The 230,686-nt window shown below is 42.7% G+C and carries 163 protein-coding genes, 6 tRNA genes, 1 other RNA gene, 2 pseudogenes and 2 riboswitches (2 of these 174 cut by a window edge); of the genes and pseudogenes, 37 read left to right on the top strand and 135 right to left on the bottom strand.

Going from position 1 to position 230,686, the window contains the following annotated elements; translation table 11 throughout:
* The 6 genes from era to DOD25_RS03215 all read right to left on the bottom strand — a co-directional run.
* Nucleotides 1-846, bottom strand: the 5' portion of a protein-coding gene (gene era / locus DOD25_RS03190; RefSeq protein WP_004119093.1) for a GTPase Era. It extends 150 nt beyond the left edge of the window; the window shows 846 of its 996 coding nt (coding positions 1-846); its start codon is at nucleotides 844-846; the stop codon falls past the left edge of the window.
* A gap of 70 nt (nucleotides 847-916) precedes the next feature.
* Entirely contained in the window at nucleotides 917-2,425 is a 1,509-nt protein-coding gene (locus DOD25_RS03195; protein WP_004106315.1) for a hemolysin family protein, read from the bottom strand.
* A gap of 20 nt (nucleotides 2,426-2,445) precedes the next feature.
* Complete coding sequence (gene ybeY / locus DOD25_RS03200) at nucleotides 2,446-3,006, bottom strand: rRNA maturation RNase YbeY (protein WP_064340645.1); 561 nt, start codon at nucleotides 3,004-3,006, stop codon at nucleotides 2,446-2,448.
* 3 nt (nucleotides 3,007-3,009) lie between these two features.
* Nucleotides 3,010-4,203 carry a PhoH family protein gene (locus DOD25_RS03205; protein ID WP_064340646.1) on the bottom strand — a complete coding sequence of 398 codons (1,194 nt, stop codon included), beginning with the start codon at nucleotides 4,201-4,203 and terminating at the stop codon, nucleotides 3,010-3,012.
* Nucleotides 4,204-4,206: 3 nt separating this feature from the next.
* On the bottom strand, nucleotides 4,207-4,569 hold the full coding sequence (locus tag DOD25_RS03210) for a histidine triad nucleotide-binding protein (RefSeq protein ID WP_004106318.1): 363 nt from the start codon (nucleotides 4,567-4,569) through the stop codon (nucleotides 4,207-4,209).
* Between the two features lie 112 nt (nucleotides 4,570-4,681).
* Nucleotides 4,682-5,479 (bottom strand): 16S rRNA (uracil(1498)-N(3))-methyltransferase, encoded by a 798-nt coding sequence (locus DOD25_RS03215; RefSeq protein ID WP_064340647.1) that lies wholly within the window; start codon nucleotides 5,477-5,479, stop codon nucleotides 4,682-4,684.
* Between the two features lie 94 nt (nucleotides 5,480-5,573).
* Here DOD25_RS03215 and DOD25_RS03220 point away from each other — a divergent pair, with 94 nt between their 5' ends.
* Nucleotides 5,574-6,659 carry a succinate dehydrogenase/fumarate reductase iron-sulfur subunit gene (locus DOD25_RS03220; RefSeq protein ID WP_112928674.1) on the top strand — a complete coding sequence of 362 codons (1,086 nt, stop codon included), beginning with the start codon at nucleotides 5,574-5,576 and terminating at the stop codon, nucleotides 6,657-6,659.
* A 1-nt stretch (nucleotide 6,660) separates the two neighbouring features.
* On the opposite strand, the gene DOD25_RS03225 is transcribed toward DOD25_RS03220, so the two are convergent.
* The 5 genes and pseudogenes from DOD25_RS03225 to DOD25_RS03245 form a co-directional block, all read right to left on the bottom strand.
* Nucleotides 6,661-7,464: an LOG family protein gene (locus tag DOD25_RS03225; RefSeq protein WP_064340649.1), complete on the bottom strand. Its 804-nt coding sequence runs from the start codon at nucleotides 7,462-7,464 to the stop codon at nucleotides 6,661-6,663.
* A gap of 71 nt (nucleotides 7,465-7,535) precedes the next feature.
* Nucleotides 7,536-8,774: pseudogene (locus DOD25_RS03230) on the bottom strand (Na+/H+ antiporter NhaA); the annotation flags it as partial.
* Nucleotides 8,775-8,935: 161 nt separating this feature from the next.
* A tRNA-Arg gene (locus tag DOD25_RS03235) sits at nucleotides 8,936-9,009 on the bottom strand.
* Between the two features lie 153 nt (nucleotides 9,010-9,162).
* The gene (locus tag DOD25_RS03240) at nucleotides 9,163-9,837 is read right to left on the bottom strand and encodes an ATP-dependent Clp protease proteolytic subunit (protein WP_064340608.1); all 675 of its coding nucleotides are present in this window, start codon (nucleotides 9,835-9,837) and stop codon (nucleotides 9,163-9,165) included.
* A 2-nt stretch (nucleotides 9,838-9,839) separates the two neighbouring features.
* Nucleotides 9,840-10,451: an ATP-dependent Clp protease proteolytic subunit gene (locus DOD25_RS03245; RefSeq protein WP_004106325.1), complete on the bottom strand. Its 612-nt coding sequence runs from the start codon at nucleotides 10,449-10,451 to the stop codon at nucleotides 9,840-9,842.
* Between the two features lie 214 nt (nucleotides 10,452-10,665).
* On the opposite strand from DOD25_RS03245, the gene DOD25_RS03250 reads away from it, so the two are divergent.
* A complete protein-coding gene (locus DOD25_RS03250) occupies nucleotides 10,666-11,436 on the top strand; it encodes a hypothetical protein (protein ID WP_064340609.1) in 771 nt (256 codons plus the stop codon).
* Nucleotides 11,437-11,569: 133 nt separating this feature from the next.
* Here DOD25_RS03250 and DOD25_RS03255 read toward each other — a convergent pair whose 3' ends face one another.
* The 7 genes from DOD25_RS03255 to DOD25_RS03285 all read right to left on the bottom strand — a co-directional run bounded on the left by DOD25_RS03255 (nucleotide 11,570) and on the right by DOD25_RS03285 (nucleotide 21,787).
* The gene (locus DOD25_RS03255; RefSeq protein WP_231880173.1) at nucleotides 11,570-12,856 is read right to left on the bottom strand and encodes a chloride channel protein; all 1,287 of its coding nucleotides are present in this window, start codon (nucleotides 12,854-12,856) and stop codon (nucleotides 11,570-11,572) included.
* A gap of 254 nt (nucleotides 12,857-13,110) precedes the next feature.
* Entirely contained in the window at nucleotides 13,111-14,460 is a 1,350-nt protein-coding gene (gene tig / locus DOD25_RS03260) for a trigger factor (RefSeq protein WP_004119087.1), read from the bottom strand.
* 53 nt (nucleotides 14,461-14,513) lie between these two features.
* Nucleotides 14,514-15,944 (bottom strand): HRDC domain-containing protein, encoded by a 1,431-nt coding sequence (locus DOD25_RS03265; RefSeq protein ID WP_064340198.1) that lies wholly within the window; start codon nucleotides 15,942-15,944, stop codon nucleotides 14,514-14,516.
* 183 nt (nucleotides 15,945-16,127) lie between these two features.
* Nucleotides 16,128-16,499, bottom strand: a complete 372-nt coding sequence (locus DOD25_RS03270; RefSeq protein ID WP_004119085.1) for a hypothetical protein — start codon at nucleotides 16,497-16,499, stop codon at nucleotides 16,128-16,130.
* 105 nt (nucleotides 16,500-16,604) lie between these two features.
* Nucleotides 16,605-17,486, bottom strand: a complete 882-nt coding sequence (pflA, locus tag DOD25_RS03275; RefSeq protein WP_004106335.1) for a pyruvate formate-lyase-activating protein — start codon at nucleotides 17,484-17,486, stop codon at nucleotides 16,605-16,607.
* Between the two features lie 110 nt (nucleotides 17,487-17,596).
* Entirely contained in the window at nucleotides 17,597-19,972 is a 2,376-nt protein-coding gene (pflB, locus tag DOD25_RS03280; protein ID WP_004106337.1) for a formate C-acetyltransferase, read from the bottom strand.
* 117 nt (nucleotides 19,973-20,089) lie between these two features.
* Complete coding sequence (locus DOD25_RS03285) at nucleotides 20,090-21,787, bottom strand: NAD+ synthase (protein WP_064340564.1); 1,698 nt, start codon at nucleotides 21,785-21,787, stop codon at nucleotides 20,090-20,092.
* A 221-nt stretch (nucleotides 21,788-22,008) separates the two neighbouring features.
* Here DOD25_RS03285 and DOD25_RS03290 point away from each other — a divergent pair, with 221 nt between their 5' ends.
* The 4 genes from DOD25_RS03290 to thiC all read left to right on the top strand — a co-directional run bounded on the left by DOD25_RS03290 (nucleotide 22,009) and on the right by thiC (nucleotide 27,367).
* Entirely contained in the window at nucleotides 22,009-22,842 is an 834-nt protein-coding gene (locus DOD25_RS03290; protein ID WP_004106340.1) for a MetQ/NlpA family ABC transporter substrate-binding protein, read from the top strand.
* A gap of 192 nt (nucleotides 22,843-23,034) precedes the next feature.
* Nucleotides 23,035-23,859, top strand: a complete 825-nt coding sequence (locus DOD25_RS03295; RefSeq protein WP_004106342.1) for a methionine ABC transporter ATP-binding protein — start codon at nucleotides 23,035-23,037, stop codon at nucleotides 23,857-23,859.
* Nucleotides 23,860-23,861: 2 nt separating this feature from the next.
* Nucleotides 23,862-24,542 carry a methionine ABC transporter permease gene (locus tag DOD25_RS03300; RefSeq protein ID WP_004106344.1) on the top strand — a complete coding sequence of 227 codons (681 nt, stop codon included), beginning with the start codon at nucleotides 23,862-23,864 and terminating at the stop codon, nucleotides 24,540-24,542.
* 64 nt (nucleotides 24,543-24,606) lie between these two features.
* A riboswitch (TPP riboswitch) is annotated at nucleotides 24,607-24,712 on the top strand.
* Complete coding sequence (gene thiC / locus DOD25_RS03305) at nucleotides 24,710-27,367, top strand: phosphomethylpyrimidine synthase ThiC (RefSeq protein WP_004119078.1); 2,658 nt, start codon at nucleotides 24,710-24,712, stop codon at nucleotides 27,365-27,367. Its footprint overlaps the riboswitch before it by 3 nt.
* A 321-nt stretch (nucleotides 27,368-27,688) precedes the next feature.
* On the opposite strand, the gene DOD25_RS03310 is transcribed toward thiC, so the two are convergent.
* From DOD25_RS03310 to hrcA, 7 genes are all read right to left on the bottom strand, one after another.
* Entirely contained in the window at nucleotides 27,689-28,225 is a 537-nt protein-coding gene (locus DOD25_RS03310; RefSeq protein WP_004119077.1) for a peptidylprolyl isomerase, read from the bottom strand.
* 236 nt (nucleotides 28,226-28,461) lie between these two features.
* Nucleotides 28,462-34,401 carry a GA module-containing protein gene (locus DOD25_RS03315; RefSeq protein WP_112928676.1) on the bottom strand — a complete coding sequence of 1,980 codons (5,940 nt, stop codon included), beginning with the start codon at nucleotides 34,399-34,401 and terminating at the stop codon, nucleotides 28,462-28,464.
* 442 nt (nucleotides 34,402-34,843) lie between these two features.
* Nucleotides 34,844-35,674, bottom strand: a complete 831-nt coding sequence (locus DOD25_RS03320) for an inositol monophosphatase family protein (protein WP_064340188.1) — start codon at nucleotides 35,672-35,674, stop codon at nucleotides 34,844-34,846.
* A gap of 281 nt (nucleotides 35,675-35,955) precedes the next feature.
* A complete protein-coding gene (gene serB, locus DOD25_RS03325; RefSeq protein ID WP_082851857.1) occupies nucleotides 35,956-36,609 on the bottom strand; it encodes a phosphoserine phosphatase SerB in 654 nt (217 codons plus the stop codon).
* A 25-nt stretch (nucleotides 36,610-36,634) separates the two neighbouring features.
* Nucleotides 36,635-37,618 carry a methionyl-tRNA formyltransferase gene (gene fmt, locus DOD25_RS03330; RefSeq protein ID WP_064340190.1) on the bottom strand — a complete coding sequence of 328 codons (984 nt, stop codon included), beginning with the start codon at nucleotides 37,616-37,618 and terminating at the stop codon, nucleotides 36,635-36,637.
* An 82-nt stretch (nucleotides 37,619-37,700) separates the two neighbouring features.
* Complete coding sequence (gene dnaJ / locus DOD25_RS03335) at nucleotides 37,701-38,852, bottom strand: molecular chaperone DnaJ (RefSeq protein WP_112928677.1); 1,152 nt, start codon at nucleotides 38,850-38,852, stop codon at nucleotides 37,701-37,703.
* Nucleotides 38,853-38,943: 91 nt separating this feature from the next.
* Nucleotides 38,944-39,960: a heat-inducible transcriptional repressor HrcA gene (gene hrcA, locus DOD25_RS03340; protein WP_004106356.1), complete on the bottom strand. Its 1,017-nt coding sequence runs from the start codon at nucleotides 39,958-39,960 to the stop codon at nucleotides 38,944-38,946.
* Nucleotides 39,961-40,180: 220 nt separating this feature from the next.
* Here hrcA and tkt point away from each other — a divergent pair, with 220 nt between their 5' ends.
* Entirely contained in the window at nucleotides 40,181-42,280 is a 2,100-nt protein-coding gene (tkt, locus tag DOD25_RS03345) for a transketolase (RefSeq protein WP_004106357.1), read from the top strand.
* Between the two features lie 204 nt (nucleotides 42,281-42,484).
* Nucleotides 42,485-43,588, top strand: a complete 1,104-nt coding sequence (gene tal, locus DOD25_RS03350) for a transaldolase (RefSeq protein WP_032842482.1) — start codon at nucleotides 42,485-42,487, stop codon at nucleotides 43,586-43,588.
* Between the two features lie 262 nt (nucleotides 43,589-43,850).
* Here tal and DOD25_RS03360 read toward each other — a convergent pair whose 3' ends face one another.
* From DOD25_RS03360 to DOD25_RS03460, 20 genes are all read right to left on the bottom strand, one after another.
* Nucleotides 43,851-45,482: an RNA-binding domain-containing protein gene (locus tag DOD25_RS03360; protein ID WP_112928679.1), complete on the bottom strand. Its 1,632-nt coding sequence runs from the start codon at nucleotides 45,480-45,482 to the stop codon at nucleotides 43,851-43,853.
* Nucleotides 45,483-45,812: 330 nt separating this feature from the next.
* Complete coding sequence (locus DOD25_RS03365) at nucleotides 45,813-46,337, bottom strand: hypothetical protein (protein ID WP_112928680.1); 525 nt, start codon at nucleotides 46,335-46,337, stop codon at nucleotides 45,813-45,815.
* Nucleotides 46,338-46,374: 37 nt separating this feature from the next.
* Nucleotides 46,375-46,968 carry a hypothetical protein gene (locus tag DOD25_RS03370; RefSeq protein WP_112928682.1) on the bottom strand — a complete coding sequence of 198 codons (594 nt, stop codon included), beginning with the start codon at nucleotides 46,966-46,968 and terminating at the stop codon, nucleotides 46,375-46,377.
* Between the two features lie 504 nt (nucleotides 46,969-47,472).
* Nucleotides 47,473-48,309, bottom strand: coding sequence for an HAD family hydrolase (locus tag DOD25_RS03375; RefSeq protein ID WP_112928684.1), 837 nt, complete (start codon nucleotides 48,307-48,309; stop codon nucleotides 47,473-47,475).
* Nucleotides 48,310-48,451: 142 nt separating this feature from the next.
* Nucleotides 48,452-48,700, bottom strand: coding sequence for a preprotein translocase subunit SecG (secG, locus tag DOD25_RS03380; protein ID WP_004119067.1), 249 nt, complete (start codon nucleotides 48,698-48,700; stop codon nucleotides 48,452-48,454).
* Nucleotides 48,701-48,761: 61 nt separating this feature from the next.
* Entirely contained in the window at nucleotides 48,762-49,568 is an 807-nt protein-coding gene (gene tpiA / locus DOD25_RS03385; RefSeq protein WP_112928685.1) for a triose-phosphate isomerase, read from the bottom strand.
* A 163-nt stretch (nucleotides 49,569-49,731) separates the two neighbouring features.
* Nucleotides 49,732-50,937 carry a phosphoglycerate kinase gene (locus DOD25_RS03390; RefSeq protein ID WP_112928687.1) on the bottom strand — a complete coding sequence of 402 codons (1,206 nt, stop codon included), beginning with the start codon at nucleotides 50,935-50,937 and terminating at the stop codon, nucleotides 49,732-49,734.
* Between the two features lie 763 nt (nucleotides 50,938-51,700).
* Complete coding sequence (gene whiA, locus DOD25_RS03400; RefSeq protein WP_004119060.1) at nucleotides 51,701-52,648, bottom strand: DNA-binding protein WhiA; 948 nt, start codon at nucleotides 52,646-52,648, stop codon at nucleotides 51,701-51,703.
* Between the two features lie 272 nt (nucleotides 52,649-52,920).
* On the bottom strand, nucleotides 52,921-53,769 hold the full coding sequence (gene rapZ, locus DOD25_RS03405; protein WP_100066601.1) for an RNase adapter RapZ: 849 nt from the start codon (nucleotides 53,767-53,769) through the stop codon (nucleotides 52,921-52,923).
* A 107-nt stretch (nucleotides 53,770-53,876) separates the two neighbouring features.
* Nucleotides 53,877-55,094, bottom strand: coding sequence for a shikimate dehydrogenase family protein (locus DOD25_RS03410; protein ID WP_064340542.1), 1,218 nt, complete (start codon nucleotides 55,092-55,094; stop codon nucleotides 53,877-53,879).
* Nucleotides 55,095-55,116: 22 nt separating this feature from the next.
* The gene (locus tag DOD25_RS03415; protein ID WP_112928690.1) at nucleotides 55,117-57,555 is read right to left on the bottom strand and encodes a primosomal protein N'; all 2,439 of its coding nucleotides are present in this window, start codon (nucleotides 57,553-57,555) and stop codon (nucleotides 55,117-55,119) included.
* A 72-nt stretch (nucleotides 57,556-57,627) separates the two neighbouring features.
* Entirely contained in the window at nucleotides 57,628-58,845 is a 1,218-nt protein-coding gene (gene metK / locus DOD25_RS03420) for a methionine adenosyltransferase (protein ID WP_004106381.1), read from the bottom strand.
* 139 nt (nucleotides 58,846-58,984) lie between these two features.
* The gene (gene rpoZ, locus DOD25_RS03425; RefSeq protein ID WP_004106383.1) at nucleotides 58,985-59,269 is read right to left on the bottom strand and encodes a DNA-directed RNA polymerase subunit omega; all 285 of its coding nucleotides are present in this window, start codon (nucleotides 59,267-59,269) and stop codon (nucleotides 58,985-58,987) included.
* A gap of 82 nt (nucleotides 59,270-59,351) precedes the next feature.
* Nucleotides 59,352-59,960, bottom strand: coding sequence for a guanylate kinase (gmk, locus tag DOD25_RS03430; RefSeq protein ID WP_004106385.1), 609 nt, complete (start codon nucleotides 59,958-59,960; stop codon nucleotides 59,352-59,354).
* A gap of 15 nt (nucleotides 59,961-59,975) precedes the next feature.
* A complete protein-coding gene (pyrF, locus tag DOD25_RS03435) occupies nucleotides 59,976-60,887 on the bottom strand; it encodes an orotidine-5'-phosphate decarboxylase (protein ID WP_004106386.1) in 912 nt (303 codons plus the stop codon).
* A gap of 3 nt (nucleotides 60,888-60,890) precedes the next feature.
* Entirely contained in the window at nucleotides 60,891-64,286 is a 3,396-nt protein-coding gene (gene carB, locus DOD25_RS03440) for a carbamoyl-phosphate synthase large subunit (protein WP_004119051.1), read from the bottom strand.
* Nucleotides 64,287-64,337: 51 nt separating this feature from the next.
* The gene (gene carA / locus DOD25_RS03445; RefSeq protein ID WP_112928691.1) at nucleotides 64,338-65,549 is read right to left on the bottom strand and encodes a glutamine-hydrolyzing carbamoyl-phosphate synthase small subunit; all 1,212 of its coding nucleotides are present in this window, start codon (nucleotides 65,547-65,549) and stop codon (nucleotides 64,338-64,340) included.
* A gap of 86 nt (nucleotides 65,550-65,635) precedes the next feature.
* Nucleotides 65,636-66,121 carry a transcription antitermination factor NusB gene (gene nusB / locus DOD25_RS03450; RefSeq protein WP_064340544.1) on the bottom strand — a complete coding sequence of 162 codons (486 nt, stop codon included), beginning with the start codon at nucleotides 66,119-66,121 and terminating at the stop codon, nucleotides 65,636-65,638.
* A gap of 167 nt (nucleotides 66,122-66,288) precedes the next feature.
* Nucleotides 66,289-66,852 carry an elongation factor P gene (efp, locus tag DOD25_RS03455; RefSeq protein WP_004111770.1) on the bottom strand — a complete coding sequence of 188 codons (564 nt, stop codon included), beginning with the start codon at nucleotides 66,850-66,852 and terminating at the stop codon, nucleotides 66,289-66,291.
* A 92-nt stretch (nucleotides 66,853-66,944) separates the two neighbouring features.
* Nucleotides 66,945-68,141, bottom strand: coding sequence for a zinc-ribbon domain-containing protein (locus DOD25_RS03460; protein ID WP_004106400.1), 1,197 nt, complete (start codon nucleotides 68,139-68,141; stop codon nucleotides 66,945-66,947).
* A 117-nt stretch (nucleotides 68,142-68,258) separates the two neighbouring features.
* Here DOD25_RS03460 and DOD25_RS03465 point away from each other — a divergent pair, with 117 nt between their 5' ends.
* Nucleotides 68,259-68,648: a YccF domain-containing protein gene (locus tag DOD25_RS03465; RefSeq protein ID WP_004106402.1), complete on the top strand. Its 390-nt coding sequence runs from the start codon at nucleotides 68,259-68,261 to the stop codon at nucleotides 68,646-68,648.
* Here the strand turns inward: DOD25_RS03465 and pyrE are convergent.
* The 22 genes from pyrE to leuS all read right to left on the bottom strand — a co-directional run bounded on the left by pyrE (nucleotide 68,624) and on the right by leuS (nucleotide 102,577).
* Nucleotides 68,624-69,316 carry an orotate phosphoribosyltransferase gene (gene pyrE, locus DOD25_RS03470; RefSeq protein WP_064340338.1) on the bottom strand — a complete coding sequence of 231 codons (693 nt, stop codon included), beginning with the start codon at nucleotides 69,314-69,316 and terminating at the stop codon, nucleotides 68,624-68,626. The genes DOD25_RS03465 and pyrE overlap by 25 nt on opposite strands.
* A gap of 62 nt (nucleotides 69,317-69,378) precedes the next feature.
* Nucleotides 69,379-70,380, bottom strand: coding sequence for a dihydroorotate dehydrogenase (locus tag DOD25_RS03475; protein WP_004119039.1), 1,002 nt, complete (start codon nucleotides 70,378-70,380; stop codon nucleotides 69,379-69,381).
* A 5-nt stretch (nucleotides 70,381-70,385) separates the two neighbouring features.
* Complete coding sequence (locus tag DOD25_RS03480) at nucleotides 70,386-71,282, bottom strand: dihydroorotate dehydrogenase electron transfer subunit (RefSeq protein ID WP_004106407.1); 897 nt, start codon at nucleotides 71,280-71,282, stop codon at nucleotides 70,386-70,388.
* Nucleotides 71,283-71,376: 94 nt separating this feature from the next.
* Nucleotides 71,377-72,420 (bottom strand): orotidine-5'-phosphate decarboxylase, encoded by a 1,044-nt coding sequence (gene pyrF, locus DOD25_RS03485; RefSeq protein ID WP_004119036.1) that lies wholly within the window; start codon nucleotides 72,418-72,420, stop codon nucleotides 71,377-71,379.
* A 34-nt stretch (nucleotides 72,421-72,454) separates the two neighbouring features.
* Nucleotides 72,455-73,867 (bottom strand): dihydroorotase, encoded by a 1,413-nt coding sequence (locus tag DOD25_RS03490; protein WP_112928692.1) that lies wholly within the window; start codon nucleotides 73,865-73,867, stop codon nucleotides 72,455-72,457.
* Between the two features lie 55 nt (nucleotides 73,868-73,922).
* Nucleotides 73,923-75,158 (bottom strand): aspartate carbamoyltransferase, encoded by a 1,236-nt coding sequence (gene pyrB, locus DOD25_RS03495; protein ID WP_004119034.1) that lies wholly within the window; start codon nucleotides 75,156-75,158, stop codon nucleotides 73,923-73,925.
* A 141-nt stretch (nucleotides 75,159-75,299) separates the two neighbouring features.
* A complete protein-coding gene (locus DOD25_RS03500) occupies nucleotides 75,300-75,632 on the bottom strand; it encodes a type II toxin-antitoxin system RelE/ParE family toxin (protein WP_004119033.1) in 333 nt (110 codons plus the stop codon).
* Nucleotides 75,632-75,865: a hypothetical protein gene (locus tag DOD25_RS03505; RefSeq protein WP_004119032.1), complete on the bottom strand. Its 234-nt coding sequence runs from the start codon at nucleotides 75,863-75,865 to the stop codon at nucleotides 75,632-75,634. The genes DOD25_RS03500 and DOD25_RS03505 overlap by 1 nt, the downstream gene beginning before the upstream one ends.
* An 81-nt stretch (nucleotides 75,866-75,946) precedes the next feature.
* Nucleotides 75,947-79,135 (bottom strand): bifunctional [glutamine synthetase] adenylyltransferase/[glutamine synthetase]-adenylyl-L-tyrosine phosphorylase, encoded by a 3,189-nt coding sequence (locus DOD25_RS03510; protein WP_112928694.1) that lies wholly within the window; start codon nucleotides 79,133-79,135, stop codon nucleotides 75,947-75,949.
* Nucleotides 79,136-79,227: 92 nt separating this feature from the next.
* Nucleotides 79,228-86,823: an FIVAR domain-containing protein gene (locus DOD25_RS03515; RefSeq protein ID WP_112928696.1), complete on the bottom strand. Its 7,596-nt coding sequence runs from the start codon at nucleotides 86,821-86,823 to the stop codon at nucleotides 79,228-79,230.
* 761 nt (nucleotides 86,824-87,584) lie between these two features.
* Nucleotides 87,585-88,439 carry a methylenetetrahydrofolate reductase [NAD(P)H] gene (metF, locus tag DOD25_RS03520; protein ID WP_004106424.1) on the bottom strand — a complete coding sequence of 285 codons (855 nt, stop codon included), beginning with the start codon at nucleotides 88,437-88,439 and terminating at the stop codon, nucleotides 87,585-87,587.
* A gap of 3 nt (nucleotides 88,440-88,442) precedes the next feature.
* Nucleotides 88,443-90,821, bottom strand: coding sequence for a 5-methyltetrahydropteroyltriglutamate--homocysteine S-methyltransferase (gene metE, locus DOD25_RS03525; protein WP_112928697.1), 2,379 nt, complete (start codon nucleotides 90,819-90,821; stop codon nucleotides 88,443-88,445).
* Between the two features lie 118 nt (nucleotides 90,822-90,939).
* On the bottom strand, nucleotides 90,940-91,497 hold the full coding sequence (locus DOD25_RS03530) for a SixA phosphatase family protein (RefSeq protein WP_004119025.1): 558 nt from the start codon (nucleotides 91,495-91,497) through the stop codon (nucleotides 90,940-90,942).
* Nucleotides 91,498-91,506: 9 nt separating this feature from the next.
* The gene (locus tag DOD25_RS03535; RefSeq protein ID WP_112928699.1) at nucleotides 91,507-92,673 is read right to left on the bottom strand and encodes a tRNA (adenine-N1)-methyltransferase; all 1,167 of its coding nucleotides are present in this window, start codon (nucleotides 92,671-92,673) and stop codon (nucleotides 91,507-91,509) included.
* A gap of 43 nt (nucleotides 92,674-92,716) precedes the next feature.
* Nucleotides 92,717-93,760: a tRNA (adenosine(37)-N6)-threonylcarbamoyltransferase complex transferase subunit TsaD gene (gene tsaD, locus DOD25_RS03540; RefSeq protein WP_112928701.1), complete on the bottom strand. Its 1,044-nt coding sequence runs from the start codon at nucleotides 93,758-93,760 to the stop codon at nucleotides 92,717-92,719.
* Between the two features lie 21 nt (nucleotides 93,761-93,781).
* Nucleotides 93,782-94,312 carry a ribosomal protein S18-alanine N-acetyltransferase gene (rimI, locus tag DOD25_RS03545; RefSeq protein WP_112928703.1) on the bottom strand — a complete coding sequence of 177 codons (531 nt, stop codon included), beginning with the start codon at nucleotides 94,310-94,312 and terminating at the stop codon, nucleotides 93,782-93,784.
* Nucleotides 94,313-94,337: 25 nt separating this feature from the next.
* Nucleotides 94,338-95,165: a tRNA (adenosine(37)-N6)-threonylcarbamoyltransferase complex dimerization subunit type 1 TsaB gene (gene tsaB, locus DOD25_RS03550; RefSeq protein ID WP_112928704.1), complete on the bottom strand. Its 828-nt coding sequence runs from the start codon at nucleotides 95,163-95,165 to the stop codon at nucleotides 94,338-94,340.
* Between the two features lie 89 nt (nucleotides 95,166-95,254).
* Entirely contained in the window at nucleotides 95,255-95,827 is a 573-nt protein-coding gene (tsaE, locus tag DOD25_RS03555; protein WP_004119012.1) for a tRNA (adenosine(37)-N6)-threonylcarbamoyltransferase complex ATPase subunit type 1 TsaE, read from the bottom strand.
* Nucleotides 95,828-95,898: 71 nt separating this feature from the next.
* Complete coding sequence (holA, locus tag DOD25_RS03560) at nucleotides 95,899-96,906, bottom strand: DNA polymerase III subunit delta (protein WP_112928706.1); 1,008 nt, start codon at nucleotides 96,904-96,906, stop codon at nucleotides 95,899-95,901.
* Between the two features lie 66 nt (nucleotides 96,907-96,972).
* Nucleotides 96,973-98,664: a ComEC/Rec2 family competence protein gene (locus DOD25_RS03565; RefSeq protein WP_112928708.1), complete on the bottom strand. Its 1,692-nt coding sequence runs from the start codon at nucleotides 98,662-98,664 to the stop codon at nucleotides 96,973-96,975.
* Between the two features lie 7 nt (nucleotides 98,665-98,671).
* A complete protein-coding gene (locus DOD25_RS03570) occupies nucleotides 98,672-99,439 on the bottom strand; it encodes a ComEA family DNA-binding protein (protein WP_004119006.1) in 768 nt (255 codons plus the stop codon).
* Nucleotides 99,440-99,592: 153 nt separating this feature from the next.
* Nucleotides 99,593-102,577: a leucine--tRNA ligase gene (gene leuS / locus DOD25_RS03575; protein ID WP_112928710.1), complete on the bottom strand. Its 2,985-nt coding sequence runs from the start codon at nucleotides 102,575-102,577 to the stop codon at nucleotides 99,593-99,595.
* 240 nt (nucleotides 102,578-102,817) lie between these two features.
* Between leuS and DOD25_RS03580 the strand changes: the two genes are divergently transcribed.
* The 4 genes from DOD25_RS03580 (at nucleotide 102,818) to DOD25_RS03595 (ending at nucleotide 106,515) form a co-directional block, all read left to right on the top strand.
* Nucleotides 102,818-103,258 carry a hypothetical protein gene (locus tag DOD25_RS03580; RefSeq protein ID WP_012914287.1) on the top strand — a complete coding sequence of 147 codons (441 nt, stop codon included), beginning with the start codon at nucleotides 102,818-102,820 and terminating at the stop codon, nucleotides 103,256-103,258.
* 74 nt (nucleotides 103,259-103,332) lie between these two features.
* Nucleotides 103,333-103,776, top strand: coding sequence for a DUF2871 domain-containing protein (locus tag DOD25_RS03585; RefSeq protein ID WP_004106454.1), 444 nt, complete (start codon nucleotides 103,333-103,335; stop codon nucleotides 103,774-103,776).
* A 54-nt stretch (nucleotides 103,777-103,830) separates the two neighbouring features.
* The gene (locus tag DOD25_RS03590) at nucleotides 103,831-104,682 is read left to right on the top strand and encodes a fructosamine kinase family protein (RefSeq protein ID WP_325047851.1); all 852 of its coding nucleotides are present in this window, start codon (nucleotides 103,831-103,833) and stop codon (nucleotides 104,680-104,682) included.
* Nucleotides 104,683-104,805: 123 nt separating this feature from the next.
* Entirely contained in the window at nucleotides 104,806-106,515 is a 1,710-nt protein-coding gene (locus DOD25_RS03595; protein ID WP_004106457.1) for a substrate-binding domain-containing protein, read from the top strand.
* Between the two features lie 97 nt (nucleotides 106,516-106,612).
* Here the strand turns inward: DOD25_RS03595 and DOD25_RS03600 are convergent, their stop codons facing one another.
* Nucleotides 106,613-108,424: an AMP-dependent synthetase/ligase gene (locus DOD25_RS03600; protein ID WP_112928713.1), complete on the bottom strand. Its 1,812-nt coding sequence runs from the start codon at nucleotides 108,422-108,424 to the stop codon at nucleotides 106,613-106,615.
* Between the two features lie 142 nt (nucleotides 108,425-108,566).
* Nucleotides 108,567-109,184: a M23 family metallopeptidase gene (locus DOD25_RS06470; protein WP_234025927.1), complete on the bottom strand. Its 618-nt coding sequence runs from the start codon at nucleotides 109,182-109,184 to the stop codon at nucleotides 108,567-108,569.
* Nucleotides 109,185-109,390: 206 nt separating this feature from the next.
* On the opposite strand from DOD25_RS06470, the gene DOD25_RS03610 reads away from it, so the two are divergent.
* Nucleotides 109,391-109,466 (top strand) — tRNA-Asn (locus tag DOD25_RS03610).
* Between the two features lie 181 nt (nucleotides 109,467-109,647).
* Nucleotides 109,648-110,502, top strand: coding sequence for a flagellar basal body-associated FliL family protein (locus tag DOD25_RS03615; protein ID WP_112928715.1), 855 nt, complete (start codon nucleotides 109,648-109,650; stop codon nucleotides 110,500-110,502).
* Nucleotides 110,503-110,617: 115 nt separating this feature from the next.
* Here the strand turns inward: DOD25_RS03615 and DOD25_RS03620 are convergent, their stop codons facing one another.
* From DOD25_RS03620 to DOD25_RS03635, 4 genes are all read right to left on the bottom strand, one after another.
* The gene (locus DOD25_RS03620) at nucleotides 110,618-112,009 is read right to left on the bottom strand and encodes an amino acid permease (RefSeq protein WP_004106466.1); all 1,392 of its coding nucleotides are present in this window, start codon (nucleotides 112,007-112,009) and stop codon (nucleotides 110,618-110,620) included.
* Nucleotides 112,010-112,158: 149 nt separating this feature from the next.
* Nucleotides 112,159-112,344: riboswitch (Lysine riboswitch) on the bottom strand.
* A 113-nt stretch (nucleotides 112,345-112,457) separates the two neighbouring features.
* Nucleotides 112,458-112,530: transfer RNA gene (locus DOD25_RS03625), tRNA-Ala, on the bottom strand.
* Nucleotides 112,531-112,708: 178 nt separating this feature from the next.
* A complete protein-coding gene (locus tag DOD25_RS03630) occupies nucleotides 112,709-113,785 on the bottom strand; it encodes an ATPase (protein WP_112928717.1) in 1,077 nt (358 codons plus the stop codon).
* A 190-nt stretch (nucleotides 113,786-113,975) separates the two neighbouring features.
* Nucleotides 113,976-114,983, bottom strand: coding sequence for a DMT family transporter (locus DOD25_RS03635; protein ID WP_112928720.1), 1,008 nt, complete (start codon nucleotides 114,981-114,983; stop codon nucleotides 113,976-113,978).
* A 344-nt stretch (nucleotides 114,984-115,327) separates the two neighbouring features.
* Between DOD25_RS03635 and DOD25_RS03640 the strand changes: the two genes are divergently transcribed.
* The gene (locus DOD25_RS03640; protein ID WP_012914343.1) at nucleotides 115,328-115,732 is read left to right on the top strand and encodes a pyridoxamine 5'-phosphate oxidase family protein; all 405 of its coding nucleotides are present in this window, start codon (nucleotides 115,328-115,330) and stop codon (nucleotides 115,730-115,732) included.
* Nucleotides 115,733-116,046: 314 nt separating this feature from the next.
* On the opposite strand, the gene DOD25_RS03650 is transcribed toward DOD25_RS03640, so the two are convergent.
* From DOD25_RS03650 to DOD25_RS03695, 10 genes are all read right to left on the bottom strand, one after another.
* Nucleotides 116,047-116,496, bottom strand: a complete 450-nt coding sequence (locus DOD25_RS03650; protein WP_004106474.1) for a DUF3021 family protein — start codon at nucleotides 116,494-116,496, stop codon at nucleotides 116,047-116,049.
* Nucleotides 116,497-116,605: 109 nt separating this feature from the next.
* The gene (locus DOD25_RS03655) at nucleotides 116,606-117,115 is read right to left on the bottom strand and encodes a LytTR family DNA-binding domain-containing protein (protein ID WP_004106477.1); all 510 of its coding nucleotides are present in this window, start codon (nucleotides 117,113-117,115) and stop codon (nucleotides 116,606-116,608) included.
* Between the two features lie 138 nt (nucleotides 117,116-117,253).
* Nucleotides 117,254-118,072 (bottom strand): histidine phosphatase family protein, encoded by an 819-nt coding sequence (locus DOD25_RS03660; RefSeq protein WP_004118985.1) that lies wholly within the window; start codon nucleotides 118,070-118,072, stop codon nucleotides 117,254-117,256.
* A 24-nt stretch (nucleotides 118,073-118,096) separates the two neighbouring features.
* Nucleotides 118,097-118,519 carry a ribosome silencing factor gene (rsfS, locus tag DOD25_RS03665; protein ID WP_004118984.1) on the bottom strand — a complete coding sequence of 141 codons (423 nt, stop codon included), beginning with the start codon at nucleotides 118,517-118,519 and terminating at the stop codon, nucleotides 118,097-118,099.
* A 36-nt stretch (nucleotides 118,520-118,555) separates the two neighbouring features.
* Nucleotides 118,556-119,965 (bottom strand): bifunctional UDP-N-acetylglucosamine diphosphorylase/glucosamine-1-phosphate N-acetyltransferase GlmU, encoded by a 1,410-nt coding sequence (gene glmU / locus DOD25_RS03670; protein WP_004118983.1) that lies wholly within the window; start codon nucleotides 119,963-119,965, stop codon nucleotides 118,556-118,558.
* A 114-nt stretch (nucleotides 119,966-120,079) separates the two neighbouring features.
* A tRNA-Gln gene (locus DOD25_RS03675) sits at nucleotides 120,080-120,150 on the bottom strand.
* A 91-nt stretch (nucleotides 120,151-120,241) separates the two neighbouring features.
* Nucleotides 120,242-121,264: a ribose-phosphate diphosphokinase gene (locus tag DOD25_RS03680; RefSeq protein ID WP_032835511.1), complete on the bottom strand. Its 1,023-nt coding sequence runs from the start codon at nucleotides 121,262-121,264 to the stop codon at nucleotides 120,242-120,244.
* A gap of 96 nt (nucleotides 121,265-121,360) precedes the next feature.
* Nucleotides 121,361-122,173: a nicotinate-nucleotide adenylyltransferase gene (nadD, locus tag DOD25_RS03685; RefSeq protein WP_004106489.1), complete on the bottom strand. Its 813-nt coding sequence runs from the start codon at nucleotides 122,171-122,173 to the stop codon at nucleotides 121,361-121,363.
* Nucleotides 122,163-122,681: a phosphoribosylglycinamide synthetase gene (locus tag DOD25_RS03690; protein WP_112928724.1), complete on the bottom strand. Its 519-nt coding sequence runs from the start codon at nucleotides 122,679-122,681 to the stop codon at nucleotides 122,163-122,165. Before DOD25_RS03690 ends, nadD begins: the two co-directional genes overlap by 11 nt.
* 391 nt (nucleotides 122,682-123,072) lie before the next feature.
* Complete coding sequence (locus DOD25_RS03695) at nucleotides 123,073-124,350, bottom strand: glutamate-5-semialdehyde dehydrogenase (protein ID WP_112928726.1); 1,278 nt, start codon at nucleotides 124,348-124,350, stop codon at nucleotides 123,073-123,075.
* A gap of 199 nt (nucleotides 124,351-124,549) precedes the next feature.
* Here DOD25_RS03695 and thrC point away from each other — a divergent pair, with 199 nt between their 5' ends.
* Nucleotides 124,550-126,076 (top strand): threonine synthase, encoded by a 1,527-nt coding sequence (gene thrC, locus DOD25_RS03700; protein ID WP_112928728.1) that lies wholly within the window; start codon nucleotides 124,550-124,552, stop codon nucleotides 126,074-126,076.
* A 59-nt stretch (nucleotides 126,077-126,135) separates the two neighbouring features.
* On the opposite strand, the gene DOD25_RS03705 is transcribed toward thrC, so the two are convergent.
* The 9 genes from DOD25_RS03705 to DOD25_RS03750 all read right to left on the bottom strand — a co-directional run bounded on the left by DOD25_RS03705 (nucleotide 126,136) and on the right by DOD25_RS03750 (nucleotide 140,016).
* A complete protein-coding gene (locus DOD25_RS03705) occupies nucleotides 126,136-126,804 on the bottom strand; it encodes a regulatory protein RecX (protein ID WP_004118976.1) in 669 nt (222 codons plus the stop codon).
* Between the two features lie 31 nt (nucleotides 126,805-126,835).
* Nucleotides 126,836-127,975, bottom strand: a complete 1,140-nt coding sequence (recA, locus tag DOD25_RS03710; RefSeq protein WP_112928729.1) for a recombinase RecA — start codon at nucleotides 127,973-127,975, stop codon at nucleotides 126,836-126,838.
* Between the two features lie 204 nt (nucleotides 127,976-128,179).
* Nucleotides 128,180-128,869 (bottom strand): CinA family protein, encoded by a 690-nt coding sequence (locus DOD25_RS03715; RefSeq protein ID WP_196776778.1) that lies wholly within the window; start codon nucleotides 128,867-128,869, stop codon nucleotides 128,180-128,182.
* 109 nt (nucleotides 128,870-128,978) lie between these two features.
* Entirely contained in the window at nucleotides 128,979-129,659 is a 681-nt protein-coding gene (gene pgsA, locus DOD25_RS03720; protein ID WP_032835516.1) for a CDP-diacylglycerol--glycerol-3-phosphate 3-phosphatidyltransferase, read from the bottom strand.
* A gap of 78 nt (nucleotides 129,660-129,737) precedes the next feature.
* On the bottom strand, nucleotides 129,738-132,437 hold the full coding sequence (locus DOD25_RS03725) for an FtsK/SpoIIIE family DNA translocase (RefSeq protein ID WP_112928732.1): 2,700 nt from the start codon (nucleotides 132,435-132,437) through the stop codon (nucleotides 129,738-129,740).
* A 208-nt stretch (nucleotides 132,438-132,645) separates the two neighbouring features.
* A complete protein-coding gene (locus tag DOD25_RS03730) occupies nucleotides 132,646-133,683 on the bottom strand; it encodes a class C sortase (protein ID WP_112928733.1) in 1,038 nt (345 codons plus the stop codon).
* 89 nt (nucleotides 133,684-133,772) lie between these two features.
* Nucleotides 133,773-135,509 carry a SpaH/EbpB family LPXTG-anchored major pilin gene (locus DOD25_RS03735; RefSeq protein WP_162720537.1) on the bottom strand — a complete coding sequence of 579 codons (1,737 nt, stop codon included), beginning with the start codon at nucleotides 135,507-135,509 and terminating at the stop codon, nucleotides 133,773-133,775.
* Between the two features lie 233 nt (nucleotides 135,510-135,742).
* Nucleotides 135,743-139,531 carry a Rib/alpha-like domain-containing protein gene (locus DOD25_RS03740; protein ID WP_234025928.1) on the bottom strand — a complete coding sequence of 1,263 codons (3,789 nt, stop codon included), beginning with the start codon at nucleotides 139,529-139,531 and terminating at the stop codon, nucleotides 135,743-135,745.
* Between the two features lie 409 nt (nucleotides 139,532-139,940).
* Nucleotides 139,941-140,016: transfer RNA gene (locus DOD25_RS03750), tRNA-His, on the bottom strand.
* A gap of 139 nt (nucleotides 140,017-140,155) precedes the next feature.
* On the opposite strand from DOD25_RS03750, the gene purT reads away from it, so the two are divergent.
* The 6 genes from purT to purD all read left to right on the top strand — a co-directional run bounded on the left by purT (nucleotide 140,156) and on the right by purD (nucleotide 150,330).
* Nucleotides 140,156-141,439 (top strand): formate-dependent phosphoribosylglycinamide formyltransferase, encoded by a 1,284-nt coding sequence (gene purT / locus DOD25_RS03755; protein ID WP_112928739.1) that lies wholly within the window; start codon nucleotides 140,156-140,158, stop codon nucleotides 141,437-141,439.
* A 175-nt stretch (nucleotides 141,440-141,614) separates the two neighbouring features.
* The gene (gene purC, locus DOD25_RS03760; RefSeq protein WP_064340635.1) at nucleotides 141,615-142,397 is read left to right on the top strand and encodes a phosphoribosylaminoimidazolesuccinocarboxamide synthase; all 783 of its coding nucleotides are present in this window, start codon (nucleotides 141,615-141,617) and stop codon (nucleotides 142,395-142,397) included.
* Nucleotides 142,398-142,539: 142 nt separating this feature from the next.
* Complete coding sequence (locus DOD25_RS03765; RefSeq protein WP_064340254.1) at nucleotides 142,540-146,295, top strand: phosphoribosylformylglycinamidine synthase; 3,756 nt, start codon at nucleotides 142,540-142,542, stop codon at nucleotides 146,293-146,295.
* 81 nt (nucleotides 146,296-146,376) lie between these two features.
* Nucleotides 146,377-147,864: an amidophosphoribosyltransferase gene (gene purF / locus DOD25_RS03770; RefSeq protein ID WP_004105975.1), complete on the top strand. Its 1,488-nt coding sequence runs from the start codon at nucleotides 146,377-146,379 to the stop codon at nucleotides 147,862-147,864.
* A gap of 80 nt (nucleotides 147,865-147,944) precedes the next feature.
* Nucleotides 147,945-148,979: a phosphoribosylformylglycinamidine cyclo-ligase gene (gene purM, locus DOD25_RS03775; protein ID WP_064340720.1), complete on the top strand. Its 1,035-nt coding sequence runs from the start codon at nucleotides 147,945-147,947 to the stop codon at nucleotides 148,977-148,979.
* Nucleotides 148,980-149,058: 79 nt separating this feature from the next.
* Complete coding sequence (gene purD / locus DOD25_RS03780) at nucleotides 149,059-150,330, top strand: phosphoribosylamine--glycine ligase (protein WP_064340719.1); 1,272 nt, start codon at nucleotides 149,059-149,061, stop codon at nucleotides 150,328-150,330.
* Between the two features lie 116 nt (nucleotides 150,331-150,446).
* On the opposite strand, the gene DOD25_RS03785 is transcribed toward purD, so the two are convergent.
* On the bottom strand, nucleotides 150,447-152,516 hold the full coding sequence (locus DOD25_RS03785; RefSeq protein WP_064340423.1) for an LTA synthase family protein: 2,070 nt from the start codon (nucleotides 152,514-152,516) through the stop codon (nucleotides 150,447-150,449).
* A 308-nt stretch (nucleotides 152,517-152,824) separates the two neighbouring features.
* Here DOD25_RS03785 and DOD25_RS03790 point away from each other — a divergent pair, with 308 nt between their 5' ends.
* From DOD25_RS03790 to DOD25_RS03810, 5 genes are all read left to right on the top strand, one after another.
* Entirely contained in the window at nucleotides 152,825-154,204 is a 1,380-nt protein-coding gene (locus DOD25_RS03790; RefSeq protein WP_064340224.1) for an alpha/beta hydrolase, read from the top strand.
* A gap of 1 nt (nucleotide 154,205) precedes the next feature.
* Nucleotides 154,206-156,869, top strand: coding sequence for a bifunctional lysylphosphatidylglycerol flippase/synthetase MprF (locus tag DOD25_RS03795; RefSeq protein WP_082851859.1), 2,664 nt, complete (start codon nucleotides 154,206-154,208; stop codon nucleotides 156,867-156,869).
* A gap of 113 nt (nucleotides 156,870-156,982) precedes the next feature.
* Nucleotides 156,983-157,447, top strand: a complete 465-nt coding sequence (gene purE, locus DOD25_RS03800) for a 5-(carboxyamino)imidazole ribonucleotide mutase (RefSeq protein WP_217430206.1) — start codon at nucleotides 156,983-156,985, stop codon at nucleotides 157,445-157,447.
* A complete protein-coding gene (purK, locus tag DOD25_RS03805) occupies nucleotides 157,431-158,603 on the top strand; it encodes a 5-(carboxyamino)imidazole ribonucleotide synthase (protein WP_004106000.1) in 1,173 nt (390 codons plus the stop codon). Before purE ends, purK begins: the two co-directional genes overlap by 17 nt.
* Before the next feature lie 20 nt (nucleotides 158,604-158,623).
* Nucleotides 158,624-159,028 (top strand): Fur family transcriptional regulator, encoded by a 405-nt coding sequence (locus tag DOD25_RS03810; protein ID WP_004106002.1) that lies wholly within the window; start codon nucleotides 158,624-158,626, stop codon nucleotides 159,026-159,028.
* 127 nt (nucleotides 159,029-159,155) lie between these two features.
* Here the strand turns inward: DOD25_RS03810 and DOD25_RS03815 are convergent.
* Together DOD25_RS03815 and DOD25_RS03820 are read right to left on the bottom strand one after the other, a co-directional pair.
* A tRNA-Arg gene (locus DOD25_RS03815) sits at nucleotides 159,156-159,228 on the bottom strand.
* A gap of 79 nt (nucleotides 159,229-159,307) precedes the next feature.
* On the bottom strand, nucleotides 159,308-160,501 hold the full coding sequence (locus tag DOD25_RS03820) for an SLC13 family permease (RefSeq protein ID WP_064340223.1): 1,194 nt from the start codon (nucleotides 160,499-160,501) through the stop codon (nucleotides 159,308-159,310).
* A gap of 255 nt (nucleotides 160,502-160,756) precedes the next feature.
* Here DOD25_RS03820 and DOD25_RS03825 point away from each other — a divergent pair, with 255 nt between their 5' ends.
* Nucleotides 160,757-162,508 (top strand): acetolactate synthase large subunit, encoded by a 1,752-nt coding sequence (locus DOD25_RS03825; protein ID WP_112928740.1) that lies wholly within the window; start codon nucleotides 160,757-160,759, stop codon nucleotides 162,506-162,508.
* A 100-nt stretch (nucleotides 162,509-162,608) separates the two neighbouring features.
* Here the strand turns inward: DOD25_RS03825 and dnaG are convergent, their stop codons facing one another.
* The 11 genes from dnaG to DOD25_RS03880 form a co-directional block, all read right to left on the bottom strand.
* A complete protein-coding gene (dnaG, locus tag DOD25_RS03830; protein WP_407645738.1) occupies nucleotides 162,609-164,750 on the bottom strand; it encodes a DNA primase in 2,142 nt (713 codons plus the stop codon).
* A 181-nt stretch (nucleotides 164,751-164,931) separates the two neighbouring features.
* On the bottom strand, nucleotides 164,932-165,585 hold the full coding sequence (locus DOD25_RS03835; protein WP_032842434.1) for a hypothetical protein: 654 nt from the start codon (nucleotides 165,583-165,585) through the stop codon (nucleotides 164,932-164,934).
* Nucleotides 165,586-165,978: 393 nt separating this feature from the next.
* Entirely contained in the window at nucleotides 165,979-167,739 is a 1,761-nt protein-coding gene (locus DOD25_RS03840) for a PASTA domain-containing protein (protein ID WP_064340222.1), read from the bottom strand.
* 83 nt (nucleotides 167,740-167,822) lie between these two features.
* A complete protein-coding gene (locus DOD25_RS03845; RefSeq protein WP_004106024.1) occupies nucleotides 167,823-169,106 on the bottom strand; it encodes a deoxyguanosinetriphosphate triphosphohydrolase in 1,284 nt (427 codons plus the stop codon).
* A gap of 64 nt (nucleotides 169,107-169,170) precedes the next feature.
* Complete coding sequence (gene alr, locus DOD25_RS03850) at nucleotides 169,171-170,550, bottom strand: alanine racemase (protein WP_004106025.1); 1,380 nt, start codon at nucleotides 170,548-170,550, stop codon at nucleotides 169,171-169,173.
* Between the two features lie 86 nt (nucleotides 170,551-170,636).
* The gene (locus tag DOD25_RS03855; RefSeq protein ID WP_032842431.1) at nucleotides 170,637-171,176 is read right to left on the bottom strand and encodes a GNAT family N-acetyltransferase; all 540 of its coding nucleotides are present in this window, start codon (nucleotides 171,174-171,176) and stop codon (nucleotides 170,637-170,639) included.
* 53 nt (nucleotides 171,177-171,229) lie between these two features.
* Nucleotides 171,230-171,724 (bottom strand): S-ribosylhomocysteine lyase, encoded by a 495-nt coding sequence (locus DOD25_RS03860; protein WP_004118906.1) that lies wholly within the window; start codon nucleotides 171,722-171,724, stop codon nucleotides 171,230-171,232.
* Between the two features lie 117 nt (nucleotides 171,725-171,841).
* Nucleotides 171,842-173,539, bottom strand: a complete 1,698-nt coding sequence (nikE, locus tag DOD25_RS03865; RefSeq protein ID WP_112928742.1) for a nickel ABC transporter ATP-binding protein NikE — start codon at nucleotides 173,537-173,539, stop codon at nucleotides 171,842-171,844.
* Nucleotides 173,536-174,420 (bottom strand): ABC transporter permease, encoded by an 885-nt coding sequence (locus tag DOD25_RS03870; protein ID WP_112928744.1) that lies wholly within the window; start codon nucleotides 174,418-174,420, stop codon nucleotides 173,536-173,538. The genes nikE and DOD25_RS03870 overlap by 4 nt, the downstream gene beginning before the upstream one ends.
* Before the next feature lie 42 nt (nucleotides 174,421-174,462).
* Nucleotides 174,463-175,428, bottom strand: a complete 966-nt coding sequence (locus tag DOD25_RS03875; protein ID WP_004106035.1) for an ABC transporter permease — start codon at nucleotides 175,426-175,428, stop codon at nucleotides 174,463-174,465.
* A gap of 365 nt (nucleotides 175,429-175,793) precedes the next feature.
* Nucleotides 175,794-177,485, bottom strand: coding sequence for an ABC transporter substrate-binding protein (locus DOD25_RS03880; RefSeq protein ID WP_112928747.1), 1,692 nt, complete (start codon nucleotides 177,483-177,485; stop codon nucleotides 175,794-175,796).
* 543 nt (nucleotides 177,486-178,028) lie between these two features.
* Here DOD25_RS03880 and pdxS point away from each other — a divergent pair.
* Nucleotides 178,029-178,862, top strand: coding sequence for a pyridoxal 5'-phosphate synthase lyase subunit PdxS (gene pdxS / locus DOD25_RS03885; protein WP_064340158.1), 834 nt, complete (start codon nucleotides 178,029-178,031; stop codon nucleotides 178,860-178,862).
* Nucleotides 178,859-179,458: a pyridoxal 5'-phosphate synthase glutaminase subunit PdxT gene (pdxT, locus tag DOD25_RS03890; RefSeq protein ID WP_196776765.1), complete on the top strand. Its 600-nt coding sequence runs from the start codon at nucleotides 178,859-178,861 to the stop codon at nucleotides 179,456-179,458. The genes pdxS and pdxT overlap by 4 nt, the downstream gene beginning before the upstream one ends.
* A 266-nt stretch (nucleotides 179,459-179,724) precedes the next feature.
* On the opposite strand, the gene DOD25_RS03895 is transcribed toward pdxT, so the two are convergent.
* The 12 genes from DOD25_RS03895 to map form a co-directional block, all read right to left on the bottom strand.
* Nucleotides 179,725-180,492, bottom strand: a complete 768-nt coding sequence (locus DOD25_RS03895; protein WP_004107486.1) for a type III pantothenate kinase — start codon at nucleotides 180,490-180,492, stop codon at nucleotides 179,725-179,727.
* 182 nt (nucleotides 180,493-180,674) lie between these two features.
* Entirely contained in the window at nucleotides 180,675-182,105 is a 1,431-nt protein-coding gene (locus DOD25_RS03900) for an ABC transporter substrate-binding protein (protein ID WP_064340159.1), read from the bottom strand.
* A 46-nt stretch (nucleotides 182,106-182,151) separates the two neighbouring features.
* Nucleotides 182,152-184,059, bottom strand: coding sequence for a glutamine--fructose-6-phosphate transaminase (isomerizing) (gene glmS, locus DOD25_RS03905; RefSeq protein WP_004118863.1), 1,908 nt, complete (start codon nucleotides 184,057-184,059; stop codon nucleotides 182,152-182,154).
* 95 nt (nucleotides 184,060-184,154) lie between these two features.
* The gene (locus DOD25_RS03910; RefSeq protein WP_101886097.1) at nucleotides 184,155-184,943 is read right to left on the bottom strand and encodes an amino acid ABC transporter ATP-binding protein; all 789 of its coding nucleotides are present in this window, start codon (nucleotides 184,941-184,943) and stop codon (nucleotides 184,155-184,157) included.
* Between the two features lie 85 nt (nucleotides 184,944-185,028).
* Nucleotides 185,029-186,030: an amino acid ABC transporter permease gene (locus DOD25_RS03915; RefSeq protein ID WP_112928750.1), complete on the bottom strand. Its 1,002-nt coding sequence runs from the start codon at nucleotides 186,028-186,030 to the stop codon at nucleotides 185,029-185,031.
* 144 nt (nucleotides 186,031-186,174) lie between these two features.
* Nucleotides 186,175-187,083, bottom strand: a complete 909-nt coding sequence (locus DOD25_RS03920) for an ABC transporter substrate-binding protein (protein ID WP_004118845.1) — start codon at nucleotides 187,081-187,083, stop codon at nucleotides 186,175-186,177.
* 275 nt (nucleotides 187,084-187,358) lie between these two features.
* Nucleotides 187,359-187,856 carry an SsrA-binding protein SmpB gene (gene smpB / locus DOD25_RS03925; protein ID WP_004107461.1) on the bottom strand — a complete coding sequence of 166 codons (498 nt, stop codon included), beginning with the start codon at nucleotides 187,854-187,856 and terminating at the stop codon, nucleotides 187,359-187,361.
* A gap of 134 nt (nucleotides 187,857-187,990) precedes the next feature.
* The gene (locus DOD25_RS03930) at nucleotides 187,991-189,397 is read right to left on the bottom strand and encodes a CHAP domain-containing protein (RefSeq protein ID WP_004107459.1); all 1,407 of its coding nucleotides are present in this window, start codon (nucleotides 189,395-189,397) and stop codon (nucleotides 187,991-187,993) included.
* A 146-nt stretch (nucleotides 189,398-189,543) separates the two neighbouring features.
* On the bottom strand, nucleotides 189,544-190,467 hold the full coding sequence (ftsX, locus tag DOD25_RS03935; protein ID WP_004107457.1) for a permease-like cell division protein FtsX: 924 nt from the start codon (nucleotides 190,465-190,467) through the stop codon (nucleotides 189,544-189,546).
* On the bottom strand, nucleotides 190,467-191,849 hold the full coding sequence (gene ftsE, locus DOD25_RS03940; protein WP_064340152.1) for a cell division ATP-binding protein FtsE: 1,383 nt from the start codon (nucleotides 191,847-191,849) through the stop codon (nucleotides 190,467-190,469). The genes ftsX and ftsE overlap by 1 nt, the downstream gene beginning before the upstream one ends.
* 61 nt (nucleotides 191,850-191,910) lie before the next feature.
* Nucleotides 191,911-193,047 (bottom strand): peptide chain release factor 2, encoded by a 1,137-nt coding sequence (gene prfB / locus DOD25_RS03945; RefSeq protein ID WP_004107453.1) that lies wholly within the window; start codon nucleotides 193,045-193,047, stop codon nucleotides 191,911-191,913.
* An 80-nt stretch (nucleotides 193,048-193,127) separates the two neighbouring features.
* On the bottom strand, nucleotides 193,128-193,901 hold the full coding sequence (gene map, locus DOD25_RS03950; RefSeq protein WP_004107450.1) for a type I methionyl aminopeptidase: 774 nt from the start codon (nucleotides 193,899-193,901) through the stop codon (nucleotides 193,128-193,130).
* Nucleotides 193,902-193,992: 91 nt separating this feature from the next.
* Here map and DOD25_RS03955 point away from each other — a divergent pair, with 91 nt between their 5' ends.
* Nucleotides 193,993-196,131, top strand: coding sequence for a M13 family metallopeptidase (locus tag DOD25_RS03955; protein ID WP_112928752.1), 2,139 nt, complete (start codon nucleotides 193,993-193,995; stop codon nucleotides 196,129-196,131).
* Nucleotides 196,132-197,154: 1,023 nt separating this feature from the next.
* Here DOD25_RS03955 and cas2 read toward each other — a convergent pair.
* From cas2 to cas9, 3 genes are read right to left on the bottom strand one after another with little or no spacing between them, the layout of a single operon-like run.
* On the bottom strand, nucleotides 197,155-197,511 hold the full coding sequence (gene cas2, locus DOD25_RS03960; RefSeq protein WP_112928754.1) for a CRISPR-associated endonuclease Cas2: 357 nt from the start codon (nucleotides 197,509-197,511) through the stop codon (nucleotides 197,155-197,157).
* Nucleotides 197,508-198,416: a type II CRISPR-associated endonuclease Cas1 gene (gene cas1, locus DOD25_RS03965; protein WP_112928756.1), complete on the bottom strand. Its 909-nt coding sequence runs from the start codon at nucleotides 198,414-198,416 to the stop codon at nucleotides 197,508-197,510. Before cas1 ends, cas2 begins: the two co-directional genes overlap by 4 nt.
* 7 nt (nucleotides 198,417-198,423) lie before the next feature.
* A complete protein-coding gene (cas9, locus tag DOD25_RS03970) occupies nucleotides 198,424-201,984 on the bottom strand; it encodes a type II CRISPR RNA-guided endonuclease Cas9 (RefSeq protein ID WP_234025929.1) in 3,561 nt (1,186 codons plus the stop codon).
* An 87-nt stretch (nucleotides 201,985-202,071) separates the two neighbouring features.
* Here cas9 and DOD25_RS03975 point away from each other — a divergent pair.
* Nucleotides 202,072-202,182, top strand: a pseudogene (locus DOD25_RS03975) (M13-type metalloendopeptidase); the annotation flags it as partial.
* A gap of 105 nt (nucleotides 202,183-202,287) precedes the next feature.
* On the opposite strand, the gene DOD25_RS03980 reads toward DOD25_RS03975, so the two are convergent.
* Complete coding sequence (locus DOD25_RS03980; protein ID WP_112928761.1) at nucleotides 202,288-203,736, bottom strand: CAP domain-containing protein; 1,449 nt, start codon at nucleotides 203,734-203,736, stop codon at nucleotides 202,288-202,290.
* A gap of 312 nt (nucleotides 203,737-204,048) precedes the next feature.
* On the opposite strand from DOD25_RS03980, the gene DOD25_RS03985 reads away from it, so the two are divergent.
* A complete protein-coding gene (locus tag DOD25_RS03985; protein WP_112928764.1) occupies nucleotides 204,049-204,537 on the top strand; it encodes a single-stranded DNA-binding protein in 489 nt (162 codons plus the stop codon).
* A 169-nt stretch (nucleotides 204,538-204,706) separates the two neighbouring features.
* On the opposite strand, the gene DOD25_RS03990 is transcribed toward DOD25_RS03985, so the two are convergent.
* From DOD25_RS03990 to DOD25_RS04045, 11 genes are all read right to left on the bottom strand, one after another.
* The gene (locus DOD25_RS03990; RefSeq protein WP_234025930.1) at nucleotides 204,707-206,011 is read right to left on the bottom strand and encodes a zinc ribbon domain-containing protein; all 1,305 of its coding nucleotides are present in this window, start codon (nucleotides 206,009-206,011) and stop codon (nucleotides 204,707-204,709) included.
* A 104-nt stretch (nucleotides 206,012-206,115) separates the two neighbouring features.
* Complete coding sequence (locus DOD25_RS04000) at nucleotides 206,116-207,951, bottom strand: proline--tRNA ligase (protein WP_112928766.1); 1,836 nt, start codon at nucleotides 207,949-207,951, stop codon at nucleotides 206,116-206,118.
* A gap of 325 nt (nucleotides 207,952-208,276) precedes the next feature.
* Entirely contained in the window at nucleotides 208,277-209,734 is a 1,458-nt protein-coding gene (locus DOD25_RS04005) for a PIF1 family DEAD/DEAH box helicase (RefSeq protein ID WP_112928768.1), read from the bottom strand.
* Nucleotides 209,735-209,791: 57 nt separating this feature from the next.
* Complete coding sequence (gene orn / locus DOD25_RS04010) at nucleotides 209,792-210,499, bottom strand: oligoribonuclease (RefSeq protein ID WP_004107431.1); 708 nt, start codon at nucleotides 210,497-210,499, stop codon at nucleotides 209,792-209,794.
* Between the two features lie 200 nt (nucleotides 210,500-210,699).
* Nucleotides 210,700-212,244 (bottom strand): IMP dehydrogenase, encoded by a 1,545-nt coding sequence (gene guaB / locus DOD25_RS04015; RefSeq protein ID WP_112928771.1) that lies wholly within the window; start codon nucleotides 212,242-212,244, stop codon nucleotides 210,700-210,702.
* A gap of 52 nt (nucleotides 212,245-212,296) precedes the next feature.
* Nucleotides 212,297-213,400 carry an MraY family glycosyltransferase gene (locus DOD25_RS04020; protein ID WP_112928773.1) on the bottom strand — a complete coding sequence of 368 codons (1,104 nt, stop codon included), beginning with the start codon at nucleotides 213,398-213,400 and terminating at the stop codon, nucleotides 212,297-212,299.
* A gap of 128 nt (nucleotides 213,401-213,528) precedes the next feature.
* Complete coding sequence (locus tag DOD25_RS04025) at nucleotides 213,529-214,233, bottom strand: L-threonylcarbamoyladenylate synthase (RefSeq protein ID WP_112928775.1); 705 nt, start codon at nucleotides 214,231-214,233, stop codon at nucleotides 213,529-213,531.
* A complete protein-coding gene (gene prmC, locus DOD25_RS04030) occupies nucleotides 214,230-215,228 on the bottom strand; it encodes a peptide chain release factor N(5)-glutamine methyltransferase (RefSeq protein WP_112928777.1) in 999 nt (332 codons plus the stop codon). The genes DOD25_RS04025 and prmC overlap by 4 nt, the downstream gene beginning before the upstream one ends.
* A 33-nt stretch (nucleotides 215,229-215,261) precedes the next feature.
* Nucleotides 215,262-216,359, bottom strand: coding sequence for a peptide chain release factor 1 (gene prfA / locus DOD25_RS04035; protein WP_004118799.1), 1,098 nt, complete (start codon nucleotides 216,357-216,359; stop codon nucleotides 215,262-215,264).
* A gap of 146 nt (nucleotides 216,360-216,505) precedes the next feature.
* On the bottom strand, nucleotides 216,506-216,718 hold the full coding sequence (gene rpmE, locus DOD25_RS04040) for a 50S ribosomal protein L31 (RefSeq protein ID WP_004118797.1): 213 nt from the start codon (nucleotides 216,716-216,718) through the stop codon (nucleotides 216,506-216,508).
* A 157-nt stretch (nucleotides 216,719-216,875) separates the two neighbouring features.
* Nucleotides 216,876-226,259 (bottom strand): InlB B-repeat-containing protein, encoded by a 9,384-nt coding sequence (locus DOD25_RS04045; protein ID WP_112928779.1) that lies wholly within the window; start codon nucleotides 226,257-226,259, stop codon nucleotides 216,876-216,878.
* A 323-nt stretch (nucleotides 226,260-226,582) separates the two neighbouring features.
* Here DOD25_RS04045 and ssrA point away from each other — a divergent pair.
* Nucleotides 226,583-226,979, top strand: a transfer-messenger RNA (tmRNA) gene (gene ssrA, locus DOD25_RS04050).
* A gap of 96 nt (nucleotides 226,980-227,075) precedes the next feature.
* Here the strand turns inward: ssrA and miaA are convergent.
* Nucleotides 227,076-228,089, bottom strand: a complete 1,014-nt coding sequence (miaA, locus tag DOD25_RS04055) for a tRNA (adenosine(37)-N6)-dimethylallyltransferase MiaA (RefSeq protein WP_112928883.1) — start codon at nucleotides 228,087-228,089, stop codon at nucleotides 227,076-227,078.
* A 142-nt stretch (nucleotides 228,090-228,231) separates the two neighbouring features.
* Here miaA and DOD25_RS04060 point away from each other — a divergent pair, with 142 nt between their 5' ends.
* On the top strand, nucleotides 228,232-229,041 hold the full coding sequence (locus DOD25_RS04060) for a GTP pyrophosphokinase (RefSeq protein WP_004107417.1): 810 nt from the start codon (nucleotides 228,232-228,234) through the stop codon (nucleotides 229,039-229,041).
* 162 nt (nucleotides 229,042-229,203) lie between these two features.
* On the top strand, nucleotides 229,204-229,950 hold the full coding sequence (locus DOD25_RS04065; RefSeq protein WP_004118787.1) for a Bax inhibitor-1/YccA family protein: 747 nt from the start codon (nucleotides 229,204-229,206) through the stop codon (nucleotides 229,948-229,950).
* Between the two features lie 446 nt (nucleotides 229,951-230,396).
* On the opposite strand, the gene tuf is transcribed toward DOD25_RS04065, so the two are convergent.
* Nucleotides 230,397-230,686, bottom strand: partial view of an elongation factor Tu gene (gene tuf, locus DOD25_RS04075; protein WP_004118785.1) — the 3' end only. The gene runs 910 nt beyond the window's last position; only the last 290 of its 1,200 coding nucleotides appear in the window; the start codon falls outside the window, past its right edge — the gene reads right to left on this strand; its stop codon occupies nucleotides 230,397-230,399.

Genomic DNA, 230,686 nt, shown 5'->3' on the forward strand with positions numbered 1-230,686 from the left:
GCCAATAATAATCGGCTTTTGAGAATCACGCTCAACATAAACAGATACAAGCACATGCGCTTTATTGTCGTCGTATTGAGTATCCTCTCCACCGCCCGGATACACAATATCGTCAACTACAACAGCTAAAGAATGAGGCAACTCGTCGTCCAACTCTTCCAAAAATGCGCCGCGAATAAGCTCCGAAATCATGCTTTCTGGGCTTTCCTCACTAAGCTGATCCGCCGGATACATTTGCGGACCTTCAGGCAAGTTTTGAATCAAAACATTCTTAACTTCGTCAACATTGTCGCGTTCCAACGCACTAACCGGCACGATATCCGTAAAATCAGCAAACTGTTGTATTTGAAGCAAATGCTCAACTAACTCGCTGCGGCTAAGCGTATCAATTTTCGTAACAATACCGATAAGCGGAACTTTCCAAGTCCAATTGCCCTTCTCATCTTTTTTAGCAAAATCAGAACGAAGTCGACTCAGAATTCGCCTATCCCCAGGACCAATCTCCTGGTCTGCTGGAAGCAAAAATGCAATCGCGTCAACATCTGAAAGTGACTCGTCAACAATATCGTTCAAACGCTGACCAAGAAGCGTACGAGGACGGTGAATACCTGGAGTATCAACCAACACCATTTGTGCATTATCGGTAGTAACAATCCCTCGAATAGCTTTACGCGTAGTTTCCGGACGAGACGACGCAATAGCAATTTGCGTACCAATAAGAGCATTCATAAGCGTAGACTTACCAACGTTTGGTCTACCAACTACAGCTACGAAACCGGAACGATAACCGTGAAAATCAGGAGTAGAAATCGTTGCGCGAGTTGAAGCGTCTAGATTTGCAAACATCTCGTCGTCGAAGTCATCAGTGTCGTCGAAGTTGTTAATATTATTCACGTTATTCTTACCGTCCAGTTCTTTATTTCAGCATATTCGTTTGTTTCATAGTACTAGCTTGCTTCAAAGCATTGGTTTGTTTGCTTTCAGCAGATTTTTCGGAAGAGCTAATGTCATTTTGATTATCCTTAGAATCCTTAGACTCTTCCAAAACTTGTGCATCTCGTTCTACTAAAATAGTAGATACTTTCTTTCGCCTACCAGCTGAATCTACAGCAGTTAATTTTAGTCCTCTTGTAACAGCGCTGGAACCAACAATCGGCACATTACCAATCAACTTCGTAAGCAAACCAAACACAGTATCCACATCGTCTTCGTCAATATGAACTTCAAAAATATCTTCCAAATCTGCGATTGACGTTCGAGCAGGCATCTTCCACACGCCGTCACGTATTTCTTCTGGATCTGCATGCTGAGTGCGATCGTGCTCATCTTCCAACTCGCCAACAATTTGCTCAATAGCATCCTCAATAGTAACCAAGCCTGCAATACCGCCGTATTCGTCAACCACTACTGCCACATGCTGGCGAATTCGTTGCATTTCATGGAATAAATCGTCAACCGGCTTCGACTCAGGAACAAGCATAGGGTCTCGGCTAATTGTTTCAACTGCTCTAGAAGATGCTGCAGGATTAAACACAGTAGCGCGTACAGCATCCTTCAGATAAGCAACACCTACTAAATCATCTACAGAATCTCCAATAACGGGAACTCGAGAAAATCCTGAACGAGAGCATAATTTAAGGAAATTTTCCAGCGTTTCGTCGCTTTTTACGCAAATCATATCGGTTCTAGGTACCATTATTTCGCGAGTCAAAGTATCTGAAAGCGTGAGCACATTGCGCATCATTTCCGAAACTTCCGGATCGAAATCATTCGCTTCAACAAGTCGATCAATACTCGCCTTTGCTTGATCTAGCTGAATATCTTCCAAAGCTTCATCATCTGAAAGATCAACATGCTTTTTCCTAGAAGTGACGTCAACATCGCTAGCAATATGCACTAAAGGATTAATCGCAATAGCAATAGACACAATGCGAGAAAGTCGCATCAACTTTGCTACAGGTTGAGCCGCACCAACTGAACGTGGGCGAACAAGAATAGAAATCACAGCTACAGCTACTGAAACAACAACACCAATAATAAGAGTTACCCATAAAGGCGAGCCGAAAAATGCAGCTAAAGAAGCAAACAAAACTCCATCTAAAACGTTACATAGCACACGCACAAAAGCGCATGCTCCAGAAGTTGTATAACGGTCAGCAATCAGTTTTTTTACACGATGGATTCTAGCAATTCGACGCATACGCACTATGGCACTAGTTTCATCATCATGCGTTTGTGCTTCAATCATAAGATTATTTAAGCTTGCACGAGTAACTCTAGGCACTGCCCCTTCTGCAGCAGCCATCGCAAGAGAAAGCCATACAAGCAGCATTGCCAGCACAAGCAATGCAGCTAAGCCAATCCAGATATGCAACGGCAATTGCGGAACTGATATGCTAGAAAATATTTGCTTAATATATTCCATAATTATGCTCTTAATGCGCTTTAATGCTGTTTTTTATTTTTATTTTTGACGCTACTCGCTTCATGCTCAGCATCGTAACGCTCAAGCTCGTTTACTGCACCTTCTGGCAAAGTTGCATCATACAATTCTCCAGATCGAGCAGCGAAAAAAGTAAGCATTAGTTGACGTTGCAAACCAAACATTTGCTTTTCTTCTTCCGGAGTAGTGTGATCGTAGCCAAGCAAATGCAAAATGCCGTGAATAGTTAGCAACAACATTTCTTCCATAGTACTATGCCCAGCTGCGAGCGCCTGCTGTTGAGCAACCCATGGGCAAATCACCAAGTCGCCAAGCATTCCTTCAGAAACTTTTTCATCGCTTCCAGGAGTAAGCTCGTCCATTGGGAAACTCATAACATCCGTTGGGCCTTCTAGGTTCATCCAACGTTCATGCAAACAGGCAATTGGCTCTGGATCAACAAAAGTAATCGATAAATCCGAATGCGTACTTACTTTCATTTGTTGAAGAACCCACATTCCAAGATCTGAGAAGATTTTAGCGTCAATATTCCACACTGTTTCATTCATGACTTCAATGCTCATGATTTATCCGTTATTCCTCTCAGTAGATTCTTTAGTACGTTCACGTTTTTTACGCTCAAGCATTGCATCGTAATTTTCGTATGCTTCCACAATACGACCAACCAAAGCATGACGCACAACGTCTTCTGCTTGCAAATGCACAAAAGCAATATCTTTAACTTCGCCCAAAATCTTCTCAATAGAAACAAGACCAGAACGCACAACTGCTAAATCAACCTGCGTGCTATCTCCTGTAATCACCATGGTTGTATTAAAACCGAGTCGAGTTAGGAACATTTTTAATTGTTGAACAGTCGCATTTTGCGCTTCATCAAGAATAACAAAAGCATCGTTTAATGTGCGACCTCGCATATAAGCAAGAGGAGCAACTTCAACAACATTCTCGTCAAGATAGCGTTTTAGTTGTGCAGATCCAAGCATATCAGAAAGCGCATCATAGAGTGGGCGCAAATATGGATCAACTTTATCGTTTAAAGTGCCAGGCAAGAATCCTAAGTTTTCGCCAGCTTCAACAGCAGGACGAGTAAGAACAATTCTGCGAACTCTTCCATCTTCCAATGCACGAACAGCTTTAGCAACTGCTAAATACGTTTTTCCAGTACCAGCAGGACCAATTCCAAACGTTACAATATTGCAATCCATTGCTTGCACGTACGCTGTTTGCCCAGCAGTTTTTGCGCGAACAGGATTTCCTCCAGCAAACGTGATCACGCCTTTACTCATTCGAGCTCTTCTGCTCATAGCACGGCGATGCGCTTCTTCGCTAGAAGGCAACAGCTCACTTGAATCTCTTGAAAACTCATTTTCAGCGCGCGAAACAGGATTATTAATTGCATAGGATGAAGAAATAATACTATTTCCAAGCACTCCACCATCATGACCGATACGGTTTATGCGCACATTGTGTTCATCGTTATGCAAAATATCACGCTCAAGCATGCGTCTTACTTCGTATGCATCCATAGGTTGTTCGTAAGCTGCATCAATCATGCGCCTAAACGCATACTCAGCTTTAGCTGCATCTTCATCTGCTCTAGTTGAACGAGCAACAATTTGAACATCTTTGCCTCGCACAGTAATATCTGCTTCTGGAAAAGCATGTTCCACCTCACGCAAACCAGCATCTGCAGCACCTAAAACTGCAACCGAGCTTAATTCGCTAGGAATTTGCACAAAACGCGTAGTACTTTTCGTCACGATTTACAAGCTACCTTCTACAAGTTTTTCGCCAGTTAATACATGAGCATGAACATGAAACACTGTTTGACCAGCATCAATACCAGTATTAAATACGAGTCGATAATCACCGTTGAATTCATCATCAGCAATTTTTTGTGCAACACCAGCAATATGGGCCAAAGTTTCAGGAGCTTTACTAGCAAGCTCAGCAACATTCTTATAGTGATTGCGCGGCACAATCAGCACATGCACTTTTGCTTGAGGATTAATATCTTTAAAAGCAACTACCGAATCGTCTTCATAAACTCTGCTGCTCGGTATTTCTCCAGCAACAATTTTACAAAAAATGCAATCAGCATCAGTATTGTAAGTGATATCACTCATGGTTTCTCCCCTATTTGCTACTAAATGAAATCAATGCCTTAAGCCAAAAGCAATCGACACTCTTCCTATTATTTTACACAATTATGAGCACTTTTAGATACGATTTATGCGATTATTCGTAACGTCCTAAATCACGCGAAAGAAGAGAAAGAGCTACAGGTCCTGCAGTAGATGCGCGAAGAATATTACTGCCTAAAACGCAGCTTTTAGCACCAGCATCAATAAACATTGACACTTCATCGTCACTAATACCACCTTCTGGCCCAACTAAAACGTAAATAGTACGCTCTTTACCATCCTCCAAACAGCGCTCGCTAAGAGTATTTACTGCTTGTTCTATTTGATTCCAGCAATCAGTTGCGTCTTGATGCAATACGATTACGAGATTTCCGTAAACGCACGCACGCCTACATATTGCAACTATTTGCTTGCTCGAAACACATTCTTGAAGTTCAGGCATCCATGCGCGACGAGATTGCTCTGTAGCAGACTGTAAAACTTGGCTCCAACGCTTATCTGTGCGACCAGGTTTCCACTTTGCAATTGAACGATCCGCGCACCAAGGGATTACTTCATCCACGCCAATTTGCGTAGCCATATCAATTGCTTGCTCATCGTGCCCTGTTTTTGCCAAAGCTTGAACAAGTGCAAGTCTAGTCATTCGCGGAGCTTCCCTAGTAAACGCTTCTACACGAACTAAGCCATTTTCAACATCCGTCACCTTTGCATGAATGCGCAAGCCTTTGCCGTCAGAAAGTTGCAAAGCATCGCCTTCTAATAGTCGCATGGCAGATATAGCGTGACGTTTTACTTGAGATGGAAGCGTAATCGTCCACCCTTCTTCGATTCCTTCTGCAAGCACAGGAGCATTATCGTGATCAGTATCAAGCAAAAATAAAGCGTCAGTCATAGTTCAAGCCTAACGTGAGGATGCGCCAAGTACTAAAAAATGTTTCTGTGCAAGTATTGTGGCAAACTAGAACAGTACGTATTGGAGGTTTGCAATGAGTAATGAGCTTGGTGATAACACTGCGCTTGTTACTTTGCGTATTTCACGCTTTACTCCATGTAATAAATCTGAAGATGATGCAAACAGTAAACAGACAGAGCGCAAGCGCAGAGAAAGTCCTTTTGCGCGCAGAAAGCGCAGTAATCCTTTCGCAAAACTAGATTCTTCAGAAAATAACATAAATAATTCTTCCGAATCTAGTGAATCCAGAATATCTAGTGAATCCGGTGAATCTTACGAATCTTCTCCAAAACGAATTCAAGGTAAGCATTGGGTTCAAGATTACAGTTTACGCGTTCATTCTACTGACACTATTCTTGACTGTTTACTGACTATTAAACGCACAATCGACCCAACTTTAGCTTTCCGCTACTCATGCGGTCACGGCGTTTGCGGTTCCGACGCTGCAAACGTAAATGGCATGCCAACCTTACTATGCAGTGCAACTATTGGTGCAAACGCACGTCCTGAAAGCACAAATAGCGTGCAATCTCGAGGCTTTAGAAAAACTAGCACTACTAGCAGCTCCTCACAGTCGACAAAATCGCCAACTTTACAGCAAAAATCTAAAGAGACTACCACTTTGCAAAATGGCACTTTTGGTGTTATTGAGCTTGCTCCACTTTCAGGATTTGCAGTTCAACGAGATCTTATTTGCGATATTTCGCCTATGATTTCGCAAATAAAACGCTTAGAACCTTATTTGCAGGCATCTAACGTTTCTACGAGAAATACTGAAGGGAAACTCCAGCTTATTGAGTTTTTGCAACATCCTGAGGAACTTAAAAAATTTGAGCTTTTGAGCAATTGCATTATGTGCGGTGCTTGCGAAGGAATTTGCCCAATTTATGCAGGCGGAGAAGCCTTTATTGGGCCTGCAGCATTGGTTAACGCGGCTCGTTTTATTTACGATTCCAGAGACAATGCAACAGAGCATCGCCTTGATCTAATAGACAGCAGTGACGGTATTAGCGCATGCCAGTCAGTTAGAGCATGTTCAAGACAGTGCCCTCGCGGAATTGATATTGGCGAAGAAATTTGGCAGCTTACAACGCTTGTAAACGAGCGCAAAAACTCTTAGATTATTCAATTCCAGATGCTATGCGCACTGCCTCTATTGGGTCGTCTGTGACAGCAAATAAGTGCGGATCGAGTGAAGAAATAAAACCTCGTTGAGTTACTGTAGACTTCAGCCAGTCAATCAAACCATTCCAATACGAAGTACCGAAAAGAACAACAGGCACGCGCGCAACTTTATGCGTTTGCACTAAAGTCAAAGCTTCAAACATTTCATCCATCGTGCCAAAACCGCCAGGGCACACAATAATTCCAGAAGAATACTTCATAAACATTGTTTTACGCACGAAAAAATACCGAAATTGCATGCCAAGATTAATCCACTTATTCAAACCCTGCTCATGAGGAAGCTCAATCCCCAATCCTACAGACGTACCACCAGCTTCTGCAGCTCCACGGTTTGCAGCTTCCATAATTCCAGGACCGCCACCTGTAATAACAGCAAAACCGCGTTTTACAAGCTCTGAACCCATAGTACGAGCTAAAGAATACTCAGGATCATCTTCTTTTATTCGAGCAGAACCAAAAATACTAACAGCTTTATCTAACGATGCGAGCGCGTCAAAACCATCAACAAACTCAGCTTGAATACGAAGCGCACGCCATGGATCCGCGCTACGCCAATCCCATCTCTTATCTACTTCTACACCAACTCCAGAAACAAGCTGCTGATTGTTATCGTTACGAAGAAGCGTCTCTGTAGTGCTCTCCTTAGGAATCATAGAACCGCGCATCACAACAGAACCACGATGATACGTGTTATTCCAAGGTGGAACATCTACTGAAAAATCTTCTTTACTATTAAACATGATTTCTCCTAGAAATTTACTTTCAAATATATTGAAAATAATAATTAAAACTAGTCTTCAACTTCATCTAATTCTTCTTCCATATGCTTTGCTTGCATAGAAAGTAAGAAGCCAGAAACTCCTGCAGCAATAATAGAAGCAACAAGAACGCCAAAACGTGCTTCAGCGGACAAATCTGCGTCAGAATACGCAAGCGAGGCAATAAGAAGAGAAACAGTGAAACCAATTCCACACGCACATGCTGTAGGCATTAAGTCTACTACGCGAAGACCATCAGGAACTTTCAAACCTAGAACACGCTTTGATATCCAAGCAGTTGCCATAATTCCAACAGGTTTACCAACAACAAGAGCAATAGTGATGGCAATCAAAATTGGCGAGAAGAACAACTCCCAAGTCAATGTTTCAAAATGCACTCCTGTAGCGAAAAGAGCGAAAATTGGAAGAGCCAATAACGCAGAAACAGGCTGAATTTTTTCACGATAGCGTTCAGCCCGAAGCGTTTTTTCACCATGAACTAAATGCGCCGGAGTTAGCAAACCCACCATTACTCCAGCTAAAGTTGGATGCACGCCAGCTTCATACATCATAATCCAAGCCATAATTCCTACTATTGCAACCAACGGCCATGGAACGCGCTTCAAACGCACTAAAGTAGTCCAAACCAAACCGCAAGCAATTACTCCAGCAAACCAATACCATGCGTTAAGAGACGAGAAGAAGACAGCAATAAGTGCTATTCCAAGCAAATCGTCTACTGTAGCAAGAGTCATAAGAAATGCGCGCAAAGCGTGTGGCAAAGTTTTTGCAAATAAAGCAAGAACAGCAAGAGAGAAAGCTATATCCGTTGCTGTAGGTATTGCCCACCCGTCACGAACCATATCAAGCGAAGGTAAAGCGCCAGAAGTAAGACGCATAATCTCCTGCCCAGCATGCAATTCAGAAAATACAGTTACTGTAGCAACAAACAGCAAAGGAGGCACAATCATTCCACCAACAGCACAAATCATTGGCATTGCAGCTGCGCGAGGGTCAGAAAGCGAACCAGCAATAAGCTCATGTTTTAAATCTAAACCAACCGAAAGGAAGAAAATAGTAAGCACGCCATCTTGTACCCAGTGACCAATCGACATGTGTATATTCGTCCACGGAATGCCTACATGAGTATGCGATACGGCTTCAAATATTGGTGCGGTTAAAGGAATATTTGCAAGCAATAAGCCGGTAAGAGCGAAACCAAGCATAATTAAGCCAGAAATTCGCTCATTATTTGCAATATTGCGTGCTACTCTCCAACTGCGTCGTATCATATTGTAAATATTTCCTCCACTAAATGCATTTATAACGTTTATAACGTTTTATAGTGCAAAATATGTGATTCGCACTTTTAAGTATAACTGAGAGGCATAAACCGAGCGAGTTGTATTCGAATTAAAAAAAAACGCGGAGCAAAAGCTTCGCGTTTTGTTTGTGCGCCAGACAGGATTCGAACCTGCAACCTTCTGATCCGTAGTCAGATGCTCTAATCCGTTGGGCTACTGGCGCATGTTTCCAGCCTCAAGAACCATGTCCTTGTTTCCGGCAACTTGACTAATATACAACCATCCGCGCTAAAACACAAACCCCGGCGTGTCGACCGGGGTTTGTTGTTAAGAAATGCAAGAATTGATAAATACTCGCTAAGTTGTAAAGATTGAATTATGCTCTGCGCTCAAGCACTTCGTCAACCATTCCATAAGCTTTAGCTTCTGGAGCAGTCAAAATAGTATCCACTTCAATATCTTTACGGATGCGCCCAATATCTTGACCAGTATGCTTTGCAAGAGTTGATTCTAACCAAGAACGCAAACGCAACATTTCCTTAGCTTGAAGCTCAATTTCAGTAGCTTTACCAAAATCTTGACCCATTGCAGGCTGATGGATAAGCACACGAGCATTTGGCAAAATCATGCGCTTACCAGCAGCTCCAGCAGCAAGAATAATAGCAGCAGCAGAAGCAGCCTGACCTAAGCAAACAGTTTGAACATCTGGATTAATGTATTGCATTGTGTCATAAATCGCAGTCATAGCAGTCATCGAACCGCCAGGTGAATTAATGTACATCATCACATCGCGATCAGAATCCATGCTTTCTAAAACAAGCAACTGAGCCATAATGTCGTCAGCAGAAGTGTCATCTACTTGCACACCCATGAAAATAATGCGATCTTCAAACAGCTTAGTGTAAGGATCTTGCGTTTTCATGCCATATGGAGTTTGCTCGCCAAATTGAGGCAACACGTAACGATTAGTAATGCGCTGAGCAGAAGTAACGCCGCCAAAACCAGCTAAACGCTCAGCACGCGCAACAAACTTTGCTTCTTCACTTGCCATAATTACTCCTCACCGCGCATAGAAGCAGGAGTGGTCACAATTTTATCTACGAAACCATACTCCAAAGCTTGCTGAGCTGTAAACCAGTGATCGTATTCGTTATCTCGGTAAATTTCCTCTACCGTATGACCAGTCTGCTTTGCAGTCAATTCAGAAAGCGTTTTTTTCATATCCATAATAAGCTCTGCGTTAATTCGCACATCCGTAGCAGTGCCACCGACACCGCCAGAAGGTTGATGCATAAGCACACGAGCATGTGAGGTAATATAACGCTTACCAGGAGTGCCAGAACTAAGCAAGAACTGACCCATAGATGCAGCCATGCCAACAGCAATAGTTGCAACATCTGGCTCAATTAATTGCATAGTATCGTAAATTGCCATACCAGCAGTAATTGAACCTCCAGGCGAATTAATATACAACCAAATATCCTTCTTAGGATCTTCCGCAGCAAGCATTAACATTTGCGCGCAAATAACATTGGCATTCTCGTCTTTTACTTCAGATCCCAACCAAATAATGCGATCTTTTAGCAACCGATTAAAAATAGAATCAGTTGATGTAGGCGCTTCAGCCTGTTCCATCACAGGAGAAGCTGTAAAAAGCTCAGTCACTATATCTCCTTGTTACCACGTAATTATTTCTACACTACCTTGTGCGCATGACCGCATAGAAAATATTGCAAATATGATTTGAATTGAATGTTTTACGCCAAATTTCTAAAATTTTATTCATATCAACAGATGTAATTTTTACTTATTACCTCACGTTAGTATGCATTATTGAGTATATTTTTATTGGATTATCAATTCATTATAAGGAGTAATTATGGATCCTAACCAATTGCCAGACAACAACTACTCGCCTGCTCCGATGCCAAATAACGAGTATCCAAATAATGGTTACCAAAATAATACATACCCAAATAATGTAAATCCAAATAACGGATACCCAAACAATGGTTATGGAAACAATGGGTACCAGAACAACGGATACCCAAATAACGGATACCAGAACAACAATTACCCTAATAATGTAAATCCAAATAATGGTTACCAACCAAACTTATATCAGAATAATCAACAACCAGTCAACAACTATCCTGCAAACGCTTATCCAAATGCAACAAATACAAGTGCTCATAAGTCAAAATACATTTGGCTTATTGTTGTCATAGTAGTAGCAATAGTTGCAGTAGGTGGCTACGTAATTTCAACTAATCTTAAACCGCATTACAATTGCGCTGCACCAAAAAGCGCAAATATTGAAGAATACGTACATTGCCATCCAGAAGAAGCTAAAAAACTCACTAATGGATTTAATGATGCCACTAGCAGCTCACCATTCAACATAACGTTTGACACTAAAGGTGATCAGCTCAATATAAATGCAAAGTTCAAAAGGCACCTATCTGATTTAGAAATTACAGCGTTAAAGACTGGAATGCAAACATACGGCGATAGCCTCTCGAACTTGATGCCACAATCAGCATCGGATGAAATGAAAGAAAAAATTATTGCACCAATACGCATACATTTCTCCTTCTCAAACGATGATGGAACTTTTATCGCAGATAAAGAATTCAGTTCTAATAATTAATTAAAAAATAACTAAAATAACCAACATAACTAAAAAATATTTACTAATAACAAATGCGCCTTTGCTAATACTGAACTAGCATAGGCGCATTTATTTTGCACATATTGTATTTTCCATACTAAAAATTCAAACATTATTTGCGCATAAAAATTTTTGGTATTATCGCTATGCTTCTAGATACAGCACAAGAAACAGCCATCGGAATAATCATAATCATAGGCACATTCACTAATTGCGCTACCAAAAAAAGCGCAAACCACAATGACTTTCGGCTTGCAGTTAGCAGACTTGCAGCGCCAAAAATAGCAGCTATTATCAATATTTTTGGCTGACTTGATAGCATGCCACCAACAACTGGAATGTTCATACTTATAAAACCTACGATCAGCCCTACGCAAGCTCCAGACGACATACTCGGCTGAAGCACACCACCACTTGCGCCAGCTCGAAGAGTGCAACTTGTTAAAATTATTTTTGCAACAAATAGTAGAAGCAAAGTTACCAAAGAGTTTTTGTCAATTGCAATACTTGTTGCAATGTTATATGCGTATTGTGCTAAAGCTCTGCCATTGCCCATAATTGCTGGATTCCACGATGCAACTAATCCTGTCACTAAGCCCATTAGCGGCAAAAAATATAAGATTTGGTAATTGTGAGCACACTTAGAGCGAGCCCAATGAATCATCTTATGGAAAAGAGTGCCAACAATACCGCAAGCAATGCCAACTATAATTGCAAGTAGCAACACAGTCGCGTTGACAATATGGATGTCATCAAGACTTGGCAAACAATAGTAAGATTCATCCCCAAGCACAAAAATAGTAGTCAATGATGCAATTTCACTTATAAATAACGCAATAGCAAAAATACTAAATTTTTGTATAAGCCAATACCATTTCAAACGCTTTAAAGAAGATTTCGATTCGTGAGAAAAACGTGGAATTGCAACCAAACCTAGTGCCATAATCGCACCCGCTATTGGAGTGCGATAAACTCCAGCTAAACCAGCACCAGCAGCACTTGCAACCAAAACACGAGCTTGAAATTCACTGACTCGAATAAAGCGGAGTAACTTCTGAGTAAGCATTGCAGCTAATTCTCGAGGCGCAACTTCCCTACCTAAACTTGCGCCAGAAGCAACTATAAAAATTTGTAAACATACATGGATAATCGTCGTATTAAATGGCATCGATTGGCCACTAACAGCATGAGCTATATCGACAATATGATTAGAAGATTTTGTCCATAACCACATCCAAATAATTGCAGCAACAGACATCACAATTAATACAACAGCAACGTAGTGCAATATTGGCAATCCAACTGGCGAAGGTTTAAGAGCGGATTCTGAAAATCCGAACATTACGTTTTGCACAGCATGTAGTAACAGAGTTAATAATATTGCACCAACCCCAGCCATAACTGCAACAAAAAAGGCAATAAGACTTAATCGTAAACATGTAAAAACGTAGCTCAAACACTTACAAAGTTTTTTACTGCCTACTATTTGCAAATTGCGTTTTTCCATTAGCAGCAGCCTTCCTTATGTTATTTGTTTTTAATTTTATTTGTTTTCATTTATTTAAAGTATAACAACAACACAAAAACCCAGAGCAAAAGCCCTGGGTTTTAGCAAATATGAGAAAGTATAAACTTTCTCTTGTTTGAAAAATACTACTTAGAAAGTTCGTCAGCAACTTCTGCAGCAGCAGAAGCAGCCTTCACGCTTTCGTCTTCGTCATCATCCTCAGACAAGAATGCACTCAAGTCAAGAGCTTCTCCGCCGGAAACGAACTTTACAGCACGCATACCAGCAAGCAAGCCCTTAGAACGAGCAACTTCCTGCACGGCAGAACCAAGCTGACCGTTGTTAACGATTGCGTTAATGAACTGGTTTGGATCCATGCCGTACTGCTGAGCAACAGAAACCAAGAAGTTGGTGACGTCAGCCTGGGAAACAGTCACATCCATCTGTTCAGCCAAAGCGTCAAGAACCATCTGGTCGCGAAGTTCCTTCTCAGCAGCCTGCTGAGCTTCGTCCTTCTGCTTCTTGGTAGCTTTTTCAGGATCAGGGGTCATGCCCTTCAAATGCTCTGAAACAGCCTTGTCCAAAACGCCCTTTGGCACAGGAATTTCAACTTCTTCCTGAAGCTTAACAAGGAATGCGTCACGGGCATTAGTTGCCTGACGACCTTCAGCAGCCTGCTCGCAAGCCTTGCGAATATCTGCCTTCAATTCCTTCAAAGTATCAAACTCGGAAGCTTCCTGAGCAAAATCATCATCAAGCTCTGGCAATTCCTGAGTCTTTACGGAATTAACCTTAACTTTAATCTGAGCCTTCTCGCCCTTGTGCTTGCCGGACTCGAGAGTACCTTCAAAGGTGGTTTCTTCACCGGCGGAAAGGCTATCCAAAGCCTCATCCAAACCGTCAAGCAACACACCGGAACCGATTTCGTAGCTTACGCCCTCTTGTGCATCAACTACTTCGTCATCGATACGAGCTTCCAAATCAATGTTAGTGTAATCACCCTTAGCTGCAGGACGATCAACACCAACCAAAGTAGCAAAACGCTGACGGAGGCTTTCTAAGCGCTCCTTGACATCCTTGTCGGAAACCTTTGGCTTCTCAACTTCAATCTCAACGCCCTTGAACTTGTTCAACTTGAAATCTGGACGACGCTCAACTGTTGCTACAAACTTAAGACTTGCATCTGCATCAGTCGACGTTGGAACTTCCTGAACGTCAAATTCTGGCTGATCCATTGGGCGGATCTTCTTTTCTTCCAAAGCCCTGGAATAAAGCTCTGGTACAGCGGAATTTACGGCTTCGCCAGCAACAGCTGCGAAACCGACGCGCTGATCTACAATCTTGCCTGGCACATGTCCCTTACGGAAACCTGGCACGTTAATTTGCTTAGCAATCTCCTTACGAGCTTCTTCCAAGAATGGTTTGAAGTCTTCGAGATCTGCGGTAATGGTGAGCTTAACTTTAGTTGGCTCAAGATTCCTGACGCTGATTTTCACGCTTGCGCTCCTGAAATTACGTTTTTTCTAGCTTCTGCCGTATGGCACAACCGTTACATGATAGCGCGAGTTACGGACTCAGCTACCAATCGGGTTTGCCATTCGCGAGCACCATGCTCACTTAAGAATGTTTTAACATCAATATCTTGCGCATCATCACGCCAGCAAAGATTACGAATAATCTGTGGTTTGATAATAATTTCTGCAGGAGTATGAGTGTATTCAGAAATTTGATTTAACTCAGCTTTTACTCTTTGTAAACGCTCATAACGCTTAGGGTGATGTTCTCGCCAATATTTCATAGATCTAGGAGCGCTTTGTGAATCTTGCATATCCTGTAAATACTGCGAATCTGATGAATCATGGCAATCCTGACAATCGTTAGAACCTTGTGACTCGTCAGTATCTGTTGATTTAAGTACGCTCGTTTTACGAGATTCGCGCGAATTAAGTTGAATAGCTCCATTCGGTAATACTGGATGCACATCATCCATAGCTGTTTCACCAGATTTAGCGCGCAAAATAGCATTCTCTATAACGTTTTTCCAAATAGATGGTTTAATTTTGCGCTGAATTGGAGCGTAACGCTCGAACATTTTGTCTTGCTCACTGCCAGTGTGCATTCGCACTCGCTCATTCAAAGAACGAATAGCACGAAACGCGCGCGCATTACTAGGTTTACGCTTACCAGCTTCAATAATCGCAGCATCAGAAAGTAGCAGAGTTGGCGCAATATCATATTCACGCGCTAAAGCATCTCGCTTTTGCCACAATGCTTTCGCAATAACTAAACCAACACGATCGTGCATAAGCACACTTATATGCGATATTTTAAGCCATGGACGCGGATGCGGAGCTTTCTTTTGTGCACCCTTATTAAGTAAGTGTTTAAATTCTTCTTCCGCCCAGGAAAGCTTACCTTGCTTTTTTAGCTCACCGCGCATTACTTCTTCTAGCTCAATAAGTAATTCAACGTCTAAAGCCGCGTAATTTCGCCAATCTCTAGGAAGTGGACGATAAGACCAGTCCGCTGCGGAATGTTCTTTTGCGAGGGTCAAACCCAAATAATATTCAGTTACAGAGCTTAAACCAAAGCGCTTTCTACCAAGTAATTTAGCCGCAATCTCGGTATCGAATAAAGCACGAGGACGCAAACCAATATCGAAAAATCCTGGCAAATCTTGCATCGAATCGTGGATAATCCAAGGCGCATCTCCTACTGCCTTGTTAAATTCGTTCCAATCGGCTCCAAGTTTTGTAAGTTCTATTGGATCCAGTAACCCGATTCCTGCACCTTTGCGTTTAAACTGAATCAGCCAATCTTCATGACCATATCTAAAACCGGAAGCTCGCTCAGCATCTGCAGCTAAAGAACCGGAACCTGATGCCAACAAGCTGCAATAATCTTTATATGCTTCAAGCGTATCAATGACTTCTGGAACTCCTTCTCTAGGCTCTTTTAAAAGCTTTGGTTCCTCGTTCAAGTACGCCTCCCGATTTGCATGCTTTAGCCAAATTCTTACGTTTTTTGCAACTTATTCTGTACTTTTTGCAAAATGTTGCGCAAGATATATTTAAGCCGTGTTATAGATTATGCATCTTTTAACACGGCTTCAACTTTCGCACACAACTACGACTATTCAAAAAATAAATAATCAATTAAATAATCAATCTGTTTTATTGTTTGCTATTTCGTCATTTATGCGTTTAACAAGCTTAGTTTTAAGGAATCTAGTAAGAGTAAATGCGACTGCCGAAACTAAAACTGTTGGGATAACGTAGACAGTATGTAAACCTAAATCTCTTATTGGGAAAGTGGCAAGTTCTGTAGCAATGGTTATAGCAATAGATATTATTGGCACTTCAATAAGAAGTTTCTTATCGAAAGCCGCAACGATATTTATCGGCAACAAAATTATCGGCAAAACAATTAAAATAATAAGCGCTGTGCCAAAGCCAAACTGATCGTTACACCGTGCAAAAATAGCTAACGCTAATGCAAAAGCTAATGCAATCCAACAACCTATTCTGCGCTTCATTGCGTATCCTTTCTCTAAAAAGGGTGTTTGTGTAATTATACAAAATCCTTTAAAAAAAAAACAATACAATACGCAAAAATTGCCTAAAACGCATCGAGGTTCAGTCTAGTACACAACAAAACCGTGGTCTTTGAACTGGTTTACAACTCGCTCTTTAAGTGCTCTAGAAGGTCCTTTTTGATTCTCAAGAGGGTACGGAATTCGAAGCTCATGCCACTTTGGACGACCTAGTTGATGGAAGCCAAGCACGTCAATATGCTCAACAGCATCACCAAACGAATCGCAAATCTCAGCAACTTTTTCAACATTTTCTTCGCTGTCTGTCAAACCTGGAACGAGCACAAAACGCACCCAAATCTTCTTACCAGCCTTCGCCAATCGCTGACCAAAGTCAATAGTTGGCTGAAGTAAGCCGCCAGTTACTTTTTTATACGTTTCTTCAGTTCCGGATTTAACGTCAAGAAGGCAAAGATCAATGTCTTCAATCATTTCATCCGTATAATTGCGATTCAAAAATCCGGAAGTGTCCAAGCAAGTATGAACGCCCATCTCTTTTGCAGCACGAAAAACTCTAGATACAAAAGCCGGCTGCATCATGGATTCGCCGCCAGAAAAAGTGATCCCACCGCCTGTTGCTTTAAAAAGACTTTGATAACGGTCAACTTTTTTAATCATCGCATCTAAATAGACTGGCTTTCCGTCGCGCATTTTCCAAGTATCAGGATTCTGGCAATACTGGCAGCGCAGCGGGCAGCCACTCATAAACACTGTCATACGAGTACCAGGACCATCAACAGAAGTGTTAATATCCCACGAATGCACAAATCCAATATCGCCAGTTTTAAGAGCTACAAGGCGATCTTTTCTGTCTAATCCAATTGGAGATTCAAAGCCGGAAAGTCCACCCATTAAAGTTTGGCGAGCATACTCTTTTGACTCCTTCAACATATGCTGAGTTGTGGTACGAAACGCTGTGTTTTCAGCCATCTAACTGCCCTCCAAACTATTTATAAATAAATAATAAATAATATACGCAATTAACAAAAGCCGGGAGCGAAACTAGCCTCGCTCCCGGCGGTGTTTACTAATCAACCAAATCAGTCAGTAACTGAACCCTGGTGGAATGTACGAGAAATAACGTCGAGCTGCTGCTCCTTAGTGAGCTTCACGAAGTTCACTGCATAGCCGGAAACTCGAACCGTCAAATGCGGATACTTTTCTGGGTGCTCAACAGCATCTTCAAGCTGTTCCTTACGCAACACGTTGATGTTCGCGTGGTACAAACCGTGACCGTTGCCAGCATCCAAAATGCCAACCAAGTTGCTGATGCGCTCGTCTTCGTCACGACCTAAACCATCAGGAGTAATGGTGTTCGTAAGCGAAATGCCGTCAAGAGCATCGTCGTAATCAATCTTTCCAACGGAGAACATCGAAGGAAGCATGCCGTGCGAATCCATGCCGTTTTCTGGGTTTGCGCCTGGAGCGTACGGAGTACCCTTCTTGTGACCGGATGGGAAGGAACCAGTGTTCTTGCCATACTCAACGTTAGAAGTGATAGTCAAAATGGACTGAGTTGGTACAGCATTACGGTACACAGGCAAACGCTTTACCTGACCCATAACAGTGCTCACAACCCACTTAGCTAAGTCGTCTGCACGATCGTCGTCGTTACCGTAAATTGGGAACTCGCCAACAGTCTTGTAGCCAACGATTAAGTCGTCGTCGCCACCCTCAATGTACTCGTACTCGTGGCCTTCAGTTGTCTTAGCATCCTTGTTGTAGATTGGGTAAACCTTTGCATACTTCAAAGCAGCCAAGGAATCTGCAGCAATAGACAAACCGGACATGCCGCAACCAAGCGTACGATAAACTTCCTTATCATGCAAAGCCATTTCGATGGACTCGTAAGCGTACTTATCGTGCATGTAGTGGATGATATTCAAAGCCTCAATATAGGTTTCGGAAAGCCATTCCAAAGCCTTCTCGTAGTTAGCCTTAACTTTCTCGTAGTCGAGAGTACCGTCAGCTTCTGGCTTGATTGGGTCAATAACACCCTTATCAATAACCTGCATACCGGTCATTTCATCGCGACCGCCGTTGATTGCGTAAAGCAAAGCTTTTGCAGAGTTCACGCGAGCAGCGAAGAACTGCATTTGCTTACCGACGCGCATTGGAGAAACGCAGCAAGCAATAGCAGCGTCATCACCCCAGTGCTCACGAATGTCTTTATCGGACTCGTACTGGATTGCAGAAGTGTCGATAGAAATTCGTGCGCAGAAACGCTTATAAGCTTCTGGAAGCTTTGGATCCCAGAAAATAGTGATATTTGGCTCAGGACCAGGTCCCAAATGCTCAAGAGTCAAAGTGTTGAGCAAACGGAACGAAGTCTTGGTTACGAAAGTGCGACCGTCCTCGCTGAAGCCTGCATCGGACCAAGTTGCCCAGTAAGGATCACCAGAGAAGATTGCGTCGTAATCCTTAGTACGCAAGAAGCGCACAATACGAAGCTTCATAACAAGAGCATCAATAATTTCCTGAGCGTCGGTTTCGTTAATTAAACCTGCCTTCAAATCGCGCTCAAAGTAGCAATCAAAGAATGCAGAAACGCGACCGAAGCTCATTGCAGCGCCATCCTGGCTCTTAACAGAAGCAAGATAGCCCATGTAAGTCCACTGAACAGCTTCCTTAGCGGTCTTAGCTGGACGAGTCAAATCCAAACCGTACTCGTTACCCAAGTTAATAAGCTGCTTCAAAGCCTTAATCTGCTCGTCATGCTCTTCGCGGAAGCGAATCCAATGCTCAATTTCAGTCTCGGTAAAATCGTTACGGTATGGAATCGAATCCTTGTCGCGCTTCTTGAACTCAATAAGCATGTTCACGCCGTAAAGAGCCACACGACGATAATCGCCAATAATACGACCGCGGCCGTAAGCATCTGGCAAACCGGTCAAAATCTTGTTGTGGCGAGCAATCTTAATATTCTTGGTGTAAACGCCAAATACACCATCGTTATGAGTCTTGCGGTAGACGGTGAAGATCTTCTTGATTTGAGGATCTACTTCCTTGCCAGCTTCTTTAATAGCCTGCTCAACCATGCGCCAACCGCCATTTGGCATCATAGCGCGCTTGCAAGGCTCATCAGTTTGCAAACCGACGATTACGTTATCTACTTCTGGGCTTTCAATGTAGCCTGCTGGCATTGCATCAATGCCTGCTGGGATATGAGTTTCAACATCATAAACACGACGTTCACGTTCAACAGCCAAGTAGTTGTCGTCGAGATACTTCCACATGTGCTTCGTTTTTTCAGTGGCATTTGCCAAGAAGCTTTCGTCACCTTCATATGGCGTATAGTTCTTTAATATAAAGTCGCGTACGTCAATGTCTTTCTTCCAATTGCCGTCAGTAAAACCATTCCACGCTTCGGTACGAAGATCCTCTTCACTGAGAACTGGTGCATCAACTGATGTCATGTTTAGACTCCTTTTGTACCCGCAACGCATCTTCACGCTGCCCTAATAACAATGTTAAAGCATGGGTAAACGCATACACGAGTAGTTTTGCAAAAAATCTAGTGAAATACATCACATTTATTCACGAAAAGCTGTGGTAACAGGCATTCTGCGATCCCTGCCAAAAGCAATAGCACTTACTTTTGGTCCAAGTGGATACTGCCTGCGCTTCCATTCTGCGCGATCAACTAAACGCATAACCGTGTCAACAGTATGCTCGTCAAAACCATCTTCAAGCAAATCCGCTCTACCATGAGCAAGCTCAATATGAGCCTCTAAAACGCGATCAAGCAAATCGTACTCAGGTAAAGAATCAGAATCCTTTTGCCCTGGACGCAACTCTGCACTCGGAGGCTTAATAATAGAATTAACAGGAATAAGCACGCCATCTTGCGGAGCTTTCGCTTTCTGAGAATCCTCATATCCAACAATTGGCAGCATACCAATACCTACTCCAGCATTCGCAGCGCGATTCCTCCAACGAGAAAGTGCCCAAACGCGCGTCTTAAGCAAATCCTTAATAGGAGCATACCCTCCTACCGCATCGCCATAGATAGTAGAATATCCGCAAGCAAGCTCCGATTTATTACCAGTTGCGAGCGCCAAAACACCGCGCGAATTTGAATATGCCATTACGATTACGCCACGAACGCGAGCTTGCAAGTTTTCCGCAGCAACTCCTTCTAAGGAAAGTTGTGATTGGAAAGCTTTAAAAAGCGGTTCAATTGGTTGCACATCGTAGTGAGCGCCAATTCGCTCTGCTAAATCGCGCGCATCGTCTTTAGAACCGTCCGAAGAGTACATGCTTGGCATAGAAATGCCATACACATTTGCTCCACCGCAAGCATCGGCAGCCATAGTAGCTACTAAGGCAGAATCAATTCCTCCAGAAAGTCCTAAGCACACGCCCTTAAAACCATTCTTACGCATGTAATCTCTAAGACCTACAACACACGCACAATACACTTCTTCATCTGCGTCAAGTTTTGGAGCAATGCTTGAAACTTTCTGCTTTTTCAGCGAGTTATCAAAATCAACAAACGACAAATCTTCAGCAAACATTGCCGAGCGTTCAAGCAAAGTTCCGTCAGAATCAACAACAAAACTTCCACCGTCAAAAACCAAATCATCTTGACCACCGACCTGGTTCACATACACAACCGGCGCATTGACTTCAACAGCGCGCTTTTGAGCCAAACTCAAGCGCACATGAGTTTTACCTTCCTCATATGGAGAACCGTTCATAGTTACTAGCGCATCGATACCAAGTTTTGCCAAACGCGCAACAGGACCGCCGTCTTGCCAAATATCTTCGCAAATAGCAAAACCTAGACGTATTCCATCTACTTCCAGCAGCTCACACTTATTGCCAGAAGAGAAAATACGAAACTCGTCAAAAACACCATAATTTGGCAAGAAATGCTTGTCGTATTGCAACACAGATTTGCCTTCATGCAATACGAGAAGCCTGTTTCGAGGCTTTCCAGCAGACTCGTCAAAGCCAACAGTTCCAACTACTACGTAAAGCTCCCCCAAGCCTTCTTCTGAAAGTTTTGATGCAAGCAAGTCTGCAGCTTTTTGTGCAGCTGTGCGGAACGTGGCACGCAAGGCGAGGTCTTCAATAGGATACCCAGTCAAAGTCATCTCAGGAAATACAACCATGCGAGCACCCGACTGCTTTGCGCGCGCAGCATACTTCAAAACTTTTTCAACGTTGCTATCAATATTCCCAACGCAGGTATCTATCTGCGCTAACGCCAATCGCAAAAAACTCATACATTACAGTCTAGTAGATAGCTTCATTGCAAGTAAGCGACGTGTTGAAAAACTTATTTTTTCTCTTTCCACACTGCAAGTATGCGAATTATTAACACGTCATAAATAATACTAATAAGCAAAGTATAGAATTATTGATTTTTCTCGCCTATATTGATAATTCGTTACTCGCGAAGGGGATTTAACTTTAAACGAATTTCACCGAACAAGGAGCAGGAAATATGCGAAAAATTAAAGTTATTGCATCAATTACAGCACTGGCAGCATTAGCGACTTTCACTTTAAGTGGCTGCGGTAGCTCAAAAGCAGGCGCGAAGGATGACAAAACTATTACTGTTGCTGCTTCGCCTACTCCGCATTCTGAAATCTTAAATAAGGTTGTAAAGCCAATCTTGCAAAAAGAAGGCTACAAGCTAGTAGTAAAGGAATTTACTGACTACGTGCAGCCAAATACAGCTACTGAAGAAGGCGAAGTTGACGCAAACTACTATCAGCATTTGCCTTATCTTGACAACTTTAATAAGGAAAAGGGAACTCACCTTGTTTCAGTAGGTGGAATTCATTTTGAACCATTTGGATTGTATCCAGGAAAAACCAAGACGATTAAAGCATTAGCAAATGGCGCAACTGTTGCAGTTCCAAATGATCCTACTAATGAGGCTCGCGCATTGCTTCTTTTGCAAGATGCTGGATTGATTAAGTTGAAGAATCCAAAGGATATTAACGCTACTACAAAAGATATTACTGAGAATCCTAAGAATTTGAAGTTTAAAGAACTTGAAGCGGCAACAGTTCCTACTGCCATTAAGGATGTGGATCTTGCTGCCATGAATGGCAATTACGCTATTCAAGCTGGTTTTAACCCAACTAAAGACCCACTTACTTCAGAAAAAGTTGGTGGCATTGCGGCTAAAACTTATGAAAATATTATTGTAGTAAAGAAGGGCTCTGAAAAGTTTGCAAAAATCAAAGCCTTACTCAAAGCTTTGAAGACAAGCGAAGTGCGCGACTATATTACTAAAACTTACAAAGGCGCTGTGCTTCCTGTTTTCTAAATAATACTCACAATGTAGCCACCTAATGCCGCATGTGTATGCTTCGTGTATGCTTTGCGGCATTATTTTATAAGCGTGTAATATACGTAATGTGCGTGCTAGTCAATAATCTAGTTAATGACGCTAGTTAGTAACTCTAGTTAGTAACGAAGTATATTTCACACAGAAAGCAATAATCTGTTAAGGAAAAGCATGATTCAGATCGAACATCTTCACAAAAGCTACGGCAAAGGTAGCAAAGCGAATGAAGCATTACACGACATTAATCTGACTATTGAATCGGGAGAAGTATTCGGAATCCTTGGTTCTTCTGGTGCAGGAAAGTCTTCGCTAGTTCGTTGCATGAATCTGCTTGAGCGACCAACTTCTGGCAAAATTATTATTGACGGAAATGATATTAGCGAAGTAAAAGATAAAGAACTTGCAAAAGTACGCACTAATATTGGCATGATTTTCCAGAATTTTAGCCTTTTCCAGCAACGTACAGTATTGCGAAACGTCACTTTCCCATTAGAGTTAAATCACACTGCAAAAAAGGAACGAGAAGAACGCGCAAACTACTTGCTTGACTTAGTTGGTTTAAAAGATTTTGCAAACCGCTACCCTAGCCAACTTTCAGGCGGACAGCAGCAGCGCGTAGCAATTGCACGAGCATTGGCGAATAATCCGTCGATTATGCTTTGCGATGAAGCAACAAGCGCACTGGACTCCACAACTACTGCGCAAATCCTTGATTTATTGCGCCGAATTAACCGCGAACTCAACGTAACACTTGTTATTATTACACATTCGCTGGCTGTAGCACGAAATATTTGCGACCGAGTTGCAATGATTGATGGCGGACGCATTGTGGAATTAGGTGACACGGATACGCTTTTTGCAAATCCACAAAGCGATATTTTGCGAACTCTTATTGCAGATGAAAAACAAGAAAATCATCGTGCTAAAACTACAAACACGCTTGCAAACGAGGCAACAGACGCACAAACAAACGCGCTTACCAATGAGGTGAAATAACAATGTTAGAAGCTGCTACACAATTTTTTAACGACTACGGTGACTTACTTATTGAAGGCGTGCAAGACACACTCGTAATGACATCAGTTGCAACACTTTTTGCATACCTTATTGGACTTCCAGTTGGCGTACTTCTCATTACATCAAACAAAAAAGGTATTTGCCCTAACGCGCCAATTAACGCAGTTCTAGGCTGGATTGTTAACATCGTGCGTTCTGTGCCGTTTATTATTTTATTAGTTGCAATAATTCCTTTTACTCGTCTCATAGTTGGCACTTCTTTGGGAGTTCCTGGAGCTATTGTGCCACTGGTAATTACTGCTGCACCATTCGTTGCTAGAGTAGTTGAACAATCTTTAGCCGAAGTTGACGGAAGCTTAATTGAAGCAGCACAAAGCTTTGGAGCAAGCAAATTGCAAATTGTTTGCAAAGTGTTGCTGTGGGAAGCTTTACCTTCGCTAATTCGCGGAGCTGCGCTTACATTTATTACGCTTTTTGGATTCTCCGCAATGGCTGGAACAGTTGGCGCAGGCGGACTCGGAGATATTGCAATACGATACGGATACCAGCGCTATCAATACGATGTGATGACAGTGGCTGTTATTCTTTGCATTATCCTCGTGCAGATTGTGCAAAGCTTGGGAGATTTTATTTCACGCGCAATCAATCATCACGAACGCTAAAGAATTTCGCAACATACCCACCACCAATTAAATGCACATAATCGTGTAAACTTACTGGTAATTCGACATTTTGCAGGGGTGCTTTCGAAAGAAGGCTGAGATGGTATTAATTTGCCTAACCCTTCGAACCTGTTAGTTAATACAACGTAGGGAGCAACGATTTTAGTATGACATCGAATTATCCGTACGCATCAATGCGTAATCAATTTAATCTAAGTGCCTGCTTTATTGCAGACCCACAAGCTTGTAATAATCGTCCACTTACAGATATTGTCGATGATGCTTTGCGCGCTGGAGCGACTTTTATTCGTCTTCATTGCAACAATGAAAACGCTAAAGAAATCACTACTATTGCACGCGATATTGCACAAATCATCGAAGACAATAACAAATGCGATTCTGTAACTTTTGTTATCGATGAACGTGTTGATGTCGTTTGGCAAGCTCGCAATCAAAGCATCAAAGTTGACGGAGTGCATTTAGCACAAAGCGACATGGAGCCTAGAGAGGCTCGCGCACTTCTTGGCGAAGATGCTGTAATCGGCTTATCTGTTGAAACCGAAAGCTTAGTTAAAGTAATAAACGAACTGCCAGATGGATGCATTGATTACATTTGCGTAACAGCAATGCACAATCCTGAAGAAGGATGCGAAAGCACTACTGCCGCTTACGAATTGGAAGCAAACCACACAACGCTGGACGAAGCGAAAATTAATACGATTTGTTCCGCAAGTGATTTCCCAGTTCTAGTTGGCGGAAGAACTGCGCTCGACGATATCGATACAATCGCTCACACTAAGGCTGCAGGATGGTTCGTTTCTGAAGCACTGTATTCTTCAGAAACACCAGAATCAACTATGCGTGAGTTTGTTGAACATTGGAAAGCTGTGCGAGGCGAAGAAAAGCACGGCTACGCTAAGCGAGTAATAGTTGCAGAAAATTCTGAATCAAAATCTTCAGAAACTCAAGAAAAGAAACCAACTTTTATTAACGCTAAAGAAGCAAAGGATGCTGCGAAATTAGCTAAACAACAGCGAGTTGACATTGCAGCTCGTGGTTGCACTCAGCGCGATAAAGCTCATATTCGCAAAACAACTCCAGTTCATTTTGAGTATGAATATGGTTCTTACGATTTGGAAGTTCCTTATACGGAAATTAAGCTTTCGGATACTCCTGGCGTAGGTCCTAACCCGCCTTTTAAGGATTACAATACTGAAGGTCCAAAGTGCGATCCGAAGGAAGGCTTGGCTCCGCTTCGACTTGACTGGATTCGCGACCGCGGTGACGTTGTGGAATATGAGGGTCGCAGGCGCAATCTTCAAGACGACGGCAAGCGCGCAATTAAGCGAGGCAAAGCTTCTAAAGAATGGCGTGGTCGCACGCATAAGCCAATGAAGGGCGCAGATCATCCGATTACGCAAATGTGGTACGCTCGTCACGGAATTACTACTCCGGAAATGCAATACGTTGCAACGCGCGAAAATTGCGATGTAGAGCTAGTTCGAGAAGAAATTGCAGCAGGACGCGCTGTAATTCCTTGCAATATTAACCATCCTGAAGCTGAGCCTATGATTATTGGCTCGCGCTTCTTAACTAAGCTCAACGCAAACATGGGTAATTCTGCTGTTACGTCATCTATCGACGAAGAAGTAGAAAAGCTTACGTGGGCTACGAAGTGGGGTGCGGATACCGTTATGGATCTTTCCACCGGTAACGATATTCACACAACGCGCGAATGGATTTTGCGCAACTCCCCTGTGCCAATTGGAACAGTTCCAATGTATCAGGCTTTGGAAAAAGTTGAGGATGATGCTTCTAAGCTCAGCTGGGAGCTTTTCCGCGACACTGTTATTGAGCAGTGCGAGCAGGGCGTTGACTACATGACTATTCACGCTGGCGTGCTTCTTCGCTACGTGCCGCTTACTGCAAACCGCGTAACCGGTATTGTTTCTCGTGGTGGCTCAATTATGGCTGAATGGTGCTTGCAGCATCATCAAGAGAGCTTCTTGTATACGCATTTTGAAGAATTATGCGAGATTTTCGCAAAGTATGATGTTGCATTTTCTTTGGGCGATGGTTTGCGTCCAGGTAGCTTGGCTGATGCTAACGATGCGGCTCAGCTTTCCGAGCTTATGACACTTGGCGAGCTTACGAAGATCGCTTGGAAGCATGACGTGCAGGTGATGATTGAAGGCCCTGGTCACGTGCCATTCGACACTGTGCGTATGAATATTGAGATGGAGAAGGCGATTTGCCAGAATGCTCCATTCTATACGCTTGGTCCTTTGACTACGGATACCGCACCGGGCTATGACCACATTACTTCCGCAATTGGTGGCGTGGAGATTGCGCGATACGGCACTGCAATGCTTTGCTATGTGACTCCTAAGGAGCATTTGGGGTTGCCTAACAAGGATGACGTGAAGCAAGGCGTGATTGCGTATAAGATTGCTTGCCACGCAGCTGATCTTGCTAAGCACCATCCACATGCTATGGATCGCGACAACGCAATCAGTAAGGCTCGCTTTGAGTTCCGTTGGTTGGATCAGTTCAACTTAAGCTACGATCCGGATACCGCAATCGCCTTCCACGACGAAACGCTTCCTGCAGAACCGGCAAAAATGGCGCACTTCTGCTCGATGTGCGGACCAAAGTTCTGCTCGATGGCTATTTCGCAAAATATTCGTAAGCGTTTTGGCGGAGCAGCTCAGCAGGAGCAGCTCGTTGAAGAAGCACGCAGTCAGGCAATTGCCGATGGTATGAAAGAGATGAGCAAAAAGTTCCAAGAATCCGGCTCATCGCTGTATCAAAGCGTGAAAGCATAAAATGCAGAAGTACAGAAGCAAAAACTGAATTGCAAGTGCTTCAATAACAATACTTACAACGGATAACAATAGAAGAAGGTTGATATAAACCAAAGCGAGTTTTATAGTGAGCTATTACGCTTGCTATAAGACTCGCTTTCTTTATATTCGCATTTAGATTCTATTAATCCGACCTTTTCGTTGCACGCGCGCAAAGTTTCTGCCGCATTACAGCAAAAATCCGACCTTTTCTGTACATAAGCGTATAGAAAATGTCGGATTAGTAATTGAGAAATGTAGTATTAAAGAATATTAAAGAGTATTAAATCAAATAACGTTTAATCACAAAACTTCAATAGAAATAATACCTACAGGCTCAAGAGGAGCATCAGATCGATCCGTTGCGACAGCCTCGAGCTTATCGACAACCGCCTTCGATTCATCGTCAGCAACTTCGCCGAAAATTGTATGGTGACCGTCAAGCCATGGAGTTGGCACAGTTGTAATGAAGAACTGCGAACCGTTAGTGCCATGCAAACGACCGTCACGACCGCGACGCTTTCCAGCATTTGCCATAGCGAGCAAATAAGGCTTATCAAACTTCAAAGATGCATCAATTTCATCGTCAAACTCGTATCCAGGACCGCCAGTTCCATTGCCGAGTGGACAGCCACCCTGAATCATGAAGTCCTTAATAATGCGGTGGAAAGTTAAACCATCGTAAAATGGCTCATGCGAAGGTTTTCTACTGAATGGGTCAAGCCACTCGCGCTCACCGGTAGCTAAGCCAACAAAATTTTTGACGGTTTCAGGCGCTTTACTGTCAAACAAATTGATTTTTATATCGCCTTCAGAAGTATGCATAATAACTGTAGTCATGTGGTAATTCTCCCATATTTTCAAGACTGTTTCAATTCGTGTTAGATAAAAATATTCGCATACAAAAATGCCTCACTTCGCGGAGTAAAGAAAGACGCAAAGTGAGGCACATTTTACATTAACTTCATTATGCTAATTAACCCAATACTCAGCAAACTTACTGAATACAATTAAGCAAGCATTAAGCAGCTCTAAAACTAGCTGATCTGCAATAACCAGACCAGCTAGCAAATATCCTACTTATTACTGTGGCGAGAAGTACCACGACGCTTAGCCGAGAAAAGCGCAGCACCAGCAGCACTAAGAGTTGCAGCAAACAAGCCAAACACAGACACGTCACTACCAGTCTTACTAAGCTGAGCAACACTACCACTCTTCAACACCTGAGCACGCACAGAAGCACGAACATCAGCCGCATGAGCCTTAGCAGCAGCCAAAGCCTTACGAGCAGCAGAAAGCTTCTGAACCGCAGCATCAACCTGAGCCTGAGTAGCGTTAGGATCAGCAGCAACCTTCTTAGCCTCAGCCAAAGCAGCATCCACAACAGCCTGAGCCTTAGCAACTTGAGCATCCGCCTGCTTCACAGCCGGATTATTCTCAACAGCAGCATTCACAACAGCAGAATTTACGCCATTAGCATTATTAGCGTTAGCGTTGGCAGCGTTGGTGTTAGCAGCGTTACCTGCATTACCAGAGTTTACGCCAGCACCAGCTTTACCAGCTACGTTGGCAGAATTACCAGTATTAGCACCAGTATTACCGTTACCAGCATTTCCAGGCTGCGAATCAGACTCAGCACCCTGAATCTGAATGTTCAACTCACCCTTATCCACAGTAGTAGGCGCATTATCATTCACACCATAACCAGCTTCAGAACCAGCATTACCAGTTCCAGTTCCAGTTCCAGTTCCAGTTCCAGTTCCAGCATTACCTGCTCCAGCATTGCCTGTTCCATAACCAGGAGTTGGCAGTGGACTTGGGCTTGGCAATGGACTTGGGCTTGGCAATGGAGTTGGGGTCGGAGTTGGAGTTGGCTTCTTACCATCCAACGCAGTCTTAGCAGTATTAATAGCATGAACAGCGTTAGCAACCTCATCAGCCGTAGCATCAGTCTTAGCTAACACGCTTTGGCCATCACTAATAGCCTTATCATAAGCACCCTGCTTATTAGCATCAGCATACTTATACGCGTCAGAATCCTTTACCTGCCCAGCAACATCAACAAGAGCCTTCAAACCACTCTTATCAACAGAAGGAGCCGGGGTTGGCTTTTGTTCCTTACCATCAAGATCCTTAGCAGCATTCTGCAATGCAGTCAATGCATCATTAACAGCTTTTTGCTTCTGTTCTTGAGTCTTTGGATCCTCGCCAGCAGCTAACTGTTTCTTGCCCTCAGCATCCGCAATTGCATCTTCAGCCGCTGCAAGTGCCTTGTCGAAAGCATTTTTCTTATCTTTAGAAGCATTCTTGTATACAGGCTTATCCTCCAAAGGCTTATCTTTGTCGACTTCAGCCTGCAATGCAGTTGTATCAATGCCGTCAAGAGCCTTGCGAGTATTCACTAAGTTAGCAAGAGCAGCACCGATTGCATTCTGCTGAGCTGCAGCATCAGCACCAAGCTGAGTTGGATTCTTTGTTGCATTGTCAAGAACAGACTTTGCAGCTTCAAAAGCTTTATTGAATGCTTCCTTCACATTCTTAGTTGCATTCTTGTATACAGGCTGTTCCTTCAAAGCAACATCAGCATCGTACTCTTTTTGCAAGTCGTCAGTGTATAAACCAACACCCTTAACAGTGCTATCAAGACCTTGCATAGCTTTAAGCAAATCATTGTATAAAGCGTTAGCACCGTCAGCGTTAATATTGTCGCTGTCTGCGCCTTCAACCTTATCCAGTTGAGTGTTTGCAGCATTCAAAGCAGCATCGAAAGCATCCTTCTTAGCTTTATCAGCAGAAGAATACTTTGTGTCTTTCTTAAGCGTATCTGCACTCGTAGCAAGATCAGCCAACCGCTTCATCACACCGTTCAAGTTCAACGCTTGTTCAAGAGCATCATCGATATCATCCTTGCCAGTAGACTTTCCATCTTCACCAACGTGCTCAGAGGCATCAGTACTATCAAGAAGATCCTTATAATACTGTTTCTGAGCCTTGTTCAAATACTTAAGATCAGCAATCTGCTTCTTAGCATCCTCAATCTTTTGATGCTTTTCAGCTCGGTTAGCAATACCAGTTGGGTCGCCAAGCTTTGTTGAAGCATCGATTGCATCATTGTACTGCTTCTTTTCCTCTGGAGAGAGATTAGTCTTATTGACACGATCATGAGCAGCTTTCTTCTCTTCGGCAAGTGCAGAATCTTGATCGTTGGTGATACTAGAAGTATCGCGCTTACCCTTGGCATTTTCAACTGCCGTATTAGCTGCCGCAAGTGCAGTATTCACTGTGTTAAGAGCGCCCGTAATCTCAGAAGGCTTGGTTGCAGAGTCAACTGTAGTCTTTGCAGTTTCAATAGCAGCAGTTGCAGCAGTATACTTTTCCGTTGCGGTTTTCTTCTGCTCATCAGTCAATGCATTGTATGCTGCATCAAGATTCTGCTTCATGTCATCAAGCTCAGACTTTGCATTATCTTTAGCTTGAGCTTCATTTTTATTGTTCTGTTGCTTTGCAGCTTCGAGAGCAGCGCGAATCTCAGATGCAGATGCAGGATTTGCTTTCAACTTCTCAGCCAAAGTTGTAAGAGTTTGATCCTCAGTAGGAGTTCCATGAAGCAACTTATTCAAAGCAGCATCTTCAGTGTGATTTGGATCAGACGAATCAGCATCTCCACCCTTACCATGGTCAAGGAAGTAAAGATGCGCTTCTTCAATTTCCTTCTTAACACCATTAAGTTCGCTGAGTTTCTTGGCTTCATCAACAACGCTATTCACGCTATTAATGTCAGCTGCTTTATCGACCTTACCCTTAAGATCCTTCTTTTCATCATCACTCAAATTAGGAAGCTTGCTGATAATATCCTTAGCAGCTTCTTTAGCAGCATCGAGTTTCTGCTGGTTCTCAGCGTCAGCACCATTCTGATTGCCGCTTATTTCACCCTTAATCTTAGGATCATTAGAAGTTGAGTTCTGATTTGCTTTCTCTGCAGCTTCCTTCAAAATGTTTTGAATCTGCTCAGCAGTAGTTGCTGCATCAATACGCTTATCAAAACCATCCTTATCTGTCTTAGTCAGATTTGGATTATGATCGATAGTCTCCTTAGCTTGCTTCTTCATCTCGTTAAGAGCATCGTCGCTAAGCTTTGGAGTTTCTTCCTTCTTCTTGTAGCTAATAGCAACAGTGAAAAGCTGAGTACCCTTGGCATCCTTAAATACCATTGACTTATAATCAGCGGCATCGCCAGTCTTACTGGAAGTAACTGACTTAATATTATCGTCAGCAATCTCCATATCAATAGTGCCAGACTTTGGAGTTAAATCAGTAGGCAAAGCTGTAGTAACAGTATTAGCATGGAAATTGTCGCTCTTATCGTAGTTAGCTTTTACGAACGCTTCCACAGCCTTCTTGAAATCATCTTCAGTAGGCGTGGCTGGATTATCAACAACAACCTCACCAATAGAATTGTACGTACGATCAGCATGCTTTGCTTCACTCAGCTTCTTAATAAGATCACGAAGCTCTCCAGCATCATTCATCTTATCAATAGCTTCATTAGTTATTTTATCTTTATCCAAACCAGCTCTTGTAAAGTCAGATTTAGTAAGATTTTTCTTTTCCTTCAGAAGATTCTTAGCAAGAGCCTTCAGCTGATCAATAGTGTTGTCTTTATTGTTATTCTTCTTCTTGATGTAGATATCTTTGCTATCAATAAATATCTGTTGGGTCATACTATGATCAGTATCATCATCATCCTCTACAGGTGTAGAATCATAATTAATTGTTATGTCTCCCAAATGAGAAGAAACCATTACATCTACAATATGACCATTCCCAATACCATAAGGAGTCATTGATGGATCTTTTGCAGTTAAATTGGAATTCTCAATTGTAATAATACTACTACTACCGTCGTAGTTTATTTTAGGAACTGTACCGTTGTAATTCAACGTAATGAACTGCTTAAGAGCCTCTTGCTCTTCTGCTAACGTTGGAGAATCACCAGCAATGTTGACATGAGGAATTTTATATTTATATCCATCCTTAGTCTCTTCATTTTTTTGCGTAGGATTCTGAGTACCAGATCCAGTTGACTGCTTCTTATAGAAGATGCCGATTGGATACTTTCTATCTTCATATCCTTTAGCTTTAAAAGTTACAGTGCCAGTTGCAATATCAATCTTTGCAGAAGTAAGAGTTACAGTCTTATTACTATCGCTTGCGTCCTTAGCTGTTAAAGCTTGCAATGAAGCTTCAAGGTTGGTAAGTTGCTTATTATCAATTGTTGCAGTCGTATCAAATGGATCGAAAGCAACTTCCGTAGGTGTTTGTGGCAAATCAACCGTAAACTCTTTGGTAGTTTGCTTTTGCTCAGGCGTTGGAGCTTGCGTCTGCTTCTTCTTCAAGAACTGCCAAGCAGGAATGGTAGTTTGTGAACCATCTTCCCAAGTAATTACAGCATTGTTTTTGTCATCAAACGTTACAGGAGACGTATTATTGTTATGGTTTTTAGCATCTTTATAAACAGGGAAACTCTTATTTGCTTCATCAAATGCCGACGCAATAGCAGCCTTTTGCTCTTCAGTTAATGACTTAGATGGGTCATCTACTTCCGTAGGAACTGGAACGCGATACGGCGCCCAATCGGCGATAGTTGCACCTTGATACACCAAATCTGTAGAAGGAATAGTAAGCTCTGATCCATCAGCATAAGTAACTTTTGCACTGCCGTCTTCTTGAACGCGAATTTCATACTGGTTATTAGTTTTCTTCACATTCTGCAAGAAGGCATTAGGCGTAGAACCACCATTAGCATTAATAATTGCCTGAGTTACCGCAGTCTTTTCATCAGACGTGAGCTTCGACAACTTCACTACAGGCGTACGAGCTGGAAGCGTTGGCTTATACTTGTCTTTATCTGTTTCGTTCTTTAATACCAATAAGCTAGCCGGCATAACACGCTTAGTGCCGTCTGTAAAAGTAATAGTCGCATTACCTTTAGTGTCAACACTAATGCCGTCTTTTGCTAGCAACTGATCAAATAGATTTGGATGGTCTTTATCGTTACTCTTATTAGCATCATTAATAGCAGTTTTTACTGCTTTCTGTTCATTATCATCAAGCGAGTCAAGATTCTTTACAGGCGTCGGCTTAGGATATTTCAATTCCAAATGATCCGCAATCTTTGGTGCACGCATCGTGCTGCCTGCAACGTAACGCCAATTACCAACACCGCGGTAAATGCCTGCAACAAACAATAGCGGCTTCTGATCGCGCTGCTTCCAAGCATCATCTGTCATTTCTGCTACATACGACATTTCGTAGTAGCGTTGACCAGCAGACTCCCAGTCAGCAAAAATACCTTGAAGACCGTTAGCATTACCATCCTTGTAAATATTCCACTGATCTCTGGTATTACCAGAATTATCGTAATCTCCTGATTTACCACCAATACCGACCATACGCTGCCAACCCTTGCCATCGATGGTCTTGTCGCTACCAGAGTAATAATCGCGTGAAACACTGTGTTTCCACTGATCTATGCTGTTATACGTGTGGTCACTTGCTACAACATAGCCTTGCCTTGAAGCATTTTTCAACTTTTTAGCGCCAGGAGTAGATGGACTAGAAGCCTCTTGAGTTCCTCGCTCATTCCTTACCAAGCGGATTTGGGAAATCGTATCTGCTTTCAAACCATTTGGCACACCAAACCACCAAGTTGGTCTTAAAGCCCACTTATCTGGTTGTTTATTGGCATCCTCAGGATTATTAGAAGTATATTCAACGCGCACAAACTTACCAAGCGGATCAACACCATCGTTTCCACCTTTAAGCGCGTCAGCCTTAGTTTTATAATATGTTACTTTAATCAGCAAACGCTCTTTACTGTAATCAGCGTCAGCTTTGTAGCCGTAATAAACGCGAGCACCATCACCACTTACATAGCCGTCAGCATACGCAGGCAAAGGAGTAGAAACGAATACCCCCCCCCAATCACCATAGCACCTGCGAGCATAGCTGCGCACACGCTCTTAGAAAGTGGCGCGTAAATAACGCTGTTACTAGATTTTTTCATAGACTTTTGCAAATCAGCAAGATGCTTTGCACTCATGATCTTCTTCGTCATTATTCCTCACTTCAATAATGTGTCTTCTTTATGTTTCTGCTTATACATAATTTGTAATATGCAATCATGCGGCAGCCAATAAATTAGCATTCGCTTCTTTGTTTCATACCAATTTGCTATTTACACAACGCTTCATACTCTCTTAATACGTTTCAATATGCATAAAAATGTGCAAACTGACACTCATACAGGTTGTATGATACTCACATGTTCATACATTGCAAGTAGTTTTATGCTATAATTTCGTAATTTGTATTTCACTACCGCATAAATCCCACATGAATTGCATATTACGACGTCATAATATTTATTAAAAATTACGACACACACGAGATTATTAGTTACTTAAGATACGGCTTTAACTCTTTAATAAGCAAGCCATTAGAAGCAACCACATCATTTTCCTTGCGCCAATGAATAGGGCTTCCATCCCACTGGCACACCTGGCACTGCGCCTCTTCCACAACCACAGCACCAGCAGAAACAGCTGGAATATCCCAATAATGCAAGTGAGGCTCAAAATAAGCGTCATAAGTGCCATCTGCCACCTTGCACAAGTCGAGCGACGCAGGTCCAATACGCTTAATATCCGCAGGACAGCCTTCTTCAACAGAAGCAACTACGCCAAGTGCACGCTTAGATTCACCAGGTATATAAGACATTCCGTAGCAAACCACAGATCCTTGCAAAGTAGAAGTTGTGGAAGGCGTAATCTTCTCACGCTTCTCTCCTTGCGGAGTCCTACGAATACGAATAGCACCCTGACCCTTTGCAGCCAAATAAGTCAATCCCAACGCAGGAGCGTGCACAACGCCAAGAACCGGACGAGCGGAGCCTTCATCGTTAAACTCAAAAAGCGAAACCGTAAGAGTCCACTCAGCCATATCGCGATTAAAATTAATAGCGCCGTCGACGTTTCCAACACACCAAAAACGGTCTCCCGGATTGCACTGCTCCGGCCTAGTTTGCCAAAAACCTTGGAAAGGATTCACATAAGTCAAACGATTTTGAATAAAACGCACGAGCTTATCACCAAAACCAGATTCAGATTTATTAGGATCACCCAACGCAATCGACGTCATATCTTGAGGGCTTAATTGATCCTGATACGCATGTTTACCAACATCTTCCAAAATACGCGCAACTTCAAGCGCAACTTCTCGTAAATTCAACTTACACTCCCTACCCTAAATGCATAAAATTCCCGTACTTATGCACACTCTCTCTCCTATAAATTAACTTTATTTTACTCACTTAATAGAAAGATTCACCAACACATTTAAGCTCTGTGGTTAAAAGATACAGAACTTTCACAAAAAAATTTAATCATTAATCTTTAATCATTGCTTCATTATTTTACATTGCTTATGTACATTCATCAACTTTTCGTTCTATAAATGCAAGAAATCCCCCAAAACTCGCGCAACAGTAAACAAGAGACCTTAAAAACAGATTAATTCGCATTCAAAAAACGCAAGACAGCGCTTAAATCGCGAGTAAGAATGCGGTAAGGAGTGGCCGCCTGAACTGCTGGTTTTGCGCAAAAAGCTACGCCTAATCCAGCAAATTTAATCATTGAAATATCGTTCGCTCCATCCCCCACGGCAACAGTTTGCTCGCGATCAATTCCAAGATTAGTTGCCCAAGTTCTAAGCGCTTCAACTTTTGCATTAGCGTTAACAATATTTCCTAGCACGTTGCCAGTAAGCTTTCCGTCAATAGACTCTAAATGGTGAGCCGCCCAAAAATCAATATTCAAACTCGGCAAAAATTCGTCCAAAATCTCGTGAAAACCGCCAGAAACTGCGCCAACTTTCCAACCATGTGTATGAAGCGTGTCAATTAAAACATTCGCGCCTTTAGTTACATGAATTTTAGAAATAATACGCTTTTTGCACTCGTCAAGATTCAAATCGCGAAGCATACACACGCGCGAACGCAAGGAAGTATCGAAAGTAATTTCGCCACGCATTGCTCGCGCTGTAATCTCAGAAAGCTCATCTCCGCATCCAGCTTCTGCACCGAGCAAATCGATAACTTCTTCCTCAATAAGCGTTGCATCAACATCCATAACCAAAAGTCCGGATTTAGACAAAGTTGGCAACATCGAAGAAAAGTTTATACTCATAATTTTATGCGCAGTAAGCTGCTGCCGAAAGCCTGGCTCCGCGCGCCCAGTCTGCCGCTTTCATAGCTTTCTTACCTTGCGCTTTTACTTCCAAAAGCTCAAGTGCGCCGCTTAAAGTACCGACCCAAACTTGCTTCTTACCAGCAAGTAATTTTCCAGGATCAAGCTGATTAAAATCTTGGGCATGCGGATCGTTAGCATCTGCAGGAACTGCGCGCAAAACATGCAAAGTAATCGGCTCTGCGTTATTCTCATCGTCCGCGTGAAGTTCGCACCACGCACCTGGATTTGGCGTACAAGCGCGAATTTGACGGTCAACAGCAAAATCTGGCGCATGAAAATCAATGTGAGCATCTTCAACAGTGATTTTTTGCGCAACTTCTTGAGGAGTTTGATCTTGATCAACCGGCACAATTTCACCAGTTTCCATGCCACGAAGAGATGCTGCAAGAAGCGGAGCGCCGTCGTTTGCAAGTCGCGCAAGAAGATCGCCAGAATTTTCGTGAGGCTCAATTTTTGTAGTAAACTGCGCCAAAATAGGCCCGCAATCCATGCCGCGTGTAATGCGAAAAACAGTAGCACCTGTAATATCATCCCCAGCCCAAATGGCGCGCTGCACAGGAGCTGCACCTCGCCATTGCGGAAGAAGCGAAAAATGAAGATTATACCAGCCGAGTGGCAACGCGTCTAAAACATTCTGGCGCAAAATCTTACCGTATGCTACAACTGCTGCAGCTTTTGCACCGGTTGCCGCAAGCTGTTCAAGAAACACATTTTCATCTTTAGGATCCGACTCAAGCACTGGCAAGCCGAGCTCAAGAGCAGCCTGTTTCACAGGGCTTGGCACAAGCTTTCTGCCGCGACCAGTCGGAGCGTCCGGTCGCGTAAGAACAGCGCGAACATCAAAATGCTCACTATCTTTAGCTAACTCGCGAAGAGACGGAACCGCAACTTCCGGAGTTCCAGCAAACAATATTGGTAATGCCATATTTCCCCACTATTTTAAATTAAAGCCGTAAATTAAAGCCGTAAATTGAATCCGTTTAAAGCAGTAAATTAAAGCCGTAAAATCAGCCGGCAAAAGCTTCCTTTAATTTACTAAAGAAACCTTTACGCTCACTCGACTGCTCACTTAACGAATGTTGCTGCACTTGCTTCACAGAACTATCATGCAACTTAGCAAATTTTTCAATCAAAGAACGCTCTTCATCATTCAACTTAGAAGGCGTTTGCACCAGCACATGAACCACGATATTTCCGCGATCTTTAGAACGAAGCTTCGTTACACCAAGATTTGGCAAAGTAATAGTGTCTTCGTTTTGGCAACCTGCAGGAATCGTTATTTTCTGAGCACCATCAAAAGTGTCGATTTCAAGACTGCGACCAAGAACAGCCCAGCTCATAGGAACTGTAATCCAGCAATGCAAATCATCCTCGTTGCGAGTAAATTGCTTATCTGCACGAATATGAATATCAACGTACAAATCGCCAGCAGGACCGCCGCACTCACCAACGCTTCCTTGAGAAGCTAAGCGCAAACGACTGCCATCACGAATTCCAGCCGGTACGTTCACGCCAACTTCACGAATTGAACGCACGCGACCATGACCGTGGCAGTTTTGGCAAAGATTCTTAATAATCGTGCCATGACCTTCGCAATGCTCACAAGGCATCGAAGACATCATTTGACCGAGCATAGTGCGAACAACTTTTTGACAGAAGCCGGAACCGTGGCATACTGAGCACTGTTCTGGAGCGGAATTGTCGGCAGAACCGGAACCAGAGCAATCCTTACAAACACCAAAAGTAGTTAACCGTACGCTAACGTTTCCGCCAAAAATAGCGGTTTTCAAATCAATACGAGCCTCAGCTAACGCATCGTCACCAGGCTGCACACGCGAAATTGGTCCTTGCGAATTGCCGAAAGAGCCACCAAAGAATTGGCTGAAAATGTCACCCATTCCCATGTCTGCAAAACCAGCGCCTGAAGCTCTGGCACTTCCTGCAGAAGGATCGTTAGGATCAACACCCATGTCTACCATTCGACGCTTTTCAGGATTAGAAAGCACGTCATAGGCAGCATTTACTTCCTTAAACTTTTCTTCAAACTCAGCGCCTGCAATATCAGGATGATATTTGCGGCTCATCTTGCGGTAGGCTTTGCGAATTTCGTCGTCGCTAGCATTGTGATCAACGCCTAGAACTTTGTAGTAATCAGTCAATTAATTCCCCTTTTACCTTTTTCTAAAATCATTTTTGCATAAGGCACAGCCAGACATAAGCCGAATAACCAGCCATAAACCAGCCATGTTTTTATGAATTTTCGGATATAAACGAATTAAGGTAGCGCGCAACAGCCTTAACAGCAGTCATCGTTGCAGCATAATCCATATGCGTAGGACCAATTGATCCAATAAAAGCAGAGTCAGAATCAGCATTGTAGCCGTAAGCGCTTGTTACAACAGAAGCGTTAAGCAAACCAGGAGTATGCGTTTCCGAGCCGATTGCAACACTAACACCACTTGCACAATCGCTTGCTTCCTCACTTAAAGAAGTCATAAGTCGCATAATAACAGCCTGTTCTTCGAGTGCGTCAAAAAGTGAAGCAAAATCAACAATACTTTGTCTATGCGCAAGTTGAGAAGCTCCAGCCATGTATAAGTCGTGAGCATGCTCACCGTCATGCATATCTTCTAAAGCATTAGCAAGTTGACTAATAATTTGCAAAGCTGATGCTAAATCTTTGTGATTTGCGAGCGCATAAACGCGTTGTGAAGCAGATGAAAGGGATAGCCCAATGCAGCACTCATTAACCATATTAGTTAGATGCAATAAGTCATCTGAATTTATATTAGTTGCTTGAATCATGTGCTGAGCTACGCCTCCAGCATCTGTAATCACAACAACCAAAAGCGTAGAAGACGATACTTGAACAATCTCAATTCTTTTTACTTTTGACTTAGACAATGCTGGAGATGCTACGAGAGCGACTTGACCCGTAATACTTGCAAGAAGACGTGCGGAACGTTGCAAAGTATCTTGTAAACTGACAGATCCGCTCAAAAAGTTACGTATAGCGCGACGCTGCGGTTCAGAAAGCGGAATAACAGAAGCCAAACCGTCAACAAAGTAGCGATAGCCTTTTTCAGTAGGAATACGACCTGCAGAAGTGTGCGGTTGAACAAGGTATCCCTCCTCTTCCAAAGCCGACATATCGTTACGAATAGTAGCTGAACTCACACCAAGCTGATGATGCTTTGCAAGAGCCGCAGAACCAACAGGCTCTTGAGAACGAATATAATCCTCGACAACTGCGCGCAAAATCATCATGCGTCGTGACTGCATTACCACTCCTTACAAACACGTCTAAATACTATATTCCTATAGTAGTCTATTTCTTAGCACGCAACAGAACATAAAAGCAAACTTTTGACACACTTTGTAACATATTCGTCGCGCGCGAAAGATAGGATTGAAGGGCAATGAGAGGGTAAAAAGCCAGCGTAAGCTGTGCTTAAAAACCCGGATTATTGGAAGGAAAGTAGATCACATGACCGATTTCAACTGGTCTGCATTAGACGAGCGCGCCGTAAAGATGGCGAAGGTTCTCTCGGCTGATGCTGTTGAGCGAGCAGGACACGGACATCCTGGCTCCCCTGTTTCATTAGCACCGATTGCGTACACATTGTACCAGCATTTCATTAAGCACGATCCAGCTGACCCAAAGTGGGCTGGCCGTGATCGTTTTATTCTTTCTGGCGGTCACGCTTCGCTTACGCAATACGTGCAGTTGTTCTTCTCTGGATACGGCTTGACTCTTGACGATCTCAAGTATTTCCGTGGCGGTGCAGACACGCGTACTCCAGGCCACCCAGAATACGGCTTGACTCCAGGCATCGAAATGACTACTGGCCCACTCGGTCAGGGTCTTGCCTCTGCTGTTGGTTTTGCCTATGGTCAGCGCTTTGAGCGCGGTCTTCTTGATCCAGAAGCTCCAGCCGGCACTTCCCCATTCGATCACAAGGTTTGGGTTATCTGCGGCGAAGGCGACGTTGAGGAAGGCGTTTCTTCTGAAGCTGCTTCCTTGGCTGGAAACCAGAAGCTTGGCAATTTGACTGTAATCTTCGATGCAAACCATATTCAGATTGAAGGCGACACTAAGCTCACCTTCTCTGAGGATATTCTTGCTCGTTACCGCGCCTACGGTTGGTACACCGATGAAGTTAGCTTCATCCAGCCAGACGGCTCCTACAAGGAAGACGTTCAGGCTTTGGCTGCAGCTATTGAAAAGGCTCAGGAAGTTACCGACAAGCCTCACTTCATTAAGGTTAATACTTTGATTGCTTGGCCAACCCCAGGCAAGACCAACAACGAAGCTTCCCACGGCTCTAAGCTTGGCGAAGAAGCTGTGAAGGGCTTGAAGGAACTTTGCGGTTTCGACCCAGAAGTTCAATTCCCAATCGACGAAGAAGCTTTGGCTCACGCTCGCAAGGTTGCAGAGCGCGGCTTGGCTGCTCACAAGGCTTGGGACGAAGCTCTTGCAAAGTGGGCTGCCGCCAACCCAGATAAGGCTGCTCTCTACGAGCGCATTAAGGCTGGCAAGCTTCCTGAAGGCTTCGACAAGGCTATTGACGACTTGGTTGCTGGCTTCGAAGTTGGTTCTAAGGTCGCTACCCGTAAGGCTTCCGGCGCAGTTCTTAACGCAATTGCTGCCGTTATGCCAGAACTTTGGGGTGGTTCCGCTGATTTGGGCGGCTCCAACAACACCAACATTAAGGGTGCTGACTCCTTCGGTCCATCCGAGGATGCAACTCGCACTTGGCCAAACGTTTCCGAGCATGGCCGTCAGCTTCACTTCGGTGTGCGTGAGTTCGCAATGGGTGCTATTACCAACGGTATTTTGCTTGGTTCTGACACTCGCCCATTCAATGGCACCTTCTTCCAGTTCTCTGACTACGAGCGCCCAGCAGTTCGCTTGGCTGCTTTGATGGAGATTCCAAACCTCTACGTTTGGACCCACGATTCCGTAGCTTTGGGCGAAGATGGTCCAACTCACCAGCCAATCGAACACTTGACTGCTTTCCGCGCTATTCCTCAACTTGAGGTTGTACGCCCTGCAGATGAGTACGAAACTGCTGAAGCTTACCGTTACTTCTTCGAGAAGAAGAACAGCTACCCAACTGCCATGATTTTGACCCGCCAGGGCGTTCCAACCCTCGCTGAGACTGCTGAAAAGGCTCGCGAAGGCGTCAAGCACGGCGCTTACGTTTTGGTTGATTGCGAAGGCACTCCAGACGTAATCATCATGGCAACCGGTTCCGAAGTTCAGTGGGCTGTTGCTGGCGCCAAGACTTTGGCAGCTGAAGGCATCAAGGCTCGCGTTCTTTCCATGCCATCTCTCGAATGGTTCGAAGAACAGGACGAAGAGTACAAGGAAGAAATCTTGCCAAAGTCCGTCAAGGCTCGCGTTTCCATCGAAGCTGGCTTGGCATTGCCTTGGTACAAGTATCTTGGCGATTGCGGCAAGGCTGTTTCTATCGAACAGTACGGCTTGCAGGGTGACGGCGGTCAGAACATGATCGACTTGGGCATTACTGCTGAGCACGTAGTAGAAGCTGCTAAGGCTTCTATCGAAGAAGCTCGCGCTTAAGTAAATAAGCGAAATAAAGCTTGATGTATCAAAATAAAATTGATATGTCACAAAACTAGAAGTGCTGACGAAACACTTCGCAAGAAACAGCGACGGCGTGTTGATGCCGAGCTACCGTTGGTTCGACATCAACCGCTGTTTCTTGTAAAAACGCCAAACTACCGACGTGCCCCAATTGGTGGAGCACAGTGTTAAGGAGATAACATGACTGAAGCAACGCAGCGCACCAGCGATTCCGGCGTTTCTATTTGGTTGGACGATTTGTCCCGTACCCGCATTGAGTCCGGCTCTTTGCAGGATTTGATTGCTAATAAGAATGTTGTTGGCGTTACCACCAACCCATCCATCTTCCAGAAGGCTTTGAGCCAGGTTGGCCCATACGATGCACAGCTTAAGGAACTCGGCAAGGTCGACGTTGAAACCGCTATCCGCGAGTTGACCACCACCGACGTTCGTAACGCAACCGATATCTTCCGCGAGATCGCTGAAAAGACCGACTTCGTTGACGGCCGCGTCTCCATCGAAGTTGACCCACGCTTGGCTCACGATACTGCTAACACTGAGAAGCAGGCTGAAGAGCTTTGGGCAAAGGTTGATCGTCCAAACGTTATGATCAAGATTCCTGCAACTTTGGAAGGTCTTCCAGCTATCACCGCTACCCTTGCTAAGGGTATTTCTGTGAACGTAACCTTGATCTTCTCCCTCGAGCGCTACGAGCAGGTTATCGACGCCTTCATCGAAGGTATCGCTCAGGCTGCCGCTAACGGCCACGACTTGAAGCACATTGGTTCCGTGGCTTCCTTCTTCGTCTCCCGCGTTGATACCGCTGTTGACAAGCTCCTCGAAGCTAACGGCTCTGCTGAAGCTAAGGCTCTTGAAGGCAAGGCTGCTGTTGCTAACGCTCGCTTGGCTTACGAACTCTTCGAGAAGAAGTTCGCAGCTGACCCACGTTGGGCTGAGCTTGAGGCCAAGGGTGCTAAGAAGCAGCGTCCACTTTGGGCTTCTACTGGCACAAAGAACGCAGCTTACTCCGATTGCAAGTATGTTGACGAGTTGGTTGCTGAGCATGTTGTTAACACCATGCCAGAAAAGACTTTGAACGCTCTTGCTGATCACGGCAACGGCGCTCCTTCCGTCAAGGGTACTTACGAAGAGAGCCACGCTGTTATGAACAAGCTTGCTGAGCTTGGCATCAACATCAAGGACGTTACCGACAAGCTTGAGGCTGACGGTGTTGCCGCCTTCATCAAGTCTTGGGATTCCGTGATTGCTGACGTGCAGTCCGGCATCGATCGTGTAAACGCCTGATTTGATTAATCAGTAATAAATAAACATAAACCGCACATGTTCGTGGATTGATTCACACATGTGCGGTTTTTTTTGTTTGTGCAGCACTCCAAACACGAGGAAAACTCCCCACAATTGGAGCGCTCAAGCAGACTAACCAACTGAGAAAGTAACGGCGATTACTTGCCAGAAAGAGTTTGCCAGCGAGATTTGGTTAAAACGTTACGATGGCGCACGCGAGTTTCGTGCATAAGCGATTGATTCACACATGTGCGGTTTTTGTTTAACTGCGGTTAAAAACGTAGGTAGTAGCTCGACCTTTTCCACAAACTGAAATATCTCCTCTACTAACTAAATCAGATAACAATTGCTTAGCCTTGGTACTACCCACGTTAAGAATATTTTGCACTTGCTCACGCTTTATTGTTCCATGATTATGTACTGCTTCAATAATCTTTTTATAGCAATCGTCAACGCTCATACGTTTATGCGAGTTATTAGAATCTTGCGAAAGTGAATTTGTAGTAAGTTCTGAATTATAAGTACCGTTCACTAAATTCAATGAATTAGCATTAAGTTCAGTTTTGTTTTTTGAAGAACCAGATACAAAGTTATTCTTATCGCTTACAAAAAATTCAAGAGTAGTACGGTCTGGATTAAAGGACTCACTTAACATTGGATAGCGTATTCCAGCCCAATCACAACCAGCTCTCATAGCATCAAATCCGCTTCCAGCACGTTCAACAACAGAAATCAGCGCGAACATTTTAAGCAGTGCTGGATTCCGAGAATCAGAAAAACCTCCAGCTAAAGCCACTTCTACAGGCATACGTAAGCAACCCGGGTTTGCAAAAGAAAGCTTAAAACCATCATTTGCGCTATTTGTTTCTATAGAAGATTGTGAAGAACCATCAACATCAGTACTCACAGCATCATCATATGTAATAACAGTGTTACCTCGCATATAATAATCAGCATGAATCAACGTGTTTGCAAGGGCTTCTCTAACTGCCATATGTAACGGAGTATCATCAACTCGTAATGACTGCGAATTAAGCAAAAATGGTACATCAATTTTACGAGAAAGACGCTGCCATACAATACTCCAAAAATCATAAAGATTTCCACTCCACGAACCATCCGAGCTGACAATCCTATGACTCCACCTACTATCAGCATTGGTAATTTCTCTGTAGTCGAGAAAATAGTACGGAAATTCCGTAATAATGCACCACTCCTGACCAAACATTAAAAGACCCGATCGAGTAGGATGCAATTTATTCGACTCGTCCTTTGCTAACGCTCCGATTCTCATAAGAAATTCATCCGCATCAAGCGTAAGCCAAGGATGTTGAGGACGCACTGCACTTAGCATATTGCGGTAAGAGCGCACAGTCTCCATATCAAAATCGTCAACACTGTGTTGCAACAGTGGAGATTGATCCATAGAATTTACGCTCGAACCATTGTCTCTGACCATCGCTTGATACTCTTCTTGCGAACATTTGTAGTCGCCTTCGAAATTACGACGATACGTACCGCCTATAGGATTTCCATTAATATAAATCGGTTTATCAGAACGATTTGCTCTTGGAACGGTTATGCGAATAATAGATTTGTTATCATCCATCTGTTCAATAGAAATATTTTCTTCAATAAGAATATTCGAACTAATTTTATTCTTATTATTTAGCGTATCCCAAATATCTTTTACCATATGTTCAGGGTTATTTACGCCAACAAGCTGTAAATTATGCTGCGCATCTTCGCCTACACCCAGCAAGATAGTTCCACCATTCGTATTAGCAAAAGCACAATACGTTTCCCACATACTTCTCGGCGTACCGTTTGAAGCCGCTTTCGCTTCTAATTGATTACTCTCTCTTAGTGAAGATAGTGAATTTATATTGAACATTGCAGTCTCGCTTCGTAAGTTAGGTTTGTTGCAATATCGTTTTTTAGTTAAGTTTGTATTTATATTTGCATTTAAAATCGGACATTTTAAAGCTTAAAAATATTTTTTGCGTCCGATTTTACATCCTTTTCGTCCGATTCTACTTGTTTTGCGTCCAAAAAACAAGAAAACGTCCGTAAATTTTGCCTAAACGTCCGTATTCTGTAGAACGCGTCCGATTTACTGCTATTTGCGTCCGATTTTGCCCGTTTTCAGACACGCGCGCAGTACGGTTACTACACTCGTGCCAGAAACAAAATAAGCACCACGCTACAGCCTAGTAACGCTTAATTAATTCTTTCGAGAGCTACCATATTGAATCATATCGTTAACACTATCTCTACTAATCAAGAGTATAACGCGACAATATTTAGATGAGTCGATGTGGGAATTAATGTTTGTAAACATACCTGGATTATATATTTCACCGCACTTATCGGAAGGGTTATATCTCATGAATACTCCATAGTCGCCATGGAAATAAACACTTACACCTTCCTTCTTATTCTCATAATCTTTTTTCAATTTTTTTAATTCATCTTTCAAAAAAGAATCATTCGGAGCAATAGAATTAGCTAAACAGCTTGCTTTATTAGCAAAGTCATCAAAAGACGAGAAATTATTCTTTATATAAATATCTTCCCTATTATATAAAGGCTCCTTAGCAGACTCTGTGATGCCACAATTAGTAGCACCTAAACCAACAGCGCCATCGCTTTTACTTATAGCACTGACATTATTACTGTTAACACCACAACTGCACAAACACATTACAGCAGCAGCCATTGCAACAGACGCAACTATTCTCTTAAACATGCTAAAACAACTCCTTCGCAACAAATAAAAACTACTACTATCGTGTTCGATGATTCATCCTAGAATTTAACTTATTAAAATCGTCAACACTGAGAGCATGAAACTCAATACCTCTATAAGGGCGTGACGTTATTACATACGAACGTCCAACATAATTAATAAACGAGAGGTCATTTTCTTTAAAGTAGTCATTAAGATTATCAGGATTGTACTTGCTGAATGTTCTCTCAACTTTAGAAGCTAATTCTAAAGCTTTAGGATCATCAGGATTTAATTCTTTGATAACGCACGGAACAACTTTAGTCAAAGAATGCAAAAGACGACTACTATTTTCTCTAGAATACTCAGGTATAGTGCTATCATCAACGTAACCAGGATCTTCTACGTATTCTTGGTAAGAAAGTGCAGTATGTTCCAAATATCCAGATGAGACTTGCCATTCAGGGATATTGCATGCAATAGCTGCCTCTCTAATAGTTACCTTTTTAGAATGATTAGTGACATTGTTAACAGAGCCCACAGCAGTGCCACTATTTTGAGCAGGCTCACCGCACGCACTCAAACCACACATGCAGCCAAGAGCCACAACCAAACAACCCGAAACAAGCCTACACTTACGTTTCACCTTCATACTCCTTATCACTACTTCGCGCTAATTTGCGCAACTTCGCACTACTTAACGCTACCTTGCAGTATTCGCTATATTTCGCGATATTTTTCAGCATTTCGCAATATTTAAAAACATAGCAAAAGCAAAATTTTCTCTCGACACTTACAAATATACTCCAACAACGCAGTAACAGCTATAGCGCACTTACTTTAAATGTTAAAGAAACAGAAACGCGCGCAGCGCGACGACCTGCCTGAGAGCATAGAGCGTAGCGCGCGAAGGCAACTCGGAGCGGAAACTCGCTTAGGTTGGAAGTCCAGTGGACTTCCAACCTAAGCGAGTTTCGTAAGCGAGCTTATTCCTCACGGCTATTGGTAGCCGTTTGGCTGATTTGGCATGTGAAGCACACCGTGCTTCACAATTGAGCCAAATCACGCTTTGAAGGAGTTTGAAATCCCAATGATTTCAAGCTCGGTCAAAGCGCTGCGCGAGCGCCAACTGCACTAGTAACGAAAGGTGGGTTATTCACAATCTAGTAAAAAGGTTTGAATTAAGCCAGTTGGCAACACCGTCGTCATTGTTGGAAGCGCAAATCTCATCCGCAATCGCAAGCAAACGCGGATTACTATTCGCCACCGCTACCCCATAACCACCGGCACGGAACATGTCGATGTCAATAACATCGTCGCCAAAAACAACTGTGCGGCTAGGCTTCACGCCCAAACGATTGCAAATAACGTTCAGCGCATGCCCCTTATTTGCAAGAGGATTCGTAAGCATCCACAAAACGTCTTCGCTAATATGCAAAGAAAAATCGTCCGGAAGAATGCGCTGAAGCTGCTCTTTCTCGCTATCTCGCGGAACAATAATTATTTTGTCTGCAGTTCCGCGCGGCACATTTGAAAAGTCGGTAATAACAAAATCCTGTTTGCTCCAAAGCATACGAACGTCAAAATTCGTGTAACGAACGTCGTTCATAACAATACCAAGACGCAGCGTAGGGATTTTATCGAGCAAACGCAAACACACATCGCAAGCATGCTTAGAATCAAAACCAAAACGTAATAACGTGCTTATTTCGCGCTGAGAAGTAAGCTCCGAAATCGTGCTATTAGCACAATCAAAATCGATGAGCGCACCATTGAGATACGCACAAACTTGAGCATTTAAATCGTGAATAAAATCAAAAGCACTTCCGACAGGACGAGCCGTAATAATCGCAAGAGGAATTCCGTTTTCGCGCAAACACTTAGCTGCTTCCACAGTTTCGTTGCTTAAAAAGCGCCCTTCAAAAGTATCGGCATCGTGAAGCATGGTGCCATCAAGATCCGCAATTACTAAAGAAGGAGAAAAACGCATCATAGGAAACACTTATTATAAATAAAATGGGCGAATACAACGGGCAAATAAACAGTGAAGCAAGCTTTCAGTCAAAGCTTACAAACAAAACATATAAACAAAAAAGCGCACAATCTGACAACCATGCGCTTTTCAAAAAGAATACTCAGATGAGCGAGAACTTAGTCATTAAGTTTAAAGCCACAATCACAGCAACCCAAATTAATGCAATAATAACCGTCCAACGATTTAAGTTCTTTTCTGCAACACCAGAGCTACCAGCGTTCTTCGTTAAACCGCCGCCGAACATGTCGGAAAGGCCGCCGCCCTTGCCCTTGTGCATCAAAATTAACAATGTGAGCAAAATGCTAGTGAGCACAAGCAACACCTGCAAAATAATCTTCACAGTGGACACAACCAACCTCCTGTTTTACAGTACCTGGTTAAGTCTAATAATAACCTTTGACCACTTAAGCTTATTTAGTTTCTAAACGTGTTTGTGCAGCCGTTAGTCGCACAATATTAGCAAGTTCTTGCGCATCAAGAGAAGCGCCACCAATTAAGAATCCATCGACATCTGGCTCCGCGATAAGACTTGAAGCATTAGAAGACGTTACAGATCCGCCGTAAAGAATACGGACAGTATCTGCAACATCGTCACCGAACGTAACACGCAAGTCTTCACGAATAGCCAATGCAGCTTCCTGAGCTGAATTAGCCGTGGCAACCATACCCGTACCAATTGCCCAAACTGGTTCGTACGCAATAATTAAACGCTTAGCTTGCTTCGCATCCAAATCGCGCGTTACATCATGCACTTGCCCTACAGCAAAATCGAGCGCAACACCCTGTTGACGTTCTTTAAGACTTTCACCAATGCAAAGAATTGGCTGCATTCCTGCGGCAAGCACAGCTCGAACTTGATCAACTATATTTGCATCATCTTCAGGATGATACTTGCGTCTTTCAGAATGACCAACAATAACCATTGAGCATCCAAGACTTGCAAGCATATCTGCAGAAACATCACCAGTAAAAGCACCTTGAGCAGTAACAGAAACAGCTTGAGCTCCGTACAATATTGGCAAATGGTCAAACTCAACAAGAACTTGCACGCTTCTTATTGAAGTAAAAGAAGGCATAAGTGCAATTTCACAATCGTGATAGTCGTAATGCGCGTCACGCAGTAGCCACGCAAATTTTTGTATAAAATGCGTAGCTTCGCGGTGGTTGAAATTCATTTTCCAATTACCAGCGACTAACGGCTTTCTTTTGGAAACCATAATCACCCTTAAAAGTTTACGATTGAGATTAATAGTATTGCGCAAATTAGTGTTATGCCGACCTCGATTTACAAAGCGGATTCATAAAATCGAAAGTCGGCATAAGCGGAAATATTTAGTTTATACTTGCTCGCGTAAATATTACTTACTCAAGCAATATTACTTACTCAAGCACGCTCAAACCTGGAAGAGTCTTGCCTTCCAAGAACTCGAGAGAAGCGCCGCCGCCAGTAGAAATGTGCGAGAAGCCATCTTCAGGGAATCCAAGGTTGCGCACTGCAGAAGCAGAATCGCCACCACCGACGATGGTGAAAGTGCCGTTCTTAGTTGCATCGACCAAGCCCTGGGCTACAGCGCGAGTACCAGCTGCAAACTCTGGAACCTCGAACACACCCATAGGACCGTTCCAAACAACAGTCTTGGAGTCAACAATCTTGTCGTGGAAAAGCTTCTGAGAGTCAGGACCAATATCCAAGCCCATCTTGTCTGCAGGAATAGCGTCTACTGGAACTACTTCTGGAGCAACTGGAGTATCCCCTGCTGGGAAGCCGGCATTCACAACAATATCGGTTGGAAGTACAAGCTCAACGCCGTTCTTCTTAGCGGTTTCAATGTAACCCTTAACCTTCTCGAGTTGATCCTCTTCAAGCAAAGAAGTACCAACTTCGTGACCCAAAGCCTTGAGGAATGTGAACACCATACCGCCGCCAATAACAAGACGATCAGCCTTAGAAAGCAAGTTCTCAATAACGCCGAGCTTGTCGGAAACCTTGGAACCGCCGAGAACAACAGTCAAAGGACGCTCTGGGTTTTCAGTTGCGCGAGAAAGTGCCTTAACTTCCTTCTCAACAAGCAAGCCTGCAGCTGATGGAAGATCGGCAGCAACATCGTAATTTGAACCCTGAGCGCGGTGCACAACACCAAAGCCGTCGGAAACAAATACTTCGCCAAGAGAAGCAATCTTCTTAGCGTAGGCTGCGCGCTCGGAAGCATCCTTGCTGGTTTCTTCAGCGTTGAAACGCACGTTTTCGAGCAAAACAACGTCGCCATTATTCATGGCAGCTACCTTAGCTTGAGCATCTTCGCCGTAAGTGTCTGCAGCCAAAACAACATTTGTGCCGAGCAATTCACCTAAACGCTGCGCAACTGGAGCCAAGGAAAGCTCTGGAACAACCTGACCCTTTGGACGACCAAGGTGAGCCATCAAAATCACCTTAGCACCCTGCTCACGCAAAGCCTTAATGGTTGGTAAAGCAGCACGAATACGACCATCATCAGTAATCGTCGTACCCTTGAGAGGAACGTTAAAATCAGCGCGAACCAATACGCGCTTACCACTCAAATCTCCCAAATCTTTCAGTGTCTTCATTGGTATCCTTTCCAAACCATATTGGCTTACCATATTTGACTTACATACTGGCTTACCGTGCCGGCTTACTTCGTTCAACAAAACGCAAAATCAGCCTCAAACATCAACACATTGCCGGGTGCAATTATACCGCACATCTTCAACAATCCCTATGAACAACGCAGCTTTGCACCAGTACTATGCTAACGTTGCGTCTGAAGCTTTGCAGTAATGCTTTGCAAACGTTGCTTATGAAGCTTTGCAGTAATGCTTTGCAAACGTTGCTTATGAAGCTTTGCAGTAATGCTTTGCAAACGTCGACTATATGTTGCTTAGTGAACTTTGACATTAATGCTCTGCAGACGTTGAGTATTTATTGCTTGGCGAACACTAGCGTTATTGCTGCTGCACACACTACACCAGGCACTCCTACCTACACACCCCTCCGCAGCTTAATTGCGCGACTCTAGTTCCACTTAGTAAACCACGCAGTTGCGCAACTTTCTGCACGAGTCTATGAGTTTTGTGTTAGTGGAATGTGTGTTAGAGCCTCAAAAGTTTTCGGGCAGAGCAATAAAAGAGGACTGAGGAAGCAACATTCTTTTAAGAACAAAGATACAGTAAAGCCTTTAACAGTTAAAGCGACGAAGGACGGGACTTGCGATGCTGAAAACTTTCGAGGCTCATCAGACCGACTATAGAAAACATTAATCAAAACTCATAGACGATACTCAAGAACATCGCAACCAAAACAGTTACGCACACAAACCACGCAAAACCAGCATTAAAGCTGCTGCATACGCGACTTCTCAACTTTCGCCGAAAGCTGCAAAAGTCTACGAATTCGCCCTGCAATCGCATCCTTTGTAATAGGAGGATCAGCCAAGTGACCAAGCTCTTCCAAACTTGCGTCGCTATGCTCAAGACGAAGCTTTCCAGCCATTAACAAATTATCCGGAATATCGTCGCCCAAAATATCGAATGCGTGACGAACCTTTTCGCATGCCTCAGCAGCAGCCTTAGCGCTACGACGCATATTCGCATCGTCAAAATTAGCCAAACGGTTTGCTTTTCCGCGAGCTTCACCGTCCGAACGCTTACCGGTCCATTCGCGAGCAGAACGAGGAGCACCAATCAAAATCAACATTCGCTCAATTGCGTCAGAATCGCGCAACGTCACTCGCTCAGAACTACGAACCTGACGAGCCTTGGCGCTAATGCCAAGTCGCGCTGCCATAGTTTGCAAAGCATTTGCAGCCTCATGAGTTGGGCAAACAACTTCCAAATAACTAGCTTTGCCAGGATCCGAAATAGCACCGTGAGCCAAGAAAGCACCACGCCAAGCTGCTTTGATTTGGGCGATACTTCCACCAACAATCTCAGGTGCAAGACCCGCAACAATTCTCATACGTCGATCAAGAAGACCAGATTGCAAAGCCAATGCTGCAGCACCACGCTCAACTACCACGTCATAGCGAACTACAGTGCCCGTAGGAGTTTGACGAGAAACTTGAGCAATTGTTGCTTCCCTCTGGAAATGAGTTTTCAATACCTCAACAAGCCACTGAGCTGCACGCTGAGAATCTAACTGAGCGCGAATAACAGCCTGATTATTTACTGGCCTTAAGCCGCCAGCAAAGCGCATCATTGCTGCAGCTTGAGCCATAATGACAGTCGGGAGCTCATTGTTGTTTGAAACGAGTTCATTTTTGACGTCGTCAAGAAGAGCCAAGGGACAACCTCCTACTTTTGTTCTTCTTAAAATATGAGTGCTGTTGGGTACTTGCATGATGCTGTGGCACACGACATGCCCGGCTTTCTGTGATACAGAATACGTTGGACATTTTACCGGTTTTTGCACATGCTTTACATGCTTTTAGTACAAGATTTTTATATTTTATATAATTTACGCAATTTTATTTAATTTTTTAATTAATTTTAATTGATTAGTTTCATAATCGCATTTCGCTACTTTACTTCTTCACTACTTTACTTCTTCACTTACTACGATCTTCTCTGCAACTCTCTTGCAGATACTGTAACTTGCAAACCGTGCAATCTCAAACGTCTAGCAAGCTCAATACTTACGGCAACAGAACGATGCTGACCACCAGTACATCCTACAGCAATAGTCACGTAATGCTTGTCTTCTTTAGCGAATCCGTCGATAGCTGTAAGAAGCGCATTTTCATAAGAATCTAAGAATGCAATTGCCGCAGGATTCGATAAAACGTAATCTTGCACAGCTTGATCCTTACCTGTAAGCTCCCTTAATTCAGGAACCCAGAAAGGATTCGGCAAAAATCGCATATCGGCAACAAAATCAGCGTCCATTGGCATGCCGTATTTAAATCCAAAACTGAAAATATGCACAGAAACCGTAGAAGAGCCTTTTCCAAGCAATCCTTCGTAAAGCTTTGTAGAAAGTTGGTGAATACTAAGTGCAGAAGTATCGATAATAATATTTGCGCAATCTTTCAAATGACTGAGCAGCTCTCGCTCTTCTAGAATACCGTCAATAAGTCTGCCGCCGCGCTGCAAAGGATGCGGTCTGCGCACAGACTCATAACGCTTAATAAGCACAGCATCTGAAGCATCTAGAAACAGAATTCGCGTTTTTACACCAAGGTCATCAATATGCGCAAGAACTGCAAACAGGTCGTCGAAATATCCTCTAGAACGCACGTCAATAACAGCAGCAAGCTTATGCACTTTAGAACCGGATGAAGTCATCATATCTACTAGCGGTATGAGCAGTTTTGGCGGAAGATTATCGATAACATACCATCCCATATCTTCCAACGCGTTAGCAGCGTGCGATCGCCCAGCTCCGCTCATGCCGGTAATTAGCATAACTTCAAATCCGTCAGCTAGTTGCACGCCAGTCGACGCGGAACGTTGCGTAGTATGTTGCACATCACTTTGCGTATCACTTTGCGTAGTATGTTGCGTATTATCGCTCATAATGCCTCCTGTAAGGCTTTTCGCATGAGACTACTTAAGTCATCGTAATATCTAGCCTTGTCAGCACTAGGTTTATAACCAAGCTCAGAACCAGTCTCAGCACAATCCTCAGCGCCAGTCTCAGCACAATCCTCAGCGCCAGTCTCAGCACAATCCTCAAAATTTTCTTTAGATTGCCTGTAGTCAATCGTCATAAGACTTACTTGTGCTAAAGCTTGTTGCAAAAGCATTTCTTCTCCGCCAATAGCGCAACCATATTGTTGCCATACACTAAGTAGCATGCTTGGGCGAGGATCGTAAACTACGTCAAGCAATGTTCCTAATTTCGTTTGATTATGCGCACTATCTTGACAGTATGCTTTCAACGCAAGCGCAATTGGATCTGCTACATGCGCTGGAACTGTGCTTACTACTATGTCTGCTTCTGCGATTGCACGAACAGCTTCTAGTGAATTTAAAGATCTCAAAATGAGAGATTTATCACATTCTGACAATTTTTCTGCGCTCAATTTTTCTGCGCTATAGTCTGCAAATTTTGAAAATACTTCTTCGCTTATTGTTGGGAACTCAATACCTTGCACAGGCTCATACATAGCGTCATTTTCTTCGCTTTTATTATTTTGACCTATGCTTATTTTATTTGGAAAATCAGCGCAATACTTTTGTATAAGATTATTAAAACGTTCAACGCCTTTTACACTACCGTCATCTTCAGTTCTAGCAACAACTTGCACTTGCTCAAGCTTTGCCACTTGCGCAATTTCAATTAAAGCTGCCAGTGCAGAGGATGCAGTGTTGCCACTGCCAATAATAACAGCCTTTTTTACTTCGCATATGCGCTCATGTAATGCTTGCATAAATGTTATTAATATGCCACTTACGTCAGTGTTGTATAGCTTTATTTGCGATTGCGAAGCGACTGCTGGGTTGCTAGTAAAAACTGCAGTATTTGCCACGTTAAGTGTGCGCGACCAGTAGTCGCAAGGTGTACCGAGTTTCATTACGGTTTTTTTAAGCGGCATAGTAAGGCTTAAGCCTTTCCAAGAATCATCAAGATGCGTAATAAAATCGTGAAGATCCGTTTCGCTTACTTTTTCCTTACTATATTGCCAATTCGTAAGCCCCAAAGCCTTATAAGCCGTGTTGTGAAGCACAGGCGACAGCGAATGCAAAATAGGATCTCCCAAAACTGCGCAATGATATATTTTTACCATTTTTCTCTCCCCTATTAGTAAGTTAGTACGCTAATAAATCTTTTGGATCAACACAAAAACGCAACTCTCCTGCAGCACGTGTTGCTACGTGACGAGCTACTTCCTTGTGCAATCGGTTCACTAATTCTTGTCTTAAATAAAGCGGAACTCTTACTACAGCTTTTACACGGTCGTAAATATCGTCAAAATGCTGGTATTTGTCTGTAACAGGCGGATGCATTGGAACAATTCCTAATAATGGAGAAATTGCTGAAAAATCAGCATCTTGACTACTTTCGCACCCAAGATTTTCTTGCATTGCACCAATATTTTCAAGCGCACGCATAACCGCATCACGAGCACCCCATACGCATGCTGCAGTTACGCAAGGCGGCAATATTGCTTGAGCTCTTTCTGAAAGCTCATTGCAAGAAAGTTGAGTCGTATCCCACAATGTAAGCGCGCGCGCAAGAACAGGATACGTTTCACCAATAAGAAGTACACTTCCTCCACGCGCTCTAGGAGCGCATAAAGCAGAAGCTTTCATCCACGAATTAAGCGTATCTATTCGCGAATCAAGCCCTGAAGCGTACAAACTTACCCACGTATCAAGTATTGCTACAACACCGTATTCTCCATTACAATTTGCGTCTTGCGTTTGTACGCGAGGCTCACATCCAGGAGTTGCAACAACAATTACAGGTTTTTCATCAATGCACTGGATAATTCCGTTCGGTTGGTGTTGTGACGAAATAATAATAGGCACGTTACGAAATAGTTTAGATAATTCTTCTGCAACGCCAACAGCGCCAACTCGTATAACTCGCATATTGCTACTGCCACAATTAGAACAAGACCAATTTATTGCACTAGCACCACACCATGAGCAACGTGCTGTCTGCTGACTATTTGCAACATCAAGAGGCCCGGTGCATCGTCTACAACGCGCTTGACGTTTGCACGAAGAACATATAGCCGATTGCGTCACGCCATCTTGCGCAATAGAAAGCAGCACAGGCTTACCATCCGAAAGAGCATCGTTAATAGCTCTTACTGCGCTATGCGGTATGCGAGCGCCAATGCTTGGGTCAGCTAATTTTAGTAAAGCTTCACGATTAAGCCAACGAACCCAAGGAACTAACTTTTCGCGAGCAAGTTTACTCGCGCTTACAGGGATACTAGATCCGCTTATTGTTTCAGCAGTTTCAGCAATTTCAGCAATTTGAACAGCTTGCTCACCTTGCACACCTTGCACACTTTGCGCAGATTGAGTAGTTTGCGCATCTTGCGCATTCGACATATAGCAGTCTACTTCACTTTGACTAAGCGCGCTTCTGGAATATGACATTGACACAAATACGCCGCCATGCCTTTTTGCACGAAGTCGCATAACGCCACGCGCTTGAGCATACGGCATCATGCCATCAGCATATTGGTACGCGCAATCTTCAACAATCGCAAATAAAGCATCTCCCTCAACTGGAGCATACATTGCAGCTCTAGTGCCAAGAACGCAAGGAACTATTCCGGACGCGATTGCACGCCAAGCTCTATATCTGTCAGCTGGAGGATCCGCAGCACAAAGTCGAGCGACATCACCATCAAAACTTCCAGCGGAAAAACCATGATGATTCTCACTGACGCGCTTATATGGCTTTAAGCCATAAACCATTAGCGCGCGCATTACATCATTGACTTCTCTTAGCGTCGGCAAAACTACAACAGCCTGCTTACACGCGCTTAAAGCAGTGACAATCATCCACGCTAAATCTTGTGCAAGCCGGCAAGAACCTGGTAAAGCGTCTACAATAAAAGATTGAGAAGAATTATTTTCTGCTTGCTTGACTAATTGATTTTCTGCTTTATTTTCACTAAAACTTGCGTCAATAGATTTTTTGATTAATGCATTGTATAAAATATTTGCATTTTCGTAATCATAAATCATGCGAGAAGTTGTAGCGTAACCTGGGTTTGTATTGTTATCGTTTTGCAAACGCTTCTTAAGATTTTCACGCCACTGTTTTCTGCGTTGCAAGCGTATGTTGTCAAAAACTTCCTCATGCTCAACACGAGCTACGCGTTGAGGCACAGCAAGACGCAAAATATTTGAGCTAGTTCCACCATAAGCTTTAGCTATGGCGTCAATATCGTCTCGCAAAGATTTAGAAAGCAAAACATCTGAAGGAAACACTCGTTCTAAAAATCTTAAAGCAGCATGAGGGGTATCTGCATGCGAAGAACGAGACCAAATAACTCCAGTGAGCTTTTGTGCTCCAAAACGAACGCGTACAAACGCCCCAGGCTGAGCAGATTCATCTTGATCTTGCGATATCAAGTAATCAAAAGTACGACCTAAATGTGAAGCTTGAACATCAAGCATCACATGCGCAATAGGGCATTCATTAGCAGGCACTAGAGAAACAGCATTGCGCTTACGTCTTGTTTTACGCGCTAAGCCGTCTAGCGAAGGTTGCTCTGCCATAAATAACCCTTAGTTTTACTTGAATTACATCACATAATTACTGTTATTTTACAGCAAAATTTATCAATAAAACTACTTTTTTAGCGCATCTTTCAATTGCTCAATACGATTCGTTTCTTCCCAAGGGAATTTGACATCCATACGACCAAAATGACCATAAGCTGCAGTTGGAGCATAAATTGGCTGAAGCAAGTTAAGCTCGTCAATAATCGCAGCCGGACGCAAATCAAATACTTCGCGCACAGCACGCGCAATATCTGCGCGCGTAATACCGTCAGCTTCAGTTCCGAAAGTTTCTACGTTTACGCTTACAGGATCAGCAATACCAATAGCATAAGCAACTTGAACTTCTGCCTTATGAGCTAAACCAGCTGCCACAATATTTTTTGCAACCCAGCGAGCTGCATAAGCTGCAGAACGGTCAACTTTACTAGGATCCTTACCGGAAAAAGCTCCACCACCATGATGAGCAGCACCACCATAAGTGTCAACAATAATTTTTCGACCAGTTAAGCCCGAATCAGCAGCAGGGCCTCCCAAAACAAAAGAACCAGTAGGGTTTACAAGCATACGGTACGAATCGTGCGCAACTTTTTGAGCAAGAACTTCGTCCAACACAGGCTTAACAACATGCTCAACAAGCTGATCTTGTAACCAGTCTCTAGAAACTTCTGGATCATGCTGAGTAGAAATAAGCACAGTATCCAAACGTTTAGGCGTGCCTTTGGAATCGTACTCAATCGTTACTTGAGTTTTCCCATCCGGACGCAAATGCGCAACAGTGCCATCTTTACGAACTTTAGCAAGCTTTTGAGCTAAACGATGAGCAAGATAAATCGGCAAAGGCATTAAAGTATCTGTTTCGTCGCTAGCGTAACCAAACATAACACCTTGATCGCCTGCACCTTGAGCAGCGTAGCGCTCCTCACGAGAAGATGCACTCTCACAAGAAGCATCCAACCTAGCAACACCTTGATTGATTTCCGCACTTTGCTCAGTTAAAGAAACCATAACACCACAAGAATCAGCATCAAGACCAATTGTGGAGCTCGTGTAGCCAACATTACGAACAACTTGACGTACAATTCCCGGAATATCGCTATAAACTTCACCACGCACTTCACCAAAAACCACGAACTGACCAACGGAAGCACAAACCTCTACAGCAACATGCGCATGAGAATCCTGACGAAGCATATCGTCCAATATAGCGTCAGCAATTTGATCGCATAACTTGTCAGGATGACCTTCAGTTACAGATTCTGCAGAAATTAATTTACGTTCTTCCACATTTCCCCCTTAAGTTCATAGTCGATAAAGGCTAAATATAGGCTAAATAAAGCGAAAAACGCAGCCGTGCATCCGCTTTATTGAGCACGGATGATACGCGACTGCGAATACCCATAAAGACGTTTATTAGCAAGGCTTATTAATTACCTTCGCTTAAGTCGTCCTCACCAAGAGTCTCTTCAAGCAATCCAGCATTAATTTCGCGGAAAGCAATAGCTAAAGGCTTTTCTTGATTTTGATACTCAACTAGTGGGCCAACATTTTGAAGCAAACCTTCATTAAGCTGAGTAAAATAAGCATTAATTTGACGTGCTCGTTTTGCAGCAAATAAGGCAAGCGCATACTGGGAATCCGCATGTTGCATTAAATCATCAATCGGTGGATTCGCAAGACCAGTAGGTGTTGGCTGAGTGCCTAATGCCATAATATTCTCCAAATTCTATGGTGCTACAATAGTTCCAAAAGGCTTATTATATGCTACCGATTGGATATTGCGTAAGTTTTAACTATAAGTCGTATTCGCTTGCAATAACATTCCACAGTTCATCTGCAGCACGCTCAGCATTATCATTCACAATAACAACATCGAACTCTTTAGCTGCAGCAATCTCAACTTTAGCAGTTTCCAAACGTTTTGCTTGCTGCTCAGGAGTTTCAGTACCACGACCAATAAGACGACGCTTAAGCTCTTCAAAGCTCGGAGGCGCAATGAACACGTACACAACTTCTAATCCAAGACGAGCAGCCTCTTGTTTTACGCGCCTAGCTCCTTGCAAATCTATTTCCAGCAAAGTAGGAATATCTTGCGTAAGATGATCCAAAACAGGCTGAAGAAGGGTACCATAATGAGCCATGCCATGAACTAGCGCGGTTTCCAAGAATTCGCCATTACGCTTACGACGCTCAAATTCTTCTTCATCTAAGAACCAATAGTGAATACCATTAAATTCACCAGGTCTAGGCGCACGAGTGGTAGCAGAAACAGATAGCCAAATATGAGGATGCTTCTCACGAAGTATGCCTTCTACTGTGCCTTTACCAGCCGCAGTAGGACCCGTTAATACGATTAATCGACGTCTAGACTGCGAAACTGCAGCCTCATCCGTGGCACCCATTTGCTTACCCCTCGTTTACACACATTCGCCTGAATCAACAAGAGCCTGACGAATATCCAATGCTATGCGTTCAGTTGCAGCCGAAAGTTCACCAATATTTGGACCATGCGACGCAATCGAACGCGAAACAGTTACCAATACATTACCATGTGTACCAGCAAAAACACGCTTTAAATCGTCAGCTTCTGCACCTTGCCACCCGTAACCAGGAGAAAGAATTGGACCAGTAAAACTGGTTACGTCAATTCCACCACCGTTCATCCAGTCGCCAATAGTAGCTCCAACAATTAAACCAACAGAACCCATTCCTTTAGTTTTATTGTTAAAACTTTGAGCTGTTTGAGCAATTCCGTGAGCTACAGTAGTTCCGCGGTAAGTTCCGCTCTGCCTAATAGCAGTTTGCAAACTTGCGCCTTCGCGATTAGAAGTTAGAGACGCAATAAAAACACCGCGACCGTTATTAAGAGCTTCGTTAATTAAGCCGCCCATAGAACGTGCGCCATAATAGGGAAGCAAAGTAATAGCATCAGCAAGAAGCGGAGCTCCAGGCTTAAAATATGCGTCTGCAAGCGCAGAAATAGTAGTAGACAATCCTCCATGACCGCAGTCAACGATAGTAATAATATCCATTTGACGAGCGGCATACAGCACACGCTCAAGTGCTGCGAAACCCTTAGAACCGTAGCGCTCAAACATGCTGGATTGGAATTTAACTGCCGCTGCCCTACCATTCATAGCTTGCAGCATTCGCATAGAAAAAAGTTCAGCTCCAAGAGCATCCATGTTGTATCCCCAATTAAGCAGCATTTTGCGATGAGGATCGATTCCAACACACAATGGTCCATATTTTGCCATAGCGTTCTTCAAACGCAAACCAAAATCGGATCGTTGCGCCTGCACTTCTTGATCACGAATGCTCTCGGTCATGTATTAAGCCCGACTTTCTTGACTTTCTGCCTGTTCAATTGCAAACAGCTGCTGAGCATGTTCTTGTATACTCATCACCTGATAATCGTTGTTCTTAACAGCTTCAATAGCCATTAATACTGGTGCAAATTCGGTAATAGTAGTGAATTGTGGAAGATCAGCTGCTACAGCTGCCGCACGAATGGCATAACCATCAGTGCGTGATCCCCTTGAATTCGGCGTATTTAATACCATGTCAATCTTACCATTTTCGATAAGCTCTACAACATTCTTACCGATTCTTTCGTTCGCTTTCTCACTATTTGGCATATCCTTCGCCGTGTCGCCCTGACTAGAAAGCTTATCGACAATCACAGAATCAATGCCATAACGACGAAGCACAGAAGCTGTACCTTCAGTAGCCCAAATCGTAAAACCAAGCTCCACTAATCGCACTGCAAGAAGTGGAAGTTGTCGCTTATCTGCATCACTTACGGACACAAAAACGTTTCCGCTGGTAGGCAAACCGCCCTTGTATGCTGCAAGCTGGCTCTTAGCAAAAGCGTGAGGGAAGTCGCGATCAAAACCCATAACTTCGCCAGTAGAGCGCATTTCTGGTCCAAGCAAAATATCAACCGTGCGACCAACAGGAGTGCGGAAACGCTTGAACGGCAGCACAGAAGCTTTAATAGCAACCTGCTGACCTGGGTGAATATCTCCGCCATCGCCTTGCGGGAGAAGAAGTCCACGCTTGCGCTGCTGTGCAATGGTTTCACCAGCCATAATTCGAGCAGCAGCTTTAGCAAGAGCAACGCCAGTAGCTTTAGAAGCAAACGGAACAGTACGAGACGCTCGAGGATTTGCTTCAATTACATACAAAGTGTTTGCCATAAAAGCGTACTGTACGTTGATAAGACCGCGAACTGAGCAGCCGCGAGCAATCGAAAGCGTACCCTCGCGAAGGCGTCGAATTTGATCGTCCGAAAGCGTGCTTGGAGGAAGAGTACAAGCAGCGTCACCAGAGTGCACACCAGCTTCCTCAACATGCTCCATAATGCCGCCAATATAAAGCTCGTTACCGTCGTAAAGCGCGTCAACATCGATTTCAATAGCGTCCTGAAGGAACTTATCGATCAAAAGCGGCGAAGGCAAGCGGCCAGAAACAACCGTGTCTGCTCGAGCCTCATCCAATGCGCGATCAACATACTTTGCAAGTTGAGCGTCGTCGTATACAATTTCCATGCCACGACCGCCGAGCACGTAGCTTGGGCGCACAAGAACTGGGTAGCCAATTGCGTGAGCTGCATCTTTTGCTTCCTCAAGACTTAACGCTGTGCCGTATCGAGGAGCGTTCATGCCTTCTTGACGAAGAACTTCGCCGAAAAGCTCACGGTTTTCAGCCAAATCAATAGCCTCAGGAGTCGTTCCCAAAATTGGAACTCCTGCAGCCTTAAGACGAGCGGCAAGCGAAAGTGGCGTTTGACCACCAAGCTGCACAATCACGCCCTTAACAGGTCCAAGCTTCTTTTCTGCTTCGTAAATTTCAAGCACATCTTCGAAAGTAAGAGGCTCAAAGTAAAGGCGATCAGACATGTCGTAATCTGTAGAAACTGTTTCAGGATTGCAATTGACCATAATGGTGTCGTAATCCTTGCCCAATTCCTGAACAGCGTGAACACAAGTGTAATCAAACTCAATACCCTGGCCGATTCTGTTTGGACCAGAGCCAAGGATAATCACAGCTTCGCGATCGCGCTTCTTCAACTCGCTTTCGTCAGCGTAGCAAGAATAGTAGTACGGAGTTGCTGCGTCGAACTCAGCTGCGCAAGTGTCAACAGTCTTGTAAACAGGGCGCAAACCGTAAGCCCAACGAAGCTCACGAACCATGTTTTCGCCTTCGTCGCCAAGATTACGCAAATGCGCAATTTGAACGTCCGAAAGACCAGCGAGCTTAGCGCGCTTCAAAACTTTAGGAGTTAAGGTTTCAGCTTCACGAACTGCGAGCGCAGTCTCGTTAATTTGAGCCAGCTGCTCTACAAACCAAGGGTCGATTTTTGTTGCTGCAAAAATCTGCTCCGGCGTTGCACCACCCCAAAGCGCGCGCTGAATTTGCAAGTAGCGATGCTCGGTTGGAGTATGCATTTCTTCAAGAAGCTTATTAACTTCTTCCTTGCTTGGGCGCTCGCCATCCCAGCTAAAGCATGAGTGACGCTTGTCGATTGAGCGCATTGCTTTTCCAAGGGATTCCTGGAAGTTTCCAGCCAAAGCCATTGCTTCGCCAACTGACTTCATGGAAGTTGTAAGCGTGGTGTCTGCTCCTGGGAATTTTTCAAAAGCAAAGCGCGGAATCTTTGTTACAACGTAGTCGATTGTTGGCTCGAAGCTTGCAGGAGTTGAACGCGTAATATCGTTTTGAATTTCGTCCAAAGTGTAGCCAAGAGCAAGTTTCGTTGCGATTTTTGCGATTGGGAAGCCGGTTGCTTTAGATGCGAGCGCGGAAGAACGGGACACGCGCGGGTTCATTTCGATGACGATAATGCGACCAGTTTGAGGGTTGATTGCAAACTGAATATTGCAACCGCCGGTATCGACGCCAACGCCTCGAATAATAGCAATACCGATATCGCGCATCTTCTGATACTCGCGGTCTGTAAGCGTAAAGCAAGGAGCAACTGTAATCGAGTCGCCAGTGTGCACGCCTACAGGATCGACGTTTTCGATTGGGCAAACAACTACGACGTTATCTTTTGCGTCGCGCATAAGTTCAAGCTCAAACTCTTTCCAGCCTTCAATGCCTTCTTCAATAAGCACTTCGTTTGTTGGAGAATAGTGAATGCCAGCTCCTGCAATGCGGTGAAGCTCTTCTTCGTTATGAGCAATACCAGAGCCCAAGCCGCCCATTGTGAAGCTTGGACGTACTACTACCGGGTATCCTAAAGTTTCAACAATTTTGTCTACTTCTTCGATTGAGTGAGCAATAAAGGATTTTGCTGACTCAGCTCCGGCTTTTTCAACGACTTTTTTGAAAAGCTCTCGGTCTTCTCCGCGGTCGATTGCTTCCAAAGAAGCACCAATAAGCTCAACGTTATATTTTTCTAGGATTCCTGCACGACCCAAATCCATTGCAGCATTAAGCGCAGTTTGACCACCAAGCGTTGGAAGAAGCGCATCCGGACGCTCCTTCGCAATAATTCGCTCCAAAATCGAAGTGTCAATTGGCTCAATATATGTTGCGTCCGCAAGCTCCGGATCTGTCATAATCGTAGCCGGGTTGGAATTAACCAAAATTACGCGAATACCTTCTTCGCGAAGAACTCGGCAAGCCTGCGTTCCGGAATAATCAAATTCTGCAGCCTGACCAATAACAATCGGACCGGAACCAATTACCATAACCGACTTAATATCAGTACGTTTTGGCATAGTAAACTTCTCTTTCCGTAAATCTTAAAATCTTACTTGCTTTTTCGAGTATTACTTGCTTTTTCGAGCGTTTTCGCGCATCAATTGCACAAAACGGTCAAATAGATAGGAAGCGTCGTGCGGTCCTGCTGCAGCTTCCGGATGATATTGCACCGAGAACGCTGGAATATCAAGGCATTGCAAGCCTTCTACAACGTTGTCGTTCAAGTCAATATGCGAAACTAGCACGCGACCAAAGTGTCCGTTTTCGTAAGGAGATTGCACAGGACCGTCAAGAGGTGCGTCCACAGCAAAGCCGTGATTGTGAGCCGTAACTTCCACTTTTCCGGTTGTAACGTCTTTTACAGGCTGATTAATACCGCGGTGACCAAACTTCAACTTGTAAGTTCCAAAGCCGAGCGCGCGACCAAGTAACTGGTTTCCAAAGCAGATACCAAAGAACGGGTAACCTGCATCCAAAACTTTGCGCAAAAGCTCAACTTCGCGATTTGCTTGGCTAGGGTCTCCAGGACCATTCGAGAAGAATACGCCGTCTGCGTTAAGCGCTTGCAGCGATTCGAAGCTTATTGAGGAGCTTACAACGTGCACGCGGCAGCCGCGCTCAGCCAAACGGTGAGGAGTCATAGATTTAATACCAAAGTCGACTGCTACAACAGTGTAAAGTGGATCTTTTCCTTCAAAATCACCGCAAGGCTCAATCGTGTACGTTTCTTTAGTACTGACTTCATCCGTTAAACGCAAGCCCTGCATTTGAGGAGTTTGCTTAATTTCGTCAACGAAAGAAGCGACGGTGCGAAAAGCCCCGGTTGACGGATCAACCAGGGCCTTATTAGAAAAAATGCCGGCACGCATAACGCCTACCGAGCGTAAATGACGTACCAGCTTTCGAGTATCAATACCACTAATGCCAACGATACCTTGCTTTTGTAAATCGTCTTCCAAGGAACCTTCAGCTCGCCAATTGCTAACTACTGGGCTTGGCTTCTTAACTACGTAACCAGCAACCCAAATGTGGGCAGATTCTGGATCTTCGTGATTCATTCCCGTATTACCTATGTGTGGGAATGTTTGAACTACGATTTGTTGATCATAACTTGGATCAGTTAATGTTTCTTGATAACCAGTCATGCCCGTGGAGAACACAATCTCAGCGCGCGTAGAACCTTGCGCACCAAAAGGCTTACCAACGTAAACCTGACCATCCTCCAACACCAATACTGCATCATCACTGCCGAATCCGGCAAAGGTGTCGCTGTAATCCACCTTAACCCCCTTATGGCTTTAGGATATTCGTGGTAAGTCTACTCAGGTTGGCGGACGGGCGACGCGCCGGCGATAGTTATTGCTTCTTACTCGGCAGCAGCAGCTTCTTCCGTAGACTCTTCCGTAGCAGCGTCTTCAGGAGAAGATTCGCCATTAAACTTTGCCAAGCAAGCGTCTTTATCTGCCATAATCGCGCTTAGTAAGCCGTGAATAAACGCAATAGCTTCGTCGTCGCTATACATTTTTGCGAGCGCAATCGCCTCGTCAATAGCAACTTTATCTGGAATCTCATCGTTAAGAAGCATTTCCCAAACTGCAATGCGCAAAATATTGCGATCGATAACAGCCATTCTGCCAACTTTCCAGCCAGTCGAATAGCGGTTTAGCGTCTTGTCAATTCTGTTACGTCGCTCTCCTACGCCTCGAACAATCTCAATAGCGTACTCTGGGAGCGGAGTTTGAGCGCCAGGCTCCTTAACTCGCTCCTCAAGCAAAGAAAGAATATGCTGATTCTTCTCATCCGCCTCATACAGCGTATTCAAAGCCCTTTTACGAGCGGTAGAACGTGCCATCGTAACGCCCTTCTGTGTAACGTATAAAAATTACTTAATAAAGTTGTATCAAAAATTACGCGACCCAGCAACGAATAATCGCCACCGGGCCACTCTATAAAAATTATTGAGAAATAAATAGCTAATTTAATTAGATAACTAATTATTTTAATTAGATAATTAATTCTTTAGTTTTCACGACCAAGGTAAGAGCCGTCACGAGTGTCGACCTTCACCTTTTCGCCTTCACCCACGAAGAGTGGAACCTGGATTTCAGCACCGGTTTCCACAGTTGCAGGCTTAGTACCAGCGTTAGAACGATTGCCTTGCAAGCCTGGCTCAGTGTGAGTAATAGTCAAAATCACGGAAGCTGGAAGCTCAACGCTCAAAGGAGTGCCATCATGGAAGCTTACGATGCAGTCGGTGCCTTCAAGCAAATACTTGCTTTGCTCGCCAACCAAAACCTTAGGAATATAAACCTGGTCGTAAGTGGTCATATCCATAAAGACGAAGTTGTCGCCATCTTCGTATGAATATTGCAACGTGCGGTTATCAACGGTCTCGAACTCCATCTTCATGCCGGCATTAAAAGTCTTGTCGACAATCTTGCCCGAGAGCACGTTCTTAATGGTGGTACGCACAAAAGCAGGACCCTTGCCTGGCTTCACGTGCTGGAACTTAACGACGGTCCAAAGCTGACCATCAAGGTTCAAAACCGATCCATTCTTAATATCATTGGTAGTCTGTGCCACGAGTTACCCGTTTCTTTCGCTAATAGGCTGCAAATTAAGCAGCTAAGAAATAAACCTTGCTTATTATGCCACAAAGCGTCAACTTAATATATTTAGAGATTATTTTTCAACAAATTCAACAGTTTTGAAACAAATTCAGCAACGTCATCTTTATCTGCACTTTTTGTTAAAACAGACACTCCGATCCTATTCTTGCCCTTCTTAAGAATCAAGAAATAGTTATAAACATTCTTAATTCCTTGACCACGATGAGCCATAACCTCTATGCCGTCTGGAACGTTCACGCCATCAGCAGAAATATCGTAACCCGTCGCATTGGCAATAGTCGAATTTTGCATAGCTTTTGAAAGCATCATCGCAGCATCATGAGAAGAAGTAAGATTTTCGTGACCATCGTTCGATGCATCAACATCACCATATTTGCGAGTAAAAGATGTATTTGCATAGCCATTATCTGACAGCCATTGATCTAATCCGTCTATGCCACCTTGATCATCTAAAAGCTCATTAGCGGAGTCATTACTCATTGCCTTAATAACATCTTCACACTTATCTTCATAATCATGCTGTGGATTATCCTTAGTATAAAGAACAACAGGGAAATAAAAACCTACAGCAGGGAATGTTTTACGAGAATTAGAAGACTCATACAATATGCCCTTCTTGCCAGAAATCGCTACAGATACGCTATTATTTGAAGCAAAATTGCTTACTAATTTATTGATTTTTTTGGTATTGAGCTTTTCACTCGCGCCAATAGCGTTATCCTTATCGCTGCTAGTATCACTATCTTCATCGTCTGAATCTAAATCATCATTAGTTAGAACATGCTGCTTAGATTTATTATTCTTTGATTTTGATGATTGTAATTCAGTTTTATTATTTGATTGAGCTGTTCGCGCACTATTTACATACCACCATGCACCAGCACCTATAACCAAAACACAAGCAATAATAGCGGTTATTAAAGTAATAATTACTTTCTTCTTGCGCTTATCATCCTCTGAATGAGAATAATTAGCCGGAGCTTCGCCTTGTACGTAAGGTGAATTATTCATAGAAGGCTGTTCACTCGAAGAACCCATAATAGGAGAACCTAAAACGTTTAGATTATCCGATAAAGCTTCCTGCGCAGGAAATACAGTAGTAGGCGCTTCGTTAGTAGGCAATTCGTATTGTTGACTTTGGATTGACGGCTCGACTGTTGACGTAACTTCTAAAAGCGCTCCGCAAGTATTGCAAAACTTGCTATTATCATCATTTTTATTACCACATTGCGTGCAGAACATATTCTTCCTTTAAACAAATGCATCTATTGCAACGCATTATTTTACAACCCGCTTACAATAAATCACTTATCAAAAATCATACTTCATTAAAACTTAAAAAACTTATATACTACTTTTATGAAACTTCTTGGCAATATTGTGTGGCTGATATTCGGCGGTCTTTTCATTGCTGCAAGCTGGTTATTTATAAGTTTCCTCCTTTGCATAACCGTTATTGGCATACCATTCGGTATTCAAGCATTCAAAATGGCAAAGCTCACGCTCACGCCATTTGGAAAACACGTTATTTACCAAGGCGGCACTAGCACAATTTGGAACATACTATGGATTGTATTTTTCATTGGACCAATGCTTGCATTAGGCTATATCGTTTCAGGATTCATTTGCTGCTGCACAATTGTTGGCATTCCATTTGGCATACAATCTTTCAAAATGGCAAAACTTGCGTTGTGGCCGTTTGGTTCCGAAATTGTAGAGGATAATTACGCACCATACGTACGCAAGTAATCTGCAGCGCGCGAAGCTAATTCCTCATCCATAACTGGCTTACCGTCAGCATTAACTAAACGCTTTGCTGCAGCGAAAATTTCGCGCACATTTGCAATTGGCAAAACTGGGAATCCAAACTCCTGCTCTACTGCTTTTACTGCAGAAAGCTTACTGTCTTTCGTGCGTTCCATTCTGTCTACTGCCAAAATCAAGCCAACAACTTGCACATTTGCTTCCGCTTTAAGCTTTGGCAAAGTTTCGCGAACTGCAGTTCCAGCAGTCATCACGTCGTCAACTAACAGAACTTTCATGCCGTCTTTTAACGGTTTTCCAACCATAATTCCGCCGTCGCCATGATCCTTTCGCTCTTTGCGATCGAAAGTAAAACCAACAGGCATATTATGATTATTCGTCAAAGCCATTGCCGTAGAAACTGCCAGCGGAATACCCTTATAAGCAGGGCCGAAAACAGTGTCGATATCTTGCGGAAGTTTGCCATCTTCGATTGCTGCAACAACGCGCTCAGCGTAGTATGCGCCTAGATTTGCGATTTTCATGCCGTCGTCAAAAGCACCAGCGTTAATAAAATAAGGTGATTGACGACCAGATTTCAGCGTAAAGTCACCAAATTTAAGCGCACCTGAATCAAGCAAAAACTTTGTAAAACGTTCGTCTAATTCTGCCATAATTAGCTCTCTTTCTTAAAATAATTTTAAATACTTTCTAAATACTTTTTAAATACTTAATTTCAGCGCCAAGTTTTGCCTTCAGCGAGTAAAGACGCAAGCTTTGGACGAGAATCAAGCAAATCGTCAAGCTCGCGAGCAATGCGAATAGGAGCAGTAGGATCCACCAAAGCAGCAGCACCAACTTCTACAGCATTCGCGCCAGCATACAAGTATTCCAAAGCTTTTTCGCCAGAATCAATGCCGCCAATGCCAATAATTGGAATATCTGGCATAGCTTGACGCACTCGCCACACAAACCCAAGCCCAATTGGGAAGATTGCAGGGCCGGAAACACCGCCCGTGCGATTCGCAATAATAGGCTCGCCTGTTCGAATATCAATTCGCAAACCAACTAGCGTGTTAATCATGCTTAAAGCATCCGCTCCAGCATCAACTGCAGCTTTGCAAATCGAAACGATATCCGTCACATTTGGCGTCATTTTTACAATCATTGGCTTGCTTGTCATTGCGCGAAGACGCTTAATTAAGCGGTGCAATGCAACCGGATCAGTACCAACGCTCATTCCGCCGTGAGTCACGTTTGGGCAGCTTACATTAATTTCAAGCATGTCGGCCGCAGAATCTGCAAGCTTTTCAACAACTTGCGCATAATCGTCGTCACTGTGACCTGCAACATTAGTAATAACAAGTGCTCCCATGGATTTTAGTTTCGGCAACTCGTCTACTAAATAATGGTCGACACCAGGATTTTGCAATCCAACTGCGTTTACCATTCCAGAAGGAGATTCTGCAGTGCGCGGAGAAGGATTTCCTTCCCACGGAACAGGAGAAACACCTTTTGTACAAATTGCGCCGAGTTGGCTTACGTCGTAAAAGCGTCGGCAAGCTGCAAGCTGGAAAGTTCCAGAAGCAGTTCCAACCATGTTTTTCCACTTAACGCCTGCGACTTGAGTTGGGTGCTTCCAAACGTGGCTAGTGTCAAAACCAAAAGTTTCAGCGGAATTTGTTACGGAATTTGCGTTATTTACAGAATTATTTTCGGCATTATTTACAGCACTCATATTTTTTACTCCCAACCCAAACGATTCGCATCAAAAACAGGACCGTCGTTGCAAACTTTCAGCCTGCCTTCCAAAGTGTCAACAACGCAAGCAACGCAAGTTCCGTATCCGCAACCCATACGCGCTTCTAAACTGAGCTGGCACTCAATATTTCTTTCATGCGCCCAGTGAGCTACAGCTTTCATCATAGGCAAAGGACCACAAGACAAAATAACCGTTGGTAAATCGTCGTCGAAATCAAAATGCTTAACTTTTTCAAGTTCGTCAAGAAGTGTAATAACAGTTCCTTCAGCATTTGTAATACTGTGTACGTCTGAAATATATTCTTTCGTTAAATCATCTGCAAAACGTTTGTTACGGTAGCCAAGCACTGCCGTTACGCTAGAATCTTCACGCTTTGAAAGCGCTTGAGCAGCACACAAAATAGGTGGCACGCCCAAGCCGCCACTAACCAACACATAATGTGCAGGTTTGGAAATATTAAAGCCAAGTCCCAAAGGTCCAAGAGCGTCAATGCTATCTCCTGGTTTAAGCTCAGCAAACTTAGCAGTGCCTTTGCCAATCACAGCAAAAATCAAAGTAAAAGTATCGCCTTCTACGCTTGCAACTCCAAAAGGACGCGGAAGCATAGCAGTTGGATCAGGGGAATACAAGTTCACAAATTGCGCAGGAGCAGCTTTTTTAGCAATCTCAGAATCTCGCAAAGTTAAACGGTACACGCCTTCGTCTAGCTTCTCATTATTGAGTACTTCTACAGCTCTGCGCCCCCAAAGGCGCGAATATTTTGCATTATTGCTTTCGTCTGCAGAACTTGAGCCGGAAGAATCAAAAGCGTCTTCACGTAACGTAATTATGGCGTTTCCAGAGGCTTTTCGCGTTGGAATAAACATGCCATCACTCATGTGGTTTCCCCTACCCTTGTATGTGTTTTGTACCGTTGCGTTTTATTTTTAATTTTAATTATATTTTTAGTTATATTTATTTTAGTTATACATTCTAGCGATACACTGCATTTCGCAAGTCGTCACGCATATTTTTCGCAGCAACAGCTGCAGAATCACGCACAATATCAAGAATGTCATCGAGAGACATATGACCTTGATTTTTAGCGTAATCTTCAGACTTTTTCCAAGCACCAATAATACCGCGCGAAGAATTTACAATAGCGCCTTCAGAATTTGCATCAAACATTCCTGCAACATCTTGAGCTGTACCGCCTTGAGCGCCATAGCCTGGAACAAGGAAGAAAGTGTGCGGCATAATCTCGCGCAAATGCTTGCCCTCCTGCGGATGCGTGGCACCTACAACTGCGCCAACTCTTGAATAACCGTGCTTGCCAATGCTTGAAGCACCCCAGTTCTCAATCAAATCCGCCATATGCTCATACACTGGCTTGCCATCTTGCAAAATAAGCTCCTGTAGCTCCTTGCTAGAAGGATTCGAAGTGCGAAGCAGCACAAAAATGCTTTTATCGTACGCTAATGCTTCATCGATAAAAGGCTTCACTCCATCCGAACCCATATAAGGGTTTACTGTAAGCGAATCTTCATGCCAAACGTCAAGATTTTTAGAGCTTTTTAGAAGATTTTTAAGAGATTGTGGCAGTGCGTTATCAGTCGCATTTTCGTCTTCAAAATATGCAGAAAGATTAGCGAAGCCGCTTAAATGAGCCGCATACTGACCAGCTGTAGAGCCAATATCTCCGCGCTTTGCGTCACCTATTACAACTAATCCTTGCGATTTTGCGTATTCGCAGGTCATTGCGTAAGTATCGATACCTGCAGGACCAAGCGCCTCGTACATAGCGATTTGCGGCTTTACAGCCGGCACAAAATCTGCAACTGCGTCAATAATCGCACGATTAAACTCAAAATAAGCTGTAGCTAAAAGCGTTGGCAGCGCATCCTCGCCTTCTACTTCTTGCAAAACTTCGTCCGCAAGAGAGCTAATAATTTCGGCAGGAACAATTCCAGGCTTAGGATCCAAGCCCACTACGCTAGGATTTTGCTTGGCTGCAATCGCTTCAATAAGTTCGTCCATAATTTACTACCATTCCAAATTTATATTTAATCAATCACATTCTCGAGAAAGCAATTTCTGAACCAATAATCGTCGCAACAGGCCTTCCTGTAAGTTGCCATCCATCAAAAGGAGTATTTCGAGCTTTTGAATGGAACGAATTTGCATCAACCGCCCAATTTTCGCGCATATTAATCAGCACTAAATCAACGTTTTCAGGGTGTTCAGTAATACTTAAACGCAGCGTTCGCTTGTTTGCGCATCGCGAAGAAACGTTAAGCAAAGCCGCAATATCAGTAGGTCTTCTGCTCATCAATTGCATTGGATTTACTGCCATTAATTCGATTAAATGCTTATCGTCCGTATATCCTGCATCAACCAAAACTTTGCGGCACACGCCATACGCGCACTCAAGCCCAATAATTCCGTTAGGAGTGCTTGCAAAATTTCCTGACTTTTCTTCCGCAGTGTGAGGCGCGTGATCTGTTGCAATCATGTCAATTGTGCCATCCGCAATAGCAGCGAGCGTTGCTTGACGATCCGCTTTTGAACGAAGAGGAGGATTCATCTTAGCCATAGCACCATATCGCAAAACATCCTCATCACACAAAGCTAGATAGTGAGGCGCAGTTTCGCACGTAATCGGCAAACCCTCTTTCTTTGCCTTACGAATAGCTTCAAACGCAGCAGCAGTGCTCACATGCTGGAAATGCACATGTACGCCAGTTTCGCGGGAAGCATCAATATCTCGCTGAACAATTGCAAGCTCAGTAGAAACTGGAATTCCACCAACACCAAGCATTTTTGCGACCGGACCCTCGTTCACAGCTCCCGTATCATGATGCTCACAATGCTCCACGAATGGCAAACCAGTTTGTTTTGCCATAGCTAACACATCTCGCAAAATCGGTTCAGGCACTGCAGCACCGTCGTCGCTTATAGCAGTAATCGGGTGCTTTTTCATAGGAGAAGTTTTTTCGTCATCGTCGATTCCAGCAACATACTTTTTCCAAAGCTCAATATTGCTTGGTTTTAAGCCTTTACGCCCCAATGATGCGCACACGCTCAAATCGTAGCGAACTGGCAATTTTACGCCGTAAATGCAACCATAGCGCTGCAAATAGTCAACTACATTATCTACATCAAATGGAGCATCTTCCCAAGGCTCGCCGTCAAGAGCTGGAACAGTATTTGGCATAATCAAAACTTGCGTATAACCGCCAGCCGCCGCAGCCTCACTGCCGGTCATCATTGTTTCTTTTGCTGTTTGTCCTGGATCTCTAAAATGCACATGCGGATCTGCAAAACCAGGAGCAACAACCCAATCACTTGCGTCAATATCGCCAGTAACGCGCGCATTCTGCTCTATAAGGGCATCCTGACGAACGCCATCAACAATAAGATCAATACGTTCGCCAGTATCCCACACAGAGATATTGCGCAAAGTTAAGGTGCCTGATTCGTTCATTTCACTCCTGGTTTTGCGTAATTTTTACAGTTATATAATAATATTATTAAATTTTTTATTTAGTTTCTGCTTCTTCGTCGCAATACATGCAACGATACTCTTGCCTTACGGAATCAGCTTTGTAGAACTTACGTTTAAGAGTTAGTTCGCTGTTTGTTATGCAACGAGGATTCGGGCAAGTAAGATCTTCAGGCGCATTCACGTCTGTTACGTGCACGCGAGGATCCGTTAATGAAATTCCGTGTGCGTCAACTGCTTGCAATTCGTCTTCTGGCACGTTTACAAAATCAGTTGGTTCGTAGCCGCAAAGCTCGTCTCCAAGAACGGAACTTTCCAAAGCCATACGCATAAGCATACCGTTTTTAACCTGCTCAAAATATGCTGCGCGAGGATCGTCATCAACGTCAACAGAAATCTCGTTAATTCGAGGAAGCGGATGCAGCACAGGCATATGCGACTTTGCTTTTTGCAATTTTTCTTCAGTCAAAATGTACGTGTCACGAAGTCGCAAGTATTGCTCGCGATCCGTAAAACGCTCTTCTTGCACGCGGGTCATGTAAAGCACGTCAAGCTTGCCAATAACTTCCATCAAGTCGCGAGTTTCTTCGTAAGTGCACGAAGGAGTGTCATTAATGCGGTCGATTACGTACTGCGGAGTTTTAAGCTCATCCGGGCTAATCAGCACAAAATGAACGTTTCCAAAGCGGCACAAAGTTTCAATAAGCGAGTGAACTGTGCGTCCATAAGTTAAGTCGCCACACAAGCCGACAGTGAGATTATTAAGGCGACCAAATCGCGCGAGAATAGTTGCCAAGTCTGCAAGAGTTTGAGTTGGGTGCATGTGGCCGCCGTCACCTGCGTTAATAATAGGCGTGCTCACAGCTTGCGTTGCAACAAAAGCAGCACCCTCCTTTGGGTGACGCATTGCAACAACATCAACATAGTTAGACACGACTTTCAAAGTATCGTTTACAGTTTCACCCTTGCTTGCACTAGAAAGTTGCGCACCTGCAAAACCGATTACCTTTCCACCTAAACGCAGCATTGCTGTTTCGAAGCTTAAGCGAGTGCGCGTGCTCGGCTCATAAAAAAGAGTGGCCAACACTCTGCCATCGCAAGTGTGAGCCACTTCTTTACGGTGCGAATCAATGTATCGCGCTTTGTCTAAGAGCATTCGTATTTGCGCAGTTGAAATATCATCTAATGTAACAACACTTTTGCCAGCTAGAGAATTTGCAATTGTGCTGCGAGAAAAAGTTTGATGCAAAGAACTAGAAATTGCGTTCGTCATAATAAGTACCGCTCACCTTCCGTCAATTGGCAAGACGGTCGCAACCACACGCGACCTACGTAATTTTACTGATTAGCGTTGACGAATTTATATACGGAGTGGCGAACAACTATAACTTATTATGCAACATTTAATAAGCATTCAATCTAATAAATCTATTTGTTCCAATACAGTTTGTTGATTACGCCTACCATAAGTAACCTTCAAAATATAAACTGTATTTTCTTCTAAAACAACTCTGTAATAAACAAGAAAATTCTTTACAACTATACGACGCACGCCAAGTGAATTCCAAGGCTCATACTTGACTGCAGGCGCAAACTGAGGAAAAAGAGACAGTCTTTCAATACTAGATTTAATAAGATTAATAATTCTTACGGAAGTTTTCTTAGAGATATTAGATGCAATATAGTCTCTTATATTTTTTAAATCATTTTCTGCATCTTGAGTAACAAGAATATTAAAAGAACTCATTACAAGCCCTTTTCTAACTCAGCAAAAACATCCGCATATGGGCGTGCTAAACCAGAAACTGACTGCTTATAACTGTGCATAAGTTTTGCAGCAAAATCAGTAGATAATAATTCGTCATTTTCTTCTAAATTTTCACTACTGACTGCTTGTTTTATAAGTGCAGAAGCATCAGCATAAAAAACTGAAGAGTTAGCTCTTTCTTTTACATCATTACTTATTACTGCATTTTTCATTAAAAATCACCTCCCGTCCTGTAATTATAATCTAAAACAAATAATGTAACAATAAATGTAAAGCGACTAAAGATGAAATGATTAGCGACCGTAGAAAAGACGAGACATGATTTCGCGGCACTGACGCATGGTTGCTAAAAGATCGTTTTCAAAAACGCGGCCCTGATTCGGCTCATAGCCAAGGTAAGTTGCTATTCCGCCCAAAGAATACGAGTCAGTTGGAATAATATCTGCGCGAGCCATTGATCCAGACCACAAGAAGTTTGCGTTGCGCACTGCAGAACACATATGCCAGCAGCGGCTTAAAACTTCAGCATCCTCGTCGCTTATAAAATGCTCAGATTGCAATGCTTTCAACGCTTGCATAGTTCCAACTACTCGTAAAGATTCATGCTTTGAAGCATATTGCAATTGCATCAATTGCACAGTCCACTCAACATCGCTTAAACCGCCGCGACCAAGCTTCAAATGCCTGTCCCTACTAACTCCTCGAGGTAAACGCTCCGCTTCCATGCGAGCTTTAAGCTTACGAATTTCAGCAAGCTGAGATTCACTAAGAGGATTTGCAGCGTAACGCAATTCGTTTACAACTCCGTTAAGCAAAGCATCCGCCAACTCCTTAGAACCTGCAGCAAAACGCGCTCGCAACAACGCTTGATGCTCCCAAGTGCTAGCCCATTGACGATAATACTTTTCGCAAGATTCTAGCGAACGAACAAGCGGACCGTCTTTTCCTTCCGGACGCAAATCCAAATCGACCATGATTTTTGGTTCAAGTGTAAGAGGACCTTGCAAAATATTACGCAAAATATCTACAGTTTTTTGCGCAAAGCGGTGAGCTGCGTTTAAATCGCAATCTTCACCAACCGGCTTGTAAATTACCATAATATCTGCATCAGAACAGAAGTTTACTTCTTTACCACCGTAGCGACCTAAAGCAATAATAGCAATTTCAGCTTGAGGAGCATTCAAATTCATGACTGACACAGCTTCACGCATAGACCATTGCAAAGTCGCATCTAAAATAGCATCAAACACATCACTCATTGCAAGCATAGAAGTATCGTCATCAATAAGACCACACATCCAAGCTAAAGCTACTCGCTCAATTTCCTGCCGGCGAAGAGCGCGCAAAGACTGCGCAAAATCCGCAATATTACTTGCATAACGCGCAACCATTGCACTAGTTTGCATGTCAAGACTTGCCCTATCGCGCGCAGATAACGCTTCGTCGTCTCCAAGCCAAGTAATAGACTGCATAGACTGCATCATAGCGTCGCCAAGATAGCGCGAATCCGCCAAAACGTGGCAAAGACGCTGAGCTGCGGAAGGAGAATCACGCAAAAAACCAAGATACGTATTTTTTCCGCCAAAACGCTCCGCAAGACGCCGCCACGCAAGCAAACCCATATCCGGATTCTGCCCGTCGCCAAGCCACTTCAACACTGCCGGAAGCAAAATTCTATGAATTTTAGCAGCCCTAGAAAGCCCCTCTGTAAGCGCTTCAACATGCAACTGTGCTGCGCGAGCATCCGCAAAACCAATAGAAGCAAAGCGCGCGCGAGCAGCCTCCGGCGAAAGCACAATAGGATCCGCATCCGTTTGAGCGTTAATAGGAAGCATCGGACGGTAGTAAATATCCTTATGCAAGTGCCGAATTTCACGACGAGCTTTATCAAAACGCGCAACTAACTCTTCCGGACGAAGCCGCACAGCACGAGCAAGTCGGCAAATCTGCTCATTGTTGTTAAGCTGCTCTGTAGAAATTGTGCGCGCGCGATCCAAGCCGCCGTTTCCTTGCGCACCCAAATCTGGGAACAAATGCGTGCGATGCATACTCCACATTTGCTGACGATGCTCAAGAACACGCTCAAAACGGTAGTGTTCTGCCAATAGCGCCGCCTGAGACCTAGAGACGTAGCCACCTTGAGCCAACGCTTGCAAAGCGGAAATAGTATCCCTTACTCGAAGCGACTCATCCTCACTTCCGTGCACAAGCTGCAGCATTTGCACAGTAAACTCAACATCGCGCAAGCCGCCTTTACCAAGTTTCATATCCAAATCGCGTTGAGAAGCCGGAATAAGCGACTCCACACGCTGACGCATATGCTGGCAGTCAGCTACAAAATGCTCACGACCAGAAGCCTTCCAAATAAACGGCTCTACCATATCGCGATAAGCTTTTCCAAGATCCGTATCCCCTGCTGCAGGGCGCGACTTCAAAAGCGCCTGAAACTCCCAGCTACTCGCCCACTTTTCATAATATTCTCTATGAGAATCAAGCCTACGAACAAGAGGACCATCCTTACCTTCCGGGCGAAGCGCAGTATCAATCTGCCAAAGCGGAGGCTCCACAGAGCCCATAACCACCGACTGGCATACTTTTTGCAAAACCATTGCCATAGAAACACCAACGCGCAAAGCAGCATCCTGGTTCTGCTTGTTGCTTAAATCCGCAGGCTCCACAACATAAATCAAATCGATATCGGAAACGTAGTTAATTTCTTGCGCTCCAAGCTTGCCCATAGCAATAATCGCAAATCTGCATGCGGAAGAACCAGTAACCTGTCCTCGCGAAATAGACAACGCTGCCTCTAAAACAGCATCGGCAGCGTCGGAAAGCTTACGACTAATATCTGGCTGCACTTCAACAGGGTCAGCGCTCGCTAAATCAGCTGCCATAATTGCAGCAACATGCTCACGGTAGCGCGCACGAAGCGCAGAAACTGCTTGTGCAAAGCCGAGTGATGTTAAGTAAATTGTGTTAGAATCGCTGCTTTCAGAAGAAACAACTGTTGCAGTGTAAGCTTGTATTGCTTCGAGTAAGTCTTTTACGCGTTCTTCCCTAGTCATTGCAAAAAGATGATTCGGGTCATTTGCTGCAGCTTTTATAAGATTAGGCCTTGTGCGCATAAGCATTGCCAACGCGTTAGACGCACCTAATACTTGCATTAGGCTTGTTAATGAGTCAGATATTTGCGAATTTGAAGTTGAAATATTATTTATTATTTCGGGGTATGCTTCACTTAAATCTTGCAATGAAAGCAATGCAGAATCTGGATCTTCAACTGTAAGCGCGCTTCTTAGTAGTGTTTCAAACGATATTTTATTGCAGTTTTTGCATATTGCCATCATTGCGCAACGTGCGGCATCCGGGCGAGAAAAGCCGGCTTTAATAAGGCTTCTTGAGGTGAGTGCGGAAGAGTTCGTACTGCTTTCGTTGCAGTTGGTTTCAGTAGTTGCACTATCTGTTATGTTCGCACTTTCCATACCGCAACTTTACATTGTGGTGGTGTACAAAAATCCCTCGCGGATTATCGGAAGATAACCTGCGAGGGAATTTGCTTAATTACGGCGCAAGACTACTCGTTAGAGTGCTTGCGGCGGCGAGAAGCTATGCCTGCAACACCAAGTCCGGAGAAGACTGCGGCAAGACTTGCAAACAAGCCAGTTGCAGCACCCGTCTTAGCAAGACCACTAGCATTACCGGAAGCACCAGAAGCATTACGCCACGCAGCCTTAGCGTTCTTAAGCTTCCTCAAAGCGGCATCAACCTGAGCCTGAGTAGCATTCTTATCAGCAAGCACACGCTTAGCCTCAGCCAAAGCACTCACATAAGCTCTAGCAGCAGCAGTATTCGCCTTAGACGCAGCAGAAGAATCCGCTTCAGAATTATTAACCTCGACTCGCAAAGCAGTCTTATCAACCGAAGCGCTCTGAGAATCACTAGTCTCAACACCAGCAGCAGAACCAGAACCAACACCAGAACCAGAGCCGCTTCCAACACCACTATCAATACCAAACGGGTGATTAATCTTATCCTTAGCAGCCTGAAGCTTCCTCAAAGCCTCATCAACCTGAGCCTGAGTAGCGTTAGGATCTGCAAGCACACTGTTAGCCTCAGCCAAAGCCTTGTTATACGCGTCAATATCCTCAGTCATTCCAATCATAAAGAATACAGAATCACGGAACTTAGCATCAGCATCCGCCTCAGTCTGAAGCTTAGACTTATCAGTCTTATTAGAATCAATAAGCTTCTTCTTAGCATTCTGGAGCTTCTTCAAAGCCTCGTCTACCTGAGCCTGCGTTGCATTCTTATCGTCGAGAACCTTGTTAGCGTCTTCGAGCGCCTTCTTGTAGGCGTCAAGAGCTTGCTTAGACGCGTTATCACCCTTAGCTTGAGCATTCTGATACTCAGGCGTCTTAGTGAAATCAGAATCCTTACCAGCTTCAGCAGTCAGATCAGTCTTATCAGTCTTATAACCATCAGAAAGCTTAGACTTAGCATCCTGAAGCTTCTTCAAAGCATCATCAACCTGAGCCTGGGTTGCATTCTTATCGCCGAGAACCTTATTCGCATCCTCAAGAGCCTTCTTGTAATCCTCAAGAGCCTGCTTAGACGCGTCATCACCCTTAGCTTGAGCATTTACGTACTCAGGTGTCTTAGTGAAGTCAGAATCCTTGCCAGCTTCAGTGTTCAAATCAGACTTATTAGTCTTGTAGCCGTCAGTAATCTTCTTCTTGGCATCCTGAAGATCCTTCAAAGCAGCGTCAAGTTCCTGCTGGGTTGGAGCCTTATCCATGCCGTCTGGAAGCTTACCCTTTGGCTTGCCAGTAGTGCGATCAAAGGCATCAAGAAGCTTCCTGGCAGCCTTGAGCTTTTCGGTGTAGGCATCTAGTGCCTTCTTGGCAGCTTCATCACCCTTCGCAGTCGCGTTCTTGAACTCTGGAGTGTTCTCGAACACGTCGGTGCTGGTGTCGTCCTTGCCGTCCTTAGACTTATCAACTTCTTCTTGCAAGTCGTGCGGGCTAGTGACGTAGTTCTTAGTAATCTTATCCTTAATTTCCTTCAGATTATTAAGAGCCTCGTCAACTTCTTGCTGAGTTGGAACATCCTTAGCACCAGGCTTTGGTTTACCGTCATCACCAAACTTTTCAAGCAAAGTCCTAGCTTTCTTCAACGCTTCTTTATAAGCAGTAACGTCAGCATTATCCTTGCCGTCATCAGTCTTCTTAGCAAGCGCATTCTGATACTCAGTAGTACTCTCAAATGACCCAGCAGTTGGCTTAGCAGTAGGATCTGTCGTATCGGCAGTAGACTTCGCAGCTTCAGTCTTCAAATCGTCAATCTTAGTACCGAAGCTGTCGTCGATTGCCTTTTTAGCATCTTGCAAAGCCTTAAGAGCATCATCAACTTCTTTTTGAGTTGGCTGTTTATCAGCTTCAACATTTGGATCAGGATTATTCACCTTGTTGATGAGTTCCTGCGCAGCCTTGAGCTTTTCGTTGTAAGCTTCCAGCTTTGCAGTCGCATCAGCGTCGCCAGCGTTCTTCTTTTCAAGAGCGTTCTTGTACGGAATCGACTCTTCAAACTTAGGAGTTACAGGCTTGCCGTCTTGATCCTTATCACCGACCTCGTTATTAAGCTTGTCAACGTTGGTCTTGTAGCTGTCAGCAATCTTCTTCTGAGCAATATTGAGCTGCTTTACTAACGCATCAACCTCACGCTGAGTAAGCTTGCTAGTATCCTTAAGCTTTTCAGCAATCTTAGCAATCTGACCTTCAAAACCAGTTTGCTTAGTAGCATCGCCCAAGTCCTTTCCAGCCTGATCATGCTTTGCGTTGTTAGCGTCAGCCTTGATTGCTTCAGCATTCTTGTATTCAGGAGTCTTCTTGAATACATCTTCTGCGTATTCCTTAGCTTGCTTAAGCTTATCAACGTTTGTCTTATAGCCGTCGGTAATAGCTTGCTTAGCTTGCTTCAAGGCCTCAAGAGCATCATCAATCTGTTTCTGAGTTGGATGATCGCTGAGCGTATTGGATGTGTTATCTTGCGCCAACTTGCGTGCCTTTGCCAAAGCATCCTTGTACGCTTTCACATCATCATTGTCTACCTTCTTACCGTCAGCGCCATCCTTCTTCTTAGCATCAGCATTCTGGAACTCAGGCGTATTCTCGAAGTCGCCTTCAGTAACAGCAGCATGCTCTGGAGTAGACTTCTTAGTTTCTGTCTCAAGATCAGTAGTAACAGTCTTATACTTCTCAATCTCAGTACGAGCATCGTCGAGAGCCTTAAGTGCGGCGTTGATGTCTTTTTGAGTTGGCTTTGCGTCTTGCGGCGTGTCAGCGCTGTCATGCTTCTTCAAAAGCTCCTGAGCTTTTGTCAAAGCTTCATCATACGCCTTCTTGGCTTCCTTAGCAGCGTTGTTCCTCTCGGTATCTTCAACTAACTTAGTTGGGTCAGTTGCATCCGCCTTCATGAAGTGAGGATCAGACGCATTGCGATACGCATCAGAAGTTTGCGTTCCTTCTGTAGCTGCAGGGCCCTCTGTAGAGCCGTGCTTCTTTACGCTTTCCACAAGCTTGGCGGTGTCGGTGTTGTAAGCGTCGAGAGCCTTGCGTGCTTCATCAAGCTTCTTCAACGCATCATTGACTTCCTTCTGAGTTGCAGCAGGATTCTTGAGCAATTCCTTAGCTTCATTAAGAGCTTTGCCATAATCGTCTACAGCCTTTTTAGCTGCTTCTTTCTTAGTTGCATTCTCAGTGCCATCATCATTCTTGAAATCAGGCACAGAAGCATTCTTATACGCAGGAGTCTGCTTGGTTGCATCATCCTCGTTAACAGACTTAAGCAGCGCGTCAGTCTTGGTTGCAAACTTATTCAACTCAGCAGCTGCAGCGTTCATTTCCTTAAGGATAGCGTCAACATCCCTATCCAGAGGCTCGCCTTGTGCGTGTGCCTGAATATTCTTCAGGTAGTCTCCGCTGTCAGGGTTGCCATCCTTATCAGGAGTATTTGTATCAGGAATATCATTACCATCTGCTTGATCCTTAGGCATCTTTTTCTCAAGCGCCTGTTGTAGCTTCTTTACGGCATCGTCATACTTCTTCTTAGCAGCCTTTGCATCCGCGCTTGCATCAGCTTCAGATACATTCTTATACGCAGGGCTGAGCTTTATAGCAAGGTCATTAAACACAGCTGCCGAAAGCCTGCTGGTATTAGTTGCATACTTGTCGATGACTTTACGAGCATCTTCAAGAGCTTTCTTTGCATCGGCGATGTCTGTAGCAGTTGGCTGCTCAGCTGGATTAGTTTTAGCAAACTTTTCCTTCAGAGCCTTAGCTTTTTGATAAGCATCGTTGTAATCTTTGAATGCTTTCTTAGCATCAGTGTCTCCAGCTTGCGCCTTATCGAAAGCGTTGAAGTAGGCTGGCATCAGATATCCGCTAAAGTTGTCTGCAAGAGCTTTCGTAAGATCGTTAGCATCGGACTTATAATTCTCATGCAGAGCGTTTTCGGCCTTAGTTAATGCATCTTTAGCATCATTAACTTCTTTTTGAGTTGCATTATCTTTCTTAAGAACCTCACGAGCCTTAGCTAACGCAGTGTCATAGTTTTCAACAGCAGTTTTAGCAGCAGGGTCGGTGTCTTTCTTCGCAGCGGCATTCTTGTAGAAGGTACTCTGCTTGCTTGCATCATTATTAGGATTATCAAAGGTGAGCTTTTCGGCAGTTATAAGCTGCGACTTATCGGTTGCTTTAGCGTCAAGAGCTGCTTTGGCTTTTTGAAGCTCATCAATAGCTGCATTAACGTCCTTTTGAGAAGCGCTTGGATCCTTAGAAAGATCGTTTGCCTTCTTTACAGCGTTATCATAAGCTGTACGCTCTTTTTCAGTTGCGTTTTGATATGCTGGGTCAGCGGTCTTGAGCTTCTCCTCGCCTTGCTTAGACGTATCACCAGTCTTTACCTTACCATGCTGAGCGATTGCATTATTCAACTCATCCTTGTTGGTGCTGTACTTATCAAGCTCCTTACGCGCAGCATCAAGCTTTGCCTTAGCAGCGTCAACGTCTTTTTGCGTGGCGTTGTTGTTGTCCCTTGCAGCTTCAGCAGCTTGAAGTGCTTCATCGTAAGCTGTCTTTGCTTTCTTAGCAGCTTCGTTCCTGTCGGTGTCGGCAGAACCATCTGACTTCTTAAAGTCAGGATCGCTCACATTCTTGAACTGGTTTGTTGCTTGCGTGCCTGTAGCAGCTTGCTGACCTTCTGCAGCTTTACCGTTCTCATCGATGGATTTCTTAAGCTCCTCTTTCTTGGTAGCGTCACCATCAAGAGCTTTGCGAGCTTTTTCCAGCTTAATGGTTGCGTTATCAACCTCAGCCTTAAGCGCTTCGGTTAAATCAGCATCAGCTGTGTTACCAACTTTTTCAAGCGTTTGTTTAGCAACCTTCAACGCATCATCATAGTCGCTCTTTACCTTGTCCGAAGCGTTGTAGTATGCAGAATCAGTAGGAACTTCCTTACCCTCAACATGGGTAGTCTTGTGATCCTCAACCGACTTCTTCAAATCACTTGTCTTATGATTCGTCTGCGGCACAAAGATAACGTTAATCGCCTTAGGCGTATTCCCAGGGTTTTTGCCATTTTCGATGTAAATGTTTCTATACATCGTCAATCCATACGGCAAAACAAACAGGCGCGCTTTATATACCTTGTTTCCTTTAGCAGCAACTACTACCGGCTTAGCTTCTTCATCCCAGGAATACGATCCTGCATTCGATTCAGAATCGCCAAGATTTTCACCAGAATTAGAAACATTCTGACTATATTGCCAATAAGCACCGCTCATATTGCCGAGCGACAACTCAGTTGTAGGTTGGCCGTTCTTGTCGATCACGTAGCCCACATGCGACTTCTGCGCGTTTTCTTTATCGCCTTCATGAGCAAGAGCTTCGCCACCAGTAAGCTCGCGCAAACCAGCGTTGCCATCCTTCGGCGTAGCTTTCAACAAATTAAGAATCTTATTTGTATCAAACCCTTCTGCTTTAGTTGGGTCGTAGCGGTAAATGATGGTCTTGTGGTCTTCGCTCCACGAAAGGCCTTCGTCGGTGTCGCGGCCGGCAATTTTATTATTCTTCCACGAAACGTCGTAATCTTTGCGAATATCCGCCAAACGCGTGAGCTTGCCAGCCTTTACATCAGACTTAAACTCAGCAACCGCTTTATCGGTCTTAATCTTAACGGTAATAGTATTTTCTGCCTGACCATTCGAGATGCCCTGATTTGCATGACCAGCCGCAGTAAGATTGCCAGTAAGATACGAAAGCGTAATCTGCTTCTCGTAGTCGGTAGCGCTTAATCCAAGCTCTGTGTTGTCTTTATTAGCTTCGTAAATAGCCTTCTTAATGCTCTTAATCTCAGCATCAGAGTAAGCGAGTGGATTGTAGATAACAGTTGCGGTACTTTCTGCAGGAACCTTAATCTGATCTTCGGTAAACTTCTTCAACACAAGGTCACGCAGAGCAATCTTAGGAGCATCTTTTTCATCCACGCCGTCAAAATGGATTACAGCATTATCTCCATCAAACGAAATCTTATCTGCTGTAACGCCATTAATCTTGGCAAGCTTCGTCTTAATTTCTTCCTTAACTTCAGTCGAAAGATTAGACGGGTCTTCAACTATCGGCTTGTCAATGCGATCATCGTAGCGCGCAACGGTAAGCGGAATAGCTTGCGACTTAAAGCCCAAATCCGTAACCATATAAGTGTTAAGCGTCTTCGCGCCAACTACGTAAGTATTATCATCGCCAGCTTTTTTAGCATTAATAGCATTAAACGTAGTCTTGTCGTAAGCACCATCAGCTTTTACGTTAATATTTTGCGTAAACGCTCCAGAAAGCTGATCATTTACCGACTTTTTATCGCTACGCTCAGTATTAATATTGCCAGCTTCAGTAATTGCTGCTTGAACCTTTTCTGCCGTAAGAGGCTGATTATATTTCAGCACCACTGACCCGGAAGTCTTTGGCGGCACAAGCGTTACAGCGCGAAATACGTTTGTTTTATAAGCAATAGTTTCTTTATTACTACCATCTTTAGTTACATACACGAAAATAGAGCGACTGGCTGTATACTTCTCAGCACCGCCATTAAGGTTACCATCCCTAAAAAGAGTGCTCATCGTAAGAGTTGCAGATCCATCGGAATTAGCAGTAAATATATATTCGCCAGAATAGGCTTGATGTTTGTTTGGATCTTTCGAGTAAAAATCAATACCTCTCTCACTTTTTGCATTATTGAAACCATTTGTCCTAGCAGGGAAAATAGCAATACTGGTAATCTTGCTACCATCTTTTGGAGCTGCAAAATGGAAAGTAACAGTGTGCTTTTCGCCATTTACGCTATACGTGTTGTCTGAGCTTCCCCAAGCATACGCATTTGGTACAGAGTCAGCATTATTATCGTTAATTTCAATCTTGGTGCTTCCATCTGCTTGAGCAGCTGGCGTAATTTTATTAAGATCTTGATTTGCTGTATCATTAGAAGCGCGATCCTGATTTTCAGGCTTAGTATCATCAAGTTGCTTATCTTCAACCGTTGCACGCTTTGAACGCTTCCTTGCGGAATTTGCTGTAGGAGTGCTATTTGCAGTCTTATCAGTAGCAGCAGTGCTATCTGTAGCCTTATTATCTACAGACTCAACACTCGCAGTCTTCTGTTCAGTCTCAGTAACACCAGCCTCACCGTCAACCTTTACTACAGACTGCGTAGAAGTTTTCGTTTTGTTAGCCAGTTTCTTTTCAAGATTAGTCTTGCCAGGTTTCTCTTCAGGCTGCTTCTTTTCTTCAGACTTTTGCTCAGAATCTTTATTAACATCAGTCTGATTCTTCTTAACCTCTTCCTTAGCTTTATCAGACTTAGCAGCATCCTTATTCTCAGCCTCAACACCAGGCTTCTTACCAGCCTCAACAGGAACCGAAGCCGCACCAGCCGCAGCACCATTCTCCGCCGCCATTGCCGGAGTTGCTCCAAAAGCGAACGCCGCACCAGCCAACACGCCAGCGGCTCCAACCGTAAATGCTGCCACCTTGCGTGCATCCACAGCCTTAGCAATCGCATTACTTACTGCAGCATCCAATGTAACCTTGCGTGCATGCCTTCCGGAATTTGAATTAGCCATTGTGTATCTCCTTGAATACCAGATTCTCTCTGAACAAGTCTTTATGAATTTATTAGTGAAGAGCTTTGTGCAGTAATCAAACGCTGATCGAACTACGGTCAAATACATATGAAACTTCTGCTCAGCTCTCAAAAGCGCAATCTCTTTTATTGAGATTTACATTCAATAATACCGAATATACGAATATTTTGCAACGTATTTGTTATAATGTATAGCCTATGAAGCCCCCCCCCCCCAGAGGCTTTATTCCAACATTTTTAGCAGATTTTTGGGGCGAAAACTTTCATAACAAATGTAAGCTAGATTACAGTTTTAATGGTGATTCTAAACACATGTTTAGTATAAAACGCAATTATTTTATGCATTTATACATTTTTGCGTATTTGTATACATTACACACTCTATGTTAAATTTCAATACTCACTACCACTCGGTCGTGTGGATATTCACGTGGTAGAGATTTGAGATTTTTCGCACTGAACGAGGCGAACGTCAGAGCCGCAGGCTGCTGATTCGTCGAGCGAAGAAGAAAAATCGAAAAATCTCTGTGATAAGGCACGGTTATTAACGAACTAGCATGCAGAGTTTGGGGGGATTTCTTTACGAGCAATAAAAGAGGACTGAGGAAGCAACATTCTTTTAAGAACAAAGCAGACAGTAAAATCTTTAACAGCCAGAGCGACGAAGGACGGGAACTTGCGAGGAGAGAAATCCCCCAAAACTCGCGCCACAGTAAGCAAAAACTTGTGTAACGCTGCCACCTACCCAATTTTCGTAAAAAGCGGCTTCACATTCGCCCAAATCCTTCGAGCAATGCCCGGATGATTCATCGTATACAAGTGAATGCCATCCACACCTTCGGCAATTAAATCGTTAATCTGCTGAGAAGCAAAAATACTGCCAGCATCGCGCAAGCAATCAGCGTTACTACCCCAGCGATCCATCATTGCGGAAACTTGCGAAGTAATTCGAGACGCACACAAGCTCGTCATGCGCTTAACTTGCGAAGCGTTCGCAACAGGCATCACGCCAGCTTCAATCGGCACGTTAACGCCGGCGGCACGAGCTAAATCACGGAAGCGCAAAAAATCCTCATTATCGTAAAAAAGTTGCGAAATTAAATGCGTAACACCCGCATCAACCTTGCGCTTCAAATTATCAATATCCGCTTGCAAACTTTCCGCCTCCGGATGCTTCTCCGGGTAGCAAGCGCCCAAAATCGGCAAATCCGGGCGCTTTGAACGAATATAATAAACCAAGTCACTAGCGTGCTCAAAAACGCCTGCTGCTTCCTGACCTGCAATCACGTCGCCACGCAAAGCCAAAACGCCGGAAACGCCAGCATTATCAAACATTTCCAAAGCTTCATCAACAGCATCATAATCAAGGTAGCGAGCTGTTAAATGAGCAACTGCGTCAATGCCATATTCGGAGCGAATCGTATGAGCAATACGCGCAGTAGCAGTACGATCCTGCAGCTTTCCAGTGCCGTAAGTAACCGAAATAAAATCCGGGTCAAGACCCTTCAAGCCATCCAAAGTATCGTAAATCGTACCAATAGGAGATGTGCGCTTAGGTGGAAAAACTTCCAGCGAAAACTTTGGTTTATACGGCATAGCTCACCCCCTATTTAGATTGTTGCTTACATTGCCGCTTAGATTTCCGCTTTGCTTGTTGCTTTGCTGATTATTAGAAAGCTCCGCACGGACCTCTTTAGCAGCAGCGACAAGATTCTCCAAGCTTGGCCAAGTTTCAGCGTCGCCTCGAGTTTTAAGACCGCAATCCGGGTTAATCCAAAGCTTTTGAGCAGGCATCTTACGCAAAATCTCGTGAATACGCTCCACAAGCTCCGCCTTACCAGGAACGCGCGGAGAATGAATGTCGTAAACGCCAGGACCAGCCTCAGTCTCAAAATGCGCGTCGTGAATAGCGTCAAGCACAACCAAGTCGCCACGAGAAGCCTCAAAAGAAATCACATCCGCATCCATAGCATCAATGTCGCGAATAATGTCATTAAACTCCGAATAGCACATATGCGTGTGAATTTGCGTAGTCGCAGCAACTGCAGAATGAACAAGGCGGAAAGCAGCAATCGCCCAATCCAAATACTTCTTATGCCAATCAGAGCGGCGAAGTGGCAACTTTTCGCGCAAAGCAGCCTCATCAATCTGAATCACACGAATACCCGCACGCTCCAAATCCAACACTTCATCGCGAATAGCAAGAGCCAACTGCTGAGTCTGCTGCTCGTGAGTAATATCCTCGCGAGGCCAAGACCAGTTAAGAATCGTCACAGGTCCTGTAAGCATGCCCTTAACAATATGCTTCGTGCAGCTTTGGGCATAAGCGCTCCAAGCCACAGTAATCGCAGACTCGCGAGAAACATCCGACCACACGATTGGAGGCTTCACGCAGCGAGTACCATAAGACTGCACCCAAGCGTTTTTCGTAAATTTAAAGCCGCGCAAATGCTGGCCAAAATATTCAACCATGTCGTTGCGCTCAAACTCGCCGTGAACAAGCACATCCAAGCCAATTTGCTCCTGATGCTCAATGCACTTGGCAATGCGATTGCGCATAAACTCGTCGTAAGCTTCGCGCGAAATCTCGCCCTTACGAAGAGCAGCTCTAGCGTTACGAATATCCTTAGTTTGCGGGAAAGATCCAATAGTAGTCGTTGGCAAATCCGGTAAGCCAAGAGCTTCCTTTTGCAAACGCTGACGTTCTGCCCTTTCCGGCAATCGCACAAAATCAGAATCTTTAAGATTAGCAAGACGATTAGCAACAGCAGAATCTGCTTTCACGCGCGAACCGTCGAACAAAGCCTGATTTTTAGCCAAAACGTTACTTGACTTGCGGCTTTCGTCACTTTCTGCAGCAAGATTTGCAATATCGCGAATCTCTTGCAACTTTTCAACAGCAAAAGCAAAATATTGCAAAACATCCGCACCCAAAGCATCCTCACCAGCAGTGCTAAAAGGCACGTGAAGAAGCGAGCAAGCAGTAGAAACAGCCACGCGATCCGTAACATTCTCACGCAAAGCGTCAACCAAACCAAGGCTCACAGCATAATCGTTACGCCAAATATTACGGCCATTCACAACGCCAGCAAAAAGCGTAGTTTTTTCGTTCACACCATAACGCTCAATGGCTGCAAGATTTTCTTCCTTGCCTTCCACCAAATCAACGCCAACACCGTCAAAACCAAGATTATTCACAGTTTCGTAAGCGTCAGCAATATTGCCAAAATACGTGTTAAGAAGAAGCTTAACTTCCGCGCCCCTAGCCTCAAGCAAAGGCTTATACAAAGCTTCAAAAAGCTCCAAATCGCCTTCCTCTTTATCAAGCGCCAAATAAGGCTCATCAAATTGCAGCCAAGTTGCGTGAAGTTCACCAAAACGCTTAACAATACTCGCATAAGCAAAAGCCAGAGCTGAAATCACAGACTCAGTTACTTTCAACTCCTGCGCTTCAGGAGTACGAGCCAACTTCAAAAAAGTGTACGGGCCAATCAGCACAGGCTTCGTTTCCAAACCCTGCGCGCGAGCCTCCAAAAACTCGTCAAAAGGCTTAGTTCCAGCCAAATGCAAGCCTTCCGGATTCTCAACTTCCGGAACAATATAGTGGTAGTTCGTAGTAAACCACTTCTTCATTGGCAACGCCGTCACATCGCCGCGCTCACCCTGATAGCCGCGCGCAATAGCAAAAAGCGTATCCTCAGCATGCTCAAAATTCAATTTACGATAACGCTCAGGCACAGCACCCAGCAAAATAGCAGTATCGAGCATTTGATCATAGTAGCTAAAATCGTTACTTGGAATTAAATCAATCCCAGCTTCAGCTTGCAAACGCCAATGCTTAGCTCGCAAAGACTGAGCAACTTCACGCACTTCATCCAAAGAAGCATCCTGCTTCCAGTAACGTTCAATAATCTTCTTCAACTCACGATTAGCGCCAATACGTGGGAAACCGGAAACAGAAGTAAAAACCGCAGACATACATCCTCCAAAAAATTTCTTTGACTCGCTTTAGCCTAGCAAAGAAATGCTTGAATGCGGTCATTCAAGAACTTGGGGTGTCGTTATAAGCTTAATTTATATGCTTAATTTCGTGTGGTTATGCAAAGGATTTGGGGGTGAGGATTGCGAGGGCCGTGGCACCGCGCAAGCCGCAAGTTGCGAATGGACGATCAGACACAAGCACCACAACAGACGCATTAGCAAGCCCCAAACGCATCGCCCCAAGCACATCCGGATCCGAATCAGGCGAAGAAAGCCACTGCGCAGCCATAGACATCGTCGGCTCATGCCCAACAATCATCGTCGTATGAACATCGCCTCGAATCGCTTGCAACTCGTCCATAACAGATTGCATACCGCCATCGTAAAGACTCTTGCGCGACTCAACCACAGGAGAGTCGCCAAAACGCTTCAACATGCGTTTCAAAGTTTGCTCAGTGCGATTCGCACTAGAACACACAATATAATCCGGCACAAGCTTCAAAGATTCCAAGCCTTTTGCCATAATTTTCGCCTGCTTCAAGCCCTTATCTGTAAGACCACGACCCCAGTCGTCACCCATTTGAGGAGCCTCAGCTTTAGCATGACGCATCAGCAACAAAACGTACTTACTATGATGTGCTTTCTTCATAAGCTTTTTCATTGGTGATGCCATAATGCTCTCCTACTTAGCTTGATTAAGCGCTGATTGTTGTGCAGACTGCGAATCTTGCAAATCTTGCGACTGCAAATCTTGCGACTGCGAATCTTCCGGCAATTGCGCAAGCTGCACGTCTAAATCACGTAAAACTTTACGCAATTTACGATCCGAAATATCGCGCAAAGACAAGTCTTCCAACTGCTCCGCGCGCTCTTCTGCTGTCATATCGTCAATATCGCTCACAGTATCTTTAGTACCGTGCTCACGCTTTTTCAAAGCGCTAAAACCTTCAGCCATTGCGCGCGAAACAATCAAAAATCCAGTGTGGCCAATCATCGCGTGATCCGGACGAACCGCCAAACCTTGAGCTTTCCAAGTGCGTTCCAATGTTTCCTGAATCTCCGGCTCAGTCCACATGCCACTTTCTCGCAAAGCTTCAGCCATGCGAGACATTTGCGTAGTAGTCGTAACGTACGCAACAAGCACGCCTCCAGGCACAATAACTCGATGAGCTTGCTCGAGGCGATTCCAAGGGTCAAGCATGTCTAGCATAATGCGATCCACGCTGTGCGCATCTAAGGTTTTTGCAACAGAATCAAAATCGCCAGTAAGCAAATTCCACCATTCTGGGCGCTTTCCGTAGTACAAAGTTGCGTTAGACTCGGCAATGCGCGCAAAATCCGGGCGAAGCTCAATCGTAGTAAGCTTTCCACACTCCCCAACTGCGTCCAAAAGGCTTAAGCTCATAGCACCAGAACCGGCACCCGACTCCAAAACGCGCATTCCGGAGCGAATATCTCCTAAAGCGATTACTTGCGCAATATCTTTTGGATACATAATTTGCGCACCCCTAGGCATAGAAAGCACGTAGTCAACCATGCGCGGTCGCATAACTACATAATCCCATCCGCCAATAGCGCGAGCTGCTTTCCAAGGCTTATTGCCAGATTTTGAAAAGTCTTTAGATTCTTGATTTTCGCTATTTTGCTGAGATTCGCGCTTTGCACTAACAGTAGTAATTACAACGCCTTCGCTTTGACCAATCACATCGTCGTGACAAATAAGACCATGCTCAGTTTGTGTAAATCCGCCTGCAATAAGTTGTGCAGTAATTCGCTTACCTTTACGATCAGTGAACTGAATCTTCTCACCTACTCGTAACACTCCGCTACGCGAACTACCTGAACGCACTAAACACCTCGCAACTTTAAAACGACTTTTATTATTTCTACTATTATAAGCTCACAGTGGTAAGAGGCATTGCAGAATCGATTGCAAAATCAGGAGCAGAAGGACGAACTCCTGCTTCTACCAAATTCACGCCTAGCATTGCAACCATCGCACCGTTATCTGTGCAAAGCTTGAGCTCTGGCAAACGCACTTCAATTCCATGCTCCTCGCCGCAAGCCAGCAAATGCTCACGAAGCTGCGAGTTAGCAGAGAATCCGCCGCCAATCATCAACGTTTTAGAACCGTACTGCTCGCAGCCCATCATAGCTTTGTGTGAAAGCACTTCCGCCACAGAATTAGCCAAAGAAGCACACACGTCGTCAACTGGAATTTCAAGCCCTTGAGCCTCACGCGCTTCAACCCAGCGCGCAACAGCAGTTTTTACGCCCGAGAAGCTGAAATCGTACGGATGCTCTTTGCCGGAACGACCTTGCGTCAAACCTTGCGGCACTTTCAAAGTATCCGGATTGCCAAGCCTTCCATGCCTATCAATATGAGGGCCACCCGGGTATGGGAATCCAAGCAAACGCGCAACTTTGTCAAAGCACTCGCCTGCAGCATCGTCCAAAGTTGTGCCAACAACGTCAATACTTCTAGCAATATCGTTCACGTGAAGAAGCGAAGTGTGACCGCCGGAAACAATTAAAGCCAGCACATCTTCCGGCACGTCGCCGAATTGCAATTGTGTTACTGCAATATGCCCAATTACGTGATTAATACCATAAATCGGCTTATTTGCAGCCCAAGCTAGTGCTTTAGCTCCCGAAACTCCCACAGCTAAGCAGCCAGCAAGACCAGGACCTGCGCTTACTGCAATCGCGTCAACATCGCTTAAATCCATGTTTGCGTCTGCCAATGCTTTAGAAACAACCGGCACGAAAGCTTCAGCGTGCGCACGAGAAGCAATTTCTGGAATTACGCCACCGTAGCGCGCATGCTCCTGCATTGAAGATGCCACCACATTCGACACCAGAGTGCGTCCGCGCACAATAGCTGCGGCAGTTTCGTCACAAGTTGATTCAATCCCCAATACGATTGCTTCGCTCATTTTATTCCTCTTTATTCCTCGTTATTCCTCAGTTCCGTTATTTTTTGCGGTTAGATCAGCGCACATTGTGTACGCATCCACGCCTTCCGGCTGATAGTAACGTTTCCGCAAACCCATTTTCTTAAAACCAAAACGTTCATACAACGCGAGCGCAGGAACATTGTCAACTCGCACTTCTAGCAACATGCGCTTAGCACCAATTTTTTCTGCGGTTTTGATCATAGTTGATAAAAGTTCCGACGCTAGGCCTTTTCTTTGATATTGTTTTGCAATGCCAATTGTCATTATTTGCGCGTCATCGCCGTCAAACCAGTAGCCGGCATACCCGCATAACGTATGCGTATTTTCGTCGATTTGAGCGTAATACGCGCGCATAGGAGCTTGCAATTCTTGCGAAATCATGCTCTCATTCCATGAGCCTTTGCCAAACAAGTCGGCTTCAATAGGAGCTATTTTTTGCGCTAACTCATTGCAAGTAAAATCGCACTTTGGAACTATATTGCAATTCTCGACTACTGCTGGAAATTTAGAACGCGTTATATCAACAATCATAATTACTCAAATCGTTAAAACGCTTCTATTTTTCTTTTGCCTTATTCGCTTCGCCAGAGCCAAGCACATGCTTAAGCGGATTTGGCACAGACACGTCCGGACGGCGCAAATAAAGCGGTTCAACAGCTTTTACGCGCTCATCTTTATCGACGCAATTCTCAGCGCACTGCTCGAAAATTTGCAAGCCTTGCACACCCAAGTCAAGCGCGCAAACTTCAGCAATAACGCCAATATTGGCAATATTTCGCCAATCTTCAACGTATTTTTTAGCACCGTGTCCGAGCACATCCACGCAATAATTTTCGTTAGTTTCGCTTGCTAAATACTCATTCACACGAGCAACAACATTTTGCGGATAGTCAATATCCATATCTATTAGCGCATTTCCTTCGTTGTCGTATAAGGACATGTACACTTGGCGACGACGCGCATCATTTAGTGAAAGCACGTAGTGACGAATATTAGAGTCGCAAGAATCCACAGAATTCGGAATATTTAGTAGCAAATCCTTGCAAATAACGCCATTTTTGCGAGCTTCTTCGAACGCGCCGGAACGCATCATCAAACTTTGAGGAAGAAGACTATCACACCCCAAAATTTCAGCATTATTTGCAAATGCAATCGCTTTTGCTGCAACTAATCCTGCGCGAAGTCCTGTAAAAGGAGCAGGACCTACTCCCACAACCACGCGTTTAATATCGGAAGGCTTAAGCCCAGCGTCCTCCACAACTTTTGCAATATTTACTTGTAAACGCTCCACGTGAGTGCGAGAGTCGGTTTCAACAATCGGCTCATGGCCCACAATTCCAACAGTAGAACCAAATGATGTGTCAATAATCAGCGTATTACTCATGTTCATTCCTCGAAATCACGTACCAGACTAGCTTACTCGCTTAGCACAACTTGATTTATTTGTTGCGATATTTACTCGCGTATTTCTAATTACAATTTTGCAAGTCGATTAAGCCAATCCTTGCCAACAGCTTTCAAAGTTAAGATTCGCTCGCCATCGCTAGTAAAATCGTCTACTTGCGAAGAGTCAATAGGTCTTGCAATATGAACTTCTAAGCGCTCAGCAGCAAGCACTCCTGCCATTTGCTCACCCCACTCCATAAGCACAACAGTGCCGTCTCCTGGCTCTTCCAAAGCTTCGTCAAGCCCCAAAGATTCAAGCTCGTCAAGCAAACGCGAAACAGTATCTTGCCCCGGAGCAAAATCTTCGCCACCCAAACGATAAGCATCAACGTGAATTAGCGTCGCCGGCTTACCATCCGCAAAAGTGCCATGCAATTCGCGCGCAATCGTAAAAGTTGGAGACACAATCGGCTCACTAATTGAAAGCCCTGCACCAAAACCTTGAGCGAACGTTGTTTTACCAGCTCCAAGAGGACCAGAAAGCAGCAAAACGTCGCCTTCTTTAACTAGTTTTGCCACAGCTTTACCAAGCTCGCGCATATCAGTATCCGTAGGCACAGTACACACTTTTTGCTGTTCTGACACCGTTTCTTCTTTCATACTTAACACAATCTTTCTAATTTGCAGTTCTTAATTTACGTTTCTTATTTACGATTCTTAATTTACGCTTTCTAATTTCCTCGAGACGCAATGAGCATAATACATTTTTCAAGCGCATAATTCGCATCACTAGATCCGCCTTTGCACTGCTCATCCGCCCAAGCTAAAGATTGCAAACATTTAGAAACACCTGCACTATTCCATCCAGCAAGCTGACGCATTGCCATTTTAAGAGCCCACGGGTTTACTTTCGCTTCAGCACTAGAAATCGTGCCGTTGCGAATTGCCATTGCGAGCGCAATTACACGTACTTTTGCAGCCAAAGCACCTATTAATGCTATGGCGTCAACTCCTTGAGCAATTGCAGTTCTTGCTGCAAGCACAGCAGAACCTGCATGACCTGCAACAGCTTTATCCGCAACAAAAAAGCCGGTAACTTGCGGATCTGCAATCAAGTATCGGTCGACAATATCAAGCGTTATTGGATTATCGTCATAGTCGAAGCATAATTGCGAGCATAATGCTGCAAGCTCCCCTGTTTTACTTCCCAAAACTGACACAAGACGTTGTGCTGCTTGAGGCTCAACGCTTCGATTGTGACGCTCAAATATGCTCATAACGAAGTTGAGCTTGGCATCGTCTTTTTTAAGATCCGGCACTGTAATTGTGTTTGCGCCAGCTTTCGTAAGGCGCGTAATAATAGACTTTCCTTTAAGCCCACCTTCGTGACGTGCAATAACCCAAGTTGCAGAAGAGTCTACAAAATTATTTTCGCTATTTTCACTATTTTGCGCTTGTTTGCAGAAATTTTCGATTGCGTCCACTAAAGACTCGTCTGCTTGTTGCAAATTATTTATTATTACAATCGTTCCGTCACCGAAAAGCGAAGGACCTACAGCTTCGTCAAATGCGTACTGATCCGCAGTTGACGCATCAAGTTCAATAATTTCAGCATCCGGAGCACTTTTTTGAACTTTTTCACGCACATTTCGAGCATTTAGCTCGTTTAAGTAAGCGTCACCTCCAACTACCAGCGTAACTGGCATAACGCGTTGCGCGCGCTTATTATTTGCTGCCATAATGCTCCTTAAACCAACCAACTCTTAACCATCATAATATTGCATTCGAATATGCGTGCGTGTTTGCTACTCTTCGAAAATTTTCTCTGCTTCTCGTAATGTTCGCTTTGCCGAAGCAGACCACAGTTGACCAATTATGCTAGCTCTTTGAGCATAATACTTATTGCGAAAAGCTCGCAAAGCTAGCATAAACAAAGCCAATATCACAAATTCTGCACACAACATTGCCCACGCTCCTGCAGCACCTTTTATCCATGGAAACACGCCAAAAGATACTTCATCGCACCAACACGCGCACTTTTGCATAAAGCTTGTTCCAATTGATGAAGCTCTTGCGAAAATAAGCGATAATCCATCGTTAAAGCTCGCACAAACTAGTGAAATTAAGCCGCACACTGTTGCCCAATCCATAAGAGGAGCGACTATTAGATTAGCTGGCACAGACATAAAAGACACTTCCGGTTGCATAAGAATTTGCACTGGCATAGTCCAAAATTGTGCAGAAAGCGTTATAGCTAGCGCAGAAGCAACACAAGATGGCATATATTTTGCAAGCGTTTTAGAAATCGGCACTCCCATAACAACAATTCCCAAAGTAGCTGCAGAAGAAAGAGCAAAAGCATAATCCCAAGCATACGAAGGGTTTACTAGTAACACTCCAATAACAGTCCAACTTAAAGCACTAACTGACTGGTATGGACGTTTGCAACACCACGCAACAGCGGATATTATTCCCATAATTAACGCTCGAAGCACAGATGCAGAAGGGTAAACTATCGCAGCCAAAGCAATTTGCAACGTAATTTGTATTAAAGATGTAGCCCAACGAGCCAACAGTAATCGTGCGCAAAACTTGCGAATAATCATACTAAGTAGCAAAAAGTGTCCGCCTGAAACTGCCATAACGTGCATGATTCCAGCATGTTGAAAATGTTGACGTGTCATATTCGCATAAGTTTCGTCGACAGGCTCAAGTGAACTTGCATCCTCTACTGGCACATATTCTTGCCCAAGCATGCCAACAGTTACTCCAGGAACCAACATTCTGCCTTGCATATCGAGCTTATTTGTTACGTCATAAAACGATTTCCACAAATTACTAACGGCTTTGTGCCAAAAGTCTGAGTCTTGTACAACATGCAAATTTCGTTGAGTTTTTTCTACATGCAATTCAGGCTTACTACTATCAAATCTCGAAGCTTTCACGCTAACAGGAACGCTTAGGCTAGAACCATAGCTAAGTTGCTTGCATATTGGCGAATACGCATACAGTCGCGCTTGAACGTAACTTTTTTGCGCATCAAACTTATGCACTTGAACATTAGCTTGGCAATCTCCTTTAAAACTTCTAGACGAGCGCACAGGAGTAACTACTGTAAATTCTGCAAAATGTGCGCACCCGGCATTATTTCCTCGAGAATACAGTGCTTTAGTAGGATTATTGCCGCGTATTTCTCGCATAATAACGTCACCAGATATCACATATTGAGTTATGTACGAAAGCATGAACGCAGCTACAAAAGCGTTTATTATCACTAAAACTGTTCTACGCCATATAAAAAACTTAAATTTTTTGCAAAATATAAAAATCGAAACTATAGTTGCATTGAATAAAACTATTGAAATGCAATAAATTATAGTAAAATCGCATAAGAATTTTCCAATTAAGCACCCAGCCCAGCACGCTGCAGCAACAGGAATCATACGAAAGTCACGACTTCCAGAAACGTTTTCTACTTTTTCTACGTTTTCTCGCATAATTCACCTATTTGACGTCAACATTCCCACGGAATTTATTCAAGGTTTTAGGCCCAATTCCTTTAATTTGCATCAAATCTTCTAAACTGCGAAAATAACCAACTCTTTTACGCTGAGCGATAATGCGCGCAGCAGTTTTGGGACCGATTCCTTTTAAGGTTTCTAGTTGATCAAGCGTTGCCGTGTTTATATTGATTCTGCCAGTGCTACTTTGATTAGAAGCAGTATTTTCGTTGCTTTTGTCGCTTTTGTTATTACTGTCGCTTTTGTCGTTACTATCACCTTTACTTCCTCTGTTACCTTTACTTCCGTCACCTCCGCTGTTTTCGTCGAGTTCATTACTTACACTTTTTTCTTCATCATCATTTTTATTGTTACCTTTTAAATCGCTAAAAGAATGCTTTTCGCGACTAGTATCGTCGTTTTCTATTGCAAACGCGCCTGCTTTTTCGTTCTGAACTCGTTGATATGTTAAGGATTGAGAAATAAGCATTGTCAAGCTTGCACAAAGAGCCGCAACTAGTATCAGCATTAAAGCAAGCGTATGTACAGGCTTCATGTGAAATCTAGGATGAGTTTTTCTACTTATAATTTCTTCATCAAAAGAATTACAAGCTTTTTCGCAATAGTCGTCACTAAAATTTTTATCAAAATTGCTGTTAGAAAATTCTTCTAAAGACGTTGCAATTCGTCTCCTAGGCAAATCAGACGCAGGCTTATTAAGCCTAAAATTATGCTCATGATTCTGCCCAAAATTCTGCTCAAAGTCTTCCATAAATCCCCCAACTCTTAAAGTTCTTAACTTAACTATTGGGCAACTTATAACACTTCGCAACAAAAATATGCGCCTGTGGTTAAAAGCAAAAAATGCTGTAAAGCACGAAAAATCGCGCAATACAGCATTAATTAAGCAGACTTTAGCTTCGACTCAGCTCTCGTCAGGCACAATAGACACAATCTTAGGAGCCTTCACAATCACCTTGCGCGGAGCCTTACCGCCCAAGCGATCAGCTACAGCTTCTAGCGCGAGCTTTTCAAGCTCAGAAGCGTCAATATTTGGGTCAACTTCAAGCTTTGCTCGAACCTTGCCCTTTATTTGCACAACTGCAGTAACAGTATCCTCACCAACGTAGCGAGAATCCGCAACAGGCCAATCTGCGTGAGCAATCGACTTTGCGTGTCCAAGCTTGCTCCACATTTCTTCGCAAATATGCGGCGCAATTGGAGCCAGCATAAGAACCAGCGGCTCGACAGCTGCTCGCGGCACGTGAGGAAGCGAAGTCAAGTGGTTGTTAAGCACAATCAGCTTAGCAATTGCAGTATTTGGACGCATTGCTTCCATTTCCACAGTCACTTCTGCAATTGTGTTGTTAAGAACCTTCAACGTCTTCTCGTCGAGTGCGTCGTCGGTTACCACGCAAGCTCCGGTTTCTTCGTTCACAACGTTACGCCACAAGCGCTGCAAGAATCGCATGCCACCAACAACGTTACGCGTATTCCACGGGCGAGATTCAGAAAGCGGACCCATGCTCATTTCGTACAAGCGGAACGTATCTGCACCGTAGTTCTCGTACATGTAGTCTGGAGTCACAATATTCTTTAAGCTCTTGCCCATTTTGCCGAACTCGCGGTTCACGCTCTCGCCATGCCATGTAAAGGTTGGCTCACCAGCGCTGTTTGAAGCACCTTCTTCAACCTCGTCAGCAGGAACGTACTGTCCGCGCTCATCCGTATAAGCGTAAGCCTGAATCATACCCTGGTTAAACAAGCGGTGGAATGGTTCAGCAGAATCCACGTAACCCAAGTCGTAAAGCGCCTTATGCCAGAAGCGCGAGTAAAGCAAGTGCAAAACTGCGTGCTCTACACCACCAACATAAAGGTCAACGCCGCCAGAAACATGCTCTTTGCCTGGACGGTTTGTGCCCATCCAGTAGTCGTATTCATCGCTGTCAACCATATGCTCAGCATCGTTTGGATCCAAGTAGCGCATGTAATACCAGCAAGAACCAGCCCAGTTCGGCATAGTGTTGGTGTCACGATAGTAGGTTTTTACGCCATTGCCAAGGTCGAGCTGAACTTTTACCCAATCTTCGTTTCGGCTCAAAGGTGCTTCAGGCTCCGAATTTGCATCGTCTGGAGCGTAAGTTTTTGGCTGATAATCAGGAACGTCCGGCAATGCAATTGGAAGCTCGCTATCTGGCACTAAGTGAGCAACACCATCTTCGTCATAAACGATTGGGAATGGCTCACCCCAGTAGCGCTGGCGAGAGAACAGCCAGTCGCGAAGTCGGTAAGAAACCCTACCTTTTCCTACGCCTGCAGCTTCAAGCCAAGTAGTCACCTTTTTAATAGCTTCGTCTACGCGCAAACCGTTAATAGACAAAGCGTCACCAAGCTTGTGCGTATGTTCTACTGCTGAATTAATAACAATTCCGTCGTGAGAAACAAACGGAGCTTTACCTTCGTAATCTGCCAACTTTTCTTCGGAATCAGGCAAAGGCTCAACAGTGTAAATTACTGGCAAACCGAATGCTTTTGCGAAATCATAATCGCGCTGGTCGCCGCCAGGAACCGCCATAATTGCGCCTGTACCGTAACCCATAAGCACGTAGTCAGCAGCAAACAGCGGAAGTTTTGCTCCAGTTACAGGATTAATTGCGTAAAGACCAGTAAACAAGCCGGTTTTTGCTCCTGCATCTTCCGTGCGATCTTTAGCAGTCTTCGCGCGAGCTTGAGCTTGATACTCTGCCAAGCCTTCTTTAAGACTTGCGTAACCGCCCTTCCAGCTTTCTGGAACGTCCGCACCCCAAGCTTCTGGAACATGCTCAAGAATTGGGTGATCTACGGAAACAACCGCAAACGTTGTACCAAAAAGCGTGTCTGGACGAGTAGTGTACACTTCCAAATCGCGCGTTTCGCCGTCCGCACATGGCACTTCAAAGTGCACAGATGCACCGTGAGATTCGCCGATCCAGTTTCGCTGCATAAGCTTAACTTTTTCTGGCCAATCAATAGTGTTCAAATCTTCCACCAAGCGGTGTCCGTAAGCGGTAATTCGCATGGACCACTGGCGAAGGTTGCGCTGGAATACTGGGAAGTTTCCGCGTTCAGACTTACCTTCTGCAGTAACTTCCTCGTTTGCAAGCACAGTTCCCAAGCCTGGGCACCAATTTACAGGAGATTTAGAAATATAAGCAATACGGAAATTGTTTAATACATCCGCTTGCTCTACTTTATTAAGCTCTTCCCACTTTTTGCCTGTAAAACCAGGAATTTCGCGCTTGCCGCTCTTAAACTCATCAACGAGTTCAGCAATCGGACGAGCAGAACCCTTTCCGCCGTCCTTGCGTACAAAATCAGTGTCATACCAAGCGTCATAAAGCTTCGAGAAAATCCATTGCGTCCAACGCACATAATTTGTGTCAATCGTTGCAAAAGACCTACGATCGTCAAAGCTCAAGCCCATACGATGCAACTGCCTGCGCATATTAGCAATATTTGCCTCAGTGGTGATGCGCGGATGCTGACCAGTTTGAACAGCATACTGTTCTGCTGGCAAACCAAAAGCGTCGTAACCCATTGCATGAAGAACATTCTCACCCTTCATGCGATGGTAACGGCTTACAACATCCGTTGCCAAATATCCAAGAGGATGTCCAACGTGTAAGCCTTTGCCGGAAGGATACGGGAACATGTCCATTGCAAAGAAAGAAGGACGACCGTCAGCAAGCTTGCCTTCGCCATCCTTCAAATCGCCTTTAACATTAGCAGCCCAGAACGTGCCTTGTTCATCCCAGGTTTTTTGCCAGCGCTGCTCAATATCTTGTGCGAGCTGCGCGTTGTAACGAAAAGCTGGCTCAGCAATAGTAGCTTTGTTGTCAGCTGTTGCATACTGTTGATCGTTGTCGTTCATACCCTAGGACTATAGCGTCTAATATCGTCATTACGCAACACTTTTTACAAGTTTTGTTGATATTTTATTAAGAAAATATGTGGTTTTAACGTAAGTTTTCCTAATATGCGCACAAGATTAAGATTTTATGATTATTTCGCAAAATAAATCATTACAATAGTAAATAAACTTTTTGAGCAAATAAAGATTAGAAAATTAGGTAAAATTCAATAAAACTATAAATATTAAAGAGGTTGTGAATTGAAAGTACAAAAAAATACGTTACTTCTTATTGCTTGCTTAGTTTGGGGAGCTGCTGGTTTTAATATTCTTAAGATTGGCTTATTGGCATACCCAAATTATTTGCAGCCACTAAATTACGCTTTATCGTTATTAGTTTTTGCAATATTCCAATTCCTTATTTTTGGAAAACTCGTTAAAAAACATACTCAAAGAATTAACGGCTATGTGGAAGAAAAGCAGTTTTTCCTTAAATTCTTTGACGTTAAATCTTTTATAATCATGGCTTTTATGATGACTTTTGGAATTGTTCTTCGTGCAACAAATATCGCTCCAGAACGCTTTATTGCCGTGTTTTATACGGGATTAGGCTCCGCATTAGCCTTAGCAGGATTACTTTTTGGATATCAATTTGTTAAAACTGTATGTCCGCATTACAAAAACACTCATACTATGCAATAGTGCTTACAAACACTTGTAACACCAGCAACATTACTAAGGAATATTTGACTATCACTCTACGTAAGGAAGTTACTATGAATCATGTTATGAAACGTTATATTAATACGTCTTTGTTGTATGCTGTCCTCGCCATGATTGGCGGCGTCTTTTATCGCGAATTTACAAAATTTAATGCTTTCCATGCAAAAAGTATGCTTGCTGTAGTTCACACACACTACTTTATGCTTGGCATGGTTGTTTTTCTGTTACTTATACTAGTTGAGAAAAACTTCAGTTTTAGTAACGAAAAAACTACGAGAATCTTAATAACTTATCATATTGGACTCAACCTAACAGCAGTAATGATGATTACTCGTGGAATTGCACAAGTACTACGTCTACATCTCAGTCCATCTATAGATTTTGCCATAACTGGTTTAGCAGGAATCGGACACATCCTACTTGGCGTAAGTATTGTACTCATCTTATTGCAAATTAAACGCAGCATCGCTCATTGTGCTAATACTTCAGTAAAATAGTGAGCTTGGGAATAATTTAATTTATTAATAAATATTTTATTAAGTATGTAGCGCATGTTTCGTATGCGCTACTACGTTAAGAAGGCTTCTATGAACAACGCTGTATATAAGAAAAGTAGATTATACGCGCCTGAGCGTTTCTTTGAATGCGAAGGTAAAGGCTTAAAATGGCTTTCTGAAGCTCACAAATACGGCGGCCCTAGAGTGGCTGAAGTATTTGATTGGGGAAACGGTTACCTTAATATTGAGCGCATTGACACTCACTCAGCAACACCACTTGCTGCATTTGAGTTTGGTGCAGCGCTCGCTCATATGCACGATTACGGTGCAAAATATTTTGGTGAAGCACCAGCAGATTACGATGGCACATGCTATTTTGGACCTTTAAGTGATCCAGTTGAAATGCCAACTGGCACTTGGAGTAATGTTATTGACTACCTTGCGGACGGACGATTGCGCCCTATGGTTGAGCTTGGGATTGCTCGCGGAGAGCTTACTAAAAGCGACTTAGATCTTACAAACGAAGTTATTGATGCGCTGCCTGATTTATTAGGAAAAGCTGCAGAAGATAAGCCTGCTCGAGTTCACGGAGACTTGTGGAGCGGAAACGTGTTATGGACTAAAAGTTCAGACGGCGAACACACTGAAGCTGTTCTAATCGACCCTGCAGCACATGGTGGGCACCGCGAAGAAGATTTAGCGATGCTTCATTTATTTGGAATCAGCTATTTTAAGCAGATTTTAGACGGCTATCAGTCTGTTCATCCACTTAAAGCAGGTTTTGAGCAGCGCATGATTATTTGGCAGCTCTACCCTATTGCAGGACATTGCGTGTTCTTTGGTGGAGGCTACGTGAGCGAATACCGTAATATGTGCGAAAGTCTTATAAAAAGTTCTATAAGATAATTTTGCTCACTAAAATAGCAATGTAAGTATTTAGCACACGGCTATATACAATGTTAGAAGATAGTTACAAGTAGAACACATATAGACAGCAACAGATAGACCACGAAACGAGAGGTCACTACTATGATTCGTTTGTGCAACAGAACTATGCATCGTTCTTTAGTTATGCTGACAGCATTAGTTACGATGCTTTTTGTTGTTAGCTCGTGCGCAAGTTCAACAAAAACTTCTTTAAAATCTGAAAATAAAGAACAAGCGAACCACGGTAACGTTATTGTTTTTACTCCATCAGATGGATTGGCAATAACACGTAATAAGCCTCTAAGCACGTGGGATATACTGGTCCCAGAATTAATAAAATCGTTAAAAGATAAGGGATTTGACGATAATTCTATTACTACTAAAACTTCTTCTAGCCTTTCAGAACAAAGCCGCGATGTGCAAGATTATGTAGTAAATTTGCTAAGCTCATTGAACAATGCAAAACAGAATAATTCAGAAAAGCACAATTCTGTTTCCGAAAATTCAAAAGTCAAAAAACAATTAAGCAAAACGACAATTGTTATAGCTCCATGGACTAACAAAAACGGCAATAATAACTATGGAGATTATGCAACATTACCTGCGTCTAATTCTGAAAATACGCAAAAATCAAATACTCAGGACTTAAATTTACAAAATGCCGATAACTCTCAATCATCCAAAGATGAGCTTAATGCAGAAAAACGATTGGCATCATCACTTAGCCTAGCAAAAAAGGCAGGAATACACGTTGTTATGCTCTCACGACGTGTTAGCGGTTTCAAACCTGATGTGATGTTCCATTTATCTGACGCAAGAACCATTGGCGAAATTCAAGCAACAACTCTGGTACAAAAAATCGCTCTAGATCGTGCAACTAAAGAAAATCCACGCTACATTGAAGTTCTTTTGCCATGTCACAATCAAAAAAATATTAATGCAAACAATAATAATCAACAAAATAACAGCGACGAAGCAAGCGAGGATGATGATTCTAACAACAATACGCATGCAAATAGCGAAACAGCATTCCATGATGATTTTGCTGAAGAAGCATTCGCTGGCATTTGGAAAGTTTTGAGACCATATTTTGCTTCGGGGACATTAATAAGCACTTCTGGAAGACTGAATGTGAATAGTAGCGAAAAAGACTGGACCAATGTTGCTTTCGACGCAGATGTAGCTGACTCTGTGAAAAATGAGTTAACAAAACGAATTACGAGAAGTACAAGTCTTTTTTCACACTCAAGGCATCGCGTTGATGGAATTATTGCACTCGATGATCAAATTGCTTTACAAGCCGTACAAGCACTAAACGATCTCGGTTATGAAGGAAGCGCAGCAGATATAAACCCATCTTTCAATTTGCCGGACGTTATCGGAAACTTCATAGGGAAACGAGATCTTAATAAAAGACCAGTTCCTGCTCCAAAAGATTCTGCGAAGAAAACCGAAAAAGAGTTACAACAACAGCAGAAAAAAGATGAGGAAGAAGAATCAGAAGCAAAGAAATGGCCAGTAATAACTGGTTATGGCGCGTACAAAAATATTATGCCAAACATTGTGAGCGGAAAGCAATGGATGACAACTATAGAAAATCATAAGCAGATTGTTCAAGATCTTACTGCTACTTGTTATTCTTTGAACAGAAACGGTAAACTTGACAAAAAAATCGCTACAGTGCAAACAAAAATTGAACACGGGGAAACTGTCCCTACTGTTAACGAGCGACTAGTGGCAGTAAGCGCAACAAATCTAAAGTCACGTTTAATTGACCCAGGCTACGTATCATTAGCAGACGCAGGCTTGTAAATACAATTTTTAGATGCAAGTTGTGAAATATAATTTGTGGAACGCAATCTGTAGCTTCAGGCTAACTTCAAGTTATATTCCACGAATTTACACGCAGCTAACGTTTGCGTGGAGCATAAATAACATGTTCGATAAGGTCGTTATAACGCTCTACAACAACTTGACGACGCGCCTTTAAACTTGGCGTAATCAAACCGTTTGCTTGAGTAAACTCATCTGGAACTATTTCGAACTTGCGAATAGACTCAGCTCTAGAAACTAGCTCATTTGCTTTGCTAACAGCACGCTCAACTTCTGCTCGCACAATACCGTTACGTGAAGCCTCTTTTAAAGAACGTACAGGGCATGCGCCACGCGAAGAAAGCCAAGTATTTACTTCTGATAAATCGAGCGCAATAATTGCTGAAACAAACGGCTTCCTGTCTCCAATAACAACAGCTTGAGAAATAATAGGTGAAGACATTAATGAAGCTTCTAACGCATTTGGAGATAAGTTCTTACCGCCAGCAGTAATAATAAGATCTTTCTTTCTGCCTGTAATACGCACAAAACCGTCATCGTCTAAAGACCCAAAATCTCCCGTATGCAACCAGCCATTTACAATCTGCTGTTTGGTAAGCTCAGGATTATTATGGTAGCCTTTGCATACTGCAGGACTCTTAATGCACAATTCACCATCGTCAGCAATAGCAACAGATACACCCTTTACAGGCAAACCAACGGTACCAATGCGATAACCTGTCGTAGGATTCACCATAGAAGGTGCACAAGTTTCTGTCATTCCATAGCCTTCTAGAAGAGGCAAACCAATGCCATTAAAGAAATGCGCAATCGACAAATCTAAAGGAGCGCCGCCCGAAATAGCGTATGAAACAGAGCCTCCAAATACGTGTAGTAGTGGAGCATACACTAATTTTTTACATATTGAATGGCTAAGAGCAAGCATTGGAGGAACCATTGAACTAGACTGCTGAGCGCGAGACCATTCGCGAGCAACCTTAGACGCATAAGCAAAAATAAAACCTTTTACTCCCCTGCCTGCTTTTTGAGAAGCAGCATTGTAAATCTTCTCAAAAATGCGTGGAACACCAAGAATAAATGTTGGTTTAAAAGTTTGAAAATCAGACAATACAGTTTTCAAATTACTCGTCAAACCAAGAGTTATATTTCCAGCAAAGCAGAACAATTGCATAAACCTAGCAAAAACGTGCGCAAGAGGCAAGAACAGCAAAAGACGCGGGCTGTCTTTTATCGCAATATCTGGCATAGAAATAACACCTGATTTAGCAATAAAAACAAAATTGCTATGAGTAAGCTCAATTCCTTTTGGCTCACCAGTTGAACCTGAAGTGTATACAATTGTTGCTATGTCACTTCCATTAACAGCGTGCACTCGCTCATAAAATTCAGCATCAGTTACTGCTTTACCGTATTCAATGCACGCGTCGATAGCACCACGATTCATTACATATACGTCGTGAAGAGTAGGACATTCTTCCTGAACAGCCTCTACTTTTGGCAACATTTCAGGAGACTCCACAAATATTGAACATACTTGAGAATCTTGAACAATATGTTGTATTTGCAGCGAAGAGCTTGTTTCATAAATTGGCACTGTCAATGCGCCTATAGACATAATAGCCATATCAAGAACTGTCCATTGCCATGAAGTGTGAGCAATAATTGACACAGCGTCACCAGGCATTACTCCTCTAGCAATAAAGCCTTTAGCAACAGCTATTACCTTATCTCTAAATTCTTCAGCAGTATATGACTTCCAAACGCCGTCAGTTCCAACGTATTCAACCAAAGAACCATTAGGATTGCGCTCTGCTCGCTCTTCTAGCAGTGAGAAAACATTAACATCTGTATTAATAGACTCATCAAGTGGACGAGAATATTCTTGCATATTAGCTCCTCTATCTGCTGAATTGACGTATATCTTTACTATACGCGATTTGCAAGCCTTCGCATATGCGAATATCTACAAGATTGTAATCAATTTTGTTCATTTATCTACAAATATCTACGATATAAATATATTATTTTGCTCATTCCACAGGCTTAAGCACAATGCGACGCTTAACAGTCATTCTTTCAGGATTAACATATGTGCGATTTTTACGCTTTAAACCCCACTGCACACAAGTTGTGCCGCAATGGTCCGAATCTCCTTCGACATGTGCAAAATTCTGACCTTTTTTCACAAAAACACCAACGCTAAACTTTGTTACAGCAGGCTCAAAAGTGGATGTCAGTTCACCATGCCTAATAGTCACAACTGATTTACCAGCGACTTTACCAGCAAAACTAATAACGCCATCTGCAGGCGCAAATAAAGGAGTCCCTGTGCTTGCAGCTAAATCTACGCCACGATGCCCAGCCATCCAAGGTTTAGGCGGAGGATTAAAAGCTTTTACTATTTGTGCAGGTTTCACAGGCCATTGCATAGCTGACTTGCATGTTTTTTCACTATAATCACCTTTAGAAAGAGCACACTTGTGGCAACATGTCACAGCAGATTCTACAACATAATATTTAAGATGATGATTATTTTGCGAAATTTCGGGTTGTAAAAACAGCGCATCTAATAAAATAACTGAGATTATAAAAATCCCCAAACAGGCAGATATTTTGTAATATAATCCATAATTTTTGCGAATACACATATATTCCCCATCCATATTTTTATAAAACGACTTTTATAAAAGTTTTGCAGCTAATTTGCGAAAATCATAAGCTTTTAAAGCATTGTGGATAAAACATATGCTTATAATCACTATTTCGACACGCCAAAACACGCCATATTTGCATCTTTGAAAATTCCGTGTAATATAAATGTCTTGTGCACAGCGCTTAGTTGAGCACAAGATATTCCTGCGTAGCTCAGTTGGCAGAGCGTTCGACTGTTAATCGAATGGTCGCTGGTTCAAGCCCAGCCGCAGGAGCCATAAAGCCACTGGTTTTCCAGTGGCTTTTTGCGTTAAATATTACGACTTGCATCCACAAGCAAAATCTTGATTGTTTAGCGCTCATGAGCGTGGCTAACATAAACATTTTGGCGTATTATATAAACAAGTTGCGTATTCAAATGCGCTAATGTTGAGCAGCAATAGATAACAGAGGACAAATATGAATCAACATAGCTCCGATAGTGTTGAAAAGAGTCAAAAGAAAAAGCTCATTATTCTCATTGTGGGAATTGTTGTGCTAGCTTTAGCTCTTGGCACAGTTGGCACACTTTGGTACATGAAGCAGACTGAACGCACTAAAGCAGCTCGCAAACAGTGCGAGATAAAAGTTGCACAAGTTTCTAAAGCCAATGCCGTATGGAAAAGTTTAGTACACAACAGCGTAATAACGGATCTCACAAAAGGTGACTCTGATAACGCAAAAGAACTTGCTAAAATCATGAGCGAAAAGGTTCCTGACGCAGTATCTTGCACAGCAAACTCTCCTGAAGAACTTGGTTCCCAAAGCGCAGAAGCTTTAGCTGCTTCTGAATGGTATGCAGTCAAAGCAAAAAGAGTGCGCGAGTTGGCTGTTACATTAATCGATGAAAATAACAAAAAAGATAAAGATAAAGACAAAGACAAACAAGACGAAGAAACAAAGAAGCAAGAGATAAATGAATCGACTGGAATTGTAATTCAGCGTTCAAATGTTGTCCCACCAAAGCCAAAGCCAACACCAGCGCCGACGACAAATACTCAAGACACTAAGAAACAGAAGACTGAGGAAAAGAAGGAAAACAAAGAAAAGAAGGAAAACAAAGAAAACAAAGAAAACAAAGAAAACAAAGAAAACAAAGAAAAAGAACAAGAAAAAGATAAGAACAAAAAAGACAGCGGAGACGGAGCTGGTGCTGAAAAACCTAAAGGAAATGATGGTCAAAAAGATCCGGATGGTAAAGCAAAAAAGGGCGAACAAGATTCCTCAGATAAAAAACCAGCCCCGGACATAATAGCAGGTTCACAACAACCATAAAACATATTGCTCTGTTATCTGACTCAATGTAAAAGCTCCCAGTGATATACGCTGGGAGCTTTTACATTATCTAACTCTACATCGTAAACGATGTTGAACTTTATAAACTATTCGTTCATTTTGCTACTCGAACATGAGTTAAATCGACTTCTTCAAGAGGAATTACTCGAGTATGATTTTTAATCTTATAACCAATGTATAGAACGATAAATAGCGGCACAGACATGTACGTGATTCCAATAGCCTGCCAGTTAAGCGTTGCAAATGAATGCAAATCCTGACCAACAATAACAAGAATGCATAAGAAGAACGCAACAATAGGACCAAACGGATACCACTTTGCTCGGTAAACTAATTCATCTAAGGAATGACCTTGAGCCAAGTATGCCTTACGGAAGCGATAATGAGCTGCAGCAATACCAGCCCAAGCAATAAAACCAGTCAAACCACTTGCAGCAACCAGGAACATGTATATTTGATCGCCAAAAATACTCATAAAGAAAGTAAATAAAGCAACTACAAATGTAGCAATCAACGCAGGAACAGGAATACCACGAAGACTTACCTTGCCAAATACTTTTGGAGCATTATCTTCTTTTGCGAGTGAATAAAGCATTCTTGTTGAAGCATACATGCCGGAATTTGCTGCAGAAATAACAGAAGTCAAAATAACAGCATTCATAACTGCTGCAGCAGCTGCAAGACCTGCACGCTGGAACACGAGCGTGAATGGGCTAATAGCAATATCAGTTACATCAGAACCAAGTAAGTTCTTGTCAGTATAAGGAATAATGCAAGCAATAACGAAAATTGCAAGAATGTAGAAAAGAAGAATACGCCAGAACACTTGCTTTACAGCCTTTGGAATACTCTTTTCTGGAGTTGCAGACTCACCTGCAGTAATACCAATAAGCTCAGTTCCTTGGAAAGAGAAGCCTGCAATAGCGAAAGCACACAACACTGCAGGAACACCGCCTGCAAATGGAGCGTCCTTATGAGTGAAGTTTTGCAAGAATGGCGCTTTGCCGCCAACAATGCCAACAATCGTAAGCGAACCGATAACAAGGAATACGATTACTGCCAACACTTTAATAATAGAAAGCCAGTATTCGGTTTCTCCAAAGCACTTAACTGTAAGCACATTGATAACCAAAATAAGCATAAGAACCGACAGCGAGAAAATCCATATTGGCACTGTTGGGAACCAGTATTGCAGAACTATTGCTGCAGTACTAACGTCCACTGCAACCGTAATAGCCCAATTAAACCAATAGTTCCAGCCCATTGCGAAACCGAGTGCAGGATCAATAAAACGTCCAGAATACGATGCAAACGATCCACTAATAGGCATAAAAGTGGCCATTTCACCAAGGGAAGTCATAAGGAAGTAGACCATAATGCCAATCGCACCATAAGCGAGCAAAGCGCCGCCAGGACCAGCCATATGGATTGTTGCACCACTAGCAACGAATAAGCCGGTGCCAATGCTGCCACCTAAAGCAATCATGGAAATATGGCGGGTTTTTAATCCTCTATGGACATCGTTATTTTGCTGAGTATTCTGCTGAGTATTCTGTACAGCAGTAGATGATAATGAGCTACTCATTTTTCCTCCTTTCATGACAATCAGAGGCAAAACAAGCAAGCAAAAGCAAGCGTGTCGATAGCTCTCCGCAGCGAATGCCGACTCGCTGCGACAGTCCTTGGTATATTAAGCCAAGTCCCAGCTCACTACTTTTGGGATTAAGCAGTAAACTTCGGCGCTCTCCCCTTTTGTAAGCAATTAACGCTTCCCTAGCTCATGCTTATTACTCTTGTCGAGCGCGACCTCTGGTCGATGGTGTTCATTATTAGTACGACTTGCAGACAAACAGTAAAAAATACGGCGTGGCGCATAAAAATCGAAAAATAATAACAAAAAACGCCACTTCATGAGAAGTGACGTTTAAAATTTGTGGAGCTAGGGGGATTCGAACCCCCGACCCCCTCCATGCCATGGAGATGCGCTACCAGCTGCGCCATAGCCCCGTTTTTACTTATGCCGTTCAAACGAACCTTTGATAGAATACAACAAATAGCCGCTCTATCCAAATGCGGCGTGTCGAATTCAACTTACAAATTCCAAAAATTCTGCGAATTCTACTAACAATTTAGTCGCCAATTTGAAAACCAATTCAAGAACCAATTCGGCAAACCAATTCAAGAACTAGTTACCATTGGCACTTCCAGATTGATCACCATTACCAGGAGAAGTTACATTGTTTGAAGAACCAGTAGATCCCGAAGATCCAGCAGATCCAGCACCTGCATCAGAACTATCAGCACCCGATCCACTATTCCCACTAGCAGCATCACCTGAATTCGTTCCTGAATCATTGTTAGTGTCACTACCTAAATCATTATCAGAATGACCACCTGTTGAGCCAGCTGCGTTTTCATTGCTATGCTCATCATTTTCGTCTTTATTAGCATCTTTACTATCAGAATCATCATGAGATTTCTTATGGTCTTGATTAGTATTCGTATTAAGACGTTGCTTAGGTTGCGGTTGATTTTGCTGTTGCTCATGACTAATTTCTTCAGGCTTATCAATATTGTCTGTGCCTTTTCCTTGTGTAAACAAAAGAACAGCACCTGCAGTAACAATAACAGCTATAAGAGCACTTATAACAGCAACAACAATTGTTGTACGATGATCGTTTCTATTTTGGTAAGATCTAGAAGAGTAACCGTAGTTTTCACTAACAACCTTAGATAACGGCACCGGCTCTGGAATTGTGCCCTCCGACAGTTCCATGTCTTCTTCATGCTGTTCACGTAATTTCGACAATTCCAAAATACGCGTATTTTCTAATTCTGGATTACGGACTTGCGAACTAACAGTGCGTCCAAATCTTGCATCTTGAACAGTCATATTTTTGTCATCTGAAGGATCAGTATTACATTGCAACGAATTTGATGAATATTGCATATGAATATCATCTCCAATTCTTTTAGAATCAACATTCTCTAAACCATTTGAACGCACGCTAGAATCTGACACATTACTAAAATTAGACTGTTCTGTAGAAGTATTCGGATTTACTTCCGAAAGTTTACGCGATGAAGCGTGAATAACATTCTGATACAACTGTGATGCTACTGCTGAGACAATAGAACCAATAGCTACGCCAATAACTGAACCAGCAATACCAATTTTAGAAGCAAGTAAAAACGAAGTCACTGCAGCGAGCGATCCAGCTAATACTTGCGTAAACGATATGCCTTTGAAGAAATTCTTCACTTATGCACCTTAACTATTTATGCGAATATAATGCCAAAACGCATGGCAAATATGCAAATTCCACTACCAACATCATTACAACAATGATGGTATCACTCTACGCAAAAATTGCACAGTATTGCCAGAGCATTCTTACAACAAAATCACAAGTCTTATATACATAAAACTTAGCTACACAAAACTGAAATGCCTAAGACTTAGCAACCTCAAAATCTCTATCTTTATAAGAAAGCTCACAATTCGCTTTTTTATCACAATAATGCTCACCTAAGCTTGCAGTAATAATTGCAGCAAATATTAAAGCAAATCCCACAAAAGCCATGTTAGAAACATGCTCATGAAAAAGAACAGTAGAGAATAAAAGCGTGAACAAACTTTCAGTGCACATAATCACAGAAGCGTTTGCAGTAGAAAGATTCACCAAACTATAGTTTTGCATAATTTGTGCAACTACTGTTACTACTACCGTAAGGTAGAACATATTAGCAAAAATAGAGAAATGATCAGCAGCGTTAAAGTTTGGCAAAGGCTCACAAATAAGCGCACCAGCTACAAAAAGTACGCCTGAAACAACAAATTGCCCAAAAGTTAACGTAACTGGATTATATTTACGAGAATAATACGCAAGGAACGTAAGATTAAAAGCAAAAACTGCAGCACATAATAAAGTAAGGAAATCTCCATAAGACAATGTGAGAACAAGCATTCCAGGCTTTAATGCCACAAAACCTACTCCAGCAACGCACATAACTGCAGCTACTAATCCTAAAAGAGTTGGCTTTTTCTTGACGATTAACCAAGCAGAAAATGGCGTAATTACGCAATATGCTGCTGTCAAAAACGCGCTACGGCCTGGATCAATTGAACGTAACCCTTCAGTTTGCAAAATTAAAGTAGCATAATACGTAATTCCAGTTAGTAAAGAAGGAACAATAAGCTTTTTTGTAAAAGTTTTACGAAGTGTACCGAAAAAAATAACAGCCATAATTGTGCAAGCTCCAACCATACGAACGCCCATAAGCCATTGCACAGGAAACACTTCAAGAGCATATTTTGAAGAAACATAGCTGCCACCCCAAATAGCAGCACAAATCAACAACATAATCTGAGCAGTACGAACACTTTTGCCTTGAGGCATGCCCGATTTATCCGAAAGCGGTTCAGCTATAGATTTAGCTGTTTCATATTTCACCTTCATAATGTTCCCCTTCAACTATAAAAGTTGATTCTTTAAAATTTTTCTTTTATAAAGCGTTTTAGCTTATAAAATAGACAGAATAGCCGTAAAATCGTGAAAAGTACAACTTTCTGGCGTTCTTTCGTAAAATTTCCGATATACGCTCCAGAAAACAGTGGCAATCAAGTATTTTGCTGTATAAATTTCGCCCACGAAACTATTGAAGAATTGGGTGATTTATATCACAACTTACAATTTTTTTACGCTACACGCTCGTATACACTTTTAAATCAGCGTAATGTAGCAATGTAGGCTTATAAATTGCGTACGAAGAAAGTACGCAATCTTGTTAGGAAAGGAATATTATGGCAACTCTTAGCGCAGATATGAAAGAATTTATTGCGAATAATTTGGCTTGGATTGCAACAGTAAGCAAAGATGGCGAGCTTGATTTGGGACCAAAAATGTCTATGTTCGTACTCGACGACAACCACCTTGCCTACCACGAGCGCACTGCAGGTCAGCATTATAAGAACTTGCAAGACGGCAGCCAGCTGGTTGTAGCAGTTGCTAATTTGGCAAAAAAGAAAGGCTATCGCTTCCGCGGAACAGTAACTCTTCACACTGATGACGCGATTTACGAAGAACAGGTACGTGTGGCCGAAGAAAAAGGTACGAAGAAGCCAGCTGCAGTTCCAGTTATGGAAATCACTGAGATTCAGGACTTGACTTCTGGAGCTACTGCCGGCAAAACTATTGCAAAAGATTAATGCGTCGTCATTCAGTCGTGTGGATATTAGTGCGGTAGAGATTTGAGATTTTTCGCACTGAGCGCGGACGCTCGCGCGGGTAACGCGCTCACTACGAAACTCGCGTTGGAAGTCCACTGGACTCCCAACTTAAGCGAGTTTCCGCTCCGAGTTGCCTTCGCGCGCTACGCTTTAAACGCTCAGGCAGGTCGTCGCGCAAAACGCCGAATTAGTACGTCTATAGTAGGCGTCATACAATATCGAGTGGCGTTCGTCCTCAACGGCGAAGATGAACACCACTCAATTCTTTACTTGATTATTTAGTTGTCACTAATTTACTTGCTTTCTTTACGCAATGCTTTCAGTCTAGCGTTCATTTCTTTCGCTTTCTTCTTCTCGAAGTAATAAATTATTGCAGCAATAGGAATCGGTAAAATAACAGTGAACGCAATCCATCCGCAAATCACCGCTGGCTCATCTTTGAACGAAATCCATCCAACAATCACCGATACAATAAACTGAATAGCAATTGGCGGAACTAGCGCAAAAACGAACTTTGCAAAATTTGACATGCGTTCATTCGACCAAAAAATAGCGAACACTCCATATCCTATGCCTATAACAAACGATGCTACAGCATAAGATGCAATTCTATTTCCAACCTCACTATGCGCTAACAGACTTGATATAAAAGACATTACTGTAAAAATAGTGCACCCTATGCCAATGCCTTTAACAATGTTTTTTACCATTGTTTTACCTAATGTTGCAACTTGCTTTTCCATAATAATCGCTTCCTTTTAAGTATTAAAATCTAGTATTAAAAAAATCAGTATTAAAATTTTGATAGTTTTATATTTGACTACATTCTAGCTACATTCGTTATTACTATAACTACATCCCTAAGCGCTTTTTGAACCCACCTAAGCATCTGCGACTAATCCACTCAACGCTTCCATCGTCCATTTTTACGCTCATACTTCCACCAAATCCTGGATCAACTCGAACAATGCGATTCAAGTTCACGATTGCGGATTTAGATATGCGCACAAACGACGCGAATTGCGGATTGTCAAAATCCATTAGGCGCTTGTAAGACACGCACTCGCCTTTATCACCGTGAATGATTACGCGCGAATTTTCAACGCAAATCATAATCACATCTGGCTCATGCATAACAATAATCGAATCGTTAATATAACCGTATATGAATGGATTATTGTTGCTCAACTTATCTGAAGTATTAATTTCAGTATTATTTTCAGCACTTCTTACATTTGCATCATTGGAGTCAATGCTTTGTAACTGAGCGATAATGTGCTTAAGCTCATCGTCAATATTGTGAATTGACAACTGAACTGACTGCTCTTCCTCAGGCGGAACGATAGCAATAGTTACTTTCATCAAGCCTCCTTTCCGTACACTACTGTTAGCGTTTGTTAGCTTTTTGTTTTGTAATTTTGACTATACGGCACTGTAAATAGTCTGTCTTTACAAAATCGCTAAACGGTAGCTTTCGGTAATTAAGCGGTAAAGGAGAGATTACGCAGCACCCCAAATGCGAATAAGACGCTGGCTTGTAGGGTCAGCTGCAGGACCTTGATCATAAGCATCCAAACGCCAATGAATCGAACCATCAGCGTTAAGACTTGGAATTAAGCGCGCCCAACGACCGTTTCCCATGCCGCCAATCGTCTTGTAAGAAGGATCTACTTTATCTAATCCAAGCAGCTTATGAACAGTTTGCGAAAGACAGGAACCATGTGAAAATACTAGCAAATCACGGTCTGCGCCAGTTTTGCGAGCCCAATCTTCTACTGCAGCAGCAGCGCGCTCTCCTACTTCCTGCTTAGCTTCAGCACCATGACGAAGCTCTCCGCTTTTACCTTCAACCCAAGCTTTGAAATCTTCCGGCCACTGCTCGCTAATCTGCTGACGATTCAAACCTTCCCACTCGCCAAAGAAACGCTCGCGCACACCATTTTCAACATGCACATGAAGCCCAATCTTATCTGCAAAAGCATGAGCAGTCTGTTGAGCACGAATAAGTGGAGAAACAATCGCCACAAAACTCGCGTCCGCTTCTTCCGGCGTAATGCGCACGTGTTCAGTGCTGTTCGGGTCCTTTGGATCTTCTAAATCAGAAGCACCAAAAAGCACGCGCAAAGCTTTTCCAGAGCGAGTCACCTGATCCATTCCAGACTCATCCAAAGCAATATCAATCATGCCTTGCAAACGGAACTGTGCATTATACGGAGTTTGACCGTGGCGAATAAGCATAACAGAACGAGCAATTCCTTCATGCGCACTATTAATGGAATTATTTACGTTACTCGCAACATTTTCTACGAAATCAACCATGGTTTGTACCGTACTTTCTTCTTATTATTCAGTTTCGCTAGAATCTTCAGTTTTGCTAGAATCTTCAGTTTCGCTAGCATGCTCTGGCAGTTGCAAATCGATTGCCGGGCAATCATTCCACAGGCGTTCCAAGCGGTAGAATGCTCGTGCTTCCTCATGCATTACATGAACCACAAAATCGCCAAAATCAAGCAAAATCCACTGTGCTAATTCCAAGCCTTCACGAGATAAAGCCTTGCGTTTGTTGTCTTTCAAGTACAAGTCTTTTTCGATTTCTTCTGCAACAGCTAATACTTGACGCTCATTTGAAGCAGAAACAACTAACATAGCATCTGTAATACCAAGCAAATCGCTTACATCAAAAGCCTGCTCGTTCGTTGCTTTCAAACGGTCTGCAGCAGCGGCAGCAATACGAATTGCACTAATTGAGCTTTCTAAAGCTGTCATAATGTTACTACTCCTTAATTCTCCAACAAACGCTTTTTAGCGTTCCCAAGCTGGCTTCCAGCCCTCTACAACGTGCTGAGTATTTTCCGAGTACACCATAGAATCAGCCGGAACATCGTGACGTACCACCGATCCAGCGCCGGTAGTAACATCATCTCCCACAGTAACCGGTGCTACAAACAGGTTTCCTGCGCCAACGTGAGCACCAGAACCAATCGTAGTATGATTCTTATGCACTCCGTCATAATTTGCAGTAATCGTACCGCCGCCAATATTCGTATGCTCACCCAAATCAGCATCGCCAATATAGCTTAAATGAGGTACTTTAGTGCCATTTCCAATATGAGCTTTCTTCATTTCTACGAAAGCTCCTGCCTTACTTTCCTCACCAAGTACGTTTCCTGCACGCAAATACGTCCAAGGACCGATGTTTGCAGCTCTACAAATATGCGATTCCTGTACACGCGAACGTTCAACCACAGCATCCTCATCAATTTGCGCATCAATAAGAGTCGTGTAAGGGCCAACTACAGCACCACTTGCAACCGTAGTACGACCTTGAAGGAAGCACCCAGGAAGCACAGTAACATCTTGTGCGAGCGTAACACTATCTTCAATCCAAGTAGTATCAGGGTCGAGAATAGTTACACCTTCAAGCATCCATTTTTCACACACGCGCTTATTATGTGCTTTTGCGAGCGCAGCTAATTGCACACGATTATTTACGCCCTCTACAGTAAGCGGATCTGGAGCAGACATTGCACCAACATGACCAAACTTTCGAGCATGTTCCAAAGCATCAGTCAAATAGAACTCACCTTGAGCATTTTGAGAGTTAAGATCTGCAATCGCGTCACATAATACAGTCGCATCGAATACATATACAGAAGTGTTCACTTCATGAATAGCAAGCTCTCCAGCATTTGCATCTTTATGCTCAACAATACGCAAAACGTCACCGTTTGCTTCGCGCACAATACGGCCGTAGCCAGTTGCATCGTCTAATACTGCTGTAAGAACTGTTGCCACATTGTTATTATTATTGTGAAAATCAACTAAAGACTGCAAAGTTTGCGTATCAAGTAGCGGCATATCGCTTGCGGCAATCAGCACAGCTCCTTTTAATGCTTCACCAGTTTCGTTTTTAGCAATTTCGTTAAGATCTTTAATAGCACATTGCACTGCTCTGCCGGTTCCAGGAGTTTCGTCCTGATTTACAATATGCACATTTTCGTTATAGCTAACAGCAGCAGCAGCTACGCGTTCAGCCTGAGCATGCACAACTACAGCTAGTTTTTTAGGATTTACGCCATTCATGGCATCCATAACACGATTGAGAAATGTTTTACCAGCAAATGGATGTAGTACTTTTGGAGTTTCTGAACGCATACGCGTCCCATCGCCTGCTGCCAAAATTATTGCCGCAGTTACATCATGCTTTTCCACGCATACGCTCCTTATACTATTTCAATAAATTTCGCTGTATGTAATTCTATTACTTATTAGCAGCGTTCAAAACAAAAAACGCCACCCGATTCAACGAGTAGCGCTTCAAGTAAGCTCCCTCACCTGGATTCGAACCAAGACAAAGGGTTCCAAAGACCCGTGTGCTGCCATTACACCATGAGGGAACGGCGGAAAAACCGCCAAGTCACTATTATGCCATAATATCGAAAAACGTCAAATTGGCGTGCCGAAAAGCAAACCGCACTAAATCAATACTTAAGCAAATAAGAATCCTTGTCCGTGATGCTCAGGATAAGTGTCGAAAAGCTTAGCAACCGAACCATCCTCAAACACTGCTTTAATAGCGCTTGCAAGAAGCGGAGCAATTGAAAGAACAGTCAAACCATCCCAACGCTTCTCTTCTGGAATAGGCACAGTATCAGTCAAAACAACTTCCCTAGCACCACAAGACTTCAAACGTTCGACTGCAGGACCAGAAAGCACGCCGTGAGTTGCAACAACTGTAACAGACTTAGCTCCAGCTTCCTTCAACACATTGCAAGCTCCTGCAATAGTTCCTGCAGTATCGATCAAGTCGTCAACCATAACGCAATCGCGTCCAGCAACATCACCAACGACGCGATTTGCAACCGTCTTATTAGGGCAAGTGATATCGCGAGTTTTGTGCACAAAAGCCAAAGGACCGCCGCCTAAGCGCTGAGCCCACTGTTCTGCTACGCGAATACGACCAGCATCAGGAGACACAACAGTCACATTAGCAAGATCATCGCGGAAACGATCACGTACGTAATCAACCAAAACTGGCATAGCAATCAAGTGATCAACAGGACCGTCGAAGAATCCTTGAGACTGAGCTGCATGCAAATCGACGCTCATAATGCGATCAGCACCAGCAGTCTTTAGCAAGTCAAACATCAAGCGGCAAGAAATAGGTTCACGACCGCGATGCTTTTTATCTTGTCGAGAATAACCAAGCAACGGGCATACTGCAGTAATTGAACGAGCAGAAGCCCTCTTCAAAGCGTCAATCATAATTAACTGTTCCATAATGGACTTGTTAACAGGATCACTGTGGCTTTGAATAACGAATACATCTGTACCACGCACAGATTGCGTATAGCGAACATACATTTCACCATTAGCAAAATCGTATGCCGTAGTTTCAAGTACATCAATTCCAAGCTGATCAGCTACATCACGAGCAAGCTTCGGATGTGCGCGACCGGTAACGAGAACAAGGTTTTTATCTGGCTTTCCTTCAAGGACGATGCTCACCATATCTCCAAACATTAGTTCGCTTTAATTCGCGAAATGAACATAATCAATACTAACTTTTTGCACAGACGATAAACGACAAGCCTACAAAATCAATAATTACGCACGATACAAACCATGCTTAACTATGTACTGAACTACTCCATCTGGAACTAAATACCACACCGGCTCACCATGCTCAGCTCGACGACGAACATCAGTAGAAGAAATAGACAACGCTGGAATCTCTAAAATATCAACCGGCAAATGCGTAGAATCACAATGAACCATATCGTCACGATTCGCTGCAATACCAGTATCATTCGTATGCATTTGGCGAGGCATTAACGGAGAATTAGAATCTGCTAACTTTTCTGGCCTCGAATAGCCAGGACGAGTAACAGCCACAAATCGAGCCAAATTCCACATTTCGCGCGCATTTTTCCATTGCATTATTTCAGCAATAGCGTCAGCTCCAGTAATAAAAAAAAGTTCCGCATCAGGATGTTGAGCACGTATATCTCGCAAAGTATCGATAGTATAAGTAACTCCAGGGCGATCAATATCAACCCTAGAAACAGTGAACTTTGGATTTGAGGCTGTTGCAATAACAGTCATTAAATAACGATCTTCTGCATTCGTAACTTTTTTATCAAGCTTAAAAACAGGCCTACCGGTAGGAACGAAAATAACTTCGTCAAGATCATAAACCCAAGCAACTTCTGAAGCAGCAACCAAGTGACCATTGTGTATTGGATCGAATGTGCCGCCCATAATTCCAATGCGCTGACGCTCGTGCACATTGCCACGAGTAGAAGTACGTTTATGAACTGAATTCACAACCGCAGGAGGAGCCGCTTCTTTACCAGTAAACGCGCCATGAAATAGGTCAGACATGCGACGTTCTGCATCTTCGTGAATTTCAGGACTCATTCGCTTCAGATTCCTTGTCTTCCACTTGAGTTTCATTCACTAACCCAGATGCAACATTTGCGCTATCCGGATTAATATTGCCCATTTCTTCATCCCACTCATCTTTTACGACACGCTGGATTTCGGCAAAAGTTGGAAGAGGGAAATCTGGTTGATATGCACCACGAATTTTCGCTACAGATTCCGAAATTTTAGCAAGCATGGATGTCATGCCATCAATATCATGATCACGTTCTAATTCGCTAAACTTAATAATATTCTTTTCCATATTGCGAACATTTTTAAGAACATTATTAAACGAAGTTTCATCAGGAATAGTCACATCATTCGAATCAGAATCTGGCCAACCCATTAACACTGCGTCAGCATACTCAAGCGATGAACGTTGCGATGCAGAAGCAATACCATCTTCAATTTGCACCAAAAAAACATATCGCACAATGGACAAACGTTCAGCAGCAATATCAAGCGCTTCAGCTGTACTCAAATTCACGTCATTATTAGGCATACTCTTACCTTACCGCCACGTAACTATTAAAACCAGGACATATACTTTAATTTGTTTGGTGTTGCGCGAGTTTTGGGGGATTTCTTTCCTCGCACGTCCCGTCCTTCGGGCGCTCTGGCTGCTAAAAGAGTTTAGCGTGTTCGCCTTTCTTAAAGAATGTAGCTTCTCAGTCCTCTTTTAGTGCTCGTAAAGAAATCCCCCAAACTCTGCATGCTAATTCGTTAATAACCTTGCTCATCGCAGAGATTTTTCGATTTTTCTTCTTCACTCGGCGAATCAGCAGCCTTCGGCTCTGACGTTCGCCTCGCTCAGTGCGAAAAATCTCAAATCTCACCACACGAATATCCATACGACTGAATAGTAGTGTGCGCATTGAGATGTAAAAAATAAACTATAAACGTATTTGCCCATCTCCGTAGCTGATCCATTTGGTTGTTGTCATTTCAAGCAAACCCATAGGGCCTCTTGCATGTAATTTTTGCGTAGAAATACCAAGTTCTGCGCCGAAACCAAATTCGCCGCCATCTGTAAAGCGCGTTGAAGCATTTACCATAACTACAGCGGAATCAACACTTGCAATAAAACTTTGAATAGTTGAGTAATCTTCAGCAATAATGGTTTCAGTATGGCCAGTAGAATATTTCGCAATATGAGAAGCTGCATCAGTATAATCATCTACAACTTTTACACCCATATTCAGCGACAAATATTCTCGCTTCCAATCTTCCTCAGTGGCACGCTCAAGCTGCAATCCTTGAATATTAGCGGATTGCAAAATATCGTAAGATTTATCGTCTGCATGCAAAATTACATTATGCTCAGCTAAAGCAGCAGCGATTTTTGGCAAAAATTCTTGCGCAACAGCTTTATGCACTAATAATTTTTCAGCAGCGTTGCACACGCCCACTCGTTGCGTTTTTGCATTAATAATGATAGGTACAGCTTTTTTAATATCAGCGCTTTTATCTACATAAATATGTACGTTTCCAGCTCCAGTCTCAATAACAGGAACCGTAGATTCTTGAACAACTGCTGCAATAAGATTTGCACTACCTCTAGGCACAAGCACATCAATATGACCGTGAGCATGCATCATTGACGTAGCTCCGTCTCTTCCTAAATCGTCAACAGCCTGAATCAAATCAGCACTAAAGTTAGAATTTTTAAGAACCGATTGTATAACTTCAATACTCGCCTGATTCGTATGAAGAGCCGCGCTTCCTCCTCGCAAAATCGCAGCATTTCCAGATTTAATGCACAAAGCAGCTACATCAATAGTTACGTTTGGACGAGCTTCGTAAATCATTCCCATAACGCCCATTGAAACTCGAATTTGCGAAAGTTTAATTCCATTAGGAAGAGTGTATCCGCGAACTACTTGACCTACAGGATCTTGCAATTGCGCAATTTTTCGCACGCTTTTTGCAGAAGCTTGGATTCGCTCTTCATCAAATTTAAGCCGATCGAGCTTTCCAGCATCCATTCCCTTAGCTTCAGCTTCTTTAAGATCTTTTTTGTTAGCCTCAGCAATATTTGAAGCTGCAAACTCTAAAGCATCTGCCATTTTTTCGAGAAGCGCATTTTTTGCGCGAGTATCTGCATGAGCAAAATTACGCCACGCTTTGCGCGCACAATCAGCACGAGCATTCACTAAATCATCAACAGACAACGTTCCCCCTATAGATTATTTGCCTAATCGCCAATTAATTAATAGTAAAACAAAAGCATTTATATATATGAGATTAGCACACGCCCATTCGCCCAGCGCTTCAGGTACCATAATTTGATATAAGTTGTGTAAATAATTTACATAAATAATCTACGTAAGTAAAAAATATTCTCTATAAACAGACGGTTACGGAGTTATTATGGCATCAGATACAACTATTTTCCATAGCACTCGTTCGCTTAAGCCAACATGCACATCAAAAGAGGCAATACGTAAAGGAATTGCTGAAGATGGCGGATTATTTGTAGCTGATAGCCTTGGTAGCGAGCGTTACGATATTTCTAAATTGCAAGGCAAATCGTATCAAGAAATTGCGCAGGATATTTTGCAACTGTTGCTGCCTGATTATACTTCAGAAGAGCTTTCTTCTTGCATTAAACTGGCATACGGCAATCAATGGTCTAATAACGCTATTACTCCACTCCAGCAGCTTGGGAACACTAGCGATTTTGTGATGGAACTTTTCCATGGTCCTACTTGTGCGTTTAAAGACGTTGCTTTGCAAATGTTGCCACAATTAATGTCTCGCACTAAAACTCAACACGAGAACGAATCTGATATTGAAAAAAGCGTTATGATTCTAACTGCAACTTCTGGAGATACAGGTAAAGCTGCTTTGGCTGGTTTTGCTGATGTTCCAGGCACTTCTATGATTACTTTTTATCCAGAAGGAAAAGTTAGCCGCGTCCAAGAATTGCAAATGACTACTCAGGTAGGCGAAAATGTGAAAGTTTGCGCAGTCCGCGGTAATTTTGACGATGCTCAAACAGGCGTTAAACAGATTTTCACAAATAATGAGCTCAACAAAAATATTGAAGAAGATGCGAATACAGTATTGTCTTCAGCTAACTCAATTAACGTTGGTCGTCTTGTGCCACAAGTTGTTTACTATTTTGCAGCATACAAGCAGCTTATTGAACGCGAAGTTATAAAACTTGGAGACGAAGTAGAATTTTGTGTTCCTACAGGCAATTTTGGCGATATTCTAGCAGGATATTATGCAAAAATGCTTGGTCTTCCAGTGAAGCATCTCATTGTTGCTAGCAATAGTAACAATGTGCTTTTTGATTTTTTGGTAAGCGGCACTTACAACCGTCAGCGCACATTCCATCACACTGTTGCTCCTTCTATGGATATTTTGGTTTCTTCTAATTTGGAGCGAATGCTTTATTACATGTGCGATAAAGACACGCGTTTAATACAAATGCTTATGAATGACTTGACTCAATGGGGCGCTTTTGAGATTCCAGAAAATGTGCTTGCAAAGATTCGCTCACTGTTTGGCTGCGGTTGGGCGAATGAGGATCAAATTCGCGAAGCTATTTATGACTGTTGGAACAAGTACAAGTATGTGATCGATCCACATACTGCTTGCGGATTCTTCGTTATGCAAAATATTCCACATGACGAAAGCACACCTAGAGTATTGCTAAGCACTGCAAGCCCGTATAAATTCCCTCGTGTTGTTGCTGAATCTTTGAATATTGAGCATGTGCAAGATATGGATGATTTCAAATGCATGGACGCTCTTAGTAAAGCTACAGGAACTAAAGCTCCAAGCATGCTTAGAAATCTTGAAAATAAAACTCCACGCTTTAATGATGTTATTAATGTTGAAGATATGCCTGAGTATGTTTTAGCTCAAGCGCATAATTTCGCAAAATAATCATAAAGTTTTAAGCGAAAGAGGCTGGTTTACTTGTATAATCCAGCCTCTTTTACTATTCATTCGTTATTACTTTCGAATAAAGCTGCATACACTTCGTTAATAACGTTTAAATCATGACCTTTTCTTGCAGCTGCTGCGAAAAATCTTCGTCTTCTGACTAAAGGCTCAAGATTTCTCGTGCGCGAAGCCGTTTTGCGACCGAGTTCCCACGCTGCTTCAGTGAATACTCCAGAGTTTTGAGCAGAAGCTACGTTTTGTGAAATAGCAGCAGGATCAACATTTTTACGCTGCAATTCCATTCGAGTAGCTCTAGCACCAAGAAGCCTCACAGCGCAAGAGCGAATCACCATTTGAGCATATTGATTGTCATCAAGAAGATGCAATTCAAGCAAACGATGAATAACCGCGTCAATAGCAACTTCCGTGTAGCCTTTTTCTTTAAGCCTTTTGCGCATGTCCATCACAGAGCGAGGAGCATAATCTAAAAGCCTTAAAGCAGCTTCCCTGCAATCATCTTCACTACTATTGCAAAGTTCGTCGCTTAAATCACTTACTTTAGTGTTTTTTACATACGGCATGTTTTTTGTATTATTTTTTGCGCTTAAAAGTACTGATTTATGCGATATTTTTTTGCGAGTATGTGGCTTTACGCTATTACTTTCGTCATCTTCTTCAGTCCGCTCTACTGGATGATCGCGAAGAAAACTCTCTACACTAATAGGCATATTGCATTCGCTTTACACTGTAATCTTATTATTACTTCGATTTGGATGACTTTTGTGCAGAATTTTTAGCTACAGAATCATCAGCAAATTGATCTAGTTCAGAATCTTCAGCGAATTGATCTTCAGGATGCATTAAACCTAACGAAGCTTTGACTTTTTCGCTAATTTCTTCAGTAATAGCTGGATTATCTTTCAAGAACTTACGGACGTTTTCACGACCTTGTCCAAGCTGCTCACCTTCATAAGTAAACCAAGAACCAGATTTCTTAATAACTTCAGCTTGCAGTCCCATATCGATAACGGAACCTTCAGTCGAGATACCTTCTCCGTAAAGAACATCAAACTCAGCAGTTTTGAAAGGCGGAGCCATTTTATTCTTGACAATCTTAACTTTCGTTCGGTTGCCAACAGCTTCTTCACCCTCTTTAATAGTAGAAACTCTGCGAATATCCATACGCACAGACGCATAGAACTTCAAAGCTTTACCACCAGTGGTAGTTTCAGGGTTACCAAAGAATACGCCAATTTTTTCACGAAGCTGATTAATAAAAATAGCAGTAGTGCCAGCTTGTGAAAGAGCACCAGTCATCTTACGCAACGCCTGACTCATTAAGCGAGCTTGTAAGCCCACATGACTATCTCCCATATCGCCATCGATTTCAGCTTTAGGAACTAATGCCGCTACAGAATCAACAACAATAACATCTAACGCACCAGAACGAATAAGCATATCAGCAATTTCCAATGCCTGCTCACCGTTATCTGGCTGAGAAACAATAAGAGCATCCGTGTCTACTCCAAGCTTTCGCGCATAGACAGGATCCAACGCATGCTCAGCATCAATAAATGCCGCTACCCCACCATTTTTTTGAGCATTTGCAACGATATGCAAAGCAAGAGTTGTTTTACCAGAAGACTCAGGACCGTAGACTTCAACTATTCGCCCTCTAGGAACACCGCCAATCCCCAAAGCAGTGTCCAACGCTAATGAACCAGTAGGAATAACTTCTACATCTTGCATAGGTCTATCACCTAAGCGCATTGCAGAACCTTTTCCATATTGTCGTTCAACATTGGCTAAAGCAGTTTCTAACGCTGCTTGGCGACGTGGATCTGTTTTATCCGCATCAATAAGGCGATTAATACTGCCTTTACTTTTCGTTTGCGCCATGTATGCTACTCCTTTCGCATGCCGTTATGTATCGAACGACCTTAGTTCCATACTAGATTCAAGTACAAGCATTTTTGTGCAATGTGGATAAAACATTTAATCCAAGCACTTAAACGCTAACTCAGCTTAAATCATCTCGACAAACACAAGTATACTATATATGCGAACATTTGTTCGATAGCGCGTGTCTTGATTACAACCCAACTACTTACAATCTTCGACATAAGCAATCAACTCATCAGTAATTCTCAACAACTGAAATACAGTAGATTCGCGAACTTCTTGACGACTGCCAGATAATCTCAATTCAAAAACAAAAGCAACACTTGATTGCGCAATTTTAGTTACGCTTTGACTTTCGATTTGAGCAAAATCATAATCATAGACGTTACTCACGCATCCATCTTCAAGTTCTTTATGAGCCGCATCTTTAACAGAATCCACAGCATCATTAACTTTAGGCAAAAATATTCCAACATAAACTAAACCTGCTGGTTTATTGCCATCGGGACCAGGACCTGCAACACCAGTTGTAGACAAGCCAATAATAGGAAAATTTGCACAACACTCATAATCTTCCCCATACACCCATCCACTGCCACGATATATTTGAGCAGCTCCAATCGCCATTTGAAAAGCAACATCCTGGTAAACCGCGCCTTCAGATTGTAAAAGATTAGAATTTACACCAAGAATTTTGGATTTAGCATGAATATCATAAGTGACAGCAGAACCACAAAAAACTCGTGACGCGCCAGGAACAGAAACAAAAGCATCAGCCAAAAGCCCGCCAGTTAACGACTCTGCTGAAGCAATATGCATTCCTTTAATAAAACTTTTTTCCAATAGATCCGCGGCTAAAGAAACTGTATTAAAATCTGAAGAATTATTCATAATACGCTCGATATGATTGTAGCTTACGATTTTCCACAACATAAACCCTTTAGGGATAATCTATGAAAAACCGTAAGCTACAAACAAGAAGTTTACTTATTGATTTTATTTACTTCACAGGAGGCAAAGGAACTGCATTTTTTGCATCATCAACTTGAGATTCGCTATCTGAAGAACCTTCAAAGAAAGCACTATAGACATACAAAACTGCAGAATAGAAAGCAAAGCCCAAAGAAATACCAAGCAAGCCAAAAGCCACTGCATAGTAAGAAACCATCCAAGAAGGCAATGGATTAGCATGAAGAGTTGCAACAAGCGGTGCAATAATCATTGCAATACCAATCGATTGCGTAAGAGTCTTATACTTTCCTGCAGAAGATGCAGCAATTACTCTTCCACGAACATTAACAACATAAATTCGCACAAGAGTAATAGCAATTTCGCGAATCATGAACAAGATGGTTATCCACCAATAAATTTCGCCGAAAACAGAAGCAATAATAAGCGCAGCTAGAATAAGAATTTTATCCGCAATTGGATCAAGTAACTTACCTAATTCTGTAACCTTATGATATTTACGAGCCATCCACCCGTCGAGCTTATCCGTAGAAGCAGCTACGACAAACAGCACAAACGCAGCCCAACGCAACGAAACTGAATCAAAACCCCACGTACCTGCTTTCAAATATAAAACAATAAAAACAAGCGAAAGCACGATACGGATATAAGTCACAATATTTGGAGCATAATTCCAGCCAGCAAAAAATGATGACTTAGCTTTTTTCTTCATACGCATAACCTTCATTCTACTGCAAAGTAAAAACTTCTAGCACACACAACTTGGTGTTGTACACAACAATACAATATCTTATAACGAATCTGACTCGCCACGAATAAAAGCCAAAACTTTTGGCAAATCTTCCGGTTGAACCAAAACTTCGCGAGCTTTAGAACCTTCAGAAGGTCCCACGACGCCTCGAGATTCAAGCAAATCCATCAATCGACCTGCCTTTGCAAAACCAACGCGCAACTTACGCTGAAGCATTGAAGTAGAGCCAAATTGCGAGCTGACAACAAGCTCAGCAGCCTGAAGCAACTCATCCATATCGTCGCCAATATCGCTAGTTTTAAGCTTGCTTTGAGCTTGAGCATCCGCTTTTTGAGCCATTTGCTCAATATCTTCACGATACTTTGGTTTACGCTGCGTGCGAACATACTCCACAGCCTTGCGGATTTCAGATTCACTCACCCACGAACCCTGCACACGTTGAGGTTTTGCAGCACCCATTGGAAGGAACAAAGCGTCGCCTTGACCAATCAAAGTTTCTGCACCAACAGTATCGAGAATAACCCTTGAATCAGTAGCAGACGAAGTAGCAAAAGCCAAACGAGAAGGAATATTTGCTTTAATCAAGCCTGTTACAACGTCAACAGACGGGCGCTGAGTAGCTAGAACCAAATGCACTCCTGCAGCTCGAGCAAGCTGAGTAATACGCTGAATAGAACTTTCAACATCGTTCTTAGCAACCATCATTAAATCAGCCATCTCGTCCACAACCACAAGCAAATACGGGTATGGAGCAACTTTTCGCTCAGATCCAGCCGGTGCGTGAACCTTTCCTTCACGAACAGCCTTGTTGAAATCTTTAACATGACGGAAACCAAAGAATTGCAAGTCATCGTAGCGAGCATCCATCTCTTTAACAACCCACTCAAGAGCCTGCGCAGCCTTCTTAGGATCCGTAATAATCGGAGTAAGCAAATGCGGAATGCCAGCATAAGCAGAAAGCTCCACGCGCTTAGGATCGACCATAATCATGCGAACTTGTTCAGGAGTTGCTCTCATAATAATCGAAGTAAGCATTGAATTAATAAAACTCGACTTACCAGAGCCGGTAGCGCCAGCAACAAGCAAATGCGGCATTTTATCGAGAGCTGCAGTTACGAAATGACCTTCAACATCTTTTCCAACACCTGTAAGCATAGGATTAGGGTCATTCATAGCTTTTTGCGAGCGCAGAACATCTCCCAAATGCACAATTTCGCGGTCGACGTTTGGAATTTCAATACCAATAGCAGACTTTCCTGGAATTGGCGACAAAATACGCACATCCGTACTAGCTACAGCGTATGCAATATTTTTTTGCAAATTCGTAACTTTTTCAACTTTTACACCAGGACCAAGCTCAACCTCGTACTGCGTAACAGATGGTCCTCTAAGGAATCCAATAACGTGAGCGTCGACGTCAAATTGCTCAAAAGTAGAAGTTAGCGCGCGAATAACGTTATCGTTTGCTGGAGTTCTCGCAGCATGAGGCTTGCCATGAGCTAAAAGATTCAAATCAGGGAGCTTGTAAGGTTCAGAGAAAGAATCAAAAGAAGGCTCATTATTATTGCCAGCACCATTTTCGCCGTCTGCAGCATTTTCATTATCTGAATCTTCCTGATCCCTGCGATATTGATCCATACGTTCAGCTGGAATACTTGACCATGGATCGCTTGCAGATAAAGAGGAATCACTCATAGGAGCTTTTGGCAATATTTCTTCAGGAACAGGCTTTGATGAAGATGAAACACTTCTAGGTGTAAGTTGACTCGAATTATTATCAGCATCTTCAAATTGGGAATTATTTGCAGCATTATTATCGGAAGAGCTGCTCACAGTTCTTGCTTTACGAGGTTCAACTCTTTCAAGATTATCTACACTATTACCGTGAGAAGCAGCATGCGAAAATGCATCATCGCCGGCGTATTCGTCAAGCAATTCCCCATTATTATTACTGTTTTTACGCTTAAAGAATGATTTAAACAGTTTCAACACAGAAGACATTTGAGAAGATCCGCTATTATTTTTCGACGACTCTTCATTGTGAGTTGGCACGCCATCTGCAAATTCCAAAGAATTGGTTTTGCTGTCAGAATTATCTTCTTCAGAGTTTCCTAAATCTTCAGAAGATTTTTTACTGTTATATTTAGCAAAAATAGTAGCAACACCTTGAGCTATATCAGTTACATGAAGGCGAGTAATCATTAATATCGAAAAAATAGCAGCTACTACAAAAATAATAATTGCAAAAATACGAGAAAGACCCCACGATAGCGGAGATCCGAGTACAAAACCTAATAACCCACCTGACTTCTGCACAGTGTCTAAATTAAATGCTTTTCCGCGAGGCGCAGAAGAAATATCAAGAATTGAGCAAACAGATAACAATAGAATAATAAATCCGCTAATAACACGAGGATTACCAGAGCCAGCTCCACTGTTACGCATCAACCTAAAAGCGACAACGCTTAACCATACAGGCAGAACAACGCTCATAATTCCAAGCAAACTAGAAGACACAAAATGGAGACCTACTCCAATAAATCCACTAACTCTAAACCATTCTGATGCGCAGAATAAAATCGCAAGAACAAGCATAACGAAGCACAAACCGTCTCTGCGATATGCCTCATCGTATTCTCCAACACCAAAAAGCGAGCGCACTAACTTTCCTAAAGTTCTAGGCACAAACAGGAGAATTGTCTCCCATAATGGTTCACTAGGTGAAGCCTTACCAGCCATAAATACTCCTTCTGCACCATGTGCTATTTAGTACGCCATGTCATCATCAACATACATATGCGTAACCATACCAGTCTACTCCATAGACTGAGGTTATTTAAATGAACCAATTACCGCTTACTCTAATGCTAATATGATGCACATTCCTCAAGTATTTCATCAACTGATAAATCGCTGATATATCACTTCTTTCTTTCACAATAAGCAATCATGCATTTATTTTCCTACAAATATGCATTCCTTGCGGCGCAATATTATTATTACGACGTTTTCGAACTATAGCAATAATCATTGTGGCAAGAACTACCGCGCAACTTATCAATGCTATAAGGAACATAGTCATCCAGAATGGCCACTGAAGATGATCTTCTGGAGCATGCGCTGGGTCCGGCAGCACGCGATACCCCGTCACTAGCAATCTATGCGAGTTAACACCATACGGCGTACATGTAAGCAAAGTCGCTAAATCGCGACCCTTTTCTCGCTGCAACAAACTAATATCATGCGGGTCTACAACGCTAATGCGAAACACCCTATAGCGCATTGTATAGCCCTGTACATCAATGTAGAAGTAGTCTCCACGCTTCATATCGATTAAACCGTCAAACATGGTTGCTGTAGGCAAACCAGTATGAGCTGTGATAACAGTATGCCTGTTTTTGCCGCCCACTGGCAAATCTGTGCCATACAAGTGCCCTGCTCCGCGAGCTAGAACATCGCGCGAAGCACCATGATAAATCGGTAGTTTTACGCCTATTTTTGGGATTTTTATGATTCCCATAATTCCCATTGGTTCGTCTAGTTGTTTGATATATGACTTATAGTCTGCTGTTTTTTTGTAATTGTCACTACCATCATACGGATCGGCTGTAAAAATTTTTTTTCTGCGCGCATTGTATTTTCGCGCACTTTTTAGAATAGATTGTCGCACGCTAGCGGCTTGATTATAAGTTACTTTGTCGTAATCTATGGAAATTTGTTTAGACACGTGATTATTCCACAGTGTTGATGCCACTGGGTAGGTGAAGCATAGAATTGCAGCTAGTGCCAAAATAATTGGTTCAACAACGCATTTAAAAACAGATTTTTTGGGATTTGCAGAATCTGAGTCTGCAGAAGATTCGTTTGCAGACGATTCGTTTGCAGACGATTCATTGGGAGTGGATTTAAGAATATGTAAGCCTGCTAATCGCACTAATCTCTCTAAGCTGCTGCGGCAAGCTTTTGCAAATTTAGTAAAACTCATACATCCACTTCCAAAAAGTAAAACAGGGGGCTAAGCAAATACCGCCCAACCCCCTGAGTTTTTTATAATATATTTACGTTAGAAGAATACTAAGCGCGCTGCTTATCTTCTTCTTTGCGATTGTTACGAGTGTAAATAAACACGCTTGCAGCAATCAAAACAATGCCAGCAATAGCGAAAATAAACACGCCGTAAGCACCGGTCTTTGGAAGCTTGAACCAGTGGTCGATGCTATTGCTCGTTGGAACATCAGCAATCGGAACTTCAAGCGATTCAGTATCGCTTGCTTTAGCAGTATTCACTTCATGAACATCTTCTGAGCGAACATAACCTTTTGGAGCATTAACCTCAACAAGATAAATCTTGCTATTCTGATCAGTAGTCTTGACAACATAATCAGAAGTCTTACCGTCAGTGCCAGTTGTAGTGATGGTAGAAGTTCCTGCAGTAGTGGCAGCAGCAGCAAAGCCAGGCATAGCACTATTGCAATTATTTCCACTTGGATCCTTTGCACACTTTACAGCTTCAGTTTTATCAGCAAACGCCTTGAACTCTGCTCCAGAAAGAACTGTCTTCTTCGAGGTATCAGTGCCGTCATACTTCAAGATATGGAACTTGTGGAATACAGTATTGGTATCGTTACCAGGTGTATCCTTGCCGCTGTCTCCGCCTGGGTTAAAACCATACTTGTTGGTAAGTGTAGTCTTTACACTTTTTGTACCAAAATCGCTCTTAATCTTAAGATTCAAAGTTACCTGAACTCGAATATCCTTACTAGCGTACACTTTAGAATCTGTTCCAAACGCGTTAGCAATTTTAGCTAAACCAGAATCTTGGAATGTGAACAGAATGCGCTTACGAGTATTATCCTTAGGCGTATTAGTACTATCACTTACACTAAAATCATTAGCTGCTTTAGTTAACTCAACAGCACCCTGCTTCAAAGCTTTAGTGCTGGAATTGTACTCACCAACGTAAACCTTATAATTACTTACAGTATCACCAAACTTGTCAAGGTTGCTATATGCGGATATTAACGCATCATCCCAAACCTTAAAGCCTTTGAAATTAGAGTTTGCTAACTTATTGTTATCCATTGCAGGTGTTAGTGGAAGCTTCACCTTAGCGGTAATCACGTATGGAAGCGTGTCTCCATCGCCTACCATCTTGCTAGTTTGAGCATCCTTAGTAATACCACCATTAGCATTCCAGTTCTTTGGAGAAACGCTTACATCATACGTATAAGTGTTGGCAGTTGCTTTATCTTCACGCGTAATTTGCGGAACAGTTATAAAGAATGGAGTAAACTCAGGGCTATATCCTGTTGGCACTTTAGTTTCCTCAACGTAGTACAAGCCGATTGCAAGATTATCGAACTTTGCAACGCCTTTTTCATTACCAACTGTTTTCGTGTCTTGGTTCATCTTGCCATTAGTGCCAAATTTGTCATCAAAGCCGACTTTGGTAGTATTACCAGCTTTTGCAGCTTCGTTAAGTTCCTTAACTTTAGAGGCAAGCTTAATCCAATCATCTTGCTTAGTAAGATCAGGAACAGCAGCGCTATCAATCGTACTAACCTTCTGAATTGTAAAGGTTGCACCGTTAAGACCAACAGGTGTACCAGAAGTATCATCCTTCTTATGAATGGTGATAGTACCAGTCAGCTTCTTACCAGCTTCAGACCAAGGTGCGGGCTTAGCAGCTTCAGCACTTGGACTATTAGCAAATGCTACGTTGTTTGCCACCACAGCACCGGCAACGCACAGCGTGCCAGCCATTGCGAGCGAGGCGAATGCCGCCACGCATTGTTTAGTGAATTTGTTCATATTCATTCCTTTCATAAATGCTGTTTCCAGCAATTAAAAGTTTTGAAATTTTGATGTAAGTATGTAATTGTTTATCGGTTTTAACCGAATTTCGAATTATTCACGCAATTTGCTCATAAATGAGTAAATTTTTTAAGTTTAGGAATATTATGTTGCAATATCACGCTCCAAAATTCCATGAGATTTTGCATCAAAAACACGCACATTAAAAACATGCACCCAGTAGAAAAGCTTCATACGAGTCGCCACCTTCCAAGCAACTCGTGACCGCGCTTAGTTTGATCCATTACAAACACAGCAGCAATCAAACTAGACAACATCGCAGAAACAACGCACAAAGACGCATTCCAGCCGCATCCGCCGGTCTTTGGCAGCGCGAATGGTTTCACAACGTGAATCATGAAAGTCTTAAACTCGTAATCTTTACCCCTGATGTACTGATCACCGTAAACTTCATTCAACAAATCATATTTAGCACCATGATGATTACTCATACCATCAAAAGATTTCTTAGCTTCTGGTTTCAAAGCCCAAGCAACGCACTGATAGTCACCAGTTTTTTCTGGAATACCATCGAGCGTAGCAGTAGTACGTTGAGCAGCATCGAACGGATTATTCAGATTATCCTTAGCGTTATAGCTATACAATTTATGCTGCGCGTTGCAATTAGAATTATTCTTACATTTCTCACGCTCGGAGTACGTATCAATATGACTCCATGTAATTGGATTACTTGCTTTCATACCCGCAAGTTTTGAAACAAAATCACGGTCATCATTTTCGCATAAAACTTCCAAGCCTATTTTCTTCTCAGTTTTATTACCACTATTCCACACGTCTTTTGTAGACCAAGCATCAATAAACGGTCTATGCATAAGACTCATGCCACTCATAATGGTAAGACCGCTACCACTTCCAAACTGACCATCAGCATCACTAATATCAGGCGCGTCAGGAGAATCTGACCTTAGCACTCGAAGCTTTATATCATCGCCTTCCATAGGATCCACTGTCACTTGCGCGTACACTGGATTTGGTTTACTTATGCCATCTCCATTACCAGCATCTTTATCCGTAGACTTTGAACCGTCCGGATAATGTACGATCACAGGAATTTTATACACGCCAGGCTTCTGCCACTTAAGCGGCTTAAAAGACATCACTCCATAGTGAGAACCATCACCCGTACCATGGTTTTTACCAGTCTTCCCACCATCGCTAGGCTTATTGTCTTGACCATTATCATAGAAAGACATTCCATAAGGATGATCCTTATCCTTCTTATACCAACCAGGATTATCTTTCTTATACTGGTTTCCATCAAACTCGAACCAAGTGCCGTCTGGAAGTGCGCCTTCTTCTATATCATCCTGATGAGTAGCATTATTAGCGCCTTTCTTACTCGTAGGCACATCAGTAACATTCTTATAACCGTTAGTAAGGCTTGCATGATATTCACCAGCCTTCACTTTCAATGGCACGTAACTAGGATTATTCCTATGCGCGTAAGAAGCTTTAACACTAAACTTTAAAGTTTGATCATTCCAATCTTTACCCTTTGAATCCTTAGTCTCACCCTTAATACCATAATTGGCAAAGAGCATTTTCTTATAAACAACACTTCCGCCAGTGTCATTGACAATTATGTCATCGAAATTCTTAAGACTAACAGCATTGTTAAAAGCAAACACGCGACACTCGTACTTACCGCTTTTCCTAGGCGTTCCAGTAATAATCGCGCGAGAACGAGCCATAGTATTCGTGTTGTACTCATCTTTAGTTAAATACGAGTACTTAAAATCATTGAGATTACAGTTTTTATTATTCCTGCACTTGTTTTCTTCGTCTTCCGTAGCAATCTTCCATTGACGAAAAGCTGTAAACTTTAATCCGTTAACTTCACCAACAGACTTGTTTTTCGCTTCATCCCATTTAAGAAGCGTATAATTATCCTTATTTTCTTCGTGGCAAATAGCGCGGAATGTAATCGGAGACTTATTATTCGAAGACCACGCGTCAGGTATAAGAAGCTTACTACCATCTATCTGCTTATCTTTATCAAGATTCGTGTAATGATCCGTATGATACGAACCATAAGTAATACGGTCGGAATAGTTACTACCGAAATCGTGCATACCTGCACCCTCAGCAATAGAAAGACCTAAATCGTTATTGCCTACAGTAAGTGGCGTTACTTTAACGTGAGCATAAACCTGCCCATTATCCGTACTACTTGAGCCATCAGGATAGTGAGCAATTACAGGAGTATCGTAATTATTAGGATCTTGAGGTTTGCTCGGAGTAAAAGTTACCTCACCAATATTAGCATTAGTCATTTTTGACCAAGAAAGCACTGGTTTAGAATATTTATTACTCTTACCAAGCTCAAACCTAGTACCTTTCGGAAAATCGCCTTTAGTAATCCCCTCGTTTTTTGGAACCGACATAATTGATTTTCCAGCTTGCACCTGTTTTTTATCATAATCTGGATACACAGGCTTATAAAAATGAGACATAGGCCAAACTTTGAATTTAGCGACAACCGTCTCTGAAAAAGGCTGAGGATGATTACAGTTGTAGTTACTTGGATTAGGATAAGTTACCTTAATCGGTATATAAACTGTATGATTCTTATGCGAGTCTGCCGGGTTAAAATACACTTTACCTGTAGACTTGTCAATCCACGCATGACCTTGTTGTAAAGGCTCTGGCTTCGGACTATTAGGATCATCAAAAGTAACTTGAGCATTGGATCCCTTATTGTTATCAAAATAAGCGTTACCATCAATAGAATAAGTAAGATTCTTAGGAATATGATTGTACAGCTTACCTCTTTTACCGTCACTGCCATAATCAGGAACAAAACTACCCTTATTATTGTGGTAATCATCATAACTCTCTTGCCAATGACCATCATCAGTATAAGCTCTCACAGAAGAAGATTCACGAGGCTGTGAATCCTCCGACTCTTCAAAATGCAATCCACCAGGCTTATTCGGATCGGTACTATTATCCCACTCCACGTTATCTGGTATGCCATCACCATCGTGATCATAAGGACCATAAGTTGCATAATCACGCTCATGAGACTCAGCATTAGTAGCCTGATATCCAGCAATAATAGGCATGTAACGAATATCAGTACCATCTGGCACATCTGCAGTAATAATCCAACGGTAGCAAGTCGTAGAATTAGCACTCTCAAACGAACGCAGCATTATACCAAAGTCGCCATTGTCATGCCACTTCTTTATCTCGCATAAACTATATTTCTTCGTAAAATCACGCGCTGTAGGATCAGTATCCTGATTATACCCACAGCCAAAATGACCATTACCAACAGTATCTTCCCACTGATCATTAAAATCGCTATTACCATACGTATAATGCCAACGAGAAATCGTCCGAGAAATTTTCCCCCAATACTTATCCCAAGTTTTCATTGTTTCTGGGATGCCTCTATCATTCTGAGTTGACCAGACATTCCACTTCTTCTCGTAAACATTTCGCCTATCTCTTTGCACTCTAATAGTGTCCGCAATAAGCTGTTTCGGAAGATCTACATAAAAAGTAGGTCGCGCTGGAATACGCTGTCTAGGCTGAGGATTTAACTTCTCCTTAAAAGCATAGTTAAAATATATTTCATACTTCACATGAGTACCATTAGAGTCTTTGGTAATACTTGGCTCAATATCCATATTTTCAACAGCATTACCAATACCATTACCATTAGCAGTAAAATATCCATGGCCAGCATATGACCACATAACCTGCGCAGCGCTTGCAGGCTTAGCTGGCACAACGAGAACAGCAAGAATAGTCGCCACGGCAACAATCAACGCAAGAGCCGCGCGACGAATGTAATACAATTTAGAAGCGCTAGCAATAGAGCACCCTTTAGTGCACCTTTTAGATTTTTGTAAAGTTACAGAACCGTTAACATCATCAAGCGCATGATGACAATTCATAAAACTACAAGTTATACGTATAAGGTTAGAGAAACAGCCGTGAAGCCGTGACATTCTAACGCCTCGATTTCTTAAAAATCTAAAAGCTGCTCGAATACTCATGCCTGTTGATTTTATGAATCAACAAGCATTGCCCGGGGTGCAGAACACTGCATTATCAGCAGCAAATGACGCGAAATATCACAAACCACCAAAGCAAACGTCGATACGAACGCAAGCAAGCACAATCATGCCCAAAATCAGCAGGCTAATTCACGCCAAAAACTTAAACGCAAGATAATGTAGTGCACTACTGCTAAGCACATATGTTGTTATACCCCCCCCCCATGAAAAATTTCAAGTAAAATTTGCAAATTTCCTAATATTCGTAAAAATTCCTAAATTCGGGGTTATATGCGGGTTATAGGCAAAAAATATTGCAATCCAAAAACAAAAAACGGCAGATATTTACCTGCCGTTCAAGTGGGGTGGCTAACGCGGCTTGAACGCGCGACCTTCTGAACCACAATCAGATGCTCTACCGACTGAGCTATAGCCACCATGTGCGCGAAACGAATTGAATCACACAACAAAGGGATACTATACACGATTTCCTCGATTTATGCTAGCGCAACACACTTCGGCGCGTCGTAGTAACAACATCAATTATTCGACAATGGCAAATGCAACAATGGATGTATGAGTTTTTCTGAGCAAAATCAGCGCATATTTGGCGTAACTGAAAACAGTAACAACACAACCGCGCTTCTTCTTGGATCTGGCGAGCTTGGTAAGGAAATTGCGATTGAGCTTATGCGATTAGGCGTGCGAGTATGCGCTGCCGATAGCTACAAAAACGCTCCTGCAATGCAAATAGCTCACGAATACCACGTGCTAGATATGTCGAATCCGCAAGAATTGCAAGAACTTATTTCAAATGTGAATCCTGACATTATTATTCCAGAAGTTGAAGCTATTGCTACTGAAGTTTTGAAAGATGCTGCTAAAAAGAATATTCAAGTCGTTCCTAGCTCAGATATTGCCGCGATTGCAATGGATCGCGAACGCTTGCGTAGAATTGCGCACGAAGATTTAGGACTGCCTACTACACCGTATTGTTTCGCTTCATCTTATGAAGAGTTAGAGGATGGAGCTAAAAAAGTTGGATATCCTTGTGTAGTTAAGCCTGTTATGAGCTCTTCTGGTCACGGTCAGTCAATAGTTCGTAGTTCTGAAAATTTGCTTGCGGCTTGGAATGAAGCTCAGCATGGCAGGCGTGCAGCAGCTGGTCATGAGAATGAGTGTTCACGCGTTATTGTTGAAGCTTTAGCTCCGCTTGATTATGAGCTTACAGTACTTACAATAAGCTCTTGCGCAGGAATTACTACTTGTGAGCCGATCGCTCAGCGTCAGCAAGATGGAGATTATAGAGAATCTTGGCAGCCTGCAAATATTCCTGAATCGATCCGCACTAATGCGAAAGATATTGCAAAGCGCGCTGTAGAAGGTTTGACTGATATTGCGCAAGAAGCTGGCGAAACAGGTTGGGGCATTTATGGAGTCGAATTATTCGTGCTTACTGATGGCTCTTTGCTTTTTAATGAATTGTCACCTCGCCCACACGATACTGGCATGGTAACTATGATTTCGCAGCATTATAGTGAATTTGCATTGCATGCATTGGCTATTTTGGGAGTTCCAGTTACAGCTAACTATACTGAGCTTTCTTTGAAAAATAATGAAGTTGCAGCAAGTCACGCCATTGTTATTAAGGCGGAAGGATCTGTTGGTTTTACGAATATTGCTCAAGCTTTGCAATCTGGCGAAAATTATCGATGCAACTTGCGTATTTTTGCTAAGCCTTCTGTACATGGTCACAGACGCATGGCAGTTTCTTTAGCTACTGGATTAACGCAAGAAGAAGCTAGAGAAAATGCGACACGCGTCGCCATTTCGCTAAAAACTACACAAACAAATGCTTAGATACATTGAAAATTAAGGCATAGGAGTTAAAAAAGATAATAATTTACAGTATGCACGAAGGGAAATTTTGTAGGTAACAATTGTTACGCTAATCGTGCTGGCAAAGGTCAGGTAAACCTACAAATATTGTTGGTTTGCGCCTACAACTGTGAATGCACATAAGAGAGGGCATATCATGGAAAAACTTGAGAAGTTGTACGAAGGCAAAGCCAAAAAACTGTATGCTACCGATGACACCAATGTGCTATGGGTTGAATACATGAACCAGGCAACAGCTGGTAACGGTCTGAAGAAAGCTCAGATTGCAGGTAAAGGCAGTTTAAATAACCGGATTACTTCGTTACTATTCCATTTACTTGAGGCGCGCGGCGTAAAAAGCCACTTCCTCGGACGAATTTCCGATACTGAACAACTTGTAAAGCGTATGCGCATGTTCCCACTGGAAATTATTATGCGAAATACTGCTGCAGGTTCTTTTGCAAAACGTTATAACATTAAAGAAGGAACACCTTTAAAGAAGCCATTGTTGGAGTTCTGCGTAAAGTCCGACGAGCTTGGTGATCCATTTATTAATCCTGAAGGCGTTGTGGCTCTTGGATTAGCAACAGATGAAGAAATAGCAGAAGTCACTCGTCAAGCTCATGCTGTTAACAATGCTTTGTTGGATATTTTCTCAAAGATTGATGTTCAGCTTGTCGACTTCAAGATTGAAGAGGGCGTGGACGCCGAAGGAAATATTCTTCTCGCTGATGAAATAACTCCTGATACTTGCAGACTTTGGGATAAGCGCAATGCTGGTACGAACGGAGTAAGTCATTTGGACAAGGACTTGTTCAGGCGCGATTTAGGCGACATCATTCCTGCTTATGAAGAAATTCACGATAGGCTTGCATCTTTAGCTCAAAGCGAAGGTTTGGATGTTTCTGTGCGCAAACCTGACGATTGCGTAGAACGATAATGATTGTTGTGGCTCGTACCTTTAAGGGTGCGAGCCACATGCATTCTTAATGTGATTTTGAATAATTTAATATTTATAATTTAAAACCAATACAACAATAAACACTGCATTCATACCGCACATTCAACAAGGTAGGTTTCTCGTGGTATTTCGCGTATATGTGGAAAAACGCACTGGTTTTGACGTTCAAGCGCAACAGCTTTTACATGAGCTTAGGGAGATTCTTGGCATAAGCGCGATTACTTCCGCAAGAATTATTAACCGTTATGACGTTGAAGGTATCAGCAAAGATTTATTCGACAATGCTGTGCAAACAGTATTGAGCGAACCTCCAGTTGATAATACTTACGATTACTTGCCTATTGAAACCGACGAGCACGTATTTGCTGTAGAATTTTTGCCTGGTCAATTCGATCAGCGTGCGCAATCTGCTAGCGAATGCATTCAACTTATTAGTCAAGGTGAACGCCCAACAGTGCGCACTGCTAGAGTAATCGCTTTAAAAGGTAATCTTGACGAAAAAGCACTAAACGATATTAAACACTACGTTATTAATCCTGTTGAAGCGCGAGAAGCTTCACTTGATGAGGTAAAAAGTTTACAGCGAGAAGCAGTTGTACCATCTGATGTAGAAGTAATTAGCTCATTTAACGATTTAGACGAAGCTGGATTACAAGACTTTATTAATACTCGCGGTTTGGCAATGGATTTGGCTGACGCAAAGTTCTGCCAGAAGTATTTCTGTGAAGAACATAGAAATCCTACTATTACAGAAATTCGCGTTATTGATACGTACTGGTCCGACCACTGCCGTCACACGACTTTTGGCACCGAGCTTACAGATATTTCTATTGACGATAACACTGTTCAAGAAGCATTTAGCCGTTATCTTGATTTGCGAAAAGAACTAAATCGCGAAAATAAGCCTGTTTGCCTTATGGATATGGCAACTATTGGCGCAAAATACTTAAAGCATACTGGCGAGCTTAAAAATTTGGACGAGTCAGAAGAAATCAACGCTTGCACAGTAAAAGTTAAAGTGGACGTAAACGGTCACGACGAAGATTGGCTGTTCCTGTTTAAAAACGAAACACATAATCATCCTACAGAGATTGAGCCTTTCGGTGGAGCTGCAACTTGCATTGGTGGCTGCATCCGTGATCCTCTTTCTGGACGCTCCTATGTGTATCAAGCAATGCGAGTAACTGGTGCTGCAGATCCACGCACGCCTATTAGCGAGACTTTAAACGGTAAGCTTCCGCAGCGAAAAATCGTAACTTCTGCCGCCGCAGGATACTCTTCTTACGGAAATCAAATTGGTTTAGCTACTGGCGAAGTGCATGAACTTTATCATCCGGGTTATGTTGCAAAACGTATGGAGGTTGGTGCGGTTGTTGCCGCTACCCCAGCCGACCATGTGCGCAGAGAAACTCCAGCTCCTGGCGATGTGATTATTCTTCTTGGCGGACGCACTGGCAGAGATGGCATTGGTGGTGCTACCGGCGCTTCTAAAGCTCAAGATGTTGAAAGTATTGAAGAGTGCGGAGCTGAAGTTCAAAAAGGTAATGCTCCTATTGAGCGAAAACTCCAACGACTTTTCCGACGCAAGGATGCTTGCCAACTTATTAAGCGTTGCAACGATTTTGGCGCTGGCGGCGTTTCTGTCGCAACTGGCGAAATTGCCGACGGCTTAACTATTAATCTCGACAAAGTTTCTAAAAAGTATGAAGGTCTCGATGGCACTGAGCTTGCTATTTCTGAATCTCAAGAGCGCATGGCTGTCGACGTTGCGTCAAGTGATGCTGAAGAATTTTTGAAGTATGCTCGTGAAGAAAATCTTGAAGCAGAAATAATAGCGACTGTTACTGAAGAAGCGCGAATGCGAATGACTTGGCGTGGAAAAACCATTGTTGACTTAAGCAGAGCATTCTTAGCTTCTAATGGCGCTCCAAAACAGCAGATACTGCATATTGAAAGTGGAGAATCTTACGAAACTCCATGGCAGAATCAGTCAAATTTGCCGTTAGAAAAGCGCATGCATAACTTAGTTTCGGATATTAATATTGCTTCAAATAAAGGCTTATCTGAACGATTTGATTCTACTATTGGCGCTGCTACTGTGCTTATGCCTTTTGGCGGTCGCCGTCAGCTTACTCCTGCTCAAGCTATGGTTGCTAAATTCCCAGTATTTGGCGAAACAAACACAGCTTCCGCAATGGCTTGGGGCTTTAATCCGTATTTAATGGAAAAAAACCAATTCACTGGTGCCTATGTTGCTGTTGTTGAATCATTGGCAAAGCTAGCAGCTAGCGGTTTCACGCGCGAACGTGCTTACTTGAGTTTGCAAGAATATTTTGGCAAGCCTCACGATATTCCAGAGCGTTGGGGAAAGCCAGCTGCAGCAGTTCTTGGTGCTTTAAGTGCACAGCTTGATTTTGGAGTTGGTGCTATTGGCGGCAAAGATTCTATGAGCGGCAGTTTTGAGAATCTGGATGTGCCACCAACTTTGATTTCGTTTGCTGTTTCTACCGGAGACGCACGTTTAACTGTTTCACCTGAATTTAAGGGTGTAAATCATAAAGTTATACGTATTGCTCTAAAGTATAAATCCGACGGAATCACTCCAGAAAAAGAAAGCTTCCTGAAAGCACTAGAAATTGTAGAAAATATTACGAAAAACAAGCAAGCTCTTGCTATATCTACTCCTGGCTACGGTGCTAGCGCAGAAAGCTTATTCAAAATGACGCTTGGAAATCATATTGGTCTTAAATTATTCAACAATTTAAGCGACGATGATTTATTTAAGCCAGCATATGGAAGCTTCTACGTTGAACTCAAGGAAGACGCTGAAGTTCCATCTTTAGCTAATACAAGCTTGGTTGACGTTGAGATTGTTGGCGAAACAACTGAAAATTACGCAATTACTTCATCAAATAGCGAAGAAATTGATTTAAGTGATTTGCAAAAGGTTTGGGAAAGCGAACTTTCCTCAATCTTCCCGTACAAAAAGCCTGGCGAGATTGTAGAAACTATTAATAACAAAACTAATGTTTCTACTACAAATCACATGCACATAGGAAAACTAAAGCCGCTTTCGCATCCTCGCGTTATTATCCCAGTTTTCCCTGGAAATAATTGCGAATACGATACTCAAGCTGCTTTTGAAAAAACTGGAGCAGACGCTCATACGCTTATTATTAATAATTTAAGCGCAAAAGATATTGCACAATCAGCTGAGAAATTGGTTGAAGAGATTAAAAAGAGTCAAATTGTAATGATTCCGGGAGGCTTCTCCGGAGGCGATGAGCCGGACGGTTCTGCGAAATTCATTACAGCATTCTTTAGGAATCCAGCAGTAACAGACGCAGTTCGTGACTTGCTTAATAATCGTGACGGTTTAATGCTTGGAATTTGCAATGGCTTCCAAGCGCTTATTAAGCTGGGCTTGGTTCCTTTTGGAGATATTGTTCCTATGGATTCTAACTGCCCAACTCTTACCTACAACACTATTGGCAGACACCAAAGTAGGATTGTTCGCACTAGAGTTGCTTCAAATCTTTCACCATGGTTAGCAAATACGCAAGTTGGAGACATGCATACTGTTGCAATTTCTCATGGAGAAGGTCGCTTTATTGCTACTAACGAAGTTATGGAAAAGCTTATTAAAAACGGTCAAATAGCTACACAATATGTTGACAGCAATGGCGTACCAAGTATGAGCTTAAACGTAAATCCTAATGGCTCAATGATGTCAGTAGAAGGTATTACAAGCCCAGACGGTAGAGTTTTTGGAAAAATGGGACATTGCGAGCGCGCAGGTCGTGACTTGTATGTCAATATTCCTGATTTCCATGAGCAACCATTGTTTGAAGCTGGCGTTGAATATTTCACTGCATGAGCTTTAGTTTACAGTTGCAAAACTTGTATCAAAATAACTACAAATTCGACGATTACAATCATCGATTATTAGGGGGTATGAATGTCTGCAGAACTTGAAGATATTCACGAAGAATGCGGCGTATTTGGTGTGTGGGGTCATCAAGATGCAGCTAGGCTGACATATTTTGGACTTCATGCGCTACAGCATCGAGGACAAGAAGGTGCCGGCATTGTATCTAACGACAATGGCAAACTGCATGGGTATCGCGGATTGGGATTGCTAACTCAAGTATTTAGCAATGAACAAGTTATGGATCGTCTTACTGGAAACAGGGCTATCGGTCACGTGCGATATGCTACTGCAGGTTCTGGAAGCGTTGATAACATTCAGCCTTTCCTATTCCGTTTCCACGATGGAGACGTAGCTCTTGCGCATAACGGAAATTTGACAAATTGCACTAGCCTACGTAATTCCTTGGAAGATAAAGGCTCAATATTCCACTCAAATTCTGATACTGAAATATTGATGCATTTGATTCGCCACTCCAGTAAAGCAACTTTTATGGATCGCCTAAAAGAAGCTTTACAAACTGTTCATGGCGGTTTTGCTTACTTATTGCTTACTCAAGATGCACTAATCGGAGCGACTGATCCAAATGGTTTCCGCCCTCTTTCGCTTGGTCGTATGAAGAACGGCGCATACGTGCTCGCTTCTGAAACTTGTGCGCTTGATATTGTGCGAGCAGAGTTTATTCGCGATATTGAGCCTGGCGAAATCATTGTTATTAATGACGATGGCTACACTATTGAGCAATATACGAAGCATGTACAGCATGCAGTATGCTCAATGGAATTTATTTATTTCGCTCGCCCAGATTCTAATATTTACGGTATTAATGTTCATTCTGTGCGAAAGCGTATGGGTGCGCGTTTGGCTAAAGAATCTCCTGTTGAAGCAGATATGGTTATTGGAGTACCTAATTCTTCACTTTCTGCTGCTGCAGGATACGCTGAAACAAGCGGAATTCCAAACGAAATGGGATTGATTAAAAACCAGTATGTTGCACGCACTTTTATTCAACCGACGCAAGAATTACGCGAGCAAGGCGTTCGTATGAAACTTTCTGCTGTTCGTGGTGTGGTTGCAGGAAAACGCGTTATTGTTATTGACGATTCGATTGTTCGCGGAACTACTTCTAAGCGCATTGTGCAATTGCTTCGAGAAGCTGGCGCTAAAGAAGTGCATATGCGTATTTCTTCCCCTCCGCTTAAATATCCTTGCTTCTACGGTATCGATATTCAAACTACGAAGGAACTTATTGCAGCAAAGCATTCAGTTGAAGAAATTCGCGAATATATCGATGCTGATTCCTTAGCATTTTTGTCTTTAGATGGATTAGTCGAGTCGATTGGATTAAAAAAGCCTGCTCCTTATGGCGGTTTGTGCGTTGCTTACTTTAATGGCGACTACCCTACTGCACTAGACGATTACGGCGAAGAATTCTTGGCTTCACTTACTCCTGAAGAACGCGAACATTTGCAAGAAGTAAGGAAACATAGTAAATATTCGCACGAAAATCTTATATAACTTAATAATTTAATTGTTTATTGCAATTTATAAATAAAACTTAAGAAAATACTTATAACAGTGTTACGAAAGGAACCGATATGCCACATGCATATGAAGAAGCTGGCGTAAGCGTAGAAGCAGGATACGAAGTAGTACGTCGTATTAAATCTCATGTAAATCGCACAAAGCGCCCAGGCGTTGTAGGTGGCATTGGCGGATTTGGCGGCTTATTTGATTTGGCGTCTCTTGGTTACAAAGAGCCAGTGCTGATTTCTGGCACAGATGGCGTTGGAACCAAGCTTGTGATTGCAAAAATGATGAATAAGCATAACACTATTGGCATTGATTGCGTTGCTATGTGCGTAAACGACATTGCAGCTCAAGGTGCCGAGCCGCTTTTCTTCCTCGATTACATTGCGTGCGGAAAAAACAATCCTGAAATACTTGAGCAAGTAGTTTCAGGCGTTGCAGACGGTTGCGTGCAATCAGAAGCAGGTTTAATTGGCGGCGAAACTGCTGAAATGCCTGGGATGTATGACGAAGACGAGTACGATCTTGCAGGTTTTGCAGTAGGCGTTGCAGAACGTTCAAATATTGTTGACGGCTCCACTATTACTGCCGGCGACGTGCTTATAGGACTTCCTTCTTCAGGAGTTCATTCAAACGGATTCTCTCTTGTTCGCAAAGCTTTGTTTGAAGAAGCAGGTTTTAGCGTTGACACCAAACTAGATGAGCTTAATGGCAAAACACTTGGCGAAGTTCTTCTTGAACCTACTCGAATCTATGTAAAAGCTTTAAAGCCACTTTTTGCAGAACATCTTATTAAGGGAGTTGCTCATATTACAGGCGGCGGATTTATTGAAAATGTTCCGCGCATGTACGCAGATGATTTAGCTGCAAAAATTGACACTACTAGCTGGAGCGTTCCACCTATTTTTGGCGTTCTTGAAAAAGCTGGAAAAGTTGCTCACACTGAAATGTTCAACGTTTTTAATATGGGTATTGGCATGATTTTGGCAGTTGACGAAAACAAAGCAAACGAGGCAATGCGAATACTAAAAGAGCATAACGAAACCGCTTATATTATTGGCAAAATGGCTAAGCGCGAAAACGCTGCAGTTGAGTTGTTGTAAACCACAAAAACGCAAAACCGCAAAATATAAAGCTGCAAAACAGTAGACAGCGAAATCTTAAAGCAATAAAGGATTAAAAATGAAAGTTTTAGTAGTTGGTTCTGGCGCTCGCGAACACGCTATTGCACACGCGCTACTTAAAGGAGAAAGCGTTGAAGAAGTAACTGTTGCTCCTGGAAATCCTGGTATTGCAGCAGATGGCATTCAAACTGCAAACATAAGTCAATCAGATCATGACGCTCTTATTAAGTTCGTTAAAGACAATAACTACGATTTTGCGTTCATTGGTCCTGAAGTTCCGCTTATGAATGGCATTGTTGACGATTTTGAAGCGCATGGAATTGCCGCTTTTGGTCCAAACAAAGCCGCAGCTCAAATTGAAGGCTCTAAAGATTTCGCAAAAAAGCTTATGGCTCGTCACAACGTTCCAACCGCCTCCTACAAAACATTTGACGCTTTGGAGACAGCACGCGCATACGTTCTTGAGCATGGTGCTCCAATTGTTATTAAAGCGGACGGTTTGGCTGCTGGAAAAGGCGTTACTGTTGCTATGGATGAGCAAACAGCAGTTGATGCTTTGGAGGATATTTTCGTCGATCATCGTTTTGGTCAAGCTGGAGCAAAAGTCGTTATTGAAGAATTTTTGCAAGGCCAAGAGTTTTCACTTATGAGTTTTGTAAGCGGAACTGATTTTTGGGTTATGCCTATTTCTCAAGATCACAAGCGCGCTTACGACGGAGACAAAGGACCAAATACTGGCGGCATGGGAGCTTATAGCCCTGTTCCACAAATTAGCGACGAAACAGTTCAGCGTGCTATCGACGAGATTGTGCGCCCAACTGTTGAAGGACTAGCTAAAGAGGGTACGCCTTTTACCGGCGTGCTTTATGCTGGCTTAATTGATACAGCAACAGGTCCTAAAGTTATTGAGTTTAATGCTCGTTTTGGAGACCCAGAAACAGAAGTTGTACTTCCTCGCCTTACTTCAGATTTTGGTGCAGCTATATGGAATATTTTGCAGCATAAAAATCCGACTTTTACTTGGAAAAATAGCGGTGTTACGCTCGGCGTGATCATTGCTAGCGAAGGCTACCCTGGCACTTTAGTTACTGGAACTCAACTTCCTCAAATTCCTGTTGACGAAAACCAAGGTCAGCACGTGTATTATGCAGGAGTAAAAAGCGATGAAGAAAGCGGAAAACTTCTTACTTCTTCAGGCAGAGTAGCTCTTATACAAGTGCATGGAGACGACGTAAAAGACGCTCAAAACAACGTCTACAGCATATTAGATAAGCTTAATCTTCCGCACATGTTCTTTAGGCATGATATCGCAGAAAAAGCTTTAAAATAGTTTGTTAATTAAATATAGTTTTCATTAACAAACTGCAAATCAATAAGCCCCTCGCTATTTGAAAAATAATATTTATCAAATACAAACGAGGGGCATTTTAATTATCAAACTAACTTTTAGCGCGGTAATTTCATAAAATCAGTATTACGCAAATAATGCTTTCCAGCAGTAATATCGTATTGTATTAAGCGATAGTCGTGAAGAAGTTGACGTGACTTCTTATCCATCTTAGACAAAATCATCGGATTACCATCGTTATCCAAATAAATTGATTGTCCTTCAGGAATTCTATCCCAGCCTTGAATAGTATTTACAACAGGAGGCTCCATAGCACTCACATGCTCATGTAAACGAGTTAAGAAAGCAAGATACGGAGAAACTTTAGCGTTCATATGTAAAGCAGCCTGAGAAATAAAGAAGTTAGGTGAAGAATACTTATTAGTACGATCTACATCTTTACTTGTATTAGAATGCTCTACATTTTTGTTTGAAGATTTTTTCTCACTACGCTCTTTACGCTCCAAAGCAACTTTATTTGACCAAATAAAATAATCAGTCAAATGCAAAGACAATGAATTCTTTTCATCCGAACTTGCAGTACCGTAAATTCCTGGCAAATGGTCACCATAAAACATAACAGTAATAGGCTTATTCAGTTTATCTAAACTCTTCAAAAACGCTTGCGTTGCTTCATCAGTGTGCTGCACACCCTTAGCATACGTTTCAATAGAAGTTTTTTCATCATCACCAAGATCAGCGGCACCATCTTTAGAAGACGCTTCGAATTCATTATTCGCATACCAATCCCTATAAGGCATGTGGTTTTGCATAGTAACAATTTGTACGAACCTAGGTTGCTTATGTTCTTTAATCTTTTCTAACGCACTCTTATATGCTGATGCGTCAGAAACATACGGCGATTTATCTAGCACATCACGGTGAGCAATAACATCAGGTCCTTGCAATGCGTAGAACTTACTAAATCCAAACTTTTTGTAATTAGTAGCGCGCAAATACATGCTCGGCTCATACGGGTGGAAAGCTATAGATTTAATAGAATTACGAGAATCATCCCAATATTGATTAATAGTTGGAGACCATTGAGCATTAGGAACCAACTGCTGATACGGACTAGTCATTGAAGGATCAAAATTAGCCATGCTCAAACCAGTTAAAGACATGTACTCTAGGTTTGCAGTACCGCCACCGTAACCAGAAGAAAGCATCAAACCACTATCCGTATGCTTCTTCAAATTGCTAATAAATGGTATTGGATTCTTGTTCAACTTCAAACCAGGAACACGAGTAGGATCAGAGAACGATTCAGACAAAATAAGAATAAAAGTATTATCGTTCATATTTGTTGTACGAGAACGATTTATACGTTTAGATTCATCGTTATAACGCTTGTATACAGCCTTCATAGTTTCTTCACTGTAATCAGCCGGCCTATCCATAATTTTAGGATTTACATTACGCAAAAATGCCACAATAGCACCATTGCGTTGAGCATCATAAACAGAATCCCACATAGCAGGACTGTCACCAAGCATTTTAGAAAAAACGTTAGCTGAAGAGTCGACTGTGCCAACGCCGCCAATATACCAGCTTAAATTCCCTATTAAAATCAACGCAATTGCAACACGAATGCCAGCAGAATAGCGCCAATCTTTAAATCGCACAATCTTTCCATGATTTGTATCAAATATGTGTAAGCAAACAGTTGTAACTAAAAGCAAAATAAAAACGCCTAAAGCAACACCAATGACCATAGGAGCATTATCTGGCAAAAATGAAGCGACATTACCAGTGTTACTTTTTAAAAAGTTTAAGTCCGCAGGAAGAATAGTTTCATAACGAACATTTACTTTCATATATTCAATAACAGCAATAAGCAATGAAACACTTAGAATTATTGCACTTGATATCCAAAATCGGTTACTAATCAAAAGAATTAAACCGTATATCATCGCAACGACGAGCGCACTAAGAACAATAACAAAATTAAGTTCTCTCCAAGTTTTAGTTATTAATCCCCAACGTCCACCAGACATTGCAGAAGTCATCTCAACTCTTCCAGCGCGCTGCACACCCATTTGCACAATAATTACCGACATGCCGTCAATAACAAAGAAAAGAAATGCATACAGCCAATACGGAACTTTCAAGCGCAAAAATGACTTCATATTATCCTCAATAAATCACACACATACTGATTATTACTAATAATGTGCAAGTTTACTTATTGCTATCGTCATAACTTTTTAACAATGCATTGAAACAAGAAAAATAGCGATTTTAATACTTAGGACTGATTACAATATATGTTTCGATATTTATTATTTAAATAGAATAAATAATAAAAATAAAACAAATATTGAGGAAAATTTCAGATACTAGCATTACATTACTAGGTTGGGCAATTACTGTGCGTATATGTCACTTAGATTGGTAACTGGTACGCAAATTAGACTAGAAAGTATAGGAGTCAAACATGCTGCAATTGGCAAAAGTGAGTCTTTTGCAAGGATGGCTACCAATAAGCCTTTTTAGCGTAAATGGTATTTCTTTAGTCTTGTTGCTTTTTATGAAAACAAAACGCGGCAAGAAAATGTTCCACTTACTAATACAGCTTGCAATAGGTGTCATAACATTTTTTGTCGGTGGAATAATTGCTTGGCTTATTTCTGACGTGTTTCTTGTATTCGGAGTAAGTCTTGGATGGCTCGTTATTTTTTCTATTGCATGCGGCTTCGGGCTTATAGGTTTTGCAGCAACAGCACTTGTTTTCTTACACAAATGGAGGAAACTAGTTGCAGTAATAGCTATTATCTTGACGTTAGCAAGCACAGCTCTTCATGTAGACATGATTTATGGGGAATATACGACAATAGGTTCAATATTTGGAATGGGCGGTTTTCCAAAACTAGAAGTTAATAAGCAAAAATCCGCATCCTCTAGTATTAAGCAGTGGAGAGAGTTAGCAGCCCAACAAAAACTGCCAAAACTTCCTAAAAAAGGTATTGTTCGTTCAGTTTATATCCCTAACACTGCTTCACATTTCAATGCTAGAATAGCGAACGTATACTTGCCACCTGCTGCACTTGTTAAAAAACCACCAAAACTGCCAGTTATGGTCATGTTCGCAGGACAACCTGGTAGCCCTAATCACTTTTTTGCAGCAAGCGATATTGCAAATACTTTAGACAATTACGCGAAAGATCACTACGGTCTTGCACCTATTGTTGTAGCTCCTGACCAAAATGGTGAATCTTCGCATAATTCTCTTTGTGCGGATACACATGTGTTCGGCAAAGCAGAAACATATTTAATTAATGATGTTCCTAAATGGATACGCAAACATTTGCCAGTAAGCAAAGATCCTAAAATGTGGCTTATGGGCGGCTTCTCACAAGGAGGCACTTGCTCAACGCAACTAGTTCCATCTCACCCTGATATATTCGGAAACATTTTTTCTGCCGGAGGGGAACTAGAACCAACGTATAAGAATCGCCAAGAAACAATTAATCATTATTTCAATGGAAACACATCAGAATATGAGCGACACGTACCTAGTGTGATAATGCGTAAAAATGCTCCTTTGAAACAAAATTATTACGCTATTGCAGGCTCATGGGATACTAAATCTCAAGCGAATCAGGCAACCATTGCATTAAGCGCACATCGCGCTGGAATGAATGTTATAACCATGCTTTCTCAAGGCAATGGTCATGATTGGCACACAGTAAAAGCTGGATTAAAAATAGCAATTGATCAATTCTGCAAAAAAACAGGTATTTCAAGCACTGCACCAAAACTTAATACCTACCAAAATGTACAAATTCTTATCAACCAGCAGGTGAATCGAGACTAATATGATGCTGTCTTTCTTTCATAAACGTTGTAAGAAAAATGATTCTGATTCTAAACATTCAGCAATTCGGCATACAAAAATATTGATGCACGATTTCATAGCTTGGATGCAACATAAAGTTTTTGCATTAACACTTACGTGCATTTTTATTGTTATAAATTGCATACATTGGGTTGTATTAACGCTTATGCATTTTTATACTTATGGCACAAGCGCTACTCTTGCACAATTGTTTATGCGGCATCATCGCTCAAAAGGTCCAAGCCTATTCTTCGGGCACGGAAACGTCACAGAGCTGCTGATAAAAGTATGTCATTCGCTTATTTTCGTAAATAATATGCCATCTCTTATGGTTAATTGTTTACTTGTTGCCGTACTTATTGGCGTTGCAGAAACTCGTATAAGTAGACTCAATATTATTTATATTGCAATATTTAGCACACTTATTGGCATAATTGTAGGATTAACAATCATAGGTAATCTTTCAATCATTATTCGAAACATGCATTGGATTACCAAGATTCCTATTCGACTATCTCCATTCACACTGTTTATTGGCGCTTTTATGGCTTCTGCATCTTACGAATCTATTTTGTGGCGCAGAAGAACTTTAGTAATTGGATACGCTACTACTTCAGCAATGCTTCTTTATAGTGGAAATCCTGGCGATTATTGCACTATTATTGCAGCTCTTACAGGGCACATCATCGGCAATATTATGAGCAAAACAAAAGGCGTTAAACGAAGTGTAAACTGGTGGGAAGGTACAGATTACGAAATTCGTAGGCTTTTTGCAGTAGCTCAGAGCATTATTGCATTAGGTCCAGTGTTGGCATTATCTTCGCGCTCTCACGCAGGAATTCTTACTACTCTTGGTTTGTTTATGTCACCGCAACTAGGCTCTAAAACATGGCTTACGCGATGCATGACAAATTACAGCACAAATAATTGTTTTCTTCATTCAGGTCTACATCACGCTGCAATTGGCGGATTATGGATTCGCATTCTATTACCAAGCATCACACTGATGATTATTGCGTGGGGAATGTTACGAGGGCGTAGACTAGCTGCATTAACTTCTATATTTATAAACGCACTAACTGTGCTATATGCAGGAATGTATTTCACTGTTTTGCCTTTAATTGCCACAAAACAAAATATTTTGGAACATCAACATAATGCTGTTGCTGTTGCTTTTATGCTTACAGCTCTCCCACCATTATTGCTTACTATTTTGTTGATAATTAATTTAAAGCATTTTTCTGTTCATACGAGCAAACTACAGGCACGTTTGGGACTAATAGCGATTTTTATAGCATTGTACATAACTGGCGCTGGATATGTTGCTTTTGGTCTTATGATACCTGAAGAATTTACTCCATCTGCTGATGTTTACCACTTATTGCGAGATTTACCAGGGCGCTGGATGCCTATGGGATTTGGAAACAGATCTAACGCAATGCTTCGCACTGAAACACCTCTATCTTCTTTACTAGCACAAAGCGTGGGCGTGATATTCTGGGCAATATTGTTTATTGTCTGCTTTACGTGGTTCCGCAGCAGCATCTCTACAAGCGAAAACGATAGAAAAAAAGCAAGCTCATTAGTAGAACTTGGCGGAAACACAATGAGCTTTATGACGACTTGGGCAAATAACCATTATTGGTTCTCTCAAAGCGGGCAATCTGCAATCGCCTATAGACTAAATTACGGTATTGCACTCACTCTTACAGAGCCTTTTGGAGATGAAAAAGAATATTCGCAAGATATTCGAGGATTTATTAAATTATGCGAACAAAATTCGTGGTCTCCAGCATTCTATGCTGTGCACGATAAAACGCGTCAAGAACTAGAAAAACTTGGATTTACTTCTATTAAAGTCGGAACAGACATGCTAGTAGACCCTAATGCTTGGCAGACGCGAGGGAAAAAATGGCAAGATATTCGTACAGCTATAAACAAAGCAAAACGAGATGGAATTGCCGACGTACTTACAACTTATAACGAAGCCTCTTGGGACATACAGCAACAAATTGTAGAAATTTCAGAAGAATGGGCAGAGTTAAAAGCTCTTCCAGAAATGAAATTTACTCTCGGTGGACTTGACGAACTTCAGGATAACCGCGTCAAAATTTTATACGCTATTAATGAAGACGGCAGGGTACTTGGAGTAACTAGCTGGATGCCAACGTATAGGAATAATAGAATCATTGGTTGGACACTTGATTTTATGCGTCACCGCACAGATAGTCCTAATGGGATTATGGAATTATTAATTGCTAGAATGGCAGAACGTTTAAGAGATGAAGGATTAGAAAACCCAGACTGTTCTGTAGAATTTATGAGCCTTTCTGCAGCACCTCTAGCTGGTATAAACGAAGACACATTGAACGAAAATGGTCAAAAATCTTCTAACGTTATTAATCATGCACTAGAAATGATGTCTGACATTTTGGAACCAGCTTATGGGTTCAAATCGCTATATTTCTTCAAGAAAAAATTCCAACCATCCGCAAGTTCCGTATATGTCTGCTACATGGATTCTGCAAAATTAGCTCAGATTTCACTAGCTGTGACTCACGCCTATTTACCGGAAGCTAATCCTAAACAAATACTAGAAATGGTAAAATCGTTGCGTCCAAAAAGTAGCGAAGCGAACAAATAATTTGTTAAGTTTTAGATAAACTTCGGCGAGTTCTCCCTAGTGTTGCGTAAAGTAACAAGTGCACGTCAGGGAGGTTCATCGTGTCAGAAGTAAAGCCAACCGTCGCTGTCGTAATGGGATCCTCAAGTGATTGGGAAACCATGCGTCATGCTTGTGAAATTCTAGATAAATTCCAAGTTCCGTATATGAAACGAGTTATTTCCGCACATCGTACACCAGAATTAATGGCAGATTTTGCGCATAATGCTCGCTCAAACGGTTTCAAAATTATTATTGCTGGAGCCGGCGGAGCTGCCCACTTGCCTGGCATGATTGCGGCACAAACCACGCTTCCTGTTATTGGAGTGCCAGTACGCTCGCATGCGCTATCAGGCTGGGATTCATTGCTTTCAATAGTACAAATGCCAGGAGGTATTCCTGTTGCAACTACTGCAGTTGGAAACTCTGGAGCAACAAATGCTGGATTGCTTGCTGTAAGCATTCTAAGCACAACTGATAATCGTCTTGCTAAAGAACTAGCAGAATATCGCAATGAACTAAAAGAAAAAGTCGAGGAATCAAATGCCAACCTTATCTGAAGTAACTAATGGCGCTGTTGAACGTTTAATGCCAGGATCCACTATTGGAATTATTGGTGGCGGCCAGTTAGGGCGCATGATGGCTATTGCAGCTCGCCATATGGGTTTTCGTATTGGTGTTCTTGATCCTACGCTTGACTGCCCTGTGTTCCAAGTAGCAGATTTGCAGGTTGAAGCTAATTACGACGATCCTGAAGGCTTGCGTGAGCTTGCTGAACGTTGCGATGTATTAACTTACGAATTTGAAAATGTTAACGCAGACGCACTTGATAAAGTTCGTCATTTAACCGCAATCCCACAAGGAACTGACCTGTTACGCGTAACTCAAGATCGCGTCAGTGAAAAAACGTTCATTAATAGTCATAAAATCGAAACAGCTCCGTGGCGTGAAGTAAATAATTTAGACGACTTAGATACTGCTATTGACGAAATAGGCTTGCCAGCAATTCTTAAAACTCGTCGCGGCGGCTACGACGGTCATGGCCAAGATGTTTTGCGTACAGAAGAAGACGTTGCTAACATTCACCATCGCTCGGATCGCGGAGGAAAATTCCCTCCTTCAATTCTCGAGGGTTTCGTTGATTTTGCTTTTGAAGCATCGATCCTGGTTTCTGGAAATGGTAAGGATTTCGTAACTTATCCTCTAGTAAAAAACGTGCATCACAATAGTATTTTGCACATGACTTTAGCTCCTGCAGTAGTTGATCCTGAAGTTGAAAAAACAGCTCACGAATTAGCTTTGCGCTTAGCTAAAGGATTCGAACTAGCAGGAACATTAGGAATTGAGCTTTTCATCACTAAAGATAATCGCGTAGTAGTAAACGAACTCGCTCCTCGCCCTCACAATTCCGGGCATTATACGATTGAAGCTTGCGATATGGATCAATTTGAAGCACATATTCGCGGTATTGTTGGTTGGCCTTTAAAGAAGCCTAAGCTACTTTCCCCTGCTGTTATGGTAAATGTTCTTGGACAACATGTGGCTCCTACGCGTTCGCTGATTTTGGAACATCCAGAATGGCATATACACGATTATGGAAAAGCTGAAGTTCGTAAGAATCGCAAAATGGGTCATATTACTGTGCTATGCGATAATCCTGTTGACGCCGCTGCCGCATTAGATGCAACAGGCTGCTGGGACGACGAACTAGACTAAAAACGACGAAAGGATGCGAAATGTCTAGCGAGCCTATGCGTAGACATACAAAACAAAAAGAAATAGTACTCTCCTACTTACGCGAGTCTCGTAATTTTGTTTCTGCACAAGATTTGCACAGAATACTCGCCAAAGACGGGGAGATTATTGGCTTAGCAACAGTGTATCGTCAACTTAATTCTTTAACTCAAAGCGGCGAAGTAGACACAGTGCGTTTTAACGGTCAGCAATTATTCCGCATTTGCGACGAGAATACGCACCACCATCATTTAGTTTGCGAACGTTGCGGAAAAACTGTTGATATTGAGCCGCCTGACGACGAAGGCTGGATTCATAAAGTAGCTGAATCTCACGGGTATACTGTGGTGGATCATACGCTAGAAGTATTCGGCTTATGCGAAAGCTGCCGCGAAGAAGATAAGTAACCTGCGCGCGTCTTATTGACGCGTGCAGACCTCGCTTGCGTTGAAAGCACACCGTGCTTTCGACCTTGAGCAAGCTCGGCACCATGAAAAATCTTGAAATGCGCTATGCTATTTCAAGATTTCATAGTGCCCCCGACGCGACTCGAACGCGCAACCAACGGATTAGAAGGCCGTTGCTCTATCCTTTGAGCTACAGAGGCAAACAAATGGTTATTATACCAAAAAACTACTATCAACGCGCCATAAAATTATAAATATCAAACGTTTATATAAAAATTGTTATTCAATAATCCACGCAAGTGACATCAACACTGCAAGGAAGAACACATTGACAATAGTATACGTGAGCAAATAACGCCCACGGTAATGCGAATACTGGTGTGTAATTCCCTTATAAGAAATAAGCGAAGCCATAGAAGCAATCAAAGTACCCATTCCACCAAGATTCGTGCCAATAATAAGAAGCTTCCACTGATCACAGAATCCAGAAAGCAGAATCGTCGTCGGCACGTTGCTAATAAATTGGCTTGAAGCAATAGAAACTTCCATCGGATGCGTACCAACCCACATTTGCGCAAGATCGCTAAATCCAGCAACTCGACGCATATTGCCAATAAAAACAAAGAACATAATAAACGTGAGCGGCAAAGCCCAATCTAAAACACGGAATACGTGGCGGTCGCAAACAAGGAAAGCTGCAACCATAATGAGCACCATAATCCAGTCAGGAATCCATCCACTAACACCACACAAGCAAACAACAAACAGCAAACTATAAACAGTAACACGCCAGCGAGTAAAACTCATGCCATAGCCCATAACACGAATTTCATCAGGCTGCGGATGACCATGCGAAGGAGCCAACACACTTTGCTCAATATCGTCACCATGCAAACCTGCAAACTGGTCAACTGTGCGCGACTTAAAGAATACGAATGCAAATACGATCATCAACAGTGCTGCTGTAATCGTATAAGGCGCCATAATCTTCAAAAAATCTTGCGTAGACATATGAGTCAACGCCTTTAAATACAGATTGTGAGCATTGCCAATAGGAGTGAGCATACTTCCAACATTGGCACCAATAGTCATAAGCGTAATTACAAGAATTGACTGCTTTTCAGCATTCGCCATTACGAGCACAGATAGTGCAAAAGGCACAAAAGTTACGAGAGCAACGTCGTTCGTAATCCACATTGCCGAAAAGAATGTTAACGACATAAGCACGAGCACCAAGCCGCGCTCAGTGCGCACATGCCTTAGCAAACGCGCACCAATAGATCGAAACACACCAATGCGCTGGAATCCGCACACAACCATCATAAGGCACACTAATTGCGAAATAGTGTTGAGATGAATATAACTCAAATATTGCGGATCTGGAGGTACCAAAAAACAGGAAATAACTGCCAAAATTGCAGCAACAATAAGAATGGTTTCACACTTGACCACATTCAACAGCCAGCGCTTCATCATTCCTCCGTAACGCAATAGACATAATGACTCTATTATACTAGAAACCCAGTCCCACAATCGGGTTAAATTCCCGACAAAATCGTTGCAATAACAATAAATTAGCGACTATTAATAGCGTGATTTAGCCTAAAGTAGCTAACATAAAATTCCGCCCTTTTTTATGACACGCGCATTGAAAAAATTGCGTTTAAAGACAAGATTGCGTATATCATATTAAAACAAAGAATTTGTTGTCTACACAAGAAGCGAATTATGGCAGAAATAAACAAAACAGAAGATCAGAAGCTTGAACAAAAACTTGCTCGTCAAAAGCATCTTCGTGAAAACCACAAGCGCAATACTGCAGATTTAGTTGTTGAATGCTTGGTAAACGAAGGCGTTGAAGTAGTATTCGGTATTCCAGGTGAGGAAAATATTCCGCTTCTTGAAGCAATTGAGCGCGATGGACGCATTCGTTTTGTGCTTACTCGCCACGAGCAGGGCGCTGGTTTTATGGCAGCGACATACGCTCATATTACTGGAAAACCGGGCGTATGCTTGGCAACTCTAGGTCCTGGTGCATTGAATTTAACACTTCCTGTAGCTCAAGCAAACGCAAGCACCACACCGCTTGTAGCAATTTGCGCACAAGGTAACGTTTCTAGGCTTTATAAGGAATCTCACCAAATTATTGATTTGGTTGCACTCTTCCAGCCAATTACGCAATGGTCTTCTATGATGCTTGCTCCAGAATCTGCGCCAGAAATGGTTCGAAAAGCTTTCTCAATTGCCGGTCGCAACCGTCCGGGAGCCACATGTCTTGTTATTCCGGAAGATATCAGCGAAATGCCAGCACCTGACAACGCAAAGCCTCTTCCACTTCCACATCCGCTGCATATTATGCCAGCGCCAGACACTATTGAAGAAGCTGCGAAAATTATTAGTCAAGCAAAACAACCTATTATTTTGGCTGGAAACGGCGTTGCGCGCTCTCACGCTGAGGACCAGCTTCTTGCGTTTGCTGAGCAGCTTAATGTGCCGGTTGCAACTACTTTCGAAGGTAAGGGCGTTTTCCCAGACAATCATCCTAATGCACTTGGCGTAGTCGGCTTCATGCATCGCGATTACGAGAACTTCGCGTTTGACACTGCTGATTTGATTATTGCTGTCGGCTTCTCAATTCAGCAGTTCGACCCGAAGAAAATCAACCCAAATATTGATAAAACTATTATTCACATCAATACTTTTGTGGAAGATACCGACGCACACTACCCTACTGCGCTGAATATTATGGCGAATATTGGCCAAACGCTTAAAACTCTTACAGAAGTATTAAAGACACGAAACATTACTTTTGACGTAAGTCACCCACGTATTCGACAACTACTTACGGAAGAATTACATTCTTGCGAAAACGACGAAAGCATGCCAATGAAACCACAGCGCGTAGTTTACGATATTCGCCGCGCTGTTCCTGAAGGCACGAAGGTTCTTGTAGATACAGGCGCTCTTAAAATGTGGATGGCACGATTGTACCCAACTATGCACCCGAATACTTGCATAATCGACAACAGTCTTTCAACTATGGCTTGGACGCTTCCAGGTGCTGTTGGAGCTTCGTTTATTCGCGATAATTCCGGCAAAATTAACACGAAACCGGTTTTGGCTGTGATGGGCGACGGAAGCTTTATGATGAACGTGCAGGAAATTGAAACTGCAGTGCGCGTTGGCAGCCGAATGGTAGTTCTTGTTTGGGAAGATAACGCGTACGGCTTAATCAAGTGGAAGATGGAGCTTCATGCAGGCGAGCACGAGTACGTTGATTTCCATAATCCGGACGTGCCAAAACTGGCTAAAAGCTTTGGCGCGCGCGGTCATGCTGTTAAAAAGCCGGAGGATTTGTACAACATGCTTCGTGAAGCGCTGGATCAGGAAAGCGGCGTCGACGTGATTTCTTGCCCAGTTGACTACAGTGAGAATATGAAGCTTATTGAAAAGCTCGGCGATATTGACTTTAGTAACTGAGTTTCAATAAATTTTTGCAGACAAAAGGCTACGTAATCACGCTAGATTACGTGGTCTTTTGTTTGTTAGTACAGTTTTGTACAAAAGATTGCATGAAAGGCTACATGATTTGCGATTGTAAGTTTTTGCGAGCCGCTTCCATTGAAGTAATTTTTCCTAGAAGCTCAAGCTTTTCCTGACCATCCTTGAGTTTCGCCATACGCACTCTAGCAGCACCGATTCTACGCATATAGCCAATATCAAGAAGGCGAATAAGCAGCTCGTTTGCATACTTACTTTCTGCACTCGTAGCTTTCCGCAAAAGATCTGAAGGAGATCCGTTTGAAACTTGCTGATTCTGTCGATTGCCGGTATCTTCCAATGTATCTGCAGGAGAAGGAAGCGGCAACGGCATTACAGAAAGTTCTGTAATAACGGATTCAAGCAAAGGACCTGCAGCTTTTGTCATCATATGCAGCCACAATCCTTGCGAAACATTGCCAACCGGCAATCCACCTGCAGCTACAAATGCTTGAAACAGCGTACGAAATACTGGTGTAATAAAATTATTCAAAGTCAATTGCGCAAACAATTTCTCATCAAAAGCAAGCGGAACTTGCAAAAGTAACGCCATAAATTGTTGTTCGCACATAAATACAGCATCATCCACACGATAATAATGCTGATTTTTAGCAGAACTTTTAATAATTTCCATGCGCGAAGCTTTAAAACCTGCATTACGGTCGTCATTAATTTGCTGACCAAAAGTTGGAATAACGTTATGCTTTTGCGCATAAGCATCGTCGTCACGCACTTTCAAACGTCTACGTGCAGACTCAACTTCATTGCGCATAACAGCTAAATCAACGCCAATTGAACGCACGGCTTTGCGCATATACAAGTCAAGCAGCGAACGGTCTCGAATTTGCGCAATAAGAGGAGCGACAGCCTTTATAGCGCCCATTTGACCAGTAGTGTACGAAGTCTCAAAACGATTAATTACTGTGTCAATAACGAAATCGTATAGCGGACTTGCATGTGCAACAAGCGAACGCACAGCCTCATCACCGCGCTGAATACGCAAATCGCAAGGATCGAGATTATTGTCTGCTACAGCAACAAAAGTTTGCGTCAAAAACGCAGAATCCAAACCAAAAGCGTGTAGCGCAGCCTTTTGACCTGCAGCATCACCGTCGAAAGTAAAAACGATGCGCGAACTTACAGACTGTCCATCCACCTTCAGTGGGCCAACAAGCTGAATTGCCCCCAAAGAATCGTCTGCAATAAGGCGGCGCACAATTTTTGCATGCTCAACGCCAAACGCAGTTCCGCAAGTTGCAACAGCAGTATCAATACCAGCCAAATGACATGCCATTACATCTGTGTAGCCCTCTACAATTACAACTTGACGCTTTTTTACAATATTTGCCTTAGCTAAGTCAATTCCGTACAGAACTTGCGTTTTTCGATACAGTGCAGTATCGGGAGTGTTAATATATTTCGCGCTAATAGAATCGTCATCATAAAGCTTTCTTGCACCAAAGCCAAGAGTTCGACCAGTCGAGTCGCGAATAGGCCAAGTTAAGCGGCCACGGAAATAATCATATATTCCGCGCTGACCGAGTCTAGCGAGACCAGCGTCGAGAAGCTCTTGACGCGTAAAACCTTTATTCGCTAAGTATCTAACTAAATTATCCCAGCCTTTAGGCGCGTAACCGCAAGAAAAACGCGCACTTTGTTGCGGAGTAAAGTTTCGCCCTGCAAGTAATTCGCGCGCAGGAGCTGCCTCTTGAGTGCCGAGATTTGAAACGAAAAACTTTTGCGCTTCTTCATTTGCTTCTAAAAGCCTGGCTCGCTTAGAACCGCGCGATTGAGAATCACTATTTTGCTCCTGCTTATAATGCATCTCAATGTGGTAACGATCTGCTAAAAACTCGACCGCTTCACGAAAATCAATATTCTCTTTTTGCTCAACGTACTTAAATACGTCGCCGCCAGCGCCGCAACCAAAACAATGCCACACTCCCAAGCTTGGTCGCACACTAAAACTTGGCGTTTTTTCATCGTGGAATGGGCAAAGACCTACAAAAGTGCCAGTTCCGGAAGGCTTAAGCGTCACTGTTGCAGACACAATGTCATACAAATCTGCCGCAGCGCGCACGCGCTCAATGTCTTCTTTCACAATCATTCCAACCATGCTATCTAGCTTATCGCAAATCTGCGGCGAGTGGTATTGCGCATATAATTTTAGTGTTTCAGCCACTTTTCACCGTTTTTCCAAAGCATAATACAAAAATAGGCGATGCGAACACAGGATATACTGCGTTACGCACCGCCTTAAAATCAATTACTTGATTACAACAGATACAAATGCAATTTATAAATGCAATTTATAAGCATTAATACCTAAAAATAACTAGAGAAAAGATTAGCGAATAAACTATTTAGTGACGACTCTTGCAAAGAACAGCACCAATACCGGCAAGCATGGAAGCAGTGACAGCAGCCAAAACTACAGAAGAACCAGTATTAGGAAGTTTAGCAGTCTTATTGCTATCAATCTTATTGCTATCAATCTTATCGCTATCAGTCTTATTGTTATCAGCTTTACTATTATCGACACGATGCGGAATAGAAGTATCTACAGATTGAGTGTCAGCCGATTCAGAATTTTTTTGAGAATGTCCGAAGTAATCAATAGCAGCTACAAACCTATTGAGCGCGCCATCAAACTTTGGATGGTGCAAACTAAGATAATAAGATTCAGCTTCATCTGCCTTATTCTGAGCTGCGGCTTTTTCTTCTTCTGTAGAAGCGTTATCAACTTCATCTAAAGCTGCAACCCACTTAGCCTTAGCTTCGCAAATCTCATGATTTACTTCCAACAATGCTTTAGCTTCGGCGTACCCCTTAGCATTCGTATCGCCTGCGGAAACGATTTCATTTGCGCGAGACAATACTTCCAAAATCAAATTATCAACATCTTCTTCTTGACTATCATTGGAATAATCATCAGCCATCGCTGGAGTAGAAAAAGCTAATCCGGATAGCAAAGTTGCAGCAGCAGCGAATACTGCGATAGCTTTCTTGTTTAACATAATTTTCCTTTCTTCTTCCTTCTCACGTACAGCGTGCGAAGAATTTTGCACTAAAATATGTTAGTGTAACTTTGGGTCAAACATGTGACCTATATCACAAAATACCCCCCCCCTAGAAAATGAATGAAGTAGAAGGAAAAATAGAACAAAGCTATATAATTTTCAGGCTAAATTAATGACAGCAAATTTGCGAGAATTCACCATATAACTGATGCAAAACCGTCGAAAACACATAATCACTTGGTGAAATAAACAAAACGAGACGAAACTGTCGAAAACACCAAATCAACGATAATATCGACAAAATACGCTACGAAATCAGCGGAAGACGCACAAATCGCAAATAGTTGCGCAAGCCGCATCTTCCGCAATCTTTCGTAATCTTTTGCTACTTTACAATTCCCGATCTTTAATGAAACCAGTAAAATCAAACGGCTTCTCAACTAGGTAGTAAACGTTTGAATCATCCGGAGCTGGAGCAAAAGGTATTGCTTTATGTTTAGAAGTTGGAACAAAAGGATTGTCTCTCATATCACCATCTTTTGAAGCAACTGTTATCTCTGATTTACTGTAATATTTAGGATCTCTGCGCAAAATAAACGGACGATCCATATCCGGTTTAGTCTTGCCTTTGCCTTTAAAGAATCCGCTTGCTTCTAGTTCGTCGAGCTTTGCACTAACCGGAACAAGCACAAAATACGCGCGCATCTTATACGTTATACCCTTATTTACTCCCGGCACATCAATAAAGTTATTGCTAGAATAATCTGGATAATTGCTATCTAAATCTTGGTAATCTTGGAATTGTCCGTTAACACACAACCCCGAATGCACATTGTATACCTTATTGCCACAATAAGGATCTCCACCATCGCGAAATATTTCAGTCATGCCAGAATCACCAAAAATCAATGTATTGTGCAAAGGAAGAGAATTCTTATCTTCATCACTATCATCAGTATCAATTGCATCACCCAATAATTGCTGTGTATACTGCCACATTCCGAAACTGTGTGCATAATCTTTATTATTTTCATCATCTACTAAATCATCCATAGCATGAGTGCCACGAAGAAGCACTCTAGTATTCTCGCCTATTTCTGTATCATAATTTGTAGGTTCAAACTCTAAGCAATCTCCAGATTTAGTGCACCATTTTCCAACAAATGGAACTAATGTAGAAACTACAGTTGCTTGATTACTTTCACCATATCCACGCTTGCTAGTAAACATTTTCTTAGTTTCAGAAGCATCAGCGCCATAGTAAAGCGTTATGTCGGTATCTCCCCTATGTGATTGCCCTAATCCAAGATTAGACCCAACAATTTTGCCTAAGTGTTTTCGGGATGAATATTTTGGTACAAGTCTAACTTTGAATCCTTCATCAGACATCATTTTGTACGCTTCGTCTTTATCTTTATCGAATAATTCAACAGGAACAGACCTGCCGCTATCAGGATATTTATCTTCTTCTCCAACGCCTATGAAGATTTCTTTATTTTCATCTAAAGGCTCGCCTGGCATTGGGTTAGTTGCAGCAATTTTTCCAGGATGAAGTGAGGCTACTTTGTAAACTTTTACTGGAACTCCCATTGATTTTAATAGAGGCGCTGCTTCTTCAACAGTTTTTCCAATCACTCCCTTTTCCGGAATTCCAGGACCTTTGGATTCAACGACCGTTACAACGTGATTTCCGTGAATAACTTGCCCAGGTTTTACGTTTTGATACCGAGCAAAATTACCTGGTTTACTTCCTCCGAAATCTTTTACTAAGTGAGTTTCAACACCTTTTTCTTGCAGTTCGCGTACAACATCTTGCGCAGATTGTGAAGTTTTTGCTTTAGGTACGACTATGCGTTCAGATGGCGCTGCTTTACGAAAATGCGGAAAAGTAAAGAAGAAGACTGCCGCCGCAATAATTGCAACCGCTGCTATAACACATGCGCTTATAACAATTAGTTTGCGATTTTTTATAAGTGGAGTTGCATATTCAGGCTGAGCTATTTGAATTCCAGGCTGCTCTACTCCCGTAGGCTGCATCACTTCCGTAGGCTGAGATTGTTCAACGTTATTCCCGTATGAAACAGAAGCACCACAGTTACCACAGAATTTTTCTCCAGGAATAATATTATTCCCGCAATTTGCACAAAACATTCTCAACCTTCTTCGCACACTTTAGTCTTTACAACAAATCTACACTCACAGCTCACCCAGAACAAAGCACTTAGCAAAAGCACCTAGCACAAAGCCGCGTGAAGAGTTGTAGCAGAACCGTCTGTAAGACTTGCCACCTGGTCGATTGCAACACGAAGACGCTCATCATCGTTAGTGCACTCGTTCCAATCTCCCACGAATACTTCCTCCATTGCATCGTGCGAGCGCGGCGACTTGCTCATAAATACTTCTACTAAATCTGTCAAAATTTTCTGTTCGCGCTTATAAACTTCACGCTCGCGAGGAGCGATTATAAAGTGCACAGCTAAGCTTTTCAGCATCACAATTTCGTAGGAAGTATTTTCCGGAATCACAAGGTTTGCGCGGTAGCGAACAAGCGGACCGTTGCCATAACGCTCACGCGTAGCGTGCTCAACAGAGCTTGCAAAACGACCAATAAGAGCACTAGTAATATTTTTCAACTGCGCTAGCGCTCGACGAGAACCGTCGAAAGAATTAGGAAACATGTGAAGCGAGCGCAAACGTTTCAAAGCATCCAAAAGTTTATCTACATCCCAACGTTCACCATACCATGCATGGGTTTCTTCAATAACTTCATCTACAACTTTTGAATCCGCAACTAAAGCAGGGTTAAAAGCGCCAGTTACAATCGCATCCTCAATATCGTGCACACTGTAAGCAATGTCGTCTGAAAGATCCATTATTTGACATTCCATTGGTTTTGCTTCGCGTGGAGCACCAATTTTCAGCCATTCAAACACATCTCGATCATCCGGATACACACAGAATTTCAAATCACGCTCGCCTTTATCGTGCGCTTTTGCTTCTTCTAATCCCCACGGATACTTCACTGCAGCATCTAATGCTGCGCGCGTAAGATTTACTCCTGCACTTCTACCGTTTTCGCGAAAAACTTTCGGTTCTAAGCGCGTAAGTAAGCGAAGAGTTTGTGCGTTTCCTTCAAATCCACCAATATTTTTCGCTAATTCTGCGAGCGCGCGTTCTCCGTTATGGCCAAATGGTGGGTGCCCTAAGTCGTGCGATAAGCAAGCGCAATCAACAACATCCGGATCGCATCCAAGCATTGCTGCAATTTGCCTACCAATTTGCGCAACTTCCAAAGTATGTGTCAAGCGAGTTCGAGCAAAATCATCCGAACCCGCAACTAAAACCTGGCTTTTTGCACCCAATCGACGTAGCGCAGATGAGTGTATGATTCGCGCACGATCTCGTTCAAAAGGCGTTCTCACACGAGTGTGATGAGGCTCACTCGCCCAGCGCTCAGTATCATGCAAATCGTATTCGCCAACGATCTCATTATCCGATGCAATTACTTCGTTGCACATACAGCACCTCTTTTATTTGCAATTAAGGCTAATTTAACCTTCTAAAAAACCAAGCAGCAACAAGCTATATAAGACTTTTTGCGTCCAATTTTGCAATATCGCTAGAAGATAGCACTTCGTAAGCATTGCGGTAAAGCCGCGGCACGCGAGGTCCGATTCCAGTCATGATTTCGTAGCTGATTGTTCCTGCAGCTTCTGCCCAATCGTCGGCAGTAGGCTCAGCAAATTCCACACCTCTTCCAGGACCAAAAAGCGTTACAGTATCGCCTTCTCGGACGCCTAACTCTGCAGCATCGCCTTTTAAATCAACTATGAACTGATCCATGCAAACTCGCCCTGAAACATTCAAAATTCGCGCACCTTTATTGGTTTCTACTCTAACCGGTCCGCCCTGCTTATCAACATGACGCGCACCTTGCATATCAAATCCGGAAGCAGATCGCAAAATTCCGTCAGCGTAACCAAGCGGCACAATAGCAGTACTCGTATTATTTGGAGTTAAATACGTGCGCCCGTAGGAAATTCCATGCCCTTCTTCTACAGCTTTTACAGTGCCAAGTTGCGCTTGAAGCGTCATAGCTGGTTGCAATCCATAAGTTTGAGAATCCCCCATTGCAGGATCCGGCTCGTATCCATACAAACCAATTCCTGGTCTAACAAGCTCAAAACGAATTTCTGGACGATTAAGCGTTGCAGCAGTATTCGCTAAATGGCGGATTTTAGGTGCCACAGATGCTTCTTTCATGCGATTTGTAAACTCGTGGAATTGTTGGATTTGCCGGTCGGTTGCATCTACAAATTCTGGAACATCAGGAGAATCTGCCACAGCTAAGTGACTCCATTGGCCAATAACCTCAATTACGCCTTCACTAGAGTATTGTTGCAATTTTTCTAGAGCGGCACTAAAACCTTCTGGCGTAAAACCGTTTCGTCCAAAACCAGTATCGACTTTTACGTGCACGCGAGCAGGTTTACCTAACTTTCGTGCAGCAAAAGCTACAGCATCAAGAGAGTCAACAGAGCCTACTGAAATATCGATATCTGCTGTAATCAGATCTGCAAATCTCGTAGTTGGAGCGCTAGTAAGCCAAGTGAGAATATGGCAACGGCTAGAATCAATACCAGCTGCACGCAAACGCAACGCTTCGTACGGTTGAGCTGTGCCAAGCCAAGTAGCACCTCCAGCCAAAGCCGCGAGCGCACTAGGAACAAGCCCGTGACCGTATCCGTCTGCTTTTACGACTCCCATAACTTCCGGCGCATTCTGACTAGGCTGCAAATCTTGCGAAACGCGCTCAACCAAAGTACGCATATTGTCTCGAAGCGCCTTCAAATCGACAATTACTTGCCCAGGGTATACGCTTAACGCGCGAGCATAGTTTGCTTCTAACATTGCCGCATTACGTGCACTATTACTTGCCGCATTACTTAAATCTGTACTCATAACTCACCTAACTGATTTAGTATGCTTTTAATGCTACATGCTCTTTTGCATACTCTCCATAAGCTTTTTAAGAACACATGCGCATTTCATATGACATGATTAAGTGTTTGCACCCATTGGTATGCAATACGTACTGCACTGTGCGCACGATCTGGAATAACGACCAATCCACAACGACTAAACCCTGCACGCGTAATTACTTTTTGCATAATCACGTTATCTGGATGCGTATCAATGCGTACATTATTATAGTTTTGCTGCACCCAATGCAAGCACGCTGTTGCCATTTTTGGTTTTATTCCCGAAGATGCTAAGCGGTGAATTGTTACATAAGGGGAAATATCATCAAGCCATGCACCGTCAATACTGGCATACACTTCATCAACACCTTCGCATAATGCGAATTGCGCTAAAATACGCTCGTTATGCGATTCTGGATCCTCGTCAACAATCAAATAGAAACGTTTTAAACGAATATCCTCAATAACACTTGAAACAAGTGGAAAACTATTCCCCCACTGATGAGGATTGCCTGTAACACGCATAAATTTGCGAGCATTTTCATAAATATGCTCAATATTTCGCAAGTCACCAAGAGTTGCTTTTCTCAATGTTATATCTTCCATGCCAACCTCTAAAAGAAACCAAATAAAATCACGCAAAATTAGCTAATTATTACTTACACAAGTTTGCGCTCAAAAGGATCCGAACTAATTCCCTTCGCTAGAATATCTTTACACCATTGACTAGCACCAAATAAACTGTGGTCTCTATAGTTGCCGCAAGATTCAATAGTTGTTGCAGGAACATCATCCCAGGTGGCATTAAACGCAATAAACTCAAGAGATTCCTTTAAAGCGCGCGCCACATCTTCTGTGCTGTGTTCGCCCCAAGTTAGCAGATGAAAACCAGTTCTGCAGCCAAAAGGCGAGCAATCAATATAGCCATCAATACGCTCACGAAGTAACACTGCAATCATATGCTCAATTGTGTGCAAAGCTGCAGTAGGAATCGCTTCCTCATTAGGCTGCGTTAAACGAATATCATAGTTGGAAATAACATCCCCATTAGGACCTTTTTGCGTATTGATATAGCGCACATAAGGTGCTTTTACTTTAGTATGATCTAGTTCAAAACTTTCTGGTCTAGGTCTAGACGCATCCTGCTTATTCATAAGTATTCCCTTCACTTAACTACACAATAAACAACGTACTCTTTAACGTAGTGAGTACTTCTATAGTAGACGGTAATTGCCTAATTAGTTGAAAGATTTATTAGTAGAAAGATTTATTTACATGATTGCTGCGTTTACAAGAGCACGAGTGTAGTCATTTTGTGGATTATTGAGCACATCATTTACACTGCCACATTCCACAACTTTTCCTTCATTAAGAACAATAACTCGCGTTGCTAAATGCCGGATCATACCCAAATCATGACTTACGAATATGCATGACATGCTTTTACGCTCGGAGCGAATGGATGCAAAAGCGTCTAAAATGCGAGTTCTTTCCGCAACATCAATTGCACTCATAGGCTCGTCAGCAAGCAAAACTCGAGGATTATTGATTAATGCGCGAGCAATACAAACACATTGCGCTTGACCGCCAGAAAGCTCGTGAGGATGACGTTCCAAAAAATCTTCAGGTTTTAAGCCTACTAATTTCAGCATTTCACAAACACGCTGCTCAATAGTTGCATCGTCTAATTTAAGCGATTTTTGCCATATTCTAAGAGGCTCAGCAACACTTTTTTGAACTGTCCAGCGTGGATCCAATGCGGCAAACGGATGCTGAAATACAAGCGACGATTCGCGTCTCATAAGCGTACAAGCATTTTTATTTACTTCTAATAAATTGGCATTATTTACAATTTCACCGCAATAAGTAACGTTTCCTTCAGAAAGAGTTTCAAGCCCCAACATAGCGCGTATAAGAGTTGTTTTGCCGGAACCAGATCCGCCAATAATCGCCAAAGATTCGCCAATATTAAGATTTAAATCTACACCGCTTAACACTTCAGCACGAGTTTTTGCGCGACCTAAAGTAACGTGAATATTTTTTGCATTTATAAGCGAATTTTCTTCACTATTGCCAATACGGGAATTAAATTTCTTAGAATCAACGTTTGCAGAACCAGTATTTACAGAACCAGTATTTGCAAAATCAACATTTGCAGAACCCACTTTTGCAGAATCTAAATTTTTAGAACCTAAATTTTGCGCTCTAAAAGTCAACTTTTTAGCAGCGCTCACTAATTGTTTAGTAGAAGAAATACGCGGATTATCAAGCAAATTCTTAATATTTTCACTATCGACCACACGCCCAGAATCGAGCACATAGCAACGATTAGCAGCATGCGAAAGCACAGAAAAATCGTGCGTTACAAAAAGCATTGAAGCGCCCATATCATCTACAAGTGAAGCAAGCATTCGCACAACTTCACTTTGTGTAACCGAGTCAAGCGCGGTAGTAGGCTCATCAGCCAAAATCAAACGCGGAGAAGTAATCAAAGCTGTAGCAATACCAACTCGCTGCTGTTGACCTCCAGAAAGCTCAAACGTGCGTTTAGATGCGAGATTTTTCGACAACCCTACTTTTTCAAGCATCATGCGTACTCGATTGTGAATATCGTCATCATCTAGATTGTAATGTATTCGCAAAGGCAAAGAAATTTGTTTTTCAACGCTTAACATTGGATTAAGCGCTCTATTAGCCTGCTGAAATACTACACCAACGTATTTTCCGCGAATAGAAGCTAAATTTTCATCTTTTGCTTTCACTGTTTGAAAATTGCCAAGCATACAAGAGCCTGAAATTTCAGCATTTGACGGCAATAATCCAGTTATAGCTCGAATTAGCATAGATTTGCCAGAGCCAGAAGAACCAACTAAGCCAACACGCTCACCGTCAGAAATCTCAATTGATACGTTGTCAAGAATTAGTTTTCCGCCAAGTTTTAGCGTAAGATTTTGAATATTTAAGCTCATTTTTCCCCTACTTTATTCGTACTTTTTGATGAAGGATCTAAAACTTTGCGCAATACGTCACCAAAAAGATTAAGAGCAACAACAACCACAGTCACAATCAAACCTGGCCAGACAACCGATAAAGGATTTACGTGAATTAACGAAACAGAAGTAGCCAACACGCGCCCCCAGCTAGGAACTCCAGAAGGAACACCAATACCCAAGTATGTTAAGCCACTTTCAGCCAAAATAACAGTTCCTGCAGAAAGAGAAAGCTCAACAAAAGCAACAGGAATAATATTTGGTAAAACATGATGAATAAGAACATATTTACGCGAGGAACCTTGCAAAACAGCTGAAGTCACATAATCAGATTGCAACGCAAGCTGCGCACTAGGTCGTACAATACGTGCTAAATTCAAGCCATAGCCAGTTCCACAAGCAATAACAATCACAACAACACTAGCTCCAAACGGAACTGCAAGCATAAGCGCAATTAAAACAGTTGGAATAGAAATCAATGCGTCAACAGACATAATGCTTATTGTGCGAACAATTTGTGAACTAGAAATCATAAAGCTCAAAACAATAAACCCAACACAAGTAGCAACTAGAACAGTAGAAAAAACGAGAATCAGCTCAATTCTTGAACCTGCCATAAGCCAACTAAGCATATCTGAACCAGTGCCGTCCGTGCCAAGCCAATGCGAAAAAGACGGCTTCTGCCATACTTTAAAACCATTAGTTTCTAAAAGTGAGTACGGAGTCCATAAAAGCGAAAGCAAAGCAACAAAAAACCATATTGCAAACGTTAAACACACAAATTTACCGAAAGTAGCATTCCATATGCGCTTAAACAAAGTAGATTTTACTTTGATACTTTTTTTAGACATATTGCACATAAAAACTCACCTTATTCGCATGTTAGATTCAACAATAGGAAATTAATTCAAACTATCTTTAGATAACCTAGGGTCAAGTAGTCGATGGGTAATGTCAACTACAAAGCCGATTAGTAAGAACAGCGCAGCAAGCATAAAAAGCTCACCTTGCACTGCAATTAGATCGCGCAAACCAACATCTCGAACCATTCCCGTACCAATACCAGGTAAGGAAAACAGGTTTTCAATAACCATCACGCCCATAACCATATGAGCGAAAGTTAAACCAATAACAGATACAAGTTGAGGAAGAGCAAGTCGCAAACCAACACGCCACACAACTTGTTTGCGAGTCATTCCGCAAGCCATAGCTTGAGAAGCTACTTCACTTTTAACAATATTTTCAACAGTTGCAGCAGTGTAACGCATAAAACTAGATCCAACAATAAGTCCTACTGTAAGAGCCGGAATAAGAAGAGACGCAAAAGCTTCAGGAAATTCGCTCCAGCCATCTGTAGGGAAACCTTGAGTTGGCAACAAACTGAACACACCAATACCGCGTCCTAATAGCAAAATAAGTAGCATGCAACCCCATAATGCTGGAACAGAGCCTGCTGTAATAGCCAAAAAGCGCATAATTGCCTGTGAAAATTTGCCTTCATGAGTAATTTGCAAACATCCAAGTGAAATACCAACTACTAAAGCAATAAACAGACCCAAAAGAATCAGTGGAAAAGTAATAGAAGCACGCATCGCAATAGTTGAACTTACGGAACGACCAGTTAACATGGACACGCCAAAGTCACCGCGGAAAACACCACAAATCCAGTCAACATACTGCGTAAAAAGTGGTTTATTAATACCAAGTTCTGCTCTAAGCTCCTCTGCTTTTCCGCTAGGAGCGTTTAAGCCGGCCATAACTTGCGCAACATCGCCCGGAAGTACACGTAACGATATGAAAATAACTACAGAAATACCAAGTAAAGCAAGAGTAAACAGCAATACTCTGTAGCAAATCATGCGAAACATAAAATGCCTCCTTTCTATGTTCTTCTAGTCGAAACGCACCACAAATACACAAATTCGGGCACTAGTGCAGTTTGCGCGCTGCGCGAGTGTCTCATTTTGCATGTTTTGGGACACTCGCGCAGATTACGCTCGCACACTACGCTCTATGCGCGAAGGCAGGCCGTCAGCGCACACAAACCACAACCAAATTCCCAATGTGCCCACATGTGAGTCTTCCCTGCCTTCGTCAATCGAGACGAAGGCAGACCTCGCTTGCGCTGAAAGCACACTGTGCTTTCAACTTGAGCAAGCTCGGCGCTCCGAGTTGCCTTCGCGCGCTACGCTCTATGCGCGAAGGCAGGTCGTCGCGCACAGCTAACACAAAATCAGTTAAGCCGCAGGTTGTATAGCGGCAAAATCTCTTGATTCATGTCAAAAGGCATTCCTTCAAGATTCTTCATTTTCGCAGTTACAACGCGATAGTTAAACAGCCAATCAGCAGGAGCATCCTCGCTAATAATTCGCGCAGCTTTAGCAAGCAATTTATTTGACTCTTTAGGATCCGCACAAAGCATAGCTTTAGCATACAAATCCTGGACTTGCTTATTGTCGTAACCGTAGTAATACGTAGGATCCGCCCACTGCCCAAAATCGTGACTCTCATTGTGATCAACCATCGACAAATCATACTGCTTATTCTTATAAACATCTTGAAGCCAAGTAGTAAACTCAACAATATTAACTTTCAAATTGATTCCAATAGGCTTCAATTGCGAGCGCAGCTGATCGCCAATTTGCGTGCCGTAAATATTCGGATAAGTAAGCGTCAAATCCATAGGATGAGATTCGTCAAATCCGACTTCCTTCATTAACTCCTTAGCGCGCTGCAAATCATGAGGATACAGCTTAGTTAAATCCTCATAACCAGGGTCAAGAGAAGGAATTGGACCACCAAGAGCTAAATCCGTGCCGCCACGAGATGCAATAATTTGCTTGTGATCAATCGCGTAACGAATAGCTTTGCGCACGCGCTTATCCTTAGTACGTTCGCCTTTCATATTCATAGCTAGAACAAATTTATCTGTGCCATTACCTGCACTGACATCGTAACGCTTGGAATCATCTTTAAAAGGCTTAGCAAGTTGACCAGAAATAGGAGCTAATGCTTGCACAGAACCGGAAGAAAGTGCGTCAACCGCTGCGTTATCGTCAACAAAATAGCGAACTACTATCTTATTAGTTTGCGCACGATGAATACCTTTATAACGCGGATTTGCTTTTAAAACAACACGATCATTTGGCACAAATTTGTCAATTAGATACGGTCCAGAACCGACTGCTTGAGTTTTTGCATCATACTTTGCGCTTTTATCAAAAACTAAACCTGAACGACTGCAAAGTGCCCACAAAAGCTTAGCATTTGGCTCTTTAAGAGTGATTTCAAACGTGTAATCATCTTTTGCTTTAGCAGACTCAACTTTTCCAACCATGTTAGAGCCGCGATATTTTTTAGCAATAAGCTCGCTAAACGACCATTCTGCATCATGCGCAGTAAGCTTATTGCCGTTAGAAAATACAGCACCCTTACGCATGTGGAATGTGTAACGCAAACCATCTTTACTTACTTCCCAGCTTTGAGCTAACGAAGGAACTACCTGATTAGTAGCATTGCGAGCAACTAAGCCTTCATACACGTTACCAATAAGCAACTGGTCGAGTGAGGAACCTGATTGATTACGGATATCAAGATTCGTAGGAGCTAACTTTAGACCTATAGATATAGTTTTGTTCGAAATTTCCGATACTGAATTTGATTTATTTGGTTTATTAGATGTAGTAAGAGTTGCAAAAATTGCACTAAACACTACTACCAAAACAATAGCTAAGCTAAATAGCCAGATCTTGCCCATTTTGCGTTTTGAGCCTGAATAAGCATATTTTTCAGCTTCATTCAGCGAAGAGTCAGTGCTCGCAACGAAAGAAGTGCTTTTATTAGTCTCATTGTTAGTTTTACCGGAGAATTTTTCAGTCGCGCCGTTTTCTTCGTGCACGCTTTCCTCAGGTTTGCTGTTAGCCATACCATAAACCTTTCTTAATGGCATATAAACATTATTTATTTATTATTATTTATTTTTTTATTTATTCTTTATTTATTTTTGTCTTATAGCTCGCCGCTTTATTGGAAATGCACATTTGCAAACATAACTATTTGCATACCACATAAACCCAAATACAAGTCGACTGCATTACTAATCGTAGTCGATTGACAAGCCAGTCTCACCTATGGCGCGTCCAAAAAATCAAATCATATTTTGTATATTTTTGTAATATTTTTATACCAATACATATGAGATATATCCTACGAATGTGGTTAAATTCCAACAGAACGTAAACTTGCAAACGTACGCAATAATCGACATAAGATTAAAGCGTAGAAGCGCGCAAATTCACGAAATATTAAGATGCATACACGTATCTCATATGTTAAAGCTCATATGTTAAAGCTAAAGCGAGGAATGATGGCTGAGAACTTGAATACTACGGTAACTGTGAACGAATCCTCGGATCCGCAAAACAAAAGCGGCGAAGACCGTACAGCATTGAACCGTCAACTGGCACAAATGCTTAAAGGCGGCGTGATTATGGATGTCACCACCCCAGAGCAGGCGCGAATTGCTGAGGATTCTGGCGCGTGCGCAGTTATGGCTTTGGAACGTATTCCTGCTGATATTCGCGCAGCCGGCGGCGTTTCTCGTATGAGCGACCCAGCAATGATTCACGGCATTCAAGAGGCTGTGTCTATTCCTGTTATGGCAAAATGCCGCATCGGTCACTTTGTTGAAGCACAAGTGCTTGAAGCTATCGAGATCGACTACATCGACGAAAGCGAAGTGCTTTCTCCAGCCGACGACGTGTATCACATCAATAAGCGCGATTTTGCTGTGCCTTTCGTTTGCGGCGCTAAGGATTTGGGCGAAGCTTTGCGCCGAATTAACGAAGGTGCTTCCATGATTCGCACTAAGGGCGAGCCTGGAACTGGAGACGTGATTCAGGCTGTGCGTCACATGCGCATGATGAATTCCGCAATTCGTAAGCTTACAAGCATGCGCGAGGATGAGCTTTTTGAAGAAGCCAAAAATTTGCGCGTGCCTTTCGAACTCGTAAAATACGTTGCACAAAACGGCAAGCTTCCTGTTGTTAACTTCGCAGCCGGCGGCGTTGCTACCCCAGCCGACGCTGCTTTAATGATGCAGCTTGGTGCCGAAGGCGTATTCGTTGGCTCCGGCATCTTTAAGTCTGGAGACCCAGCAAAGCGCGCTGCCGCAATCGTTAAGGCTGTAACTAATTACAAGGATGCCAAGATGATTGCTCAACTTTCCGAAAACTTGGGCGAAGCTATGGTTGGCATTAACGAGCAGGAAATCAAGCTTTTAATGGCTGAGCGAGGCGAGTGATTTTGTCAAACTCACCTACCAATACTGATAACTCCGCTCATACTGTAGCAGTTTTAGCTGTTCAAGGTGCTTTTCTTGAACATCGCTTAATGCTTGAAAAATTAGGCGCGCACGTTATTGAACTTCGTCAAGCGCGCGACTTGGAGCAGTCTTTTGACCGCTTAGTACTTCCGGGCGGCGAAAGCACTGTGCAAGCTAAGCTTCTTCGTGAGCAAAATATGCTCGAACCTTTGCGCGAGCGCATTGCAGGAGGGATGCCTGTTCTTGGCACTTGCGCAGGTTTGATTTTGCTTGCGAAAAACGTGGAAGGTGACGAAGTAAACGGTTTTGGCACTTTAGACGTAACAGTTAAACGCAATGCTTACGGACGCCAGCTCGGAAGCTTCCATTGCGAGGCTGAATTTGGTGAGCTAGGCAATGTGCCGATGACGTTTATTCGCGCGCCTCACATTGCAGAAGTAGGCTCTAATGCCAAAGCTCTTGCAACTGTAGATGGTCATGTTGTCGCCGCGTGCCAAGGAAAGCAAATCGGCACATCCTTCCACCCGGAGCTTGACGACGATATGCGAATCCATCAGCTTTTCCTGGATTTGTAATCGAATTTGCAAATAAAAACGTAAGTAAAGCGCCAGTTAAAGCGTAAATCTTAAATAAGTTACATACAAACCTTCGCAAGTAGCAATATTTGCGGAGGTTTTTTATTCTGAACATTGACACAGAACGAAAACTATCCTGCCTTCATATTTATCGACGAAGGCAGACCTCCCTCACATTTGGAGCACAACACAACCCAAAGCCCTCCAAGCACGAGCAAAATTACCCACGTTTGGAGCAAAAAACAACAAATAAACGATATTTACTATTAGCGCAAGTTTCGCTGATAAATCGAAGCCATACCTTTGAAAATAAGATCCGGATCGTAATAATCAATCGATTGCACGTCATTTTCAAAAAGCCTACCCAAGCCACCAGTAGCAACTACCTTAAATGGCTCGTCTATTTCAGTTTTAAATTGTGCAATTGTACGCTCAATTCCACCCAAGAAGCTGTAATATAATCCAGCTTGCATTGCGAGTTTAGTAGATTTTGCAAGAACAGACTGCGGTCTAGCTATTTCCACTTCTGGAAGCTGAGCCGTGTTATCCCAAAGTGCCGCAGCTGCAGTACGAATACCTGTGCAAATAAGTCCGCAAGTAATAGCACCACTTTTATCTATATAGTTGTAAGTTGTTGCCGTACCAAAATCAATAACTAGTACAGATCCTCCATACTCACTAAACGCACCAACGCAATCAGCTAAACAATCCGCGCCAAGAGTTCTTGGCTCATCAATACGAATATTCATACCGGTTTTAACACCAGGACCTACAATCATAGGATCAATATGAAGAAATTTGATAATACTAGCGCGGAATGAATGCATAACTTTCGGCACAACAGAAGCAACGATAACATCTTCAACATCGTTTATTGTAAATCCGCTTAAATGCAAAAATTGCGCAATCATAATGCCATACTCGTCTGATGTATGATTAGACTTTGTTGTCATACGATAAGTGCCAACAATTTGGTTATTTTCCAAAAAACCCAGCACAATATTCGTATTACCAATGTCTACTGCTAATAACATGTGTGCCTACTTCCTATATTGACATTTACGGATTAATTAAGTTAATCTGCAATCACGCGCGCACGTATTGTATGTGTATTTATACTATCCTATTGTATTTATACTACTTTTGCTAATGATCTTACTTTTACGCAAAATTAAGCTGCTTTTACGAAATCACTTAATTTTAATACGTTACGAAATTATCTAACTACAAATCCTTGATTGTAACCATATTCTTGAAGATCTTTTTCCCACAATAAAAGACCATCTTTTAAAGAAATACGTTTACCAGGATCATCTGGAAGCCACAATTTACTTCCATCATCTTGAGTAACACCAGCATCAATCATGGCTTGCACGTTTAATCTAGCTAAAGATTTAACACTCCAGTCATATGCTTGACCCATAGTTGCTCTAAAATCACTTCGCGAATACACTTCAAAAGGCAAATACCTGTATCCCGTATCCACGCGATTAGCGGCATCTGCAAATACACGATTAAACTTCTGGCCGCCAAAATAAGGTATATCAATGCCTCGTGAATCACGAATAGTAGCTCTATCTAAAAATGACTTATCTCTAAGCGTAACAACATCTGCAGGAAACGCTCCACCATTGACACGAGTACGAATTCCATGCATATCATGGCATACAAAATTCACAAATCGCATTGCTGCTTCAGGCTTACGACTCGATTTAAGCACAGATAACGAAGAACCGCCCATTTCTGCATTACGCTTTTCTCCGTGCATAGTTGGCACATTCGTCACCTTCCACAATCCTGCAGTTCCAGGCACATTTTCCAGAAGCAAAGACGGCATCCAGGCTCCTGAGAAAACAGAAGCAATCTTGCCAGCTCCAACACCGTTCTTCCAGCGTTGACTCCAAGTTGTAGTTCTAATGTCAATCAATCCTTCATCAATCATTGATTGCCAGAACTTTGTAAACTCTTCAGTACCCTTATCTTTGCTCAATCTAACAGTAACTGTTTTCCCATCATGAGAAGTCATAAACGGGTGTCCACCTGCAAGCCAAATCATAGCGTTATAAAAACTTGCGTCACCTGAGTCTGCTGCAATATACACACCGATATCTTTAAGCTTACGAGCAGCGTGACGGTAATCTTCCCAAGTGTGTATTTTTGTGGCATCTACACCAGCCTGCTTAAACACGTCATCATTATAAAACCAAGCCATTGGGCCAGAATCCATCGGCAAACCGTAAACACGTCCACCAAGTTGCACAGAAGACCATGTTCCAGGAGTATAGAATGTGCGAGTATTTTTCACACGATCAGTAATATCTAAAAGCTGTCCACTTACAGCATATTGCGGAAGAGCAAAATATTCTAATTGAACAATATCTGGCATACCATAGCCATCTTGAATAGCACTATTAAGATTGCTATATCCGCTAGTATCTTTTACAGTTACATGAACATCTGGATTATGTAATTCAAATTCTTCAGCAAGTCGTTTCATGCTTGGTTCCCAAGACCAAACACTAATTTGAGTTCTAGAATCTTTAGTTCCGCATCCGCAAGAAAACAGCAAAGAAAAAACACAAAGTATCGACAGAAGCAAGCGTCCAAAATGATTGCGTTGTTGCAAAATTCTTGCAAATGCAGACATAAGATTTGCCATCCGTTACTTTATGTTACTCAACGTTGTTATGCGCTTACTCAACAGTTACAGACTTTGCAAGATTACGAGGCTTATCAACATCATAACCTTTTAACTTTGCCATATCCATTGCAAATAATTGCAATGCAACTACATCTACAAGAGGACTTAGCAAAGTCGCACATTTAGGACGCCAGAACACAATATCTGCATAGCGAGAAGCATCTGGATCACCCTCTTCTGCAACAGCTATAGTGAAAGCTCCGCGCGCTTTAACTTCTTCAATTCCAGAAATAACTTTCGCATGAAGCACATCACGACCGCGAGAAGATGGCACAATCACAACTACCGGCTCACCTTCATCTACAAGCGCAATAGGACCGTGCTTAAGCTCACCCGCAGCAAAACCTTCAGTAAACGTATACGCAATTTCCTTAAGCTTCAACGCACCTTCTAGCGCAACAGGATATCCAACATGTCGACCTAAGAAAAGGAAAGATTTAGCTTCCAGAGTATGCTCAGCAGCTTTCATAATTGATTCAGATTGTGTATCAAGTACATGCTGAATTTTATCCGGCATCTCTTTTAATTGCGCAACGATTTGCTGAATTTCGTCGCGATACATAGTGCCTTTTACTTGCGCCAAAAACAGACCAAGCATATAGGCTGCAACTATTTGCGCAACAAAAGCTTTAGTAGATGCAACTGCTATTTCTGGACCTGCATGCGTGTAAAGAACTGCATCAGATTCGCGCGGAATGCTAGAACCTTGCGTATTGCAAATTGCAAGAACTCGACTACCTTGCTCGCGCGCATGGCGCAAAGCCATAAGCGTGTCCATTGTTTCACCAGATTGCGAAATAGCAACAACCAGCGTGCGATGAGTCAAAATAGGATCACGATATCTAAACTCATGCGCTAATTCAACTTCTACAGGCACACGAACCCAATGCTCGATAGCATATTTTGCAACCAATCCGGCATAACTTGCAGTTCCGCAAGCAACAACAATAATTTTATCTATTGAACGCAAAACATCTTGGCTAATATGCACTTCATCTAGCACAATATTTCCTTGCGCATCAAAGCGACCTCGCAAAGTGTCAGCGACAGCATGTGGATCCTCATGAATTTCCTTATCCATAAAGGAATCCCAACCGCCTTTTTCTACTGCAGAAGCATCCCAATCAACCGTAAAACAAGTAGGATTTTCAACAATATTATTGTCAAAATCAGTTAGAAGCAAAGATGCCTTGCCGCTGCCATCTACATCTCCAATGCACACAGCTTGATCTTGACCAACTTCCAAGACTCGATCCGTATAAGCAACAAAAGCTGCAACGTCAGAGCCAAGGAAATATTCACCGTCTCCAAGACCTACGACCAAAGGCGAATCGTGACGAACAGCAGCCACAATACCAGGCTGACGAACGTCAACAGCAAGTAATGTGAAAGCTCCTTTTAACATTTTTGCAGTACGACGAAGAGCTGTGAATAAATCAGGCTTACCAGTTTCGTTTACAATATCATTCGCAATTTTGCCAAGTAATTTTGCAGCAACTTCAGTATCTGTTTGAGAAGAAAATTCGTATCCTTCTTCGTGAAGCTGCTCTTTTAATACAACAGCATTTTCAATAATGCCATTATGAATAAGCGCGATTTTGCCATCTGCACTAGTATGAGGATGCGCATTAATGTCACAAGGAGCACCATTAGTAGCCCAACGAGTATGACCAATAGCTGCACTCGCCTCAGGCATAGGGTTTGCATCAATATCATTGCGAAGAACAGATAAACGACCAGCTTTCTTTCTCACAGTCGCACATTTCATCCCAGGAGCAACTAAAGCTACGCCCGAAGAGTCATATCCGCGATATTCTAGACGCTCTAACCCACCTAAACAAACTTCTAAAGGTTTTGCACAAACTTTTCCAAAACCTGCGTATCCTACAATGCCACACATAATCTTCTATTGTACGTTATGCGAGCGAGTGCACGCCAGAGAAGCACACAAAAACTATGCAAAACTACATAAATAAGATACGTTTCTTACGTAAATTACAATACGTGATTTAGGAAATCTTTAAAACGATCAGTTTGCGGATTAGTAATAATATCTGCACTACCCTGCTCAACTATGACACCGCCATCCATAAACACAACCTGATCTGCAACCTCACGCGCAAAACCAATTTCGTGAGTTACTACAATCATAGTCATGCCATCTTTAGCAAGATTTCGCATAACGGTTAACACTTCACCTACAAGCTCTGGATCTAGCGCAGATGTTGGCTCGTCAAATAGCATAATTTCCGGTTTCATAGCAAGAGCGCGAGCAATTGCAACGCGCTGCTGCTGACCGCCTGAAAGTTCTGCAGGATAATGGTTCATACGCTCATCCATGCCAACTCGCTTTAGTTCTTCAATAGCTAAATCGCGCGCTTCTTGAGCTTTCATATGCATAACATGAACAGGAGCTTCCATAACGTTCTCTAAAGCCGTCATATGAGGGAATAAATTAAAACGCTGGAATACCATGCCAAGCTTCGCACGCTGTTGAGCAATTTCTTTGTCGTTAAGAGCCTGCAGACATTTCTCACCTTTATGCATTACTTGCTTTACACCGATGCGCTCGCCATAAATACTTATATTTCCTGCAGTCAAAGTTTCTAGTTGATTAATTAAACGCAATAACGTCGATTTTCCAGAACCGGACGGACCCAAAATAACTGTTACGCTACCTGGATTCACTGTCATATTAATACCGTTAAGTACATGCAATTGACCGAAAGATTTCTGCACGTCGTTAATAGCAACCGCAGGAAGATTAGATTTTGCTTCTACCATTTATTCACATCCAATTTGTTTGTTTCATGCAAAATTTAAAGTTTACAAAGAAAAATATTTAAAATTTAAGCTATTATGCGTTTATTCAGGCATTAAATCCGAGCATAGCAGCATCATTTCGTCCTTTAACATTTTTCCGTTTAGCATCTAATGATTGATCGCCGCGCTGATCAGAATCAGTATTAAGTTGAGCATGCTTTACAATATCTCTTGCTTCAAAACCTTTAGCAAAATGCTTCTCGAGCATGTATTGCAAAACCATCAAAATGGAAGTAATAATCAAATACCAAATACTCGCAACAAGAAGAAGCGGAATTGGTTTATAGATACGGTTAGCAATAGCATTTGTAGCAAATTGCAATTCAAGAGTAAACGGAACTGCAAGAACTAACGAAGTCGTTTTTAGCATACCGATTGTTTCGTTACCAAGCGGAGGAACAATAATACGCATTGCTTGAGGAAGAATTATACGCCTCATAGTTAAAGCTCTACCCATTCCAAGAGCCTTAGCAGCTTCAACTTGTCCACTATCGACAGCTTCCAATCCTGCGCGAACAATTTCCGACAAATAAGCCGATTCATTCAAAGACAAACCAACTACAGCAGCAGTAAGAGAAGTCATAATTACATTAGAATCAATAGACCAAAATTCTACAGAAGTAAAAGGAATACCAATACTAATTCTCGGCACAAGAACCGCAAACATGCCCCAAAATACAAGCTGCGTATAAACAGGAGTACCACGGAAAAACCAAATAAAGAACCAACTTACGCCACGAAGCACAGGATTAACTGACTTACGCATCATCGCTAAGCCTACAGCAAACACGATTGAAATTACCATAGCAATTAGCGTAAGAAGCAACGTCCAGCCAATACCAGAAAGCACATTATCGCTTATTAGATATATTCCGACTACTTGCCATTCAAAACGAGGGTTAGTAATAATACTGTAAAGAAGCGAACATGCTATTACAGCTACAATGACTCCGGCAATAATAGGTCCTGGCTTTTTTACTGGCAAAATACGTTCAGAGTTAGCTACTCCGGACTTGCTCTTAGCAGAGTTACCAATTAAAGAATTCAAAATATACTCCAATAAGTACGTTTATACAAAAACAGCAAAGTAAAGAAACAATCTGAGCCGAGAATTAAATCACGACTCAGATTAACAATATCATTTTAGATAATTATTCGATTATTTGATAGCTAAAGTTTTATAGCTAAAATTTCATAGTTTTGGATTAACTACAGACTTTTCAATAGCAACATCTTCAACGCCCCACTTCTTCAAGATATCCTTGTATACGCCGGACTTCATAAGCTTATCAATGCCAGCTTTTACAGCCTTCAGCATCGCTGCGTCACCCTTTTTAACAGCCGCTCCCATTGGTTCAGAATCCTTGCTGTTTTCCAAAATTTCAAGCTTTCCAGGATTCTTAATTGAAGCGTAACCTGCAACAGGAGTATCTGCATACATAACATCAGCGCGACCGGAAAGAAGTGCGGTAGTTGCGTCAGTTTGCTCCTTGAAGCTCATGATTTCAAGAGGCTTATTCCCTTTAGCTGCGCACTGTTTCTTTGCTTCTTCCATAATAGGTTCGCCAACAGTTCCAGTTTCCAAAGTTACTTTCTTGCCACAAAGGTTCTTTGGATCTACTTTAGTAGGATTTCCCTTACGCACTTCAAAAGACAAGCCTGCGTTGGCATAAGTAATAAAGTCTACAGACTTCATACGTTCAGCATTTACTGTAAAACCAGAAATACCGACATTATATTTGCTTCCTATTGCTGGAATGATTGAGTCAAACTGAGCATGCATAATTTTTGCTTTTAAGCCCATGACCTTTGCAAGAGCCTTCGAAAAATCAATTTCGTAACCTACAGGAGTTTTACCGTCTGCAGCAAAGAATTCTGCAGGGGCATAACTTACGTTTACACCAACAGTTAACTCTCCTGTTTTTGCAACTTCTGCTGGTACCAATGCTGCAACAGCATCATCTTTTTGCACATGACTTATATCATAGCTACGAGCAATATCAGGGTCTGCTTCTTTAGAATCAGCAGGTCCACATGCAGCAATACTGCCAATCATTACTAAAGATGCAACAATAGCAACAGGCTTCATAGATTTAAACATAGTTCTTCTCCTCATGTATGTACTAAGAATCTATAATTTGCATTAATGTGTATAACTATACACGATAACCCTACAAATTCAACAGCCTTTTATACGATTATTGAATATACGAAGATACTCATGCAGTACATCTGCACAATAATTATGCTTTTCATAAACAAAAACTGCATATTATTCGCAATAATGTATAATATGTGCGTGTCGTATTGTCGCACTTTCTATCCCATGCGAAGCGCACATGTGTTTCAAAAACGTATAAAAAGAAACATCAACTCTTAATCAATACTACGAGAACGCAGATTACGGTAACGCATTTCACGCAAAGCCTCTCGCTTATCTTGCTCCTCACGCAAAGCCTGACGCTTATCAAATTCCTTTTTACCGCGCGCTAAAGCAATTTCTACTTTTACGTAGCTTCCCTTAAAATACAAACGCAAAGGCACAACAGTGTAGCCTTTCGCCTCAGTTTGCCTAGAAAGCTTAGCAATCTCAGCAGCATGAAGCAGAAGCTTACGCTTGCGCTTAGGAGCATGATTATTCCATGTGCCGTTTAAATATTCAGGAATATTTGCTCCTTCAAGCCACATTTCACCACGACGATCAATATTCACAAATGATTCAGCTAAAGAAGCACGCCCTTCGCGAAGTGACTTAACTTCAGTACCAGTAAGAGCAAGACCTGCTTCATAACAATCTTCAATTACATAATCATGATGCGCTTTACGGTTTTGTGCCACAGTAACAGTGCCATCTTGCGCAGGCTTATTTGCCATAATTCCCCTCCAGTACACATCACACACAAAAGAAACTTGCCATAAGATACTACTATCTTATGGCAAGAACAATAAGTCGTAAATCTTACAACGTTTTCAATTTCAATAAATTGAAAACTATGAAGTGCTTATATTTAATAATGAATGTACTCATAATCGCCTGGATTATAAATAGTTTCATAAGCAGGGAATGTTGCAAAACCAGTTCCACCTTCAGAAATAAGAACTGATCCATCAGCATTCACACGTTCCACAACCGCAACATGTCCATATTGCCAATCAGCATTCCAATTACCAACACGTTGGCCACGAGCAAACACCATAACAGCACCAACATGTGGAATTCTATTAACTAAATATCCAAGCCTACGAGCAGTATTCGCCCACTCAGCACCATTACCCATGTAGGAGCCAACAGGCAGACCAAGTTGCGAACGACGCAAATAAGCCCATAACGTGCATTGACGAGCAGGATAAGCAGAACCACCAACAGTGTTTCCAGTATTATGCCCGTAGCAGAACTTAGAACCTTCTGCGCAATTTCCAGGAACAGTATAATTCATACCATTAGCAGCGCCATTAGAAAGTTGCATCGGAGGAAGGTAAACATTCTTCCCAGAACTTCCATTCAATTGCTGACGATTACCAGCATTCGGATCGGCTTTAGCGAATGACTTATTAGCAAGAGCACGCGCTTGAGCATCGATGGCAGATTTCATTGCTATAATTTCTGCAGCCTCACGCGCAGACTGAGAAGTCAAACTACTCTTTTGACCTTCCAGCTGCTTACGAATCTCTTCACCATGATCTCGCAAACTTTGCAAGGACTTTTTGCGATCATTGGCAGCTTTCGCAGCGATTTGAGCACTTTGCGCTTGGGCATCCGCCTGCTGCTTTAACTTGGTTATTTCTGCTTCAATAGCAGCCAAACGCTGACGACGATTCATAGAAGTATTCAACTTGATAGCAGCATCATTAGCAGCGTTTGCTTCACTTCTAGCAACAGCAGCCTCGGATTGTAACTTTCCAACAAACTGTTCTGTGGTAGTTGATTTAGTCACAATATCCATAACATTAGATGCCTGAGAACCATGGAAACTCTTACGAGCAAGCTGTGCTACAGCAGCCTTAGCATCATCAAAATCTTCACCAGTTTTTTTAATTTTCTCTTCCAAATCACGCTTATCTTTTTGTGCAGACTCTAGACGCTGCTGCGTTGATTCTACAAGACTGCGCGCCTGAGAAGCTTGCTCTTCTGCTTGTTGAGCAGCTCGTATTTGATTTGGAATTTTATGCTCATTTAAATCATTCAATTCAATGATCTTATTTGCGAGTTGTTTACTTACGCCAGCAAGTTGGCGCTTCAAATTCTCGTTTCGTTGTATTTTGCGCCTATATTCCTTCATGTTGACAGCACTTGCTGTAGACGCATTAAATAATGCACCAGCAACACCAGCAAACATCATTGAAATAGCAACTATTAAACTCACTACAGTATGAGTGCGTCGAATTGCATACATGCTATGTCGATCTTCGCTCATATCACTTCCCTTTCAACATCACTATTGCGAATTATACCGTAATGCAAGGAATCACGCGAGTTTCTACTTCAAATCTTCTAAAATAGTACTTTTACAATACTCATACGAAAATAACGCAAATAATTACACACCTATTATTTTGCATTTTAAGCTTTTAAGTATCGTCTCAAAGCAATAGCAGAAGCAACTATAGATAACACCACTGCACCAGCTACAAGTATTGGAACGCATAGCCACACAGTTGTTTGAGTAACAAATGGCATCCAACGCACATTCTGCGCAAGCCAATCAGTTACAAAAATTTTAACTACTAAACTTAACGCAGCACCAGCAAGTAAAGAACCTACAAACGACGCGAACGCTCCTTCAAGAATAAACGGCATACGAATAGTCCAGTTAGAGGCACCAACTAAGCGCATAATTTCGGTTTCTTGACGACGGCTAGCAGCAGACATTCGAATCGTAGTGCCAGTAAGCATAATAGCTACAACAACCATAACCGCTGCAAGCACAATTGTCACAACAGTAGCGCGATTAAGTACACTGAAAACAGGATCAAAAATCTGACGCTGATCAACAACTTCTTCCACACCATCGCGTCCAGAAAGAACTTCTGAAACAACCTGATATTTCATAGGATTAGTAAGCTTCAAGCGCAACGAATCTTGCATGTCTGCCGCAGTTAAAGTACGTCCTTGATACATTCCGTTAGGATATTGCTTTAAGAATGTGTTTTTATAAAATTCGTTGCGGCTAACATAAGTGATATTTGAAACATCATCGCCTAATTCTTGGTGAATAATATGCTCCAATTTTACAATTTCGGCACTAGTAGGCGCTTTTCCAGAAGCACAAGAAGGAGATTGGCTAGTTCCATCCGGGCACAGCCAGGCAACCACTTCTACTTTGTCATACCAGTCACCTTTTGCCTTGGTAATCTGCGCTTGCATAAGCACTGAAACACCAATAAAAAGGAAAGAAATGAACGTTACAAGCATAACCGAAAGAATCATCGAAACATTACGACGCAAACTAATGCAAGTTTCGGAAAAAATAAATCGTAAACGCATTACTCTGCTCCTTCAGTTTTATTAATGTCATTATTGCTATCGTCAACACTAATGTTCTCATTATTAGTATTTTCAGCTGCAACAGGTGGCTTAGGCGGAGCTGGAGGCATAGGAGGAAGCTGAGATTTACGCTCAGATTCAGCATCGGATTGCAACTTACTTTCTGCTTCTGATTGCAACTCATCGCTGGTTTCGGATTGTGATTCTCCGCTCACTTCAGAGTTTTCAGTAGATTCAGTAGATTCAGTAGATTCATTAGTTTCAGCAGTTTCGTGAGATTCGGCAGTTTCATAGGATTCTTTATTATCTTCCGAAATCTCAACTTCTGAATCATTCTCTTCAACATCTTCATTATCGTTTGCAGAAATCAATCCGCGTCCCCAAGTCATCGTTGTTTCCAAAGACTGGAACACTTCGCCGTAACGACCAGTTCTGCCAGAATGAACAGACTGAGCCAAACGTGCAATTCCTTCATTTTCTGAAGTGTCACTCTTCAACGATTGCGTTACCATGTCAACAACTTCACGCGCCTGAGCAGCACGTTGAGCTTTTTTAGAAAGCCTCTTATGACGTTCAGTATGCTCAGATTGAGCAATTGATTTTTGAGCATCACTATCTGATTGATCTTGAGAATTTTCAACAGTTTGTTGTGCTTTAGAATTATGCTCAACTTCACTATCCGGGAAATACAATGCAGAATCATATGATCCTTCACGCTCATCACGCACAATTTTGCCGGCATGAAGCTCCACAACGCGCTTACGCATTGAGTTCACAATTTCCTCATTATGCGTAGCCATAACAATCGTTGTGCCAGTTCGGTTAATAGCATCCAAAACTTCCATAATTCCAAGAGAAGTAGTTGGATCCAAATTACCAGTAGGCTCATCTGCAAGAATAATTTGAGGGTGATTGACATATGCGCGAGCAATTGCAACTCGCTGCGCCTCACCACCAGAAAGCTCATGTGGGTAATTATTTTCTTTACCAGTCAAACCAACCGTTTCAAGAACACGAGGAACAAGTGAACGAATCGTAGACCGACTCGTGCCAATCACTTCCAAAGCAAAAGCAACATTTTGGTAAACTGTTTTATTATTAAGCAGCTTATAATCCTGAAAAATAAAGCCAAGAGATCTACGATACTGCGGCACCTGTCGGTTAGAAAGTCTGCGCAAATCGTTACCGGCTACGTGAATTTCCCCACCATTTGCTTCTTCTTCGCGAAGCAGCAAACTAAGCAATGTAGTTTTACCAGAACCGGAAGCGCCAACAAGAAACACAAAATCTCCACGATCTACATGCAAAGACACATCGTCTAATGCAGGACGTGTACCTCGAGGATATATTTTTGACACATGATCTAATGAAATCAGCGACATTGTTTCAATTCCTTCCGAAGATTATGTGTAATTGTTGGTTTTTAGTTCTAGCTTTAGTTTTTTAAGATTCTGCTTCAGCTTCTTTTTGAGCTGCGACTCGCTGCTCGTGACGCCAACGAATGCCAGCTTCAATAAAACCGTCAATATCGCCGTCAAAAACAGCCTGAGTTTGCGAAGTTTCGTAGCCAGTGCGCAAATCCTTCACCATCTGATAAGGGTGAAGCACGTAAGAGCGCATTTGATCTCCCCAACTTGCCTTAATATCTCCAGCAAGTTCCTTCTTTTTTGCAGCTTCCTCAGCATGCTTAAGCACAAGCAAACGCGATTGCAAAACTGCCATTGCAGCGGCGCGGTTCTGAATCTGACTTCGCTCATCTTGCATAGAAACAACCAAGCCGGTTGGCAAATGCGTAATACGAACAGCAGAATACGTAGTGTTCACGCCCTGACCTCCTGGCCCTGAAGCCTGGAAAGTATCCACGCGAATATCCGAATCCGGAATATCAATATGATCCGTAGCTTCAACAAGAGGAATTACTTCAACAGCAGAAAAACCAGTTTGGCGACGTCCTTGATTGTCGAATGGCGAAATACGAACCATTCTGTGAGTGCCACCTTCTACAGAAAGACGACCATACGCGTACGGGGCATCCACTTGGAAAGTGGCTGATTTAATACCAGCCTCTTCTGCATAAGACGTGTCCATCATCTTAGTTTTATAGCCGTTTCGCTCAGCCCAGCGCAAGTACATACGAAGAAGCATTTGAGCAAAATCGGCAGCATCCACACCGCCCGCACCAGAACGGATCGTAACAACCGCAGAACGAGCGTCATACTCGCCGTCAAGAAGAGTCTGAACTTCCATATCGTCCAACTCGTGAGCAATATTTCCAAGCTCTTCTTGAGCCTCATTCATTGAATCAGCATCGCCTTCTTCTTCACCAAGCTCAATTAAAGTCTTAGTATCTTCAATACGCTGTTCAACAGCTTGCAAACGCTTCAATTGAGACTGAGCTGCAGAAAGCTTACTCGTGACTTGCTGAGCATGCTCAGAATCGTCCCAAAGTCCAGGCTCTGCAGCCTGCTTTTCTAAATCAGCAATCGTAGCCTTCAACGAATCGACATCTAGTGCTTTAGAAATCAAAGAATACTTTGCTTCAACATCATTTAACGCTTGGGAAAAATCAAATTCCGCCATTTACTTAAAGTACCTCTTTACATACCTGTTTTACGCAATTACTACTCGCAAAATACTTACAAAATCAACTATTGATAAGTTTAGCGCACGGTCAAAATCTCAGGACCGTTTTCCGTAATTGCAATCGTATGCTCAGTGTGTGCACCGCGAGAACCATCAGCAGAGCGAAGAGTCCAACCATCCTTAGGATCCTGGTAAATTTCGTCAGTAGTCTTTAAGAACCATGGCTCAATTGCAATCACAAGACCTGGGCGAAGCTTGTAGCCATGGTGAGCAGTTCCATCGTTAGGAACATGCGGATCGCCGTGCATAATATGACCGACTCCGTGACCGCCAAACTCAAGATTTACGCTATAACCATACTCGTGAGCAACGCAACCAACAGCTGCAGAAATATCGCCAAGACGGTTGCCAGGCTGAGCCATATTAATACCAGCCTCAAGAGCTTCCTCAGTGCACTTAATTAAGCGTAAATCCTCAGGATCAGCATGCTTTCCAACCACAAAACTAATAGCGGAATCACCAACCCATCCATCGACGTTAATTGCCAAATCAAGGGTCAACAAATCGCCGTCTTTAAGGTTATAATCAAAAGGAACTCCGTGAAGGACAGCATCGTTTACAGAAGTGCAAATATAGTGCGCAAAAGGACCTGTACCAAAATCAGGAGCGTAATCAACATAGCAAGAAGACGCACCTTTGCGGCTCATAATTCGCTGACGAACGAAGTCATCAATCTCAAGAAGATTCGTGCCAACTTTGGTCATTGCTTTCAAGTCTTTAAGAATACTACCGACGAAGCGACCTGCAGGCTTCATCGCTTCAATTTCAGATGGAGTTTTAAGTTCAATCATGCTTCAAGACTAACGCGCAGGCACGAAAATAAAGCAAAATATAGCGAAAATACTAACTAATAGTGTCGCTTAATACTTGTAAGCTAATCACATGTCTAACAACAATGAAAATAATAGTAATAATAAGGAATCGCAGAAGGAAATTTCTGCTGTAGATTTCGACCCTGCCTCCTTCTCGTCGGCTACTCGCCCACAAGACGATTTATTCCGTTACGTAAATGGTCCTTGGATTGACACTTACACTCTCCCAGAAGACAAACCAATGTATGGTGCTTTCCACAAGCTTGCAGAAGATGCAGAAAAGCAAATTCGAGATATTTTAGAAAACGAAAATTGCCCAGCCAAAAAGTCGCAAACCTTATACCGTAACTATTTGGATACCACATCTATTGAAAAAGCTGGAATTACGCCAATTAAGGGCGATCTAGACGCTGTGGATTCAGCAGAAACTAAGGAAGATTTGGTTCGCACTATTGGCACGCTTAATCCGTACGGCGGTCCAGATGCAATGTTTTATTTTGGAGTTTACGGAGATCCTAAAGATCCTAAGACGAATATTATGCATATTGAGCAATCGGGATTGGGCTTGCCAGACGAAGCATACTATCGCGAAGATAACTACGCTCCAATTCGCACTGAATATGTAAAAATGGTAGCTTCGTTGTTGAGATTGGCTGGTTACGGAGATACCGCCACTACCCAAGCTCAAGCCGAGCGTTTTTTGAATGTTGAAACTAAAATCGCGAAGCACCATTGGGATAACGTGGCAACTCGCGATTCTCAAAAAACTTATAATCCTTGCAATTATGCTGATTTGGCAAAAAATCTTGAAGCGCTGAATCTCGACGCTTTCTTAGATGCTGCACAAAAAGCGTACGAAACTTGCGAAGAAGCAGAACATCAACCAATCAATCTTCGTGAAGCTTTTAGCAAAGTAGTAGTTCACGAGCCAAGCTTTATAGAAGGATTGAATAAGATTTGGCAGGAAGCCGACTTAGAAGATTTAAAGCTTTGGGCACGCGTGCACGTGATTTTGTGCTGGGCAATCTTACTGAGTGAAGACTTTGCCGAAGCTAGATTCGACTTCTACGGCAAGGTGCTTTCTGGAGCCACAAAGCAACGCGACCGCTGGAAGCGAGCAGTCGGAGTTGTTGACGATGCTTGTGGCGAGGAAGTTGGACGCGAATACGTGCGATTGCATTTCCCTGAGTCTTCTAAGGAATATATGCAAGGCTTAGTTGACAATCTTATTAACGCTTACCGCGAGTCGATTTCTCACAGCAGCTGGCTTGGCGAGGAAACTAAAGCGAAGGCTTTGGAAAAGATTAGTAAATTTGAGCCAAATATTGGTTACACAAACCATTGGGTTGACTACTCTGCGCTAAATATTAAGGAAGACGCTGATTTAGTTGAGAATATGCGCGAAGTTTATCGATTTGGCTTTGGTAAAAATACTGCAAAAGCCGGAAATCCTGTGGATCGCGAAGAGTGGCAGATGACTCCGCAAACTGTGAACGCTTACTACGATCCTCTGCTGAACGTAATCGTGTTCCCAGCTGCTATTTTGCAACCACCATTCTTTAACCCAAGCGCTCCAGACGCAGCAAATTATGGTGCTATTGGTGCCGTGATTGGTCATGAAATCGGTCACGGTTTTGACGATCAAGGTTGCGAATACGACGGCGACGGCGTACTTAACAATTGGTGGACTGAAGAAGACAAAACCAACTTCACTGAGCGCACTAAGAAGCTTATTGAGCAATACAATGCTTTCACACCAACGCAGCTTATTGTTAAGTACTCTCACTTGAAGAGCAAAGAAGAGCGCAATGCGATGCCTCACGTAAACGGTGCTTTAACAATCGGCGAAAATATTGGCGATTTAAGCGGCGTGACTATTGCGCTTAAAGCATACGCTTTCGCCTTGCAAAAGAGCAAGGGACAAGAAATCAACGGAAGTGATGATGCTATTCGCGAAACCTTGCTTAACGCTCCTGAAGTAGATGGTTTCACTGCTTTGCAGCGATTCTTCTTAAGCTACGCGTTAGTATGGCGTTCCAAGGCTCGTAATGAAATTGCGGAACAGCTGCTTCAAATCGACCCGCACTCCCCAGCCGAATGCCGCACTAACGGCATTGCTCGCAACGTTGACTTGTTCTACGATGCTTTCAATGTTCAAGAAGGCGACGAAATGTGGCTCGACCCAAGCGAGCGCGTGCACATTTGGTAAAATGCCTAATGCGAATAATTGTCGTGCGCAGATAACGAATAAATAATCTGCTTATAATAAATAACATAATGGGAACGCTACATTAGTAACGTTCCCATTAGAATATATGGGGTTATAGGCTAAAAGTGTGTAAAAATAAGCTCATAACCCTTATGGCAGTAGGGCTCGCAGTATATCGAATGTAGATTATTTCTTATGCTAAGCGGCGTTCGAAGCATGTATTAGCTGAGTATTTAACAATAAATCGTCAAACTCTGTTACTGGCGCAGTATAAGTACTGCACTAGTAACGTATAACTCCACTTATTTGTTGTTAACGCAGATTACGTACTGCACTAGTAACGATAAATCGCAATTATTCGTTATTAACGCAGATTAGCTACTGCACCAGTAACATATGACCGTTACTTTCTCAGATACTTGACTGAGTTTTTAACAGTGTTTGGGTGATTCCCGTTACTTTCTCAGTTAGATAACTGAGTTAGTAACGGTGCTGAAGATATGGTTTATGCACAGAATATTCATCAGCTTAGCTTTACACACTTTTGAGCCTATAATCCTACATACATTCCCAGAAGATACTTTTTAAAAACGCACACATGCGTAAAGTAAAAATATTTTCAACTACACTATCTATTGATTATATCAATATGTTACTTTTTAAATTTTTTAGCAAAACTTAGAAAAGTTCACTTGTTTTCTATTTCTTAAAAATGATATATTAGAAGTGCTAATTTTCAATAAGACTGGACTTGTTATCCAGTTTGATTGCTCAGCAGTTTTGATGATTATCACTGCAGGGGAAGCTTTCCAGCTTCCCCGTTTTTATTTATTAGTTGAAAATTAGCTTCTATCCTTCTTGATATAATTGGCCTTTCAGCAAGCCGTCAAGGATAGCCGTTGAAAATTAGCTTCTATCCTTCTTGATATAATTGGAAACCACAATCACAATAGTAGGCAACCGTTGAAAATTAGCTTCTATCCTTCTTGATATAATTGGTATATCGTCAAGAAGGGTAGAATTTCAACTATTATAAAGTGTTTTACGATTAAAAAGCACAGCAATATCTGGAGTTTCTTCTTTCTTTTCTTGCCTAGCATTGTAATAGCGCTGTGCAGATGACCATTGATGATCACTGACATGTAAAATGCGTATAGATCCACGCGGCGGAAGATTATCCTTAATTATTTTTACTGAAGTTCTATTTCCTGTTTGTGTGGGGCTATAGCGAACATATACAGAAAATTGCACCATTGCATATCCCATATCAAGAAGCATATTGCGAAATACAGTTGCAGCGTGACGCTCTACTTTTGTTTTCACCGGTAAATCAAACATTACTAAACACCACATGCCACCACTGTCCTCATCGACTTTCATAATCCGCTCCTTATGAATTGTGGTACTTGAAATTCTTCCACGTCTTTTTCCACATAAATACCATATGATTGAGCTAAATCAGATAAGGCACTAGGAATAGTATGTCCAGAACCATTAAACTGTTGATTAACACTGTCGATTAAATACTTTTTAACTGCTTTATCATTTGGCGTATCTGAGAATGATAATTTTGAAACAGCATAATCAACAGCTGGTCTAAACGGCTCAATTATGTCATCTGCTAAGCAGAAATAATTAGTACCATTATGATGATTCATACCCATTGTGGGATTAAGACCTGCAGATAAAACTGCACGAATAGAAAAACCACGTAGCACCATGTAAGCATAGTCAAGTAAAGCATTCCTATCTTGACCAGACCCGGGTTTACGATGAAAATCTTCTTCTTCAGGAAAAATACGTTTCCAATATTCACGAGCAGCTTGACCTTCCCTGTTCGTTACATCTCCAGAACGAACAGTATTAGATATTCCTCGTAATAATCCACCTCCCTCCTTATTTAATAAATCGAGGCAAGCTGCTTGTCCACGTATTTTCGCACGAACAATCTGAGCCCACGCTGCTTTTCTTCGAGGCACACTCATCGTTGCCTGCGACAATTGACGGACGGTAATTCTCGTAGGAACATTGACCCACGAATGCATAGCACTGACAGGAACACATCGCCAATCACAGGTCATTACGCAAGTACCATATTTAGCACACTGATGAAGCAGACCTGCAGAACAATTACAATGCAAGCCAATAAGCAATATTGCCGTTTCTGCTAACGGAATTTCAACTTTCTGCTCTAATGCGTGATCACACACTAAAATCCTACCGCGAATATACCGTAATTCACCTTGTAAATTAGTACAATCAATCACACGCCAAGCATTCTGCATAATTCCTCTATTCTCTATTTTCTCCAGTATCCCAACTCCAAGAAATAGGTAAATGCGAATGCGATGTCCAACGTACTTCACCTAACACATTACGTCGAATAGTTGCTGCTTTATACTGAGCCAATACATTAACAGAAACACGCCAACCTTTACCAGCTAGAATCTTATTAATAGATTTTTCATAAGAAGAATAATCGAAGTTATTGCGCTTGCAATTCGAATACAACTTGTCAATTCCTTCAGAAGAAATCATCGATGGTTTAAGTATCAAAGTTGTTTCATTGTCTGTACCCACAACCACCCAATGGTTATATGCTGCACAATTTGCTCCTATTTTGTTTAGGAATTCTACAAATGTACCTATATTTTCTGATAATTTAGCATGACTAAAATCAACGATAATCTCATCGCCAGGCACAAGATATCCGAGATAATTAGCATTATCTGTTTGCACAGCATGAGCAACTTTCGTATCAGCATATCTCATTGAGATAGATTGCTCAGGCAAATCACACGAGAATAAATCTTCATGAATATGTCTGTGCAAATCATTTTGAAATACACGAATCATTCCATAAGATTTTTTAATTTTCCCACTTTTCAACTTTTCAAAGCATTCATAAATGCGTAGATGGTGGATAGAATTACCAATCTCTGCAGAACCTTCTCGTACGAAAAGCTGCGCTGCTTGTGCTTCGAAAAAAGTAATCGAATCATCAGCATTTAACTTCTTATTATGCAACAGGATAGTTCTATTTGGATTTTCAGGAAGACCATTGTTTACATCATAATCAGGATTCCTTGTCAAAGCACAATAAAGTGCAGGAGTAGAAGCACGTCGGATTGTTTCACTGTCGATTTCATCACCGACATGCAACTTCAATAATGCATTTACCTCATATTTGTGAACAGAAGAATTACTATATCTCAAACGAATAGAATTAACCACAGCAATACGATCAGCTCTCATTTCTTCATTAAGAAGTTTCAATAACGCATTCATACGAACAGACCAATTAGCATATTGCTGATATCCTTGATCATTAGCCGTTGGATATTCTCTCCAATCAATACCACCGGGAACCACTTTATTACATTGCAATAACTGTGTTTCACGCAGATTGCATTTAATTGTAAGTATTTGAGCTATTCCTGGAGTCATCATTGCAATTACTGATGCATCAACTGCATGATGTCGTCTATCAAAACGAGTTTTTCTTCTACCATCAAAGAACTCTAGTTTTCCGTCAATTCCAGACATTCTTCTTGCTATAGCAGTAAGTGATCCAGCATAAACTCCAACATTTGTTTGAGCTTTATTACTTATATCGGAAATACCATTGTTTGTTTGATAATTCTGCGAATTATAATACCAATCAATTCTACGATGCAATTCGTTTGCCATCCATGCAACCGATTCAATAGAACGATTATCAAACGCTTCATCACCAACCTTTTGCTTTAAGCGAGCTATAACTTCTTTTTTGAATTGGCTAGCACCGCGTTTGTCGTATGAATTAGGAGAGAAAATAAAAGCATGAACCCGATTAATAGCAGAATCTACACTAATATCATGATTCTTGCAATATATAGACTGCTCGCACCAAGTTGCAAAAGGAGTATTACACTTTTGAGCGTTACATGATGAGCAAGTAGCAACTAAATTCTCACGAGTATTCGTAGAACCTGGCCCCTTACGTGGAACAATATGGTCTAGCTCACAAGTATGATAAGTAATCTCAGAGCCACAATACAAACATTGTCCATTCTGACGTTGAACAGCCTCATAACGGCGTATATCTGCATCTGAAATAGAATCACTCGTGCCCAAATGCAAAGAATTCCGCATCATTGCTTTAAGATTTTCTTTACCTTTGGTTCGTTTATCTAATAATTTCTTATATGAATTCGCCATTTTTTTAGATTGGAATCCAGAACGAACATGTTCAATATTAATACGTACAGGATTACCCCAACGATTTTTAGCACTTATAAGGAATCGATGCACAATTTTCAATACTCGATCAACTGAAGGATTACCTGTTGGCTCTGCAATAGGAGCTTCAGATGGACGCCAATTATTGGGTAAATTAAATAACTTTTTGCGCGCTTCAAATAAATCATCATCAGTTTCAAGCATTTGCTTATTGAGTTTATCTAATGTTTCCAAACTATAAGCAGCACGACCATTAGGCAATGAAATATTTTCCAATGCCGCAATTTCTGTTTCATCCATTGAATCAATAAATGCTATCACTGAACCGTACTTATCTTGATATTCAGGATTATCATGAATTGCTTCTATGTCTACCGTGTTGCTCAATATCTCAATAAGAGCTTCTTTATCTTCTTGAGTACGATTAGCATCTAACCACCATTGCCTTAAAGATTCATCCTTCGCATAAATAATAGCTAACTCACTATTCAACATTGGAGGACGATTACCAACAGATTCTCCATCTCCTACTTGTGATCCCACTCCACGTAACTTATAGCGTTCAATTCTGAGGCAATCAGCTACATCAATCCAAGTATATAATGGCGCTTCAGCGCTTTTCTCTTTTGAAGACTCATCAGTCGAAGTTGTTAATAATTTATAAACTCTTTGCTTTTCTTCTATTGTTAAACAACGTTCTTTTGAATTTTCTCTTATGCGAAGATTAGAAATAGTAGATATGATTCGATATTTCTGAAACGCTAACGATGCCTTTAGTGCACGCTTACCCTTTCCTGTTATAGCATCTTTGCCAACACGATTTTCTGCAGAACCACGCGGAGATTTCGCATAAAAAACAGCATTAATAATCTGCTCTCTGACACACTTGTCATCAATATGTTGCACATTGAAAATATTGAGAATCTCAAGCATGCTGTCACTTTGCATTAGCTTACGTGGTAAAACAGGATCTAATGAGTTGGGATGATTTTTCTTTCTATCGTCTGTAGTTATACGTAAACGACGCGAGGGTTTACCTTGTTGTGATAAAAGATAATCGCGTACTAATTGCGCAGGCGTACAACCTTCACAACCTACTCCTGGCGCAAACTTTTCAATATTTTTTAGCAACTCATTGTAGAATTCAGAATACTCAGTCTCTTGCATCATTGACTTTATTGACTGATAAGGATTGCGCCAACCACGATGTCGAGCAATATGACGAATTGCAACACTTAACATTTGTTTACGTTGTTCTTCATCCGCAATATATTCATCAGCAAGTTTTGCACGAAAAATCCATGGAATAAACGAATCAGAAAAATCTAAATCCTTGTTTTCAACAACAGGCCAACCAAATGAATGCAATAGAAAATCAAGTTTTTTCAATCTACGCCTGCACTGACGATGCAACCTGCGCACACGACGAGCAACACCAGAAATTGCTTTACGAGTATCAGATTCTTTTGCCCCATTTGGATCAATACCAGCATCATGAATAACACTCATTGCTTTAAGTATTCTTATAGGTTCCCCGTAATCATCCAAGCGAATTGCAGCAAGACCTACTGAATTTAAACCGACGTCAATGCCGATAGCATAAGAAATATTGCCTTCCATATACAGAATCATAAGCACTTATTTGTATAAATAAAATAACTATCTATAAATTTTCAGGTAATAAATATCTATAAAATAGAATGAACTTAATCACGAGCATGCCGCACTAACGGCATTGCTCGCAACGTTGACTTGTTCTACGATGCGTTCGATGTTCAAGAAGGCGACGAGATGTGGCTCGACCCAAGCGAGCGCGTGCACATTTGGTAAAGCATCTCAAATTGAGCACAGAAAATAGAAAATAAGAAATAGAAAAGCCTGCAAGCGTTCTTTACTAATCGTTTGCAGGCTTAATTTATATAACCTTATAAGTTTTTATTCTTCCGCAGAGGCAGAACCTGCAGAAACAGCTTCTTCTGCAGCAAAATCTTGCGAAATAGTCTCATTTGAAACAGCTTCTTCTGCTACAGCAGGAGCATTATCAGCAGCATAATCATTATCAACAGCAGCATCAGCAACTTCTGCTACAGCTTCAGCATCAGCAACAGCAGTATCAGTATTAGCAACAGCAGTGTCTACAGAAGCAGCTTTTGCACGCGCATTTTTGCGTGACTTATAAAGTAAGATAGAAAATACAACTACAGCACAAAGAATAATTACCATTGCAATTACAGCAACCACCATTCCAGAAATACCAGTTTTTTCAGTATTTTTAGCGGAATCTTTACTATTTGCAATTTGAGAATTAACCTTATTGGCTAAATGCTTATTTTTCCCAAATGCTTTCTTTTTGTTAGATCTATCACCCTTATGTTTTTTCTTATTTTTATCGTCCTTCTTATCTTTCTTATCTTTTTTATCCTTGTCGTCCTTTTTATCCTTATCGGATTTAGCTGCCTTAGTATTATTCGCTACTGCAGCAGGACGCTGATAAACTTGAGGGCTTCCATAACCAATTTTGCCATCAGGATAGTCAATATCACCGTTATATTCCGACAAAGTTAAATCACCAACAATGCCGTACGGACCGCCTTGAGCTTCACCATAACCAAAGGAGATATTTCGTGGATTCAAGATTTGATACAAATGACCATTCTCGTCAGTAAAGGCACCACGAGTAGCGCGCAATGGTCCCTCTTCATTTTGAATCCATAAACGCATAGAACCAGCAAGATCTGTACCCCAGCTTAAGTTTTCACCCCAAGCTTTTCTACCATTAAAATCAGGTGCGCTTTTACCATCTGGAGCAAAATGACCAAATTTACCATGTTGAGCAGTCTCTTGTGCGCGACGATACGCATCCTCTTCATTTGCGGAATCGTATTGAATATTATTCACATAAGCTTGTTTAGTTAAACCGCAACGACTCACATAATCTTGCAAAGGAATTCCTTCAAAGTAAATACTACGATCGTCGTATAAACGCGAACGTGCATTACGAATTGAAGCCAGCACATAGCGCACTACATCAACAGATCGAACCCAGCCAACACTACGTGCAACGTTTTTTTGTTTAATAATCGGGTTTTTAATAGACAGGTTTGACGTAGACGAATTAGATGCTTCTTTGCTTAATTCTAACGAATTTATGCCCATCAAATTCATATTCATGGAGCTTTGTGCAGACAAGCACACAAAGGATACTACAGCAAGCAGGCTTATCAGCGAACATACAATATGCTTCACTACAGCACTTTTAACTATCGTATTCTTCGAATTCATTGAACTATTCGATTTAAAACCAAATGATTTAAATAAATTAGATGAGCATGAATTTACATGCATAGCTAAATTGCGCACCAATCCCTGCTTATTATTTTTCATAGTAAAAAACTCTTCTTCTGTTCATTCAATGCAACAAATATAGGTTAATAGTATCTCTTAATAAGGAATTATTGCGAAAATGCTTGCAATCTTGCTGTTTTACAAGTGATTTTATTGTCAATATTTTTAATAAATTGTGGTTAAAACATAGCTTTTAACCACAATAAAAGAATTTTCTAGAACAATTCTCGCAAAACATTCATAGTTGTTATTACTGCGGCATTTCCTTGTGGCTGCGAAGCTCAGGGGCAATGGTGGCTCTGATTTCGGGGCTGAAATGGCTGCAGTCCAAATCGTGAAAGGATGATGAATATGGTACAACAACAGTCAACTGTGACTATTAGCGGATTTGTAGGCGCAGAACCAATAAGTTTTGGACGCAACGAAAATTCTCCTGCTTGTTCTCTACGAATTGCAAGCACACAATCTTATTATCGAAATGATGAGCAGCAATGGCATGAGCGTCCAACCACATGGATGACTGTGAAGGCGTATCGAACTTTGGCTTCAAACGTTCTTAAAAGCGTGCATAAAGGTGATGCAATTGTTGTTTCTGGAAATTTGAGTACTGAAAGTTGGACAAAAGACGGCAATGATTATAATCGCATAATTTTAGAAGCGGCTACTATTGGTCACGATTTAAATCGTGGAACTACTCAATTTACAAAGCGAAACGCTGATTCCGCTAAAAATGATCATGCGAAAGAAAGTAATCAAGCACAGCAGAACAATAGGGCACAACAAAATAACTCTAACGCAAGCATTTTGAATGATGAATTTGGGGGCGAAACTGATATTTAAGAAAAATAAAATCGCAACTCAAGAAATCCCTCAAACTCGCGCAACGGTAAGCAAATTAATATGAATAAAATAAAATAGCCGCCAAGAATCAACATTCCTGGCGGCAAATCTATTTATTCTCTATTTCGCAAATTAAGTATTTCCTAATTTACTGAAACTGAGATATCTACTACTTAATCACATGTATGTCATCAGAAGAAACCGATGGCTGACCATAAGGCAAATCACCACCATGATACATAATGCCATTAGGTTTCGTTGCAATAGTAATTCTCTTACCTTCGTATTGTTTGAAATTATTACTAGTTCCATCATTAGAGTCACTGATAAGCACAGCTACTTTATTAGCGAAAGTAATAGTTGGTCTTAAAGCACAATCCATAAAACCATTAGCCACTGTAACTGAAGATGGATTATCTAGCAAAAGAACAGTAAAGCGTGCATTATCATCATAAGTGTCTGGGAAGCCAGTGGTATCATCCTTATCAGCGCCAGGTAAGTTCTTAGCTTCTTCCTTACTTAAGGTCTTTATTGTTCCAGTGTAGACTTGGTAACCCTTTTCAATCCAATTCTGAACATTCTTATTATGCTCACGCACTTTTTGTGAATTCTCTTCATTATTCACTAATGCGTCAACGCCTCTCATGTCTGAAATTGAAATAAACGACGGCATTACTACTCTTGATAATTCATCAGTTCCTTGAACAACACCATCGCTTCCTAACGGATGCTCAACAGTTTCAGAACTAGTTGTGAATTTATGATGTTTATTTAGACGATATATTGTTTTTGTCCAAGGCATATCTCCATCACTTGTAGCATCAGAACCAAATGGAGCAAGTGTAACTATTCCATCATGATTCTTGTTAAAATACAAAGTCGCATATGAATCGCTACTAGTGGTCAAATCTTCAGATTTTATAAGCTTTTTACCATCGTAAGAAGCAACACGAACACCATATGTAGCGTCTATCATTCTAGTAGTATCAGCGCTGCGCGAAGACGCAATCACTAAATCTGGGATAGAGTCTTTGTTTATATCCCATAGCGTGTAGTAATACTTCATGTCACTACTGTCGGAAGATTTGGTTTCGCTAAAATCTTTTAGAACTTTTTTATATTGTTTTCCAGCCTCACTAATTACGTTATTATGAGACCCATCAGCACTATTTACTCTTTTATTTAGATTCAAAAAACAAACTATTCCAGCAATTACCACGACTAATGCAACTACTGCCGAAATAATAATTGTTAATTTTGAATACTTACTTTTCTTATTCTTAGGCGCGTCTACAGGCTGCTCATAAACCTGAGGATACATCTGCTGTTCTGATTGGTTATAAACTGCTTGCTGTGGATTATTTATTTGTTCTGCAGAAGTTTGCGAACCAATAGAAGAATCAATCCTCGCTCCACACTCATTACAAAATTGCTGATCATCACTAATTTGTGATCCACATTTTTCACAAAACATATGTGTAACTTCTTCCTATTACGTGTATATAAAACAAGTGGGATGCAAACGCAGAGCCCACAAGTTATTAATATTTCTCACGATTCAAAATTACGCACCAAATTTTACTTATTCAAAAGTATTTTGACACGCTCTACAATGCGGCTTGCAGCTTCGTCAACTGGAACTGCTTCAACGTTTGAGCCGTTGCGATCGCGGATTTCAATCGTACCGTTGTTCACGGTATCGCGACCTGCTACAGCAATCAGCGGCACGCCAACAAGCTCAGCATCCTTAAACTTTACGCCTGGAGAAACCTTTGGACGGTCGTCAAAGATTACTTCGATTCCCTGCTTACTAAGCTCTTCAACAACCTTTTCAGCAGCGTCGAAAGCAATCTGATCCTTGCCAGTAGCAACGACGTGAACTTGAGCTGGAGCAATTGCCATAGGCCATGCGAGACCAGCGTCGTCGTGATGTGTTTCTGCCAAGCATGCGATCACGCGGCTAACGCCAATACCGTAGCAGCCCATCCAAACTGGCACAGCTTTACCATTTTCGTTAAGCACACTTAGGCCCAAAGCCTTAGAATACTTTAAGCCAAGCTGGAACACCTGACCGATTTCTACACCGCGTTCGAAGCTAAGCGGACCGGAACCATCTGGGCTCATATCGCCGTCACGAACCTGGGCTGCTTCAACAACGCCGTCAGCCTCAAAATCGCGACCGTAAACAGCGTTGTAAACGTGCTTTCCGTCTTCGTCAGCTCCTGTAATCCAGGCTCTTCCCTTCGCAACGTGAGCATCCATCAAGTAGCGAACAGGATTTTCAATACCACTACCCTCTTTGCGAGCTTGAGGACCTAATACGCTAAAACCAATGTAGCCCTTAACAAACTCAGGATGAGACTTCAAATCATCCTCAGTTGCTTCTTCGATTTCTGCAGGAGCGAACTGAGCTTCAAGACGCTTCATATCTACCTGGCGGTCACCTGGAATACCAATAGCAACAATTTCGCGCCATGGCTCCTCATGCTCGCCACCCTCAGCATCAGCCGGGTGCTTAACAGCAATAATCAGATTCTTCAAAGTGTCGTCTGCTTGCCATTCGCGGCCATCTTTACGCGGATGCAAATCGTTAGAAACCTTAACCAAAGCTTCAATCGTCTTAGCGTCTGGAGTTTCGAGCGCTTCTGCTGCAGGAGTTGCAGAATAATCAATCTCAGACATTTCTGGAGTGGTAAGAGCCTCAACATTCCAAGCTTTTCCGGAAGGAGCAAGAGCAAAAGTATCTTCACCAATTGGCATTGGAGCCAAGAATTCCTCAGAATCAGAACCGCCCATTGGACCGGAAACAGCGTGAACAATCACGTATTTAATGCCCAAACGGTTGAAAATTCGAGCGTAAGCAGCGCGCTCTTCAACGTAAGCAGACTTCAAACCATCTTCGTCAATTGAGAACGAATAAGCATCCTGCATAATAAACTCGCGACCGCGGATAAGACCTGCGCGAGGACGGAATTCGTCGCGATACTTTGTTTGAATCTGATACAAAGTAACAGGCAAATCCTTGTACGAAGAATACATATCCTTAACAAGGAGCGTGAAAACTTCTTCGTGCGTTGGAGCAAGAAGATAGTCAGCTTCATGACGATCTTTAAGGCGGAAGATGTTGTCGCCGTATTCTTCCCAACGGTTTGTAGCCTCATAAGGCTCACGTGGAAGAAGCGCTGGGAAGTGGACTTCCTGCGCACCGATACCGTTGATTTCTTCGCGAATAATCGCTTGAACCTTGTTTAAAACCTTGAGTCCGAGCGGCAACCAAGTCCACACACCTGGGGCAGATTTACGAATATAGCCTGCGCGCTGCATAAGTTTTGCGGAAGTCACGTCCGCGTCTGCAGGATCCTCGCGCAGCGTACGAAGGAACAGCTGAGACATACGAAGTACATTGGAATTCATGCGTTCCAATCTATTTGCGCATGAGGACATAAACACTTGTTTACACAGCTAAACAAACAAGCCAAAGCAGCGACAAAAACCCAGTTAAAACTCCGGCAAATGTTTCCCAAATACGCAAAAACGACAACAAACGCCAGAGAAAATACACGGCAAATGTTTCAAAAAAGCACCAAAACGCTCGCGCGGGTAACGCGCTCGCTACGAAACTCGCGTTGGAAGTCCCCCGGACTTCCAACTTAAGCGAGTTTCCGCTCCGAGTTGCCTTCGCGCGCTAAATCGCAGCGCTCAGGCAGGTCGTCGCGCAAATGTTCCACAAAAAATCGCACTAAAACTCGTCATCGAAGGAAAACTCTTCATTATCTGCGTAATTGACAGCGCCAAAAATGTCAAACTCTTGCTGATTTGCAGAATCGCCTTCAAACTTATCTGTCAAAAATACAGAAGCACCATCGCTAGCAAGCATCTCACTCGCACGTTTGGAAGCATCGCGCAAAGATCCATCTAGTAGAACGGCATCAACTGAAACGCTAAACGCGCGATCGTTAATACCTTCCAAATAAAGACCGCCCAGATTTTCCACGCGAGAAAGCGCAACATATCCCATTCCAGGAGCGAAAGTTCTACGCAAATCCATTACCGCACTATCGAGCGTCATACCTTGCGACTTATGAATCGTAATTCCCCACGCGCAACGAAGAGGCACTTGATTTACGCTAGCAAGTACAGTCTCACCGTCCGTCATTTCCCACGCAGCTGGCTTAAGAGTGACAATATTTCCGTTTTCAAACTCAACAATCGGCCAGCCACCTTTAGATTCAGGCACAAAACGCAACACACGTCCAACAGAGCCGTTTACATACTGCTTTTCTTGGTCATTACGCAATGCCATCACAGCAGCTCCGGCCTTCAAAACTAAACGCTCCGGAGCAAGCATATTCTTCTTTAAGCGTTCAACAAGATTTTTAGGTCCTGCTTCCGTTGCAACGAATTCGTGAGGCTCAGCATTAATTTCCGCAAGCTGCATATTATTTAAACCATCTGCTTGCGCGTTCGTTGGGAAAAGATGTACTGCAACTTCGTCATCTTGCGGATACTCACCAAGGCGACTAGCAAGCACTTGCTTATCGTCGTCACTTACTAGACCGCTACGAATATCTGTTAAAACATCAAGTAACTTACCGTCGTCTTGACGATGTTGCTCAGTTAAATAGCACACAACAGGTTTCAAAGCATCCCAGGCGAAAGATTCCGTAATATAGCCTTCCGGATTTTTTCCAGCTGCAGCATACTTTTCGCGCGACGAAATAAACTCCGGGCTCGGCTCGAACACGTCACGATTTCGCATAGAAGTGCTAACAGGAGGCAGCTGGAAGAAGTCGCCCGAAATAACTACTTGAAGCCCGCCGAAAGGAGCGGGATTTTTGCGCACTTTTCGGCATACTTCGTCAACCATGTCGAAAAGCCACGCGTGTATCATTGAAACTTCGTCCAGCACGAGCACGTCCGTGGCTTTTATGCGCTTTCCTCGCCTAGCTCTAATGGTTTTAAGAAGCGTATCCGTAAGTGCGTTTGCAACTCCAACTCCACTCCAAGAGTGAATGGTTTGACCGTTTAAATGAGTTGCTGCGATTCCGGTAGAAGCCGTTACAGCCACGCTTAAACCGTTCTTTCGCATTTCGCGAATAGCTTCGTTTAATACGTAGGTTTTACCTGCACCCGGAGCGCCGGTAATGAACGCGCTTGCACCAGCGTTGATTATGGTTAGAGCTTCGGATTGCTTCATTGGCAGTACCTTTTATTGCGTTTAGTAGTCACGCTTTATTTAATAGTAGCGTTGTGTTTAGTAGTCGCGCTTTTCTGCGGAATTTACGTCTTCTAGCGCCTCTCCGCGGCGTTCGTAGTCACGAAGCAAGCTCGTGCTTTCAATGTGCTGTGCGCCAGCTTTTGCTTGAGACTCACTTGGGCCTGGAGCTGGAACGAACATCATATCGCGGTAGTAACGAAGCTCGTCAATCGACTCAATAATATCCGCGAGCGCACGGTGACCGCCATGTTTTGCCGGCTTATTGCGGTAAACGTCCGGGTAAAGCCTGCGCGAAATTTCCTTCAACGTGCTTACGTCTATTACACGATAGTGCAGATTTGCCATTAAATCTGGCATATAGCGGTCGAGGAACTTTTTGTCGGAACCGACGGAGTTTCCAGCAAGATGAGCTTTTCCGCGAGCCGGCAGGAAGCGCTTTACGTATTCAACTACCTGCTTTTGCGCTTCTTCTAACGGCAAACCGTTCTTATTCCACTCGTCAACGAGTCCGGAAGAAGTGTGCATATTGCGCACAAAATCGTTCATATGAGCCACAGCAGCATCGCTCGGCTTAATCACTAAATCAATGCCGTCGTCCAAAACTTTCAGATTAAAGTCGGTTGGAACTACAGATACTTCACATAATTCGTCGTGGAAAATATCGAGTCCCGTCATCTCGCAATCAATCCAAATTAAGCGCGACTCTTCCGGCGTAAACGTAAGATCTTCCTTAGCTTCAGCCATTTTCGTTCCTTTCCTAATATTTTTTCGAACCCATCAGCCTACATCTTCGTAGAGACGAGACACGTATTAAAAACGACGAAAAGCAGGCAAGTTGTAGATAACTTGCGTAACTTTTCGCCGTTTAATGCAAAATAGTTGCGACTTACACGCGACTCACACACGCAACTCACGTAACTCGCGCAATCTACGCACCACGCGACTTAGTTGTGGAAACCGCTGTAGTTTGGTGCTTCTGCAGTCATCACAATATCGTGAGGATGAGATTCACGAAGACCTGCATCAGTAATACGAATAAAGCGTCCGCGCTCTTGCATTTCCTTAATATTGTGAGCACCAACGTAGAACATGGACTGATGCAAGCCACCAAGCAACTGGTAAAGCACAGCGTTAAGTGGACCGCGATATGGAACTTCGCCTTCAACGCCTTCTGGAACCACCTTGTCGGAGCTGGTAACGTCTGCCTGGAAGTAACGATCCTTCGAATAAGACTTCTTACCACGAGGAGCCATTGCGCCAAGCGAGCCCATGCCGCGGTAAAGCTTGTACTGCTTGCCGTGAAGAAGAACCTTCTCACCAGGAGCTTCCTCACATCCAGCCAAAGTGCCGCCGAGCATAACGGTGTCAGCACCAGCAACCAAAGCCTTAGCAATATCGCCGGAATAGTGAATGCCGCCGTCTGCAATGCATGGAATACCAGCAGCCTTGCAAGCCTGAGCAGCGTCGTAAACTGCAGTAAGTTGAGGTACACCAACGCCTGCAACAACACGCGTAGTGCAAATAGAACCTGGGCCAACGCCAACCTTTACAGCATCAACACCAGCGTCAATCATAGCCTGTGCGCCTTGGCGAGTTGCAATATTTCCGCCAATAATTTGCACACCGTCGAAAGCCTTATCTGCCTTAATGCGACGAATCATGTCGAGAGCCAAGCGAGCCTCGCCGTTTGCGGTATCGACCACAAGCACGTCAACTCCAGCTTCCATAAGAGCGCACGCACGCTGCCAAGCATCACCAAGGAAGCCAATGCCAGCAGCAACACGCAAGCGACCTTGATCATCCTTAGTAGCATCCGGATACTGCTCAGTCTTCACAAAGTCCTTAACAGTAATCAAGCCTGTAAGCTTACCTTCAGCATCAACCAAAGGCAACTTTTCAATCTTGTTATCCGCAAGCAAGCGGTGAGCATCTTCCTTAGAAATATCGGAAGGACCAGTGACGAGATTTTCGCGCGTCATCACGTCCTTAACTTTCAAGCGATCGTAATCTTCGGAAGCAATAAAACGCATGTCACGGTTGGTAATAATACCAACTAAATGATTTTCGCTATCCACTACCGGAAGACCAGAAATATGGAAACGCCCGCACAATTTATCTAAATCGGCGAGCGTAGCATCTGGGTGAACAGTAAGCGGGTCGGTAATCATACCGGATTCACTGCGCTTAACAATATCAACCTGCGCAGCTTGATCATCAATAGAAAGATTGCGGTGAAGTACTCCAATACCACCGTTACGCGCCATGGCAATAGCCATATCGGACTCGGTAACAGTATCCATAGCTGCCGAAATAGTCGGCACTTTCATGGTAATTTCGCGAGTCAGACGAGTGGAAGTATCCACTTCGGACGGAATAACATCAGTTTCGTTTGGAAGCAAAAGGACATCGTCATAAGCGAGACCGAGCTTCTCGAAAATTGGTGGAACAGGAGCATACACGGATTTCGTGTTAATATCAGTTGTAGCCATAGGGTTACTATACGTTTTTGCTATGACGTTTGCCGAAACTCCGAACGAAACGCTACGAATTGCGAAGTTCGGGCAGGCGACGACGCAAGTACGGCATCATTGTGAGCACAGTAAGCAACGCAGCAGCAAGAATCATTCCAACAAGCACATACACAGCTTTAAAGAACAAAATCATAATAGAGCCAAACGCAATCAGCGCCGCCCATCCCCACAAAATCAGCACAGCACCTTGCACAGAATGTCCGATTCTAAGCATGCGGTGATGCAAGTGCATGCGATCCGGATGCATTGGCGACTGCCCTTTAGCAACACGCCGCGTAATCGCCAAACACATATCAAGAACCGGCAAGAACAGCACAAGAATCGGCAATAAAATCGGCATAAATACAGGCAAATAAATACTCGTGTGAACGGCGGACGGATCCAAATGGCCGGTCATAATAATCGACGCGCAAGTAATTAAGTAGCCGATTAGCATGGAGCCGGAATCGCCCATAAAAAGTTTCGCAGGATGCCAATTGTGCATGATAAATCCAACGCACATACCTACCATTGCAACGTCAATAAGAGTTGCCATTGATGCGTAGGATGGCGACGTGCGCGCGAGCATGTAGGAGTAGGTTGCGAAGGCAATTCCGCCAATTGCAACAATTCCGGAAGCCAGTCCGTCCAGCCCATCTACAAAATTTACTGCATTAATTGAAGCAACGATTAGTATTGCAGTTATTGCGATTGACACGCTTGGAGATGCCGTCACGAGTGAACCGAGCGGCAAAGTTACGATTTGCAACCCTCCCCACGCTACAAAAACAGCTATAAGCAGCTGACCGGCAAGCTTTAGCATCCAATCTAAATCCCAAATGTCGTCGCATACCCCAAGCAGGCATATCATAACGGCTCCTGCTAGTACAACCCACGGCTGGTGCGTTCCTGCAAAAAGCCCAGAAATAAATGGCATAGAACTAGCGAATGCCATCGCAACTGCAAAACCAAAAAGCATACCTACACCACCCATACGTGGCGTTGGAATAGTATGCACGTCGCGAGCGCGAACTTTGCCAACAGCACCCATACGGATCGCAAGGTGACGAACAAGCGGCATAATAAGCCACGTAGTACCGCCTGCAATTGCTGCAATAAACAGGTATACCCTCATAAATGCGTCCTTTGCTATGCGATTACTTCGTTGGTTTTAGCAGCGTTTGCTAAATTTTTCGCTTGCTTATTTTGATTGTAGCGATTTGTTAGTACCAGAAATTTAGTATCAGAAATAAGTTAATAAACTTACTCACTTAACGCATTACGAATTTCGCACTCCGAAATCACACCTTCGCGCAAAATCACAATACCGTCTTTATCGCTTGAATCCGCACCAACTACCGTGCTTGCCACGTGCGAGCGAGTTGGACCTGCGTTCAAATACAGCGGAATTTCGTTGCCGAAAGCCTCAAATGCTTCCTCGACGCTGTCTGCACTTTCGTTACCACTGCGATTCGCGCTAGAAGCAGCCAGCGGGCCCGTAACGCGCAAAATTTGCATTAATTCCGGGCAATCAGGCACGCGCACACCTTGAGTTGATTCGATTGCTTGAGTTGATTCGATTGCTTGAGTTGATTCAGTTTCTTGAGTTTTCTCATCAGTCTCATTCGTTTTGCACAGCGTTGCAAGTTTGGACGCAACCGAGTCCTTCTTAGCGCGCGCAATCGGAGAATATCCACCCGGAAGGAACTTTTTGCCTAAAATATCCAGCGGAGACGGCAAATACAGCCCAAGTTTTTCTAAATCTTCCACTCCGCTCATTAAAATTTGCAACGCCTTCGTGCGCGGCCTGCGCTTAAGCTCGTAAATTTTTGCAACTGCAGCTTCATTAAATGGGTCACAAGCAACGCCATACACAGTGTCAGTTGGCACTACGATTACGCCGCCTTCGTTAATAATTTGCGCTGCCATTTGCAGTGATTCTCCGTTGATATTGCAAATTTTGCTCATTTTTGCCTCTTTTGTTGCTTTTGTTGTTTATTTTGCTTATTTTCTTCTATTTGATTCAAGTCATATATCTGATTCAAGTCATATTTTTGCGCAAAAGTGTATCGCGGTCTGCCTGTTAAGTCGTTTCCAACTCGAGTACACACAAAACCTAGGCTTTCCGCGTACTTTTTAAGCGCATCTCCTTGCGAAATATCATGCTCCATAACCATAGCTCCCCCGGGTTTAAGAAGCGCAAAAGCCGCGCGCATAATCTGCTCCGGAATAAGCAAGCCATCCACAGAGCCGCCGTACAACGCAAGCGGAGGATCATATTCTCGCACTTCAATCTGTTCCGGCACTTGATTTTCCGGCACGTAAGGCGGATTCGTTATTACTAAATCTACTTTGCCGCAAATTGCGTGAAGTTCAGGAGTTAAATCTGAAATATGCGCTTTTGTTGCATCTGCAAGAACAGCATGGTATCGACTGGAAATCTGCATATTTTCGTAATTCTTTGCAGTTTCTTCAGAATTTTTTCGCAAATATTGAAAAGCTTCAGGAGATTTTTCTACAGCCCACACTTGCGCGTCTGCAACTTCCGTTGCAATCGACAATCCGATTGCTCCCGAACCTGCGCATAAATCGACTACCGTAGGCTTGCTAATACCAGATTCTCTAAGCCAATCCAATCCCGCTTCAACAACAATTTCCGTTTCGGACCGCGGCACAAAAACGCCCTTGCCAACGCGCAAATCCAAGTAGCGGAAAGGCGCGCGACCAATAATATGCTGCAACGGCTCGCGAGAAGCACGCCTAGATACAAAATCGCTATATTTGCTAGCATAATCGGGCGAAAAATTCTTGTAATCACCCATAAGCAGAGCTTTGTTTAGCTCAGCTAAGCTCACTCCGCAAGCGTGAGCCAGCAGCAAGCGCGCATCATATTCTGCTGACTCCACACCTGCAAACTCAAGCTTTTTAACAGCATCGCGCAAAACTCGCAAAAGTTCTTGCATTTTAAGAATTGTTTAGAAATTTTAATCGGCTACTTACTTGGCTTGCGCTAAGCGGTCAGCTTCATCCGCCTGAATATCACTGTCGATAACAGGCTGCAAGTCGCCGTCAAGAACCTGGTCAAGATTGTAAGCCTTGTAATTCGTGCGATGATCCACAATACGATTTTCTGGGAAATTGTACGTGCGGATTCGCTCAGAGCGGTCGAGCGAACGCACCTGTGAGTGGCGCATATCCGCCGCTTCTGCTGCCTCCTGCTCATGCTTCATAGCGAGCAAACGAGACTTTAGCACGCGAAGGGCTGCCGCACGGTTTTGAATCTGCGACTTTTCGTCTTGCATGCTAACAACAATTCCGGTTGGAATATGCGTCATGCGAACCGCGGAATAAGTAGTGTTCACGGACTGTCCACCAGGGCCGGAGCTCATGAAAATGTCGATCTTCAAATCTTTTGGATCGATTTCGATTTCGTCGTCATCTTCGTCTGCTTCTGGAAACACGATTACGCCGGCTGCGGAAGTCTGTATGCGCCCCTGCGATTCAGTAACTGGGATTCGTTGCACACGATGTACGCCACCCTCGTACTTCATGCTTGCCCACACGCCGTCTTCTGGAGCAGGAGTACCTTTTGCGCGAATCGCAAGCTGCACATCTTTTACGCCGCCAAGTTCCGTTGAATTTTCGCTTTGGATTACGGTAGTCCAGCCGCGCTTTTCGGCATAACGCATGTACATACGCAATAAATCGCCAGCAAACAGAGCCGCTTCTTCGCCGCCTGTGCCAGCTTTAATTTCCATAATCATATCGCGCGCATCATCCGGATCCCTAGGAATTAATGCCGTGCGAAGCTTTTCTTTTGCTGCTGGAAGCTGCTCTTCTAAGCGCTTAGCTTCTTCAGCAAAATCTGGGTCGTCGCTTGCCATTTCGTTTGCGGCTTCAAAATCGTCGCAAAGCTGCTTGTAATTTAGGTAAGCATTTACGATTGAGCCGAGTTCTGCGTGCCTGCGGCCGAGCTTGCGAATAGCGTCCGGGTTTGACGCAACTTCCGGACTTCCCATGCGACTTTCAATATCGCGATACTCTTCTAACGCGGTAACTGCTGCCGGGAATTGTTCCTCTACTGACTCAGCCATCATATTCCTTTGTAGTCGCGCTTAACGCGGATTGTAAATCAAAAATTTAAATGTTAAATGTAGAACACTAAACACACATGTTTAGCACATAAAACGCCAGCCCCGATTCCGCGAGTTACACGAAAGCAGGGCTGGCGTCACAAAAGCTACTTAGTCTTCTTACCGTAGCGCTTCTCGAAGCGAGCCACGCGGCCGCCGGTGTCGAGAATCTTCTGCTTACCGGTATAGAATGGGTGGCACTTTGAGCACACGTCAACCGTCATGTGATCGCCATCAGCGGTGGAACGAGTTACGAAAGTGCTTCCGCAAGAGCAGGTAACCTGCACTGCGTGATAGTCGGGATGAATACCCTGCTTCATAATGTCTCCTATGGAATTCGGGCGACCCGGGTCGCAAAGCCCCAATAGCTAAGCGTGAACCGGAACCTTCGTTATTCTAGTCACCACCCTCGACGCGCTTATAATTCGTATAAAAATGGAGCGCATGAAAAATTCAAACGCTCCAAATTTAAATAAATTATTTATTATTGCGACGCTTGCGATGGTGCTTGCCAGTCTTTACCACCGCAAGACCAATTGCTGCGATTGCTGCCGACAAAATACCAGCAGATGCAGAAGAAACCGTGTCGCTACCAGTTTTAGCTAATTCCAGCTTTGCTTCAACAGTTTCTTTTAGATCCTTTTCTTGCTTCTTTTCATCCTCAATAGTTACGTCATATGAAGTAGAAGAATCAAGAGAAGGAATAACTTGCTCAGGCACTGGAGTTGGCTGCTCAGGCGCTGGTGCTGGACTTGGAATTGGTGCTGGAGTTGGAGAGTTTGGTTTGCTCTCAGAAATCACATCAATTTCAACAGCAATTTCCGCTTCGCGACCATACTTATCGGTAGTAGTAAACGTTAGCTCAACTTTTGGCTTTCCATTCACAATCTTAGGAGTGCCGGAAATCTTGCATGCAGTACCAGCGCAGGTTGCGTTAATACCGTTTACAGAATTCGTAACCTTTGAGATTAACTCGTTAATGGTTACTTCCTTACCATCTACCGTAATCTTGTTAGTAGCATCGCCAGATCCTTCAGTCATGTTTTGCAAAGTAAAGTTCGTTAACATACCCTCGCGAGCAGAACCACTAAACTTAAACCTCATAGGAGCCATCTTCTCGAAGTTTGCAGTAATAGTGATTTCGTGTTTTGAGTGAGGCTTTGGCAGCGAAATCTCTGGATTTACTCCAGCATTGCGCAAAACCTGCTTCAAAGCTTCCAAACTAGACTTCTTGGAGCTGCGAATTATCTTTGCAACAAATGGCTTATCTGCTTCATCAGCAAGCTCAGCGAGCACTTCTCGCTGTTCATCAAGAACATAACTATCAATTGCGTTCTCAAGATTAGCAAATGTTAAGTCTATTCCTGCTTCTTGCATCAAATTCTTCAGCGCTTCTATTGAAGAATACATAGAATTGGAAATTTGCTTGGCAAGCCATGGTTGTCCAGCTTCTTTAGCAAGTTTTACAAGCAAAGTCTTTTCATGAACTTGCTCAATGACTTTGTCAACATCAATGCCATTTTGGACAAGCTTATCCTTAATCTTTTGTAAGGAATCATGAGACTGATGAATTTCAGAAGCTAGATCAGTCTTATGATTTCTTTCAGCAACCTGAGCTAATTCTTCACGCTTAGCATTGTAGACTTGCGCAGCATGTTGCTTTTGCGCTTCGTTCAGGAGATTTTGCAAAGCAGCAAGCGTATATTTATCTGAGTTACGAATCAACTTTGCTACATATGGCATACCATCCATAATTGCCATTCGAGCCAAAGCTTCTCGTTCTTCTTCTGTGGCCTTGCGTTTATCTGCCAGAGCCGCTGGCTTTTCAGTCGTATTAGACGACCAATCCTTGAACACGTAGCCCTTATCGGCAAGCACATCTGGAACTGGCATAAGCAAATTAGTAGCGCCGTTTCGTACCCAATATACTGAAACTATCTTGTCGCCAGCACTCTCAAGAGGCGATTTTTGCAAACTTCCGCCCTTACCAGCTACATACGTCACCTTCGTGTAGTTCTTTTCTATGAACTTAGCCGCAGCAGTGCCCTTAGCCGGCAAATCGTTATCTGCAATCACGTTAGGCAAAACATACACATGCACAGGCAACTTAGTTGTAACAGTTTTTTGCTTTCCTATAGTCTTATCAATTTCATCAGTAGGCTTAGTTACATTCACCATAATTGTTGAAATTCCAGGCTTTGAAACATCAACCTTAGCATTCTCATCTACAGATACACTCACTTTAGGGTCAGCACTATGTACGAGCTTATTGACGTTTGGAATCTTATCTCCAACGCCAACAACTGTTTCTGGAATCTTCACACCATCAGCGCCATTTTGTTCAGCAACGAAAATGCGCGGCCTGCTGATATCCCAATTGTCGTGTAAGAGTATGTTTGACTTACGGCTCTTTGCATCATACATTTGCCACTTTGTAAAACCGGAAAGTTCTGCAGCAGTATCGTTTGCAACTTTTTGAGCAAACTTAATGTTATCTTCTTTATCTTTTCCGTGACGAATATACAGAAGTTTTGGCTTATACGAACCGTCAGCCCACGTTCTACCAAATCCTGGAAGGAATATGGTTGCAACGTAGCCATCTGGAATATCGTCTTGTTGAGAAGCGTCAATTACGTTTGGCACAAGCTTATAACGTGCTATAAAAGTGGTGTTCCCACTAAACTTCATACCAGCAATTTCAGCACTAGAATATAGCTTAATTTTTGGTGGATTCGACACAGTAGTAGGTGTTGGAGCCGCAGTAGCAACAAGTGTCACAACAGGGACTACTGATGCAGCAGTATTTGTACCATTCGTAATATTTGGCGTGTTGGTCGAATTTGCTACAGGTGCAGTAGCTGCCTGCATCTCCCAGCCTTGGAACTCGTAATGGTATCCTTTTGCATCGTAATCCTTGCCAATAACCTGCGGTGCACGAACGCCACTAGCAGATTGCTTATACGCGTAGTACAACTCGCGCGAACCTTCAGCAAATTCACCCTTGCCATTTGGTGACTTATTATCACTCTGAGCATTTATAAAGTTGACTGAAACATACTTAGTCTTATCAAAAACTAGTTTGCGTTCAGCATTAGCACCAGTTTGCAAACTCGACTGTTGACTATCATTCTTCGGCAAGCTTTCTGGATACATAAGCTGATAAAGCACTTTTAAGCGTCCTACAAGTCTATAAGCCTTGTAATCCACTGCATCCTTATACTTAACTGTAACTTTCAAAGGAACAGTGTACAAAGCAGGCTTCTTAAGCATTTTTTGTTTAAACTTATTTTGTTCAGCTTCAGTTGGTAAATCGTATTCGACTTTTATGTCTTCTATGCCATTATTCACAGCAGCATCTGCTTTGAGTTGAGGCATATTAGTTATAAAATCGGTTAGCTTTGGAAGCGTGTCAGGGTCATCTTGCACAGCAACAAGGTAATCAGTCTGCACTGCTGGCTCTGTCCAAGGGGTTTGATCTGCCACGAACTCTTGGAATGGTTCATTGACTTTCCAGCCATCTTTCCAATCACCGGTCACGTCAGCAACATCTTTAACTTCAGTAACTTTCTTACCGTCATTAAGCATACTGCTTCGTTTCCAAGTGCCAGTAGCTCCAGTGAGACTGCCTTTCAGCATCTCAAGAACATTCACTTGCTTTCCATTAATGATCTTCGTAATTTGGGAAATATCAGTGCCCTTCTTTACGTAGAACACTTTAGGTCCACTCGTGCCGTCACTCCACAATCGTCCTGGAGCAGGCTTGAAGATTGCAACTACAGCATCTTTAGGAACTTCACCGCCGTCAGAGGAACTCGAGAAGTATTCAATCTTCTTGTAAACAGCGTTATAAGTTATGCCGGAATTATCGTTAACCTTAACATCCTTATAACGACCTTCAGAATCGATATCGTACTTCTGCTCTGGATTCGGATTCTCAGCAGTCGGCTTTACAACATTAGTTGCCCAGCCCTTAAACACGTAGTGGTAATTATCGGCACTATGATCCTTACCGAAAGCTTGCGGCACGCGGATTCTAACATCCTTACCTTTATAAACGTACGCAGTAAGCGTAGTGTCTCCGTCATCAGGATGATTAGAATTATCTCCATCGTGACCAATAATAGTGCCTTCATCGTTCTTACCGGTAAAGGTAATCGGCACGTACTCGTCTTTATGCTTGCTACCGTAGTCAGTAGCCTTAAACTTCTCCCACTCGCTTCCGTACACCAAATCCGGCAGCGTGCGGTACAGCACTTCAGTTTCAGCAATGTTGCCATCAAGATGCACTTGCACTTTAATCTTGTGCAAGCCTGGAGTGTTGTCAAACTTTTCGTCTTTACCGAATGAGAACGTAGCATCACTTGGATACTCATCAGCATTCGTTATAAGAGCTTTAGCTGCAGTTGGATCAGCCGGATTCAAAGTATCTATTGGCTTCAAAACCTTAGTATCAATTGCAACAGGAGCTTTTATCTTGAAGTTAGCAGTGTAAATTACCTCAGGATTGTTCTGCTCTTCGGAGCGAATCGGCAAGCGATTTACACCATCGGAATACTGAAGCGTATGCGAGCCAACTTCAGACGAACCGACTTTCGAAGTCCAGCCTGCAAACTCAAATCCAGGCTTTGCTTTCACTGTTGGAAGTGGCATTTGATAAGCTTTTGTGCCCTTAATTGCGTCGTACACAAGAGCAGAGCCGTCAGCTACATCCTTGTTCTGCCAGTCAACAACGCTGCCCATAGAGTCTTGACCATCAGCCACTTTAAACACGTAACGCGTGTAGTGATCTGGGCGAGCTTGATAATCGTCCTTACGCTTAAGCACGCGTACGTCATCATATCTAAATGTGATAGTACGAATATCGTCAGCTTTTTGCTTGCCGTAAGCATCAGTAACGTATTCAATACGCTGCTGCGTATTTTCTGGCTTAAAGCCTTCAATAGGCTTGTAGAATACTACGTCATACTTTCTATTTACAGAGCTAACTTCGCTTTCTGGAAGAAGCTCCTTTTCTTTACCGTCCTTACCAATAGTTACATAGCGAACTTTGTACTTGCGCATATTATAAGTTTGGTAAATAAACTCGCCAGTATTCTCAGATTCAGTACTCGAAGCTTCAAAGCTCGTGAAATGCTTATCTGGGAAGTGCGTTTCGTCACTATAGACTGCTTCCGCATTGTAGCGCAAATGCTCGCGCAAGCCGGAAACCGTTTGCTCGGCGGTATGGTCTACCATCGCAGCTTTGGCCTCTTTCGTAACAGCATTCTTATAGTCAGAAATCGTGTATCCAGGCTTTAAGAATATATGCTTAAAAGTGCCTTTGTAGCGAGTATCCTTCACCCACACTGCGTTAAGCGTTATATCTTCTACTACTTTGTTGCCAAAGGCGTACGGCAAAGTTTTGCCATTCTTGTTGATTTCCCAACCGTAGAAGTCGTAGCCTTTACGAGTTGGAGTGCCTATTTCATCCTTTTCGTCAATAACATGGTAGCGAGCGAACTCCTTTTTCTTAACTACGTTTGTGCCAGCTACCTCATTACCGTTCCCATCGATATTCGGCATATTGTAGTTAAACGTTACCGTGTGCTTAATATTGGTTGGCTTACCCCACGCAGCATAAAGCTTAATGCCATTAACTGGCATTGTAATATCTTTAGCTTTGCTTTTATCTTTGCTTTCACCTTTAGCATCTTCACTCTCGCCATTTATAAGCTGACTACCAGCTTGATCAACAGCCCAGCCTTTAAACACGTAGTCTTTTGGCAAATTGTTAGGACGAGTGATGGAGTAAGTCTTGCCGTTAAGCGTGAAAGTGTACTTTCCATCGAACTGCTTAGACGTATCGTTAGCATTGTCTTTAGTTACAGAATCATCGTAAGACGTATCTTTTCCGTATAAATCTTTGTCTTCGCCCGTCAAATCTTTTTTGCCGCGCTTAGTCAAGCTATACTCGTACGGCAATCTCTCTGTAGCAGCGCCATCCTTTGCGTTGCTTATAGCCTTGCCGTCCGCATTATAAAACTGCACGTCGTACGACTGGCGGTCATACTTAAACTCAAGTGGTTTGTTATCATTAAATTCATTTTCATCACCTTTATAATTTTCTTGTTCATCTACTGGAACGCCCCTATACTTTCGAAATGCTAAATGATACTTTTTAGCAAAAGCTTTCTGCTCATCCTCACTTAAATCATCCCAATCCCCATGAGCATGAGATTCGTTATACCACACTTCCAGATTATCTTTAAAGTCGTCTGAATCTAACGCATCACCAACTTTTGTCTTATCATAACCATCAGCAGGATTAAAACCAGCAATAGATGGAGCTGGATAATCATAGCCAGTGTTGGGAGTATCATCTTTGCTATAAGAATCGGTAGAAAGCTCATAATCGTCATCGCTTGCTGTACCACCCTTTTTAGCGGATGCAATACTTTGCTTCCTAATAATCACCTGTATAGGCTGACTTTGATCACTGCTATCAGCAGTAAGCAGACGCTGATTATCTTTTAACTCGTATGTAGTTTGAGGAGTCTTCTCAGGGTCATCGCTAATTCTAGGTGCTACTTTGTCTTTTTGATCTTTTTTAAAAACAGCACGGAATTCAGGGTCAGCAAATTCTTCTTTAGTAAAACGATACGGAGGAGTGTCACGATACTTTATATCCCCCGCAAATCCAAGCTGCCACCCTAAAGAGCCTTTTCCCTCTTCACTAAAATATAATTCATTTACATCAGGCCAAATATCAGTAAGCTTTTGACCGTAACGAACCTTTACGCGGTAGCCTTTATGGTTAATTGCATTGTCATTATCATCTTTGTCTTTTTTATCATACTTATCCGAGCAACCGCCACCGCCAGCATAGCAATAAATAGTTGTTTTGCCGTTTTCATCTTTTCTTTTTATAGCAACATTGTCACCCCTATTTACGCCAGCAGGCTTAGCAAAAATAAGCTCGTACTCGTTGCGATCGTAAACTAAGTTAAGAGTGTTGTTTAAGTCGTTTGCGCAAAGCTTCGCTTTACTGCGTTTGCCTAAATCTGGGCGACCCTGCACAAGATTATGTTCCTCACTGTTAAGCTCTTTAGTCAGCTTCTTATTCACGTGGAAGTAGCGAGTGAATAAGTCCTTACCCTTGTTGTTAGCATCACCAGGATGCTCAGTATCATACCCGTCTAAGCTTGTTACAGGCGTATCGTTCATCCAGTTGAACTTTGAAATTAAGCCATCTTTATGATTATTCGCATCTGTACCTTGCAGCTCTTCTTTTGTTAAGCCAAGCTCCGGGTTCGTTACATAATCAGTTTCGCTTTTACCATTAAGCTCATCAGTATCTTTAGCAACACCAGCATCATCCATCTTATCGAGCACAACGTCGCTATCAGTTTGCACATTCGTGCGCTCAACAAGACCAACAAAGTCGTAGTTTACAAGCGAATCCGGATGCTCTTTGTCTACCAAATCCGCCTTCTGTACCCACACGTTCACGCGGTAGCTGGTAGTATTGTTAGCTTCCCAAACTGCGCGGAATCGCACATTGTGATCCGGCATCTTGTAGTTAGTAGAATTTCCTTTAATTAGTGGACTACCAGAAGTATTTGATTGATTAGTATCCCCTGGTTTTACTACCTGCCACCCAAGGAACTTATGACCACGATATGTAGGTTCTGGAACCGCAGGCACTTCCTGATCATAATACACTTTTTGAGCAGTAACATCCGTGCCGCCAGCAGAATCGTAAGTAACTTCATACGCCTTACGATAGTAACGAAGGTTCAAAACTAGCTTGTCTTTTTCATCTTCAGAATCAGAAAGTGGCGAGCTAATAAGATTATGCTCCGGCTCGTAGCCTGGAATATACAGAGCTACAGCACTCACATCTGAACCAACAGTGCCAGTAACTTCAGTGACGTGGATACGTTCTTTTTTGCCATCTTTGTAAGTTACTTCAATAGTCTTGCCAACGCCAAGATTTGGAGCATCGTGAAACTCATCCTTATTATCGAGATCCTGCACCAAGTGACGCACATAGTACTTAGCTGTTTTAGGAGCGTAGTTGATATTCAACTCGCCGTAATACTGAATGCCGTCTTCTACTGCCGGTTGCGCAGATGATGAAGATTGCGAAGTTGTTTGAGATGACGAGGCTTGCGGGGCTTGAGCGCCGTTGTTAGCTCCAACAGCAGGCCTTTTCTTTACAGCATACTCAGTAATCAGCTTCTTACTCAAACGCAAGTAGCGCTTAGCATCCGCATCCGTACCGTCGTCAATAACAAACTTGCCTTCGTCGTTTTTAATGTAGTACTGATAATCCCCGGAATGGTATACAGATGGACGGTATCCAGCAGCCTGCGGAAGCTCAATGTATTCGTACTTACCATCTTTGTCAAGCTTATCGAAGTCTTCTTGGTCAATTGTAAGCTCATAAGGCTGTACAAGCTGCTTATTCGCAGCACCGCCAATCGTATAGCGAATTTGCAAATTGTACGTAGCTTTTGGCTTAGTGTCGGTTTGTACCTGTTCGTTGGCTTGCTCTGTGCTCTTCGCCTCTGGATTATCCGTATTCGGCTTAATTACCTGGCTGTCTGGATCAGTTGCTGCGTTATTAGTTGTTGTGCCAGCGTTCTGTGTGCCAGAGGTCGGTGCAGGAGAAGGTGAAGGCGTTGGCTGATTGCTCGAAGTAGACCTAGACTCTGGAGCAGGTGTTGAGCCAGAAGCTGAATGCGTAGTACTTTTACCTTCGCCTGGGACTCTTGTATTTTCACCTTGTGTATTGGTTTGCGAACCTTGAGCAGAGCCTTGTGAACCTTGTGTAGAGCTTTCTGTACCCTGCCCTTGCGCACTTGACACTTGCGCATTACCTTGTGCAGTTGTATCTGCACCTGGGATCGCTGCAGTTCCAGCACCAGCGTTAGCTTCTGTACCTGTTGAAGTTACAGGAGTAGACGGCGCAGTTGTATTATCTGCAGGAGCCGCAGTCTGAGATATAGGTGCATTATTTGCAGGAGCTACACTACTCCCGTTGGAAGCACTATTACTGCCATCAGCAGACGTACGAGCACGCACTTTTGTCGTATTTGCATTACTTACTGTATTCGTATTTTCTGTGTGAGTGCTTGAAGGTTGTGCGTTTGTATTCTGCACTGGCGCAGGCGCACTTACTGCAGCAGATCCAGCAGACCCAACAGCATTTACCGTATTTTCAGCAACATTTGACTTTGAGCCTAAAGTTGCATTCTTAATCTCAGAAGTCTTTGTAGGCGTAGCAGACTGAACACTATTAGAAGCTTTATTAGAATTTGCAGACTCAATATTCTTCGCATTTTGCAAATTCTGCAAATCACGTGTATTCTGAGCGTTCTCAATAGTCCCATAAGAATGTCCGAAATTAACCTGTTCTGAAGAACTGCCTAACTGCGAATCAATTTCGCGCTGTTGTGTTTCTTGTTGTTGCGATTCGTGCTGTTTTGCTTCACTCTTATTTATTTCACGCTGCTCAATCTCACGCTGTTGTGCCTCGCGCAACTGTTGCATTTGTGCATCATGGCGCGCAAGCTCTACAAACTTTTGAGTTTGAGCACTCTTATTGAGCACGCCAGCACCCCAACGCTGCATGTTCAATTCGTCTACATCAGGCTTACCTTTGCCCATTTTTTGCGTCATATTAGACGCATCGATAATATCTTTTTGAGTAGGCTGAAGCGCGGAAGCTACAACAGATGGCAGCATCATTGCCAAAGTTGAAGCAACAGCAACTCCAGCAACTCCCTTACGCAAAGCACGAGAACGCTTCACCGCATGAGCCTTACGAAGTGTTCTTCTTGGTACCACATCACCGTGTAAATCTTTACGCTCTGCCATTATTTCTCCTCACTCCAACCAATTTCAAGTAGACCACGCATACTTATAAATCTTCATATGTATTATACATGAATACAGTATATGGGCATAAAATAAACATTTGTTATAATCTTTTATTCATTACAAATCAACTACAACTCATATTTACGCTTGGCAAATAAAATCACCTAACTAATAGTATACTAATCAATACCCCCCCCCAAAAAAAAATCATCCGAACGACTATGCCGTGAGGAATAAGTGCTCAAGCAGTTCGTAACGTTAAAATATGATACAATGTAGAAATGTGTGCTCTAGAGCAACAATTGTTTGAAAAATCAAAAGGGGTCGATCGGTTTCGACGGCGATCTGTTCGCCGCGGGGAAGCGTGCCGAGAATGCGGAAGTCCACTCGTAAACGTCCTTTCGCAAAAGAATAAGTGCTAAATCTAATCGCACTGAGTTCGCTCTCGCTGCCTGAGCTTCGCGCCAGGATTAACCAGTGAGCAGCTGCTCCGTTCACCCACTCACGTCTTCGGAGTGGTGCTGAACGTCATAAGAAGACTTGCTTGAATTGCCGAGCTGCAGGGCAATTCAGGGACTTTGACTGTAGATATGCTCGCCATGAATTGTCTGCGATAACATGGGGGCAGAAAAACTGCCGCACGGCCAGCAGACTACGCACGTAGAAGACCGAGGGTACGGTCACCGGACCGGGGTTCAATTCCCCGCGACTCCACAAACGCAATAACGCCACTGCTCAAACAGTGGCGTTTTTTGTAGCAAAACCCAAATTATTTGAGTTATTTCCTAAAACCCAACGTTCCCAAGATTTAAGCTAAGCGTCAAAAGCATCTCCGAGATGGTGCTGAGTAGCGTGCTCAGTAGCGTCAGAACTATTGCAATCAAACTCCCCCGCATCCGCAGCATCAACAATCGCGAGCGCAGCTTCCGCAAGATCCGGTCGCAACGCGTCCAACCAGTAAATGCGTGCATCCCTACCAAACCAACCCATTTGTTTGCGTGCAAGTCGTCGAGTTTTTTGCGCAATATCCGCAAAAGCCTCATCCTCACTCCAAACGCCATCCAAATAATCCATAATCTGCTGGTAGCCAAGAGCACGAGCTGCAGTCACACCCAATCGCCCTCGAATTGCGCGCACCTCATCCACAAAACCCTGCTCACGCATAATTTGCGTACGTAAATCCACGCGCTTATCTAAATCTTCACGACGCAAATCTAAGCCAATTTGCACGCAATCAATCACATACTTATACTTCGGAAGCGTTGCGGAATAAGGCTTTCCTGTAAGCTCAATCACTTCAAGCGCGCGAATTGTACGTCGCGGATTGCGCGCATCCATATGAGCCGCAGCAACCGGATCCTTTCGTTGCAACTCATCAAAAAGCGCACCTGCTCCTTCTTTGCGCTCGCGCTCCTCCAAAGCTGCACGAATAGACTCATCCGTGCCTGGAAATGTAATATCATCCACAGCAGCACGAGCATACAATCCCGATCCTCCAACTAAAATCGGCCTCACACCACGCGATTGCAACTCACTAATACACTGCCTTGCCAAAGTTTGAAAGCGCGCAACCGTCATCGTTTCTTCAGGATCAATAATGTCAAGCAAATGGTGTGGTACTTCCGCCTGCTCCTGCGCACTCGCCTTAGCCGTGCCAATATCCATGTAACGATACATTTGATACGCGTCTGCGTTGATGATTTCCGCACGAATCCCGCGCTCAGCTAATTTTTTCGCAAGCGCAATACCAAGACTAGTTTTGCCTGAAGCTGTAGGACCAACTATTGAAATTACTTTAGGAATATTATCCTGCTTATTTTCAGACAAAATACACTCCCCGTCAAAATACTTTCCTAGATTTTGCTTGCGCGCAATCACCTAAGATATTTATATCACGCTTTGCAAAGAATATTACATTTACATACGCACTCCCAGACGTTTAGCAGTTTTTATAGTATTATTAAAAGACGTGATACTTGATCGTCATAACCGCGTAAACGCAGCAGAACTCTATGCGCGTCTTCATAGCAACGAAGCAGCTAATGAAAGCAACAATTTAAGTAGCAATGTAAGCAATACAAAAAATCAACAAAATTGCTCCCAATGCGACAAAACTAATTCGCTTATGCTTCCTGAAGACCAAATCGACGAATTTGTAAACATGATGCAAATTTACGAAGGAGCAATGTACGAAATAAGTACAAAGCTCGAGATTCTAGATAGCGAATTTCAGGTGCGATTCTCTCACGACCCAATTCACCACATGGAACGCCGTCTTAAATCAGTGCACTCAATTTTTGAGAAGCTGCAAAGGCGTCATCTAGATATTTCCACACGCTCTATACGTGATAATCTTTTCGACGTAGCTGGAATTCGCGTAATTTGCAACTACTGCGACGATGTGTATTCTGTAGCACAATATCTTTCTAAACAAACAGACATTCAAGTATTGCAAGTTAAGGATTATATTAAGAATCCAAAACCTAATGGATACCGCAGTTTGCACGTAATTTATGCAGTTCCTGTGTTCTTGTCTTCTGGAGCACACTACACGCCAGTTGAAGTGCAATTCCGAACTATTGCGATGGATTATTGGGCTAGCTTGGAGCACGCTTTAAGATACAAAGCCGGTTTGCCAGATGCAAAGTTGGCTGAACACTCTCAAACTTTGCTCGATTGCGCGCATAGCTTGCAAAATATTGAAACACAAATGCAAGGTATTCACCGCGATATTAATGGTGCTCCTCAAGTTGAAGAGGCACCTAATAGTAAGGCATAATATCAATGCGAAGCGCAAGATTACGAAATACTAAAATCAGCTTATTGTACGAACGTATAAATTATGCTGTATTTTTTTAGCATTTTCCCAGATGCTTTAATTATAATTGTGTGAGAACGTTGTCTTGACAGCGTTTTATTTCATAGCTGTTAAGGAGAAATAATGACAAACTTTACTCAAGATTATTACGGAAGCGGTGCTCCTGAGGTTATTGACACTCAGGCAACATATGCTTTTGAAGAAGCAAAAAGAGTTTCAGTAGGACGCACTTATGGCGAAATGACGCTTGGATTGATTGTTACAACTCTTGTGGCACTGTTCACTCAGAGCGGTAATTTCTGGCTTAGATTTATGTTTGCAACCCGCGGATGGGGTTGGATGATGCTGGCAATTGCTCAGGTTGTGATAGCAGTTGTTCTTGGAACGCGTTTAATGAAGATGAGTGAGACAACAGTACGAGTTTTGTTCTATGCTTATGCTGCTTTAACAGGATTCACTTTAAGCTCAGTCTTTCAAGTATTTAGCCTTGGATCCGTGGCATTAGTGTTTGCTTTAACTGCAGGATTCTTCCTGTGCTTGACAATGCTTGCACTTACTACAAAAAAGGATTTGCTTAAAGCTGGTCCAATTTTAATGGTTGCATTACTTGTATTCGTTGTTGCGCAAATTATTATTTCATTTATTGGGCAAGATACTGGAACCATGCGTCTTATGGCTGGAATTGGCATCGTTATTTTTGCAGGTTTAACAGCTTACGATGCTCAGCAAACTCGCGCATTACTTGCACAATATGAAAATCAGCCTGAAATGGTTAAGAAAGTATCTATTTTCTGCGCATTCCAGCTGTTCTTGGACTTCATTAACATGTTCATCTACTTGCTAGAGTTGCTTGGAGATAATAGAGATTAGTAGTTCTGATTTTCTAAACACAAAACCCTGCTGAATTCGTTCGGCAGGGTTTTTATTTATGTGTTCTGTGTTCCAAACATGGGCGCGACGACATGCTTGAGCGCAGCATTGCGCGCGCGAAAGCAACTCGGAGCGCCGAGCTTGCTCAGGGTTGAAAGCACAGTGTGCTTTCAACGCAAGCGAGGCCTGTCTTCGTCAATAAAGATGAAGACAGGGCAGGTTAGTGTGGTAGTTCATTGGGAGGGAGGTTGTGTTTTGTGAGCGCGATGACATGCTTGAGCATTAACCACAACCGTGCTTCGCATGCCAAATCGCGCTTTGAAGGAGCTTGAAATCATTGGGATTTCAAGCTCCTTCAAAGCGCGCACGAACATAATAAAGACCCCGCGAGGAAACTCGTGGGGTCTTTATTAAGCCTTAGCTAATATTTTCAGTTAGAGAAAATACTAGGCAAGAATCTTGGTCACACGACCGGAACCAACGGTACGGCCACCTTCACGAACTGCGAAGGTCAAGCCCTCTTCCATTGCGATAGCCTGGATCAACTCAACAGTGAAGGTTGCGTGATCGCCTGGCTGAACCATCTCAACGCCGTCTGGCAAGGTGATAACACCGGTGACGTCGGTGGTGCGGAAGTAGAACTGTGGACGGTAGTTGGAGAAGAACGGCGAGTGACGGCCACCTTCATCCTTGGTCAAGACGTAAACTTCGCCTTCGAACTTGGTGTGTGGGGTCA

It is taken from the genome of Gardnerella leopoldii (assembly GCF_003293675.1).
In the GTDB taxonomy this organism is placed as follows: Bacteria; Actinomycetota; Actinomycetes; order Actinomycetales; family Bifidobacteriaceae; genus Bifidobacterium; species Bifidobacterium leopoldii.

What these genes read in the sequence shown, in the direction of transcription:
- DOD25_RS03585 (WP_004106454.1), top strand. Translation starts at nt 103,333, where the DNA reads ATGAATCATGTTATGAAACGTTATATTAATACGTCTTTGTTGTATGCT.
- DOD25_RS03270 (WP_004119085.1), bottom strand. Translation starts at nt 16,499, where the DNA reads ATGAAGCGCAGAATAGGTTGTTGGATTGCATTAGCTTTTGCATTAGCG.
- DOD25_RS03360 (WP_112928679.1), bottom strand. Translation starts at nt 45,482, where the DNA reads ATGTTCAATATAAATTCACTATCTTCACTAAGAGAGAGTAATCAATTA.
- DOD25_RS03590 (WP_325047851.1), top strand. Translation starts at nt 103,831, where the DNA reads ATGTTTCGTATGCGCTACTACGTTAAGAAGGCTTCTATGAACAACGCT.
- tal (WP_032842482.1), top strand. Translation starts at nt 42,485, where the DNA reads ATGACTGAAGCAACGCAGCGCACCAGCGATTCCGGCGTTTCTATTTGG.
- DOD25_RS03635 (WP_112928720.1), bottom strand. Translation starts at nt 114,983, where the DNA reads ATGAAGGTGAAATATGAAACAGCTAAATCTATAGCTGAACCGCTTTCG.
- DOD25_RS03870 (WP_112928744.1), bottom strand. Translation starts at nt 174,420, where the DNA reads ATGTGCAATATGTCTAAAAAAAGTATCAAAGTAAAATCTACTTTGTTT.
- DOD25_RS03290 (WP_004106340.1), top strand. Translation starts at nt 22,009, where the DNA reads ATGCGAAAAATTAAAGTTATTGCATCAATTACAGCACTGGCAGCATTA.
- metE (WP_112928697.1), bottom strand. Translation starts at nt 90,821, where the DNA reads ATGTCTGCGGTTTTTACTTCTGTTTCCGGTTTCCCACGTATTGGCGCT.
- fmt (WP_064340190.1), bottom strand. Translation starts at nt 37,618, where the DNA reads ATGGCATTACCAATATTGTTTGCTGGAACTCCGGAAGTTGCGGTTCCG.
- cas9 (WP_234025929.1), bottom strand. Translation starts at nt 201,984, where the DNA reads ATGATTCTGTATATGGAAGGCAATATTTCTTATGCTATCGGCATTGAC.
- hrcA (WP_004106356.1), bottom strand. Translation starts at nt 39,960, where the DNA reads ATGATGATTTTGCGCGCAGTTGTCGAGGATTATATTCGTTCTCAAGAG.
- DOD25_RS03740 (WP_234025928.1), bottom strand. Translation starts at nt 139,531, where the DNA reads ATGTCACGGCTTCACGGCTGTTTCTCTAACCTTATACGTATAACTTGT.
- DOD25_RS03220 (WP_112928674.1), top strand. Translation starts at nt 5,574, where the DNA reads ATGAGTAATGAGCTTGGTGATAACACTGCGCTTGTTACTTTGCGTATT.
- DOD25_RS03655 (WP_004106477.1), bottom strand. Translation starts at nt 117,115, where the DNA reads ATGAAAGTAACTATTGCTATCGTTCCGCCTGAGGAAGAGCAGTCAGTT.
- DOD25_RS03515 (WP_112928696.1), bottom strand. Translation starts at nt 86,823, where the DNA reads ATGGCTAATTCAAATTCCGGAAGGCATGCACGCAAGGTTACATTGGAT.
- DOD25_RS03930 (WP_004107459.1), bottom strand. Translation starts at nt 189,397, where the DNA reads ATGAGCGAAGATCGACATAGCATGTATGCAATTCGACGCACTCATACT.
- DOD25_RS03690 (WP_112928724.1), bottom strand. Translation starts at nt 122,681, where the DNA reads ATGCCTAATAATGACGTGAATTTGAGTACAGCTGAAGCGCTTGATATT.
- purK (WP_004106000.1), top strand. Translation starts at nt 157,431, where the DNA reads ATGCCAACCTTATCTGAAGTAACTAATGGCGCTGTTGAACGTTTAATG.
- DOD25_RS03255 (WP_231880173.1), bottom strand. Translation starts at nt 12,856, where the DNA reads ATGGCTGGGGTTGGTGCAATATTATTAACTCTGTTACTACATGCTGTG.
- pyrF (WP_004119036.1), bottom strand. Translation starts at nt 72,420, where the DNA reads ATGGACGAACTTATTGAAGCGATTGCAGCCAAGCAAAATCCTAGCGTA.
- DOD25_RS03465 (WP_004106402.1), top strand. Translation starts at nt 68,259, where the DNA reads ATGAAACTTCTTGGCAATATTGTGTGGCTGATATTCGGCGGTCTTTTC.
- DOD25_RS03715 (WP_196776778.1), bottom strand. Translation starts at nt 128,869, where the DNA reads ATGAATAATTCTTCAGATTTTAATACAGTTTCTTTAGCCGCGGATCTA.
- DOD25_RS03310 (WP_004119077.1), bottom strand. Translation starts at nt 28,225, where the DNA reads ATGACTACAGTTATTATGCATACTTCTGAAGGCGATATAAAAATCAAT.
- DOD25_RS04065 (WP_004118787.1), top strand. Translation starts at nt 229,204, where the DNA reads ATGACAAACTTTACTCAAGATTATTACGGAAGCGGTGCTCCTGAGGTT.
- recA (WP_112928729.1), bottom strand. Translation starts at nt 127,975, where the DNA reads ATGGCGCAAACGAAAAGTAAAGGCAGTATTAATCGCCTTATTGATGCG.
- purM (WP_064340720.1), top strand. Translation starts at nt 147,945, where the DNA reads ATGCCACATGCATATGAAGAAGCTGGCGTAAGCGTAGAAGCAGGATAC.
- purE (WP_217430206.1), top strand. Translation starts at nt 156,983, where the DNA reads ATGGGATCCTCAAGTGATTGGGAAACCATGCGTCATGCTTGTGAAATT.
- nikE (WP_112928742.1), bottom strand. Translation starts at nt 173,539, where the DNA reads ATGAGCTTAAATATTCAAAATCTTACGCTAAAACTTGGCGGAAAACTA.
- tsaE (WP_004119012.1), bottom strand. Translation starts at nt 95,827, where the DNA reads ATGAAAGAAGAAACGGTGTCAGAACAGCAAAAAGTGTGTACTGTGCCT.
- DOD25_RS03460 (WP_004106400.1), bottom strand. Translation starts at nt 68,141, where the DNA reads ATGTTCTGCACGCAATGTGGTAATAAAAATGATGATAATAGCAAGTTT.
- DOD25_RS03860 (WP_004118906.1), bottom strand. Translation starts at nt 171,724, where the DNA reads ATGAATAAGCAGGATGCGTCTAGACCTAGACCAGAAAGTTTTGAACTA.
- DOD25_RS04005 (WP_112928768.1), bottom strand. Translation starts at nt 209,734, where the DNA reads ATGAAGCAATCCGAAGCTCTAACCATAATCAACGCTGGTGCAAGCGCG.
- DOD25_RS03415 (WP_112928690.1), bottom strand. Translation starts at nt 57,555, where the DNA reads ATGGCAGAGCAACCTTCGCTAGACGGCTTAGCGCGTAAAACAAGACGT.
- DOD25_RS03810 (WP_004106002.1), top strand. Translation starts at nt 158,624, where the DNA reads ATGTCTAGCGAGCCTATGCGTAGACATACAAAACAAAAAGAAATAGTA.
- DOD25_RS04000 (WP_112928766.1), bottom strand. Translation starts at nt 207,951, where the DNA reads ATGAATTCCAATGTACTTCGTATGTCTCAGCTGTTCCTTCGTACGCTG.
- DOD25_RS03390 (WP_112928687.1), bottom strand. Translation starts at nt 50,937, where the DNA reads ATGAAGACACTGAAAGATTTGGGAGATTTGAGTGGTAAGCGCGTATTG.
- DOD25_RS03640 (WP_012914343.1), top strand. Translation starts at nt 115,328, where the DNA reads ATGGCAACTCTTAGCGCAGATATGAAAGAATTTATTGCGAATAATTTG.
- DOD25_RS03725 (WP_112928732.1), bottom strand. Translation starts at nt 132,437, where the DNA reads ATGGCTGGTAAGGCTTCACCTAGTGAACCATTATGGGAGACAATTCTC.
- DOD25_RS03595 (WP_004106457.1), top strand. Translation starts at nt 104,806, where the DNA reads ATGATTCGTTTGTGCAACAGAACTATGCATCGTTCTTTAGTTATGCTG.
- DOD25_RS04025 (WP_112928775.1), bottom strand. Translation starts at nt 214,233, where the DNA reads ATGAGCAAAATTTGCAATATCAACGGAGAATCACTGCAAATGGCAGCG.
- pyrF (WP_004106386.1), bottom strand. Translation starts at nt 60,887, where the DNA reads ATGACCGAGAGCATTCGTGATCAAGAAGTGCAGGCGCAACGATCCGAT.
- glmS (WP_004118863.1), bottom strand. Translation starts at nt 184,059, where the DNA reads ATGTGTGGCATTGTAGGATACGCAGGTTTTGGAAAAGTTTGTGCAAAA.
- DOD25_RS03375 (WP_112928684.1), bottom strand. Translation starts at nt 48,309, where the DNA reads ATGATGCGTTTTTCTCCTTCTTTAGTAATTGCGGATCTTGATGGCACC.
- DOD25_RS06470 (WP_234025927.1), bottom strand. Translation starts at nt 109,184, where the DNA reads ATGTGTATTCGCAAAAATTATGGATTATATTACAAAATATCTGCCTGT.
- DOD25_RS03570 (WP_004119006.1), bottom strand. Translation starts at nt 99,439, where the DNA reads ATGGAAGACTTTGAGCAGAATTTTGGGCAGAATCATGAGCATAATTTT.
- DOD25_RS03660 (WP_004118985.1), bottom strand. Translation starts at nt 118,072, where the DNA reads ATGGTTGATTTCGTAGAAAATGTTGCGAGTAACGTAAATAATTCCATT.
- DOD25_RS04020 (WP_112928773.1), bottom strand. Translation starts at nt 213,400, where the DNA reads ATGAGGGTATACCTGTTTATTGCAGCAATTGCAGGCGGTACTACGTGG.
- metF (WP_004106424.1), bottom strand. Translation starts at nt 88,439, where the DNA reads ATGCCGTATAAACCAAAGTTTTCGCTGGAAGTTTTTCCACCTAAGCGC.
- DOD25_RS03895 (WP_004107486.1), bottom strand. Translation starts at nt 180,492, where the DNA reads ATGTTATTAGCAGTAGACATTGGTAATACGAATATTGTGCTGGGTTTT.
- prfB (WP_004107453.1), bottom strand. Translation starts at nt 193,047, where the DNA reads ATGGCGGAATTTGATTTTTCCCAAGCGTTAAATGATGTTGAAGCAAAG.
- DOD25_RS03215 (WP_064340647.1), bottom strand. Translation starts at nt 5,479, where the DNA reads ATGACTGACGCTTTATTTTTGCTTGATACTGATCACGATAATGCTCCT.
- ftsE (WP_064340152.1), bottom strand. Translation starts at nt 191,849, where the DNA reads ATGTCGCTGATTTCATTAGATCATGTGTCAAAAATATATCCTCGAGGT.
- DOD25_RS03240 (WP_064340608.1), bottom strand. Translation starts at nt 9,837, where the DNA reads ATGGCAAGTGAAGAAGCAAAGTTTGTTGCGCGTGCTGAGCGTTTAGCT.
- DOD25_RS03680 (WP_032835511.1), bottom strand. Translation starts at nt 121,264, where the DNA reads ATGGTGAGCATCGTCCTTGAAGGAAAGCCAGATAAAAACCTTGTTCTC.
- DOD25_RS03910 (WP_101886097.1), bottom strand. Translation starts at nt 184,943, where the DNA reads ATGGTAGAAGCAAAATCTAATCTTCCTGCGGTTGCTATTAACGACGTG.
- DOD25_RS03900 (WP_064340159.1), bottom strand. Translation starts at nt 182,105, where the DNA reads ATGTCTGCATTTGCAAGAATTTTGCAACAACGCAATCATTTTGGACGC.
- nadD (WP_004106489.1), bottom strand. Translation starts at nt 122,173, where the DNA reads ATGAGTCCTGAAATTCACGAAGATGCAGAACGTCGCATGTCTGACCTA.
- map (WP_004107450.1), bottom strand. Translation starts at nt 193,901, where the DNA reads ATGATTGAACTTAAAACTCCATCTGAAATTGAAGCGATGAAGCCTGCA.
- orn (WP_004107431.1), bottom strand. Translation starts at nt 210,499, where the DNA reads ATGGCTGAAGCTAAGGAAGATCTTACGTTTACGCCGGAAGAGTCGCGC.
- DOD25_RS03985 (WP_112928764.1), top strand. Translation starts at nt 204,049, where the DNA reads ATGGTACAACAACAGTCAACTGTGACTATTAGCGGATTTGTAGGCGCA.
- DOD25_RS03410 (WP_064340542.1), bottom strand. Translation starts at nt 55,094, where the DNA reads ATGGTAAAAATATATCATTGCGCAGTTTTGGGAGATCCTATTTTGCAT.
- rimI (WP_112928703.1), bottom strand. Translation starts at nt 94,312, where the DNA reads ATGATTGTTGATATAACGCGTTCTAAATTTCCAGCAGTAGTCGAGAAT.
- pdxS (WP_064340158.1), top strand. Translation starts at nt 178,029, where the DNA reads ATGCTTAAAGGCGGCGTGATTATGGATGTCACCACCCCAGAGCAGGCG.
- rpoZ (WP_004106383.1), bottom strand. Translation starts at nt 59,269, where the DNA reads ATGGCATTAGGCACTCAGCCAACACCTACTGGTCTTGCGAATCCACCG.
- thrC (WP_112928728.1), top strand. Translation starts at nt 124,550, where the DNA reads ATGGCATCAGATACAACTATTTTCCATAGCACTCGTTCGCTTAAGCCA.
- tsaB (WP_112928704.1), bottom strand. Translation starts at nt 95,165, where the DNA reads ATGAGTAATACGCTGATTATTGACACATCATTTGGTTCTACTGTTGGA.
- gmk (WP_004106385.1), bottom strand. Translation starts at nt 59,960, where the DNA reads ATGGGTGCCACGGATGAGGCTGCAGTTTCGCAGTCTAGACGTCGATTA.
- DOD25_RS03825 (WP_112928740.1), top strand. Translation starts at nt 160,757, where the DNA reads ATGGCAGAAATAAACAAAACAGAAGATCAGAAGCTTGAACAAAAACTT.
- pflA (WP_004106335.1), bottom strand. Translation starts at nt 17,486, where the DNA reads ATGGCTGAAAACACAGCGTTTCGTACCACAACTCAGCATATGTTGAAG.
- serB (WP_082851857.1), bottom strand. Translation starts at nt 36,609, where the DNA reads ATGTTGCCAACTTTGTCTAAATCCGGACTTTTGGTTATGGATGTTGAT.
- nusB (WP_064340544.1), bottom strand. Translation starts at nt 66,121, where the DNA reads ATGGCACGTTCTACCGCTCGTAAAAGGGCTTTGAATACGCTGTATGAG.
- DOD25_RS03475 (WP_004119039.1), bottom strand. Translation starts at nt 70,380, where the DNA reads ATGAGTGCTGTAAATAATGCCGAAAATAATTCTGTAAATAACGCAAAT.
- DOD25_RS03855 (WP_032842431.1), bottom strand. Translation starts at nt 171,176, where the DNA reads ATGGAAGATATAACATTGAGAAAAGCAACTCTTGGTGACTTGCGAAAT.
- DOD25_RS03875 (WP_004106035.1), bottom strand. Translation starts at nt 175,428, where the DNA reads ATGTTTCGCATGATTTGCTACAGAGTATTGCTGTTTACTCTTGCTTTA.
- DOD25_RS03820 (WP_064340223.1), bottom strand. Translation starts at nt 160,501, where the DNA reads ATGAAGCGCTGGCTGTTGAATGTGGTCAAGTGTGAAACCATTCTTATT.
- holA (WP_112928706.1), bottom strand. Translation starts at nt 96,906, where the DNA reads ATGGCAGCAAATAATAAGCGCGCGCAACGCGTTATGCCAGTTACGCTG.
- DOD25_RS03195 (WP_004106315.1), bottom strand. Translation starts at nt 2,425, where the DNA reads ATGGAATATATTAAGCAAATATTTTCTAGCATATCAGTTCCGCAATTG.
- DOD25_RS03365 (WP_112928680.1), bottom strand. Translation starts at nt 46,337, where the DNA reads ATGTTTAAGAGAATAGTTGCGTCTGTTGCAATGGCTGCTGCTGTAATG.
- thiC (WP_004119078.1), top strand. Translation starts at nt 24,710, where the DNA reads ATGACATCGAATTATCCGTACGCATCAATGCGTAATCAATTTAATCTA.
- DOD25_RS03845 (WP_004106024.1), bottom strand. Translation starts at nt 169,106, where the DNA reads ATGTGCAACGAAGTAATTGCATCGGATAATGAGATCGTTGGCGAATAC.
- DOD25_RS03990 (WP_234025930.1), bottom strand. Translation starts at nt 206,011, where the DNA reads ATGTTTTGTGAAAAATGTGGATCACAAATTAGTGATGATCAGCAATTT.
- tsaD (WP_112928701.1), bottom strand. Translation starts at nt 93,760, where the DNA reads ATGAGCGAAGCAATCGTATTGGGGATTGAATCAACTTGTGACGAAACT.
- DOD25_RS03500 (WP_004119033.1), bottom strand. Translation starts at nt 75,632, where the DNA reads ATGAGTTCTTTTAATATTCTTGTTACTCAAGATGCAGAAAATGATTTA.
- prmC (WP_112928777.1), bottom strand. Translation starts at nt 215,228, where the DNA reads ATGCAAGAACTTTTGCGAGTTTTGCGCGATGCTGTTAAAAAGCTTGAG.
- smpB (WP_004107461.1), bottom strand. Translation starts at nt 187,856, where the DNA reads ATGGCAAATAAGCCTGCGCAAGATGGCACTGTTACTGTGGCACAAAAC.
- DOD25_RS03565 (WP_112928708.1), bottom strand. Translation starts at nt 98,664, where the DNA reads ATGCGAGAAAACGTAGAAAAAGTAGAAAACGTTTCTGGAAGTCGTGAC.
- pyrE (WP_064340338.1), bottom strand. Translation starts at nt 69,316, where the DNA reads ATGGCAGAATTAGACGAACGTTTTACAAAGTTTTTGCTTGATTCAGGT.
- DOD25_RS03980 (WP_112928761.1), bottom strand. Translation starts at nt 203,736, where the DNA reads ATGAAAAATAATAAGCAGGGATTGGTGCGCAATTTAGCTATGCATGTA.
- guaB (WP_112928771.1), bottom strand. Translation starts at nt 212,244, where the DNA reads ATGGCTACAACTGATATTAACACGAAATCCGTGTATGCTCCTGTTCCA.
- DOD25_RS03285 (WP_064340564.1), bottom strand. Translation starts at nt 21,787, where the DNA reads ATGAGTTTTTTGCGATTGGCGTTAGCGCAGATAGATACCTGCGTTGGG.
- purC (WP_064340635.1), top strand. Translation starts at nt 141,615, where the DNA reads ATGGAAAAACTTGAGAAGTTGTACGAAGGCAAAGCCAAAAAACTGTAT.
- DOD25_RS03785 (WP_064340423.1), bottom strand. Translation starts at nt 152,516, where the DNA reads ATGAAGTCATTTTTGCGCTTGAAAGTTCCGTATTGGCTGTATGCATTT.
- pflB (WP_004106337.1), bottom strand. Translation starts at nt 19,972, where the DNA reads ATGACATCAGTTGATGCACCAGTTCTCAGTGAAGAGGATCTTCGTACC.
- DOD25_RS03620 (WP_004106466.1), bottom strand. Translation starts at nt 112,009, where the DNA reads ATGATTGCTTTAGGTGGCAGCATTGGCACCGGCTTATTCGTTGCTAGT.
- DOD25_RS03505 (WP_004119032.1), bottom strand. Translation starts at nt 75,865, where the DNA reads ATGAAAAATGCAGTAATAAGTAATGATGTAAAAGAAAGAGCTAACTCT.
- leuS (WP_112928710.1), bottom strand. Translation starts at nt 102,577, where the DNA reads ATGAACGACAACGATCAACAGTATGCAACAGCTGACAACAAAGCTACT.
- DOD25_RS03880 (WP_112928747.1), bottom strand. Translation starts at nt 177,485, where the DNA reads ATGGCTAACAGCAAACCTGAGGAAAGCGTGCACGAAGAAAACGGCGCG.
- DOD25_RS03250 (WP_064340609.1), top strand. Translation starts at nt 10,666, where the DNA reads ATGGATCCTAACCAATTGCCAGACAACAACTACTCGCCTGCTCCGATG.
- DOD25_RS03300 (WP_004106344.1), top strand. Translation starts at nt 23,862, where the DNA reads ATGTTAGAAGCTGCTACACAATTTTTTAACGACTACGGTGACTTACTT.
- DOD25_RS03490 (WP_112928692.1), bottom strand. Translation starts at nt 73,867, where the DNA reads ATGAACGAATCAGGCACCTTAACTTTGCGCAATATCTCTGTGTGGGAT.
- DOD25_RS03920 (WP_004118845.1), bottom strand. Translation starts at nt 187,083, where the DNA reads ATGTTTAAATCTATGAAGCCTGTTGCTATTGTTGCATCTTTAGTAATG.
- DOD25_RS03295 (WP_004106342.1), top strand. Translation starts at nt 23,035, where the DNA reads ATGATTCAGATCGAACATCTTCACAAAAGCTACGGCAAAGGTAGCAAA.
- purD (WP_064340719.1), top strand. Translation starts at nt 149,059, where the DNA reads ATGAAAGTTTTAGTAGTTGGTTCTGGCGCTCGCGAACACGCTATTGCA.
- purT (WP_112928739.1), top strand. Translation starts at nt 140,156, where the DNA reads ATGAGTTTTTCTGAGCAAAATCAGCGCATATTTGGCGTAACTGAAAAC.
- DOD25_RS03835 (WP_032842434.1), bottom strand. Translation starts at nt 165,585, where the DNA reads ATGTTAAACAAGAAAGCTATCGCAGTATTCGCTGCTGCTGCAACTTTG.
- cas2 (WP_112928754.1), bottom strand. Translation starts at nt 197,511, where the DNA reads ATGAAAGTCGATGAGGACAGTGGTGGCATGTGGTGTTTAGTAATGTTT.
- DOD25_RS03510 (WP_112928694.1), bottom strand. Translation starts at nt 79,135, where the DNA reads ATGGAAAGTGCGAACATAACAGATAGTGCAACTACTGAAACCAACTGC.
- pyrB (WP_004119034.1), bottom strand. Translation starts at nt 75,158, where the DNA reads ATGACGAACGCAATTTCTAGTTCTTTGCATCAAACTTTTTCTCGCAGC.
- DOD25_RS03650 (WP_004106474.1), bottom strand. Translation starts at nt 116,496, where the DNA reads ATGGAAAAGCAAGTTGCAACATTAGGTAAAACAATGGTAAAAAACATT.
- DOD25_RS04045 (WP_112928779.1), bottom strand. Translation starts at nt 226,259, where the DNA reads ATGGCAGAGCGTAAAGATTTACACGGTGATGTGGTACCAAGAAGAACA.
- rsfS (WP_004118984.1), bottom strand. Translation starts at nt 118,519, where the DNA reads ATGACAGCTTTAGAAAGCTCAATTAGTGCAATTCGTATTGCTGCCGCT.
- rpmE (WP_004118797.1), bottom strand. Translation starts at nt 216,718, where the DNA reads ATGAAGCAGGGTATTCATCCCGACTATCACGCAGTGCAGGTTACCTGC.
- DOD25_RS03210 (WP_004106318.1), bottom strand. Translation starts at nt 4,569, where the DNA reads ATGAGTGATATCACTTACAATACTGATGCTGATTGCATTTTTTGTAAA.
- tkt (WP_004106357.1), top strand. Translation starts at nt 40,181, where the DNA reads ATGACCGATTTCAACTGGTCTGCATTAGACGAGCGCGCCGTAAAGATG.
- DOD25_RS03225 (WP_064340649.1), bottom strand. Translation starts at nt 7,464, where the DNA reads ATGTTTAATAGTAAAGAAGATTTTTCAGTAGATGTTCCACCTTGGAAT.
- DOD25_RS03370 (WP_112928682.1), bottom strand. Translation starts at nt 46,968, where the DNA reads ATGAAGGTGAAACGTAAGTGTAGGCTTGTTTCGGGTTGTTTGGTTGTG.
- purF (WP_004105975.1), top strand. Translation starts at nt 146,377, where the DNA reads ATGTCTGCAGAACTTGAAGATATTCACGAAGAATGCGGCGTATTTGGT.
- DOD25_RS03615 (WP_112928715.1), top strand. Translation starts at nt 109,648, where the DNA reads ATGAATCAACATAGCTCCGATAGTGTTGAAAAGAGTCAAAAGAAAAAG.
- DOD25_RS03480 (WP_004106407.1), bottom strand. Translation starts at nt 71,282, where the DNA reads ATGAGTGATGGCATGTTTATTCCAACGCGAAAAGCCTCTGGAAACGCC.
- alr (WP_004106025.1), bottom strand. Translation starts at nt 170,550, where the DNA reads ATGAGTACAGATTTAAGTAATGCGGCAAGTAATAGTGCACGTAATGCG.
- tpiA (WP_112928685.1), bottom strand. Translation starts at nt 49,568, where the DNA reads ATGGTTTCCAAAAGAAAGCCGTTAGTCGCTGGTAATTGGAAAATGAAT.
- DOD25_RS03735 (WP_162720537.1), bottom strand. Translation starts at nt 135,509, where the DNA reads ATGAACAAATTCACTAAACAATGCGTGGCGGCATTCGCCTCGCTCGCA.
- ftsX (WP_004107457.1), bottom strand. Translation starts at nt 190,467, where the DNA reads ATGCGTTTACGATTTATTTTTTCCGAAACTTGCATTAGTTTGCGTCGT.
- DOD25_RS03790 (WP_064340224.1), top strand. Translation starts at nt 152,825, where the DNA reads ATGCTGCAATTGGCAAAAGTGAGTCTTTTGCAAGGATGGCTACCAATA.
- ybeY (WP_064340645.1), bottom strand. Translation starts at nt 3,006, where the DNA reads ATGAGCATTGAAGTCATGAATGAAACAGTGTGGAATATTGACGCTAAA.
- prfA (WP_004118799.1), bottom strand. Translation starts at nt 216,359, where the DNA reads ATGGCTGAGTCAGTAGAGGAACAATTCCCGGCAGCAGTTACCGCGTTA.
- DOD25_RS03795 (WP_082851859.1), top strand. Translation starts at nt 154,206, where the DNA reads ATGATGCTGTCTTTCTTTCATAAACGTTGTAAGAAAAATGATTCTGAT.
- DOD25_RS03600 (WP_112928713.1), bottom strand. Translation starts at nt 108,424, where the DNA reads ATGCAAGAATATTCTCGTCCACTTGATGAGTCTATTAATACAGATGTT.
- cas1 (WP_112928756.1), bottom strand. Translation starts at nt 198,416, where the DNA reads ATGCAGAATGCTTGGCGTGTGATTGATTGTACTAATTTACAAGGTGAA.
- DOD25_RS03705 (WP_004118976.1), bottom strand. Translation starts at nt 126,804, where the DNA reads ATGCCTATTAGTGTAGAGAGTTTTCTTCGCGATCATCCAGTAGAGCGG.
- pgsA (WP_032835516.1), bottom strand. Translation starts at nt 129,659, where the DNA reads ATGAAGAAAAAAGCTAAGTCATCATTTTTTGCTGGCTGGAATTATGCT.
- DOD25_RS03530 (WP_004119025.1), bottom strand. Translation starts at nt 91,497, where the DNA reads ATGGCATCACCAATGAAAAAGCTTATGAAGAAAGCACATCATAGTAAG.
- carB (WP_004119051.1), bottom strand. Translation starts at nt 64,286, where the DNA reads ATGCCAAAACGTACTGATATTAAGTCGGTTATGGTAATTGGTTCCGGT.
- DOD25_RS03730 (WP_112928733.1), bottom strand. Translation starts at nt 133,683, where the DNA reads ATGAGTTTTACTAAATTTGCAAAAGCTTGCCGCAGCAGCTTAGAGAGA.
- rapZ (WP_100066601.1), bottom strand. Translation starts at nt 53,769, where the DNA reads ATGCTAATTACCGGCATGAGCGGAGCTGGGCGATCGCACGCTGCTAAC.
- DOD25_RS03955 (WP_112928752.1), top strand. Translation starts at nt 193,993, where the DNA reads ATGTCTAACAACAATGAAAATAATAGTAATAATAAGGAATCGCAGAAG.
- DOD25_RS03840 (WP_064340222.1), bottom strand. Translation starts at nt 167,739, where the DNA reads ATGTTTTGTGCAAATTGCGGGAATAATATTATTCCTGGAGAAAAATTC.